Genomic DNA, 230686 nt, shown 5'->3' with positions numbered 1-230686 from the left:
ATCGTCGGTGCGCGCGACGGCCTCGAGTCGCCTGCTCAGCCGCTGGAACGCCTCGATGTACACCGCCCGCAGCACGGCCGCCTTGCTGCCGAAGAGCGAATACACCGCCGTGGTCGACGTCCCGGCGTCGGCCGCGAGCCGGCGCAGGCTCAGTCCGTCGATGCCGTGGGTGGAGATGAGCTCGGCCGCCCGGTCGAGCAGCCGAAGCCGCAGCTGTTCGTCGTGGATTCGGGGCCGAGCCATCCTCCGAGGATAGCCGGCGCCGGGCGCGGGCCGAGGAGCTCCGGCGGCGCGCAGCGCGAGGCTCCGAGGCGGGCAGGCCGTCGGAACGGTGGCGACGCGGCGTGTCTCGGGGCCGAGACGGCGGCGCGTCGACACCCGGCGAGGGGCGCTCCGCGGGGCTCGGCAACCCGTCTGTCTGCGACGAAGCCCGCTGGCGGGCCGGCGACCGCTTCGGGTCCCGCCGCTCCTGGAACCAGTGGTACCACTTCGGTACCATCGACGTCATGGCGATGACACTGCGTCTCACCGACGAGGAGAACCGCAGGCTCGCGGAACTCGCCGCGGCGGAGGGCCGGTCCAAGCAGGAGGTCATCCGGCTCGCGCTGGCCGACCGCTGGACCCGACAACAGCGCGACGGCGAGCTGGGCGAGGTCCTCGGCCGGGTGCTGCCCCGCTATCGGGGACTGTTGGACGGGCTGGGTCCGGCCTGAGTCCTCGGACATGACCTTCGAATACCTCGACGCCGGGGACCTCTTCGTGCTCGCCACGGCGGTGACCGGCGGCGACGTCGTGGTCCGCGACCTCGGGCTGCTCGACGCGGCGGCCCACCGGCCGCGAGCGGTCGTGCTCGGGATCGAGGCCTACGACACCCTCTGGCGCAAGGCCGCTGCGCTGCTGGACTCCCTGGTCCGCACCCGGCCGCTCGCCGAGGGCAACTGGCGGCTCGGCTGGGTCGCCGCCGTGACGTTGTGCGACATCAACGGCTGGTGGATCGAAGCCGACGACCAGGTCGCGATCGACTCCGTCCGGCAGGTCTCCGCGGGCACGCTGGAGATCGGCGAGCTGGCCGGCCTTCTCGAGATCTGGGCCGTGCCCAAGGACGCCACGCCCGGCTGATCGGCCGGACGCCGCGCGAGGCAGGGCTGATCGCCGCGCCTGCAGAGACCATCACCCCGCGAGCCGCTCGACCGCCGATCACGGCGCCGCGGCGGGAGATCGACCGCGCCGCGGCGGCCGGTGATCCACTCGGTCGTCGACGGCTGCGACGGAAACGCTTGTGCTGGAGTGCACTCCAGCTCCTACTGTCCTCAAGGTGAGCTACTCGATCGCACAGGCGGCAGCACACAGCGGGCTGTCGATCGACACCCTGCGTTATTACGAGCGCATCGGGCTGGTCGATCCCCCGGCGCGGGACAGCGCCGGGCGGCGGGCGTACTCCGATGAGGACTTCCGCTGGCTGTCCTTCCTGACTCGGCTGCGGACCACGGGGATGCCCATCCGGATGATGCGGGAGTACGCACGGCTCCGACTCCTCGGCCCCGGAACGTCGGCGCGTCGCAGGCAGATCCTGGCCGACCATCGCAGGGAGGTCGGCGAGCGGATCGCCGAATTGCAGGCCTGCGCCGACATCCTGGACTTCAAGATCTCCCACTACGAACAGATCGAGCGCCTCGGCGAGCCGTCGCCGGACGCTCAGGAGGTGACCGCATGACCGTTCCCACGCGCAGGCTCGGCGCGCTGACCACGTCGGCGCAGGGCCTCGGATGCATGGGCATGAGCGAGTTCTACGGGACGCGCGACGACGCGGAGTCCGTCGCCACGATCCACCGTGCCCTCGAACTCGGCGTGACACTGCTGGACACCGCCGACATGTACGGGCCGCACCTCAACGAGGAACTGGTCGGCAGAGCGCTCGCGGGCAGGCGGGAGCAGGCGGTGCTCGCCACCAAGTTCGGCTTCGTCCGAGGCGACGACCCCAAGGCACGCGGTGTGAACGGCAGCCCCGCCTACGTCCGCAAGGCCCTGGAGGGATCGCTCGGCCGACTCGGCGTCGACCACATCGACCTCTACTACCAGCACCGCGTCGACCCGAACGTGCCGATCGAGGACACCGTCGGGGCGATGGCCGAGCTGGTCACCGAGGGGAAGGTCCGCCACCTGGGTCTGTCGGAGGCAGGCGCAGCGACGATCCGTCGGGCCCACGCCGTTCACCCCATCACGGCGGTGCAGTCGGAGTGGTCGTTGTGGACCAGGGACATCGAGGCCGAGGTCGTGCCCGCCTGCCGTGAACTCGGCATCGGGCTGGTGCCGTACTCGCCGCTGGGCCGGGGACTGCTCACCGGTCGGTTCACCACGGCCGACGACTTCGGCGACCAGGACTACCGGGCCGACTACCCCCGCACGTCGGGGGAGAACCTCGACAAGAACCTCGCGCTGGTCCGCGCACTGCGGGCGCTGGCCGTCGAACGCGGCGTCACCGCGGGGCAGCTCGCGCTGGCCTGGGTGCAGCATCAGGGCGACGACGTCGTCCCGATCCCCGGCACCAAGCGACGCCGCTACCTGGAGGAGAACGTCGCCGCCGTGGACATCGTCCTGAGCGCCGAGGACCTCACCCGGATCGAGGAGGCCGTGCCCGCCGAGCAGGTGGCGGGCCCGCGATACCACGAGGTGGGGCTGCGGCTGATCGACGGCTGACCCGAGCGACCCGCGGGCGGGCGTGGTCTCGTGATCGACGCGGGCGGGCGGGCGATCGGGGCTGGTGGTTCCGCGAGCCTCAGCCGGAAGGCCGGCGTGTGGTTCGCACGGACCGGCCGCGGCGAGCAGACCCTGCCCCCCGCGGAGCGCGACGGTCTCGACCGGCCCGCCCGCGTCGGCCTGCCCCGATTCACCTGGCCCGCGCGACCGCCGCGAAGCCGTGCGCGTCGCCGGGTCGACTGCGCGAGTCGCCGAAGGCCGCCTTGCACCGGCGTACCGCCGCCGAGCCGTCGGCCGAAGGCGACCGGCCGACGCACCGCGAACCGGCTCCGCGGGCGGCCGTTCGCCGCCGGGCGCTGCGGGCGGCCGGTCGCCCCTGCGCACCGTCGCCGACACAGCCGGCCGAACGCCGGGCCGACGCACGCGGGCACCCGTCTGTGTCGGCCCGGTCCGAACCCGCCGCGCTGCCGTGTCGACGGGATCAGCCGTGGCGCGAGACGTGCCGGGATGAGCGGTGTCACCGGGTTCGCCGTGTCGCCGCAGCCGAACCGCGCGGCCGAGCTCAGCCGTATCGCCGGGCCGAGCTGCGTACACCGGCCGAGCCGCGCCGCCGGGCTCAGCCGAGCAGGGCGGCGACCTCGTCCCGGAGCGCGGCGAGCCTGTCCCGCGCCCGAGTCCTGGCCGCGTCCAACGCGGTGCCCGCCTCCGCCGAGCCGGCGCCGACCCCCGGCACGTCGTCGCCGGTCGCCGCCGAGTCCGCCCCGATCCCGGAACCGACCGCCACCGGCTCGACCACCTCCAGATAGGCCTTCACCTTCGGCTCCGTGCCCGAGGGCCGCACCACCACGCGCAGCCCCGCACCCCGCAGCACCATGACGTCGGAGCGCGGCAGCAGGTCCTCGGCCTCGACGTCGACGCCCGCCAGCGCGGTCGGGGTCTCGGTGCGCAGCCGACGCATCACCCGCGTTCCGGCGGCGACCTCCGGCAGCCGGACCGAGAGCTGTTCGGTGAGGTGCACGCCGTGGCTGATCGCCAGCTCGTCGAGCACGTCCCAGAGGTCACGACCGCCCGCCCGGAGCCAGGCCGTCAGGTCGGCGGCCAGCACCGCCGCCGAGATGCCGTCCTTGTCGCGCACCTGATCCGGCGCCACGCAGTGACCGAGCGCCTCCTCATAGGCGTAGACGAGTCCGGTGCCCGCGCCGTCGCCCGACCGCACCAGCCACTTGAACCCGGTCAGCGTCTCGTCATAACGCACGCCGTGCGCGGCGGCCATCGCCTTGAGCTGCGAGGACGAGACGATGGTCGTCGCCACCAGCGGGTCGGGACGGGCCGTGCGATCCAACGTGGTCAGCAGATGATGGGCCAGCAGCACACCGGTCTCGTCGCCGCGCAGCATCCGCCACACCCCGTCGCGTCCGCGCGCGCCGAGGGCGCACCGGTCCGCGTCCGGGTCCAGCGCCACGGCCAGGTCGGCCGAGCATTCCTCGGCCAAGGCCAGCAGCGCGTCGACGGTCCCCGGCTCCTCCGGATTCGGGAAGCTCACGGTGGGGAAGTCGGGATCGGGCACGGCCTGTTCGGCGACCACGCGGACGTCGGTGAAACCCGCCGAGCGCAACGCCGCCACCAGGGACTCCCCGCCGACGCCGTGCAGGGGCGTGGCCGCGATCCGCAGGCCCGCGCGGTCCACGGCGAACGTGCCGCCCCCGGCGCCGGGAACCGACTCCGCCCCCGTGAGCGCTCGCGGCGGGCCGGGCCGGGTCACGGCCGAGGCCGCTGCCAGGTAGTCCTGCACGACCGAGTCGTCGACGACGCCGCTCGCCGCGCGGCGCGGGACCGAGATCGCCGCCGGAGCCGCCTCGATCGCCGCCTCGATCTCCCGATCGGCGGGCGGCACGATCTGTGTCCCGTCACCGAGATAGACCTTGTAGCCGTTGTCCTGCGGCGGGTTGTGCGACGCGGTGACCTGCACGCCCGCGACGGCCCCCAGCGCGCGCACCGCATACGCGAGCACCGGTGTCGGCAGCGGCCGGGACAGCACCCTGGCGTCGAAACCAGCAGCGGCCAGCACCCCGGCGGCGTCCTCGGCGAACTCGGCCGAACCGTGCCGGGCGTCACGACCGACCACGACGACCCCGCCGCCGTGACCCTGCCGGGTCAGCCAGTGCGCGAGCCCGGCCGTGGCGCGCACGACGACGGAGCGGTTCATCCCGTTCGGACCGGCCCGCAACGGGCCGCGAAGGCCGGCGGTGCCGAAGGTCAACGTCGCCGACATCCGGTCGGTCAGCTCCCGGTGCGCGGCGTCGTCGCCGCCCATCGACCCCGCGACCAGGCGTTGCAGCTCGGCGCGCGCCTCCGGGTCGACGTCGTCGGCCATCCACCGGAACGCCGCGTCGCGCAGCTTCGGCGACAGCGGGCTCACAGCCGGACCACCAGTTCACGCAGCAGGCCGCCCAGTTCGGAGGCGGCCTGCCTGCCCGCCTCGACGACCTCCTCGTGATTGAGGGCCTCACCCGAGAGACCCGCCGCGAGGTTGGTCACCAGGGACAGTCCGAAGACCTCGGCGCCCGCCGCCCTGGCCGCGACGGCTTCCAGGACCGTGGACATGCCCACCAGGTCGGCGCCCAGCGTGCGCAGCATCCTGATCTCGGCCGGGGTCTCGTACTGCGGTCCGGGCATGCCCGCGTAGACGCCCTCGGTGAGCGTGGGGTCGATCGTGGCGGCCAGCGCGCGCAGTCTCGGCGAGTACAGGTCGGTGCAGTCCACGAACCGGGGGCCGGACAACGGCGAGGCGGCCGTCATGTTGAGCTGGTCGCCGATCAATACCGGCTGGCCGACCCGCATGCCCTCGCGCAGGCCGCCCGCCGCGTTGGTCAACACCACGGTCTGACAGCCCGCCGCCGTCGCGGTGCGCACGCCGTGCACGACCGGGGCCACGCCCATGCCCTCGTACAGGTGGATGCGACCGAGGAGCACCAGGACGTGCCTGCCCGCCACCTCGACGGAGCGCACGGTTCCGCCGTGACCGGCGACGCTGGGCGCGACGAAGCCCGGCAGCTCGCTCATCGGGATCTCGGCGCTCGGCTCCCCGAGCACGTCGGCGGCGGGCCGCCATCCGGAGCCCAGCACGATGGCGATGTCGTGATGGATCTGGCCGGTCAACTCGGCCAGGATCGCCGCCGCCGCGGCCGCCACGGCGGACGGATCGGCGTTCGTGGTCGCGGTCGGCAGGGCAGGGGAGCCTGCGGCGGGAACGGTCGTCACGGGAGGTACAGCGTCGTTGCCGGTCACGTCGTGGAGCTTAAGGCCTGCGGGCCGCCTCCTCGTCGATGTGCGCCGGATCAGTCCGCCCGCGGGCACGCCCGCGGGCGCCCGGCGTCCCGAGACCCGGTGCGGCGGCCCGCTGCGGAGCCGACCTGCGCCGACGGCGTTCAGCGCAGCGTGAAGCCGTCCGAGACCCGCTCGAAGATGCGGCTGCCCGCCCCCTCCGTGTCGGTGGGCACCGTCACCGACACCACCCACAGATCATCGCCGCGAGGGCGGAGACCCGCGAACGTGCTACGCCGCAGCTCGCCTTGGTGGGCGTTGCTCGTCAGCCCCCGGTCCACCATGCGATAACTGATCGCCCGGTCCGGCTCCGCGCCGTCCGGATGGGTCGCGAGCACCGAGTCGCCCTGCATCAGCAGTTCACCGTTGCTGCTGGTCGACGTCGTCGTGAGATACGCGAGGTAGTCCGTGACCCCGGAGTCGGGGTAGAACCCGACGAAACGCTGCACGGAGATCATCCGGCTGCCGTCCGGGGCCAGATGCCGATGCAGGACGCTCTCGCCGAGGGCGTCGTCGCGATGCTCGTAGAAGGTGAGCCAGTCCCTCGGCACGTCCACCGTGTACCGCCCGGCGACGGAGCTCGCCGGGTCCCCGCTCGCCGCGGCGGTGTCGGTGCGTCGTTCGTAATCGGGTTCGGGCAGGCCGGGGTCGCGAGAGCCCTCGGCGTCCCGGCCGCTCGACGGCTGCAGGGTCTCGCCCGCCAGCGTCCTGATCACGGCGAAGCCTACGGCCGCGGCGCCGAGGAACAGTGCGGCCGCCAGCAGCAGCGTCGTCAGCCCGCGGGCTCGGCGCGGGCGGGCGGGCGTGGCCGCGCCGAGCCTCGTCCCCGACGGGGCGGTCCGGGTACGGGGATGCCGCGGCGCCTGCGGCGACGCGGCGAAGGGCAGCGGGCCGGGATCGCTGGCCAGCGGCGTGTGCGGCACGGCAGCCTGCGCGGGACGCCGGATGATCACCGTGTCCGACTCGGTGACGTCCTCGCCCTCGACCCTGGGCACCTCGGCGGTGACCTCGGGGGCGGCGGGCGGCTCGTCCGGCCCCGGCTCCCGCCGCGCCGCAGGCTCCTCGTCGGGCGCCCCGGCGTCGGGCACCCCGGCGTCGGACGCCTGCTCGTCGTCGTCGACGTAGGCATCATGAGAGTCGTGGGTGTCGTCGAGATCGGAGTCCTCGCTGAAGTCGGGGTCGTCGCTGTCGAGCAGCGCCGAGATGCCCGCCGTGGAGGCAGGCAGCAGCGGCGCGAGCCTGCGGCGCACCTCGGCCAGCGGCAGACGCAATGCGGCGTCCTTGACCATCAGCCCGCTGATCAGCGGGGCCAGCGGGCCGCCGCACGTCGGCTGCGGCACGGCGCCGTGGACCACCTCGAACACGGTGGCGACCGGATCGCCGCCCGAGGAGTACGGCGGGCGACCCTCGACCGCGGCGAAGAGCGTGGCGCCCAGGGCCCACAGGTCGGCGGCGGGCGTGACCTCGCCGCCGGAGGCGACCTCCGGGGCGATGTAGCTGGGAGTGCCCAGCATGAGGCCCGTCGCGGTGAGCGTGGTCTCCGCGACGTTGCGGGCGATGCCGAAGTCGGTGAGCTTGATCTGGCCGTCCCGGCCGACCAGCACGTTGCCCGGTTTCACGTCGCGATGGGTGATCCCCGCCCGATGCGCGGCCTCCAACGCGGCGGCCACCGAGTCGGCGACCAGCGCCGCCTCCGGCGCCGCGAGCATGCCGTGCCGCGTCAGGACCTCCGCCAGGCTGTTGCTCGGCACGAGTTCCGAGACGACGAACGGCTCGCCGTCGTGGCGGGCCACGTCGAACAGCGTGACCACGTTGGGATGGGAGAGCACGGCGTTGGCCCGCGCCTCGCGCATGGTCCGCTCGCGCAGCTCGTCGGCCGCGGCCGCCGGGATGCCCACGGGAAGGAGCACCTCCTTGACCGCCACCTGCCGATGCAGGAACTCGTCATAGGCGGCCCACACCGTGCCCATCGCCCCCCTGCCCAGGAGCTGATGCAGGCGATACCGTCCGGCGATGAGGCGGTCGCCGTCCGGCGGCGGGGTGCGTCTGGTCGGCACGGATTAGTTCTCCCCTCAAGTCCGGACCTCTACGTTGTACGTCACGGGACCCTTGAACGTGGATCTAACGACTGTGGCCGCCACGGAGGGTTCACCGACGACCACGGCACAGGAAGGCTTCCATGATGGGTGGCGCACGGCGGGCGGAATCCGGATTCGAGATCCGGTCGGTGTACCGACCCGCCGACGTCCACGAGGAGACCGGACAGCCGCCGGAACGGATCGGCGAGCCGGGCGACTACCCGTTCACCAGGGGCGTCTACCCCACGATGTACACGCAGCGACCCTGGACGATGCGGCAGTACGCGGGCTTCGGCACGGCGAGCGAGTCGAACGCCCGCTACCACCAGCTGATCAAGGCGGGCACCACCGGCCTGTCCGTCGCCTTCGACCTGCCCACGCAGATGGGCTACGACTCCGACGAGTACATCGCGCACGGCGAGGTCGGCAAGGTCGGCGTCGCGATCGACTCCGTGGAGGACATGCGCACCCTGTTCGACGGCATTCCGCTGGGCGACGTCTCCACCTCGATGACCATCAACGCGCCCGCGAGCGTCCTCCTGCTGCTTTATCAGATCGTCGCCGAGGAACAGGGCGTCGACCCGGCGAGGCTGACCGGGACGATTCAGAACGACGTGCTCAAGGAGTACATCGCGCGCGGCACCTACATCTATCCGCCCGCCCATTCGCTGCGCTTGATCACGGACATCTTCGCCTACTGCAAAGAGGTCCTGCCGAAGTGGAACACCATCTCCATCTCCGGCTATCACATGGCCGAGGCGGGGGCGACGCCCGCGCAGGAGATCGCGTTCACCCTGGCCAACGGTATCGAGTACGTGCGGGGCGCCATCGCTGCAGGCCTGTCCGTCGACGACTTCGCGCCGCGGCTGGCCTTCTTCTTCGTCTCCAGGACCTCGTTGCTGGAGGAGGTCGCGAAATTCCGCGCGGCCCGGCGAATCTGGGCCAGGGTGATGAAGGAGGAGTTCGGTGCGACGAAGCCGAAGTCGCTGACCCTGCGTTTTCACACCCAGACCGCGGGTGTGCAGCTCACCGCGCAACAACCCGAGGTCAACATGGTCCGAGTGACCATTCAGGCCTTGGCGGCGGTGTTCGGCGGGACGCAGTCGCTGCATACCAACTCCTATGACGAGGCGATCGCGCTCCCGACCGAGAAGGCGGCCAGGCTCGCCCTGCGCACGCAGCAGGTGATCGCATTCGAAAGCGACCTCACCGCCACCGTCGACCCCTTCGCCGGGTCGTACGCGGTGGAGGCGATGACCGACGAGGTCGAGGCCGCGGCCCTCGCCCTGATGGCGAAGGTCGAGGAGCGCGGCGGCGCGGTGGCGGCCATCGAGGAGGGCTTCCAGAAGTCCGAGATCGAGGAGACGGCCTACCAGAACGCGCGGGAGATCGACGACGGCGAACGGGTCGTCGTCGGCCTCAACCGATTCACCGTCGACGTCGAGGAGCCCTACGAGCCGCTGCGGGTGGACCCCGCCATCGAGGAGGCGCAGGCCGCCCGACTCGCCCGGCTCCGGGCCGAACGTGACGATGCGGAGGTGCGGTCCGCGCTCGCGGAGCTGACCGAGACGGCGAAGGGAACGGGCAACGTGCTATACCCCATGAAGCGAGCACTCGTCGCACGGGCCACCGTCGGTGAGGTATGTCACGCATTGCGCTCGGTCTGGGGGACGTACGTCCCGTCAGAGGTCTTTTGAGGGACACGAGAGGGTAAAACCCGAATTGGTGCAGGTCATGGCCCTGCACCTGGTGGGCGACGTCGACCGCGAGAGCGGGCTCGACGCCGCGTCCCGCGCTTCCCTCACTTCGGCCTCACGTGTTTTCGATCATCGAGATCGGCGTCGGTCGACTGTGCCGATGCAAGAAGCCCGGTTGAGCGACCGTAGGATTTCCCTTGTCCCGCGCGGTGCCCGACGGACCTGACAGTCCGCCATGCCTCATGCCTGCGTGGGTCGTGACCAGGCGATCCACCCGAGTCACGGAGGAGCGATGAGCGAACTCGACCAGGCGGCGGAGCCGTGCGGGAGGAGGTTCGCGTGCTTCTGCTTGTGACGGCCCACCTGCTGCTTGCGGGCCTTCTGCCCATGCTGGTGCGCAGAACGGGCCGCTGGGCCTTCGCGCTGGCCGCGATCGTCCCGGCCGCCACCCTGCTGTGGGCCCTCGGCAGGCTCTCCGCCGTCGTGAGCGGCGAGACCATCACCCAGACCTTCGCCTGGGCACCGAGCATCGGTCTGGAGGTGGCGCTGCGTCTCGACGCCCTCTCAATGCTGATGATCTTCCTGGTCTCGGGGCTCGGCGCACTCATTCTCGTCTACTGCGTCTATTACTTCGGGTCGCACGGTGAAGGCATCGGCCGGACCTCCGCGCTGCTCCTCGCCTTCGCGGGGGCGATGTTCGGCCTCGTCGTCGCCGACGACCTCATCAGCCTCTATGTCTTCTGGGAGCTGACCACCGTCTGCTCCTTCCTACTGGTCGGGCAGGACGGAGTCGGCAAGAAGCTGCGCCGCTCGTCGGTGCAGGCCCTGCTGGTGACCGTGTTCGGCGGGCTGACGATGCTGATGGGCATCATCATGCTCGGCCACGCGGCGGGCACCTTCCGGATCTCCGAGATCGTCGCCGACCCGCCCGCGGGCGGCAGCGTCGGCATCGCGGTGGCCCTCATCCTGGTCGGCGCGTTCACCAAGTCGGCGCAGGCCCCGTTCCATCCCTGGCTGCCGGGCGCCATGGTCGCGCCCACCCCGGTCAGCGCCTACCTGCACGCGGCGTCCATGGTCAAGGCGGGCGTCTACCTCGTCGCCCGGCTGGCGCCCGCCTTCGCGGATCTGACCGCGTGGTGGCTGCCGGTGGCGGTGATCGGCATCTGGACGATGCTGATCGGCGGCGTCCGCGCCCTGTTCCAAAACGATCTGAAGACGATGCTGGCCTACGGAACGGTGAGCCAGCTCGGCTTCCTGATGGTGTTGACCGGGACCGGCACCTACATCGGCGCCATCGCGGGCGCGACGATGCTGCTGGCGCACGGGCTCTTCAAGGCGGCGTTGTTTCTGATCGTCGGGATCGTCGACCACCAGACGGGCACCCGAGACATCCGAAAGCTGTCCGGACTGGGCAGACGCTTCCCCGTCCTGACGGCCCTGGCCGTGATCGCGGCGGGCTCGATGGCCGGGCTGCCGCCGATGCTCGGCTTCCTCGGCAAGGAGGCGGCCTTCCAGGCGCTCCTGGAGAGCGGGGGCACCGTCGATCTGCTGGTGCTGGCGGGACTGGTCGTCGGCTCGGTGCTGACCGTCGCCTACAGCATCCGGCTCGTCTGGGGCGCCTTCGGCGACAAGCCCGGCGTCGAGCGGATCGCCGCTCCCTCCCCGTCCCTGGGACTCGTGCTTCCCGCCGCGATCCCGGCGCTCGCCGGCCTGGTACTGGGGCTGTGGTCGCCCCCGGTCTACGGGCTGGTGAAGCCCTACGCCGACGCGTTCCGCTCCGGAGGCGAGAGCTACTACCTGGCGCTGTGGCATGGATTCAACCTGCCGCTGCTGCTGTCGGTGGTGGTCGTGGTGCTGGGCATGCTGCTCTACCGGCTCCGCGAGCGGTCCGGCGCCGAGAGCGGTCCCCCGGTCCCGCACTTCCTTCAGGCGCAGACCCTGTACGACCGGTCGGTCCTGTCGCTGGAGGTGCTCTCCTACGGCGTGACCGGCAGGCTCCAGGTGGGCTCGCTGCCCACCTACCTGGGCATCATCCTGTTGACGATGCTGTTCATCCCCGGAACGGCGGTGCTCACCGGCACCACGTTCCTCGGCGAGCAGCAGCTCTGGCACTCCGCCGTGCAGGTGCCGGTGGCAGTGCTGGTGTGCATCGCGGCGATCGCGCTGACGATGGTGCGACACCGTATGACGGCGGTGCTGCTCACCGGCGCGATCGGCTACGCGATCGGCGCGCTCTTCATCATCGACGGCGGCCCGGACCTGGCGTTGGCCCAGTTCCTCGTCGAGACGCTCACCCTGGTGGCCTTCGTGTTCGTGCTGCGCAAGCTGCCCGCGAAGTTCACCCAGATCGAATCCGCGAAGCGGCTGCGGTGGCCGAAGGTGGTGATCGCGGTGGCCGCGGGCAGCTTCGTGGCGGTCTCCACGGTGATCTTCTCCGGCGCGCGGCAGGCGCCGCCCACCTCCAGCGAGGAGTTCATCGCCAACGCCCCGGAGGGCGCGCACGCCACCAACGTGGTCAACGCGATCCTGGTGGACTTCCGAGCCTTCGACACCGTCGGCGAGATCGTCGTGCTCGCGGTGGCGGCCACCGGCGTGGCCAGCCTGATCCTCGCCGTGCGACGGACGCGGACGCCTTCGCTGCCCGAGACGGACGATCAGACGCTGTTGGCGACGCCCGGCGGCCCGGGCAGCAGCGGCGGCGCGGCAGGCGAACACGAGGGCTTCGACGTCGGCGCGACGAAGCCCGCCGGGGTCGAGGGCGGCCGGACCGGCCTGGCGACGTCGGGCGGCCTGGCGACGTCGGGCGGCGCGGCGGACTCGGGCGGGTCCGATCCGACGAACGACGAGGAGGGACGACGATGACCGGTTCCACGGTGCGGCGGCTGTCCTGGGAGGACTGGGACACGCCTCGGGAGCACTGGCTCCTCGCGGGCGACGCACGGGACGGTCGGGAGCGCTCGGTGCTTCTGGAGGTCGCCGTACGACTCCTCTTCCCGACGGTTCTGGTGCTCTCCCTCTATCTGCTTTTCGCCGGGCACAATCGGGCGGGCGGCGGCTTCTCCGGCGGGCTCGTCGCGGGTCAGGCCTTCGTCCTGCGGTACGTCGCGGGCGGCCCGTTGGAGATGCGCGAAGCCGTCCGGATACGACCTCCGGTGATCATCGGGCTCGGGCTGAGCCTGGCCGTCCTGGCGGGCCTGGTGCCCACGTTGTTCGGCGCCACGATCCTGGAGAGCACCTATTTCCAGGCCACGGTGCCCGTCCTCGGCGAGATCCACCTGGTGACCAGCCTGTTCCTCGACGTCGGGGTGTACGTGCTGATCGTCGGGGTGGTCATCGACCTGTTGCGGACTCTGGGCGCGGGCATCGAGGAACAGCTCGTGCGAACGCGAAGGGTGGCGCGATGACAGGAGGCTCGATCAACCTCGTCATGGCGCTGACGCTCGGCGTCCTCTACTCGGTCGGTTTCTACCTGATTCTTCAGCGATCACTGATGAGAATCGTCATCGGGACCGTGATCGTGGGTCACGGAGCGAACCTGTTCCTGCAACTGGCGGGCGGTCCCCCCGGCAGGCCGCCGATCATCAACGGCGTCCCCGTCGAGGAGATGACCGATCCGCTGCCCCAGGCGATGGCGTTGACGGCCATCGTGATCACCTTCGCCCTGTCGACCTTCCTGCTGGCCCTCGCCTACCGCTCCTCGGTGCTGCTCGGCCACGACGAGGTGCGGGACGACGTCGAGGACCGACGAATCCGACGTCTCCAGCAGCGGCTCTCCGAGGACGAGGACGACGACTCCGAGACCGACGACCAACAGGAGGCCGTTCGGTGAACGTGCTCGTAGCGCTGCCGGTACTGCTCCCCCTGCTGGCGGCGGGGCTCTCGCTGGTCCTGGGCAGCTTCGCGAATCTGCAGCGGATGCTCGGCGTACTGGTGCTGACCTTCATCGCGGTGGACGCGGGCTTCCTGCTGTACACGGCCGACCGGGACGGCCCGGTCGTGCTCCAGATGGGCGGCTGGGCCGCGCCGTTCGGCATCACGCTGATCGCCGACCGACTGGCCGCCCTGCTGCTGCTCGTCTCGGCGGTGGTCATGCTCGCCGTGCTGATCTTCTCGATCGGCCAGCGGATCACCGACTACGGCCGGGACACCTCCAGCACGGCGTTCCACCCGATGTACCTGGTGCTCTGCGCGGGCGTCGCGCTGGCCTACCTCACCGGCGACCTGTTCAACCTGTTCGTCGCGTTCGAGATCATGCTCGCCGCGTCCTACGTGTTGATCGTCCGACGCACCACGGCCACCCGGATACGTGCCGGGATGACCTACATCATCGTCAGCCTGACCTCGTCGCTGCTGTTCATCACGATGATCGGCCTGGTCTACGCCGCGACGGGCACGGTGAACCTCGCCGACCTGGCCGGCCGGGTCGGCGACCTGCCGCCGGGCATCCAGACGGCGCTCTCGCTGATGATGGTCGTGGTCTTCGGCATCAAGGCGGCGATGGTCCCGCTGCACTTCTGGCTTCCCGACAGCTACCCGACGGCGCCCGCGCCGATCACGGCGATCTTCGCGGGCCTGTTGACCAAGGTGGGCGTCTACGCGCTGATCCGCACGCAGACGCTGGTCTTCGATCACCAACAGAGCTGGACGCTGATGCTGATCATCGCCCTGGTGACGATGATCGTCGGCGCCTTGGGCGCGATAGCCCAGAACGACATCAACCGACTGCTGTCGTTCCTGCTGGTGAGTCACATCGGCTACATGCTGTTCGGCCTGGGGCTCTACGACGTGATCGGCCTGGCGGGCGTGATCCTCTACGTGGTGCATCACATCACCGTCCAGGCCGGGCTGTTCCTCGTCAGTGGTCTGCTCACTCGACATACCGGCACGGTCGCGCTGCGAAGAATGGGCGGTATAGCGAAGGCGTATCCGCTGGTCGCGGTGTTGTTCGCCCTGCCTGCCCTGAGTCTGGCGGGCATCCCGCCGTTCTCAGGCTTCGTGGCGAAGCTGGTGCTGCTCCAAGGCGGCGTCGACGTCGGGACGACGACGGCCTACGTCGCGACGGCCGCCGCCGTGCTGACCAGCTTCCTGACCCTCTACGCCATGGCCCGGATCTGGGTGCTGGCGTTCTGGGGCAAGGGCCGCGCGCCGCACGCCGACCCGGACCCCACCGATGAGCTGATCATCGGCACCGGATCCACCTCGAAATCGATGGTCGTCGCCACCGGGTCGTTGGTCGTCTTCGGCGTGCTCATCGCGGTGTTCGCCGGGCCGCTGTCCGAGATCAGCGGCCGGGCCGCCGCCGACCTGCTCGACGGCGGCCCGTACGTGACCGCTGTGCTGGGAGAGGACGCGGGATGACCATGACACGCAAGGTTCGTCGCCACGCCTGGCTGCGGCTGCCGCTGATCCTCTGGCTGACCGTGGTGTGGGTGCTGCTGTGGGGCACGCTCGACGTGGCCACCGCGTTCGCGGGCCTGCTCGTCGCCGTCGCGGTGGTGACGACGTTCCCGATGCCCGCGATCGCCACCCGTTTGCGGGTCCGGCCGTTGCGGCTGCTGCACCTGCTGGGCTGGCTGCTGGCGGACCTGGTCACCTCGGCACTCCAGGTCTCCTGGGAGTCGATCCGCTACGGCCCGCGGACCAAGGCGGGCATCATCGCGGTCCCGGTGCCCTCCGACATCGACCACGTGGTGGTCGCCGCGGCGAACCTCATCTCGCTGGGACCCGGCAAGTTCGTCCTGCAGATCGACCGGTCGCAGCAGGTCTTCTACGTCTACGCCGTCGGCCTCCGGGACGGCGCCCACGCCGACCGGGTCCGCCGCGAGGTCTTGGAGCTGCAACGGCTCGTGGTGCTGGCCATCGGGTCGGACGAGGACGTCCGGGCCCTGGACCACCTGGTGCCGCCGAAGTCGGCGGCCACCGCCGGGGCGCCCGGCGAGCAGGCCGGGGGCCCCACCGGCAGAGAGGACGGCTGAGATGGAGATCGTCTTCGCGATCACGTTGGCGCTGCTCTGCGTGGCGGCTCTGATCATCGTGGTCCGACTGGTACGAGGGCCGACGACGCTCGACCGGATCGTGGCGGTGGACGTGTTCGTGACCTTGATCATCGGCGGGACGGCGGTGGGCATGGCCTCACAGGCCGACGGGTCCAACATCGCCCTGCTCGTCGGAGTGGCGCTGCTGGGCTTCATCGGCTCGATGACGGTCGTGCGGATGGTCGAGCGGAAGGGGACGCACCGATGAGCGTCGCGGACGTGGTGTCCTCCATCTGCCTCGTCGGGGGCGCGGTGTTCTGCGTCCTCGGTGCACTCGGCATGCTGTGGTTCCCCGACGTCACCTCGCGGCTCCAGGCCGCGACCAAGCCGCAGACGCTCGGACTGCTGCTGCTGTTGATCGGCACCGCGATCCAGTTGGAGTTCATCTACGCCTCGGGTCTGATCCTGGTCGGCCTGTTTCAGATGATCACCGCCCCGGTGCTGTCGCAGATGGCGGGGCGGGCGGCCTACCGCTCGGGGGCGATCCGGCCCGACTCGCTGGTGATCGACGAGCTGGGCGAGCGGCTGGCCGCGGAGAAGCGTGGGGAGAGTGGTTCGGCGGGCTGAGGGCGGCGGGCGAGAGCGAGGCCCGACGGTCGAGGCGCGTGCCGGGGGCGATGCGGCTCGGACCTGGGCCGGGTCGCCGGTCGGCTGCTCCGGCTTCCCTCCGTTTCGGCCGGTGGGTAGTCGATCGGACCGGGTCGCCCGGAATCGTCTGGCTCGGCCGGGACGGCCTCGTCCTGTCGGTATCGCCTCGGCTCGGCCCGGATCATGTCGGCTCAGCCGGGTCGCCGCGGGCCCGGTGCCCGCCCCGCGCCGGTCCCGGCGGACTCCACGTGATCCGGTCGTCGGGTCGTCCCCGTCGGGGACCAGCCGGCAGGCCCGCCGCCGACCGCCGGGCGTCGGCGATCCCGGCTCAGGCGGGCCGCTGGGCGTCCGAGGAGCGGTCGTCGATCAGGAACGGCGTGATCAGTCCGCCGACGGCATGCCGGGCGAACTCCAGCCCTTCGTCCTGGTCGGTGTCGGGCACCCGGTAGGCGCCGGTGCCGCCCGCGATGGTCGCCGTCAGGTTGATCAGGCCGCTGCGGCGTTGGAACGGGGACCGGCTGATCGTCACGCCGATGACGTCTGCTCGACGCAGCGCCGTCGTGGTACGGCACACCGAGCCGCTTCGAGACACCAGGAACTCCGCGTCGTGCGTGTGGCCGAGACTGCGGTAGGCGTCCAGGGCCAGCAGCAGGGCGACGGGCAGCCCCACCCCGGCGCACCACCAGCCGATGTACAGCAGGACGTCGGTCAGCAGCATGCCGAGCAGGATCAGCACGGCGAACGGTCCCGCCACCCAGGCCAGCGCCCAGCCGATCCGGCGTCGGCGCGCCGCGCGGGGGTGCGGCCGAAGATCCCGGGCCTCGGCGGGGAAGCTCTCGCGTCCGATGATCCGGGCGGCGACCCGCCGGGCCGGCGACCAGCGCACCGGCGGAAGCAGAGTGCTGCGTTCTCGGTTCCGCTCGTCGTCGTCGCGGCCGAGCCCGGTGGCGACGGCGCGTACCGAGGCGGCGCCCGCCCAGCGCAGCGACAACGGCTCGCGCAGCTGCACGCCGATCAGCCTGTCCCGTTCGAGGGTGATGTTCCGGGTGGTGAGCAGACCTCGACGGACCTGGATCGTGTCGGGCGACAGCGCGAGCCGATGCCGCCACCACGACTCGGCGTGGAGGCCGGTGGCGGCCGTCGCCCCCACGACCAGTGCGACGAGGATCAGCCCGCCGACGGCGAGCCACAGCGGCAGGCCGGCGAGTGTCGCGATCACCTCGGGGATGACCGTGCCGTCGACGTCGACGCCCAGCATGTCGATCAGTTCGTAGCCGCCGCCGAACGCGGCGAGGCCGAGCAGCGGACTCACGAAGGAGAACGGCGCGAACCACAGCCAGCCGGCCTCCCAACGGGCGAGCACGGCGGTCTCCCGTTCACTCCCCCGACTGGGCAGCAGCTCCGTTCGCAGTCGTTCGGCCGCCGCACGCCCGAGGGCGAAGACCCGCAGCGCCGAATCCTCGTCGGCGACGTTCTCCCCGGTGCCGATGCGGACACCGGTCAGGCCGAGCAGCCTGCCGAGGGGTTCCGCGGTGGCGTCGACGCTGCGCACCCGCTCCAACGCCACGCCGCGCCTGCTGCGGAAGACGACGCCCTTGCGCAGCTCGAAGCGGCCGTCGACCACCCGGAAGCGGGTCAGGCGGGCCCGCAGCAGTTCGTACGCCGGGATCAGGATCGCGGGCGGGGCGACACTGAGCCAGACGATCCAGCCGGGCACACCCCGGTAGATCAGCAGCGCGATCGTGGGCAGGAGGAGGGTGAGGAGATAACCACAGGTCACCAGGGGCGTCCGCGGGTGGATACGGCGCCAGTGCTCCGCCGGGGCGCTCATGTGGCGTCCCCGGTCGTGTTCTCGGCCGCCTGCGCCTGTTCGGTGAGTCGCTCGGCGATCTCCTCGGCGAGGCGGTGGTCCAGGCCCGCGATGGTCAGCGCGCCCCGCGCGGAGGCGGTAGTGACGGTGACGGTCGCCAGTCCGAACAGTCGCTCCAGCGGACCGCGCACGGTGTCCACGGTCTGAATCCTGGCCAGCGGGGCGATCCTCGACTGCTCCCAGAACCAGCCGCCGCGGGTGTAGACGGCGACCCCGGTGGTCTCCCACCGATGCACTCGGTAGCGCCAACGCGGCATGATCACCAGATAAGCCAGGCCGGGCACCGTCAGGAGTCCGGCGGGCAGGGCCAGCCAGAATCTGGCCGGTTCGATGAGCCAGGCGAGGAGGCCGAGCACCAGCACGGGCGGCAGGGCGAGCAGGGCTGCTCGTGCGTGCCACCAGCCGACCGCGCGGTGATCGACATGGTGTCGGGGCGGCCGAAGACGTAACGGGCGGGAGGCGGCCATCGGCGTCGCCCCTTTCCTCGGACATCGATAGGATCGATACGACTGTATCGCTAACTTGATACGACTGTATCGAATGGTCGACACAGTCGTGTCAAGGACGGCGGGAACGGAGATCTCAGCAGGTGGCGAGCACCACGAAACGGTCGGAGCGACGGCAGCGGGTCGCGGCCGCGCTGCTGCGTGTCGTCGTCGCGGAGGGGATGGACGCGGCCTCCCTGCGGGCGGTGGCCGCGGAGGCGGGGATGTCGTTGGGCATGGTTCAGCGGCTCTTCGACACCAAGGACGAGCTGCTGCTGTTCACCTATCGCGCGTGCCTCGACGCGATGGCGGCCCGGATCACCGAGGCGGTCGAGGATCGGCAGGGGCTGCCGATGCTCGTCATGCTGCGAGCGGCGCTGCTCGCGGCGCTGCCGCTGGACGAACAGCGACGTGCCGACTGGCGGTACATCATCGCCTTCGGCGAACGCTTCGGCACCCGAGACGACATCGCCGAGATGATCGCCGAGGACGACGCGCGGTCGTACCGGGACATGCTCGGACTGCTCCAGGCGGCGGAGGCACTCGGCCAGATCCCCGCGGGCCACGACCTCCCGGGCGCGGCCCACCTGCTACGGCTCTTGTCGGAGGGGATGACGCTGTCCCTGCTCGGCGGTCGGGACGGGTCGGTGGCGGCGGTCACGAGCGGACTCGACGCCGCGCTGGAGCTGCTTCGCGCGACGCCGGCCGGCGCAGGCCGGCCTGCCGACACCACGCCGACCGACTGAGTCGCGTGAGGGGCTACTCGTCTCCCGACCCCGCCGTGGACGCCCACCCGGCGAACATCGCCGCACCGCGGTTCGCAGGGCTGCGGCAGCGAAGCTCGGACGTCCGTCCGCCGGGTCGGCCGCCGACGAACCCGCCGCCTACGGATCACCCGCCGCCGAACAGAGCGACGAGGCGCGGGCGGCGACCGCATCGGTCCCGGTGCGGCGACGGCGGGGCGCACCGGCGTCTCACCGGCTGCGCTCCCAGCCGATCACCACTCATCCCTGTCGCCCGACCGTCATCGTGCTGTTGAATCAGCAGCCATGACCGTGGTGCTCGGAATCGATAGCTCAACCCAGTCGACGAAGGTGCTGGCGGTGGACGCGGACAGCGGCCGGATACTCGGCCAGGCCCGCGCCGCGCATCCCGACGGGACCGAGGTGGACCCCGACCGCTGGTGGGCGGCCTGCAACCAGGCGATGGCCGAGGTCGTCGACGGGCTGTCCGAGCCGGTGGCGGCGATCTCGGTGGCGGGACAGCAGCACGGCATGGTCACCGTTGACTCGGCGGGCGAATCGGTGCGGCCCGCGCTGCTGTGGAACGACACTCGCTCCGCGCCGCAGGCCGCCGAACTCGTCTCCGCCGACGGGCCCGAGGCGTGGGCGCGGCGGACCGGACTGGTCCCGGTGGCGAGCTTCACCGTCACCAAGCTCGCCTGGCTGTCCGCCCACGAGCCGGACAACGCCGACCGCGTCGACTCCGTTCTGCTGCCGCACGACTGGCTGACCTGGCGTCTCGCGGGCGGCGGCACGGCGGAGGCCTGCACGGACCGGGGCGACGCCTCCGGCACCGGGTACTTCTCGGGCCGCGACGGCGTGTGGCTGCCCGAGGTCCTCGGCGAGGCCTTCGGCGGACGTCGACCTCGACTGCCCAGGGTGCTGGGCCCGGTGGAGACGGCGGGTCGGGGACCCGGCGGCGCGATCCTGGGCGCCGGTACCGGCGACAACATGGCCGCCGGGCTCGGTCTGGCGGCGGGCCCCGGCGACGTGGTCATCTCGCTGGGCACCTCCGGCACCGTCTTCGCGGTCACCGAGGACGCCACCGAGGACCCCACCGGCATCGTGGCGGGCTTCTGCGACGCCACCGGCCGCTTCCTCCCGTTGGTGTGCACGCTCAACGCCGCCAGGGTGCTGACGGCCGCCGCCGCGATGCTGGACACCGACCTCGCGGGGCTGGACGAGCTGGCGCTGCGCGCCGAACCGGGTGCGGGCGGACTGACCCTGCTGCCCTACCTCGACGGGGAGCGCACGCCGAACCTGCCCGACGCGACCGGCACCCTGCTGGGGCTGCGCCGGGACAACATGACGCCGGAGAATCTGGCCCGCGCGGCCGTGGAGGGGATGCTGTGCGGTCTGGCCGAAGGACTCGTAGCCCTGCGTGACCTGGGTGTCGCGGTGCGGCGAGTGCTGCTGGTGGGCGGGGCGGCCCGCTCGGCCGCCGTGCAGAAGGTCGCCCCGGAGCTGTTCGGCGTCCCGGTGGAGGTGCCGGAGCCCGGCGAGTACGTCGCGCTCGGCGCGGCCAGGCAGGCGGCCTGGGCACTCGCAGGTGGGGAGCACCCACCGGCCTGGCCGGTGGAATCCGTACGCTTCGAAGCGGAAGGGGGGTCGGGTTCGGCCGTGTGGGAAGCACACGCGCAGGCGCGACAGACAGTGCATGGACGGATTCAGTCCACCGATGGAAGCACCGGGACAGCCGATCGCTGACAAGCCGCCTCGGGTGGAGACCCACGACCAGTCTCGGCTGCTGACCCTGATGCGCGACGAGGGGCCGATGTCGCGCGTCGAGCTGGGCGAGCGACTGGGGCTGCCTCGGGCTCGGCTGGCGGCCGAGGTCAACCGACTCGTCGAACTGGGACTCGTCGAGTCCGGCGGGCCCGCGGCAAGCCGGGGCGGCAGGCGGTCGACGCTGGTCGGCCTGTCGAGTTCGCTGCGGCTGCTGGCGGTCGACATCGGCGCCACCTCGGTCGGCGTCGCCGTCACCGACCCCTACTGCGAGGTGCTGGAGCATCTCGTCGAGGAGTGCGAGGTCCGCTCCGGCCCCGTCGCCGTCCTGGACCGCGCGGTCGCCCTGTCGACCCTGGCCCTGGCCAAGGTGCCCGGCAGGCTGCTCGCGGCGGGCATCGGCCTGCCCGGCCCGGTGAGCTTCCGCGAGGGCATGCCCGTGGCGCCCCCGATCATGCCCGGCTGGGACCGCTTCCCGGTGCGCGATCGGCTCGCCTCGCAGTGGGGCTGCCCGGTGACGGTGGACAACGACGTCAACGCGATGGCGCTGGGGGAGCGGCACGCGGGTGTGGCTCGCTCGCTCGACGACCTCATCTTCGTCAAGGTCGGCACCGGCATCGGCTGCGGCATCCTGCTCGGCGGCCGGGTCTATCGCGGCGTCGCGGGGACGGCGGGCGACATCGGACACATCCGGCTCGACGACTTCGGCCCGGCCTGCGCCTGTGGCGAATCCGGCTGTCTGGAAGCCTATTTCGGTGGTGCGGCGCTGGCGAGGGACGCGCTGACGTTGGCCCGCAGCGGTCGCTCGGAGTTCTTGGCCGAGTCGCTGGCCAGGCAGGGCGAGCTGTCCGCGCGGGACGTCGCGCTGGCGGCCGGGGCGGGCGACTTCGCCGCGGTGAACCTGGTGCGGGAGGGCGGCAGGCGCCTCGGCCAGGTGGTGGCCTCGCTGGTCAGCTTCATCAATCCCGGCATGGTCGTGATCGGCGGCGGCGTGGCCAGGCTCGGCCATCAGCTCCTCGCGGAGGTCCGCAGTTCGGTGTACCGCCGGTCGATGCCGCTGGCGACGGGGAATCTGCCGATCGTGCTGTCGGAGCTGGGTGATCTCGCGGGCGTCATCGGCGCCGCGTGGACGGCCAGCGAACGGGCCTTCGCCGTCACGACCTGACCGCGACTTGTCCGGCAGCCGGCGCGGGTGCGGCCCGCGCGGCACCCGATCACGACCGGCCGACCGACGCCGATCCGGCGAGCCGGCGCGGGTGCGGCGGCGGGGCAGTCGTGTCGGATCGTGCGTGGCGCCCCGGCGGTGGTCTCCGGCCGGCCTGGTCGGCCTTCGACCTTCGGCGTCGCTGTGCCTGCCCGGTCCGGTGGCGCCGGCGATCGCGGCGGCAGCCGTCGCGGTGCGGGCCACTCGGCGGCGGCGGGCGGCCCGCGCGGCCGGTCGTGCGGACACCCGCTTGGCGGGCACCCGCCTCGGGGGCGCAACGTCGTCGACGTGCGGGCTGCCTCAGCCCGGCGCCCGCCGCCTTGGGGGCGTGGCCGCGCGGACGTCCGCCTCGGCAGCCACCGCCTCGGGAGGACACCGCCTCGGCCGCCGCCTCCGGAGGCGGCGAGAGGCGCACCACCGATGCAGGGCTCTCGGCGGCCCCGGCGCGGGGTCGGGGCCGCGGGACGGGCGAGTCACCGGCGTACCCCATGACCCGCCGCGTCCCGCGAACCAGAGCCGGCGCTCATCCCGGCGGATCAGTCCCAGCGGAACAGCACGGCCGCGACGAGCACACCGAGTACGGTCGTCGCTCCGAGACTGATCAGCGAGGACATCTCGACGGCCGTCCCGGCCCACGCGGCGGCGAGCGCGTCGACGGCGGCGCCGAACGGCAGCCACTCCCCGATGGACGCGAGGAAGTCCGGCAGCGCGTCGGGCCCGCCGAACATGCCGCCGAGCGCACCGAAGGCGAAGAAGGTGACGAGGCCGATCGCGACCGCCGAGTTCGGGGTCGGCGCGATGGCGGCGACGATCATCCCGATCGCGTACATCGCCGCCATGGTGAGCAGATAGACGCCCAGCGCCGCGGCCAGATTCGTGGGCACGTTGGCGCCGAAGCCGATGAACGCGACGGCGACGGCGACGGCGAGCCCGATCACGGTCTGGATGACGCTCACGATGACCTGGGCGATCAGGACCATGGTCGGGGACGCGGGCGTGACCGAGAGCCTGCGCAGGATGCCGGTGCGGCGGTAATAGGAGAGGAAGCTGGGCATGTTGATGATGCCGACGATCGCGATGACCATCGTCAACACCAGCGGAAGGACGAACAGGTCGAGGGCCGTCATCCCGTTGCTGATCACCTCGTCGCCCGCCGAGGACGCGCTCATCACGAGGCTCAGCAGCGGAAGTCCGATCGGGACGACCAGGCCCGCCGTGTCGCGCGCGACCATCTTGGCCTCGCACTGGATCAACGTCAGCCATGCCTTCATGCCCGGTCTGCGGGCTTCGACCGCGGTGCTCATTCGGAGTCCTCCAGTTCCTTCCCGGTCAGTGCGAGGAACGCCTCGTCGAGGTTCGCCGCCCCGGCGCTCGTGACCAGGCCCTTGGTGGTGTCCAGGGCGATGACCCGCCCCGCGTCGATGAGCGCGACGCGATCACAGAGCCGCTCGACCTCCTCCATGGCATGGCTGACGAGCAGGATGGTGACGTCCTCGTCGCGCAGCCGCTCGATCGTCTTCCACATCTGCCGCCGGGCGCGGGGATCGAGACCGGTGGTGAGCTCGTCGAGGATCACCACCCTCGGCCTGCCCGCGAGCGCCAGGGCGATCGACAGCCGCTGCTGCTGCCCGCCGGAGAGCTTCTCGAAGCGGACGGACCGCTGTTCCTGGAGGCCGACGAGGTCGAGCAGCTCCTCGGCGGGACGGGGACTCGGGTAGAAGCCGCGGTACAGGCCGATCAGTTCGGTGACCGTCAACGCGCTGTGCAGCGTGGCCTGCTGCAACTGGACGCCGAGCACCTGTCGGACCTTGGCGCGGTCGCGCTGCGGGTCCAGGCCCAGGATGCGCACGCGGCCCCGGTCGGGCGTGCGCAGCCCGGCGATCATCTCGACCGTGGTGGTCTTGCCCGCACCGTTGGTGCCGAGGATGCCGAGGACTTCGCCCGTCTCGATCCGCAGGCTCACGTCGTCGACGGCTACCTTGTCGCCGTAGCGTTTGTGCAGCGTCTCGGCGTGCACTGCTGGTTCCGGTGCTGTCATGCCAAGAACGTTAGGGAGCCGGACGCCCTCGGCACCTGTGCCGGAAGTCAGGAACTTCAACCATGACTTTCGGCACGGGCAGCGGGCGCGGCGGGTCTTCTAGAGTGGCCCGATGCGACGATTGAGCCTGGATCAATGGTCCGGGCTGGTGATGCTCGCCGTCTCGATCTGGGTGGGCGGGACGGTGTTGACCGGCACGACTCGGGTGACGATCCCGAGTGGCTGGTGGCTCGCCCTGTTCGTGGTCTTCCTCGCGACCCTGCTGATCTCGACGGACGAAAGGCCGTGCAAGGTCAGGCACACGATGTTCGCCGTGTCCGTCGTGTCGTCCTGGGCGTTGGTGCTGACCGCGTCGGACGTGGGCCTGCTGCCGATCCTGTTGGTGATCACCGCGGCGGTGAGCGTTTACGCCGTGCCGCCGCCGATGGGGCTGACGGTCATCGGGCTCAACACCGTGGTGCTCGTCGTACTGTTGATGCTGGCGGAAGCCTCGCCCACTGAGTTGATGACGATCGTGGGCTTCTACATCGCCATCCAGCTGGCCACGATGTTGAGTTCCCTCACACTCGTCCGCGAACAGCAGATGCGCCGCGACCTGACCACGGCCCACATCGACCTGCGTGCCGCGTCGGCGCTGCTGTCGGAGTCCGCCCGCACGGCGGAGCGGCTGCGGATCTCGCGTGAGCTGCACGATCTCATCGGCCACCAGCTGACCGTGCTGACCCTGGAGCTGGAGGCGGCCCGCCACCGCGAGGGCGAGCGGGCTCGCGAGCACGTCGACCGGGCCGATCGGGTGGCTCGTGATCTGCTGGCCGACGTGCGGGCCACGGTGGGCGAACTGCGTGTCGAGCCCTCGGACCTCACCGACCTGCTGCGCCAGGTGGGACGTGACCTGCCCGGCCTGGAGGTGTCGATCGACGTCGACCCGGCGGTCCGGCTCGACGAGGCGCAGACGGCGGCGCTCGTGCGATCGGTGCAGGAGATCGTCACCAACACCATCCGGCACGCCGAGGCACGAGAACTGTGGATCGAGGTGTCGGCGGATGCGACGGGCGCGGTACTGACAGCGGTAGACGACGGGAAAGGACACTCCGGTCCGATGGAGGGCAACGGACTCCGCGGCCTTGGCGAGCGGTTCGCGGCCTTCGGCGGCGACGTCGCCTTCGACGGCAGCGACGGTTTCAAGGTCACCGCGAGGATGCCGACGTGATCCGGGTGGTGGTGGTCGACGACCAGGCGCTCGTGCGGCACGGCATCCGCACCCTGCTGGACATCGCAGACATCGACGTGGTCGGTGAGGCCGACGACGGCCGCGCCGCCTTGGAGGTCATCGAAGAGGCATCACCCGAGGTGGTCCTGCTCGACCTGCGGATGCCCCGCTACGACGGCATCTGGACGTTGCGCCAACTGGCCGAACGCCGGATCGACATCCCGGTGCTGGTCCTCACCACCTTCGACGATGACACCGTCGTCCTGGACGCCCTGAGGGCGGGGGCACGCGGCTACCTGCTCAAGGACGTGACCCTGGAGCAGCTGGCCCGCGCCGTGCACACCCTGGCGGACGGCGGGACACTCATCGCGCCGTCGATCACCGACCGCATGCTGCGGGCGATCCGCTCCGGCCCCACACCGGGGGAGATCGCCGCGCCGCCCGTCCAGGAGCTGACCGAACGCGAACGCGAGGTGCTGCGCCTCATGGCCGAGGGGTACAGCAATCGTGAGATCGCCGAGGTGCTGTTCCTCGCGGAGGGGACCGTGAAGAACCACGTGTCGACCATCCTGGTGAAGCTCGGCGCCAGGGACCGGACCAACGCCGTGCTGCGCGCGCTGCATCAGGGCATCCTGCGCTAGCGCGGGTCCCCTGCGGCGAGTCCGCCGCTAGTGAGTCCGCTCGACGGCATCCGGCCGCCGCCTGCCCCGGCTCGGCCGCCGACGACGGATCGTTCCTCCCCACACCCGAGATCGGCTCTTGTCCGCGCGAGATCCCACGCGGGCCCGACGGCCTCGGCCGATCCTCTCGGGCCGTGAGCGTCCTTCGTAGACGGTGGCCGACGAGTCCTTGACTATGCCGTAGCGGCACGGTGTGTGGTGTCGGCAGTCGAACCGACTCTCGGGAGTGTGAACCACGTGAATCGACGACGCGATGTCCGGCGAGGGGCGACCCTGCTGGCCGTGCTGGGTCTGTCCGGGGCACTGATCGGAGTGCCCGCGGCGACCGCGGACGAGGGAACCGCCCCCGCGACACCGCTCGCCTGGGGCGAGTGTCCGGCGGACGTGCCCAACGATCCGCCGCTGTTGCAGTGCGCCACGGTGCCGGTGCCGCTGGACTACGGCGACCCCGACGGCGAGCGGATCGAGATCATGATCTCGCGGCTGCCCAGCTTCAACCCGGAACAGCGACGCGGCATCCTGCTGCTGAACCCCGGCGGCCCGGGCGGCTCCGGGCTGGACCTGTCCACGCTCTTGAGCTCCCAGGGCCTTCCGAACAGCGTCCTGGCGGGCTACGACCTGATCGGCGTGGACCCCAGGGGTGTCGGGCATTCGGCCCCGGTCAGCTGCGGCTTCACCGCCGACGACACGGACTACTTCGGCAACATCCCGCCGTACGCGGTCGACGAGGCCGCCGTCGCCGAGCAGGCGCGGATCGCCCAGGGTGTCGCCGAGCAGTGCGCCGCCAACGACGTCGACGGGCGGCTGCGGCACCTGTCGACGGCGAACACGGCGCGTGATCTGGACTCGATCCGTGCGGCGTTGGGCGAGGAGAAGGCGAGCTTCCTGGGCTATTCCTACGGCAGCGCGTTGGGCGCCGCCTACGCCTCGATGTTCCCGGACACCGCCGACCGAGTCGTGCTCGACAGCAACATCGGCGACACCCATCTCGACTACGAGGGCATCCGCCGGTTCGGCCTCGGATTGGAGGAGATGTTCCCGGACTTCGCGGACTGGGCCGCGGCCCGACACGACTCCTATGAGCTGGGCAGCACCCCGGAGGAGGTGCGCGAGACCTACTTCGACATCGCCGAACGGCTCGACGAGAACCCGGTGGAGGGCGTCGTCGACGGGACGCTCTTCCGGCTCGCCACCTTCGGCGGGCTCTACCGGGAGGCGTCCTACGGCAGGACCGCGCAGCTCTGGCAGTCGGTGTCCGTCTCGGACCCGGCGGCCCAGGACGTGCTGGCGCTGCTCGACGCCGATCTGCCCGTGCTGCCGAGCGGTCCGCCGACCGGCGCGTCGGAGCCCTCGGCGTTCGACAACTCCTGGTCGGCCTTCCTGGCGGTGACCTGCAACGACGCCGAGTGGCCCGAGGACGTCGAGACCTACCAGCGTGGCGTGGCCGAGGACCGTGAGGCCTACCCGCTGTTCGGCGCGGCCGCCGCCAACATCATGCCCTGCGCGTACTGGCAGGAGCCGCTGGAGGAGCCGGTGGAGATCGAGAGCGACGGGCCGACGAACGTCCTGATCGTGCAGAACCAGCGGGACCCGGCGACCCCGTCGCGCGGCGGCGAACTGCTCGACGAGAAGTTCGGCGACCGGTCCCGCCTGGTGAGCGTCGACGGCAGCGGCCACGGCGTCTACGTCCTCGGCGACAACCCCTGCGCCCTGAACGTCACCACGCGATTCCTGGTCCACGGCGACCTGCCCGAGAAGAACATCACCTGCGCGGCGGACGGCACCGCGGGCTGAGGGGATGCCCAGCCGGGTACGCCCGGCGGCGCGCACGTCGTGCGGGGTGTGGCGATCGGGGTCGCCGCATCCCGCCCGGCGGTGCCGGGTCGGGTGGCGGTCCGCCTCGGACGCGCAGGCGGACGGACCAGGCACGTGCGCCGCGGAACGGGCGTGCCTCGGAGGCCGGGGTCGGCTGCGCCGCCGCGCCTGCACACCCGTGTGAGGAGGCGGCGATCTCGTGAGCGGCGGCCGGAGTGGCGCGTGCCGGGCCGGCCGCCCGGCGAGACGCCTCGTCAGCGGGCGAGGATGCGTGCGGCGAGTGCGCCGATCTGGTCGCGGACCCGTTCGGCGCTCCAGCCCTCCGCGGTGATCAGGTGTCCCAGCAGGTCGATCCGTGTGTAGGCGAGGAGCGCGTGGGCGGCCCAGGACGCCTGGTCGGCGCCCACGACGTCGGTGAGCAGGCCGGCGAACAGCGTGTGGGCGTTGCGGTAGTTCGGGGTGTCGAGGCAGGAGTTCGTCGCTCCCGGTTCGAGGTGCTCCAAGGCCAGGGCCACCTGGCGGTTGTGCAGCTTGAACTCGACGAGGGCGTCGAGGACGGCGACGACGCGCTCGGACGGGGGCGTGCCCGGTCCCAACGGGGGCGGGCCGGTGGCGACGGCGTCGTGCAGGGCGCCGATCCGCGTCGCGTAGACCGCGTTCAGCAGCCCGGCCCGGTCGCCGAAACGGCGGAACAACGTGCCCTTGCCTACTCCCGCCTCGGCCGCGATGTCGTTCATCGTGATCGACAGGGGATCGGAGGAGGTCGCGAAGAGGGTGGCCGCGGCATCGAGGATCGCCTGCCGGTTGCGCGCGGCGTCTGCTCGTTCCCTGCCTGCCACGGCCACCCCTCGACGTCTCTACAACCGGAATTCGGCGGCGGCGAACTCGCGGAAGGAGCGAGGCGCCGTGCCGGTCACCTGTGACACGGTATCCGTAACGCGGTCGTCGATCCCGCCTGCGATGGCGACGTCGAGCGTGCTGAGCATCGCGGCGAGCGCCGGGAACACCCCGGCTGCCTCCAGTCGGGTTCGCAGCGTGTCGGCGTCGACGGGAACGTGGGCGATCCGACGGCCGCCGACGTCGGTCAGGACGGCCGCGACGTCGTCGTAGCTCAGCGCCTCCGGACCGGTGAGGACGAGGTCCGTGTTCCACGGGACGGGCGACAGCAGCGTCTCGACGGCGACGCGGGCGATGTCGTCGGCGTCGATGAAGCCGACTCGCCCGTCGCCGGTGGCCGTGGTGATGACGGACTCCGCCCGGATGGTGGCGGCGTGCGGATGGTCTCCGACGAAGTTCTGCATGAACCAGCTCGGGCGTAAGACCGCCCACTCGTCGAACAGCTCGGCGACGGCCTCGTGCACGGCGCCTGGTCCGGGGCCGCCCGAGGACAGGGCGGAGCTGCTGAGCAGGACGGCGCGGCGGACCCCCGACTCCCTGGCGAGGGTGAGGAAGGGACGCATCACCGCCTGCGGATCGGCGTCGTCGGCGGGCACGATGAGGTATACCCGGTCGACCTCGTGGAGGGCGCCGGGGTGCGTGCTCGTGTCATGCCAGTCGAACCGGGTCCCCCGGGTCCCCGCAGGCCCGGTCCCGGAGCGGTTGGCCGAGGTCACGGCGATTCCCCGCGCGGCCAGTCCGGCCGCCACCCGGCGCCCGGTGGTCCCGCTCGCGCCGGTCACGAGAGCACGTCCGACCGACGTGGCATCCGATGTGGACAGAGTCATGCCGCGGCCTTCCTGTCCGAGGTGTGCAGGGGATTCCAGTAGTCCCGATAACGCGCGATCAGCCCGTCCCGCAGGGTCAGCACGACCACGTAGGACATCCGGTAGGGCTCGCCGGTGGCGGCGACCGTGCCGGTGGCGGTCGCCTCGATGACGGCGACGTCGGGATTCACCGTCTGGTGCGTCTCCAGCGCGTCCAGACCGTCGAGCCGGACGCGGGAGGTGACGGCCGTGAGGTATTCGGCGAGAGCCGGTCTGCCCTCGACGCGGTGTGGCTGCTCGGGGCGGGCGAAGGGGAACTCGAAGACGACGTCCTCGGTGCACAGATCGAGCCAGCTCTGGACCTCACCGGTCTGGAGAGCGGGTAACGCCTGTCGAAAGACGTCGACGGCGGAGCGGGTGGGCATGCGACCTCCTGAGCGGCAAATCGGACCATTGGTCCGCTTTTGTTCGACGATACGGACCTGCGGTCCGGTTGGCAACCGGGTCGTTCGGGTGGTCGCGACGCGGCAGGTTCGGACGGCGGCCGGACGTCGGTGCCTGCCCGCCTCGACCGGACACGGCGACATCGACGCTCGCGGCGCGCTCGGCGTCGAGCCGATCCGAACACCGGGGCCGACGCGGGAGGTCGAACAGGTCGGTCCGTCCTCCGGGTCGCCCGCCCGGCGGGGCGACGGATCGCGCGACGACCGACGGGGCGTCCCCATCCACACGGCGCCGTGCCTCCACCGAACGGTGGAGGCACGAATCAACCCGAGCTCAGCCGCCACGGTCGATGAGAAGGGGCGCGGTGCGCCCGAGACTTCGCGGCATGAACGCAGTGGAAGTACGAGATCTGCACCAGCGCTACGGGGGGCACGTCGCCGTCGACGACGTCTCGTTCACCGTCGAAGAGGGGGAGATCTTCGGCATCATCGGGCCCAACGGCGCAGGCAAGACGACGACCGTCGAGTGCATCGCCGGGCTGCGGACACCCGACTCGGGCTCGATCTCCGTGCTGGGACTCGACCCGATCAAGGACCGGGCAGAGGTGCGTGAACGACTCGGCGTGCAACCGCAGGAGAGCAGTTTCCCCGATGCGATCAAGGTCGCCGAGGCGCTCGAACTCTACAGCTCGTTCTACCGGGAACCCGCCGACTGGCGCGAGCTCATGGAGCTCCTGAACCTCACCGAGAAGCGCGACACGCGGTACAAGTCCCTCTCGGGCGGACAGAAGCAGCGGCTCTCGATCGCCCTCGCTCTGGTGGGCGACCCGAAGGTCGCGATCCTCGACGAGCTCACGACCGGCCTGGACCCCCAGGCCAGACGCGACACCTGGAGCCTCATCGAACGGGTTCGCGACAGGGGCGTCACGATCCTCCTCGTCACACACTTCATGGACGAGGCGGAACGCCTCAGCGACCGGATCGCCGTCATCGACAGTGGTCGCGTTGCCGCACTGGACACGCCGGCGGGGCTGATCGCGCGAGCGAACACGGTGCGGCAGGTCCGCTTCCGCGTGAGTCAACCGCTGGACAGGAGTGTCCTGACCGAGCTGCCCGACGTGACCGACGTCGCGATCGCCGAGGGCCGCTGGCTGGTCACCGGCAGAGGAGAGCTTCTGAGCAGCGTCGCAGGGGCGCTCGCCAGGGCGCAGGTCGTGGCGCGGGATCTCCGCGTCGACCGGAGCAACCTCGACGACGCGTTCATGGCGTTCACGGGCCGCGCCCCGCGCTCCGCACAGCTCTCCGAGAGGGCGGTCGACTGATGCGCGCTCCCCTGAAGGCGGTCAAGGTTGAGACGAGGCTCTTCCTTCGAGACTCCGCCACCGTCATGTTCGGTGTCCTGTTCCCGACGGCACTCCTGCTCGGGCTCGGTGCCGTCCCGGCCCTCCGAGAGTCGTCGCCGGAGACGGGCGGGCTCCGGTCCATCGACATCTGGGCGCCGACCGCACTGGTGTTCGGAATGGTGATGATCGCCGTGCAGCACGTCCCGTCGGTCATCGCGACGTATCGCGAGCGCGGCATCCTGCGCAGGCTGTCGACCACTCCCGCGCATCCGCGCGGCGTCCTGCTGGCGCAGATGATCGTCGCGTTCGCCTCCGTGGTCGTCGCCGCGGCGCTCATGATCTTCTCGGCGTGGGCGGTGCTGGGCATCGCGCCGCCCGAGCGGCCCCTGGAGTTCGTCGTCGCCTTCCTCGTCGGCTATGCGGCGCTGCTCGGAATCGGCATGATCGCGGCGGCCGTGGCCCGCACGAGCAGTGCCGCCAACCAGATCGGCACCCTGCTGTTCGTCACGCTGATGTTCGCAGGCGGAGCCTTCCTGCCCCGTGTCCTCATGCCCGACCTGCTGCGTGAGGTCGGCGAATTCATCCCGCCCGGTCTACAGGCTCTCACCGCGGCGTGGTCCGTCGAGGCAGGCGAGATCACCGCCACCGCCGGTGGCCAGCCCTTCTGGCTGCAGATCACCATAATGGCGGGAATCGCGGTGACCGCGAGCGCGATCGCCGCGAAGCTGTTCCGCTGGGAGTAGGTGTCGATGACGTGGGACGCCGGGGCCGGTGAGCACCCGAGCTCCGGGACACGCGAATCCGCCGTCACGGACGAGGCGCAGACCGCGAATCGCTCCCGGCTGGCCTGGAAGGCGGAGCAGCTGCGGGTCTGGGACCTGCTGCAGTTGATCACGCCGTGGTCGCTGCTGACGATCTCGACGGCCCTCTATTTCTCGCGGGTGCTCCCGGCCTCCGGTGAAGGCTTCTGGCCCGAGGGCGCCTCGGTCCTCGGGCTGGTCGCGGTCGCGGTGCCGTGGGTGCTGTTCGGACACACGCTGCCCATCAGGCGCAGAACGCTCCGGCCCATGTCGGCGGGCGTCTTCTTCGTCGGGCTGCTCGTACTCTGCGTCACCCTCATGACGTACTCCGAGAGCTTCCTCGTCTTCACGGTCGCGGGCTTCTTCCACGCGTACCTGCTCAGGCCGTGGCCGTTGGGGGTGCTCGGGGTCCTGGCCACCTCCGTGGCGCTCAACGGGTCGGCGATGCGGGTGTGGACCGACCCGACCTCGGACATGCTCGCGGAGTTCATCCTGATCGTCGCCGTGCAGACCGCGGCGATCGGCGTGGGAATCCTGCTGACGGCGCGCAGCGAGCCGGAGGAACGCAAGCGGGAGGAACTCGTCGAGCGACTTGAGGCTGCACTGCACGAGAACGCCGGACTCCACGCGCAACTGGTCGCTCAGGCCCGTGAATCCGGGGCGCAGGACGAGCGGCAGCGATTGGCGGGCGAGATCCACGACACCCTGGCGCAGGGGCTCGCGGGCATCATCACGCAACTCCAGGCGGCGGAGCGGTCCGCGAGTATGCGGGGCGAGACGGAAGAGCACGTCGCGCGTGCGCTTCGACTCGCGCGCAGCAGCCTGACCGAGGCCAGACGGTCCGTGCAGGCGCTCGCTCCCCAGGAACTCGGGCGAGCGCACCTTCCCGACGCGCTGCGCACGTTGACCGAGCGATGGTCGGAGGACCAGGGGATCAGCGCGCGGCTGGCGGTCACCGGTACCCGAGAGCCGCTGAGCCCGGCGATCGAGGTGTCTCTCTTCCGGGTCGCGCAGGAGTCGCTGACCAACGTGGCGAAGCACGCGGAGGCCTCGCGCGTCGGTGTCACGCTGTCGTACACGGGCACCGAGGTGCTGTTGGACGTGCGGGATGATGGACGCGGCTTCGGCACAGGGGGCGGCGCCGGCTTCGGCCTGACGAGCATGCGCCAGCGCATCAGAGGGGTGGGCGGTCACCTGGAGGTGCAGAGCGCACCGGGCGACGGGACCTCCGTCAGCGCGCGCGTTCCGGCGATCGCCCTCGGGGGTGCGGGAGCGAAGGGGGAGACCGACCGATGATTCGACTGCTGATCGTCGACGACCACCCGATCGTGCGGGGCGGGCTGCGCGACACCTTCGCGGACACCGAGGACATCGTCGTGGTCGGCGAGGCCGGGCACGGCGCGGAGGGCGTCGAACGTGCGGAGCTGCTGGCGGCGGACGTCGTGCTCATGGATCTTCGGATGCCCGGGATGGACGGCGTCGCCGCGACCGCCGCCCTGCGCGAGCGTGCACCGAGCACCCGAGTACTGATCCTGACCACCTTCGACAGTGAGAGCGACGTACTGCCCGCGATCGAGGCGGGGGCGATCGGATATCTCCTGAAGGACGCGCTGCCCGACGAACTGATGCGAGCCGTCCGTGCGGCCGCGCGTGGCGAGTCGGTGCTCGCGCCGTCGGCGACACGGCACCTCATGGGGCAGGTGCGCAGGCCCGGTGCCGGCACGTTGACGGATCGAGAGAAGCAGGTGCTGCAACTGGTCGCGAACGGCAGCTCGAACCGAGAGGCCGCGGCGGCGTTGTTCATCGGCGAAGCGAGCATCAAGACCCACCTGCAACACATCTACGACAAACTCGGCGTCCGCGATCGAGCCTCGGCGGTGGCCGAGGGCTACCGCCGCCGCCTCCTCACGTGATGCCCCTGCTGTCGGGGCGCTGCCTGCCGTACCCGTGGCGAGCGCCATCGAGCTCGGAATGGATGAGGACGTTCGTCGAAACACGGTCACGCGGCTCTTCGCCGGACCGGGTGTGGCGGTCGCGTGCGCGTCGCTCGCTGGAGGAGAGTCGAGGTCACTTCGAGGGTGGGAGTCTCACGCCACCCGTCGCCTCGACGTGCGCCACGCCGCTACCTCCGCCTGCCCCGACCTGACCTGCGCCCGCATGGACGGGCCTCAGCCTGGAGGTCACCGGCCGGGCCGTCGAAGCCCGATCGCGCCGTGCTCGCGTGCCGAGCCAGTCGAGCCACTCGAGCCACTCGAGCCGGGCGATGGTGCGGGTACCGGTCCCGCGAGTACACCCGATGATCGTCACTCTGCGCGCAGTCGTGCGGCCGAAGGGGGAGTTCGAAGACGACATCGTCGGTGCACAGCTCCAGCCAGGCCCGGGCATCGCCGGTCTGGAGTGCGGGCAGCGCCCGTCTGAAGACGTCGAGGGCGGAAGGAGCGGTCCTGAATCCTCCTGAAGACAGCAACAGGTGGGGTACCGGAGGAGGCTGTCGTTCGGGAATCGGTGCCTACCGCCACGGATCGAGTGCGTGTTTCCCGCTGGTCCGGCCCGCTTCGAGTTGCCGGAGGACGGCGGGACCGTCGCTCAGGGGATGGACGTGGGGCGTGCCGGGCGGGTACACGCCGTGAGCGATGAGCCCGTCGAGTTCGGCGAGCAGCGCCCGATAGACGGCGGGCGCGTCGGCTGCCAGCGCGCCGACGTGTAGGCCCTTGAGTTGGGCGTGGTGCGTGAAGACCAGCTCGTGCGTGGTCACGCCCGCCTCGCCCGATGCGGCGCCGAAGATGACGACTCGACCGGTGAAGGGCTTGGCCACGGTCAGGCTGACCTCGAAGGTCTCCCGCCCGACGGATTCCAACACGAGGTCCACGCCACCGGTCAGCCTGCGGATCTCCTCGGCCAGGTCGGGCCGTCGACGGTCCACGACCTCCTCGGCTCCGAGTGCTCGGATGATGTCGTGCTTCGCAGCCGAGGCGGTGGCGATGACCCGCGCGCCATAGTGCCGGGCAAGGCGGACGGCGGCCTGCCCCACGCCCCCTGCGGCGGCGTGGACGAGCACCACCTCACCGGCCCGGACCTCGCCGAGTGGGCGCAGCGCCGCCAGCGCCGTGACCCAGTTCAGCACCATGCCGACGGCCTCGGCGGCGCTCCAGCCCGAGGGGACGGGCAGCGCCGCGTCGGCGGAGATCGTCACATACTCCGCGAAGGCGCCCGCGCCGATCCCGACAAGGCGGGTTCCGATCGGGAAGGGATCGGTGATCGCAGGCCCGACGCTGACGATCTCGCCTGCGGCCTCGAAACCCGCCGGGTAGGGCGGCTGTGGTCCGCCCCCGTAGGTTCCCCGAGTCTGCATGACGTCGGCGAAGTTCACCCCGGCGGCGCCGACGCGAATCAGGTACTCGCCCGGCCCCGCAGTGGGGCGGGGAAGCCTGGTGAGCACCAGATCATCCGGCCCGCGATCCGACTGCTGGCGAAGAGCGCGCATGGTCGTCGCGGCGGGGTGGTGTTCGACGTGAAGGTCCATGCGCCGGAACGTAGGAGCTTCACACTTGCGGCAAGATCAAGCCGCGCACCACTCACCGGCCCGCACGGCGTGCCGCGTGCAGAAAGGCGTCCAGCGCCGACCGGTGCTCGCTGAGCACCGCGATCCGTGCCGCGAGCCGATCGCGATACCGCTGGACCTCGGCAAGGAACTCCGCGCCCAGCAGCTCGGGGCTTGCCTCGCTCGCCGCCGTGACAGGGGGCAGCGCCTCCCGGATCAACCGCACCGAGAGTCCCGACCCCAGCAACGACCGGATGACCAGGACCCGGTCGATCGTGGAGCGGCAGTAGTCGCGGTAGCCGTTGTCGCGGCGGCCGGGAACGATCAATCCCTCGTCCTCGTAGAACCGCAGGGACCTCGTGCTCACTCCGCTGGCCTTGGACGCCTCACCGATCCGCACACCCACCGAAACAGCAGGCGGCCGTGTTGTCTTCCCGTGCGGCCTCCCGAGCCGGGTCCGCGCGGCGGATGCCGTGCTGACGACCATCGGTCGGCAGGTCAGAACATGCAGGTGCCGTCCTTGTAGTGGCCGTTGGCCTGGTAGTCGACGCCGGCGACGAGTGGGGATTCTTGTTTGATGCGGGCGGGGAGTTCTTTGCCCTTCTCGATCCAGGCATGTTTGGTCTCGGGACTACCGGAGACTTCTGCTTGATCAGGAGCGCCAACTCCTTGCCCTTCTCCCTCCAGGCGCGTTCCGCCTCGGAGTGGGGAATCCCGAGTCTTGTGGAACGTCTATGTCCAAAGTGGCCTGGAATTCGTCGTCCCATGCCGCCACCGCATTGATGACTTCGGCAGGGAAGAGTAGGTGCCGTGAAACCTCTTCTATCGAATGATTGTAGAGCTCGGCTTCGGGCACGTCGTAAAAGAACGTCCCTTGTCCGTAGCCTGCCAATGGTGAGATCTCTATAGTCATCTGGATCTCGCTTTTGTGTACACATGGAAGAACGGTCCTTCTCGGAAGTCGGCGTGCAATGATGCAGCCGAGGTTATGGCGGGTTCTAAATTTTCCGATCCGCCCGGCGCGCACGATTCCTTCCAGTGGGAACATGCAGGTGCCGTCGTGTTCGTGGCGGCGGCCAAGGCCGACCGGCTCGGCTGAGCTTGCCTGCCGGGACCTCGCGCCCCAGGGCCGGCCCGCCTCCGCCGGGCTTGCGCCGTGTGTGGGACTGGCTATGACATCCGCGCTGGTCAGTGGCTCCGCATGGGCATACCTGGCTGAGGGTGCCGGGCGGCGGACGTCATGACCTGACACGCAGTCGGACGTTCGCCCTTGGCGTCACCTGAGCCGGTGGTATAGAGGCAAGAGCGGGTGCCGTGGTCCGAAAATCGGGTCTGTACGGCGTGGACTGCGGCTGCGGTCAGGGTGACGTGCCGCCGAGTGGGTCAGCGGCCCATCGGGGGGTCTTCGCCGAAGACGGGTGGGGCGACCTTGACGTCGTTGTCGAAGATGCCGTCCATCTCGATGAGATAGTCGGGACGCTGGTGTTCCTTATCCTCTTCGCCGTCGGTGCCTCGTCCTTGTGCCCCGCCGCCTGCCATGCCGCCGCCCATACCGCCGCCCATACCGCCTGCGCCCGGCGCGCCGCCTGCGGGCCCGAAGCCGCCGGGCATCCGTCCACCGCCAGGTCCACCGACGCCGGTGGTGCCGCCGGACCCCATGCCGCCCGCACCCGGTCCGAAGCCGCCACCCGGGCCGCCGGGCCCGAATCCGCCAGGCATCCGCCCTCCGCCGAATCCGCCGCCAGGCCCGCAAGCCCGCCGGGTATCCGACCGCCGCCGCGGCCGGGGCCGCCGGGGCCGCCTGGTCCGCCGCCAAATCGGCCGGGTCCGCCGCCATTGGGTCCACTGGGGTACCCGGATCCACCGGGGTATCCGGGCGGGCCGAATCCGCCGGGCTGGCCGTGGGGACCGGGTCCGGGACCGGGACCGGCGTGGAGCGGGGGGCTCTGCGGCGGGGTGACGCCGGGATTATTGAAGTCCGGACCGATCGAGGGTGGGAGCGTCGGAGTGCCACCGCCAGGCGGGATGGCAGGCGCAGGGGGCGGGTTGGCGCCGCCTCCACCGACCGGTGGATGTACCGAACCGCCGCCGCCGTATCCTCCTCCACCACCCCCGCCGGGAACACCGGGACCACCGTCGACCTGCCCGCCCCCACCCGGCAATGCGGAATCGCCGAAGGTCCCCGGCATCCCTTCATCGGCTCGGTTGAGGCCAGGATTGTTGATCGTGATGGCGTGATTCTCCGGCGGGTCGAAGCCGTGCAATGACGCCAGGTTGGCATTCGTGTTGTCCTGATACTCCGCCATCAGGTCCCGGGCTTTTTGATTCTCCTCGTCGTAGGCGTTGATCTCGCCGTTGTACCCGTTCAACCCGAACGTGACTGTGTCGAAAAAATCCTTCGACGGCTTAGGCGATCCTTCGGGCATGAGGAACTTGGTGCTGGCTTGAAAATCGACCTGTCGGCTGATCGCGTTAGTGACTTGACGAACCTGGTCCTGGATGTTCAACGCATACTCCGCCAACGGAGCGGATGCTGTCCGGAACCGGGTGGCCGCTTCGCCTTCGTGTGTCTCGGCCGAGGTGGTAACCGAGGATTCAATATAACCGCCGATGGCCTCGAAATTTCGCGAGATCTTAGTCCAAGAATCGATCAAGTATTCGGGATCTGCGGCAGTGTCGTCCGTGTTTATTGCCGTATATATTGCTTGTGCGTTGAGGTGTTCCCAGGTGCTATCGCCGGGCGTTGCTTGAAAATTTATTGCTACCATCCAATTCTTCTTCAGTCGGGCACATTTTCAATTGCGGTGGCTGCGATTTCGATCCCCCAGTCGCAAGCGTCAACGCCCGAGTTGCTCATGGTACTCGTTTGGAGGACTAGCATTTGATCGTCTGTTGCCGCGAGGAATACCTCGCAATTGATATCACTATCGACTCGATTGGCGACCGTGGCAGGATGTCCGGCGATGTCTAGGGGTTGGAATACTGCGAAGGTGTCTTGTTGTTCGTAGATGTCGGAGAGCGTGATGCCTCTAGAATTGTGGTATATGGCAACGCTGAATCCGGTATTCAGGTCCGACCATAGGCACGTGTTATATCCAAAATTATCTTCAGCTTGTTCACCTGTCGTAGGTAGCTGGAACGATGCGGCCTGATCGGCGGTGAGAAAATCGCACGGACTGACATCTACGATGTCCTTAGGATCGGTCACGGTCGGGGCAAGGTTCTCGGTCGAGCTCCCGGTGGCCGAGGGTGGTGCTGGATCGGTTGAATTGGGTGTGTTGGACGCTGGCGTGCTGATGGGCTGTGCTTCTCCTGCCGTTTGGCCGCCACATCCGGAAAGGAGAAGGCTGAACCCGGCCGCGGAGAGAAGGGTGGACATAGTCTTCGTGATGCGCAAGGTAATTCCCTCAGATTGCGTAGTTCGGTCCGGCCGGGCCGGTCGGGTCCTCGGGCAGTGCGAATTCAGTCGGAGTGATTGCATTGATTTCTTCTTGGCCATGGTATTCGAGTAGTGAGGTCTCCAAATTATTAATCAGCTCGCCAAGTGCGCGTTGATAAGCCTCCAGCGCTACGAAGAGCGATCCTAAATTGCCATCGACAACAAGTCGCTGCAATTCTGCGGTAGCGTGTTTGCTTACATCATCGCTGCCGCGAATCGCGATTGTCGTGAGGTTCTGTGCCTCACGGCGAGTCTCTACAAGGGCCTCCAAAGCCCGCTTGAGATTCGCAAGTACCTGCGGCGCTCGGTCCAAATCGATCTGGTAGCCGTCGGACATGGGTGGCCCCTTCCCTGCGGCGTGTGTTTGTCGGGGGCCCGTCCCCACTGGCCGTCGACGATCTTCGCTCCGAAGCTATCAGCCGGGGAGTAGCCGTTCGGGCACACTGGGAAGTCGGCCGACAAGATCACACAGCTGGCGCAATCCGTACGCCCGAACGGTTGGCAGGCGCCCGCTGTGGACGGCGCGGATCATCGAGCTGATGGCGTGTGTCGGACACGGCTGGGTGGCAGCGGCGGACGCGGATCGATCGCCCGAGGCCCCGAGGCGGCCCGTGCCCGATCGCCGCCCTCCTCCTCCGGTCGGGGCACGGCACGGGTGTCGGGCCGTGCGGGAGTCCCGTGCCGTTGACCGCATGTCGGTGCCGACGTCGTCACTCGTCTCCTCGTCACTCTGTGCTCAATCCGGCAGGCCCGCTTGAGCCTCGCTGTCTTCCTCAACGGGCCCCCGACTCGGCGAGGTCCGGTGCCCTGCCTGCATCCGCTCGATCCGGCCGGGATGCGCCGTCGTCGCGATCGTGAGCGAACGGGACGACGACAACAGTGGACGAATGCGCAGGTCAGCCGGGAGCGCTCACAGGACCTCGGCTCTGCCGGGGGCGGCGGCTCGTGTGTCCGGCACGACGAAGATCACTGTGTGGGGTGCCGTTCTCTGCACGGTCGAAGGCGGATTCGGGGACCGCAGCTGCTCGTTCCACCCGATTCGCGCAGTTCCAGGCCCGACGGTGTGAGCGGAGCTCCCACCGAGCACCCGCTTCTCGCGATCATGACTTGTCGCGGATCGGGCGGACGGGGCCGCTCGACCGCCCTCGCCGTGGCGGCCCATGGGGGCAGTGGCACGCGGGTCCTGCTTCGCCGTGCCGTGGGACGTCGAACGCGTCGAATGTCATCGAACGCGCCGCCGGATCCGCCCGCGCCGCGCCGCCGGTTAGAGGACCCCGATCGCGCTGCCGTGCCGCTGTCTGCGAAGCCGAAGTGATGGCCTGCCCCGACTGATCGACTTGGCCGGACCGGTCACTCGACGTGTCGGCAACCGGTTTCGGCTGGCGCACCGCCAAGCGACTTCAGGTCTCAACTGAGCATACTTTTGTTGGGATAGTTCACAAGTCTGCCTGGATGTGTTGCTCTGATCGAGTGGCTCGGCCAGAAGTTCCTGGTATTTCACCTTGACGAGTGAGCTGGGCCACCTTAGTTTGATGAACCACCCAACGAAGCGAGGTTCCGGTGCGAGGCAAGCAGGATCGCCCGGCCGATCAGGCCGGGCTGCGCAAGGCGAACCTTGCGCTGATCCTCGACCTGCTGCGTGGCCACGGGCAGCAGTCGCGCGCCCAGCTCGCCGGACTGAGTGGTTTGAGCAAGGCGACGGTGTCGAATCTCGTCTCCGAACTGGAGGTGCGCGACCTCGTCCGCCCCGCCGGGATCGTCGCGGGCAGGCAGGGCAGGCCCGGAATGCTCGTCGAGGTGCAGCCCAGGACGGTCTCGGGGATCGGCCTCGAGGTGAACGTCGACTACCTCGCCGCCACCGCGATCGACCTCACCGGCGAGGTCGTCTTCGAATGCCGGGTCCCCGGCGACGTGATCGCCCTCGGACCGGAACGACTGCTCGACCAGCTCGCCGAACTCGCCAGGAAGGTGCTGGCCGCCGTCGAGACCCAGGGCGCCTGGACGGCCGGGATCACCGTCGCGGTGCCCGGACTGATCGATCCCGCCACCGGAGTCGTCCAGCTCGCCCCCAACCTGCGCTGGCGCAAGGTGCCGATGGCCGACGGACTCGCGGGCAGGCTCGGCTACTCGCTGGCCCGGATCACCGTGGACAACGACGCGAACCTCTCCGCGCTGGCGGAGCAGACCTCCGGCAACGTCGTCGGCGTCACCGACCTGCTCTACCTCACCGGGGCCTCCGGCATCGGCGCCGGGATCATCGCCGACGGAGTCCCGCTGCGCGGCGCGTTCGGCTCGGCGGGCGAGGTCGGACACATGGCGATGGACCCGATGGGTCCCTACTGCTCCTGCGGCTCGCGTGGCTGCTGGGAGACGCAGGTCGGGCTGATCGCCCTGCTCCGCGCCGTCTCCACCCACGAGGACCCGGTGCGCGATCCCGCGCTGGACCTCGAACAACGACTGACGATCATCCGAGCGCGTGCCGAGCGTGGCGACCGCCGCACCCTCGACGCGCTGCAGCAGATCGGCTCGGCACTGGGCATCGGCATCTCGATCCTGGTCAACGTGCTGAACCCGGCGGCGGTGGTGTTGGGCGGCTACTTCGCGACCCTCCAGGAATGGCTGGTCGAACCCGCTCGCCGCGAGGTCGCCGCCCGGGTGCTCGGCCCCGACGCCGCAGGCGCCCGGCTGGTGCCCTCCAGCCTCGCGTTCAACGCGGCCAGTCGCGGCGGTGCCTACGCCGCGATGCGGCGAGTACTCGACGACCCCACCCTGGCTCCGGTCCAGACAGCGGAAGCGACGGAGGCTCCGGCATGACAGACAAGGACTCCACGACGGAGTCGACCCCGACGGGGCCGGACGCCGCGGGGTTCGACTCCCCGGGACACGGCGCCTTAGGCCCGGACTCGGCGGCCGAGTCCCCCGGCGACGCGGCCGAGGTGCTGCTGGAGATGTCCGGCATCGTCAAGACCTTCCCCGGCGTGCGTGCGCTGGACGGCGTCGATCTGGGCGTCCGAGCAGGCGAGGTGCACTGTCTGCTCGGCCAGAACGGCGCCGGGAAGTCCACGCTGATCAAGACGCTCGCCGGCGCCCACCAGCCCGACGAGGGCGAGATCCGCTGGCGTGGCGAGGTCACCCGCCTCACCTCCCCGGTCGCCGCCCTGCGGCTCGGCGTGGCGACCATGTACCAGGAGCTGGACCTGGTGCCCGGCCTGTCGGTGGCGGAGAACATCTTCCTCGGCCACGAGCTCGCCACGGCGGGCTTCACCCGCAGACGTGCCGCGAACAAGGCCGCCGCCGAGCTGATGCGCAGGCTCGGTCACCCGGAGATCCGCCCCGGCCGCGAGGTCGGCGGGCTCTCCGCCGCGGGACAACAGCTGGTCTCGATGGCCAGGGCGCTCGCCCACAACGCCCGGCTGATCGTCATGGACGAGCCGACCGCCGCGTTGGCCGCCGACGAGGTGGACAACCTGTTCCGCATCGTCGAGGAGCTGACCGCCGACGGGGTCGCCGTCGTCTACATCTCCCACCGCATGGAGGAGATCCGCCGGATCGGGGATCGGGTCACCGTCCTCAAGGACGGCCGCACCGTCGCGCGGGACCTCGACGCGCAGGGCGCCTCCACCTCCGAGCTGGTCGCCCTGATGACCGGCAAGGAGTGGGACGCCGCGTTCCCGAGCCGCGCCGAACACGTCGACCCGAACGCCGCCGAGGTGCTGCGGGTGGAGAACCTCAGCCGCGCGGGCGAGTTCGAGCCCATCGACTTCGTCGTCCGGGAGGGCGAGGTGCTCGGCCTGGCAGGCCTCGTCGGCGCGGGCCGCAGCGAGATCCTGGAGACCATCGCCGGAGCCAGGAAGCCGACCACCGGACACGTCACGGTGGACGGCCGCAGACTGCGGCCGGGCAGCGTGCCCTCGGCGGTGTCGGCGGGCATCGGCCTGGCGCCGGAGGAACGCAAGAGTCAGGCGCTGCTGCTCGACATGTCGGTGGCACACAACGTGACGCTGGCCAGCCTCGGTCGGTACAGCAGGTTCGGATTCTCCGAGCGGGCCAGGGAACTGACCGACTCCGAGGAGAAGCTGAAGGAACTGGATCTGCGGCCCGCCGACCCGCGTCGCATGATCCGCACCCTGTCCGGTGGCAACCAGCAGAAGGCCGTCGTCGCGCGGTGGCTGGTGCACGGCACGCGAGTGCTGCTGCTGGACGAGCCCACCAGGGGTGTCGACGTGGGAGCCCGTGCCGAGCTGTATCGGCTCATTCGTGAACTGGCCGCCAGCGGTGTCGCTGTGGTCCTGGTCTCCAGCGAGGTGCCGGAGGTTCTCGGGCTCGCCGATCGGGTGCTGGTGCTCCGCGAGGGGCATCTGGTGCGCGAGGCGGCGGCCGGAGAGCTGACCGAGGCCGACGTACTGGACATGGTGATGGAAGGGAGTGCAGCGTGACCGACAAGTCGAACTCGGTCCTCGGCTCCGACGACAAGACTACGGACGACTCTACGAAGACCGGCTCGGGGCAGGCGCCTTCGACGGAGTCGTCCGTACCGCAGCCCACCGCCCGTTTCGCCGCCATGGGCGGTGGGCTGCGACCAGACGTGCGCATCCTGGGCCTGCTCGCGGTGCTGATCCTGCTGTGCGTGGTCGGCTACCTGACCTCCGACGGCCTCTTCCTCACCGAGGGCAACATCTCGACGGTGCTGCGGCTCTCCGCCGCCATCGGCGTGGTCTCCATCGGCATGACCTTCGTCATCGCCACCGGCGGCATCGACCTCTCGGTCGGCTCGATGGTGGCGTTGTCGAGCGTGTGGATGACGACCGTGGCCACGCAGTCCTTCGGCTTCGGGATGATGGTGGTCTGCGGCCTGGTCGTCGGACTCGCCGCCGGACTCGTCAACGGGCTCCTGGTCTCCTACGGCAAGGTCGTGCCCTTCATCGCGACGCTGGCGATGATGGCCTCCGCACGAGGACTCGCCGAGCGGATCAGCGGCAGGCAGACCCAGGTCGTCACCGACCAGGACTTCCTGAGCTTCTTCCGAGGCGACTTCCTCGGCGTCCCCGTGCTCATCTGGATCCTCGCCGTGGTCTTCGCGATCGGCTGGGTGCTGCTCAACCGCACCACCTTCGGCAGGCGGACCCTCGCCGTCGGCGGCAACCCCGAGGCCTCCCGGCTGGCGGGCATCAACGTGAAGCGGCACCTCGCGATGGTCTACGGCCTCGCCGGACTGTGCTGCGGCATCGCCGCGATCATGGTCGTCGCCAGGACCACCTCGGGCGCGGCGAGCAACGGCCTGCTCTACGAACTCGACGCCATCGCGGCCGTGGTCATCGGCGGCACCCTGCTCAGCGGCGGCCGCGCCTCGATGTTCGGCACGCTGATCGGCGTCCTCATCTTCACGGTGCTCGGCAACATCTTCACGCTGAACAACCTGGAGACCGACATCCAGAACATCGCCAAGGGCGTGATCATCGTGATCGCGGTCCTGCTCCAGTACCGCACCGCCAACACCAACCGGACCACTTAGCGGCGGACGCCGGGCTTCCCGCGCCCGGCACCGCCACGTGAGCCGCGGTCGGCGGGGCATCCCCTGCACCACCGACCGCCCGCACTTGCCGGCCACACAGTCCCGTCGACACGTTCAATGGAGAACACATGTCCGAGAACCCGCTGTTCGCCCGCCGTCGGTTCCTGTTGGGCGGCACCGCCATCGGCGCAGGAGTCCTGCTCAGCGCCTGCACCTCCAACGCCACCCCGGACAGCGACAGAACGCAGCCGGTCGCGCAGGGCGGCGGTGACAACGCGGAGCCGGGCGAGGAGGTCACCATCGGCTTCTCCGCGCCTGCCGCCGACCACGGCTGGATGGCCGCGATGACGCGGAACGCCCAGGCCCAGGCCGACATCTACTCCGACGTCGTCTTCCAGGCCACGGAGGGAACCAACGACGTCAACCAGCAGATCGCCCAGGTCGAGACGTTGATCAACTCCGGGGTGGGCGTGCTGATCATCCTCCCGCACGACGGCGCCGCGCTCACCTCCGCGGGCCAGCAGGCGATGGACGCGGGCATCCCGGTCATCAACGTCGACCGGGTCTTCGACAGCCCGCTGGCCTACCGCATGTGGATCGGCGGCGACAACTACCGGATGGGCGTCAACGCGGGCAACTACATCGGCGAGCGGCTGATCGCCGAGGGGGTCGACGACCCGGTGATCGCCGAGGTCGCGGGCATCGACTCGCTGCCGCTGACCCAGGAGCGCAGTCAGGGCTTCGCCGACGCGCTGGAGCGGCACGGCTTCACGGTCAGCAACCGGGTCTCCGCGGAGTTCACCGTCGAGACCGGCGAGTCGGAGACGGCCAACCTGCTTCAGGCGGCGCCGAGGATCGACGCGCTGTGGAACCACGACGACGACCAGGGCATCGGCGTGCTCGCGGCCATCGACAGCGCGGGCCGCAACAACCCCGACGAGCTGTTCGTCGTCGGCGGCGCCGGTTCGATCAACATGATGAACTACATCGAGGACCCGGAGAGCGTGGTCGCCGCGACCGTCCTCTACAGCCCCTCGATGTGTTCCTCGGCGGTGTCCATGGCCCGGCTGCTCGGCCAGGCCAAGGGCATGGGCGATCTCGCCGAACACGAGATCCCCGCCTCGCTGACCACCTACTCCGCCGTGGTCACCGCGGACAACGTGGCCGACTACCGCGACGTGGGCTTCGAGTCCTGATCAACCGTACGGCGAGGGCACCTAAGGTCGGGCCTGCCTGCCCGCCGTCCTCGCCGTGCCGACACGCATCGAGAAGGTGAGGAACGCGCATGGCAGGCAGCGACGGCATCGGCGTGGGAATGGTGGGCTACTCCTTCATGGGGGCGGTCCACTCCCAGGCCTGGCGGAGCGTGCATCGTTTCTTCGACGTCCCGCTCGCCCCGAGACTCGCGGTGCTCGGCGGCCGGGACGTGACCAAGACGCAGGCGGCGGCCACCCGGATGGGCTGGGACTCGATCGAGACCGACTGGCGGGCGCTGATCGCCCGCGACGACGTCGGGATCGTCGACATCTGCACGCCGGGTGACACCCACGCCGAGATCGCCATCGCGGCGCTGGCAGCGGGCAAACACGTCATCTGCGAGAAGCCGCTGGCCAACACGGTCGCCGAGGCCGAGGAGATGACGCGGGCGGCCGCCGAGGCCGCGACCAGGGGCGTGCGCTCCATGGTGGCGTTCAACTACCGCCGGGTGCCCGCGCTCGCGCTGGCCAGGAAGATGATCGCCGACGGGCGGCTGGGGACCATCCGCCACGTTCGCGCCGTGTACCTCCAGGACTGGCTGTCCGACGAGAACGCCCCGCTGGCCTGGCGCCTGCGTAAGGAGAAGGCGGGCTCGGGGGCGCTGGGCGACATCGGCGCGCACATCATCGACGCCACCCAGTTCATCACCGGACAGGCGATCACCGGTGTCTCCGCGCTCACCGAGACCTTCGTGAAGCAGCGGCCGCTGCCCGCGGAGGCGGCGGGCGGGCTGACCGCGGGCGCCGTCGACTCCTCGAAGCCGGTGGAGTACGGCGAGGTGACCGTCGACGACGCCGCGCTGTTCCTCGCGCGGTTCTCCGGCGGGGCGGTCGCCACCTTCGAGGCGACCCGCTTCGCGACCGGCCGCAAGAACGCGATGCGGGTGGAGGTCAACGGCTCGGCGGGCAGCCTGTCCTTCGACTTCGAGTCGATGAACGAGCTGTGGTTCCACGACGAGACGGTGGACGCCGCCGAGGGCGGCTTCCGACGCATCGTGGTCACCGAGCCCACCCACCCGTACCTCGGGGCGTGGTGGCCGCCCGGACACGGCCTCGGCTACGAGCACACCTTCACCCACGAGGTGGCCGACTTCCTGACCGACATCGGCAACGGGGTGGACCCGTCGCCGAGTTTCGCCGACGGTGCTCAGGTACAGCGTGTGCTGCACGCTGTCGAGCGCAGTGCGGCCGAATCCTCCTCCTGGACGACGATCGCCGATTCGAAGGGTGACGCATGACGACGTCAGCAGCTGTGACCGACCCCTATCAGCCGCGCCCGGAGCACAAGTTCAGCTTCGGCCTGTGGACCATCGGCTGGCAGGGCGTCGACCCGTTCGGCGTGGCCGTCCGACCGCCGCTGGACCCGGTGCGCGCCGTCGAGAAGCTGGCCGAGCTGGGCGCGTGGGGCATCACCTTCCACGACGACGATCTGATTCCCTTCGGCTCCAGCGAGAACGAGCGGGACAAGATCATCGCCGCGTTCAAGGGCGCGTTGTCCGCCACCGGGCTGGTCGTCCCGATGGCGACGACGAACCTGTTCGGCCAGCCGGTGTTCAAGGACGGCGCGCTGACCGCGAACGACCGCGACATCCGCCGCTACGCGCTGCGCAAGATGCTGCGCAACATCGACCTGGCCGCCGAACTGGGCGCGAGCACCTACGTCGTCTGGGGCGGTCGGGAGGGCGCCGAATCGGCCGCCGCCAAGGACATCCGCGTGGCCCTGGACCGCTACAAGGAATCCCTCGACCTGGTGTGCGCCTACATCAGGGAGCGCGGCTACTCGATGCGGCTGGCCTTGGAGCCCAAGCCGAACGAGCCGCGCGGTGACCTGCTGCTGCCGACCATCGGCCACGCCATCGCGTTCATCGGCACCCTCGAGCACCCCGAGATGGTGGGGGTGAATCCCGAGGTCGGGCACGAGCAGATGGCCGGGATGTCGATGGTCCACGGCGTCGCACAGGCCCTGTGGCAGGACAAGCTCTTCCACATCGACCTCAACGGACAGAACGGCCCGAGGTACGACCAGGATCTGCGCTTCGGCAATGGCGACGTGAAAAGCGCGTTCTTCCTCGTGGATCTGCTCGAACACGGCGGATACACCGGGCCGAGGCATTTCGACTTCAAGCCGCCGCGCACCGAGGACGACGAGGGAGTCTGGGTCTCGGCGGCAGGCTGTATGCGCAATTACCTGATCCTGGCGGAGCGGGCCAGGGCGTTCCGGGCGGACCCCGAGGTGGCCGAGGCGATGAGCGCCTCGCGGCTCGGCTCGCTCGCCGTCCCCACCCTCGCGCCTGGTGAGACTCTGTCCGACCTTCGTGATGAGGAGTTCGACCCGGTCGAGGCCGGGCAGCGCGGACTGCATTACGAGCGGCTCGACCAATTGGCCTTGGAACACCTGTTCGGCGCCCGAGGATAAGGCGCTCGACGGCGTTTCCGCGATGAAGGGAAAAGCCTGCCTCGGTGGCGGCCGAGGCAGGCTGTTTCACGGTCGTCATTCAGAAGGAGGCACCAGCCGCTAGCGACAGCCCCAACTCGTCGGCCGCGACCTGACGGTCGGAGAACCGACGAGATCCGGTGACAACAAGGAGAAAAGTACCAGTGCAACGAAGCAGACTGGAAAGCAACTCCGAAAGACATGTGTTAAGCCAGAGACCACGCACGCACACCGGGCGGCGTGGCAGGCTGGCGCGGCGGGCGGGAATCGTCACACTCTCCCTGCTGACCGCGTTGGGAGTGAGCGGCACCGCGTCCGCCCTTCCGACCTCGGGACTGGGCGCACGACCCGACGCCTCCGACCGACAGAGCCGACTCGACCCGATCACGCATGCGCCCGAGTTCGCGCATGAGGGACACGGCCCCGGCCATGGCGGCACGCCTCCGGGCCACGGCGGCACACCCCCAGGCCACGGCGGAACGCCGCCCGGGCTCGGGGACCCGCCGGATCACGGATCGGACGAGGAGTTCGACGCCCTGGTCTTCTCCAAGACCGCGGGCTTCCGTCACGACTCGATCCCGGCGGGCATCGCCGCGATCGAGCAGCTCGGCGAGGAGAACGGCTTCACCGTCACCGCGACGGAGGACGCAGGCGCGTTCACCGATGACAACCTCGCCCAGTACGAGGTCGTCGTCTGGCTGTCCACCACCGGCGACGTGCTGAACGACGAGCAGCAGGGCGCCTTCGAACGCTACATCCAGGGCGGCGGCGGCTACGCGGGCGTCCACGCGGCCTCGGACACCGAGTACGGCTGGCCCTGGTACGGCGACCTGGTGGGCGCCTACTTCGACTCCCACCCGCACATCCAAGAGGCCACGGTCACCGTCGAGGACCATGACCACCCGTCCAGCGCGCATCTGCCGGACGAGTGGGTGCGCACCGACGAGTGGTACAACTACCAGGAGAATCCTCGTGAGGACGTCCACGTCCTCGCCTCGTTGGACGAGTCGTCCTACGACCCCGGATCCGGCGCGATGGGCGATCACCCGATCGCCTGGTGCCACGAGTTCGACGGCGGCCGGTCCTGGTACACCGGCGGCGGCCACACCATCGAGTCGTTCTCGGAGCCGGAGTTCCTTCAGCACCTCGCGGGCGGCATCCAGAGCGCGGCGGGCGCGGTGGACGCGAACTGCGGCGGCGACCACGGCGGGCACGAGCCCGACCCCGAGGCCCCGGTCGACGAGGACTTCGACCAGATCACCCTGGCCAAGGGTGACGGCGTCACCGGCGAGCCGATGGGGCTCGCGGTGCTGCCCGACCGGCGGGTGCTGCACACCTCTCGGCACGGCGAGATCTTCCTGACGACTCCGGAGGCCACCACCACGTTGGCAGGTCGGCTCCCCGTCTACAACCACGACGAGGACGGTCTCCAGGGCGTCGCGATCGACCCCGACTTCGAAGAGAACCAGTGGGTGTACCTGTACTACGCACCGGTTCTGGACACTCCGGCCGGTGACGCACCGACGACGGGTACTGCTGAGGACTTCGCAGCGTTCGAGGGCCATAATCAACTATCTAGGTTCAAACTTCTCGATGACGGCACGCTGGACATCGAGAGCGAGCAGGAGATTCTCCAGGTCGCGGCGGACCGAGGCATCTGCTGCCACGCGGGTGGTGAGATCGACTTCGACAGCCAGGGCAACCTGCTGCTGTCCACCGGCGACGACACCAACCCGTTCGAGTCTTCCAACTACACGCCGATCGACGAGCGGGCCGACCGCAACCCGGCGTTCGACGCGCAGCGCAGCTCCGCCAACACCAACGACCTGCGGGGCAAGGTCCTGCGGATCACGGTGCAGGAGGACGGCTCGTACACCATCCCGGAGGGCAACCTCTTCCCGGAGGGCACCGAGCAGACCCGTCCAGAGATCTACGCGATGGGCCTGCGCAACCCGTTCCGCTTCGCCGTGGACCCGGTCACCGACTGGATCTACCTCGGCGACTACGGCCCGGATGCAGGCTCGGCCGACCCGAACCGAGGCCCGGCGGGCATAGTCGAATTCAATCTGATCACCGGGCCGAGCAACCTCGGCTGGCCCTACTGTGTCGGCGACAACGAGCCGTTCATCGACTACGACTTCGCCTCCGGCACCTCCGGCGAGGCCTTCGACTGCGCGGCGCCACAGAACACCAGCCCGAACAACACCGGACTTGTCGATCTGCCGCCCGCACAGCCTGCGTGGATCCCCTACGACGGCGGCTCGGTTCCGGAGTTCGGCAACGGGGGCGAGTCCCCGATGGGCGGCCCGGTCTACCGGTTCGACCCCGAGCTGGACGTCGACACGAAATTCCCGGAGTACTACGACGGCAAGAACTTCGCCTACGAGTGGGACCGGGGCTGGATCAAGACCATCGACGTCGGTGAGAACGGAGAGCCCGGCGCGATCGCCCCGTTCTTCGACTCGATGGAACTGACCAGGCCGATGAACATCGAGTTCGGCCCGGACGGATCGCTGTACGTGCTGGACTACGGCAGCGGCTACTTCGGCGGGGCCCCGGACTCGGCGGTCTATCGGATCGACTACACCCAGGGCGGCCGGACACCGAGCGTCCAGCTGTCGGCCGACGTCACCAGCGGTCCGACTCCGCTCACCGTGGAGTTCGACCCGACCGGCACCGTCGACCCGGACGGTCAGGAACTCACCTATGAGTGGGACTTCGACGGCGACGGCACGGTGGACTCCACCGAGGCGGGTCCGGTGAGCCACACCTATACGGAGACCGGACAGTTCCAGGCCCGACTGGCGGTGACCGACACCGACGGCTTGACCGGCGCTGCGACGGTGACCATCACGGCGGGCAACACGGCGCCGATCGTAGAGCTGGAGTACCCGGTCGACGGCGGTGTCTTCGCCTTCGGCGGCCAGGTTCCCTTCAAGGTGACGGTGACCGACCCGGAGGACAGCGCGGCCGGCGGGATCGACTGCTCGCGCGTCGTCGTCGAGTACATCCTCGGCCACGACAACCACGGCCACCCGATCAGCCGGGAGACCGGCTGTGAGGGCACCATCACCACCGCCGCCGACGACGGACACGGTGCCGACGCCAACATCTTCGGCGTCATCGACGCCAGTTACGTGGACGGTGGCGCGGAGGGTGCCCCCGCGTTGGGGGCCTCCGACCAGAACATCCTCCACACGAAGTCGAAGGAGGCGGAGTTCTTCCACAACAGCGAGGGCGTCAGCATCATCGACACCCACGCGGGCTCCTCGGGCGGCCGTCAGGTCGGCAACATCGAGAACGGTGACTGGATCTCCCTCGACCCGGTGAACCTGCACGGTGTCGACGGCATCGGCTACCGGGTGTCCTCCGACGGGGCGGGCGGGTCCATCGAGGTCCGTTCCGGCGCGCCGGACGGCGAGCTGCTCCAGACCGTCGAGGTCGCCAACACCGGCGGCTGGAACGAGCACGTCGAGATCGAGCCGACGCCGGTCACCGATCCCGGCGGCTCGCAGGAGCTGTTCTTCGTGTTCGTCGGCGGCGAGGGCGCCCTGTTCGACCTGGACGTCATCCGCTTCGACGGCCCCGGCGTGACCGAGCCGGGCGGCACCGAGCCCGGCGAGCCGGGCTGCGAGCCGACCACCCCCGAGGAGGGCTACCGCAGCCTCTTCGACGGCACGCAGGCCTCCCTCGACGGCTGGAACCAGGCCGGACCGGGTGAGTTCGTCCTTCAGGACGACTGCTCCATCCTCTCCACCGGTGGCATGGGTCTGCTGTGGCACGGCGAGGAGCTGGGCTCCTACAGCTTCAAGGCCGACTGGAAGATGGCGGGCGACGACAACTCGGGTGTCTTCGTCGGATTCCCCGACCCCGGTGACGACCCGTGGGTGGCCGTCAACGAGGGTTACGAGATCCAGATCGACGCCACGGACGTCGACGACCGCACCACCGGGGCGATCTACACGTTCCAGGGCGCCGACCTCGAGGCCCGCGACGCCGCGCTCAACCCGCCCGGCGAGTGGAACTCCTACGAGATCGTGGTCGAGGGCCAGACCATCAAGGTCTACCTCAACGACGTGCTGATCAACGACTTCCTCAGCACGGACGCCAATCGCGATCTCACCAGCGGTTTCGTCGGCATCCAGAACCACGGCGACGGCGACGACGTCTACTTCCGCGACATCCAGGTCGCCGACATCGTGGACGAGACCGCCCCCGTCACCACCCTGAGCACCGACCCGGCCGAGGCCGACGGTGCCGAGGGCTGGTTCACCTCCACGCCCCTGTCGGTCAGCCTGTCGGCCGACGACGAGGGCAGCGGCGTGGCGAGCACGGAGTACCGGATCGACGACGGCGAGTGGACCGAGTACTCGGAGCCGTTCGCGGTGGCCGGGGACGGCACCCACACGGTGGAGTACCGCTCCACCGACGTCGCGGGCAACGTGGAGGACACGCAGTCCGTCGAGCTGCGGATCGACGCGACCGAGCCGCTGACCGAGGCGGCCTTGGCCGCGCCGAACGACAACGGCTGGCATGCGGGCGACGTCGCCGTCGAGCTGTCCGCGTCCGATGAGGCCTCCGGTGTCGCCAGGATCGAGTGGAGCCTGAACGGCGGCGACTGGACGGAGTACGACTCGGCCGTGGAGATCAGCGGCGACGGTGAGCACACGCTGCTCTACCGGGCCGTCGACACGGCGGGCAACGTCGAGGCGGAGAAGGCGGCCACCGTGCTGCTGGACGCGACCGCTCCGACGCTGCTGCTGGCCGGGGTGGCCGACGGCCGGGTCTACGGCGACGCCACCGACCTGTTCGTGTCCTGGGAGGTCCACGACTCGACCTCCGGGGTGGACTCGGTCATCGGCACGCTGAACGGCGAGGAGATCCGCTCCGGCAGGCTCGTCCCGCTGTACCAGCTGCCGTTCGGCACTCACGAGATCGCCGTGCACGCCGTCGACCGGGCGGGCAACACGGCCGAGCAGTCGGTCACGTTCGCCACCACCACCTCGCTGCGTGACATCGGTCAGCTCGTCGACCGGTTCCGCGCCACCAACCGGCTGTCCCTCACCGCGCATCGGGACCTGACCGAGCAGCTCGTCGCTGCCCGGCTGGCCGAGGCGACCGGGGACGACTGGGGCGCCATCGAGGGCCTGCGGTCCTTCGCCGCACTGGCCGAGGACACGGCGCTGGTCAGCGACGCCGAGGTCCGCACCGTGCTGGTCCGTGACGCCGAAGCCGTGATCGCCTCGATCGAGGGTGTCGCGGTGCTGGCGAAGTCGGTCAACGCCGAGTGAGGATCGGCCGGCTCACCGCAGGTCCACTCTGCTGTGAGCCGGCGCACAGTTCGCTGTCGGACAGGGCGCGTCCCGGGGTCTCCTCGGGACGTGCCCGCCCGGCGGCGGTCCGACCCGCGGCCCGACGGCGGGGCAGGTGAGGGGAAGAAAGGCGGCACACGACATGAACAGTCCCCATGGTGTGGGTCCGACGGGTCTCTGGCTGGTCGGTGCCCGAGGATCGGTGGCCACGACGGTGATCAGCGGCCTGCTCGCCCTGCGCGCGGGCCTGATCGAGCCGATCGGCTGCGTCACGGAACGAGCCCCCTTCGACACCGCCCCGCTGCCGGCCTGGGACGAACTGGTGATCGGCGGTCACGACATCGTCGACACCGCGCTGGACAAGCGCGCCGAACAACTCAGCGCCGCAGGCCTCGTCCCGGCCGTGGTGCTGCGCGGCATCGCAGAGGGGCTGCGTGCCGTCGACTCCGACATCCGCTGCGGCTACCACCCCACGCTGCACACCGGTTCGCAGGCCGAGGCGGCCGAGACGCTCATCGGTGATCTGACGTCCTTCCGGAAGCGGCACGGCCTACGCCGGGTGGTCGTCGTCAACCTGGCCTCGACCGAGCCGCCGGTGCCGCTCGTCGCGGATCATCAGGACCTCGCCTCCTTGGAGACGGCGCTGGCCGACCCGACGCGGACGGTCCTGCCGCCCAGTTCGCTGGCCGCGTACGCCGCGCTGCGCGCGGGCTGCCCCTATGTCGACTTCACTCCCTCCACCGGGGTCACGCTGCCCGCGCTGCGTGAACTGGCCGATCTCCAGGGACTGCCGTACGCCGGACGCGACGGCAAGACCGGCGAGACGCTGCTGCGCACCGTCCTCGCCCCGATGTTCACCGCCAGAGCACTGAAGGTCCGGTCCTGGGCGGGCACCAACCTGTTGGGCGGCGGCGACGGCGCCACTCTCGGCGATCCCGAGTTCGCCGCCAGCAAACTGGAGTCCAAGGCGCGCGGACTCGAGGCGCTTCTCGGCTCGGAGGTCACCGCGCCGCTGCACATCGACAACGTGCCGGACATGGGCGACGTCAAGACGGCCTGGGACCACGTCTCCTTCGAAGGCTTCCTCGGCGCCAGGATGACGCTTCAGTTCACCTGGACCGGCTACGACTCCTCGCTCGCCGCGCCGCTGGTGCTCGACCTGGCGCGCCTGACCTCGGCCGCCCACGCGGCAGGCCGGACCGGACCGCTCGGCGCGCTGGCCTTCTTCTTCAAGGACCCGCTCGGCAGCGACGAGCACCGGTTCGCCGAACAGGCCTGGGAACTGGCGCACTGGATCGACGGGCTCGGGGCGAGTCTGGCCGTCACCGGCGATCCCGCCGATTCCGCCGCCGTGCCCGCCGCTTCGGTGCCCGCCGCCGGAGAACCCGACTCGACAGATCCAGACTCGGCAGATTCAGGCTCGACAGATTCAGGCTCGGCAGGCCCAGACTCGGCAGGTCCCGACGCCGGGCGCGCCGAGGCCGGAGCGCCGGAATGACCGCCGCGGACCGGGCCAGGACCCTCGTCGAGCTGGTCCGGGCTCCCGCCGGCCTGTCCGTCCTCGGCGACACCCTCGCGGGCGCGGCGGCATCCGGGACGCCGCTGCGTGGTCGACGACTGCTGCTGCCGCTGGCGTCGGTCGCCCTGTACTGGTCGGGGATGGCGCTCAACGACTGGGCGGATCGCGAACTGGACGCCGAGGAACGGCCGGAACGTCCGATCCCGTCCGGCCGCATCTCCCCCGAGGGCGCGCTCGCCGTCGCGGCGGGGCTGGCAGGCGCGGGAATCGGCCTGTCCGCCTTGGCGGGCGGCCGGGACAGCGCGCGGGTCGCGGTCGCCCTCTCCGGGGCGATCTGGGCCTACGACACCGTGCTCAAGCCCACCGCCGCCGCGCCGCTGGGCATGGCCCTGTGCCGGGGACTCGACGTCCTGCTCGGCGCCGACCCCCGCAACGTCCGCGGCGCGCTGCCCGCGGCGGGCGCCATGGCCTGTCACGCCGCGGGGATCACCGCGTTGTCCGCGGGCGAGGTCCACGGCGGCTCGGCGACCACCGCGAAGGCGGCCCTGGCCGCCACCGGTGTCGCCGCCTCGGCCACGGTCCTCGGCCCGGCCCGATCGCCGCTGCACCGGCTCCTCGGCGCCGCCGCGGGCGTCGGCTACGGACGCCTCGTCGGTCGGGCCCAGCTCGCCGCCGCGCGGACGCCGTCGGCGGAACGGGTGCGTGCCGCCACCGTCGCGGGCATCCACGGGATGGTGCCGCTCCAGGCGGGCATCGCGGCGCGGCGCGGCGCGGCCAAGGCCGCCGCGTTGATCGTCGGAGTGCTGCCCGCCGCGCGGGCGCTGGCCCGCAAGGTGAGCCCCACATGACGGCGGCCGTGCGCACCGGTCCGCGACCGATCGGCGGCGCCGCCGCGTCTCTCGGCTCGACCACCGGGGGAGGACTGCCGGAATGACCGAATCGACGTCCTCGGCCGCCCCCGACTCGGGGCGGCCCGGGACCGGCTTCGACCTCGGCTACGGCACCAACGGCTTCGCCAACCATCGGCTGTTCGACGCGCTGGCCGTGATCGCGGACCTGGGCTACACCGGGGTAGCCCTGACCCTCGACCACGCCCATCTCGACCCCTTCGCGGCCGACGTGCGAGAACAGACCGATCGGGTGGCGGCGCGGCTGGCCGAGCTGGGACTGCGGGTGGTCGTGGAGACCGGCGCGCGTTACCTGCTCGATCCGACGCGCAAACACCATCCGACGCTGGTCTGCGACGACCAGGCCCCGAGGATCGACTTCCTCACCAGGGCGCTGCGCGTGGCCGCCGATCTCGGCGCAGACTGCGTCTCCTGCTGGTCGGGCGTCGACGAGGACGACAGCGGTGCCGAGGTGACCTGGCGACGGCTTCGGGCCGGGCTCGAACCGGTGCTGGCCGAGGCCGACCGGCTCGGCGTGCCGCTGGGTCTGGAGCCGGAGCCCGGCCACGTGATCGAGCGTCTCGATCAGGCCCTCGCGTTGCGGGCGGATCTCGGCGAGCCCGACTCGCTGCGCCTCACGCTCGACGTCGGACACTGCGTGGCCGTGGAACCGGTCGACGCCGCCGAGTGCGTCCGACGCGCGGGCGATCTGCTGGTGAACGTGCAGCTCGACGACATGATGCCGGGCGTGCACGAGCATCTGGAGTTCGGCGAGGGCCGACTCGACCTGGCCGCGACGCTGGCCGCCCTGCACGAGGTCGGCTACCGCGGCCTGGCGGCCGTCGAGCTGCCGAGACACAGTCATGCCGCGCCCGCCGTCGCCCGACGTTCCCTGGCCGCGCTGCGGGCGGCGCTGCCCGACGGCCGACGAGGCGGCTCGGCACCGCCCGCCGGGGTGTCTTCCGCACGGCCCGCCGGGGTGTCTTCCGCGCGGCCCGCCGCGGTCCCTCCACTCTCGACCGGGCCGAGCGTCGTCGCCTCGGCCCGGTCGAGCGCCACCGCCCCGGCGGACTCGGCGTCCCACCAGACCACGCACCGTCGGAGTTCGGGAGGCAGCAGGTGACCGAGCGGCAGAACCCTTCGCAGTCGCCGTGGGAGGCCGAGGCCGCCCGGCGGATCACCGCCGACCCGGCGGCGATCCGAACGCTGTTCCCCGCCGTGGGGCGCGAGGTCGGTCGGGAGGTGCTCCAGCCGGACACCGACCCGCAGGGGATGGTGCACGGCACCCGCGACGACCTGACCCGCGTGATGCTGCTCGGCGTCCTGGCCTCGGTCTGCTCCCCGACGCAGGTCGCGACCGAGATCGCCGATCTCTACCGCTACGGCGACGACGCCGAACGCCGTGGCGTCCTGCGTGGCCTGGACGTCGTCACGGCGGCGCAGGAACCCGGCGAGGGGCTCGACCGGCTCGTCGACGCCGCGCTGATCCTGGTCCGGGACGCCCTGCGGGCCAACGACGTCCGGCTGGTCGCCGCCGCGATGGGACCCTTCGCCGGGAGTCGTCTCGACGCGCACAGCTGGCGACACGGCGTGCTGAAGTGTGTGTTCACCGGCGTGCCCCTGGCCGCGGTCGCCAGGCTGGCGGAGCGGGCCGATCCCGAGCTGCTGCGGATGGTCGAGGACTTCGCCGCCGAGCGTCGCGCGGCGGGTCGCGAGGTGCCCGCCGACGCGCTGGAGCTGCTCGGCCGGGTCGCGAGGAACGGCACGGGCGCCGCCGAGGCCGCCACCTCCGGGCCGGACGGATCTCCGCCGGGCCCCGCTCACGACTCCGGCGGCACGCACACCGATCCGTCGAGCAGGCCGACGCAGGACCAGGGGAGGCAGCACTGATGCGCATCTTCGACCCGCACATCCACATGACCTCGCGGACCACCGACGACTACGAGGCGATGTACGCCGCGGGAGTCCGTGCTCTGGTGGAACCGGCGTTCTGGCTCGGCCAGCCCAGGACCAGCGTCGCCTCCTTCACCGACTACTTCGACGCACTGATCGGCTGGGAACGGTTCCGCGCAGCGCAGTTCGGCATCCGACACCACTGCACGATCGCGCTCAACCCGAAGGAGGCCAACGATCCGCGCTGCGTCGACGTGCTCGACGTCCTGCCCCGGTATCTGGCCAAGGACGGCGTGGTCGCGGTCGGCGAGGTCGGTTACGACTCGATGACCCCGGAGGAGGACCGCGTCTTCGCCCGGCAGCTGGAACTGGCCCGCGAGCACGAGCTGCCCGTCATGGTGCACACCCCGCACCGGGACAAGGCCAAGGGCACCAGGCGGACGCTGGACGTGGTGGCCGAGTCCGGGATCCCCGCCCGGCGCGTCCTCGTCGATCACCTCAACGAGGTCACCATCGAGGCCGTGGCCGACGCAGGCTGCTGGATGGGCTTCTCCATCTACCCCGACACCAAGATGGACGAGCGCCGGATGGTCGCGCTGCTCCAGCGGTACGGCACCGAGCGGATCCTGGTGAACTCGGCCGCCGACTGGGGCCGCTCCGATCCGCTCAAGACCTACAAGACCGGCCGGGCGATGCTCGACGCCGGCTTCTCGTCGGGCCAGGTCCAGACCGTTCTGTGGGACAACCCGGTGGAGTTCTACGGACAGAGCGGCCGACTGGAGCTGTCGGAGCTGCCCGGATTCGGCACGGAGGAGAACACCGCGACGGGCACCTTCGAAGGCAACTCCGTGCTGCGCGGCGCGCGCCCGGACCCGGCGACGGCCGCCGAGTCAGGCGGCGCCGGATGACGCTCTCCTACTGCACCAACGTGCATCCCGCGGAGGACCTGGCCGGCATCCTCGCCCAGCTCGACGACTACGCGGAGCCGGTGCGGCGCAGACTGGGCGCCGACCGGCTCGGCGTCGGACTGTGGCTCGCCGCCGACGTGGCGGCCGGCCTGGCCGAGGACGCCGAGGCCCGCGCCAGACTCGCCGCGGAACTCCGGGCCAGGGGCCTGGAGGTGCACACCCTCAACGCCTTCCCCTACGGCGGCTTCCACCAGGAGGTGGTGAAGCACGCCGTGTACCGGCCCCGCTGGACCGAGCGGTCCCGGCTCAAGTACACGATGGACTGCGCGACGGTGCTCGCCGACCTGCTGCCCGACGGGGCGGACCACGGCAGCATCTCCACCCTGCCGCTGGGCTGGCGGCAGCCGTGGAGCATCGCCGACGAGATGCTCGCGCTGGGTGCCGTCGACGAGCTGACGCTGGGTCTGCGGGAACTGCACCGTCGGATCGGCAGGCCGATCCGACTGGCGGTGGAGCCGGAGCCCGGCTGCGTCCTCGACACCGTCGCCGACGCGGTGGACTGGCTGTCCGGCCGCGTCGACCCCGCCTACATCGGACTGTGCCTGGACACCTGCCACCTCGCCGTGTCCTTCGCCGACCCGACCGAGACCGTCGCCGCCGTCAAGGCCGCGGGCCTGGACGTCGTCAAGGTGCAGGCCTCGGCGGCCCTCCAGGTCGACCGACCGCAGAGCCGGGCGACCAAGGCGGCGCTGGCCCACTTCGACGAGCCGAGATACCTGCACCAGGTGCGCGAACTCGGTCCGGATCAGCAGGTCCGCGCCGTCGACGACCTGCCGCAGGCCGCGAGCGAACTGCCCGGCCTCGGACCGTGGCGGGTGCACTTCCACGTCCCGCTGCACGCGCAGCCCGTAGCCCCGCTGCGCTCCACCACCTGGGTGCTGCGGGAGGCGGTCACCGCGCTGCGCCACGGGCAGGAGTTCCGGCCGCACCTGGAGGTGGAGACCTACACCTGGAGCGTGCTGCCCCGAGCGGGCACCGGCCGGGCGACGACGCAGACCACGGAGACGACACCGCGCTCGGACGCCGAGCTCGTGGACGGCATCGCCGCCGAGCTCACCTGGGCGACGGAGAACCTGATCACCGACGTGGAGGAGGTATGAGGATGAAGCCACTGGTGCTGCTCGACGTGGTCGGCATGACCCCTCGGCTGCTGGCGCACATGCCCAACCTGGCCGCGCTGGGCAAGGCGGGCTGGCAGGCCGAACTCGGCACCGTGCTGCCCGCGGTCACCTGCAGCGTCCAGTCGACCTTCCTCACCGGTTTGACGCCTGCCCAGCACGGCATCGTCGGCAACGGCTGGTACTTCCGCGACCTCGGCGAGGTCTACCTGTGGCGGCAGCACAACCGGCTGGTGCGGGGCGAGAAGGTGTGGGAGACCGCCAAGGCGGCGCACCCCGGCTATCGGGCCGCCAACATCTGCTGGTGGTACGCGATGGGCGCCTCCACGGACATGCTGGTCACGCCTCGCCCCGTCTACCACGCCGACGGCCGCAAGTCGCCGGACTGCTACACGCGCCCGGTGACCCTGCACGACGAGCTCACCACCGAACTCGGCGAGTTCCCACTCTTCCAGTACTGGGGTCCCACCGCGTCGATCGCCTCCAGCCGGTGGGTCGCCCAGGCGGCGACCCGAGTCCTGGAACGACACCGACCCGAGCTGCTGATGGTCTACGTGCCGCATCTGGACTACGACCTCCAGCGGTTCGGGCCCGACTCGGCGCAGGCCGTGGCCGCCGCCCGCGCCGTGGACGCCGAGCTGGCGCCGCTGCTGGCCGAGGCCCGCAGGCAGCAGGCCTCCGTGGTGGCGTTGAGCGAGTACGGCATCACCTCGGTCGACCAGCCGGTGGACGTCAACCGCGCGCTGCGACGGGAGGGGCTGCTGGAGGTCTACCGGCAGGCGGGCATGGAATACCTCGACCCGTGGGCCTCGCGGGCCTTCGCCGTGGCCGATCACCAGGTCGCCCACGTCTACGTCGCCGACCCGGCCGACCTGCCGAGAGTGCGGGAGATCGTCGCGGGCCTGCCCGGCGTCGACGAGGTCCTCGATCGGGAACAGCAGGCGCGCTACGGCATCGACCACGAACGGGCGGGCGAACTCGTCGCGGTGGCCGAGCCGCGCGCCTGGTTCACCTACTACTACTGGCTCGACGACGCCGCCGCGCCCGACTTCGCCAAGGGCGTCGACATCCACCGCAAGCCCGGCTACGACCCGGCGGAGTTGTTCTTCGACCCGACCGATCCGATGGTCAAGGCGAAGGCGGCGACGAACCTGGTGCGTAAGAAGGTCGGACTGCGGTACGCGATGAACGTGGTGCCGCTCGACCCGTCGCCGGTGCGGGGATCACACGGCCGGCTGCCGGACTCCCCACAGGACGGCCCGATCCTGCTCTGTTCGGACCCTCGGGTTCCGGAGCGGGTGGAACGCGACGGGCGGCTGGCCGCGACGGACGTGCGCGACCTGCTCCTGAGTCTCCAGGGGCTGGACGGGCAGACGCCCTGACCATTCGTCGACAGCTCGCAGATCGAACCCGAAGTCGGATGACCATGGGCCGTGCGGCCGGGCAGACTCGACACCGTCGGATCTCTCCTTCGGTGTGTCGAGATCTCCCGCTAGCACAGGAAGACAGGAGGACGCGATGCGCACAGCGCTTCGATCCCTGCCGGCCGCCGCCCTGTGGCTGCTGCTGATGTTAATCCCGGTCGGTGTCGCGACGGCCGCCGCGGGCCCGGCACCCGCGGGTTCCCCCGTCGCGGGCACCTCGATCCCGCACGCCGCGGGCGCCGAGGACACCACGGCACCCGCCACCGAGACCTCGGAGCCGGGGGAGGAGACGGGCAGCGAGGACGGCCCGCTCTTCAGCGGTGAGGCGGGCGGGCAGGTCCTCGCCCTGGTCACCGCCGCGGCGCTGTTCGCCCTGGTCTTCTACGGCCGACGGATCAGGAAGAAGGCCCGCGACGGCTGATTCCGCAAGGGCGGTCGCGCACCGCCACATCGACACACCCGTCACCTGGTGACGACACACCGAAGGGAATCCGCGATGACCCGACCCATCACGCTGTTCACCGGACAGTGGGCCGACCTCCCGTTCGAGGAGGTCTGTCGACTCGCGTCCGAATGGGGATACGACGGCCTGGAGATCGCCTGCTCCGGCGACCACTTCGAGGTGGACCGTGCCCTCGCGGAGGACGACTACGTCCAGGGCAGGCTCGACATCCTCGCCCGGCACGGCCTGAAGGTCTGGACGATCTCGAATCACCTGGTCGGCCAGGCGGTGTGCGACGACCCCATCGACCACCGTCACCAGAACATCCTGCCCGCCAGGATCTGGGGCGACGGCGAGCCGGAGGGCGTCCGACAGCGGGCCGCCGCCGAGATGGCCGACACGGCACGGGCGGCGGCGAAACTCGGCGTCGACACCGTGGTCGGCTTCACCGGATCGAAGATCTGGAAGTACGTCGCGATGTTCCCGCCGGTGTCGCAGGAGGTCATCGACGACGGCTACCAGGACTTCGCCGATCGGTGGAACCCGATCCTCGACGTCTTCGACGAGGTCGGCGTGCGCTTCGCCCATGAGGTCCACCCCTCGGAGATCGCCTACGACTACTGGACGACCGAGCGCACGCTGGAGGCCGTCGGCAGGCGACCCGCCTTCGGGCTGAACTGGGACCCCTCCCACTTCGTGTGGCAGGACCTGGACCCGGTGGGCTTCATCCTCGACTTCGCCGACCGCATCTACCACGTGGACTGCAAGGACACGAAGAAGCGGTTCGACGGTCGCAACGGCAGGCTCGGCTCGCATCTCGCCTGGGCGCACGCGCGTCGGGGCTGGGACTTCGTCTCCACCGGCCACGGCGACGTGAACTGGGAGGAGTCCTTCCGCGCCCTCAACCACATCGGCTATCAGGGCCCGATCTCGGTGGAGTGGGAGGACGCGGGCATGGACCGGCTGCGCGGCGCCGCCGAGGCGGTCGGCTTCATCAGGGGACTGCTCTTCGACAAGCCGAACGCTGCCTTCGACGCCGCGTTCAGCTCCAAGAGCTGAGCACACCAGTGCCCGGGGGATCGGGGAATCGGGGAATCGGGGAATCGGGGAATCGTGATGAGGAGAGGTCGACGATGACACACGACGGTTCGTTATCCAGACGTTCGATGCTCAGGGGTGCGGCGGGTGCCGCGCTCGGACTCGGCGCGGTGGTCGCGCTGGGCGGCACCGCCGCGGCGAGCACGACGGCCGACGCCGCGTCCGCGACCACGGCGCTGGGTCGGCTGCGGGTGCCCAAGGACGCCATCAGCATCCAGCTCTACACGCTGCGGTCGCTGCTGGAGGAGGACACCGAGGGCACCCTGCGCGAGCTGGCCGCCATCGGCTACCGCAAGGTGGAGCTGGCAGGTACCTACGGTCGCACGGCAGCCGAGTTCCGGGCGCTGCTGGACCGCTACGGTCTGCGGGCGACCTCCAGTCACTCCGGTATCGACGGCGACTTCGCCGCGACGCTGGAGGACGCGCGCACCCTCGGGCAGCAGTACCTGTCGGTGCCCTACGCGGACTTCGAGACCGCGCAGGAGTGGCGTGACTTCGCCCGGCGGCTCGACGCGGCGGGCGAGCAGGCCCGACGGGTGGGCATCCAGTTCGGCTATCACAACCACGCGCACGAGTTCCAGGCCGTGCAGGGCAGGCAGCGGCCGATGGACATCATCACCCGGCAGGCACGCTCCTGGAACGTCCACCTGGAGCTGGACCTGTTCTGGGTCATCGACGCCGAGGTCGACCCGATCTCCTACGTCTGGAAGAACTTCGGCCGGGTGAAGCAGTTCCACGTCAAGGACCGTGCCGAGGACGGGACCTGGGCCGACCTGGGCACCGGGACGGTGGACTTCGGCCGGATCTTCCGCAAGACCTGGCTGACCGGGGTGCGGGAGTACGTGGTCGAGCACGACGACCCGGCCGACCCGTTGGAGACGGCGCGGGTGGGGTACCGGTACCTGACCGACCTGCGCTTCTGAGCCGGTCGGGCTCGTGAGCGTGGCGGACCGCGGCGGTGGGCGCGGCGGTCCGCACCGGGGCGTCCTCGATGTTCGGGGGCCGGACATCGGGGGCGCCCGGCTTCTTTCCCCCGGCATGAGCGGGCGGGCTGGTTCGGGTCGGAGGCCTGCGCCGGTCGGGCGTGGCTCGCCGCTCGTTGACACGCGGATTCACTGACCGACACCTGGACTCGCCGACTCGCCGACTCGCCGACTCGCCGACTCACTTACCTTCTTGCTGACTGACCTGACCTGCTGTCCTGCTGACTCACGCACTCGCGAACCCGTACTCGCGGCCTGTCGGGCTCGGCTGGTGCCTCGGGGTTCGGCGGTCGGTTGATCGGCGATCGGGTCGGTCGGCGGCGTCCGGCGGCCTCGGCAGGCCCGGCCGAGCCCGCGGCGGACCCCCTCCACGCCGTGCGTGCTCCACCCCGGCCACATGTGTTCGCGGCGCACACGGCAGGCAGCCGAGCGAGCGTCCGTGAGAATTCGTCCCAGCGGTATCACCGAGTCCCATCTGCCGCAGGAATCCCACCGCCGGTCGGTATGGGTACCTCCGTTCGGGGGGTATCCGGGCGGTGATGGGGCAAGATGGGACGGCATGACACCCGATCGGGAGCGGTCGCTCCGGGACATCTGCGCCGAGACGGTCGCACGGCACGCCGAGGAGCTGATCGGCCTCTCGCATCGGATTCACGCCCGCCCGGAGCCGGCGTTCGCCGAGCATCAGAGCATGGCCGCCGTCGCCGATCTGGTCGCCGAACACGGCTTCGTCGTGGAGCGCGGCGTCGCCGGGCTCGACACCGCCATGGTCGGCACCGCGGGCGAGGGCGAACTCGTCGTCGGCGTCTGCGCCGAGTACGACGCCCTGCCGGAGATCGGGCACGCCTGCGGACACAACATCATCGCCGCCGCCTCGGTGGGGGCGGCCCTGGCGCTGCGCGCCGTCGCCGACGAACTCGGTGTCACCGTCCGACTGATCGGCACGCCCGCCGAGGAGGTCGGCGGCGGGAAGGTCCTGCTGCTCGAACGCGGCGTCTTCGACGGCGTCGCGATGGCGATGATGGTGCATCCGTCGCCGTACGAGATGTGCGAACCACGATCGAAGGCGATCGCCGATTTCGAGGTGCGCTACCGCGGGCGGGCGTCACACGCCGCAGCCGCCCCCGAGCTGGGAGTGAACGCCGCCGATGCCGTGACCGTCGCGCAGGTCGCCATCGGCCTGGCGCGACAGCACTTCGAACCGGGCCAGCAGGTGCACGGTATCGTGACGCACGGCGGGGCCGCGCCCAACATCGTGCCCGCGCACACCTCGGCGATGTTCAACCTACGCGCTGCCGAGATCGATTCGCTCCGTCGACTCGAACACCGAATCCGGTGTTGTCTCGAAGCGGGGGCCGTCGCCACCGGGGCCGACTGGGAGACCGTCGCGATCTCGCCGGACTACGCCGAACTGCGTGCCGAGCCGCGTCTCGTGGCGGCCTACCGCGCGGCGATCGTGGAACTCGGTCGAGTTCCCGCAGGCCGGGATGAAGAGGCGAGCAGGGTCGTCGGCAGCACCGACATGGGTAACGTCACCCAGCTGATACCGGGAATCCATCCCACGATCTCGATCGACTGTGGTGACGCGGTGCCACACCAGCCGGAGTTCGCGGCGGCGTGCGACACCGACTCGGCCGATCGCGCCGTCCTCGACGGTGCCACGGCAATGGCGTGGACGGTGGTCTCCGCCGCCACGAACGAGGGATTGCGGGCCGATTTACTTGCGGGCGCCGCCCGCAGGCTCGCCACTAGTGGAAAGTCCGCCGCGACAGGAGGTGCGGCATGACCGTGTTGGACTCGCGCTACGACACTCAGATCCAGACCGACGTCGACCCGGACTCCGAGTTCGCCGCCGCCCTGCCCGCCGGGGTGAGCGGGGCCAGGTCGCTACTCGGCGAGGTCGCCCCCGCCGCCCCCACCATGGCAGAAGTGGAGGACATCGGCGCAGGGCACGGACCGCCCTGGCTGGACGCCTGGCTCGCGGAGCACGGCGCCGACGTCGTCCGGTGGCGCAGGCATCTCCACGCCCACCCGGAGCTGTCGCTCCAGGAGTACGGCACCACCGCCTACCTGTCCGAGCAGCTGACCGCCGCGGGCCTGCGGCCGAGGGTGCTGCCCAGCGGAACGGGCCTGATCTGCGACGTCGGTTCGGGGCCGCGCTGTGTGGCACTGCGCGGGGACATCGACGCGTTGCCGCTGACCGAGTCGACGGGCGCGCTCTACGCCTCGACGGTGCCGGGGGTCACGCACGCCTGCGGGCACGACGCACACGCCACGGTCCTGCTGGGCACGGCGCTGGCGCTGGCCGCCGCGCCGTCGCTGCCCGGCCGGGTCCGCCTGCTCTTCCAACCCGCCGAGGAGGTCATGCGGGGCGCGCTCGACGTGATCGCCGCGGGCGGCCTCGACGGCGTCGACCGGGTGTTCGGCCTGCACTGCGATCCCCGCCTGGAGGTCGGGAAGGTCGGCACGCGCGTCGGGGCCATCACGTCGGCGAGCGACCTGATGGAGATCAGGTTCACCTCGCCGGGCGGGCACACCTCGCGGCCACACCTCACCGGGGATCTCGTGCACGCGATGGGCACCGTGATCACCGGACTGCCCACGCTGCTGTCCCGCCGCGTGGACCCGCGCTCGTCGACGGTGCTGGTCTGGGGTGCGGTGCACGCGGGCGAGGCGCCCAACGCCATCCCGCAGGACGGCGTGCTGCGCGGCACGCTGCGGACCGGCGATCACGAGACCTGGGAGAAGCTGGAACCGCTCATCAAGGAGCTGGTGGGCGCGCTGCTCGCCCCGACCGGCGTCTCCTACGAGCTGTGGCATCAGCGGGGCGTCCCGCCGCTGGTGAACGAGCGGGAGAGCACGGCGTTGATCCAAGCCGGGGTCACGGCGGCCCTCGGGGATCAGGCGATCGTGGACACCGAGCAGTCCTCGGGCGGCGAGGACTTCGGCTGGTACCTGGAGCAGGCGCCGGGCGCCTTCGCCAGACTCGGGGTGTGGTCGGGGACCGGCAGACAACGTGATCTGCACCAGCCCTCCTTCGATCTGGACGAGCGGGCTCTGCTGACCGGCGTCCGGGTACTGGCGCACACGGCGCTGGCCTCGCTGACGGCCGAGAGCGACGGACTCGGAGTGGGTACCGCCCCTGCCTGACGGGTCGGGGTCACGACAGACAGGGGCGGCGTTCGGCGGGTCGCCCGGCCGTCGCGGCGGCTCGGCGACCGTCTCTTCTCACGGGGACCGGAGCAGGCACCACGTGCAGGGCATCCCGCTCATGCCCTCCAGCAGTTCCACGTCCTCGCGCTCGAACCGTTCGGAGCAGTAGGCGGTGAGCACCTCGGGGATGCTCTCGGCCGTCCGCGGTGCGGGACAGACGTGCACCAGCCGCGCGGTCTCACCGACGAGGCCCGGCAGATAGCGGACGAGCAGAAGCCGAGGCCCGGTGGGCCGTTGATCGAGGGCGCCGATGCCGTTCATTCCTGCTCCTGCTCGCGGTGGGCGATCGTCTCGGAGTGGAGAACGCCGAAGTCCCGAGGCGGACTGCCCGGGTCGGCTCGCAGCGAGGCGGTCCGGGGGCGGACTGCCGGGGAGACCGGTGCGTGTCGGTGCGGTGCCGCGCGGTGCGATGCGCGAGGAGACGCAAGATCATCAGCGGCCCGGCCATGAGCAGCGCCGCGCTCAGTGACACCAGCGTCGATGACAGATTCAGCATGGCCGTTCCCTCGATCGCGGCACCTTCTTCTGTGGTAGCTAGTTTCCCCAATCGAGTGAGAACATGGCAAGAAAATTCGAGAACATGCTTCGCTCCGTCACCTGATCGGACGAACATGTGCGGAAGAATGATGATCAAAGCCGGGAAGCCTGCGAGAATACGGCGAGAACCTGTACGACTTGGAGGATGTCATCGTGGAGTTGACGTTCCTGGGCACCACGTCCACGACCGGAAACTGTCCGAACCTGTACCTGACCGACCGGGGAACCTACGTCGTCCAGGGCACCAGGGTCGTCGACCCGGACGCGCTGCGCGTCCTGCGGGAACGCGGCCTGCCGATCAACGAGGGAGCCGTCGAGATCCCCACCGAGCTGCTGGGATTCGCCTCGAAGGAAGTACCGTGCACCGTCTCCTAGACGGGGCTGAACTCGCCAGGCTGTTCGCGGGCTTCACGCGATCTGCCTGGCGGTTCGAAACACAGTCCGAGTACCGCGAGACCTCGGAGGCGGAGCCGTATCGACGGTTCCTCGCAGGCGAGCTCGGCGAGGACCGTTCCTGGATGACCGAGTGGCTTCGGTCGGTCACGGCATCGACCCGGCAGGGCCGAAGCTTCGCGCGCGTGCGTGTCGTGGCCTTCCCCCCGACCGACTACCAGCGCTTCGAGATGGCCGTGGCGCCCGACAACGAGGCGGCGGGTGAGGACATCCGCGTCCTGGCGGCTCAGCGGGCGCGAGGGCTGCGGCTGCCCGCACAGGACTTCTGGTTGTTCGACGATTCGGTGTTGGCACTGATGCACTTCGGAGCGGGCACGCTCACCGGCATCGAGGTGACCACCGACGTCGCCAGGGTCGAGCAGTACCGTGCGCACCGGCACCGCGCCTGGAGCCACGCCGTTTCGCTCAGCGAGCATATGACGATCAGTTGACCAGAGGCGATGAGAAGTGTGGGCAGCAGCTTCGAGGAACGTCGTGAGGAACTCGGAGAACGCCTGCGTCTGCTGCGGGAGCAGGCGGGCCTGACCGGTAAGGAGCTGGCGATGGCCTGCGGCTGGTCCGCGGTGTCCAAGGTCAGCAAGATCGAGAGAGGTCGCCAGACCGCCACGCAGGAGGATCTGGCCGCCTGGCTGGAGGCCGTCTCGCTCGACGAGGCGAGCCGCGCCGGCTTCGTCGAGGATCTCGCCGCGCTTCAGGAGGAGTACCTGAGCTGGCGGAACCAGGTCCGTTCCGGCCACCTGGTCCGGCAGGAGGAGCCGATCGAACGCGATCGGCGGGCGCATCGCATCCTGGCGATGGAGCTGAACGTCATCCCCGGACTCGTGCAGACGGCGGACTACGCCCGGCAGGTTTTACAGACCAGCCTGGAGCTGCACGGCGGCCCGGACGACATCGAGGCGGCCGTGCGGGCTCGGATGCGCAGGCAGCAGGTGCTCTACGAGCCCGGCAAGCGCATCGAGATCCTCATCGCCGAGTCCGCGCTGGTCCACCCGGTCGCCTCGCGCGACGTGATGGCAGGTCAGCTGCACCGACTGGTCGCCGCGATCGGCACGCCGGATCTGCGGCTGGGGCTGATTCCGCTCAATCGCAGGCTGCCGCTGGTGCCTTTACACGGTTTCTGGATCGTCGACGAGACCGCGATGGTCGAGACGGTGACCGGCGAACTGAAGATCACCGACCCGGACGAGCTGGCGCTCTACGTCCGGGTCTGGGAACGCCTCTGGCTGGTGGCGGTGGAGGGCGAGGCGGCGCGTCAGATCCTGAACCGTCACGTCGAGGACCTGTTCGCCATGGCTGGCGCCGAGGACGGCCAGACCTGAGGCACCCGTGCCGTCGCCGCGGGCGGCGCCCCCTCGGGTGGCCGTCGCCCGCCGGCCCGTTCTCCTGGGGTATGTCGGGAGCACCCCCGACCACCACGAGGACCACCACGAGTCCGAACAGCGTCAGGCCGGTGACGAGCAGATCGACGGCGAGTTCGTCCGCGCCGCCGACCACGCCGCACCGACGCCGTCCACCGTCTCCGAATGGGTGGAACGGCCCTCACCCCGCGGCTAGCCGGGCCTGCGGGCCGTCGCGGCGTCCCGCCCGTCCCTCGACCGTTCCTCGGGCTAAGCGCGCCGGCTTCTACTGCGTCGGCGAGACCGTCGATTCCGGACGGACGACTCCTCTCTCGACTGCTTCCGCGCACCGCCTTGGGGGGGCGATGCGGGCCGCCGCGGGGCGCAGGGCCGAGTGCCGGATTCCCGGGTGCCGTGAATCCGGTCGAGGGCCGCGAGCGTCTCGGCGAGAGCAGGGGAGACGTGCTGTGAATCCCGCCGGTGCGGCTCTCCGCCGCCTCACCACCGGCGGCCGCGGCCGTGCTTCGCCGTGTCAGGGTCGGCTTCGTCGCCATGCCCGACATCGCGGATCGGTATCCCGGCGGTCCGGCGGGCGGCGGTCCGAATCGTGTCCCACGGCCGGCGTCGGTCCGATGTTCGCCCCGCGTCGCGCGGATGACGCCGGTCCGAGATCGTGCCCGCTCGGCTCGTCACGACCGGATCGGCGCGATCGGCAGCGGTGTGCCTCACGCGCCGGGAGAGACCGGGCGCGGATCAGGGTCCGATGCCGGTGCAGGGGCGCTTGCGCAGCTCGTCGGGATACTCGGTGGGAGCACCCGCCGCCTCGGCCGCGTCGGCGATGACCCCGAGGTAACGCGCCGAGGGAAGCCCGCCTTCATAGGCGTCGAGAACGTAGAACCACGCCAGCTCCGAGCGTTCCAGGGTGTCCACCCGGAGTCTGACCTTGCGGTGCATCCACAGCTCTGATCCCTCCCAGCGATCGAGCTGCTTCTCGTCCTCGGCACTGACGTCGTAGAGGACGACGAAGACCTGCGAGTCGGGGTCCTCGACGATGGTCGCCAGGGCCCCCTCCCAGCCGAGGTCTTCTCCGCCGAAGGTCAGTCGCCATCCCGCGAGCCATCCGGTCCCCGCCATCGGCGAGTGCGGGGCTCGCTCCATCATCTGGCACGGGTCCATGTTCGATCCGTACGCGGCGTAGAGCGGCACGAGAGACAGCCTAGCTCCAGAACGGGTATCCGACTGCTGAGGTTGACCATCGGTGCCTCATCCGGTCGGAGTAGGCCGGCCGTGCACGTCCGAACGGGGAGGCCCGGATACGGTGTGCTGGTCGGAGATGCTGGACAATCCCGTCGGTTGGAGGACCGTTGACGCGCATCGTGATCATGGGTGGGGGCCCGGCGGGATACGAGGCCGCGCTGGTGGCGGCGCCGCATGGTGCCGAGGTCACGGTCATCGAAGAGGACAACATCGGCGGCGCGTGCGTGCTGTACGACTGTGTGCCGTCCAAGACCTTCATCGCCTCGGCGTCCGCCCGCAGCACGGCGCGCAGCGCGGGGCAGCTCGGCATCGACGCCGTGCCGGGCGACGTCGGCGTGGATCTTCCGGTTGTACACGGTCGGGTGAAAGGCCTCGCTCTCGCACAGTCCGCCGACCTTCGGGCGCGGATGCGGCGCGAGAACATCCGACTGATCTCCGGCCGGGCCCGGTTCGACGACGTGGCCACCGGTCTGGCCGCCCATCGCGTCGTGGTGGACCAGCCGGACGGCAGCACGATGGTCCTGGAGGCCGACGTGGTGCTGATCTCCACCGGGGCCAATCCGCGCATCCTGCCCGGCGCGGAGCCCGACGGCGAGCGCATCCTGGACTGGCGGCAGATCTACGACCTGCCCGAGCTGCCGGACCATCTGGTGGTGATCGGCTCCGGCGTGACCGGGGTGGAGTTCGCCTCCGCTTACACCGAGATGGGCGTGAAGGTCACCATGGTCTCCAGCCGAGACCGGGTGCTGCCGCACGAGGACGCCGACGCCGCCGCGGTGCTCGAAGAGGTCTTCGCCGACCGGGGCACCGCCGTGGTCAAGCACGCCAGGGCCGAGTCTGTGCAGCGCACCGAGGACGGCGTGATCGTCCGTCTTCAGGACGGCCGCACGGTCGAGGGCAGCCACGCCCTGCTCACCGTCGGCTCGGTGCCCAACACGGCCGGGCTCGGGCTGGAGCGGATCGGCATCACGCTGAATCCCTCCGGACACATCCCGGTCGACCGGGTCTCGCGGACCGCGGCGCCGGGGGTGTACGCGGCGGGCGACTGCACCGGCGTGCTCCTGCTGGCCTCCGTGGCGGCCATGCAGGGCCGGATCGCGATGTATCACGCGCTCGGCGAGGCGGTGAACCCCATCAAGCTCAAGACCGTCGCCTCGAACGTGTTCACCAACCCGGAGATCGCGACCGTCGGCATCAGCCATCAGCGGATCGACTCGGGTGAGGTCCCCGCGCGCAAGATCACGCTGCCACTGGCCACGAACCCGCGCGCGAAGATGGAGGGCCTGCGCTGGGGTTTCGTCAAGCTGTACTGCAGACCCGCGACCGGTGTGGTGATCGGCGGCGTCGTCGTGGCGCGCAACGCCAGCGAACTCATCCTGCCGATCGCCCTGGCCGTGCAGAGCCAGCTGACGGTCGACCACCTCGCGGAGACCTTCTCGGTCTACCCCTCGCTCACCGGTTCGATCACCGAGGCGGGCAGGCAGCTCATGCGGCACGACGACCTGGACTAGCACGGCGGGACACCCGGCGGGCGCGGGAGCGCCGCCGGTCGGCCGGCTCAGGTCTGGTCTGGCAGGGCGAGACGTCCGGGAAGCCGGGTCGGCGAATCTCGGGCCGCTCGGTGCGCCGAGTGCCGACCGGGCCCCGTCGCCGACGGCCGCGGCGGACCGTCGACGACGAGTGAGCCCTAATCCTCCTCGTCGACCCAGTCGAAGGTCTTGGTGACGGCCTTCTTCCAGCTCGTGTAGTGCTTCTCCCGGCTCTTCTCGTCGAGTTCCGGGTCCCACTGCTTGTCCTGCGCCCAGTTCTGCCGAATCTCGTCCTCGCTGCCCCAGAAGCCGACGGCGAGCCCGGCCGCGTAGGCGGCGCCGAGCGCGGTGGTCTCGTTCACCACGGGGCGGATGACCGGCACGCCCAGGATGTCCGCCTGGAACTGCATCAACAGTTCGTTGACGACCATGCCCCCGTCGACCTTCAGCGAGGTCAGCTCCACGCCGGAGTCGGCGTTCATCGCGTCGATCACCTCGCGGGACTGGAACGCGGTCGCCTCCAGCACCGCCCTGGCGAGGTGGCCCTTGTTGACGTACCGCGTGAGTCCGACGATCGCCCCTCGGGCGTCGGCCCGCCAATAGGGCGCGAACAGTCCGGAGAAGGCCGGGACGAAGTAGGCGCCGCCGTTGTCCTCCACGCCGCTCGCCAGCCGTTCGATCTCGGCGGCCGAGCCGATCATGCCGAGGTTGTCCCGCAGCCACTGGACCAGCGAGCCGGTCACGGCGATGGAGCCTTCCAGGGCGTAGACGGTGTCGGCGTCGCCGATCTTGTAACAGACGGTGGTGAGCAGGCCGTTGCGGCTCATCACCTTCTCGGTGCCGGTGTTGAGCAGCAGGAAGTTACCGGTTCCGTAGGTGTTCTTCGCCTCGCCGGGGCGCAGGCAGGCCTGGCCGAAGGTGGCGGCCTGCTGGTCGCCCAGGATGCCCGCGATGGGCAGGCCCGCCAGCGCGCCGCGCTCGCGGAAGTGTCCGTAGACCTCCGAGGACGAGCGGATCTCCGGCAGCATCGAGAGCGGAATGCCCATCTCCGCCGCGATCTCGGGGTCCCAGGAGAGCGTGTCGAGGTTCATCAGCAGCGTGCGAGAGGCGTTCGTGGCGTCCGTGAGGTGCAGCCCGCCCTCGACGCCCCCGGTCGCGTTCCAGAGCACCCACGAGTCCATGGTGCCCAACATCAGGTCGCCCGCCTCGGCGCGTTCCCTGGCCCCGTCGACGTTGTCGAGGATCCACTTCACCTTCGGGCCCGCGAAGTAGGTCGCCAGGGGCAGCCCCGTGACCGAGCGGTAGCGTTCCTGTCCGCCGCCGAGAGCGCCCAGCTGCTCGATGATCCGGTTGGTCCGCGTGTCCTGCCAGACGATCGCGTTGTAGACCGGTTCGCCGGTCTTGCGGTCCCACACCACGGTGGTCTCGCGCTGGTTGGTGATGCCCACCGCCGCGATGTCGGCATCGACGAGATCCCCGTTGGCGAGCGCCCCCGCGCACACCTGGCGGGTGTTGCGCCAGATCTCCTCCGGATCATGTTCGACCCAGCCCGCTCTGGGAAAGATCTGCTCGTGCTCGCGCTGGTCCACCGCGACGACCTGCCCGGAGTGATCGAAGATCATGCAGCGGGTGGAGGTGGTGCCCTGGTCGATCGCGGCCACGTACTTCGCCATGGCGATGCTTGCCTCTCTGCTACGACGTCGGTCTGTCAGGGTTGCCCTCGAAACACCGGTCAGACGGGCAGGGCCAGATAGGTCAGCGCGGCGAGCGCGGCGCCGATCAGCGGCCCGACCACCGGGACCCAGGCGTAACCCCAGTTCGGGGTGCCCTTGCCCTTGATCGGCAGCACCGCGTAGGCGATGCGGGGCCCCAGGTCACGAGCCGGGTTGATGGCGTAGCCGGTCGGACCGCCGAGCGATGATCCGATGGCCACCACGAGGAAGGCCACGCCCGCGTAGCCGAGGGCCGCGTTGCCGAACACCGTGCCGTCCGGGCCCTCCGACGCGGCCGGGCTCAGCAGGATCCAGATCAGCAGGACGAAGGTCGCGATGACCTCGGTGACGGTGTTCCAGGCCTTGTTGTCCACGGTCGGGCCCGTCGAGAAGATCCCGAGGGTGTCCTGGGGCTTGTCATGAGTGTCGAACTGAAGCTTGTAGGCCAGCCAGCACAGGACGGCACCGATGAACGCGCCGACGAACTGGCCCACCCAGTACGCGGGGACCGCGCTCCACGCGGTGTTTCCGACGATGGCCTGACCGAGGGTGACCGCCGGATTGATGTGCCCGCCGCTGGCGTCCGCGATGCTCGCGCCCACGAACACGGCGAAGCCCCAGCCGAAGGCGATCAGCAGCCAGCCGCCCCCGAAACCCAGAGTCTTTCTCAGGTTCACGTTCGCCACGACGCCCGCACCCAACAGGATGAGGGCCGCCGTGCCGAGCATCTCCCAGACGAAGATCTCCGCAAAACCCATCGCGCTGGCCTCCCCGAACTATGGCCGTCAGTATGGGTCGTCTCACCGAGGGTCGCTGGACATGCCAGGCGAGCAACGGTGCGACAACCTGGAATGATCGCGGACGCTACTGGCCCGTAACCATGTTGTCTACGGTCGAACAGCCGGGCGCTGCGAAGAACATCGGGCCGTGGTGTGCTGGGTGACATCGCTTCGTTCGCCGTCCACCATCCCGCCCTACCGACGGGTAGCGTGGTGGCCGCGATGTCGAGATGATCAGTCCGACCGAGACGACGCGAGGCGTGCAGGCACGGCCAGCGATCAGGGAGGCGAGCCCGGTGGCGAAGCAGTCCGACCAGAGCCCGGCGGCCGAGAACAGCAGACTTGCCGCAACCGAGGCGCAGGCCCTCATGGAGGCGGGCGCGCTGACCCCGGCGGAACGACGTCGAAACTGGTCACGACTCGGCTCGGAGAGCTTCGACGTCGTGGTGGTCGGCGGCGGCGTCACCGGCGCGGGCGTCGCGCTCGACGCGGCGACCAGAGGTATGCGTGTCGCGCTCGTCGAGGCGCGTGACCTCGCGTCGGGCACGTCGAGTCGGTCCAGCAAGCTCTTTCACGGCGGTCTCCGCTACCTCGAACAGCTGGAGTTCGGTCTGGTCCGGGAGGCTCTGCGCGAGCGGGAGCTGATGCTGACCAGGATCGCCCCGCACCTGGTCAAGCCGGTGCCGTTCCTGTACCCGCTGAGCCACCGGATCTGGGAACGCCCCTACACCGCCGCGGGTCTGCTCCTCTACGACACGATGGGCGGCGCCCGTTCCGTGCCCGGTCAGAAGCACCTGACCAGGGCGGGGGCGCTGCGGCTGTTCCCCGCGCTCAAGCGCGACGCCCTGATCGGCGGCATCCGATACTTCGACAGCCAGGCCGACGACGCACGGCACACGATGACCGTCGCCAGGACCGCGGCGCACTACGGTGCGGTGGTCCGGACCTCCACGCAGGTGGTGGGCTTCCTCAGAGAGGCGGACCGAGTCTCCGGCGTCCGGGTTCGCGACGTGGAGACCGGCGACGAGGTCGACGTGACCGCACAGACCGTCGTCAACGCCACGGGGGTGTGGACCGACGAACTCCAGCGGCTCTCGGGCAGTCGAGGCCGGTTCCGCGTCAAGGCCAGCAAGGGCGTGCACATCGTCGTCCCGCGCGACCGCATCGTCGCCGAGGCGGGGCTGATCCTGCGGACCGAGAAGTCCGTGCTCTTCGTCATCCCCTGGCGCAACCACTGGATCATCGGCACCACCGACACCGAGTGGAACCTCGACCTCGCCCACCCGGCGGCGACCGAGCGCGACATCGACTACATCCTCGATCACGTCAACCAGGTGTTGGCGACGCCGCTGGTCCCGGAGGACATCGAGGGCGTCTACGCGGGCCTCCGCCCGCTGTTGACCGGCGAGAGTGAGGACACCTCGAAGCTCTCCAGGGAGCATGCGGTGGCGCGGGTCGCACCGGGCATGGTCGCCATCGCGGGCGGGAAGTACACCACCTACCGTGTGATGGCCGCCGACGCGGTCGACGCGGTGGCTGCCGACCTGCCCGGGCGCAGCGCCTCCTCGATCACCGACAAGGTCCCGCTGCTCGGGGCCGACGGCTACCACGCGCTGGTGAACCAGGCCGATCAACTCGCCGCCCGGCACGGTCTGCATCCCTACCGGGTGCGTCACCTGCTCGACCGCTACGGCTCGCTGATCCACCAGGTGCTGGCGCAGGCCGCCGGCCGTCCCGATCTCCTGCGGCCGATCCCCTCGGCGCCGGACTACCTCCAGGTCGAGGTCGTCTACGCCGCAGGCTACGAGGGTGCGCTGCACCTGGAGGACGTGCTCACCCGGCGGACGAGGATCTCGATCGAATACCCGCATCGCGGCATCGAGTGCGCCGAGACCGTGGCGCGGCTGATGGGCGAGGTGCTCGGCTGGGACGACGCGCGGGCGGCCGAGGAGATCCGGATCTACACGGCGCGGGTCGACGCGGAGCGGGACTCGCAGAGTCAGCCCGACGACCTGGCCGCCGACGAACGTCGGTCGGCGGCGCCCGAGGCGAGGCCGGAGATCCAGGAACCTGCCTGAGCGGGCGGGTCGCGGCGGACGAACCCGGGTGCCGGCCGAACGCGTGGTGTGAACCGTTCGACACGGCATGCTCCTCGGGGGTCGCGAGGCCGAACGCGGACCCGTGACCGGGTGAGCGCTCGTGCGTCGTGGATCGGGACGGTCGCCGGCCCGCGGACCAGGAGCGCACACGGAGCGTCGACCGTGCGGCCGGCGGGTGCCGTCCCGGCGTGGCGGTTCGGCGAGCGGGCGTGCGTCGCGTGTCGGCGTTGCAGGCGGAGCGGTCCTGCGGCCGCGATCGGCGGCGGTGCGGGCCGGGTCCCTGCGTGGACTCGGGATGGGGCGGCGACCCGCAGCGGCGGCGACGATCCGCAGGGCGGTGACGTCGCGGCACCGCCTGCCGTGGCACGCTCAGGAGACGAACAGCGGGAACTCCACGGGTCGCTCCGCCGGATCGGTGAGCAGCTCTTCCACCTGGTGGTAGAGCATGCGGATGCTCGCGGGCGCCACGGTGCTCCACTCCGTGCCGTCGGCTGCCTCGCGGCGTGACTGGAGGTATCGACCGTTCGGAGTGTCGAAGAAGGCGACCACCCGGGGCGCCCGCAGGCGTCGGCCCCAGGCGTTGCGGCTCGCCGAGCCGAACTGACCGCGGTCGCCTGCCCCGCGCACCATGTTCCCCAGCGTCTCGGCATCCGACGGCCGCAGCTCCGTTCCGGCCAGCAGCCGCGCGAGCGCCGCCGGATCGCGGCCCGCCGCCTTCGCCGCCTGATCGAGATCGGCACTGCGCAGGGTCACCGAGCTGCCGAGGCCGGGCGGCCGGGCAGGCAGCACGTCGAGCACCGCCCTGGTCAGACCGGTCCGGACGACCGGCGTCAGGCGGAGGGAACCGCCGTCGAGGACGGCTCGTACCCCGACGTCGCCGGTGATCGCCGCGATCACCCGGACCTGGCGACCGCTCAGCCAGAGCCTGCCGTCCAGTTCGACATCCGGCCTGCCCAGCGCGGTGATCAGCCCGACCAGATCGTCGTCGAGGGCGCCCGGTCTGCCGAGGCGGCGTTCGGCCAGCGAGGCCCAGACCTCCATCGCGAGTCTGGTCCGCTCCTCATGGGTGCGGCCGGGGGAGGGCACCTTCACCGCCAACGGCATCCGGCCGGGCCTCAGATGTTCCCAGAGCACGTCGAACTCCACCGCCGTCAGGCTGATCGTCGGTGGAGCCGGATCGTGATCCATCTCGGTCACGCGGGTCCTTCGCCGAGGACCGGCGGGCTCACCAGGAGACTCTGGCCGAACAGGTCGCCGGTGGACTCCAGATATCGCGGCGCGGCCTCGAAGGCGGGCTGTCCGATCGAGACGGACGACTCGCCGTCCGTCCTGGCCTGCGGGATCAGCGTGACTCCCTGGGGAGGCGGGCCGCCGGACCGCGTGACGACGGCCGCGGCAGGGCCGGTGAGCGACACCGGAGTCGACGAGGCGGGCACGGCTCGCGGCGCCTGCTGCTGGGGGGAGGCTCCGCCCGTCCCCGACGGCGTCACCCGCTGCGGTGCGGCCTGCTGCGATGACGAGCCGTGTCTGCCGGGTGTGGTCGCCTGACTTGGTCGAGCACCCCCCGTCGGGCCGCCGCGGCTCGCGGCGTGTCGTTCCCCGGGCGTCGGAGTCCTCGCCGCGGGCAGCCGCGGGCCGGGGGCGCGGTTGGTCGTGGGCGCCCGACGAGCGGCGGGTGTGCCCCGCCCGGTCGGCGCACCGGTCCCCGAACGGGCCGAGGGGATGTAGGCGCCGTCGCCGCGCACCGTCTCCGGCGCGGCGATCACGACGTCCGGCGGCCTGGTGAAGGGCGAGAGAGAGCCGGTGATGCCCGCGGTGCTGATCTCGTAGTTGTTCATCACCTCGAAGGCCCGCTCCTCGGCGGCCTCGCTGAGCGCCTCGCGGATCTCGAAGTCGATCTGACCGCTGAACAAGCCCGACAGCCCGCCGGCCTCCGAGGGCTGCCCGGACGGAGCCGCGACCGGAGCGGGCATGTCCGATCGAGCCTTGCCGATGTTCTCCGCCTGCTGCTCGGCCGCGGCCCGCATCGCCTCGGCGCTCCCGCGTGCTTCGATCGCCCACTGACCGAGCGGATGCAGGCCCGCCCTGGTGCCGTCGGCCGCCGCTCCCGTCCAGCGGGAACCCGACTTGACGAGGGCGTGCTGTACGTCCGCACTGATCGTGGTCAACGCGCGCGCCACGGCCAGCCAGCGGTCCGCCGACGCCTCCGAGGCCGAGGGCCCCGGCCCGGCATTGATCTTCTCGTACAGTTCCTGGTGCGTGTAGCCGTTCCAGCGGTGTCGCCCGCTCATGCTTCCAGCTCACCCCCGACGTGAGTGTTCAGCATCCGTTGGCTTCCAATAGGTCCGCGTTGTCGTCGTCGATGCGGCGGTACTGCGCCTGTGCCTCTTCCAGGGTTCCGGCCGCCGACTGCAGCTGGTCGCGGTATCCGCACAGCGCGTCGAAGGCGGCCTCGCTGCCGCCGAAGGAGAGTTCGTTGAACTGCTCCGCCGCCTCCTGACTGACCGGATCGCCCGCCCACGGGACGATGCGCAGGTCGTTGAAGGCGTGTTCGATCTGCGGACCGAGCTGGTCCAGCGCCGCCTGAAGCGAGCGAGTGATCTCCGGGATCGCCTCCGGTTCCACGTAGAGTCCGTCGTCGCCGACGCCTGCCGCGTCGGGCACCGACGTCGTCGAGTCGGAGCCGGGAATGGAAGTGGATGGCATGTGTACCTCCAGCTCGGCATGGATCGACTCACCTTAGCCCGAATTCATGACACTGTGGAGTGGTTCACTCGCGCAGCGTGGTAGCTCACCGTGAAGGGGTGGCTGACCTGCACAGACGACTCAGTTCGAGGCCGTCAGTGACGTCATCGTCACCTCTGCGATGCGTTGCGCGCCCGCACACAACTGGTCCAGCGGGACCGGGGGCTTCGCCCCGTCGTCCCGGTAGAGGATGTCGAGGAACTGGCCCTCGGCCACGTCGACCTCCACATTGCACACCGTGTCGACCATCGGAGTCCGCACCACGATGGCGGGGAAGTCCGCCACCTCCACGTGCTCGACGTCGACCTGCGCCGTGTCGTCGGTCCACACGCCCACGCCCTCCACCGTGACCAGCGCGATCCGAGCGCCGACCAGGCCCTGGCTGTTACGGAGGCTGCACGTGGCGGCGTCTCCGAATCCGTCCTCGACCCCGGGCTGTGGCGGACGGTCGAAACCGAGCTGGCTGCGCTGTGCCTCGGTGAGCAGGGCACACGGGTCGACGTCGACGAGGCTGATCTCGTGCGGGCGCGGCGGCGGAGCCGGGGACGAGATGCTGGGCAGCGGTGCGGACAGGTGCGGCGGGTCCGTGTGCGCCGCCCGTCCGCCTGCGCCGTCGACACAGGCCGATGTGGTGAGCACGGCGATGAGTCCGGCGGCACATCGGGCCGCGAAGGCGAGACGACGCTCGGTCATGGCCGTACCGTAACCGGGCGCCTACCCGTGGTCCTCGTCGGTCGTCGTCCCCGGTTCGCGTCGGAGTCCCGTTCGCTGTCGTCGGCGTCCCGCGTGGGGCGGGCGGGGCAGCCGCGATCGTCTGCGGTGCGATGTGTCGGATGACGGGGACGGGCGTGCCGTCGACGGCGGGGCGGTCTCCGCGGACGGGCGAGACGTGCGTCGCCGCCGGCGAGTGCCGCGTCGTGCTGGGCGTCCCGTCGCCGGGGTCGACGATCAGCGCCAGCGCAGGATCATGGTCAGCACGAGCGGAAGCGCCAGGATCAACAGGTTCCTGGTGACGACGGCCAGCACCGCCGCCACCAGCCAGACCACGGTCATCAGTGCCCGGTCCAGCGGATGCCGGCGTGCACGGGCGGGCGCGTGCGGCGGCGGAGCGGGAGCGGGCGGCGGGGGCGGCGGCCGAGGCGTCAGGAACTTCGGGCGCGGCTGGGGGAGGTCCGCGAAGACCGCCACGATGTCGCCGCGGACCCGGGCCGTCGAAGCACGGGCACAACGATCGCCGTACTCGGTGATGTCGAGCCTGCCGTCGGCCAGATGCCTGCCGAGGACTTCGACGGCCTCTTCGCGCTCGGCATCGCCGATGCGCATGTCAGGCGACCAGAAGTCCTCCACAAGCTCCGATGCTAGTCCTTCTCCCCGCCGCTTCTCGTCGTTCACACCCATCAATCTCGGCGGGGCGCGGCGATCGGCCGAGGAACCGACCGTTCTCGACCGCGGCGCCGGGCGCCCGGCGGGAGCCGGGGGCCGCGGTGTGGCCGTCCGGCTCCTCGTCAGTCCTTGATCTCACACAGCTGGCTGCCCTGGGCGACGGTCGCGCCGGGGACCGCGGACAGCCCGTGCACCGTGCCTGCCTTGTGGGCGACCACCGGGTTCTCCATCTTCATGGCCTCCAGCACGACGAGCAGATCGCCCGCGGCGACCACCGCGCCGTCGGCGACGGCCAGCTTGACCACCGTGCCCTGCATGGGCGCGGTCACCGCGTCGCCGGAGACCGCGGCCTTCGTCCCGCCGCGGCCCCGCTTACGGGGCGCCGCCTTCTGCCGCGTCGGTGCCCCGACCGCGTGCCCGGCGGGCAGCGACACCTCCAGCCTGCGACCCCCGACCTCCACCACCATGGTCTGTCGCTCCGCCTCCTCGTCCTCGGCGCCTGCCGGGCCGGTGAAGGGCGGGATGGTGTTGTCGAACTCCGTCTCGATCCACCGGGTGTGCACGGCGAAGCCCGCGGCGGCGGTGAAGGCGGGGTCGGTGACCACGGCGCGGTGGAAGGGCAGCACGGTGGCCATCCCCTCGACGACGAACTCGTCCAAGGCCCGCCGTGCGCGGCGTAGCGCCTGCTCACGGGTGCTGCCCGTGACGATCAGCTTCGCGAGCAGCGAATCGAACCGACCGCCGACGACGCTGCCGCTCTCCACCCCCGCGTCCACGCGGACGCCGGGGCCCGCCGGAGGAACGAAGCGGGTGACGGTGCCGGGAGCGGGTAGGAAGCCCCGACCCGCGTCCTCCCCGTTGACGCGGAACTCGATGGAGTGGCCGCGCGGGGCGGGATCGCCGTCGTAGGGCAGGCGCTCGCCCGCCGCGATGCGGAACTGTTCGAGCACCAGGTCGATTCCGGCGGTCTCCTCGCTGACCGGGTGCTCCACCTGCAACCGGGTGTTGACCTCCAGGAACGAGATCGTGCCGTCCGTGCCGACGAGGAATTCCACGGTTCCTGCCCCGTGGTAGCCGGCTTCGAGGCAGATGGCGCGGGCGGCCTCGTGGATGGTCTTGCGCTGCTCGTCGGTGAGGAAGGGGGCCGGGGCCTCCTCGACCAGCTTCTGATGCCTGCGTTGGAGGGAGCAGTCTCGGGTGCCGACGACGATCACCGTGCCGTGCTGGTCGGCCAGCACCTGCGCCTCGACGTGTCGGGGCCGGTCCAGGTAGCGCTCGACGAAGCACTCGCCACGCCCGAACGCGCTCTGCGCCTCGCGTACGGCGCTGTCGAACATCTCGGGGATCTCCTCGACGGTGCGGGCCACCTTGAGCCCGCGTCCGCCACCGCCGAAGGCGGCCTTGATCGCCACCGGGAGGCCGTGTTCCGCGGTGAAGGCGAGGATCTCCGCAGGCCCGGACACCGGCTCCTTGGTGCCCGGCGCGAGCGGGGCGCCCGCCCGCATCGCGATGTGCCGCGCGGTGACCTTGTCGCCGAGGTCCCGGATGGCCGCGGGGCTGGGGCCGATCCAGGTCAGACCCGCATCGAGGACGGCCTGGGCGAAGTCGGCGTTCTCGGACAGGAACCCGTAGCCGGGGTGCACCGCGTCGGCGCCGCTGCGTCGGGCGGCGTCGATGATCCTGTCGATGTCGAGATAGCTGGTCGACGCGGTGTCGCCGCCCAGGGCGAACGCCTCGTCGGCGAGCCGGACGAACGGGGCGTCGCGGTCGGAGTCGGCGTAGACCGCCACGCTGGCGAGGCCCGCGTCTCGGCAGGCTCGGACGACCCGGACGGCGATCTCGCCCCGGTTGGCGACGAGGACCTTGCGCAGCGGTTGGGCGCGGACCTGCTCGGAGACCTTGTGGGTCTTCTCGGCTACCGGATCGGGCACGATGCTCCCTCCTCGTCCCACAGGCCTGCGTCGGCCCGCGGGCTTCACGAGACGTGACCCGTGGAGTCTAGGAGCCTGGTCCGAGCGGGTCCTATGCCCTGCGCGCCGTCCTCCTCGGAGTCGGCGGTGGTTACCGGCTCTCGGCGCCGATGCGGTCGCCGTCGGGCGCCGCGTCCGTTCCGGGTTCGGTCGCCTCCGAGTCCGCCGCCGTGCTGCCTGCCGCCGTGCCGCCCGAGCCCGCGGCGTCCGTCTCCTCGTTGTTCTCGACGGCCGATCGCGGATCGAGCAGGTGCTTCTCGGTGGAGTTGAGGATCTCGTCGTCCAGCAGCCCCTCGTTGCGGGCCACCAGCACCGGGATGGTGATCTGCCCCGCGACGTTGGTCGCGGTGCGGATCATGTCCAGGATGGGGTCGATGGCCAGCACCAGGGCGATGCCCTCCAGGGGCAGGCCGACCGTGCTCAACGTCAGGGTCAAGGCGGTGAACCAGCCCGCCACTCCGGCGCTCGCGCCGGTCGCCACGACCGGGACCAGGGCGATCAGCACGTAGTCGCCGAGTGAGAGCGGCACGCCGTAGACCTGGGCGATGAAGATCGTGGCGATGGCCGGGTAGATCGCGGCGCAGCCGTCCATCTTCGTCGTCACGCCCAGCGGCACGGCGAAGTCGGCGTATCGGCGGTCGACACCCAGGTTGATGGTGGTCTGGCGGGACAGCGGCAGCGTCGCGCCGGAGGACCGGGAGACGAAGGCGAACTGGAGGACGGGCCAGACCTTGCGGAAGTAGATGCCGGGGCGAACCTTGGCGAACAGGGCCAGCAGCAGCGGATATACGCCCGCCAGCACCACGAGGCAGGCGACGTACACGCCGATGCCCAGCCTGGCCAGCGGGGCCAGCGTCTCGCCGAGGCCGTAGGTCGCCACGGCGCGGCCGATCAGACCCAGCACGCCGATGGGGGCGAGCAGGACCAGCCACCAGAGCAGCTTCTGCACGATCTCCAGGATCGAGCGGTTGACCGCGACGAACGGCTCCGCGCGCCGTCCCAGGCTGTAGGCCGCCGCGCCGACCAGTACCGACACCACGACGACCTGGAGGACGGCGCCCTCGGCGAAGGCGCTGAACAGGTTGCTCGGCACCAATCCGGTGACGAAGTCCAGCCAGGTGCCCGGCTCACGCTCGGCCAGCTGTTCGACGACGTCCGGATCGGGAGTCAGGTCCAATCCGCGGCCCGGGTTGCTGATCAGGCCGGTCGCGATGCCGATCAGCACCGAGATGAAGGCCGTGGTGGCGAACCACAGGAGCGTCTTGCCGCCCAGTCGGGCGACCGCCGCAGGTCCTCGGCCGAGGTCACGCAGGCTGGCGATGCTCACCACGATCGCGGTGAAGACCAGGGGCACGACGGTCACCTGGAGCAGGCTGACGAAGGTCGAGCCGAGCGTCTGGAGGGTGACGGTGAGCCATTCCAGGCTCAGGGCGCGGGCGGTCAGGCCGAGGACGACGCCCAGTGCCAGCGCCAGGAGGATCTGGACGGCGAGTGGGATCTTGACGAGTCTTCGGCGGGCAGGCGCGGCAGAGGCAGTGGACACGAGGACGCTCCGAGCGAGTTCGCGGGTGAGGGTGACGGGCCGGGCTGGTCGAGCCGGATGGGGTGAGCCGTCAACCCGGACAGACGGCGCTGGCCTGCCGACACAGGTCCACGTGTCGGCGGCAGGTCAGCAACGGTCGTCGCGATCGGATACGCATAACGCTGGGTTCCACGCCTGTCAGGAGTCGGAAATTCCTTCTGCCGACAGACTGTAGGCACGCTCACACCAATGAGCGAGACCTAAACGGGGCTTCTCAGCTAACGGGAAGCAAACAATCACCCTGGGTGCTTGAGCGGTTCGCCGGGCGCGACCCGGTGAGCGAAGGAGTGCAACCCCTGCTCCAACGGACCCCTGCCGACGAAGCGGTGCCAGACCATCGCAAACGCGCCCGCCCCCACGATGAAGCTGATCAACACGGGAAAGTCCAGTTCAGGAGGCACGGAGCCCAGCATCGCCAGGCCGACCAGATGCCCGCTGTAGATCGTCAGCGGCATCGAGCCGACTGCGATGATCGGGCTGAGAACGCTCCGGACCACGCCGGCGCGGACCAGGAACAGACACGCCGCAAGCACCAGCAGCGCCACCCCGGTGGCACCCACGACATCGAACGGGGTCCCCGAATGGGGCGACGCGATGGAGAGCCAGGCCGGGTCGGTGGTGGGCACGGTGCCGAGCATGCCCCAGCGGATGCGCTCGTCCAGCGCGGCCACGGCCTCGACCGAGTCGGACGCCCCGCTGCCGATCGGCGTGGGCGCCAGCCCACCGGCCAGCAGCTCGTGCAGCCGCTGCCTGGCGCCGAATCGCGTCGAGACCAGCCACGAGCCGCCGTAGCCGAGCAGCACGGCCGCGCCGCCCGCCACGGCGGTCCATGCCGCCGCCCGGAGCCGACGCAGCCGGAGCCTGCCCAGCACCACCCCGGCCAGGACGAAGGGCAGCCAGGTCAACGCCGGATACGTGCCGCTGACGAACAGGGCGAGCAGGCCGTCGCCGTCGGCGAGCGAGAAGCGGGTGTACTCGAACGGGCCCTGCATCGGTTCGACGGCACCGCGGATCACGAAGGACAGCAGCGGCCCGCCGACGGCCAGGACTCCGGCGCACGACGCCACCACCAGCGGTCGCAGCCACAGCATCGGCAGCGCCAGCACGAAGTAGATCGCGTAATAGCAGAGGATGACCAGCACGTTCGTTCCGAGCGCGGCCAGCAGCAGACCGAGGGGGAACAACAGCAGCGCGCGCAGCAGGATGCGCAGCGCCGCCGTCCGCCGCGCCGCGCCGCGAACCGGGTTCGCACCGCCGGTGAGCAGCGCGAGGGAGAGGCCTGCCAACAGCGCGAACAGTGCTGAGGGGAAGCCGTGGAACATCCACATCGCCTCGCCAGCCCCGCCGTCCCTCGGATGCGGGCCCAGGTGAGCGGCGAACATGCCCAGCACCGCGAGTCCCCTGGCCGCGTCGACGCCGAGCAGCCGCGCGGTGTCGCTCGCCCGCACGGGCATGGCCGTGGCAGTCCTCTCGGACGCGCCGGTCTTCCGAGGCGCGCCCGATCGGTGTGCGGCGCCTGCCGCGTCGGCACGCACCGTGTCGGCTCGGCCGTCGGCGTCGGCGCTGGTGGCTCGGCCGTCGGTGTTCGTCGCGTCGGCTCCGCCGTCGGTGGCCGCCGTGCCGGCTCCGCCGGGCGTGGTCCCCTCGCCCCCTAACGCCACAGCGACACCACACTCACGTCCACGGCCGCCAGCAGTCGGCGGGTCAGCGGCAGACTGATGCCGATGACGTTCGACGGATCGCCCTCGATGCCCTCGACGAACCAGCCGCCCATGCCGTCCAGCGTGAAGCCGCCCGCCACCGCCAGGGGTTCGCCCGTCGCGAGATAGGCCTCCAGATCGGCCTCGCTCGGCTCGGCGAAACGCACGGTCGTCCCCGCGATGCCCTCCGCGGTCCTGGTCGTCCTGCCGTTCTCGACGCGCAGCACCGAGTGCCCGGTCAGCAGCTCGCCGGTGGTGCCCGCCATCTGCTGCCAGCGCGCCCTCGCCACCTCCACGGTGCCCGGTTTGCCCACCGCCTCGACGCCGTCCGGGCCCTCGACCGCCAACATCGAGTCGCAGCCGATGATCACCGCGTCCGGGAACTCGGCCGCCACGCTGAGCGCGACGGCCTCGGCCTTGGCGGCGGCGAGCGCCACCACGAGGCGAGGCGGATCGGCTCGGCGCAGGCCGCGGATGATCGCCTCCTCGTCGACACCGGAGACGCGCACGACGGGATCGATGCCCGCCGTCGTCAGGACGTTGAGGCGGGCCGGGGACGCCGAGGCGAGAATGAGACGCACAGTGCAGAGACTCTAGTCCCGGCCAGGTCGGGTCTCGGTGGGATCGTCGGCGTTCGTATCCGCTCGGCGTCGCGTCGCGTCGCCTGCACCGTCGCCGCCGCCGGTGCGGACCTCGTCGCGGCCCGCCACCCCCGTCGCGGCCTCGGTGCGGGTCAGGCCTGCCGTGTTCGCCGACCATCCGCCCGTCGCCCGTCGCCCGTCGCCCGTCGCCCGTCGCCCGGGAGAGTCGCCCGCCGCCGTGGGAAACCGCCGATGCCGACGCGCCCGCGCTCCCGCACCTCGGGGACGGCCTGCCCGTGTGCCCCGTCGCGGCGGTGCGCCCGTCCGCCGGACTCTCGCCCTACCGTGCCGCCGGGTGGGGCTCCGCGATCCCGACCTGGCCGGCCAGATCCCGCGCGACCTCCACGAACACCTGTTCCGCCGCCGTCTCGGTCGGCGTGGGCCTGCGGGCGGCGAGCCGGGCCAGCAGGATGCGCCGAGTCGGCGCGGAGGCGAGCGGGACCACGGCGATCCCGGATCGCAGATTCGTCAACGCCAAGCGGGGTGCCAAGGCCATCCCGAGGCCGATGGCCACCATGGCCTGTGCCTCCTGGTAGTCGTGCGCGTGGAAGGCGATCTGCGGTTCGAAGCCCGCCGCGTGCGCGCTGCGCGCGAGCACCTCGGCGACCGGATGGTCGTCGGCTCGGGTGATCCAGGTCTCGTCCGCCAACTCGCGCAGATTCACCGAGGCACGGCCCGCCAGCGGATGATCGCGGGACACGATGAGGGCGGTGGGATCGGCGAGCAGCGGCGTCAGCGCCAACGAGGGATCGTCCACCCGTGACCAGTCGTAGTCCCACAGCAGCCCCAGCTCGATCTCTCGGCTCTCCAGCATGTTGAGCAGTCCGGTGAGCTGCGCGCTGCGCACCACGAGCCGCACCGCCGGATGCGCGCGGCCGAGCCCCCGGACCACCAGCGGCAGCAGCGACGAACCCGCCGTCGGGAAGGACCCGATCCGCAGTTCGCCCGACCGCAGCCCGGCGATGTCGTCGAGCTCCGCCCTGGCCGCCCGCAGCTGGCGGTCGATGCGCTGCGCGTGCTCCACCAGCGCCCGTCCCGCCAGCGTCAGCTCCACGCCGCGTGCATGCCGCTCCAACAGGGGCTGACCTGCCTCGATCTCCAGTTTGCCGATCTGCTGGGACACCGCCGACGGGGTGTAGGCCAAGGCCTGCGCCGCCGCGGTGAGCGAACCGTGCGCGGCCACCTCGGCGAGCAGCAGCATGCGACGAACATCGAGCGACATGATCTCAGAGCCTTAAGCAGAACTGAACGGGACCGTACTTCTTCGAGATTGTACTGAAGGCTCGGCTGTCGCAGTCTCTACACCCGTGAGTCGCCGATCGGGAGTGAGAGGACGTCGGGTGCTGCGCCTACCAGGGACGTTGATGCGCGGGGGCACCAGCAAATGCTGGGTGTTCGACGAGTCCGCCATGCCCGCCGAGCCGTCGCTCGACCGCGTCCTCGCCGCCGCCTTCGGCTCCTCGGACCCCCGGCAGATCGACGGCGTCGGCGGGGCGACCTCCACCACGTCCAAGGCGGCGATCGTCAGGAGATCCGCCGATGCCGAGGTCGACATCGAGTACCTCTTCGCCCAGGTAGGCATCGGCTTCGACGGCGTCGAGTGGGGGAGCAACTGCGGCAACTGCGCGACCGCCGTCGGCCTGTACGCGCTCCAGACCGGGCTGGTCGACGCGCGTCACCCCGTCAGCGTGGTCCGGATGCGCAACCGCAACACCGGAGCCGTCCTGACCGCTACCGTGCCCACCCCGGACGGGATCGTTCCCGAGCTCGGCGGTCAGACCGTCCCCGGCTCGGCGGCGGCCGGCGTGCCCGTGGCGCTCGGGTTCCTGAACCCGGCGGGGACCAGCACCGGAGCCCTGCTGCCCACCGGCGACGCGGTGGACCGGGTGGACTCCGTCGACGCCAGTCTCATCGACGCGGGCGCCCCCGCGATGCTCGTCGACGCCCGACAGATCGGCGCAACCGCCCACGAGTCCGTCGAGGAGTTCGAGGCCTTCGTCCCCGAGCTGCGCAGGCTGCGCAGACTCGGCGCTTTGCGTATGGGCCTGGACACCCCGCAGGACCCGGTGCGCCACGGCGTGCCGAAGGTGGGAGTCGTCGCGGCCCCGGCGCCGTACCGCACCTCGACGGGTGTGGCGGTGGCCGCGGCCGATCACGACCTCGCCGTCCGGATGCTCTCCATGCACGCGCCGCACCCCGCCATCGGCCTGACCTCGGCGGTCGCTGTGGCGGCCGGGGTGGTGACAACGGGGACTCTCCCGGCGACACTGGCCGGAAACCGGCCGGTGCAGACCTCGATCCGGCTCGGCACCCCGGTGGGCGTGGTGCCGGTCGACATCGATCTCGACGATTCGGGAGCGGTACGAGCGGTGACCCTGCACCGTGCCGCGCGACGAATCGCGACCGCGGAACTGCTGGTTCCGGTCCGAGTGCCCGTCCCGGGCTCCCTCTCGTCCTGACCCGAGGGCGTGGACGCGCTGCGACCCCTCGCACCGCGGCCGCCCTCCGGCGAGGACGGCGAGGACCGCGCACGGGCATCAATCTCGCCGACCGCGTGCTGACACGGCGGCCCGACAGCAAGGGAGCTGTCATGAAGGTTCAGTTGGAGAACATCACGCTCGCCTACGGGGGAGCCGTCGCCGTCGACGATCTCGACATCACCGTCGAGGACGGCGAGTCGGTGGTCCTGCTCGGCAAGTCCGGCTGCGGCAAGACCTCGACCATGCGGTGCGTGGCAGGACTGGAGACCCCGACTCGGGGGCGGATCACCATCGGCGACACGGTCGTCTTCGACGCCGAACGCGGCGTGGAGGTCCCGCCGAACCGCCGCAACGTCGGCATGGTCTTCCAGTCGTACGCGGTCTGGCCGCACCGGACGATCTTCCAGAACGTCGCGTTCCCGCTCCGGCAGCAGAAGCTGCCGAAGGACGAGATCCGGCAGCGCGTCACCGAGACGCTGGAGATCGTCGGTCTCGCCGAGTTCGCCGACCGGGGTGCCAGCCTGCTCAGCGGCGGTCAGATGCAGCGAGTCGCGCTGGCCAGGAGCCTGGTGATGCGCCCGAGCGTGCTGCTGCTGGACGAGCCGCTGTCCAACCTCGATGCCCGCCTGCGCGACCGGCTGCGGCTGGAACTGCGTGAGATCCAGCAGCGACTCAACCTGACCTGTGTCTACGTCACCCACGACCAGTCCGAGGCGCTGGCGCTCGCCGACCGGATCGCCCTCATGCAGGGCGGTCGGATCGTGCAGATCGACCGGCCGGAGCGGATCTACGAGAACCCCTGCTCTGCCTCGATCGCCGACTTCCTCGGCGTGTCCAACGTCTTCCCCTGCGTCCCGCGCGGCACGGCCGACGGCGGCGAGCTTTTCGGGCTGACCGGCCACGACGTGGAGGTGCTGGCCCAGAACGTGCCCGGCGACCTCGACTCGCCGCAGGCCTGCATCCGACCGGAGGACGTCCGACTCAGCGGCGAGCCGCTGCGCGACGGCAACGACTGGCTCGGCCGGGTCGAGGTCGTCGCCTACCAGGGCGCCTCGGTGCGCTACCGCGTGGCGCTCAAGGGCGGCCCGGAACTCGACGCCGTCGTCGGCAAGGGCTCGGCGCCGCTGCTGACGGTCGGCGCCGAGGTCTGGGCCTCGGCCGCCCCGTCCGCCGTCCAGGTGCTCCCCTCGGAGGTGCGGACGTGAGAACACTCGTACGAAGGCTGCGTCAGGGCGCGCCCACCGGGGTGCTGCTGGTGGTGCTCGGCATTTTCGTGGTGCTGCCCATGCTCTTCATCGCGCTCGCGGCGTTCAGCGACGACGTCCCGCGTCCCGGCTCCATCGGCCTGGACTCGCTCTCCCTGGACAACTTCGCCATCGTCGGTTCCGCCGAGGCGCTGGGCGCGCTCGGGAACTCCGTGCTCATCGCCGCGCTGGCCTCGGTGTTCGCCATGGCCATCGGCTGCGGACTGGCGTTCCTCGCCGCGCGGGCCGACGTGCCCGGCAGGCGGTTCCTCTACTTCGTCGGCATCGCGCCGATGTTCCTGCCGTCCCTGGTCGGCGCACTGGCGTGGTCGTTGCTGGGCAGCCCGGCCACGGGCTTCCTCAACCTGATGTTCCAGAGCGTCGGCCTCGACGTGACGCTGAACATCTACAGCATGCCCGGCCTGATCATGGTGCTGGCGCTCTACTACGCCCCCTATGCCTTTCTACTGGTCCACGGGGCGTTGTCGCTGATGAACCCCGACCTGGAGGAGGCGGCGTTCGTCCACGGCGGGACCCGCAGGCGGACCCTGAGCTGGGTGACGTTCCCGCTCGCCCTGCCCGCGATCCTCGGCTCCGGCGTGCTGATCTTCGCGCTGACGATGGAGAACTTCCCCGTCGCCCAGGTCATCGGCAACCCCGGCCAGGTCGAGACACTGCCGAGCTTCATCTACCGGCTCATGAACGCCTCGCCGTCCCGAGGGACCGAGGCGGCGGCGGTGGCGATCACACTGACGGCCGTACTCCTGATCGTGACCGCCCTCCAGCAGCGGGCGGTGATGCGTCGGAAGTTCACCACCGGCACCGGCAAGGGCGTCAAGACGAAGCTGGTGTCGCTGGGCCGGTGGCGCTGGCCGCTCTTCATCGCGGCGCTGGTGTACTTCCTGCTGGCGGTGGTGCTGCCGATCGGCGCGCTGCTGATCTCCGCGCTCCAGAGTTCCCCGTACGTCTCCTCGCTCGGCCAGCTCACCGAGCCGGGAGCGCTGTCCTTCTACATGATCGGACAGCTCATCCTCTCGCCCGACTTCCTCCAGTCGGCCGGCAACAGCGCGGTGACCGCGGTCCTGGCAGCCCTGCTGGGCACGGCCGTCAGCTTCGTCGTCGCCTACACCGTCTATCGGACCAACTCCGCGGGCAGGCGGGTGCTGGAGTTCGTGGCGATGGCCCCGTTGGCCGTGCCCGCCATCGTGCTGGGCCTCGGCCTGCTGTGGACGTGGCTGGTGATCCCGCTGCCCGTCTACGGCACGGTGTTCGTCCTGGTCATCGCCTTCATGGCGGTCTTCCTGCCGCAGGGCTATCGGGGAGTGACCTCCTCGATCCTCCAGGTCGACCGCGATCTGGAGGACAGCGCGGTGCTGCTGGGCGCCCGACGGGCCAAGGCGGTGTCCTGGGTGACGCTGCCGCTGATGCGGGTCGGGATGGTCTCGACGGTGTTGCTGCTGCTCATGCTCTGCATGCGTGAGCTGTCGGCGGCGTTGTTCCTGTTCACCTCTGACACCCGACTGCTGTCGATCCTCATCTTCGACAACTACGACAACGGTGCCATGCAGGGCGCCGCCTCCGTCAGCCTGCTCTACTGCGTGATCATCCTGATCATCGCGCTGCTGGCCAAGTCGTTCGGAGCCAAGACCGTGGATGGTGCGCGATGAGAAGGACCAGGATGCTCGCCTGCGTCGCCGTGGCGGGCGCACTCGTGGCCGCAGGCTGTGCCCCGCCGCAGTTCGAGCCGGTGGTGGACTCCACCGCCGACGTCGACACCTCTGACGGCCTGGTGATCGACGGGGAGCGCGTCGCCGACGCCGCGCTGTTCGACGCCGCCGTCGAGGAGGGCAGGCTGTCGCTGTACAGCGGCTATGTGGAGAACAGTGAGAAGGAGGTCATCAAGGTCTTCGAGGAGGACACCGGCATCACCGTCGACCTGGTCCGACTGGTGCCCAACCGGCTGTCCGAGCGGGTCCTGAGCGAGCAGGGCGCGGGGCGCCTGGGCGCGGACGTCGTCCGCACCTCGGACTTCGACATCGCCTCCCGGATGCGTGACGCGGGGGTGTTCCAGTCGCATCGCGTGTCGGCCTATGACGACCTCGACGACTCGGTCCGCTACTTCGACGGCGAGTTCTACCGAGTCTTCAACCCGCTCTACACCTTCGCGTACAACACCGCGCTGGTGGAGCCGGCGGAGGCGCCGACGTCCTGGCACGACCTCACCGACCCGAGGTGGAGCGGCAGGCTGGGCATCACCCAGGTCGGCGCGGGCGGCAGCTCGCTGACGTTGAACCGGTTCCAAGAAGAGGAACTGGGACCGGACTTCCTGCCCGCGCTGGCCGAGCAGGATCCCCGCATCTTCGACTCCTCCAGCGCCGCGCTGGAGAGCCTCGCGCGGGGGGAGATCCCGGTGGCCACCGCCGTCGTCAGCAGCGTCAACATCGCCGCCAGCAAGAACGCGCCGGTGAACTTCGTCATCCCCGACGAGGGAATGGCGGCCTACGACTACTTCGTCGGGATGACGGACTCGGCTGTCAACACCGCCGCCGCCGAGCTGTTCCTGGAGTGGAATCTGTCGAAGCGCGGTCAGGATGTGTTTCGTCAGATCGGGGAGTTCCCGGCGCGTGGTGACGTCGAGCCGCCGGAGATCCTCGCCCAGCAGCTGCCGACGGCAGACAGCGGCAAGATCGTGCGGATCGATCCGGAGGTGTTGATCGCCGCCGCCGAGGGAGACCAGCGCCGTTGGAACGGGTTGTTCGGGTATCTGGGGTGAGTGGCGCGAAAGAGTGTTCGCGTGTGGCGTGCCTTGGCCGGGATGCGAGTCAACCGCCGCGATGAACGAAGCCATGGCCTCGTAGACCGTGACAGTGCGCCCGGCCCCTTCCGGACGTGGGCGTCCTCACCGGAAAGTGGCTGTCAGTGCACCCATGGTGATAGTGGCGCGTGGGCGGCTGTGTGCCATGCGACCCGGTGTCGGACGCGAGCGACGGCGGGTCGGCGTCCGAGCGGGAGTGGGGCGGACGTCTCTCCTGGCGGTGCCGGGCACGGGGCGCGGCGATCACTGGTGCGCTCCCGTGCCCGGACCGTATGACGCTCGAGCAGTCCGCTCAGCCCCGGACCTGGTCGCCGTTCACGAGGATCATCGGTTCCTCGGGGACGCGGTGCTCCCGCACCGTCGGCGGTTCCTCGCGGACCGGGCCGAACCGGATCTCGCCGTCCACCAACGGAACGTCGACGCTGGTCCCGCGCAGCCCGACCGTGAGGGCGGGCGTGCCCGAGGGCGCGCGCAGGTAGCGCGAGTCGCTGCCGCCGATGATCAGTGCGAGCTGGTGTCCCGCGGGCACCACGTGATCGGTGGTGGAGAGTCGGAAGGTCACGTCGTAGGACTGCCCCGGCTCCAGCGTCTCCCCGTCGGTGCGGGAGGAGTGGTTGGCGATGTCCGCCCACCCCCGCGCGAAGATCTCCAGGTCGACGTCGGCGGTGGTCGTCTCGGTGTCGCGGTAACAGGCGTCGTCGAACGGCGTGCTCTCGCCCCAGCAGGACCGGGTGGACAACGTCCGGATGCCCTCGCCGCTGCCGAGATAGTCGCGGGTGGTGGCAGGCCCGTAGTCCACCAGCGTCGCCGTGAGATGGCCGACGGGCAGCGAGGAGGACACCGACACGGTCACCGACCCGGTGCCCGCGATCCGGGCGTCCCGACTCAACGGCGGGGTGTAGAAGAGCAGCCGGTCGTCGGCGGGCTGATCGGGCGACTCGGCCCAGGCGAACTGGTTGCCGCCCGCGCCGCGCTCGATCCGCAGGCTCTCCATCGGCGGATGCCGGTGCACGCCGAGATGGCCGAGCCCCTCGGTGCCGCTCACCCTCGGCGTCAGCGTGACGTCGGCGGTGGACGCGGGCGGCCAGACCGGTTCGTCGGTCCAGACGTCGGGGGCGCGTTCGATGGTGGCGGTCGGCTCGGCGTCGATGCCGTTGGGCACCTCCAGCAGCCACCGGTCGAACCAGCGGTGCAGGGTGTCGACCCATTCCTCACGGCGGAAGTCGAACGGGTCGACGTGGCCGGCCTGGGTGAGCCAGACCTTGCGTGGCACGTCGTGTTCCGCCAGCGCATCCCACCAGCGGCCGAAGTGGATCATCTTGACGTTGAGGTCGCCGAGCCCGTGCACGGCGAGCACGCTGGCCTGGACGTTCGCCGCGTCCTTGGTGTGGTCGCGCTCCTCCCACAGGTCGGTCCAGTCGCCGTCGGTCGGCGCGCCCGCGTCCAGCTCGGCCTTGACGTGGCCGCAGTCGCTCCGCCCGCCGCCCTGCTCCACGGTCCTGGCCAGGCCTGCGGGGGAGTTACGGAAGGCCGCGCCGTCGGAGCCGTAGTAGTCGTACCAGGAGCTGATGGCGCCGATCGGCACGATCGTCTTCAGTCCGGGCGTCCCGGTCGCGGCGACGCCGTTGGCGATGGTGCCGTCGTAGGACTTGCCGATCATCCCCACGGCGCCGGTGGACCAGTCGGCCGAGGCGTGCTCGTCCCCGGTCGGCGAGGTGTAGCCGGTGGCGGCGCCGTTCAGCCACTCCACGACGGCGGTCGCCGAGGTGACGTCGGAGGGGCCGCCGACGTCCACGCAACCCTGGGAGCGGTTCGTGCCCGCCAGGTCGACGAGCACCGTCGCATAGCCGCGCGGCACGAAGTAGTTGTCGTAGAAGAGGGGGAAGCCCTCCGGCCTGCCCTCCGCGTCATAGGTCTTGAGCTGGCTCTCGTTGCCCCGGCCACAACAGGAGTAGTAAGGGCTGGCATCCATGATCACCGGTACCGGCAGGCCTGCCTGGGCGGGTTCGGCGGGCCGGATGATGTCGGCCGCCACTCGGTCGGAGACGCCGTCGCGGTCGCCGTCCATGCCGATGTCGACCCAGACGGTCTCGCGGATGGCGTCGGCATAGGAGTGCACAGGGGCGCTGACACCGCCGTCGAGCGTGAACGCGGCGTCCGTCGGTGTCCTCTGCTCGTCGGTCGCCACGGCGGGCAGCGCCGTTCCGGCCAGCAGGGCACCGGCCAGCGGCAGTGCCAGTAATCGTCTTGTCGGTGGTCTCGTCGGCATGGGCGCCTCCTGATGACACGGCAAGGTCGTTTGACACGCTAACGGCCCGGCGGGGGGTGCGACAGATCCATTCGCTGCCGAGATCGGACGAGTTTCCGTCAGGCATCACTGCTGGTGACGGCGCCTGCGGTGTCGTTCACTGTCCGCGATGTCACCGTCGGTCGGCCGGCCGACGGGCGCGGGTGCCTGGTCCACGGCCGCCCGACGGAAACGGCATCGGCTGCGGAGTCTCCACCCCGGTCCGCGGTCGCCGGCAAGACGGACGGGACTGCCCCCTCGCTGGACCCGCCACCGCCACGATTCGACCCACTCCGCTGCCGCGCCGTGCTGACCTGCTTCGATGGGCGCCGCCGCGACCCGTTCGACGCGGTGCGGAAGGGATCTCGCGGCCGTGTCGATCTCGAGGCGAGGCGCTCGACGCACTCGTGAGGGCGTCGCGAGACGCCGAGCCTCTTGCCGGCGATCAGTACCGACGAAGGCGAGCACACCCTGCGATTCGTGATCGTCATGAAGGCGACCGAGGAGACGGAGAAGGGCGCGCTGCCGGATGAGGCGCTGCCGCCGAGATGGGCCGCTACGACGAGGAACTGGTGAACTCGGGAATCCTGCTTGCCTGCAAGGGACTGCGCTCCAGCGACAAGGGGCCCGCGTTCGGTTCAAGGACGGAAGATTCTCGGTCGTCGACGAACCCCTCACCGAGGCCAAGGAGCTGGTCGCGGGCTTCTGGCCGATGCCGATGTCGATGGCGTCGAAGGCGGAGGCCGTCGAGGGGCGCGCCGTCGTCCCGCGCCCTCGGTCGGGAGCAGGAGATCGAGACCCGGCAGGTCTCCGAGGCCGATGACTTCGGTGCCGAGTTCACCCGGAGCCGCGCCAGGCCGGGGACAGGCCGCGGGAGCAGGTCGCCGCGCGGAACGAGTGAACGAGGCCTCCGGGCGCATCGTGTCCCGAGGCAGGGGAGGGACACGATGCGGCGGCATGACCGCCGCCGCGTCCACGCCGCCCGCGGTCCGCTCCGGACCGCCGTCGCCGCCGTCGTCTCGGTGTCCACCGGACCGTCGAGCATCAACCCTCGTGGCGGACGCCGAGACGACCGTCACTCCGGGCCGAGCAGGTCCCAGCGGTTGCCCACGAGATCGAGGAACACGGCCACCCGCCCGTACGGCTCGGTCCGAGGCTCGGTGACGAACCGGACGCCCGCGGCCGTCAGCCTGCGGTGGGCGGCGGGGAAGTCGTCCACCCGCAGGAAGAATCCGACCCGTCCGGCTGCCTGCCTGCCGACGGCGGCGGACTGATCGGCCCCGTCGGCGCGGGCGAGCAGCAGCCCCGTCCGTGCTCCCGGCGGACGCACCACCACCCAGCGTTTCGGGTGGCCGTCGTCGGTGAGGGCGGGTTCGTCGGACACGAGATCGAAGCCGAGCACGTCGACGAAGAAGGCGATCGCCGGGTCGTACTCCGGAACCACGAGGGTGACCAGTTCGAGGTGCACCAGCCGACGGTAGCGCTGCGTCTCGCCCGGTCGGTCGAGCCTGACGCGGGCGGAGGCGGAGCATCGACGGCCGTCGACACCGGTTCGGCGCAGGCGCCCGCCGCGTTCGTCGGTGCCTCGGCTCAGCCGGCGGGTTCTCGGAGTGCCGGTGGGCCGTCATCGGACCGGCGGCGGCTCGGCTGTCCGTGACGTGCCGCCGTCGCCTGCGGGGTCGCAGGAGGCCGATTCCGTGTGTGACCAGGGGAGGACGTCATACCGGGATCGCGTCGGGACGGGACTCGCGCTCTCAGCCCATGGTGGAGAAGGAGACGTCGTCGCGGAACGCCGCGATCCCCGCCGCCGGGTAGGCGATGACGTCCGAGGAAGCCCGTGCAGGCCGGATCAGCCGAGATCGCGGCATTTCTCAGGCTCACGGTTCACCGGTGTTCCGGTCCAGCTTCGCGTCGTGAAGAAGATGCCGAGCCGCGGTTCCGGCCCGGAGTCGTTCACGTGCACGGTGTGGACGTGCGCCAGATCGCGGGTGTCGATCACGACGCCCCCTCCTCCTGGACCTCGCGTGCCGCGGTGCTGAGCACGTCCTCGCCGTCGTCGAGTTTGCCGGAGGGGAGGTGCCACAGCCCGTCGAACAACCCGCCGCGACGTTGTGTCGGAAGCACGTCCCCTGCGCGGACCAGCAGGACATGGACGTCGACGAGATGGCGGTCCGGCACGTCGATCGGGTCCTCGTGTCGGAGACGGCGGTCCGTGCCGGAAGCGCGCATCAGCCGGGGAGGACGTGCAGGCCGGAACGGCAGCCTACGTCCGCGTGCCGCCCCCCGCCGCCACCGCGCACCCTCTTCGTGATCATGGCGGCGGACGGCGGTGCAGCCGGCCATCCCCGCATGCGCGGGGCCGATCAGCCGACTGCACCTGCCGTCAATGGGTGCTGCTTCGTGTGGACGCTGGTCGCGGCGCACACTCGCGGACGCATCCGACCAGGTGGCATTCAGGCTGACTCCGGTGAAGTGTGCCCAGGGCCAAGATGCCGAGAAGCCTTGCGGCACGACCGTGGCGCTTCTTCGTTTCCTGACCTCCGTCCTGCCTGCCCCCGTAGCCAGCGGTGTGATTGCGGCTCCCGCCGACCAGGGGCTCCGGGCGCCGTACTACCTCAGTCAGCCTGGATGCTGTCGACCTCTCCGATGTAGACGTTGCGCCGGGCGTCGGGGACGTGCATGCCGGCTGCGGCCGGGGGCTGAGACTTGATCTCCGCACCGTCGAGGGCGGATCACCATCTCGAGGTTCTAGGTGACGGCTGTGGCGCTCGTCGTCCTTCCAGTGATGCTGGTGTGGAAGGCCGTTCTCGCCGTCGGCCCTGACACCGCGGCCGGGTTCGGTCAGGAAGCGAGCAGCTCTGCCAGCACCGCCTCGTACGCTGCCTGATCTGCCTCGGGAGTCCGCGCCGCCGAGTACGACAGCACCACCAGGCCGTCCCGATGCGCGCCTTCTCCGAACCCCTCCTCGTACGCGATCGCGGGGGGCTCCTCGGCGAACGTCAGCACGGTGACGGCGTCCGTGGTCACCCGCGACGCACACCTCAGTTCCGTGCAGCCTGCCGTCGTATCGCGAGGTTCTGGGACAGCGAGATCCGCCGCGGCGAACACATCCACCACCTCTTGTGCGGACACACCTACTACCTCGGGACGGTCGTCTCCACCAGGGTTCGGGCACTCGACGAGCGTGGCCGGGTACGTGTCCCCGGTGACTCGACCTGCCGTGTAGAGCTGCGAGGCGTCTTCCGACACCACCCATTCGCCGCGACAGACGACCGTGGTCGCGGTCTCGTCGCGCACCACGGCGATCGATGCGGCCTCTTGGTCGTCGGTGTTCGCTGCGAACCAGTCGTGGATCGCTGCCGTCGCGCTCTCTTCCGTGGCGTCCGGTACTACCAGTGCACCATCAACCTCTGTGTACTCCGGCACAAGACCATGGTCGGGCGCTGCCTCGGTGGTTTCGGTGGACCCGCATCCGGCCGCCATGCACACAAGGGCCGCGACGGCCCCCGTCATCATCTTCTTCACGCCCATGACGTCGCTGGGATCGCACGCCGAGTTATGGCTGGTCACCACATCGTGATCAGAAGCCTCCCGCCCATGCCCACCAAGCTCTTGCCCACCCGCAGCAGACGCCGGGTGCGTCCCTGCTCGACCGACGCCGACACCGACACCGACACCGACACCGACAGCGTGGCGCGGCTTGGCGGTGGGTCTACGACGACCGCCATGGTCCGCTCGGTGTGATCAGGGGGCTCCGCGAAGAGCCGTCCTGCGTCGCCGGGTGCGGGCACGGTCGACCATCCTCCCCACCGAGGCGGTGAGTGCCTGGCCTTCAACCGGAACGACTGCCGGGGATATGCGCCAGTGCCACAACGCGAAGACGGCGCGGGGAACTTGCTGAGGCGACGACGCGCAAGTCCTGGTGACCGTGATCGCCGGGGCCACCTGCCGCAGGCAGGACCACGGCTGCACTCGAACGCAGGGGGCCGAGCGATCTGCTCGTTGACGTCGACCGGCTGGCTGAGCCTTCGGCGCACCCGCGACCACCCGGCCGAGCTGGTGTTCTTCCGCGAGGCCCGTGATGCGCTGCTCCTCGGCTCCATCGTCCCGCTGAGCCCCGACAACGTCCGTGGGTTGCGAGCCCAGCCCGGGCGCCGCGACGCATCGTCGAAGCCGCCAGCGAAGGTCGAGCTGGCGGCCGTCGGTTTGCTCACTCGCCTGGATCAACCGTGCGGAACTCCCCGTGTACTGCGACGTGTGGTCGAAGTGGGTGTCGGTCGCGGCGATCCTGTGTGCCGAGGGCCGGAGGTCGAAGATCATCGCCGTGTGACGACTAAGAATCCGGCGCGGCAGGGTCCGCCGCGAGGCCGCGACGGCGAGCCACCCCCGCGCGGGGTCGATGTCTCGACGAGCCATCGGCCGTGGAGCGTGCAGGAGCCATCCCCGCACCGCGAGCCATCCCCGCACGCGCGGGGCCGATGCAAAATCCGTGGTCAACTACCTGGACTCGGGAGAGCCATCCCCGCACGCGCGGGGCCGATTGTGTCCATTGAGAGGCCAAGCTCGACGGGCGGTGAGCCATCCCCGCACGCGCGGGGCCGATTGCTGGTGACGACCGGTGTCGACACGATGTCGCGAGCCATCCCCGCACGCGCGGGGCCGATGGCGATGTCGAGACCAAGTCCGAGTAGATCGTGGAGCCATCCCCGCACGCGCGGGGCCGATCTGCCCGACGACGTGCCGGTGGAGGTGCGCGAGGAGCCATCCCCGCACGCGCGGGGCCGATCGCCGTTGCTGAACCGGTCGTCGAGCCCGACGGGAGCCATCCCCGCACGCGCGGGGCCGATCCGCCGTGCTGGACCTGCACCGGTCGCGGCTGAGAGCCATCCCCGCACGCGCGGGGCCGATACTTCTTGACCTGCGGCTTTATTCGGCGCCAGGCCGGTCTTCTACCACGTGATACGCGTCACGATACCGGTCGGATGGTCCGCCGCTGCGACCCCGCCCATGCCGTCAGAGCCCCGATCGGCGCCAGGCATCGGGGCCGGGGAAGAGCGGGCGGCGCAGTGAAGCGGCTCGGTCGGCCCAGCCGGAGCGTGCGGGTTCCGGGTCTGTCACCGGCGGGGCGGCTGCGGGAAGCGACGCCAGGACGGCGGTCAGCGCGGCGAGTTCGACGTCGTCGGGCTCGCCTCGAATGATCCGCAGCACCGGTCGGCCCTGTCGACCCTCGGCATCATCACTCATGATCGTCCTCCAGTCCTGCCGGGCAGGCTTCGCCCACCGCCGCGTCGTCGAGTCTCGACGTGCGCCGGGCACCGAGGTCGAGCCGAGGCCCGGGACCCGGTACACGCCCAGGACCCGCCCCGAGCCCGAGCCCGGCCCCACGTCCCGCCGTCACAGCGGAATATTCCCGTGCTTCTTGGGCGGCAGCGTCTCGCGCTTGTCGCGCAGCAGCCGCAGCGAGCGGGCGAGGTAGCCGCGCGTGTGCGAGGGGGCGATCACCGAGTCGACGTAGCCGCGTTCGGCCGCCACGTACGGGTTGCACAGCGTGTCCTCGTACTCCTGCTGGAGCCGGGCCCGCAGCGCGTCGGTGTCCTCGCCCTCGGCGGCGGCCTTGGCCAGGGTCTTGCGGTGCACGATGTTCGCCGCGCCCTGCGCGCCCATCACCGCGATCTGGGCCGTCGGCCACGCCAGGTTGACGTCGGCGCCGAGGTGTTTGGAGCCCATCACGTCGTAGGCGCCGCCGAAGGCCTTCCTGGTGATCGTCGTGATCAGCGGGACGGTGGCCTCGGCGTAGGCGTAGAGCAGCTTCGCGCCGCGCCGGATGATGCCGTTCCACTCCTGCTCGGTGCCGGGCAGGAATCCCGGCACGTCGACGAAGGTCAGCACGGGCACGTTGAAGGCGTCGCAGGTGCGCACGAACCGGGCGGCCTTCTCGCTGGCGTCGATGTCCAGGCATCCCGCGAACTGGGTGGGCTGGTTGGCGACCACGCCCACGCTCTGTCCCTCGACCCGGCCGAAGCCGACGATGATGTTGGGGGCGAAGCGCTCGTGGACCTCCAGGAACTCGCCGTCGTCCAGCACCCGCGACAGCACCTCGTGCATGTCGTACGGCTGGTTCGCCGAGTCCGGGATCAACGTGTCGAGTTCGAGGTCCGACTCGGTGAGCTGGTCGGCGACCGGCCCCGTGCCCGTCGGGTTCGGCGACGGGAAGACGGGCGGCTCACTGAGGTTGTTGGACGGCAGATGTCCCAGCAGCGCCTTGACGTAGGAGATCGCGTCCTCTTCGTCGCCGCCCAGGTAGTGGGCCACGCCGGAGCGGCTGTTGTGGGTGTTCGCGCCGCCCAGCTCCTCGAAGGTGACCTCCTCCCCGGTCACCGTCTTGATGACGTCCGGGCCGGTGATGAACATGTGGGAGGTCTTGTCGACCATCACCACGAAGTCCGTCAACGCGGGCGAGTAGACGTGCCCGCCTGCCGTGGCGCCCATGATCAGCGAGATCTGGGGGATCACCCCGGAGGCGTGGGTGTTGCGGCGGAAGATCTCGCCGTAGAGACCGAGGGAGACGACGCCCTCCTGGATGCGGGCGCCGCCGCCCTCGTTGATGCCGACGATCGGCCTGCCGGTCTTCAACGCCAGGTCGAGGATCTTGACGATCTTCTCGCCGTAGACCTCGCCGAGCGATCCGCCGAAGACGGTGACGTCCTGGCTGAACACGCAGATCGGGCGGTCGTCGACGGTGCCGAAGCCGATGACGACGCCGTCGCCGTAGGGCCGGTTGTGCTCCTGCCCGAAGTTGGTGGACCGGTGCCTCGCATGCTCGTCGAGTTCGACGAAGGAGCCGGCGTCGAGCAGCATGTCGATGCGCTCGCGGGCCGTCTGCTTCCCCTTGGCGTGTTGTCGTTCCACGGCCCGGGCGGACCCGGCGTGCACGGCCTCGTGGTTTCGGCGCGCCAGGTCGGCGAGCTTGCCCGCTGTGGTGTGGATGTCCGGTTCGACGTCCGACAGGTCCCCGACGGGCTCGGTTGCGCTGCTCATGTGGCCGAGCCTAGCCGGCATCTCGCCGACTCTCGTAGTACCTGCGGGCCGCATCCTGCTCGGTGCCGCGTGACGGCCCCGCCGCGGTCGGGGTGAGGTCGTCTCGCCCGTGGGCCGCTCGATCCGCGCGGCGGGGTCCGAGGCGACCTGCCGATTCGGCGCCCTCGCCCGTATGCTCCGCCGATGGCCTCTCATCCCGAGCGCACCCCGCTCGACCAGGAGACGCTGCGCGCGGCCCTGCTCGGACCCGCGGGCCCGTATGCCGCGCTCGACGTGGTGGCGACCACCGGTTCGACCAATGCCGACCTCGTCGCGGCGGCACAGGCGGGCGCGCCGGATCGGGCCGTCCTGATCGCCGAGGAGCAGACCGGTGGTCGAGGCCGACAGAGCCGATCGTGGGCCTCGCCCGCCGGGGCGGGTCTGTACTTGAGCGTGCTGGTGCGTCCCGAGGGCGTGTCGCCGGTGCACTTCGGCTGGCTGCCGCTGCTCGCCGGGCTCGCCCTCACCCGGGTGGTGCGAGCGACGGCCGGAGTGACGGCGGCCATGAAGTGGCCGAACGACCTGCTGGTCGGGCCCGCGGAGCGCAAGTGCTCGGGGATCCTCGCCGAGGCAGTGACGCAGCCACCGCCGGGCGGCGGCGTGTCGAGCCCGGCCGTGGTCGTCGGCCTCGGCCTCAACGTCGATCACCGTCCCGAGGAGCTGCCTGCCAGGCCGCAGGGCCCGGAGGCGACGTCGTTGCATGCGGAGGGCGCCGTCGGCCTCGACCGTGTCGCCCTGGCGATCGACCTGCTCCGCGAGCTGGACGCGGTCGAGCGTGTCTGGCGGAGCCATCACGGCGACGTCGTGCGATCCGGACAGCTCGCGGCCTGTCGGCAGGCGAGTGCGACGCTGGGCCGCCGGGTCCGCGTGGAGTTGGCGGGTGACCGCAGTGTGCTCGGGACCGCCGTGGACGTCGACGAGGCGGGTCGGCTCGTCGTCCGCTCCGACACCGGGCAGACCGAGGCCTACTCCGCGGGCGACGTCGTCCACCTACGGGCGCCTTGACCTCTTCGCCTGCTCGGAGCCCGTCGAGTCGGCGAGCACGCAGGCTGCGAATCGTCTCCGGCACCGCCGCGTGACCGCCCGCCGCGGTCGGCCACCCGAGCCGGGCCGCGACAGGGCGTTCCGGCGGATCGGGATGTTCCTCGGCGAGTACTCGGAGCGTGCTGCTGCCCCGACACTCGGCCCGACACACAGCGGGACCTCGAAGAAGGGTTCCGTCGGGTGCCTCACCCCGAGTGTCGGCCCGCGCCCAGCCTGGGCGTGAGCCCGGTCTCCGCAGGTCGGTTTGCGGCCGGTTCGCGACGAAACGCGACCCGGGCGGCCGTGCGGTGCCCCGTGCGCGCGACCTGCGGCACGGGCACCTCACGTCGACGATCCCGGCGGCCGGTCCGCACCCCGGTGGCTGCCGACCGGAGCCGCGGCGCTGCTCGTTTCGGGTTCGTCGCCGCGTCCGCTCTCGACAGGCCCGTCTCGGTCGGGCAGATTCGGACCGTCGTGCGGCGTCGACGGGCACGCCGGCGGAGTGGCGTCGACGGCCGTCCGGTCCCGGATCGTCATGGCCGTCGCCGTCCCGTCCGCGGGGTCTCGCCGGTACGGTGATCGCGTCGGAGACGACGGCAGGGCCTGATCTGGAGGAAAGACCGTGGGTTACCCGGAGAACATGCTCACCAACGACGAGCATGTCGTCGTCCACAAGCACTCACATTGGAAGATGATCTTCTGGCCGACCGTGGCCCTGCTGTTGATCATAGCCGCGGGCGTCTTCGGGGCGCTGTACGTCAGCGACCAGGAATGGAACACGATCGGCTGGATCGCGATCGGCTCGATCGGCGTCATTCTGATCATCTGGTTGTTCCTCGTGCCGTTCATCCGCTGGCAGAGCACCCACTTCGTGGTGACCAACGAGCGGGTCATGTATCGGGCGGGCGTCCTGCACCGCACCGGTGTGGACATCCCGCTCAACCGGATCAACAGCGTCCGCTTCGAGCACAGCCTGACCGACCGCATCCTCGGCTGCGGCACGCTGATCATCGAGTCGGCCTCCGACGAGGCGCTCACCTTCGACGACGTCCCGCAGGTCGAGCGGGTGCACGGCATGCTCTACCAGCAGATCGACGAAGGTGACCAGGGCAACTTCTACTACCCCCAGCGGTCCCAGCAGCCGCGTCGGTCGGAATGACCTCCGTCCGCGCCCTCGGGCTGCCGCAGCACTCGCCCGCCGTCGAGGACGTCGAGCTGCCCGCGCGGGTGACCATCTGGGAGGTCGGAGCCCGCGACGGTCTCCAGAACGAGTCGACGGTCATCGGAGTCGACGTCAAGCGCGAGTTTCTGCGCAGGCTGGCGGCGGCGGGCCTGACCGTGCTCGAGGCGACGAGCTTCGTGAGCCCCCGATGGGTTCCGCAGCTCGCCGACGCCGCCGAACTGCTGGCGGACCTGCCGCGACCGCCCGGCGTGCGTCATCCGGTGCTCGTGCCCAACGAACGCGGCCTGGACCGCGCCGTCGAGGCGGGCGTACGAGACATCGCGATCTTCGCCAGCGCCACCGAGTCGTTCGCCCGACGCAACCTGAATCGAGGCATGGACGAGCAGTACGCCATGTTCGAGCCCGTCGTGCGACGGGCCCGCGAGGCGGGAATGCGGGTGCGCGGCTACCTGTCGATGTGCTTCGGCGATCCGTGGGAGGGGCCTGCCGATCCCGCGTCGGTGGCCGCGGCGGGTCGGCGGCTGCTGGATCTCGGCTGCGAAGAGCTCTCGCTGGGCGACACCATCGGCGTCGCGACGCCGGGTCAGGTTCAGGCGCTGCTGCGGTCCCTCGCCGCGAACGGAGTGTCGACCGGCCAGATCGCCGTGCACTTCCACGACACCTACGGGCAGGCGTTGTCCAACACCTACACCGCCCTGCGCGCCGGTGTTTCCACGGTGGACTCCTCGGCGGGCGGCCTGGGCGGCTGTCCGTTCGCGAAGTCCGCGACGGGCAACCTGGCGACCGAGGACCTGGTCTGGATGCTGGACGGGCTCGGCATCGAACACGGCGTCGACCTCGACGCGCTGGTGCATACCAGCGTCTGGATGGCGGAGCACCTGGGCAGGCCCAGCGCGTCTCGCGTGGTCAACGCACTCGGCGGCGGTGCCTGACGCCCGCCGCCCGCCGTCTCGAACGAGGTCTCGCGGAGCCCTGCGCGGCGGCCGTCGTTCGACGCGGCCCCGTGCCCTGCGGTAGACAGTCCCGTCGGCATCCGCGGAACAAGGAGAAGCGCTCGTGACGACCCGACCGGCGTTCGCCATGGTCGCGGGGCTCCCCGTGCTCTCCTGGCGGCTGCCGACGCCGTGGCTGTCGATCTCCTCGGCGGTGCTGGGCGGCGGCATCGGCGAGCGACACTGGGCCTGCAACGCCACCGTGCGTCACGACTACGACCGGCCCGATCCGGCCGTGCACCTGACCGAGATCGGCACCGCCCTCGGCTGCGCCGGGTCCGGTGTCGGGCTGCTCACCGCCGTGGACGTCCGGGATCAGGTCACCCGCGTCGATCACGGAGTGTCGGCCTGTGTGACGACCGGTGTCGGGAAGCACCCGACCTGGGCCGCCGCGCCCGAGTCCGAGTTCGATTCCGATCCCGCGACGCCGGGCACCGTCAACGCCGTCTGTCTCCTCCCGGTTCGGCTCACCGAGGGCGCGCTGGTCAACGCGATCGCCACCGTGGCCGAGGCCAAGGCACAGGCCTTCCGAGAGGTCGGCGTGCCGGGCACCGGCACCTGCACCGACGCCACCATCGTGCTGTGCCCGCCCGACGGCGAGCCGGAGCGCTACGGCGGCCCCCGCTCGCGGATCGGCGGCGCCCTCGCCAGGGCGGTGCACGCGGCCGTGCGCACCGGCCTGCTCGCGCCGGAACCCCGCCTCACGCCGTGGCCCGCCGACGTGGGCTCGTCGCCTCGCCCGCCGGGTCTGTCGTCGATCGTCGACTGACCGTCGAACGGCGTTCGACGGCGTCGTCGCCGGTTCACCCGCACCGACCCTGCCCGTCGGCAACGGTTGAGGGGCAACCGATCCGGCCGAGAAAAGGTGGCGGATTCGCGGGAACCGGAAGGTCGACCGCGCCGTCCAACACCGGTACATCTGTCGGCGGCCGGATTACCGGAGGCGTTCATGGTGACCGACCACCAAGCCAGCGTGGAGCGGCTGCTCGGCGAGTATCGACGCAGTCGAGAGCAGCTTGGTGAGGTGCACAGGCGTCTCGCCGAGATCAGCGAGACAGTGGTCAGCGCCGACTCGTCGGTCGCGGTCACCGTGGGACATCGCGGGGCCGTCCACCGGGTGGCGATCGCCGATCACGCCTATCGAAGACACCGCCCGGCCGAGCTGGCCGCACTCATCCAGCACACCATCCATGCGGCGTCGGCCGCCGCCGCGTCGGCCGCCGCCGGAGTGGTCGCGACCGTGCGCGGCGCGACCGACGACCCCTCGACGGCGGATCGTCGGCAGGCCGGCGGAACGTCGACGCAGCAGGAGAGACCCGTCCAGTCCACCGTCTTCGACAACAAGGGCTGGCGTTAGCGGATGTCCGAGGACCGACGGCCCGACTTCGGCGCAGCCCGGTCGTCGAGCACAAGGGAGGCGCAGGAATGTTCAGGGTTGATCCAGAGCAGCTGGAGACGCAGGCAGGCAGACTCACCGGGACTTCCGGGTCGATCGAGGACACGACACAGACGCTGCGTGGCGCGGTGACCGACAGGATGGGCTGTTGGGGTGTCGACGAGATCGGTCGCAGCTTCTCCGCGCGGTACCTGGACCCGGCCTCTCACGTGCTCGCGCTGATGGACGCGCTGCCGGATCAGCTGCTGGACATGCGCGACCGACTCCAGGCCACGGCGCGCGACTACACCGGAGTGGACGAGCACAACGCGGGCCTGGTCGGATCGCCCGACGCCGGGTCTCGCTGACCGTCCGTCGCTTCTGGACAGGGGTGGAGAAATGGGTATCAAGCTTCCGGAGGAGCTGGCCGACGTGGCGCAGCGGGCCGGGGTCCGGTGGCCGGAGGCCGACGAGGACCAGATGCGGTCGCTGGCCGAGGCGTGGCGCGCCGCGGCTGCCGCCGTGCGTGAGTCGAGAACCGACGCACACGGTCACGTGGAGGGCGCGTTCGAGAGCTATGAGGGCGACGCCGCCGACGCCGCCCGCGAGCACTGGGAGCTCTTCGTCGCCGAGGACGGCCGGTTCTCCTCCATCGTGCGAGGCTGTGAGGAGGCGGCCGCGCAGCTGGAGTTCGCCGCCGATCAGATCGCCGCGACCAAGGTGGAGATCATCCGCAGGCTCGTCAAGCTCGCGGTCCGGACCGACGCGGCCGAACAGGCGGCCGCCGACGGCGACGCCTCGGCCGAGGCCGAACTCGACTCGCTGTTCGCCGGTGCCAAGGCCGAGTTCGCCGAGGTCAATCAGACTCTCGCCGCCGCGGTGGACGTGGAGGCGGGCGAGGCGCTGCCCGACGTCGTCACCGACGAGGGCGATATGTCGGCCTTCCAGCCGCTGGGCACGACTGCGGGGGAGCTGCTCGATCCGGATCTCGCCGCGCTGTTGGGCATCGACCCCGACGCCGTGCTGCCGGAGTTGGGCGACCGGGACGGCGGCGAGGGCGACGAGGACGCCGATCCCGGCGAGGAGGACGGGTTCGACGACGCGCCCCCGCTGGTGCTGTCCGAACTGGTGAACTCGATGGTCGAGTCCGGTGAACTCGCCCGCTCCGACGCGGGCGAGCTCGCCGAGAACCGGGGGTTCACCTGGGGTGACGATCTCATCGAGCAGCAGGAGGCCGAGTCGGGCGGTCTCTCACCCGCGGAACTGCGCGATCTCGACCCCGAGAGCACCGGGCCGATTCCTGCGGGCGTGGTGGATCAGGCCGCCCGCGCCGCGACTCCCGCGTCGGCCGCCGAGGGCGGCGGGCCGCCCGTCTACTCGCCGCCGGTCTACACCCCCGACCCGTCGATGAACACCGGTCCGATCAACATCCCAGCAGGTCCCGGGGGCTCGGCCGGTTCGGGCGGCTACGGCGGTGGTCCGGGCGGTCACGGCGGTGGTTCGGGTGGCGGCGGTTCCGCCGCGCCCGCCGCGCCCGCCGCGCCCGGCCTCACGCCGTCCTTCTCCGGCCCGCCGCCGGAGGCCGCGCCCGCGCCTGTTCCCCGCCCCGAAGCACCGGCGCCCAGCGCGCCTCCAGCGCAGAACATGCCGCCCGCCCCCGGCCCCCAGGCGCCCGCCGGGCCGTCCGGGGGCGGCGGCCAGGCACCGCCTGCGTCCGGTGGCGGCGCGGGCCAGCCGCAGGCACCGGGACGCCCGATGCCGGTACTGCCCGGTCCCGGCGCGCCCGGCGGCATGGGTCTCCCCGGCGGCCCCGCCGCACCCGGCGTGCCCGGGGCTCCGGTGAGCCCCGGAGCGCCCGGTGGAATCGGCGGCGGTGCCGCCGTTCCCGGCGCGGGCGCTCCGGGGGCGGCCGCACCCGGAGCCGCTCCGCCCGCGAAGCTGCCGCCCGCGGGCGGCCTGCCCGGTCTCGGCGGTGCTCCGGCTCCGCATGCCCCCGGCGTACCGGGCCTGGCGGCAGGCCCCGGAGCGAGCGCCGCGCCCGGTCTCGGCGGTGCGCCGCCCGCAGGTGGCGGCGCGATGGTCGCCCACGTGGCGGGCGGCGGCCCCGTGGCAGGCAAGTCGATCGGGCCGATGGCCCAGGGCGCCGATCTGTTCGGCGGCGCGCCGGCCGATCAGAACGCGGCGGGCCGAGCGGTGCGCCCGACGCAGCAGCCGGACGCCGAACTGCTCGCCTTCACCATGAACCTCTTTCCCCTCGGTCATCTGCCGGTGCCCAGCACGAGGCCTGCTCGGCAGCTGCCTGCGCCGCCTCGGGAGACCGACTTCGCCCCCGGAATCCGGTTCCCGCCGCAGGACCACCCGCAGTCGGAGCTGGTCGACCTGCGTAGCTCGGTGTCGAAGCCCGCGCCGGAACAGCAGGGCACGTGTCCGCCTGCGCTGCTCTCCGGCCACGACCCGCTCGGCGATCTGCACGAACGCGCCTGGGACCGGCGGTTCGTGGTGCGTGCGGCCGCGACGGGCCACGGCGCGCCCGCCGAGTACGCCTGGCCGCCGGGAGAACTCTTCCCGGAAGGAGCCGCCGACCCCGCCGGGAGCGAAGCGGTGGTCCTGGCGGCGGGCACCGCCCTGGATCGGCTCGGAACGCCGGAGGGCCGTGTGCTGGCGGAGGCCGACACCCGGTTCGCGACACGGTCGTTGCCACCGGGGTACGCGGACCGTCCGTATGCGCGATACGTGGTGCAGCGGCCGCTGCCCGCGTGGCGGGCCGTCTCGGCGCCCTGGTTCGCGCAGCCGGGCGGCGGCCTGCGATTCCGACTGACGCAGTCGGTGGCCGAACTGCTCCGCGCGGGGTATCTGGCCGTCGACGAGGACGCGCCTGCCGCGCGGGTGTCCGCCACGGTGGCCGACATCCCCCAGACAGTGCCGCAGGCATGAGGAGACCGGCTCGATGAACATGGATTCGCTGCTCGACTGGCTGGTCAGGATCGGCGTGCCCGCCCAGGTCGTCTCGGTGGGAGCGGAGGCCGATGACACCTGGTGCGTCCTGCGTGAGGAGGCTCCCGGCGGGGAGACCGCCTGGGAGGTCTTCTGGCGGGAGCAGGGCAACCGCTACGACTGGGCACGGTTCACCAACGAGCAGGTGGCTTGTCTCTACCTGTTCGGCAGGCTGGCCTGGACGCAGACGGTGCGAGGGGTGATCGGGAGTCCGCCCTCGACGGCGGTCGGCACGCCGCGGACCGCCGGGTCCGGGTCGGTTCCGGACGCGGCAGACTCGGCGGTCGCCGGGCAGCCTGCGCCCGCCGCACCGGCCGGGACGTCGCCGCCGCCGGGCGTGTCCGCGACGCAGTCGGGACCGCGGGCCGACACGGCCGGTGGTCCTGCGGGACAGCCGTCGTCGACCAGGTCGGGACCGGTGCCCCCCGCGGCGGCGGGGACGAACGGCGGCCGGAGCGCGGACGAGTCGGACGCCACCCCGCCCACGGGAATCCCCACCATCCGATTGTCGAAGGACGCCGGAAACTCGGCGGCCCGTCTCGACGGCTGACCGAACCGCGGCGGGTGGTGCGTCGGGCACGGCTTCCGGCACCACCCGTCGCCGGCAATCGGTTCGGGTCACTAGCACAGAGCACCAGACGTCCCGCCGGGATTCACCCGGTCGGGAGGGCGGTTGTCCACATAGCCGAGTTGTCCACAGGCACGGCCCGCCGACCGTGCGCGATACGGGCACGCTCAAGCATGGTCGTGCCATGACCACGCAGCCGAATCTCGCCCAGCCGAATCTCGCTCAGCCGGTGTGCGCCAGGCCGGAGCCCACACGGCGGCCGAGGTGCACACACTCGGCGTCCGGCCCTCCGACGTCCACGCGGTCGACGTCGACCAGATCGAAGCCCGCCGAGCACGGGCGACGTGTGAGCCGCGCCGATCCCTGCGGCATCGGCCGTCCGTGCTCGCCGATCACCTGTTCCGTCGTCGACCGATCACCTCGACGACCAGGCCGCCCCTGGGAGAGCTCCGCCCGAGCGCGGCTACGGCGTCGGGCAGCCGAGGCCGCCGTCCCGCTCGCGACCTGCTCACCAGAGACCGGCCCGGGCGGGTCAGCGGTTGCTCCGCAGCACCTCCAGCGCCGCGTCATGGACCAGCCCGTTCGAGGACAACGCGCTGCCCCCGGTGTAGTCGGGGACGCCGTCCAGGTCGCTGAACCGGCCCCCGGCCTCCTCCACGATCACCTGCACGGCGGCGACGTCCCATGCGTTCACCACGGCCTCGGCCGCGAGGTCGACGGCTCCCTCGGCGACCAGGACGTGCTGCCAGAAATCGCCGAACGCCCGGCTCTCCCAGCAGGCGTCCAGCAGCGCGAGGTAGGCACTCCGCGAGTGGTACTCGGTCCAGCTGCCCAGGTGCGTGGTCGACAGATAGGCATCGGAGAGCCGATCGACGCCCGAGACGCCGATCCGCCACGGGGCGCCGTCGCCCTCGCTGGTCCAGGCACCGAGGCCGCGGGCCGCCCACCACCGACGTCTTAACGCTCCCGCGCTCACCACACCCACCTGTGGCGTGCCGTCGACCACGAGCGCGATCAACGTCGCCCAGATCGGCAGGCCGCGAAGGAAGTTCTTGGTCCCGTCGATGGGATCGATCACCCAGGTACGGGCACCGGGGTTCTCGGCGCCGCCGCGTTCCTCGCCCAGGACCGCGTCCTCGGGGCGTTCCCGCGCCAGCAGTGCTCGGATCGAGTCCTCCACCGCGGTGTCCGCATCGGTGACCGGGGTGCGATCCGGCTTGCTGGTCACGTGCAGGTCGCGCGACCGAAACCGGGAGCGGGTCACGGCGTCGGCGAGGTCGGCCAGTCGGCGGGCGAGATCGAGATCAGCGGCAGATGACACCCGGCGAGCCTAGTGGGGTCGCCGTGGGCCGCCGTCGCCCCTTCACCTGGTCGGGGCGGCGGGGGACGGGTGATTCCCCTTCGTCCGCTTCACGGATGTGCTCGGGGGCGGATGTGCTTGGGCGAACCGGACGAGCGGTGCCGAGGAAGGCTCTAGGCTGACGGGGTGAGCGTGGTGCTGCTGGCAGAGGATGACGCGGCGATCGCAGAACCGCTGTGCCGAGCACTGCAGCGTGAGGGCTACTCGGTGCACGTGGTCGACGACGGTCCGAGCGCGCTGGAGGCGGCGACGTCGGGCCGGGGCGATCTCCTGGTGCTCGATTTAGGGCTGCCGGGGATCGACGGCCTGGAGGTTTGCCGACGGCTGCGCGCGGCGGGGCGCGATATTCCGGTGCTGATGCTGACTGCCCGGACGGACGAGGTGGACTTCGTGGTCGGCCTGGACGCGGGCGCCGACGACTACGTGGCCAAGCCGTTCCGGCTGGCTGAGCTGATGGCCAGGATCAGGGCGCTGTTGCGGCGGCGCGCCGTCGACTCGGTGGAGGCCAACGGGGTGCGGATCGACCTCTCCGCACGCCGCGTCCAGGTCGACGGGCGGGAGGTTCAGCTCGCCAACAAGGAGTTCGAGCTGCTTCGCGTGCTGATGCAGCACGCGGGGCAGGTCGTCACCCGAGACGAGATCCTCGACGAGGTGTGGAACGCCCCGGAGAACCGAACGAGCAAGACCCTGGACATGCATGTCTCCTGGCTGCGGAGGAAGGTCGGTGACGTGCACGGCCGCAACGGTGAGCAGCGGATCGCGACCGTGCGCGGCGTCGGGTTCCGTTTCAACGTGGATTAGGCGGCCGTGCGGACTCGCATCCTGCAGTCGATTCTCCTCGCGGTCTCGGTGACCGTGGTGGTCCTGGGGCTGCCCCTGGGACTTGCCTCGCTGCGGCTCGTGGAGGACGTCACCCGACGCGAGCTCACCGGTCGAGTGCAACAGATCGCCACCAGCCTCGACGCCCAGCTTGCCGAGGACGAGACGCTGGATCTGGTGAAGATCCGCGTCGCGGTGCCCGCGGACGGCAGCGTCACCGTGTCGCTACCGGGCCAGGGCACGGTCCGGGACGGTCCCGACCCGGGGCCCGACCCGGTGATCGAGACGGCGTCCATCGTGCGGCAGGGCACCGTGACCCTGGCGGTCCCCTCCGGCCCGTTGCGCGCCTCACAGGCACAGATGGCGGGTGCGGTGCTGCTGCTCGTCCTGCTCACCGTGGTGGTGGGACTGGTGATGGCGAAGGTGACGGCACGACGGCTGTCCGAGCCGCTACGGCACGTCGCCGCCAGGGCGGCTCGGCTCGGGGCAGGCGACTTCCGTCCGGACACGCGGCGCCACGGCGCGGTGGAGCTGGATCGCGTCGCCGACGCGCTCGACGCCTCGGCGTTGGCGCTGGCGCGGCTGATGGAGCGGGAACGGGAACTCGTCGGCGACGTCTCCCATCAGCTGCGAAGCCACCTCACGGCGCTTCAGCTGCGGCTGGAGGAGCTGGTGGATCCGCGTCAGCCGGTGAACCGCGAGGAGGCCCGTGCCGCGCTCGTGCAGGCGGAGAAGCTGTCGCGTGTGCTGGAAGACCTGCTGGCCACGGCCACCGCCGCTCGATCGAGGACAGCGGAGCCGCTCGACCTCGCCGAGGAGCTGCCCGAGGTCGTCGCGGAGTGGCGCGAGCGGCTGCGTGCCGAAGGCCGGACACTCCGGCTGCGGATCAGCGACGGCCTCCCCGCCAGGGTGACGCCCGCTCGGCTCCGAGAAGCGCTCGGCGTGCTGCTGGAGAACGCGCTGATCCATGGTGCGGGCACGGTCTCGGTGGTGGCCAGGCTGTCGGGTGCGATGGTGATGATCGAGGTCACCGACAACGGCAACGGCGTGCCGGAGGAGCTCTCCCGGCACGTCTTCGACCGGGGCTTCTCCGGGGGTGGTTCGACCGGCGTCGGACTGTCGCTGGCCAGGGCGCTGGTGGAGGCGGACGGCGGCAGACTCGAGCTGTACACGGCGCGTCCGGCGACCTTCGTCATCTTCCTGCTGGTGCCCAGGGCGGGCGACGTGCTCGGCATGCCGTGGCCGGTGGAGCCCACGCCGCGCTGAGTCACGTCGTGCTGGATCACGTCGTGCTGGATCACGTCGTGCTGAGTCACGTCGTGCTGGATCACGCCGGGATCGGACCGTGCCGTGCTGGGCTTGGGCGGTGCTGGTGCGAGCCGTGAAGGGTCCCGGGCTGTGGTGGACCCGGTCGTGCTGGTTCAGGCCGTACGGGGCCGGGCCGTACGGGGCCGGGCTGTAGTGGATCAGGCCGTGTCGGATCACGCCGCTGAAGCACACCGTGTCGAGCCAGGCCATGCCTGGCAGACACGGTGAACCAGATGGTGCGAAGCGAGGCTGTCGGGTCATGCCGTGTCGGGCCACGCCACGGCGGGATCGGACCACGGCGGGATCGCACCACGGTCGAGCCCTGCCGTGCTGATCTGCGCAGGCCGCGCTGCTGTGCCGCGATGGCGCCTGGATGCGTGGGTCCGGCCGTGCGGCATGGCGTGATCGCCGATGAGCCAGGTCGCCGGGGCGGGAGGCCCAGCGAGATTCGGGGTTCCGCGAGACGGTGAGCCCGTGAGATCCAGGGCGCGGGGACAGGCGCAGCGCAGGACCCCGACGGAGCGCGGAGCAGTGTGGAATCCGAGGCTCGGGAGGCGGTGAGTCGGCGAGGCCTGGTCGCGGGTCCTGGTCGACTCAGGAGTCCGGCCGAGCGCGCGACCTGGCGGCATCCGGGGTCCGGCGAGCCGGTGACCCGGGAGATCTCGCGGGAGGGGGCGAGACCGGACGCCCGATCAGGACGTCCGGTCGGGAGCGGTCCGTCGTGCGACGGCCGGTGTCAGCCGGCGGCCGGTGGCTCTGCGACGACAGGCCTCGTGGCGGCGGGCGTCGCCCCCGTGCTCACGGTGTCCACGGAGTGCCCGGCATCGGTGGAGCCGCCGTCCCGGCCTGCCGCGGCGAGTTCGACGGCGGCCTCCCTGATGTCCTTGGCCGTGTCGATCGCGCGCCAGTACCCGGTGATCTCGTGACCGGCCAGCTTCCCGCGCGCGGCGAGCTGCGGGAAGGTCGTCCGCTCATGATCGCCCTTCTCCGGCAGCTCGGCGAGGATCTCGCCCGAGAAGACGTAGACGCCTCCGTTGATCGGGTACGGCGAGAGCGGTGCCTCCACGAAGTCGTTGATCCGCCCGGACTCGTCGAGGTCCACCACACCCCAGGGCAGGCGCGGGCGGGCGAGAGCGACGGTGGCGACCGCCTCCTGCTCGACGTGACGCCTCGTCAGCTCGGCCAAGGAGAACCTCGTCCAGATGTCACCGTTGAGGGCGTACCACGGGGCCGTGGGATCCGGCAGCCGCGCGCCTGCGTAGCGGAGGCCGCCGCCTCGGCCCAGCGGCTCGTCCTCGACGACCGTCCTGACCTTGATCGAGCGCAGGTGCGCCGTCGACTCCAAGTGCTCGATGAGCACCTCGGCGAGGTATCCGGCCGAGACGACGACGTCCTCCACGCCTGCCTCGGCCAGCCAGTCGAGCTGATGGTCGATGATGCACCGGCCGGAGATCTCGATCATCGGCTTGGGCCGGGTGTCGGTGTGCGGGCGCAGCCTCGTACCCTGCCCACCGGCCAGGATCACCGCCTGCCGCACCGTCGTCGCCTGCGTCATGAGTTATGACGGTAGCAACCTGGTGTGACGGGCGAAGAGGGTGTGGGAGATCGGCGCGAGGCCGCTCGGATTCGCGTCCCCGGGCCCCCGACGAAACCGATCCGGTCGCATTGCCCGCCGTGCGGCGTGATATGTCCGTGATGCGACGGTTCGCCCGTCCGGGCGGGAATACGGTGTCTCCGGTGCGCCGTGGGGAATGCGCCCCGCCACGGATCAGGTGTCTGCCGAGTCGTCGGCCACACGATCGGGCCGACCGGTGAAGACGAATTTCCGGAACGCCCACCAGCGGAATGCCATGCCCAGGAGCGTGCCGATGATGCTGCTGCTGACGAAGTCCGCGATCTCCTCGGTGAGCCGACTCACTGCCGGCGCGTCGAAGCCGAGCACATAGCGTGAGATCCACAGCGGGGCGGCGTACATGATCACGCCTATGCCGCTGATCAGGAAGAACAGTGCTGCCTCATGCGGTCTCTCGTGCCCGCCGCCCCTGGTGCGGAACGACCACTCCCGATTCAGCACGTACGAGACGATGGTGGCGACCAGCACGGAGACGATCTTGGCCGTGACCGGGTGAGGTTCGAGGATCGTCAGCTTGAGCGCGTAGAAGATGAGCGTGTCGATCAGGAACGTCATGCCGCCGACGGCGGCGAACTTGAGTAGTTCCTGGTGTTTCAACGCCAGACTTCGAAGGGATTTCGGTACCAGGTTGACAACGGTCTCGACCAGCGCCACCCGCGCAGTCTACGGACCGGTTATATGCGCCGGGCTTCACAGTGGGGCCTGCATCGTCCTCGCACGTCACGTGCCCCGGCCGCCGGGCGGAGCTGGTGCGACGAGCGGTCTCGGCGCCCTCGGAGGGCCGTCGGGCCGCACCTTCAGGAGCGGAGCGGCTCCTCCTCGGCAGGCGGGTCCTGGTCGTAGGAGGGAACGGTCGACCGCGCCCGCACGTTCTCCTGTGGGAAGACGAAGCGACGGAAGGCCCACCAGCGGAAGCCCATGCCGATCAGCGTGCCGATGATCTGACCGCTGCTGAAGTCGGCGACCTCCTGGGTGAAGCGGCTCACCTCGGGAACCTGAAGATCGAACACATAGCGTGAGATGTAGAGCGGCGCGGTGTTGATGACGACGCCGATGCCGCTCACCAGGAAGAACAGTGCCGCCTCGTGGGGCGTGTCGCGACCGCCTCTGGTGCGGAACGACCACTCTCGGTTCAGCACGTAGGAGAAGATCGTCGCCACGAGCACGGCGATGACCTTGGCCGTGACCGGTTTCGGCGACAACACGGTCAGCTTCAACGTGTAGAAGACCAGATTGTCGATCAAGAACGCCGAACCGCCCACGAACGCGAACTTCACGAGCTCTCTGTGCCGCAGCGCGAATGATCGCAGCGGTTCTGGAACTCGATTGAGCACACTCTCGACGACCGACACCGCCGCAGTCTACGAAAACCGCGCCGTGGCGGGGCGTGCTGCGCTGCCGTGAGTGTCGTCGACCTCATTTCGGGGCGGTCGGCGAGCTGCCGACAGACGCCAGACACGGCACGGTTCACATGACGGTCGGTGACCGCCTTCCGTCGCCGGGGTCATCTATTCGGATGGTCATCGCGTCGCGACGTGTCTACGGGCGGGCGCCGGGGCGGTGTCCTCCGCCCCGGCACGCACCGGACGGGTTATTCGTGTCGCGCGGGCGCGGTCGGGATGAGCCCTTCCACTCCGGCGGCGGGAGGGTGGCCGGACATGTGCTTCGACGGCCGCGGTTCCGCGGATCGCGTCCGCAGGACGCGTGTCGCCGCGTCACGCTCCGCATGGGGACCCGCGTCGGGCACCCGCGGAACTCGGTCGTCCGACTCCTGGGCCTGATCGGGCGGCCCCTCGGGTCCGCTGGGTCCAGCGGGTCCGGTGGGTTCGGTAGGCGTCGGCGATGCGCCGGGCGTCGGCACCGGAGACGGAGACGGCGGCGCCTGCTCGCCCTGTGGATCAGGACCGGCCTGCTCGGTGGGCGGTGACTCTCCGGATTCGGTCGGACCGCCCGGCTTGGTCGACGCGCCCGGCTCGACCGGCCCGCCCGGTGCGGCGGGCGTCGTCGGCCCGACGGGGTCCGCCGAGTGCGGTTCCGTGGTGGGTTCCGCCGACTCGGGGGAGTGCCGCGGCCCAGCGGGCTCCAGCGTCCGCCAGGGCCACCACAGGCGCCACGGAACCCGGATGGAGGAATCCTGCTCGCTCACACCGAGCATCGCGTGTACGGCGACCTCGGACGCGGCGGGCGGTGTCGCGCCGCCCGTGGTGCACAGCCGGACGGTGAACTCGTGGGCCTGGCCGGGACGCAGCGTCGGGCTGAGCAGTTCCACGGGCTCGCCCGGCGCTCGACATCGCAGCAGGTGCGCGGTGTGGGCGGACACGTCGTCGGCGTGTGGGGGCGGACCGTGCCAGGAATGAGTTCCGACCTCGGGCGGCAGGCCCAGCGTGACCGTCACCGGGTTCTCGGTCTCACCGGTGTTGACGGCCTTGATTCTGATGTTCGTGTAGTAGGTCCAGTGCGGGGCGTGTGGGCTGGTCGGCACGGCCCAGGAACCACGGGTCGACGCCTGCACGGCGACCGCGTCGATCTTCGGCGGCTCGACCACGGTGATCCGGCCCGCGGGCAGCGGCAGCCGAGTGCCGAGCCCGGCGTGCACGGACCCGCCGATCGGTCCCGACGCGGCCGGAGCCACGGCGCGAACGCTGAAGTCGAACGACAGCACCGCACCCGGCGGCAGGCCCGCCTCGCTGCGGCAGTGGATCTCGTTCGCCTCGGACCGGCAGTCATGGCCCGCGATCCCCTCGGCGTGAACCCCGGTGGGCAGCCGCACCGTCATCTCGATCGATGCCGAGCCGCCGCGACCGTCGTTGCGCACGCTGTAGGTCAACGTGTCGGGCGCGCCGCCGATCTCCAACGCCTCGGGAAGCCGATCGAGGGTCGCTCGGAGGCTCGGGGAGGCGATGGGTGCGTCGACCCGCCTGCGCGCGTCGCCGAGCCTGCCTTCGACTTCGACGGTGCCGTCCACCAGCGACGCTCTGGCGAACTCGAGTTCGAGGTGGAACTCCTCGCCCGGTGCCAGCTGCCCGGGAGCGCGGCAGGTGATCCGCCGATCGCCGAGGTACCTCGGCGTGTCCGGAGTCGCCGAGGGGCCGGCGGCCGCGCACTCCGGGGACAGGCCCCGGGGAACGAACCACCAGGGTGCGGTGACGTCGACCTGAGCGGGTCCCGTCGTCGTGCCCGTGTTCGTGAGGCGGACGACGACCCGTCCGATCCACGGCAGATCACCGTCGAGCCGTTGGCCGACCTCGGCGGTGAGGTCGAGCGCGTCGACCGGCTGCCGGACCTCGACGGACACCGCGGACAGCTCGATCCGGGCGGCCTGGCCCGCGCCGACCGTCCCGGTCACGCGACCGCTGCGTGCCTCGGCCGAGGCTTGGAGCGCGAACTCGAACACGACGCTCTCACCGGGGTTCAGTCCGCGTGCGGTGGCGCAGCGAATCGAGCCGACGCCGCTCCCACAGTTGATCCCCTGCGGAGTGGATCCAGCACCCGGCTGTGCGGTGGTGGTGGCGACGGCGGCAGTGGTGATCGCCGAGCCGGAGGCACCGTCGAGCGGCTCGGCGAGCATCGTCGGCGGGCCGCTCGTGGCCGACGTGGCGACCGCCGAGAGCACTGCGGCCGCCGTCGTGTGGTCGTCCGTCGTCACGACCGGGCTCGCGGCCCGCGCCGACGCCGCCGCGGTCGAGAGCGCGACGGGGCGGGCCGTCGTCTGCGGGGGGACCTCCGATTCGACGAGCCAGGCGGAGATCCCCGGCGGCAGGTCGAGGGAGGCGACCACGACGGGGGACGTCGCCGAGCCGGTGTTGGTCACGGTCACGGGCAGGGCGCCGGCCGCGCCGCCTGCGAGCAGGACGAGCGGGTCCGTCGGCGTGGCGATGTCCAGCGCGGGCTCACCTGGTTCGTCGGCAGGCGGGTCCTCGGCAGCCGGGTCCTCGGGGGGAGACGACTCGGCGGGGGGCGCGGGTGGCGCGTCGGGCGCAGGCACGGGTGGCGCAGGCATCTCGGGCGGCGGGGGGACCGGCGGTGCCTGCTGTTCGACGGCGGGCGGCGACGGCTGCGCGACGGGACGGGGCGCGGGTTCGGCGAGCAGCGCCGCGACGACCGCCGCGGCGAGGGCGACGCTCGACGCGGCGGCGGTGAGCCACTGTCGAGGCGCCGCGGTCACGGCACCGGTCACCGCACTCGCCGAGATGGTGCCGGTGACGGCCGCCCCGGCGCCGCCGACGGTGCCTGCGGACACGGCGGCGAGGTATCCGCCCGCCCCCGCTCCGAGGACGAGGACGCCGACCTCGCGGAGCGTCCCGTTGAGGTCGATGAGTTCCACCGACAGCGCTCGGCAGCGGGCGCAGTCGTCGAGGTGCGCCTCCACCTGCGTGGTCTCGCGTCTGGACAGTCCGCCTCGCGTCCAGGAACCGAGGCGTTCGACCGCGGCCCGGCAGCGCTCGGTCTGGGTCTCGGCGAGGTGGACCTGAAGGTAGGACTGCCGCAGTCCCTCCCTGGCCCGGTAGGCCAGCGCGGAGACCGCGTTCGGCGTGAGCCCGAGCAGGGGCGCCACCGTGGACGCCGACTGGCCTTCGACCTCCATGTGCCACAGGACGGTCCGCCAGCGCTCCGGAAGCCGGGCGAACGCGCGTGCTGCCAGCGAGCGTTCCAGCTCGGCGATCGGCCTGTCATGGAAGGGGACGCTGACATCGACCCCGGGCACCGCCGCGACGTCCTCGGAGACCTCGACACGTCGTTCCTTGCGTGTCCGATCGTAGGCGGCGTGTCGCAGGGCGGTCAGGAGATAGGCGCGGAACGCGATGTCGGGGCCGTTGCCCGCGCGTAGCCGGTCCAGCACTTTCGAGAAGGCGTCCGAGACGAGGTCGTCCCGTTCCGCGGGCGATCTGGCCAGCTGGCGTGCCAGGTTGTACGCCGCCGAGACGTGCCGTTCGTATAACGATCCATAGGCCTCGACCGAACCCGCTCTGACGGCCTCGATCAGTTCCTGATCGGTCGGTTCGGGCAAATCGGAGGAGACGATCGCCACGCCGGATGACCTCCCTGTCTACATCATGACCCACCCAGTGTGACCAGTCGACTCCGCAATGTACTAGGCGCCCTGCCGTCATGGGGGGCGGTCCTCGCCGTCCCACCGGTACGGCGGAAGGAGGAGCCATGCCGAACAGGTGGACGACAAGGACGACCCGGAAGCCTCGGCCCTCGGAACGGTGGGCGGCACGTGCGACGGACGCCGCCTGCCGAGCGGCACGGCCCCGTCACCCGGCGCGGACGCCGTGGATCGCGCGGCCGGGGGCGGCCTGGCGCGGGGTCTCGCCGCCTTCGCCGAGTCGATGCGGCGGTGCGGCGGGGTCGACCCGGCCTGTCCGGCCTCGGCGCACGAGCCCGACACGCCGGTCGGTGCGATGAACGGGCGGCACGATCCGGGTCGGGGAGGCGCGCCCGAGATCGCGGCGTCGACGTATTCCCGTTGGCGGTCGGCCAGCCTTGCCGCGGGCTGGCCCTTCCCCGCGGACTGGCCGACACTGCCTGCGCGGGCCGTGTGTCTGGCGCTGGCGGACCTGCGTGACCCGACCCCGCACCTGGCCGAACTCGGCGCCGCCCGAGCCGACGACGGTGTCGACCTGGCCGCGACACTGGGTGATCTCGCCGCCCTCTACTCGGTCCTGGCCGCCACGTCGGGACACGGCCCGCTCGCCGCCCCGAGATGGACCACCTCGGGCGACACGTCGTTCGTGGAGCAAGGGTCGGCCGCTCCGGATTCGGACGTTTCCACCGAGCGGGCGTCCGACTCGGCCGTCCTCGGGATCCAGCCCGACGGCGCACGTCGCGATGCGGATTCGAGAGAGCGACCGTCAGCGGCCCTTTCGGCATGGTCGAGCCGCCAGGCCTGCCCGAACGTCGCGGCCGGACTCGCGGTCAGGCAAGGCGCGGACGATGTCGAGACCGGGCGCGGCCCGGGCGGACCGGTGACGGCGGGCCGGTCGGCGCCACCGGATGCGGACGACGCCGCCGCGACGGGGGCCGCCTGGGAGGCGGCCGACCGCTTCTCCTCGGTCGTCCCCGCCGCCGCGATGCGTGCCGTCGCCCTCGGGTGGGCGGAGGCCTCCGTCGGCAGGCTCGTCGACCAGCAGGCCGGCGACGGGCTCACCGGGCTGGCCACCGAGGGCTATCTCCGGCGCAGGCTGCACGAGCTGTACCGGGAGGCCGCGGCGACCGGTCGATCGGCGGCCGAGGACTTCGCCCTGGTGGTGGCGACGGTGAATCTACGGCGGGCGCCGCGCTGGCCGCGAAGCCTGGCGATGATGGCGGTCGGCGATGCCCTGACGAGGACGTTCGACGGCGGGGAGACGCACGCCCTGATCGGGCCGTGCGCCGCCGCGGTGCTGGCCAGGAGGGATCGACGGCTGCCGTTGCACCTGGTGACCGCTCGCTGGCTGGTGGAACGCGGGCTGTGCGTCTCGGTGGCCGATCGGGAGCACGGCCCCGTGCTCGTCCGGCGGGAACCGCTGCCGGACCGTTGGGAGGAGATCCCGCCGCTGCTGCGTCGGCTGGCCGCGCCACCCTGGCGGGAGCTGTAGGCCCCCGACGGCTCGGTGTCGGCCGTCGTCGCGCCGCCGCGGCCGGTGCCGGTCCGGCCGCGGCCGTCCCACCGCCTCGTACCGCTGTTCGCCGCCGGGTCCTGCGACAGGCAGGGCGCAGGGCACCGTGGGGTGAGATCGTGCCGCACCCCGCTTCCCGGCGGACGCCTCCGCGTCGTCGCGGCATACGTCTTCGGCACCGGCGCGGCGGATCGTGCGGTGCCGCTCGCCGGATCCAGCCTGTTCGGCTCGCCGAGCAGAAGAGATCGGGAGCGGAAGGGAGCCGGAGAGCGGAGCATGCCGAACCGTCGAGCACGGCCGGGACGGCGGGCCTGGCCGGGACGGCCCTGTTCACCGGCCCTCGTGTCGAGGGCGTCGATCCGACCGGGCTCGCACCGCCGCCCGGGGACTTACGTCGCCCGCTGCCTGCGGAAGGCACGCCGGGGCGGGCGACCACCGGAGTCCGGCGACACCGGCGACCACCACCGGGTAGGCTTCCGCGCCCGTGGGCACCAGCAGCAAGGACAAGGGCTCGATGCCCGTCGTCGGCATGATCGGCGGCGGACAGCTCGCCCGGATGACACACCAGGCCGCGATCCCGCTCGGGCAGTCCCTCCGGGTGCTCGCCGCCGCGGCCACGGACCCGGCGGCACTGGTCGCTCCGGGGGTCACCGTCGGTATGCACACCGACCCCGACGCGGTGCGCGCGTTCGCGGCCGACTGCGATGTCGTGACCTTCGACCACGAGCACGTGCCCGGTGATCTGCTCCGGGGACTCGTGGCGGAGGGCGTCGCGGTCCGGCCGGGCCCGGATGCCCTGATCCACGCCCAGGACAAGCTGGTGATGCGGCGCCGACTGCGAGAACTGGGCCTGCCGGTTCCGGAGTTCGCCGAGGTCACGAGCCCGGCGGACCTGGTGTCCTTCGGCGAGGAACACGGCTGGCCGTCGGTGGTCAAGGCGGTTCGAGGCGGCTATGACGGACGTGGCGTGTGGATGCCCGCCGACGCCGACGAGGCGGTCGGCCTGGCGACGGAGCTGCTCGCCGCGGGCACGCCGTTGATGGTGGAGCAGAAGGTGCCGATGCGCCGTGAGCTGGCCGCCGTCGTGGCACGCTCGCCGTTCGGTCAGGGCGCCGCGTGGCCGGTGGTGCGGACCGTTCAGTCCGACGGCATCTGCGTGGAGGTGCACGCGCCCGCTCCCGGCCTGTCCACCGCCATGGCCGCCAAGGCGCAGGAGATCGCCTTCCGGATCGCCGATGAGCTGGACGTGGTCGGCGTGCTGGCCGTCGAGCTGTTCGAGCTCGACCTGACCGGGCGCGCGGATGAGGCCGACTCCGGATGGCGGGAGCTCGCCCCGGACGGCCTGGTCGTCAACGAGCTGGCCATGCGGCCGCACAACTCCGGTCACTGGACCATCGAGGGTGCCAGGACCTCGCAGTTCGAACAGCATCTGCGTGCGGTGCTGGACTATCCGCTGGGCAACACCGACCCGGTGGCGCCCGCGGCGGTGATGACCAACGTCCTCGGCGCGCCGGAGCAGCCCGCGATGTCGGTCGACGAGCGGCTGCATCACCTGTTCGCCCGGTATCCCGACGCGAAGGTCCACCTGTACGGGAAGACCGAGCGGCCCGGCCGCAAGGTCGGGCATGTCACGATGCTCGGCGACGACGTCGACGCCGTCGCGGTGCGGGCACGACTGGCCGCGCACTGGCTCTCGCATGCGCGGTGGACCGACGGCTACGACATCCACGGAGGAGAACAGCGGTGACGGCCAAGCCCATCCCCCTGGTCGGAGTGATCATGGGCAGCGACTCGGACTGGCCGGTGATGGAGGCTGCGACGACCGCGCTGGCCGAGTTCGACGTGCCGTACGAGGTCGCGGTCATCTCGGCGCACCGCACCCCGCAGCGGATGGTCGACTACGCCCGGACGGCGGCCGACCGAGGACTGCGAGTGATCATCGCGGGCGCGGGCGGGGCCGCCCACCTGCCAGGCATGGTCGCCTCGGCGACGGTGCTGCCGGTGATCGGCGTCCCGGTGCCGCTGCGCCACCTGGACGGGCTGGACTCGCTGCTGTCGATCGTGCAGATGCCCGCGGGCGTGCCGGTGGCGACGGTCTCGGTCGGCGGCGCCCGCAACGCGGGCCTGCTGGCCGTCCGCACGCTGGGCGCGGGCTCCGACGAGCACGCGGCACGGCTGCGCAAGGCGATGGCCGGTTTCCAGGCCGACCTGGAGCAGCTGGTGCTGGACAAGGACGCCGCGCTCCGCGGCAGACACGAACAGGGCTGAGGCAGACTCGTCCTGGCGTCCTGGCGTCCTGGCGTCCTGGCGTCCTGGCGTCCTGGCGTCCTGGCGTCCTGGCCGTGATGCTCGGGAGACGAGGCGGCGGGCGAACTCGTGCCCCTGGCGCGGCGAGCGCGGATGGTGAGCCGGGTCGTCTCCTGCGCCGCTCGATCAAGCCGTCTGCCCGCCTGCCCCCGCCACCAGCGCATCCGCCGTTATCGCCTTCTGACCGGGCAGGCACCGTCGTGGGCGGCGTGGGCGCGGCGCCGCACGCGGAGGCGGAGTCCGCGACCGTGTTCCCTCGGACGGCGGCACGGGCGCCTGCTCGCCTGCGCGTCCGCGGGCGTCGGACGGCCCGTCGCGGCGGTGACGTCGGCCGGTTCGCGAAAATCGCTTGCTCGGCGGGCGTCGAGCCGAGATCGTTGATCTCGCATCGTCTGAGGAGACGAACCGAGTCGAAGGAGGGAACGCCGTGATCCGCGAGTCTGGCAGGCGGTATCTCCGACGACGACAAGCCTGGTGCGGGCGGTCGCTCGCCAGGCTTCGAGGCTGAGTCCCCGCGCGGACTCCATCGGTCGCCTGCCGTAGCCGAGCGCGGTCGTCGCCAGGACGCCGCTCCGGTGTCGTGCCGTTGGTGAACGAGCCGTATCGCGGCCGTGCGCACTCTCCTTCATCGTCACCGTCAGATCGGGCCGCCCCGCGGCGGCCGACTGACGTCCTCTTCTTCGCTTCGGGCCGCGTCGCGCGGTCCGCCAGACCCGTGAGGCAGATCATGCACACCCTGATCCTCGGTGAGCGCGTCCCCATCCGTGCCTGGGCCGATCCGGCCGAGATCGAGCCGCAGGCCATGGCGCAGCTTCGCAACGTCGCGAACCTGCCGTGGCTGCACGGACTCGCCGTGATGCCCGACGTGCACTTCGGCAAGGGCGCGACCGTCGGCAGCGTCATCGCGATGCGCGACGCCGTCTCGCCTGCCGCCGTGGGAGTGGACATCGGCTGCGGCATGACCGCCGTCCGCACCTCTCTCTTCGATCATGATCTGCCCGACGACCTCGGCGCGCTGCGCAGCCGGATCGAGGCGGAGGTGCCCGTCGGATTCGCCCGACACGACGAGCCGGTCAATCCGGCACGGGTGCCGGGGACCGGCGGATGGGAGGCGTTCTGGTCCCGCTTCGATCAACTGCACGACGGAGTACGGGACCTGCGGTCTCGGGCCGCGCGCCAGATCGGGACCCTAGGCGGCGGGAATCACTTCATCGAGGTCTGCCTGGAACAGGGCGGCCCTGAGTCGGGCCGGGTGTGGCTGATGCTGCATTCGGGATCGCGCAACATCGGCAAGGAGCTCGCCGAGCGGCATGTCCGGATCGCGCGGTCGCTGTCGCACAACAGGAACCTGGTGGACACCGACCTCGCCGTGTTCCTCGCCGGGACGCCGGAGATGGCCGCGTACCGGCGGGACCTGTACTGGGCACAGGAGTACGCCCTGCGGAATCGGGCGACGATGATGGCCCTGGTCAAAGGCGCGCTGCGGGCGACGGTACCTGCCGTCCGGTTCGATCCGGAGATCTCCTGTCACCACAACTACGTCGCCGAGGAGCGGTACGACGGCGTCGACGTCCTGGTGACCCGCAAGGGCGCCATCCGCGCGGGGTCGGGTGAGCTGGGCATCATCCCGGGCAGCATGGGCACCGGCTCCTACATCGTGCGCGGTCTGGGCAACCGGGAGTCGTTCCAGTCGGCGTCGCACGGCGCGGGACGACGGATGTCGCGAAACAGGGCCAAGCGGCTGTTCTCGGCGGCGGACCTGGCCGCGCAGACCGAGGGCGTGGAGTGTCGGAAGGACGCGGGAGTGGTGGACGAGATCCCGGCCGCGTACAAGGACGTCGACGAGGTCGTCAAGGCGCAGCAGGACCTGGTGGCGGTGGTCGCGCACCTGAAGCAGGTGATCTGCGTCAAGGGTTGAGCAGCCGCCGAGGCTCGCGCGCTCCCGATCTCGCGTGCGGTCGAGCAGGGCGGCTCGGCGCGGCGCGGCTCGAGTCGCCCCGCTCGTCGACACACCTTCGGGTGGGTTAACGAACCTTCACATCGGGGCTACTATCGCGGACGACAGTGTTGTTACTCGGCGGTAACAGGAGGCGTGGAGTGAACTCTGGCTTCGGTACCTACCAGCTCGCGGACGAGCACGAGGCGCTGCGGGAGGCGGTCCGGGCGCTCGCGGAGAAGGAGATCGCGCCGCACGCCGCCGAGGTGGACGAGCAGGCGCGTTTCCCGCAGGAGGCGCGGGACGCCCTGACCAAGGCCGACCTGCACGCCGTGCACCTTCCCGAGGAGTACGGCGGTCAGGGCGCGGACTCGGTCGCGACCTGCATCGTCATCGAGGAGGTCGCGCGGGTCTGCGCGTCCTCCTCCCTGATCCCCGCGGTGAACAAGCTGGGCTCGATGCCCGTCCTGCTGGCGGGATCGGCCGAGCTGAAGGCGCAGGTCCTTCCCACGGTCGCCTCGGACGGCGCGATGATCTCCTACGCGCTGTCGGAACGCGAGGCGGGCTCGGACACCGCGTCGATGCGCACCAGGGCCCGGCTCGACGGCGATCACTGGGTGCTCAACGGCACCAAGTGCTGGATTACCAACGCGGGAGAGTCGGCCTGGTACACCGTCATGGCGGTGACCGACCCGAACGCGACGAAGAAGTCCGACGGCATCTCGGCGTTCGTCGTCCATGCCGACGACCCCGGCTTCGAGGTCGGCTCCAAGGAACGCAAGCTCGGCATCAAGGGCTCGCCGACCCGCGAGATCCACTTCTCGGACTGCACGATCCCCGCCGACCGCATCATCGGCGAGCCCGGCACCGGGCTCAAGACCGCGCTGCGGACGTTGGACCACACCCGGCCGACCATCGGCGCGCAGGCCCTCGGCATCGCGCAGGGCGCGCTCGACGCCTCGCTCGACTACGTCAAGAGCCGTAAGCAGTTCGGCAAGCCGATCAGCGACTTCCAGGGCGTGCAGTTCATGCTCGCCGACATGGCGATGAAGATCGAGGCCGCGCGTCACCTCGTCTACGTGGCGGCGGCACGTGCCGAGCGCGGCGAAGGCGATCTGGGCTTCGTCTCCGCCGCCGCGAAGTGCTTCGCCTCGGACGTCGCCATGGAGGTCACCACGGACGCCGTGCAGCTCTTCGGCGGCGCCGGCTACACCAGCGACTTCCCCGTGGAGCGGATGATGCGGGACGCGAAGATCACGCAGATCTACGAGGGCACCAACCAGATCCAGCGGATGGTGATGGCGCGGAACCTGCTCAAGGGCTAGTCCGCGCTCGGCGGGGAGCGCCGTCCTCGGCGCCGCTGTGCGGGGCCGCCGCCGGCGGGCGGCGTCCTCCGCGCTACCGCGCGGGCCCGCCGCGGCGGTCGTGCCCGGCGGGTCGCCGTGCCCCGTCGGCCGTCGTGCCCCGTCGTCCCCGCCGATCCGTCGCGCCCCGTCGGGTCGTCGCCCGCCCGGCGGTGCCTTCGGTGCTCTCGCATCGCCACGGCGTCGACGAGGAGCGGCCCGGCCGCGCGCTCGTGTCGGTGATTCGAAAGCGACACGAGCACGTCCGGTCAGCCGGTGTGACCCGCCGGTCTCAGCCGTTCCAACGCAGGCCGGTGATGCGCTCGTACACCTCCGTGTAGCGGGCGCGCGTCTCCGCGACGACCTCCTCGGGGATCGCCGGTCCGGGCGGCGTCTTGTCCCAGCCCGTGCTGGTCGCCCAGTCCCGGACGATCTGCTTGTCGAAGGCGTGCTGCGGTCGGCCGGGCTCCCAGTCGTCGGCAGGCCAGAACCGCGAGGAGTCGGAGGTCAGCACCTCGTCGGCCAGCGTGAGCACGCCGTCGGAGTCCAGGCCGAACTCCAGCTTCGTGTCGGCCACGATGATCCCGTTGCGGCCTGCCCGCTCGGCGCCGCGGGTGTAGATCTCGAGCGTGAGGTCCCGCATCCGGTCGGCCTGCTCCCGGCCGACCAGCTCGACGACCTCCTCGAAGGTCATGAACTCGTCATGGCCGGTGTCGGACTCCTTCGTCGTCGGGGTGAAGATCGGCTCCGGCAGCCTGCTGCCCTCGACGAGCCCCTCGGGCAGCGCCACACCCGACACGGTGCCGTTCTTCCGATACTCGCGCAGCCCCATCCCGACGAGGTAGCCGCGGGCGATGCACTCCACCGGGAGCATGGTCAACGGCCTGCACCGCAGCGCCCGGCCCGCGAACTCGGCGGGCACGTCCGTCGCCGAGATGACGTGGTTCGGCACGACGTCGCTCAGCTGCTCGAACCACCACGCGGAGAGCCGAGTCAGCAGGGCACCCTTGTCCGGCACCGGCGTCGGCAGCGAGACGTCGTACACGGACACCCGGTCCGAGGCGACCAGCAGGAGATCGGAGTCGATCTCATACAGGTCGCGCACCTTGCCGGAGTGGATCTTCTTCATCTGACTTCCTCGCTGATGTACTCGTGGTCGGTCGGGTGGACCGGATTGACGGCGGGCACCGGGATGTCGCCACACGGCTGTACCGACCGCGTTCGCCTGTGGTGAGGCCGACCGGACCTCTGGCGTTCTTCGTCGGCACACCGTCGGTGTCGAAGTGATCGAGTCGCCGCGAACCCGGCGCGAGTTCTCGGAGCACTCCGCAGCGATGGCGGCCGGCCGCCCGGCTCTCGTGCCGACGGCAGCATCGTGCGGATCAGCCCCGCCAGGACCAGCACGTGCCCCGGCGCCTGCCCATCGCGCCGACCGAGCGTAACAGCCCAGGTCAGCCCGGGACTCTCGTGCGGAGGCATCCTGAGTGTGGTCAGAAGAGGGCCTCCTCACCGGGGTGACCCTGCGTTGACTCCTTTCCGCGCCGCACCCGTGGCCTCTTCTTACCGGGGAACGCGGGACCTGCCGAATATCGCACTGCCACACCGCGCTTCTGGGCGGAACTGCGAACGATGACCCCCCGGCCGACCAGGTTCTGGAGGATGTCCCTTGCCTGGTAGACGTCGATGTCGAACAGACGTTGGATGGTTCGATTGTTGATCTCGCCGTAGTCGTCGAGGTGCTCCACGACTTTCTTGTCGATCTCCTCCATGGCACGACTGTGATAGGAGACGGCGCTGCCGAGTTCAGCGAGAGCTTCAGCCCGAAGTCGATACGACGGTCGCTTCCTGTTGATGGTTCCGCGAGTCGGCTCCAGAATGTTCGCCGGATTTCCGGCCAGTCGGCGCAGTGAATCCTGGGCTTCCGACTCTGATCGCTGGATCAGTTTAGAGATGCCCTCGGCGGTGACCGTCTTCTTCTGGCATAGCCGGCGAATGATGAGCAGGGTGTCGGTGTCTTGTTGCTCCTCGGGTGGGAGGGTGGACAAGAATTTGGTCACCCTTGTTTTCGGGGGCTGGCCCCGGAACAGGACGCGCACTTCTTCGCGATCGTCCTCGATTTGTGGGACGTCGCGACCGGAACGGATCATCTCCCGGTACATGCGATCAACGCCCTGGCCTACCTCTTCCGCCAGTCCGAGAAGAAGGAAGGCGGCGGCCAGGGACGGGAACCGGGCTCTAGAGCCCCTGGTGAGTATGTTGTCCACCGTCACCCCGGACACGAGCGGGCCAGGTGAGGTGATCCGGAGGTACTGTGGGGAATGCTCGATGTTTATTGGTGCCTTGATTCGCCAGTCGCCGTGAACGAGCGCGTTGACCAGGGCTTCCCGTATCGCGGCGGAAGGATAATCCTCAATCTGGATCTGTTGTCCGCTGACGAGCGTGACCGGAGTGATCCCTTGTCGAGTGCGAATCGCCTGGGTCACGTCCTCGAAGGCCAGGAGTAGTGGTGTCTCAAGTCGTAGAACGGCGTCTGCTTCTCCGGACTGTGTCCTTTTGTGCTGGTACACGATTACTTCCTGCGGCGCGCTGGCGGCTGCGGCGCAGAGTAGTATCTCGCCGCTGCGCGTGAGAAGACCGTCTGGGGTCATCAGTTTCAAGGCGCGGAGCAGATCGTTGTCAGTGAAACCGGCATACCGTTGTCTGGCCGAGTCTGCAGAAGATGCGAGGAGTCGACGACAGTAGCGAAGTGCGATGGGATCCAGATCGTTTACCTGTCGCCCACTCGACGCTGCCGACCAATCGATTCCTCGCCTGTCGTCGGCCAATCGTGATATCTCGAGCGGCCGCATGGGAATGCAGTCGGTGTTGATCCGATGGTAGGTGTACCCCTTGGTGGTGCTATGTACTTCTATACCTTCTGGTACGGTTATCTTGAGAAGTCTGCGGTCGGCGAAAGTGAGTTCGCTGATCTCGACCAGAAGCGGTGGCTGGGTGAGCTGGTGGATCCTGGAGCGGAGTCGGGTCGCATCGAGAGTGCAGCCGGTGAAGGCCGCTTGTCCCGACGCGGCGTCCGCCACGCCGACGACGATAGTCCCGCCTTGGCTGTTGGCGAAGCACACTGCCGCATCCGCCAGATCGAGGCATGCGTCCTTGAACTGCGGTTTCTGCTCCTTGAAATCCAGCACCGCGGACTCGCACTTCGCCGCTGAGCGGCCGGCCAGGATCGCTCTCAGTTCTCCTTCGACAGACGCCACAACAGGCTCCTTTGAGTTTGCTGACAGTTTGTAGGTTAGCTCAAAGGGTGCTCAAAGTCCCGCCGGTGCAGGTGTCATCACTCGACCCGGTCTTTCGAGTTCGGCAGTGTCGGGGCGGCCGCTGTCCGCAACAGGCCACCCGCCCGCGGGCCCCTTGACGTGAGCGCGGTCACAGCCATACGGTCCGCCGAACCGGGGTGGATGTGAAACGTTTCAGGGGGCGGCGTGGCTGATCAGGAAGGCTCGGTCGGGTCGGCCCCGCTGTTATCCCTGCGCGGCGTCAGCAAGTCCTACGGCGCGGTGCACGCGCTGCGCGGCGTCGAACTCGACCTGTACGGCGGCGAGGTCCACGCACTGGCGGGCGAGAACGGCGCCGGGAAGTCCACGCTGGTGAAGATCCTGGCCGGGGTGCACGCCCCCGACACCGGGGAGCTGCTGCTCGACGGCACGCCCCACCCGCTCGCCGACACCGCGGCGGGGCGCGCGGCGGGCATCGCGGTGATCTACCAGGAACCCACGTTGTTCCCCGATCTCTCCGTCGCGGAGAACATCTTCATGGGCCGTCAGCCCACCACCCGGCTGGGCCGCATCGACCACCGTGCCGTCCGCCGATCCTGTGAACAGCTGTTCGCCCGGCTCGGCGTCCGACTGGACCCGGACCGGCCCGCCCGCGGCCTGTCGATCGCCGATCAGCAGATGGTGGAGATCGCCAAGGCCCTGTCCTTCGACGCCCGCGTGCTGGTGATGGACGAGCCGACCTCCGCCCTGTCGGGCGTCGAGGTGGAGCGCCTGTTCGGCGTGGTCCGCGCCCTGCGTGACTCGGGGGCGGCCGTGCTGTTCATCTCGCACCGCTTCGACGAGATCTTCGCGCTGTGCAGCCGCGTCACCGTGCTGCGGGACGGCCGGTGGGTGTCCACCGACGCCGCCGAGGACCTCAGCGTCGACACCGTCATCCGCCGGATGGTCGGCCGCGAGGTCGCCACCCTGTTCCCCAAGACGGAGGCGCCCGTACGGGACGTCGTGCTCGAGGTGACGGGCCTGAGCCGGGCCGGGGTGTTCCACGACGTCGACCTGAAGGTGCGGGGCGGCGAGATCGTCGCGCTCGCGGGCCTGGTCGGCGCCGGGCGCAGCGAGGTGGTCCGGGCGATCTTCGGGATCGACCGCTACGACGCCGGATCGGTCCGGGTGGCGGGGCGGACGCTGCGGCCGGGCAGCCCGGCCGCGGCGATGGCGGCGGGCATCGCGCTGGTGCCGGAGGACCGCAGACAACAGGGCCTCGTCATGGAGCTGTCCGTGGAACGCAACGCCACCCTCACTCGGCTGTGGCGGCTGGCTCGGTTCGGCTGGCTCTCCGGGCGAGGCGAACGCGCCCACGCCGAGCACTGGTCGCAGCGGCTTCAGGTGAAGGCCGACCGTCTCTCCGACCCGGTCGCGACCCTGTCCGGCGGCAATCAACAGAAGGTCGTGCTGGCGAAATGGCTGGCCACCGAGCCCGCCGTGCTCATCGTCGACGAACCGACCCGCGGCATCGACGTCGGAACCAAGTCCGAGGTGCATCGGCTGCTGTCGGAACTGGCCGGAGAGGGAATGGCCGTGATCATGGTGTCCAGCGAGCTGCCGGAGGTGCTCGGCATGGCGGATCGGGTGCTGGTCATGCACGAGGGACGGCTCGTCGCGGACATCCCCAGGGGCCGCGCCGACGAGAACAGCGTCATGGCCGCCGCGACCGGCGGGCAGGACACGCCGTGAGCACGACGACCCCCGCCCGGACGCCCCCGGAGGCGGGCACGGACAGGGGAGACCGTCGCCTCGACGTCGGGGGACTGCTCCGCAGGCTGTTGACGGCCAGGGAGATGGGCGTCGTGCTCGCCCTCGTCCTGCTGCTGGCCGTGACGCTCTCGGCCAATCCACGCTTCCTGTCCGGGCAGAGCCTGCGTGACCTGCTGCTCGGCGCCTCCATCCTCGTCGTCCTGGCCGCCGGACAGGCCATGGTCGTCATCACCCGCAACGTCGACCTGTCCGTCGGCTCGGTGCTCGGCCTGTCCGCCTATGCCACCGGAACGCTGCTCGTCGCCGCCCCGGGCACGCCGCTGCCCCTGGTGGTGCTCTTCGGGATGCTCTTCGGCGCGGCCTGCGGCCTGGTCAACGGTGCCGTGGTCGCCGTGGCGGGCGTTCCGTCGCTGGTCGTCACGCTCGGCACCCTCTATGTCTTCCGGGGCCTGGACTCGATCTGGGCCTCGGCCTCGGGGCGGCTGCAGATCAACGCCGCCGACCTGCCCGGCGGCTTCACCGCCCTCGGGACGCAGGCTCTGCTCGGGGTGCCGCTGCTGGCCGTCGGCGCGCTCATCGTCGTGCTCGCCGTCGGCGATCACCTGCGGTCCTACCGCAGCGGACGCGAGCTGTACGCGATCGGCTCGGACGGGACCGCCGCCGGACTGTCCGGCATCCCGGTCGGACGTCGAGTGCTCACCGCCTTCGTGGTCAACGGCATGCTCGCGGGCCTGGCGGGCGTCATGTACGCGGCGCGCTTCGGCACCCTGGACGCCACCGCGGGCACCGGCATGGAACTCCAGGTGGTCGCCGCAGTGGTCATCGGCGGCATCGCCATCACCGGCGGCAGCGGGACGGTGTGGGGCGCGGCCGTCGGCGCCGTCCTGCTCACCGTCATCGGCGCCGCCCTGCCGCAGCTCGGCGTGAGCGCCTTCTGGCAGCAGGCGTCCATCGGCGTGTTGATCCTGTTGGCCATCGGACTCGACCGTGCGCTCGCCCTGCGCACCGCCCGAAGACTGAGGAGGTGGGACACCCGTGCCACCTGAACCACGGCGGCGTCGCCGTCCGAGCCCGAGCTGGGACCTCGCCGTCGTCGGCGTCCTGCTCGTCGTCCTGATCGTCGCCTCCACCACCGTCAGCGGCTTCGCCAGTTCCCGCAACATCGGCTTCCTGCTGCTCGACGTCATGGTCATCGCGTTGATCGCGCTTCCGCTGACCCTCGTGGTGGTCACCGGCGAGATCGACCTGTCGGTGGCCAGCACCGTCGGGCTGACCAGCGCGGTGATGGGCTCCCTGTGGGTGTCGGGGCTGTCGCTGGAACTGATCGTGGTGCTGTGCGTCGTCCTCGGCGGCGTCCTCGGCGCCGTCAACGGACTCCTGGTCACCGGTTTCGGACTGCCCTCCCTGGCGGTCACCATCGGCACGCTCGCGCTGTTCCGAGGCCTGGCCTTCGTGGTGCTCGGCGACCAGGCCGTCGCGGACTTCCCCGCCGACTGGACCGGCTGGGCGATCGGCTCCCTCGGCGACACCGGCATCCCCAACGCCGTCCTGCCGCTGGCGCTGCTCGCCGTCGGGTTCGTCGTGATCCTGCACGCCACGCCGATCGGGCGCGGCCTCTACGCGATGGGCAACAACACCGAGGCGGCCGTCTTCGCGGGCATCGCGGTGCGCCGGACCAAATTCTGGCTGTTCGTCGCCACCGGCGCGGTGGCCGGGCTGGGCGGGGTGTTCTGGACGCTGCGCTTCGCCAGCGCCCGCGCCGACAACGCCAACGGCCTGGAGCTGCTGGTCGTCGCGGCGGTGCTGCTGGGCGGCGTGTCCATCTTCGGCGGGCGCGGAAGCCTGTTCGGCGTGCTCGCCGCCGTCCTGCTCCTCGGCTCGCTGCGCAACGCCCTCCAACTCGTCAACGTCTCCTCCGACGCGCTCAACGTCCTCACCGGACTGCTGCTGATCATCTCGGTGGTCGTGCCCTCCCTGGCGGCACGGCGGCGCGCCAGGCGGCGGCCGGGCGGCGGAGCTCCGCCCGAGACGAATCCCGTTCCCACCACCGCGGCGAGCACCGGCGGACCGTGACCCCGCCGTACCCGCTCCCGTACGGCGAGTCCGGGCCCGACGACCGACCGAAAGGCACGACATGACCTCCTCAGTGGCGCGGAACCGTCTCGTGACGGCGACCGCAGTGCTCGGTGCCACGCTCCTGCTCACCTCGGCCTGCGGCGGCACCACGCGGGGCGACGAGGCCGCGGACTCGGGCGACGGCCCGAGGACGACCGGCGAGGCGAACCCCGACGCGGAGATCCCGGCGGGCCTCACCGTGACCTTCCTGCCCAAGCAGCTCAACAACCCCTACTTCGGCGTCGCCGACGGCGGCGGCGAGGAGGCCGTCGCCGAGTTCGACGGCGAGTTCAGCGAGGTCGGCCCGTCGGAGGCCAGCGCGTCGTCCCAGGTCAGCTACATCAACACCCTCACGCAGCAGGGCGTGGACGTCATCGCCACCTCGGCGAACGACCCGAACGCGATCTGCGGGGCGCTGAACCAGGCGCGGGAGGGCGGCGCCAGCGTCGTCACCTTCGACTCCGACACCGACCCCGGCTGCCGGGACGTGTTCATCAACCAGGCCTCCGCCGAGGGCATCAGCTCCACCCAGGTGGACATGCTGGTCGAGGAGATCGGCGAGTCCGGGCAGGTGGCGTTCCTGTCGGCGACGGCGAACGCGACGAACCAGAACCTCTGGATCGAGCTGATGGAGGAGCGGCTCGCCGAGGAGTATCCCGACATCGAGGTCGTCGCCACCGTCTACGGCGACGACGAGGACGAGAAGTCGTTCCAGGAGACGCAGGGCCTCCTCCAGACCCACGGCGACCTCGACGCGATCATCTCGCCGACCACCGTCGGTCTCGCGGCTGCCGCCCGTTACCTGTCCGGTTCGGAGTTCCAGGGCGAGGTCACGTTGACCGGGCTCGGGACGCCCAACCAGATGCGGGCCTTCATCGAGGACGGCACCGTCGAGCGGTTCGCCCTGTGGAACCCGGCGGACCTCGGCTACCTGGCCGCCTACGCGGGTGCCGCCCTGTCGGCCGGTCAGATCGTCGGCGCCGAGGGCGACACCTTCACCGCCGGGCGTCTCGGCGAGTACACGGTGGGCGCCGACGGCGAGATCGTGTTGGGTGATCCCACGGTGTTCACCAGCGAGAACATCGACGAGTTCGACTTCTGAGTCTCTGCCTGCCTGCCCCGCCGGGCCGGGTCGCGTCGGGGTGCCCCGCCGGGCCCGGCCTCGGTGTGTCGGGGCCAGGGTGCCGGGCGGAGGGCCGACACGGGGTCGGTTGCGTCGCGTCGCGCGTCGCGCGGCGGGCGGCCGCCGGTCGTGCGGCGGACCCTGACCTTGTTCCGGCGCAGCCCCGTTGCACCCGAGGCTGCGGGCGGACGTCGATCCGCACGCTCGATCGACGTCCGCCCCTCGCAGCGCTCGCGGACTCAGGCGAGTCCTGTGCCGGTCAACGCACCTCGGTCAGCTCCACCGGGCCGCCGTCGAACTCGGTCAGCGGCTCGTCGGTCTCCTCGTCGGCAGCAGACACCGGCTCCGACGCGACGCCGATCGCGTCGGGGTAGGCCGAGCGGAACACGTACAGCTCGTCGGCGAGATCGAGGAAGCTGATCAGCAGATAGCCCGCTGCATTGCGCAGGACCGCCGCATCAGTCGACGTTCGATAGACCATCCCCGTGCGTCGATCGATCAGCTGGGTCCACTCGCCGTACCGAGAGTCGTCGAGAGCGTCTTGGACGGCGACGTAGAGGTAGTCGTCCGCGCCCCGTGCGACAAGGGTCGTCCGATCGCCCGCCCGGACGATCGCCGCCGGGCTGCCGACGAACTCTTGATCTCCGACAGACGACCATCCCGCGGAGAGCGTCGATTCCCGCAGCTCATGGATACGATCGTCGGCGCCGCGCGCGAGGAGCCGCCACTGACCCGCCGAGTCGATGGTCAGGCTCGCGCTGCCCTCGAATCCGTGTCCGGGCAGCGTGGTCCACGTGATCGCAGTCCCGTCCTCGGCGGTGACGAGGTGGAAGCTGCCCTGATCGTCTCGGACCACGACATGGATCTGATCACCTTCGGCCACGACGGTGAGATCGGAGGTCAGTTCAGCGCCGCCGAGCGGCCACCAGCGAACCTTCGCGCCCGGTGCGGGGTGCTGTTCGCGGTGGAGCAGCCGGCCGTCCTCGGTCACGGCGAAGGCGGTCACCGTTCCGTCCGTCGTCTCGACGAGCTGCGCGGGCCCCGGCGTCCAGCCGCCGAGCGGAGAGAAGTCGCCCCAGTCCCCGTCGACACGTGATGCGCCCCAGATCGAGGAGTCTCGGTGCTGGGCCACGAGGGAGGTCTCGCCGTTCGAGCGCTGGACCGCCGAGGGATGCGCCGCGAACCGTGCATCACGGCCCAGCGGGGTGTATCCGAAGCGTGTCGGATCACTGGGGCTGCTCTGCCACGCCTCGAACAGCCTGCCGGACGACTCGGTGAAGTACAGCCGCATCAGGCCGTCTGCGTCCTCGGTCGGTGTGAGGGACCGGGAGCGATCACTATCCGGCACGGTGCTCCGGGGCAGGTCCGAGAAGTCGTACGTGCACACCGCCCCGTCCGCGGTGATGTGCTCGAATCCAGACCAGCCCGTTCCCACCACCGTGCGGTGGTTCTCGCCGGGCTCCCAGTCCTCGATCTCGCGATCCCAACGGTGTCGGACGAGATCTCCGCTCTCCTCGTCCACTCCGTATACCAGGTCCGCGCCGATGGAGAACAGATGCGAATAGTCCCATCCGTGTCCGGCGGGCTGTGCGTATTCCAGCCAGCGTTGGGACGAATGGTGGTACTGGAAACGGAGAAGAGTGGAATCTGGTCGTTGTGCGTACAGCACGCCTTCGCCGCCCGCGAAGATCCGGTCGTATTGATCCCATCCGGTGTCGATGACGTCACCGAGAATCGGCCAGCTGTCGTCGCGCCGATTCAGCAGCGACGTGGTCAGCGCACCGTCTCCGTCGACGGCGAAGATCAGGCCTTGGTCGTCTGCGGTGATGTGATCCCGGCTCTCGGAGCCGGACCAGTGATCCCAACCCTGCTCGGCCACGACGCGATACCGGAGACCGTTCGGGTTCGGCCGCCAGGCTCGACCGTCCAGCTCCATGTAGCGAAGCTGGCCGTTCGGATAGGCCTGGAGGACGCCGCCGTCCGGTAGTCCGCTGCTCGAGCAGTCGGATGGAGCGGTCAGGGCTCTGCGCGAACAGATTCGCGACAGGCAGGCAGGACCGTGCGCCTGCGTCGTCGTCGATCGAGCTCTGTGCGGCGGCCGGTGTGGACACGAGAGTCGTGGCGCCGAGAACGAAGAAGAGGGTGAGTGCCGAGGTCGATATCCTCGACATCCTGACTGAGTGCACGACGTTGCTCCTTGTGGGTGTGCACGGCGAACTGATGTTCGTCTTCTCCGGGAGTCTCGCAGAGAATGATCGATGTCACCGAGTAACATTACTTTGGAGTGAAAGGTGATTTCCTCACCGGCGTCGTGTGTCGATTCTGTCTCGATCCATTGTGCTATTCGGCCTGGCTGCCGTGTCGAATGAGAGACAGCGACGAGTTTCGGTTCGGCGGTTGCACGGAGACGGCTGCGGGAGGCGCCAGGTCCCACTCTCCCACCGCGGGCACGTGCGGCTCGTCACCGATTCCGGACATCGCGGTCGCCGTCGCCCGCTATCGTGACCGCGTGCTGTCTGTGCGTGGCCTGACCAAGGTCTACGGTGGGCGCCGCGTCGTGGACGATGTCAGCTTCGAGCTGCGGCCCGGCACGGTGACCGCCTTCCTCGGTCCCAACGGGGCCGGGAAGTCCACCACTCTCCGGATGATCAGCGGGTTGACGATCCCGGATGCCGGGGAGGCCTTCGTCGCGGGCAGGCCGTTCACCCGCTGGCCCAACCCGGCCCACGTGGCGGGTGTCCTGCTGGACGCGGCCGCGGTGCATCCCGGGCGGACCGGGCGCGGGCACCTGCGTAACGCGGCGTTGCTGGCGGGGCTGCCCACCCGGCGAGTGGACGAGGTGCTCTCGCTCGTCGGGCTCGGGGACGCGGGTGGGAAGCGCATCGCCGCCTACAGCCTGGGGATGCGCCAGCGGCTCGGCATGGCGCAGGCCCTGCTGACGAACCCGCCGATGCTGATCCTCGACGAGCCGATCAACGGCCTGGACCCGGAGGGCATCCGCTCGGTTCGGCAGCTGCTGCGCGGCTACGCCGAGCGCGGCGGCACGGCGCTGCTGTCCAGCCATGTGCTGTCCGAAGTGGACCAGACGGCCGACCGGGTGCTGGTGATCGGCTCCGGTCGGATCGTGGCGGACGGTCCGCTGAGCGAGCTGACGACGTCGCATCGTTCGCTCGTCCGAGCCCCGGACATGAATCGGCTGGCGTCGGTGCTCGCGGCCGCGGGCATCGCGGTCCAGCCTGCCGCGAACGGTCATCTCGCCGCCCACGCCTCGGTGGACCGCGTCTCCGAGATCACGTTCAACGCGGGCGTCCGCCTGCTCGGGCTCGCCCAGGAGAGCATCGACCTGGAGGACCTGTTCTTCCGCCTGACCGGGGAGAGTGCCTGATGACCGGCCCTGCCACCCAGCCGCCCGGCCCGCCCGGATACCCGGCTCAGCACGTCCCGCACGGGCAGTACGGCCCGACGGGACCGGGACCGGGACCGGGACCGGGACCGAGACCGGGGGCAGGCCCAGGACTGTACGGTCCGTCCGCGCAGCAGGGGGGGTCGCCTCCCCACGGTGCGCCGGGACCGGCGGGCGGGTCGGTCGGCACCGTCGTGCCGCCCCAGTCGAGCCCGCCCTACGGACACCCCGCCGGATCGCCTGCCCCACAACCGGGCGGCCCGATGTGGTCCGCCGGGGCGCAGCCGAACCCGGCCGGGCCGCAGCAGCACGGCCCGGCCGTCGGGACGGGCCCCGCCACCGGGGCCGCCCCGGAGTGGGCGGGCCGCGCCGCGAGACGGACCGGGTTCCTCACCCTCGTCCACGTCGAGCTCCGCAAGCTGGTGGGCACCCGGTCGGACCGCGTCGTGCTGCTGCTCGCGCCCGTGCTGTTCTTCGGCGTGATGGTGTTCGTCGTGAGCATCGATCCGCGCATGTACGGCGCGTTCGAGCAGATGATCCCGTTCTACGCGGCCGCGCAGATCGGCCAGCTTCTCCTCCATGCCGCGCTGATCAAGCTGGTCGCGGGGGAGTGGCAGTACAAGAGCGTGCAGCCCACGCTGCTCATGCAGTCGTCGCGGCTGCGCTATCTCCTCGCCCAGGGCTCGGTGCTCGGCCTGGTGTGGCTGGTGACCACCGCCGCGTCGTTCCTCGCCTTACCGCTGATCGTCGAGGCGGCGGTCACGCCGGCGAACTTCACCTACCTCCTCGGACACCGGCTGCCCTGGGTGCTGGGTGTGATCGCCGTCGGGCTCGGCCAGGCGCTCATCGCCTCATTGGCGATCGCGCTGCTGGTGCCGAACACCGCGGGCGCCCTGGTCGCCTACTTCCTGCTGATGCCCTCGCTGGCCATCGCCCAGCTCGCGCTGCCCGACGTCTTCGGCTGGTTCGCACCGCTGGAGCTGGCCCGCTTCATGATCACCCCGGACGCGGACATCGTGCCCGGCATCGTGTCCGGTGTCGTCTGGGTGAGCCTGTTCGCCATCGGCGTCGTCCAGCTGACCCAGCGCGACGCGGGGTGAGATCGCCTCGGTCGTGGTGGGCGCGTACGCACCCGAGGCCCTGACGCCGTCGGCCCCACGATCGCCGTCGGCCCCACGACGAGGAGCCTGCTCCGACGTCCTGGCGGCGCCAGACGGGCCGATGGCGGGGCGGCTCCCGACGTGGTCCGGCGGCCGGCCGCGTGGCGCCGCCGAGGCGGGCACGGCCCTCGACGTCGTCGGGCCGCCGGTGTCCCGACGCTGTGCGGCCGCCGACATGGTGCGGACTCGCCCACGCGGAACGCCTGCCCGGCAACCGGCCGACGAGGTGACGCCCTGGGATGCACGCCGGCTCCGCAGGCGCCCCGGCTCGCTTGCACCGGGCCCAGCCGGAGCGCCTCGCCGAATGCCCCCGACCATGCGACCCCGGCCCGTCAGCCCGTCGTCCGCCTGCTGCCGCCGTCGGGATCAAGCGTGGCCACCAGGATGTCGGCCATCTCCTCGGCCCGGGAGCAGTAGTCGGCGACGAGCTGGTCGACCGGGTAGTCCCGGTCCAACAGGTTCAGCCGGTCGCTCTCCTCGCGCGGGATGGCGGCGGTGACCTGGAACGGGCCCTCGTATCCGGTGTGCACGGCCGTGGTGCACTCATTGCCCACCGAGCCGGCCTCGTAGGTCACCGTGTAGTAGCGGTCCTGGAGGATCCAGCGCCGGAAATGGTCGGAGTAGACGCCCTCGCCCCGCCAGGTGTCCTCGAAGTAGCGTCGTTGCGATTCGCGGCCGGTGGGCCTGGTCTGGCTGAGGAACACGGTGCCCCAGCTCTCGGAGATCGAGCAGCCGGCGTAGACGCCCTGGGAGGTCATCGGCTCGCCCTCCAGGCCCAGATCGCTGAACACGCCGGGAGGGAGGCTCTCACAGGTGTTGTCGAAGATCGGCCCGAGTTCCGTCTGGAAGTCGAGGTTGTCGTAGGCCACCAGGCTCTCGTCCAGCACGGCGCCGGAACCCGTGCCCATCGGCGGCTCCGGCGGGGTGACGCAGCCTGCGGCGAACAGGCCCACGGTGAGGAGCCCGAGGGCGCCGACGAGTCTGCTGTGGAGGAGTGACACGTTCGAACCCCCTGGGTCGACAGCGCTGCCTGCGATTCGGCGAGTGCGCGACGGACGAGTCGCGGATCGGCGAGCCCGTGCGACCCCTCGGCTGGGCGGGCACGCCGGGCGACACCGCAGTCTAGGGGGCGGGGGCCGATCGCAGCGGGCTTTCTCCCAGACGGCCCGCGTATCTCCGGTGCTCGCCGTCCCCACGGTCGAGTGCCCCTTGCCGGGGATCGGATACCCGCGCCGGATGGGCGAATCCCGCCGGGCAGCATGACCTCGATGACGGCGAAAGGGCGACCAGGACGGCGGCTCGCTCACCGAGGTGAGGCAGCGCGGTGCTCGCTACGGCGGCCCGCGCGCCTGCGGAGCGCCGCCCGCCGCATCGGGAGTCGCGCAGACCGATCAGGACAGCCCACCCGGAGCCGGCGACCCCGGTGAGCCAGGGCCGAGCCGCAGCCCGCACATCTCCTACGGCCGCCGATGGCGAGCAGGGCCCGCCGTGCCTGGACGGGCCCGTGCCGCCGCTCAGCCCGCCGGTTCCTCGTCCAGCACCCGCGTCACCCGCTCCGTCTCGCGGCGGGCCGCGAGCTTCGCCGGGTCGGCTCGATGGCACTGGACCAGCGACGCCCCGGACACCAGCACCGGCAGCAGACTCGCGGCCACGCCGTCGGGAACCGACCAGTCCAGCGTGGACAGCACCCGATCCGTCGAGCCGATACCCAGCTCGGCGGCGCGGGCGCGGGCCGAGGCGAGCACCGTGTCGACGTCGAAGCCTGCCAGCGCCGGCGCGTCGCCCGCCACCGGCTCCCAGACGGTGAAGTCGTCGCCGTGGACGCGGATCTCCGACGTGTAGTCCACGAGTCCGGCCCCCGCGTCGGCGGGCAGCCGCACCGGCGCCCCGAGGGCGTCCAGACCGACGAGGGCGACGGTGCGCGCGCCGAGCCGGTCCAGCACCTCCGCGGGGGCGGTCGCCGTCTCGGCGGCGCCGTGGACGCCCGCCACCTCCGTCGCCGGGATGAGGGCCACCTCGGCACCGGCGGACTCCGCGCGGACCTCCGCGCCGCACCACCACGCGCCCAGCAGCACACCGAGCGTCTGCCAGTGCGCGGGCAGCCGCACGGCGACCGGCATTCCCGGCTCGACGTCGAGTTCGTCGCGCAGCCAGTTGGCGGTCTTGGCGGCCCAGTTCGCCACCGTCGCCGAGGACAGCTCGATGCGATGCCCGGCCGCGTCGTCGTAGAACGTGATCAGCGGCCGGGCCCCGCCTGCGGCGAGCAGTGGGCGGAGCAGCGTCTCGGTGACACTCATCGGCGTCCTCGTCGGGCCGGGCCGCGCGAGCGGCGAAGCGGTCAGTTCACGCAGGGCACCCCGCCCGCGGTGATCGGCTCGCCGGTGTCCGGGGGCTGCGTCCGCACCATACTTCCGGTGCCCGTCGCCGCCGCGGCGGCCGGGGCGAGCGCGGGCGCGCCCGGGCCCGCCATGCCGACCTGCTCCTCCCCGTCCGGCTCGCCGTCCTGCCGCGTCAGCTCCTCGACGAAGTCGCGGACCTCCTGCCGATCGACGGTCACGATGCTCTGGCCTCGATCGTTGCGCAGGCCGACGCCGGTGACCGGGATCGTCACGAAGGAGACGTCCCCGCCCGCGACGCCCTGGAGCTGACGGGCGAACACCAGTGGATCGAGTGCGTCGTCGAGCACGACGGACGACTGCATCGCGTCCAACAGGTCATGAAGTCTGCCGGGATCGGTGAGGGTTCCGGTGGAGAGGACCTGATCGACCAGGGCGGCCAGGAACACCTGCTGGCGCACGATCCGATCGAGATCGCCGCCGGGCAGGTTGCGCTGCCGCACGAACGACAGCGCGTCGCCGCCGGAGATGGTCTGATAGCCGCTCGCGAAGTTCGCTCCGGAGTCGCTGTCGCTGGTCGCGCGGTTCAGGCAGACCTCGACCCCGCCGATGGCCTCGGTGAACAGGTAGAAGCCGTAGAGGCTGATCTCGGCGTAGTGGTCGATGCGAGCCCCGGTCAGGTCGCCTACCGCGCCGATCAGTGCACGGCGGCCCGCGTCGTCGGACTCACGCGCGATCCGCTCCGGATCGGTCACCCCCTCGGCCCGCAGCTCCCTGGCGCGCTGCGTCTTCATCAGCCCCAACGCACCGTTGATCTTCTCCTCGCCGAGGCCCGGCACCGGCACGGAGGTGTCGCGGGGAATGGAGATCGCGTAAGCGGCGCTGCCGTCGTCGGGGATGCGCAACATGATGATCGTGTCGGTGTTCAGCCCGACCTCGGCCTCCGTGCGCAGCTGTCGGAGCACGTGCTCCGGCAGCGGACGCCCGTGAGCGTCGGTGCGGCTGTCCGTGCCCACCAGCAGGATGTCGGTGGCGGTGTCCTCCACCGGAGGCGGTGGTGGCGCCGAGGAGTCGGCGGAGGGCGGGGGCTCCGGGGCGATCGAGAACTCGTCGAGGTCGCGCAAAACGGTGGTGGTGTTGATGCTGTCCTGAACCTGATTGAACCGGGTCCAGACGTAGCCGGTCAATCCGAGGACCGCCACCGACACCAGCGCGGTGACCGAGCGCCCGCCTGCCAACAGGAGGCGCCCTGCCGCGCCGCGGCCGCGCCGGGGCCTGGAGGCCGAGACGGATAAGTCGTTCCCCGGGGCGGGGCGGGGCGACACCGCGGACTCCCCGCCTTCGGGCGGTGCGGCGTCCTCGCCGGTGTCGGCGGGAGCGGCGTCGGACGCGGCGTCCGACGCACGAGGCTGCTCACGGCCGCGCGGGGCGGACTGCTCCTCGGTGGACCGCCCCCGATCCGTCTCGTCCGAAGGCGACGGCTCGGGCCCGTGCCCCGCACCGTCGACGCCCTCTTGTTCGTGCGACATGAACACCCCCGACGTACCGAACCTGCGTTTCCAGGCTAACCGGCGGCTCCGACCTCCGGAGCGGTGTTCGCCGAGGCGAGACACGCGCCTCAACAGCGGTGTGCGGATCGGACGCGCCTCGGCCGGGCGCCCGCCGTCACTGACCGGGCTCCTCGGCGTGTCCCGACGGGGCGGCCGACGAGGCCGACTCCGTGCCGGACCGGTGCGATCGGTAGCCGGCGCCGCCCACGGAGCCCGGTCACTCGTTCGTGAGGACCGCGGGGCGGGAGACCGCGGGGCGGGACGCCGGGGCCCGTGGGGTGCGACACCGCGGGAGTCCCAGACACGGACAGGCCCGGCCGAGACGCTGCCCGGCCGGGCCTGTCGTGGTGCTCCGTCCGCGCCTAGTGGACGCAGACCACGCCGTCCGCCGTGATCTGCCCCTCCTCCGACTCGCCGGTGGAGCCGTCCGTGCCGTCGTCCACGCTCGTCAGCGGGCGCGGCCCGATGTTGGACATGCCGGCGGTGTAGTCCTCGCCGAGGAACACCGAGACGCTGCCCGCGGGCAGGTTGACGTCCTCCTCGATGACCAGGCCGCCGAGCGCGTCGGCCACCGACTGGGCGTTGGCCTGCTCTCCCGCGGCATGCCGGACCACGGAGGCCGCCCGCGGGTTGGCGTTGTCGACCGTCCCCTCCAGATAGCCCGCGCCGGTCAGCTCCGCCATCACCTGGGCGGCGAGACCGGGCGTTCCCGCCGCGTTGCGCACCGCGACGGTGATCGACGAGGGGTCGGGGCCGTCACCGGGCCTCCCGACGTTGTCGGCGGGGTCGGGCTCGTCGGCGGGCACCCCGCCCAGCTCCGCCATGAACTGCTGGACGGTCGCCGGATCCACCTCGATGACGTCCTGGCCGATCGAGTCCTTGATGAACGCCCCGACGGGAATCGTGTCGAACTCCATGTCACCGCCCGCGATGTGCTGAGCGTGCTCCAGGAACGTCGGGATGTCGAAGCCGTTGTCGAGCACCACGCTGCTCTGCACGGCGTCGATCAACTCGCCGAGCCGGGCGGGGTTGGTCAGGGTGTCCGAGGACAGCACCTTGCGGGCCAGGCCGGCCATGAAGACCTGCTGGCGGACCACTCGATCGAGGTCGCTGTTGGGCAGCCCGTACCGCTGCCGGACGAAGCGCAGCGCGTCGACGTCGGAGATCGTCTGCACGCCCGCGTCGAACTTCGCACCGGAGCGGAACTCGTCGACGGGTTCGAGCAGACAGACCTCGACACCGCCGATGGCCTTGGTGATCTCGGCGAATCCGAGCAGGTTCACCTCGGCGTAGTGGTCGATCCTGACGCCGGTGAACTCCTCCAGGGTCTGGACGAGCAGCTGGCGGCCCTCGGCGGACGCCTCCTGGTGGAGCTGGCGTTCATCGGTGACGCCCTGCGCCCGCAGCGATTCCTCGGCGGCCCGCTTGCCGAAGCCGAAGGCCGCGTTCACCTTGTGCATGCCGTAGCCCGGTACGTTGACGTAGCTGTCGCGGGGAATCGACACGGCCGAGGCCGCGTCGCCGCCCGGTGGGATACGCACCATGATCAGGGTGTCGGTGAGGTCGCCGCCCTCGTCGTCGCTCGCGCCCAGCGAGGCCAGGACGTCGGCGGGCAGCATGTTGCCGTGGGCGTCGGTTCGGCTGTCGTTGCCGACCAACAGAATGTCCATGCCGTCTTCCAACGGGTTCGGCCCCTGCTGCCTGCCGTTGTCCCGATGGCCGAAGACGTCGCTGGTGACCAGCCCCGAGCCCAGATCGCGGTAGGTGGCCCAGGAGTAGCCGGTCACGCTCATGATCATGACCGAGAACAGGGCGATCGCGGTCTTCGCGGCGCCGAGCGCCACTCGAGACCCTGTTCCGCGCCTCGGCTTCTCCGCCGGTTCCAGCGGCTCGGGCTCGTCCGCGTAGAGGGGGGCGTGCTCGGTACGGGCGATGGGCTGCGTCGGCTGCATCGACATGGGCGGCCGACGACGGGGTTCCGCACTCGATCGCGACTGGCGCGATCGGGCGGCACTCGGACCCCCCGCGCCGCCGGCCTCGTCCTCAGAACGCCGACGGCCGCGTCCACGGTCGTCGGCTGGCCGTCGCCCTCCAGGCGGCCGGTCATGCACGGGCGGCTCCTCCCTACACGCGCGCCGGACCTCGGTCGCGCTCCCCGACTGTCAGGTAGTGCCGGTCATCCGTCGCTCAGGCTAATCCGATGCCGCGAATGCCGATGGATGTCCCGCTACCCCGGTAAGACGCACATTGTGCCCTTGTGGTTGGTCACCGGCACGGGTTTCTTCGGTCTCGTTCGTGACACACTGCGACACGGCTGCGGCGACTCATGATCGCCTCCGCGGGTCTACGAGGATGAGGCAGGTTCGATGCGACTTCTGGTGACCGGGGGAGCCGGGTTCATCGGCTCCCATTACGTACGGCAGTTGATCGGCGGCGCGTATCCCGCCTTCGCCGACGCGGAGGTGGTGGTTCTCGATCGACTGACCTATGCGGGCAGTCGGTCGAACCTGGCCTCCGTGGCGGACGACCCGAGGCTGCGCTTCGTCCATGGTGACATCTGCGACGCGGCTCTGGTCGGCGAGCTGATGACGAACACCCAGGTGGTGGTCCATTTCGCTGCGGAATCCCACGTAGACCGCTCGATCGAGGGCGGGGCCGAGTTCGTCAGGACCAACGTGCTGGGCACGCAGACGCTGCTTCAGTCCGCCCTCGACGCGGGCGTGGAGCGGTTCGTCCACGTGTCCACCGACGAGGTCTACGGCTCCATCGACGAGGGCTCCTGGGACGAGGACCGACCCCTGGAGCCGAACTCTCCGTACTCCGCCTCCAAGGCAGGCTCGGACCTGCTCGCCCGTGCCTACCATCGCACGCACGGGCTTCCCGTCTGCGTGACTCGGTGCTCGAACAACTACGGACCGTTTCAGTTTCCCGAGAAGGTCATTCCTTTGTTTGTGACCAATCTCATGGACGGGCATCCTGTCCCCCTCTATGGTGACGGCCAGAACATTCGTGACTGGCTGCACGTGGACGATCACTGTCGTGGAATCCAACTCGTCGCCGAGGGCGGCAGGCCCGGTGAGGTCTACAACATCGGCGGCGGCACCGAGCTGACCAATCTGGAACTGACCGAGCTCCTGCTGAGCGCGATGGACGCCGAATGGTCGATGGTCGAGCGCGTTCCGGACCGGAAAGGCCATGATCGTCGCTATTCCGTCGCCATCGACAAGATCTCCACCGAACTCGGCTATGCGCCGGCCGTCTCGTTCGAGCACGGCCTCGCCGAGACGGTGCGCTGGTACCGGGAGAACCGGGGCTGGTGGGAGCCGTTGAAGGCCCGCGCCGCCCTTGATCGGAGCAGCGCGGGATGACCGGACTCGCACTGCTGATCCCCGGCGGCCGCGGCCAGCTCGGCACGGACCTGGTGCGCCGGGGCAGGGACGTCGTCGGAGCGGCCGGCATCGTGCACGGCCTCGGCTCCGCGGAACTGGACATCACCGACGCGGCCTCGGTCGACGCGGCGGTGGCGCGCCTGGCCGCGTCGGCCGCCGAGGCGGGCGTTCGGCCGGTGGCGATCAACGCGGCGGCCTACACGGCCGTCGACGCGGCCGAGACCGACGAGGCCGCGGCGATGCGGGTGAATCGGGACGGGCCCGCGCGGCTCGCCGACGCCTGCGCGGCCCACGACGTCGCGCTGGTGCACGTCTCCACCGACTACGTCTTCCCCGGCGACGCCGACCGGCCGTACGAGCCGTCCGATCCGACCGGACCGAGGTCGGCCTACGGTCGCACCAAGCTCGCGGGTGAACGGGCCGTCCTGGACCGCTGTCCGCGGGCCTGGGTGGTCCGGACCGCCTGGGTGTACGGGGCCGCCGGGGGCAACTTCGTCAAGACCATGATCCGTCTGGAGGCCGGCCGCGAACGGCTCTCGGTGGTCGACGACCAGGTCGGCTCGCCCACCTGGACCGGCGATCTCGCGGACGGACTGATCGAACTCGCCGGGCGCCTGGCGGCGGGACGCCCGCCCGCCCGACGGGTGTTGCACTGCACCAACGGGGGACAGGCCAGCTGGTTCGAGTTCGCCAGGGCGGTGTTCGCCGAGATCGGCGCGGACCCGACGCGAATCGACGCCTGCACCACGGCGGACTTCCCCCGCCCCGCGCCCCGTCCCGCCTACTCGGTCCTCTCCGGCAGTGCGTGGGCGGGCGAGGGGCTGACCCCGCTGCCTCCGTGGCGGCAGGCGCTGTCCGCCGCCTTCCGCGAGCAGTCCGCGGAGCTGCGGGGCGGGCAGGCCGGCTGAGTCCGGCCACTCCTGTCCGACCCCCCGGGGTTCGGCCGTCGCCGCCCGGCCGGATGCCGGACACCACCGAGTCGGGAGGCCCCCCGCCCGTTCCCGGCCGGGGGCGTCTCGGCGACGACGGCCACCATGCCGCCCGAACGCCGCGGTCGTCGCCGTCTCCGCCCGCCCACCGCCGGATACCCGGCTTCTCCGGGGGCGAGGCGGTGCGCTCAACCTCGGCGCGGCCGGCTGTCGGCCGGACGTGCGGGCTTCGCCGCGGTGTGGTGACACCGGGGTCGCCCGGCGGTCATCGTCTGGGGACGGCCCGTCGACGGGGACGGCCCGTCGACGTTGCGATCACCGCCGGGCCCGACCATCGCGGGAACCGGACGTCATCGGAACCGCCCGTCGCCGGAACGAGCCGGCTTCCCGGAGCCGGCGTCGACCGCCCTGGAGCCGCCTTGCGCCGGGCCGGGCGGCTCCGGGCCGGTGTTCCCAGGCATGATCCGGGCCGCTCGCCGTCCCGGTCCGAGTCCCGCACCGGGCCGGCGCGGGCGGACACGCGGACTCGCCCGCGCCGAGGCGACCTTCAGCTCAACGCCTTGCGGTACGCCTCGATGGTCGTCTCGGCACAGTGATGCCAGCTGAACCCGGAGGCGTACTGCCTGCGCGCGGCCAGCGTCTCGGTGCCGCCCGGCGAGGACAGCGCGTCCCGCAGGGCCGCACCCAGCGCCTCCGCGTCCCCGACCGGAACCAGCCTGGCGTGCCTGCCGGACACCTCTCGCAGCGCGGGCACGTCCGAGCAGACCACCGGCACCCCGCAGGCGAGCGCCTCCAGGACCGGCAGACCGAAGCCCTCGTCGCGCGACGGCATGACCAGGGCGGACGCCCCGGCCACCACGCTGCGCAGGTCGACGTCGGACAGATAACCGGTGCGGACGATACGATCATGCTCGGTGCGCGGACCGGGCCCGGCCAGCACCAGCGGCGGCAGCTCCTTGCTCGCCCCGTGCGCCTCCAGCAGCGTCGGCAGGCCCTTCCGAGGGCCGTCCGAGCCGACGAACAGCAGATACTCGTCAGGCAGCCCGAGACGCTGCCGCAGCGGATCGTTGGGCGGTCGTGCCGCGAACCAGGCGGCGTCCACACCCAGCGGAGTCACCTGCACGCGTTCGGCGGGAACGTCCAGCCGCTCGACGACCTGTCGGGCCACCGCCTTGGTCGGCGTGCAGACCATCGCGGCCCGTCGAGCTGAGCGGCGCACCAGCTCCGGAAGCCTGCGATCGCTCGGCGGTAGATCCTCCGGCGCGTCCAGGAACGCCAGATCGTGCACGGTGACCACACCGGCCGCCCGCAGCGACGGTGGCAGCACGAAGTTGGTCCCGTGCACGATGTTGCTCATGCCCGCGAACAGCTCCACCGGGGGGACCGGCGCGCGAAGCCAGCAGGCGCGCAGCAGCCGGGCGGGCACCGGAAGACCGCGCGCCCCCACGCCGTGCGGCAGAGCGGCCCGCAGCGCCTTCCACCCGCGCAGCGTGAACGCCACCGCCTTCACGCTCACCGTCTCGACCGAGGCCAGTTCCTCCGCCAACGCCGCCGTGTACCGGCCGATGCCGGTGCGGTGTCCGAGAAGCGGCGTGCCGTCCAGCAACAGGCGCAGTCGCGGTGCCCGTCGTCGCTCAGCCACGTCGTCGCTCCCTCGCCAGTCGGCGCAGCCTGCCCGCCGCGCGTCTGGCCAATTCGGTCGGCCCGCCCAGATCCAGATACTCCTTGACCAGGGCGAGATCCTTGCGCATCTTCTCCGACGTGCGCAGGGGCGGTGTCCGCACCAGCGGCTCCGTCGCGGGCATCCGGTCGACGGCCTGGCGGGGGTGCCTGCAGAACTCGACCAGCGGCGCCAACGCCTCGGTCCAGGTGTAGCGCTCCCGCACCACCGCGATGCGCTCCCGACAGCCCGCGGCGAACTCCTCGTCGTAGAGCACCCGCGCCAGCGCGGCCGCCAACGCGTCGGGGTCCTCGGCGGGGACGACCACCCCCAGTCCCTCGGCGCGCACCAGCTCCGCGAACGAGTCGCCGTCGGTGGTCACGATGGGCAGGCCCGCCCACAGATAGTCGAGCACCCTGGTGCGGAAGGCGAACGTGGTCTCGACGTGGTCGAAGTGCGTCGTCACCCCGCAGTCGCCGTCGAGCAGGTAGTTGTGCCGCTCCTGGTAGGGCACCCAGCTCTCGTTGAAGAAGACGTGTCTGTTCACCAGGTCGAGCCGGTGGGCCAGCTCGCGAGTGCGGCCGGTGATGCCCATCTCGGGCACGTCCGGATTCGGATGCTTCATGCCCAGGAAGAACAGCCGGATGTCGGCGTGCTCGCCCCGCAGCTTGTCGACCGCCCTGATCAGGGTCAACGGATCGAACCAGCTGTAGACCCCGCCCGCCCAGAGCACGACCTTGTCCCGCACGCCGATCCCGTCGATCTCGCCCTTGACACCGGGCCCGGTGCGCACCGGGGCGGCGTCGGGGAAGCCGAAGGGCACCACGGACAGCAGGGACCTGGCCGTGGGGTCCGCGTCGTACATGTCCGGGCTCATCCGGCCGAGCGCGGCCAGATGCCCCAGCCAGAAGTGCCGCTGGCGTTCCGAGGCGCACAGGAAGAAGTCGCCCCGTTCCAACTGGGTGTTGAGCACCTTCGTCACCCCGGCGAGATCCCGGCTGCGTCGTTCGTCGTCGACGTCCTTGCCCTGCTCCAGGTACTCCAGGTGCATCGGGTCGTAGACGTCGCAGACCACGATCTTGGTGGACTCGGCCCGCTTGAGCTCCGGCACCATCTCCAGCATGTGCCCCTGGAGGACGACGATGTCGGCCCAGCCCACGTGGTCGGGCAGCTGTCGGGGCAGCGCGGACAGGACGGGGAACCGCGCGGGCGGCGGCGCGTGATGGTCGTTGACGCTGACCAGCCGCACCTCGTGCTCCATGGACAGCGCCTCGGCCATGTGCCAGGCGCGGATCGCCGGGCCTGCCATCTTCTCGGCCACCGCGTCGCCGGTCAGGATCAGCACCCGGCGCGGGCGGCCGAACACCTCGGCCAGCCCGAAGGCCTTGACCAGCGTCTCGTGCGCCGCGAGGTACCGGGGCAGCGGATAGGCCGGCTCCATCGCCTTGCGCATCAACGGCACGAGGTCGGCATCGGTGCGGACCCGTGCCGCCTGCTCGATCTCACGGGACTTCTGCAGCTCGGGCAGCAGCTCGACGAACTGATCCACGGCGAGGATGCCCGCCAGCGTCATCCGCGAGATCTCGACCGGCTCGTCGTCCGAGGCGCGGTCCGAGGGCCTGCGGGTGATCTCCAGCTGGGTCGCGTCCAGCTCGCCGCGCGCCGTCGCCCGCCGCACCGACAGCGCCAAGGCGGCGGGCAGCACCTTCGCCAGCGTCGCGTCCTCGACGTTCTTGTACAGCGCGGCCAGCGCGTTGCGTTCGAGTAGGAAGTGCTCGCGTGAGTCGTGCACGGTCGACATCGAGGCGTGATGCCGGTGGAAGGTGAGCGAGGCGGGCTCGTAGCGGACCCGCCAGCCGCGCAGATTCAGCCGCCAGCCGAGATCGACGTCCTCATAGAACATGAAGAACCGCTCGTCGAAGCCGTTCAGCTCACGGAACAGGCCCGCGCGGACGAACAACGCCGAGCCCGTGCCGAACAGCACGTCACGGGGCACGTCGTGGCTGCCGTCGTCCGGCTCGCCCGCGTGCCGCTTGTATCCCATGCCGAACCACGTCAGGCCGCCGTCGACGAAGTCGATCTCTCGACCCGACCAGTCCAGCACCTTGCTCGCCACGGCGCCCACCCTCGGGTCGGCACGCAGCGCCGCGACCGCCGCCGAGATCCAGGCCGGGTCCGGCCGGGCGTCGTTGTTCAGGAAGGCGAGCACCTCGCCTCGGGCCTGCGCGGCACCGAGGTTGCAGCCGCCCGCGAAGCCGAGGTTCTCCGCCGACTCGATCAGCCGAGCCTCGGGAACCGCCTCGCGGATGCGGGCGACGTCGTCGGCGCCGGAGGCGTTGTCCACACAGATGAGTTCCAGCCGGTCCGACGGGTGGTCCACCTCGTCGCGGAGGGCACGCAGGCAGACGATCGTGTCCGCGGCCCCCCGATAGTTGACGACCACTACGGACACCGTCGGCAGGATGCCGGACTCCGACACCTCGTCCCCTCTCTGTGCGTTCGTGCGGTATTAAGCGTGCACCATCCCCCTGATCATCGGTGAACCACGTCTGGTCCGGGTGAGATCGGGCGGATTCGTCGGTTCGTCCCCGGCGGTGCGACGTCCGGACCCGGCCGTGGCACGCGGCCTGCCCGAGCGTCCGGGGTGCAGGGCCGGGCACGGGGCTGAGGCGACGAGGGGCAGAGAGGTGATCCGCGGCCGGGGCGCGGCGACGACTTCCGGGCCGGGGCGCTTCGGCCGGTACGCCCGGTCCGCGGTGACCGCGGCCGCGAGCCGCGCGTCGTGTCCCGCAGGCCTCGGCGGGTGATCGTCGCCCGCGGCCATGTTCGCCGTTTCGGTGCCCGGCCGTGCTCCGGTCCCGGCTGACGGCCGATGGGCGGGCGGCCCCCGCGTCGAGGCCGGGTTCCGCACCGCCCGACGGGTCAGCGGCCCGACCAGCGACGCCAGACGAACTGGCGGGACACCCGCGATCGCCTGCCGATGCGATGCCGGTCGAGCAGGACGGCGGGGAGTCTGCCGAGGACCTCGGCGATCACGCCCGCCCGCAGTCCGACCCGGAAGTTCGGCGTGTTCGGGACCACCTGCCCGCGTCGTCCGCGCAGCGGCAGCAGCACAGTGATCGCGGCGAAGCGCAGCAGCTCCCGCACGGCTACCTCACCCGGCGCGCAGCGCAGCAGCATGAGCAGCCGATTGCGTTCGTTCCATCGATGGAACCTCGCCGAGCCGGGCCGCGTGCTGACCCCGTGATGATGCAGGACGCGGGCGTGTCGAGCCCAGATGACGTCATGGCCCGCCAATCGAAGTCGCCAGGCGGTGTCGGTGTCCTCGTAGTAGCAGAAGAAGCGCGCGGGCACCCCGCCGATCGCCCGCAGCACGGGCGTTCGCAGCAGGGCCGCGCCGCCGCAGAGGCCGAACACCTCGGGCCCCGCCGTGGCCTGCTCGGCGGGCGAGGCATCGGTCGACGTCGACGCCGCCGTCGGGCCCCGCCGCACGGGCTCGTCCCGAGACCCGTCGCCCGCGTTCACGGAGGCGGCGCCGTCCACGACGGCGGTGGGGGCGGCTCGTCGGCCCTCGGCCGGGGTCGCCCCGACACCCGTCGGTGCCCCGACCACCGGCGCGGCCTCGACGGAGACTCCCGACTCGGACGGCACCGTCGCGGACGGCACTGTCGCGGACATCGCCGTCGCCGCGGACTCGGTCGTCGCCGCCGACACAGCCGAAGCGTCCGCCTCGGCGCGCCGCCCCGTACGAGGCGCGGCCGACGATTCGGCCTCGGCGGGCTCCGGCGGCTCGGTGTCGCGGTCGAAGCCGTACCCCTGGTCGGTGAGCCGAACACCGCTGGACTGCACCGAGCCGTTCGGGGCGATCAGGGTGGCGGTGGCGGCCGCCGCCGACGGGTTCTCGTCGAGCGCCCGCTCCAGCTCGGCGAGCCAGTCCGGCTCCGGGACGGCATCGTCGTTCAGCCAGGCGACGAACGGCGTGTGAACCTGCCGCAGTGCGGCCGCGAGCGCGCCCGCGTAACCGAGATTGGTGGCCGTCCGCAGCACCACGGGTGTGCTCGGATGCTCCGCGAGCACCTCGCGGGTCCCGTCGGTCGAAGCATTGTCGACGACCAGGATGCGGTGCGGCCGAGTCTGCCTGCCGAGTGCGTCGAGACAGTCGCCGAGATGGGCTCGGCCCTGCCAGGTGACCACCACCACCGTGGTGCGTGGCGTGCCTGCGGGGTGCATTCGCTGACGCTATCGCCTCCCCGCGTCGGCCCGATGCCCAGCCTGCGGGGACGACCACGCGGGCGGCCGGTTCGTCCGGCGATCACCGTGGCGACGGCGGGGTTTCGAGGCGACCGCGGCGTCGGGCATGGCACCGTGATGTGGTGCCCGTCCTCGTCGTGCTCACCGAGCAGCTGCTGGCCCCGGTTCCCGGCGGCACCGGCCGCTACACCCGCGAACTGACGGCGGCGCTGGCCGCCACCGCGCCCCCGGACTGGACGGTGGCAGGCGTCACCGCGCACCACGGAGACCTCTCCGCCGCGGTGATCCCCGGCGTCGCCGGGCCCGTCCCGCTGCCCCTGCCGCGACGCGCGCTGTCGGCGGCCTGGCAGCGCGGCCTGCCGCTGTGGCCGGGCGGGGACGCCGTGCACGCCCCGACACCGCTGGCCCCGCCGGTGGTACGACGCGGTCGCAGCCTGATCGTCACGGTGCACGACACGGTGCCGTGGACACACCCGGAGACGCTGACGCCGCGCGGCGTGCAGTGGCATCGCGAGATGATCGGCCGCGCGGCGCGGACGGCCGCCACGCTGATCGTGCCCACCGAGGCCGTCGCGGCGGACCTCGCCCGTCGCCTCGGCCCCGGCCTCCGCACCCGCGTCGTCGGCGAAGGCGTCTCCGCCGCGCTGGCCGAGGAGACCGATCGGCGGCGGACCGAGGAGATCGTCGACCGGCTCGCGCTGCCCGAGGGCTACGTGCTGGCCGTGGGCACCGTCGAACCGCGCAAGGGGATCGACGTCTTGATCGAGGCGCTGGCCGACCCCCGGTGCCCGCGGGTTCCGCTGCTGATCGCGGGCGCCTCCGGCTGGGGCGGCGTCGATCCGAGGGAGCTGGCCCGGCGCAGCGGGCTCGGCGACGACCGGGTCCGCCTGCTCGGGCGGGTGAGCGATGCCGAGCTCTCCGTCGTGTTGCGGCGTGCCGGGGCGTTGGCCGTGCCGAGCCGGGCGGAGGGCTTCGGGCTGCCGCTCATCGAGGCGATGTCGGCGGGCGTGCCCGTGGTGCACACCGACGTCCCCGCGCTCGTCGAGGTCGGTGGCGGCGCGGGTCGTGTGGTGCCGCGGGAAGACCCGTCCGCGTTCGCCGAGGCGCTGCGTCGGGTGCTGACCGAGCCCGCCGTCGCCGCCGCGATGCGGGCTGCGGGCCGACGTCGGGCGGCCGACTTCACCTGGCGGCGTGCCGCCGAAGAGGTCTGGGCGGCGCACCTGGCCGCCCGGCAGCGCCGCTGAGCCCCTGGGTGGGCACCCGTGGTGCGCATGTGGACATGGGCGCGATGTGCGCCGGAGCGGTGAACGCCGAGCACCCCGGCCCGAACGCCGAACGCCGACTGCCCGGAGCCGGGCAGTCGTCCGCTCGCGTCCTTCCCGTGCCTCGGCCCGTCCGGCTCCCGGCCCCGCCGGTGCCCCGCCGTGCTCTGGTCGCGTTCGGCACATCCCGGGCAGGCATCGGCCGAACCGATTCCGACGACCATCGGTGACCGGCCGTCGTCGGAGCGCGTCGGATCGTCGGCCGCCGACGGCGCAGGGTGTCCGCACAGGGTGCGGCCGGTCTCGTTTTGGTCGATCTCGCCGATCCGGCCCGGTCGACGCCGTAGGCTGCCCCAGTGCGCGTAGCCGAACCCAGCGTGCTGATCGACGCCACGGCCGTCCCCACTGACCGGGGCGGCGTCGGCCGCTACGTCGACTCGCTCGTCGCCGCGTTGGATCGGGACGGCGCCCGGATCAGCCTGGTGTGTCAGCCCCGAGACGCCGAGCTGTACACGCGCCTCGCCCCGCACTCGCGGGTGGTTCCCGCCGCCGAGGCCGTCGCGACGAGGACGGCGCGACTGAGCTGGGAGCAGACGACGCTGCCGCGGCTCGTGCGCAGGCTCGACGTCGACCTGCTGCACTCGCCGCATTACACGACGCCGTTGGCGAACCGGGCCGCCGGCGTGGTCACTCTGCACGACGCGACCTTCTTCACCGATCCGACGCTGCACTCCTCCGTGAAGGCCCGCTTCTTCCGTGCCTGGACGCGGGCCGCGCTGGCCAAGGCCGCGCTCTGCATCGCCCCGAGCCATGCCACGGCCGACGAGCTCACCAGGGTCGTCGGTGCGGGCCGCAGCAGCCTTCAGGTCGTCGCCCACGGCGTGGACACCGACCGATTCCACCCGCCGAGCGAGCCGGAGACCGACGAGGTCCGCCGTCTGCTCGATCTGGAGGACACGTCCTACGTCGCCTTCCTCGGCGCGCTGGAACCGAGGAAGAACGTGCCCGCCTTGATTCGCGGCTTCGCCAGGGCGTGCGAGGGCCGACGCGACCCGCCCGCGCTCGTCCTCGCGGGACAGCCCGGCTGGGACGGACAGATCGAACGTGCCCTCGGCTCCGTGCCGCATCGGGTCCGCGTCATCCGGGCGGGCTATCTGCCTTTCAAGAACCTGGCGGGCTTCCTCGGCGGGGCCGACGTCGTCGCCTACCCCAGCCTGGGCGAGGGCTTCGGCCTGCCCGTCCTGGAGGCCATGGCCTGCGGGGCCGCCGTGCTGACGACCCGCAGGCTCAGTCTCCCCGAGGTCGGGGGCGACGCGGTGGCCTACTGCGGCGTCGGCGCGGGCGACATCGCCGCCGCCCTCGGCGAGCTGCTCGACGATCCGGCGCGGCGCAAGGCGCTGGGCGCCGCGGCGCAGGCGCGATCCCAGGAGTTCTCCTGGGCGGCCAGCGCCGTCCGACATCGGGCCGCCTACGCGAGGGCGTGGGCGGTGCATCGCCGAGGCCGGTGACGGGACCGGCGTCCCCCGCGCGGCACGCGGTCGGCCCGAGCGGCTCCGGAGGTCCCTTCCCGATCACGCCACAGTGGTCGGTGCGGAGTCATCGCCGCACGCCGCCAGGCCGATCCAGCGCATGAGGGACCGCAGCCTGGTCGCCGGTCCGGAGCAGCGCCCGGCACGCAGCGCCGACCTCGACGCGCGACCCCGACACCCGATCCCGATGGCACGCTCGACGCATCGACGACACCCTGACGCCCCACACCCGCGGACAGGGCGGCACGACCTCGCATCCGGACCGTCTCGTCCCGCCGTGCCCGGTGCCGGACGGCCGCGATCGGTGCCGAACGGTCGCGAACGGCCGCCGGGCAGGCACCTCGCGACCGCCCGAGAAGGCGGCTGCCTGGGCGGTCGTGACGGCCGCCGCCGGGCGCCCGCAGGCACGCACGCCGCCGCCGTCCCGTCGAATCCGACCGTGCAGAATGCTTCTCGTGACCTCTTCGCGATCCGCTGCCTCCGCCGAGCCGGTCTCCTACGGCGAAGGGCTCGCCGTCGTCACCGTCACCTATTCCCCCGGTGAGACGCTCGCCCGGTTCCTCGACACCCTCGAGGCCGCGACGACCCGCCCGGTCCAGGTCGTGCTCGCCGACAACGGGTCCGTCGACGGAGCGCCGGAGAAGGGTGCCGAGCGGGACGGCGTGACGCTGCTGCGGATCGGGGAGAACCTCGGCTACGGCGGTGCGGCCAATCGAGGCGTCGCCACGCTGGGGCCGGAGATCGGCTGGGTGCTGATCGCCAATCCCGACCTCGAATGGGGCGAGGGCAGCATCGACGAACTGTTCGCGGCGGCGCGGCGGTGGCCGAGGGGAGGGGTGTTCGGCCCGCTGATCCGCGAGACCGACGGCCGCGTCTATCCCTCGGCGCGGATGCTCCCCTCCCTGACCAAGGGCGTCGGGCACGGCCTCCTCGGCAAGGTGTGGCCGGGGAACCCATGGAGCCGTGCCTACCGGCAGGCGGACGCGCACCTGACGGAGCGCACGGCGGGCTGGCTGTCCGGTTCGTGTCTGCTGATCCGCCGGTCGGCCTTCGACTCGGTCGCCGGCTTCGACTCCCGGTACTTCATGTACTTCGAGGACGTCGACCTCGGCGATCGGATCGCCAAGGCGGGCTGGTTGAACGTGTACGTGCCCACCGCCGAGGTCGTCCACCTCGGCGGGCACTCCACGTCGAAGGCCTCCGGGCGGATGCTCACCGAGCACCATCGCAGCGCCTACCGCTACCTGGCGGATCGTCACCAGGGTCCGGAATGGGCCCCGGTGCGGTTGGCGCTCAAGGTCGGCCTCGAAGCGCGCAGGCGGCTCGAACTCCGCGACGCCGGCGGCGGAAAGTCCTGATCGACCGCGTGATCACGCCCGGAAGGGCGGCTTGGACGACGTCGGGCATCCCGGCGGCGCGAGCGCGGTCGCCTGCGGCGCCGGGTCGCGGGACGTGGGCGCGATCGGCGGACATCGCACCGCCGACGCACCCGGCGTCGTTCTTCGGCGTGCCGTCTCGGCTCCGTTGCGCTTGACCCCGGTGCCGTCGCGGCCCGGTGGCCGTTGCAGTCCTGTGCCGCTCCGGTCCTGTGGCGCTTCAGTCTGGTGGGGACGACCGTAGGCACCAGGCCACGACACGGCGGCCTGCCGTCGCCGCCGGGCCTGCCTCGGTCGTGTCATTCCTCTGGCGGCCTCGGCGGTCGAGAGCGGGGCGGCCCCCTGAGTCGGGGCTTCGTGGAACCCGCGTGATCCGGGCGGCCTCGGCGGGGCAGCGCGGGTCGGGCGGGCGGGGCGAGATCGTGGACGTCGGCTCGGGGCCGCTGAGTCGCGGGGCAGCCTGGCGCGTGGCTGCCGGCCGCCGGAGACGGGCCTGCCGGAGACAGGCCTCGTCACCCGGCCGGCACGTCGTCCGTGCCGCGTCGCCGTCCAGGCTCAGAACTCCTCGGTGTGCCACGGCGGGATGGTCGACTCGCCCTGGTTCTGGTGTTGGGCGGGCACCTGGGACGGCTGCTGCTGGTGGAGCGGGGGCCCCGGCGGCTGGCCCTGCTGCGGTTGATTCTGCTGTGGCAGACCGGGCTGACCAGGCTGCTGCTGGGGCTGGGCCTGCTGACCCTGTCCCTGTTGCGGCGGCCGCTGGCCCGGACGATGGCCGGGGTGCGGTGGCTGCTGGCCCTGCGGCACCCTGCCATCCCGAGGGCCGCCGTCGCGAGGACCACCGACTGGGTGCCCACCCGACTGGTGGCCGCCGGCCGGGGGGTTGGGATACGGGCCCCGCGAGACCCGACCGCGCAGCACCACGGTCGGATCGTGATCCGGCGCCGGATTCACCGAATCGCTGGCGGTCACCACCGACCGAGGAATCTGCACGGTGCTGGCGGCGTCCATGGGGGAGGTGGCGCTGTCCGGCGTGATGACGAAGGTGCCGCGAGCGCGTGCTCGCGCGAGGGTTTCGTCGGCCCGATCGCGGGGGTCCATCGTGACGACCTCTCCTGACGTTGCCTCGGCCACATCGGGTCTGGCATCGGCGCCGCCACCGTGATCGACGTCGTTTGTCGTACACGCTCGTCGGGGGTGGACCCGGTGCGGTCTCCACACTATTCCCTGCGAGCGAGGCAGGCTACTACCCGTCGTCAGTCTTCGGTGCCGAGCGCCAGCTCGACCATGCGGGGAACAGAGTCCACGTTGGACGGAAGTCCGTCCACCGGCCACCACTGTAGGTCAACCGACTCCGCACTGCGGACCGCCCGCGCCCCCGCCGGAGCGCGGACGAGGTAGCGCACGTCGAAGTGTCGGGTGGGCGCCCCGCCCGAGCAGGTCAGCCCGTGGACGTCCAGATGCAGCGGCGTCGGGTCGATGCGCAGACCCCGGATGCCCGACTCCTCCTCGGCCTCGCGCAGCGCCGCCGCGCGCAGACCGGTGTCCTCGGGTTCGCAGTGTCCGCCGAGCTGAAGCCAGCGACCCACCCTGGGATGCAGGGTCAGCAGCGTGCTGCGGCCCGTCGCGTCCAGCACCAGCGCCGACGCCGTGACATGGCCGGGGGCGTACTCCCGGCGGCAGGCATCCGGGGAGGAGGCGAGAAAGGCCAGAAAGGCCTGTCGCAGCGACTCCTGTTCGGCGTTCGGCGCCTGCCAGGCGCTCAACACCGCCACCGTGTCCGCGTGCATCCTCACAGCTCCACCAGGCCCGACGCCGGGTCCCGCGGTTCGCGGGGCGGCTGGGGCCCCGCCACCGGATGTCCGACGGCCACGGCGCCGAGCGGATGCCAGTCGGCGGGCAGGTCCAGCTCCTCGCGGACGAGATCGGCGCAGAACATCGTGGACGAGACCCAGCACGACCCGACGTCCTCCGCCGCCAGCGCCACCAGCAGGCCCTGCACCGCCGCGCCACCCGCGACGGTGAACATGGTGTGCTCCGCCGCCGACCGACGCTCGTCCGGATAGTCGTGCGCGCCGTCGGGAACCATGAACGGCAGGACGAGTTCGGGCGCGCGGAACAGCAGGTCGCCTCGCCGCGTCCGCCGCCGGGCCCACGCCTCGTCGCGGCCGTCGGCCAAGAGGTCCCGCACCCACTTCTCGCGCATCGCCTCCAGCAGCGTGTCGCGCCGTCGTCGATCACGCAGCCAGACGAATCGCACGGGACGAGTGTGATGCGGTGCGGGAGCCGTCAACGCGATGCCGATCGCCCGCCGCACCACGGCCGGGTCCACCGGGCGGTCGTCGAACTCGCGGATCGAGCGTCGCAGCAGCACCGCCTCGCGGCGGCCCTGCGCCACGGCCTCGTCGGTGCCGAGTCGGAACAGGTCCTCCTCCACCGGCCGAAGCAGGTCGGCCGCCGTGGAGCCGTCGTCTTGGGCGGCCAGACCACGGACGACGGCCACGGGCATGGCGCCCAGCTTGCCCTTGACCAGGTCCGCGGCCGCGGCGATCTCGTCGGCCACCGCGACCGCGGTCACCGACAGCTCATTGCCGTAGGAGTCGACGCCGCCGTGGTAGCGGTGCAGGACGCCGATCCCGGCGGAGCCGATCGCCGCGTCGGTCTGACCCACCCGCCAGGCACGGCCCATCGTGTCGGTGATGACGACGCCCACCGTGACACCGGACAGTTCGTGCAGCGCGGCACGCAGCCGCGCGGCCGAGCCGTCCGGGTCCTCCGGAAGGAGGGCGATCTTGTCCAGCGCGATGTTCGAGTTGTCCACGCCGGAGGCGGCCTGCACGATGCCCAGCCGGTTCTGCGTGATCAGGCTGCTGCGGAACGAGGCGACGACGCGTCGCGCCTCCGCGAACACGAGTTCGCGTCGGGCGGCCTCCCGGCCCGCCGGGTCGGCGGGCACGTCCACGATCCGGCCCTCGACCTTGGAGACCACCTTGCTGGTGACGACGACGACGTCGCCGTCCCGCAACCAGGGCGCGCCCTCGGCGATCGCCGCCGCCAGATCCTGGCCCTCGGCGAACTCGGGAAGACCCGGAACCGCCAGGACCTCCAGGCGGTCGGCGGCCGCGTGATCGCCGACCGGCGGCACGGCGACGGGGGCTTCCTCGATCATCTCGTCCTCGATCACGCACGTACTCCAGCCAGGTCGAATGCCGCCTGCACCATCGCCGACGTCGCCTCCGGGGAGGACATCAGCAGCGGCACGGCGCGCACGGTGACTCCCGGGACCTCCGACTCGTCGCCGGTGTGCACCAGCCAGCCGTCCAACAGTCCCTCCTCGGCGGCACGGGAGCCGTAGTGCCGCCCCACGGCCTCGGCCGTGCTCTCGACGCCGATCGCCGACAGGCAGGCGTCGGCCATGCCGCGCAGCGGACGTCCCGCGATGATCGGGGAGACGCCGATCACCGGCGCGGTGGTCTCGCGCAGTGCCTCGCGCACGCCGGGCACCGCGAGGATCGTGCCGATGCTCACCACGGGATTGGACGGGGCGAACAGCACCACGTCGGCCTCCTTCACCGCGTCCAGCAGGCCCGGCGCCGGGGTCGCCTCGTCGATGCCGACGGGTCCGATCGCGTGGGCGGTGGGCGCGGCACGATGGCGCACCCACCATTCCTGGAAGTGCACCGCGCGGCGCCCACCCTCGCCTGCCCCGGGATCGTCGATCACGACGTGGGTCTCGACGCGGTCGTCGGACATCGGCAGCAGTCGGACGCCCGGTCGCCACCGCGCGCTCAACGCCTCGGTCACCGTCGACAGCGGATAGCCGGCCCGCAGCATCCTGGTGCGGACGAGATGGGTCGCGATGTCCCGGTCTCCCAGACCGAACCAGTCGGGCTCGACCCCGTAGGCGGCCAGCTCCTCCTGGACGGTCCAGGTCTCCGCGGCGCGGCCCCAGCCCTTCTCCTCGTCGATGGCACCGCTGAGGGTGTACATGCAGGTGTCCAGGTCCGGGCAGATCTGGAGCCCGTGCATCTGGACGTCGTCGCCGGTGTTCACCACGGCGGTGATCTGATGCGGCGCGGCCTCGGGGGCGTCGCCGTGGAGCGGCAGGCCCAGCGCGGACTTCACGCCCAGTAGGAAGCGGGCGCCACCGACCCCGCCGACGAGTACGACAACCTTCACCCGGTCGATCCTAGTGCGGCTGCCGACCGCCTCACGGCCGTGTGAGACGAAGATCCGAATCCGCGTCGCGCCGCACCCGCCGAGTCCGGCCCGAGGGCGGTCTCAGTTCCAGAAACGGAACTCCAGCTGGCCGAGCTGGGCGTAGAGCGCCTCGCCGCCCATCAGGTCGAAGATCCACCCGGTGAGGCCGAACAGCGTGTCACTCAGCACGGTGATTCCCAGTTCCGGCAGACCGAGCAGCAGGGCGAACAGCGCGAGCGGTGCCCAGGGGCGGGCGATCTGCCCGTAACGGCGGGCCTGGTACGGCAGATACGGCTCTAGTGCCCCGTAACCGTCCAGACCCGGCACCGGCAGGATGTTCAGCACGAAGGCGATGATCTGTACATAGGCCAGATAGGACAGACCCGCTGCCAGACCGAGCGGCGGCTGGAACAGCGCGACCGACGTCACCAGCAGCGCACCGAGCACCAGGTTCGTCAGCGGACCGGCCAGCGACACCGCGGACTCGACACCCTTGGACCGCAGCGCGTGCCGATTGATCCACACCGCCCCACCGGGCAGGGGGATGCCGCCGGCGAGCAGGAGCAGCATCGGCAGGACCAGGCTGAGCACCGGATCGGTGTATCGGCGGGGGTCGAGGGTGAGGTAGCCCTTGGCGCGCACCGAGTGGTCGCCGCCCCGGAAGGCGACCGCCGCGTGGCCGAACTCATGGAGGCACAGCGACACCGCCCAGCCGCCGATGACCAGCAGCACGATGCCGGTCGTCAGTGCGATCTGCTGCTCCACGAGCGTCAGCAGCGCGCCCGCGACGGTCACGGCGAGGATGACGAGGAACAGGGGGCTCGGCCGGACGGCGGATCGCATCACGAACCCAGTGTGTCCCATCGCGGAACCCGGTCGGGCGATGCGGCGTGGGCGGCTTCGGGCCGGTGCTTCCCGGAATGGTCCAGCGAGGTCGGAGACACCGCCGTCCGGACGCTGCCGAGGTCGTCGAACAATCCCCCATTCGGATGAGCTCGGCTTGACCCCCTGCGGTTACACAGGTGTAATCACATCGGTGTCATTCGGCGTCCTGGAGAGGGGCGACGGGTGACGTCCGCCAACCGGGGAGTGCGGAAGGCGAGGAGGCGGACGTGCGGGAATTCGAAGAGAACCGTGCGGCAGAGCGGGGAGACCTTCGGCTTGGGGAGCTCGAAGGACTGACCGATCTGTTCGACACGGGGGATGAGGAACAGGATTGGCAAGAGCGTGCACTATGTGCACAGACGGATCCTGAGGCGTTCTTCCCGGAGAAGGGAGGCTCGACCAGGGAGGCCAAGCGCATCTGCGCAGGCTGCGAGGTGCGCGCGGAGTGTCTGGAGTATGCGTTGGCGCATGACGAGCGCTTCGGTATCTGGGGCGGCCTCTCCGAGCGGGAGAGACGCAAATTGAAGAAGCGGGCGTCCTGAAGGAGGCCCGTTCGGCTCGTCGGCTCGGCTGGGTGGGCCTGCCCGGGATGACGAGCACCGCCATCCGTGGCGTCGACCCTGGATCGTCTTCGTGTGATGATCCGGGGTTGATTTTCGTTCATGACCTTAATCGGAAGAATACTCCGAACCGGATGATCAGGGCAGCACTCCATTCTCCTCGGTCGGCAGAACGGCGGAAGTCGAAGTGGGTTTCCGCTCTCGTGGCTCGATGATTCGCGAACTGTGTCTGCCCGCTCCGGCGCCCCCACCCGTCGAGGTCCTGACGACCTCGACGGGTGGGGAGCGCCGTGAGCCGAGCCTGAGCCAGGCCGGTCCCTGCGCCCGTGCCCAGTCGAGGACGCCGCGTCGCGACGGAAGCCCGGCGCCACGGTGTGGGTGACGACGTGGAGCGGGTGACGACGTGGAGCGGGTGACGCCGTGGAGCGGGTGACGGCGAGCAGCGGGCCGCGCACGGACTCGGTCGGCGCCGCGCATGCGTCGTCGTTCACGGCGGGCGGCCGCTCCGACGGCGGGATGCGTCAGACGCCGGGCGTCAGTCCTCCGGCGGAGTAGGGATGACGCGCAGATGGGCCCGAGGGCCCCGGGTGATCGTGCCCTCGACCGCCTCGTGTGCCCGATCGGCGCGCCCCGCCTCGCGAACCGCCTCGGCCAGCGCGGTCAGATCGTCGACGGTGGGCTGCGGAATCGCGAACTCGCCCTCATAGCGGACGACCTCCCAGCCCTTGGGGGCGGTGAGCCGCATGGCATGGGCTTCACAGAGGTCGTAGCTGTGTGGTTCCGCGAAGGTGGCCAGCGGCCCCACCACGGCAGTCGAGTCCGCGTAAGCGTAGGTGAGCGTGGCGACAGCCGGGTTCGTACACCCGGTTCGCGAGCACCGTCTCACGCTCCGCACAGCGGCGACCATAGCGCCCTTCTTCCTCACCGCGTAGCAGCCACGCGGATGACACTTGTCCGTGACATCTTCCAGGTAGCCGCAACCTGGTCTGTTCTCGGCCCGCAGCGGCCCTCGCCGCGCACGGCGTACCCTCGGCGCCGTGGTCGCAGCGCACGGATATCAGCGACGGACGCGGTCCCGTCGAGATCGCCGAGGACGAGGTCTTCGGGGCGCACTGTATCCGCCGTCGACTCCGGCCGCACGGAGTCGATCGGAGAAGTTCGACGCCCTGGTCCTGGAGGCGCTCGAGCCGTTGGAGCAGCGGTGGCGCACCGAGCTGACGCAACTCGACGTGGCGGTCGACGACGTCCCCGAGTTGAACGCCGAACCGCACGCCGAGGCGGAGCAGGGCGTCGACGTGGTCGAGGACGGCCGGGTGCCGCTCGCGCGGCTGATCCCGGCGGGAGTCGACCGTCGGGGCGTGCCGACGAGGGCGCGCATCGTGCTCTACCGGCGGCCGCTGGAGGCCAGGGCGCAGGACGGCATCGACCTCTCCGACCTGGTCCACGACGTGCTGGTGGAGCAGGTCGCCAGTTACCTCGGACTCGATCCCGACGTGGTCGACGGCGACTCCTGAGCCTGCCGGGACGCATGGCCGGGGCGGTCCCCGGTGCGAAGTGCACCCGTCCGGAGCAGTCCGCCCGGTCCGCCCGTCCACGCCGCCCGGGACCGCCTCGGTCCGTCCTATCGCGGACATACCGGGGAGAACGCCCCGCCCCTCGGCGAGAGCCCACGTCGTCGTCACAGGTCAGCGCGCGTGTCGGCGGCGACGGACCCGTCAGGCGGCCCGTCGGGTCGCGGGCAGCACGGAGGTCCTGCGGGCGTCACCTGTCGATCACGGACCGCACCGACCCACGCGGCGGAGGAGGCGACGCCGGTAGGCTGCGATAGGCAGGGGCGCCGGCAGCAGGCGGGCCCGCAGACGAGGGAGAGTGGCGTGCACGACCTGTCCGGCATCGTCAAGGCGTATGACATCCGCGGCGTGGTCGACGAGGAGCTCGACGAGGCCGTCGTCCGCGACATCGGCGCCGCCTTCGCCCGGCTGGTCGGCGGGCCGGCCATCGCCGTCGGCCACGACATGCGCGACTCGTCGCCGAGACTCTCCACTGCCTTCGCCGAGGGCGTCACCGGCCAGGGCGTCGACGTCGTCGACATCGGCCTGGCCAGCACCGACCTGCTGTACTTCGCCTCCGGGCGACTCGACCTGCCCGGCGCCATGTTCACCGCCAGTCACAACCCGGCGAAGTACAACGGCATCAAGCTCTGTCGGGCGGGCGCGGCTCCGGTCGGGCAGGACAGCGGACTCGCCGAGATTCGAGACATGGTCGAGAAGGGCGTTCCCGGCTTCGTCGGACGCCGGGGCTCGGTCAGCCGACGTGAACTGCTCGCCGACTACGCCGCCTACCTGCATGAACTGGTGGACCTGTCCGGTTCCCGGCCGCTGACGGTGGTGGTCGACGCCGGCAACGGCATGGGCGGACACACCGTCCCCGAGGTCTTCAAGGACCTGCCGCTGACCATCGTCCCGCTGTACTTCGAGCTGGACGGCAGCTTCCCGAACCACGAGGCCAACCCCCTCGACCCCGCCAACATCGTCGACCTGCAGGCCAAGGTCCGCGAGGTGGGCGCCGACGCGGGCCTGGCCTTCGACGGCGACGCCGACCGCTGTTTCGTCGTCGACGAGAACGGCGACCCGGTCTCTCCGAGCGCCGTCACCGCGCTGGTGGCCGTGCGGGAGCTCGGCAAGGACCCCGGCGGAGTGATCATTCACAACCTGATCACCTCCAAGGCGGTCCCCGAGATCGTCGCCGAGCACGGCGGCAGCACGGTGCGCACCAGGGTCGGCCACTCCTTCATCAAACAGAGCATGGCCGAGACCGGCGCCATCTTCGGCGGCGAGCACTCCGCTCACTACTACTTCCGTGACTTCTGGCGTGCCGACACCGGCATGCTGGCGGCGATGCACGTCCTCGCCGCGCTGGGCGAGCAGCCGGACCCCCTGTCGGAGCTCACCCGTGAGTACAGCCGTTACGCCGCGTCCGGCGAGGTCAACTCCACGGTGGCCGAACCGGATCAACGCATGGCCCAGGTCAAGGCGGCGTTCCTCGACCGGGAGGGCGCCACGGTCGACGAGCTCGACGGACTCACCGTGGAGGTCGCCGACGGCTCCTGGTTCAACCTGCGCCCCTCCAACACCGAACCGCTGCTGCGGCTCAACGTGGAGGGTCCCGGCGACGCCGAGATGGCACGACTGCGAGACGAGGTCCTCTCGATCGTCCGCGGATGATCGCGGCGGACGAGAGTGTGCATCGCTGACTTCAACCGGCTAGGAGGAACCGTGTCCGTCACCCTCGACGCTCGTCTTCTGGAGATTCTCGCCTGCCCGTGCCCGGAGCACGGCGCACTCGTGGTCGGCACACCGGAGGATTCCGACGCCGACCTGCTGACCTGTACGAGCTGCGACCGTCGGTTCCCGGTCCAGGAGGGCATTCCGGTGCTGCTGCTCGACGAAGCAGTGGCAGGCCCCGGCACGCCGCCCTCCGGCTCGACCGACGGAGTCTCGACGAGCAGGTGATCGAGATGCTCGACCGTGACCTCGGCGAGGTGCTCGACGACGCCGCACTGCTCCAACGTGCCGACGTCGTCGGGCTGCTGCGCGACGGCGCGACGGCAGGCGCCCAGATCCGTTCGACGCAGGAGAGCGCGGTGGAGGCCGACCTCGCCGCACGGATCGAGGACCGGCCGAGGGCGTTGGTGCTGCTCTGCCGGTCCGCCGTCGGCGCGACGGCCGCGCGGATGCTGGCGGCGCTCCTGGGACCGGTGTGTCCGGTGCCCGTCGTCCTCGCCGATCTCGTGCCCGCCTGGGTCGGTCCCTTGGACGTCGTCGTCGGACACGTCGAGGACGGACACGACCGGCCGCTCGCCGAGTCGGTGTACCGCGCCGCTCGTCGCGGTGCCCGGCTGCTGCTGACCCTGCCGGAGGACGGACCCGTCGCCGCCGCGGCGGCGGGCTCCTCGGTGCTGCTGTACCCGAGGGTCGCCGCGCCCCCGGGACTGAGCCTGCCCAGGGCCGTCACCGGCGGCCTGCTCGCGGCCCGTGCGCTCGGGCTGCTCTCCGTCGACCTCGACCGCGTCGCCGACGGCGTGGACCGCGAGGCGGAACGAGACCATCCCGTCCACGAGACCTTCGTGAATCCGGCGAAGACACTGGCCCTACGGCTGTCCGATCGGATTCCGCTGCTCTGGGGCCTCGATCCGGTCGCGACGGCCGTGGCCGCCCACGCGGCCCACTCGCTCGCCGCCTTCAGCGGCCTGGTGGCCGACGCGGGCGACTATCAGAACGCCGTCCGCCGGCCCGCGCTGTACCGCTCGGTCGCCGGGCAGGCACAGAGCCTCGACATCTTCGCCGACCCGGACGATCAGGTCGCGCCACGCCCTCGGGTGCTGCTGCTGTCGATCCAGCGTGGCGACGAGGCCATGGCGCTCGCCCGGCAGGCGGGCGAGGCCGTGCCCGGCGGCGACGTCGTGTCCCCCGAGACGGACCTCGACGGCCCGGCGGGCGGCGACGCCGACGTGCTCGGCGCGTTGACCCTCGCGGCGAGATTCGACCTCTGCGCCGTGTACCTCGGCCTGGCCACGGGAGCGCTGGGCGGCTCGGGAGAGCTGGCCGGAGCAGGTCGCTGACCCGCCTGTCCCGGCGCATCGCACCCGTCAGCCTTGTTGACCGCAGACTAGGGAACGAGAGACCGAAGTGGACCTGCTGCGCAACCCCGTGCGTCCCTACGCCTGGGGGTCTCGGACCGCCATCTCCACTCTCCTGGGCCAGCCGGTGCCCGCGCCGCATCCGGAGGCCGAACTCTGGCTCGGCGCACACCCCTCCGACTCCTCGACCCTCGTCCGTGCCGACGGCTCCGAGGCCGCGCTCGTCGAAGTGCTGCACGCCGATCCGCACAGTCAGCTCGGCCAGGCCTGCGCGCAGCGGTGGGGCGGCCGCCTGCCCTTTCTGATGAAGGTGCTCGCCGCCGACGAGCCGCTGAGCCTGCAGGCACACCCCTCCGCCGAGCAGGCCGCCGAGGGCTTCGCCAGGGAAGAGGCCGCCGGGGTGCCGCTGGACGCCTCCGAACGCAACTACCGGGATCGCAATCACAAGCCCGAGCTGATCTGCGCGCTGACCGAGTTCCACGCGTTGGCGGGTTTCCGGGACGCCGACCGCACCGTCGAACTGCTGGCGGCGCTGGACGTTCCGCAACTGGCCCACTATGTCGACCTGCTCGCCGCCGTCCCCGGCCCCGAGGGCCTGCGCGCGTTGTTCACCACGTTGATCACCCTGCCGCAGGGGGCGGTCGACGCGCTGCTGCCGCCGGTCCTCGACGGCTGCGTCCGGCACGTCCGGGAGCACGGCACCTTCGACCGCGAGTGCCGAACCGTGCTGGAACTGGGCGAGGCGTACCCCGGTGACGCGGGCGTGCTGGCCGCGCTCCTGCTCAACCGGGTCGTGCTGGAGCCTGGCGAGGCGTTGTACCTGCCCGCGGGGAACCTGCACAGCTACCTGCGGGGAACCGGGGTCGAGATCATGGCGAACTCCGACAACGTCCTGCGCGGCGGCCTGACGCCCAAGCACGTCGACGTCCCCGAGCTGATGCGGGTGCTGGACTTCCGGGGCGGCGACATGCCCGTCCTGACCGGTGAGCGTCGTCGGGACCGCGTCACCGTGTATCCGACCGAGGCATCCGAGTTCGAGCTGTCCAGGTTGGACTGGTCGGCTGCGGACGGCCTGGACGCGGACGCGACGGTGCGGCTGGAGCCCGTCGGCCCCCAGGTGCTGCTCTGTACGGCGGGTCGGGTCCGGCTGCTCGCCGAGGACGGCGGCATGTTGACGATCTCCCGGGGCCAGGCGGTCTGGCTCGCCGCGGTCGATCCCGCGGTGGAGGTCGTCCCGGTGGAGCACGACGACGAGGGACGCGCCCAGCTCTTCCACGCCACCGCCCCGATCTGATCGGCGGCCCCGCCGGGTCGTCGCGCGGCCCGACACACCGGCGGTGACTGGGCCTTCGGCGCCGATGACTGCCAGACTGCTCACTGTTCGTCAATTTCCCACCATCGGGAGATACCGTCTCGTGGTTCGGACGCCGGGACGGACAGCAGGGAGGTCGAGCAGATGGCACGCGGCCTGAAACGGGTCAAATCGGTCGAGCAGTCGATCGCGGACACCGACGAGCCGGGCAGCAGACTTCGGAAGGATCTGACGGCCTGGGATCTGATGGTCTTCGGCGTGGCGGTCGTCGTGGGCGCGGGCATCTTCACGCTCGCCGCGCGCACGGCGGGCAACATCGCAGGCCCCTCGGTGTCGTTGTCCTTCGTGCTGGCCGCCGTGACCTGCGGACTCGCCGCGCTCTGCTACGCCGAGTTCGCCTCCACGCTCCCGGTGGCGGGATCGGCGTACACCTTCTCCTATGCCACCTTCGGCGAGTTCCTCGCCTGGATCATCGGGTGGGACCTCATCCTGGAGTTCGCCCTGGCCGCCGCCGTGGTCAGCAAGGGCTGGTCGGACTACCTGCGCGAGATCCTCCTGCTGGTGGGGCTCGACGTGCCGACACAGGTCTCGTCGGGCGGTGTGGTCTTCGACTGGGGTGCGGTGCTGCTCGTCGCCGGGCTGACCACCGTGCTCGTGCTGGGCACCAAGCTGTCCTCACGGGTCAGCCAGGTGATCACGGCGGTCAAGGTCGCCGTCGTCCTGTTGGTGATCGTGGTCGGCGCCGCCTATGTGCGTGCCGAGAACTACACGCCGTTCATCCCGCCGCCCGCCGACGGCTCGACGGGGGCCAGCGGACTGGACCAGTCGCTGCTGTCGTTGTTCTTCGGCATGGAGACCAGCACCTACGGGGTGTTCGGTCTGCTGGCCGGTGCCTCGATCGTGTTCTTCGCGTTCATCGGATTCGACGTGGTCGCCACGACGGCCGAGGAGACGCGCAATCCGCAGCGGGACGTCCCCCGGGGCATCCTCGGCTCGCTCGCCGTCGTGACGGTGCTGTACGTGCTGGTCGCGCTGGTCCTCACCGGGATGCAGCCCTACACGGAGCTGGCGACGCCGCCCGGCGGCGACGACGCGACCCTGGCGACGGCCTTCGCCGCGCACGGCGTGGACTGGGCGGCGGCGGTGATCTCGGTCGGCGCCCTCGCCGGTCTGACGACCGTGGTGATGGTCATGATGATCGGCCAGGTGCGCGTGCTGTTCGCGATGTCCAGGGACGGGCTGGTGCCCAAGGTGCTCTCACCGACCGGTTCCCGCGGCACGCCGGTCCGCTCCACGCTGCTGGTCGGCGGGGTGGTGGCCGTCGTCGCGGGATTCTTCCCGGCGGGCACGCTGGAGGAGATGGTCAACGTCGGGACGCTGTTCGCCTTCATCCTCGTCTCGGCTGGGGTCATCGTGCTGCGCCGGACCAGGCCGGATCTGAAACGCGGCTTCCGCGCGCCGCTGGTGCCGCTGGTACCGATCCTGGCGATCCTGGCCTGCGTCTGGCTCATGCTGAACCTCACCGCGTTGACCTGGGTTCGATTCCTGGTGTGGATGGGCCTCGGCGTGCTGATCTACTTCGTCTACGGCAGACGACACTCCCTGCTGGGCATCCGGCAGCGGGCGGAGGCACGACGTGCGGGCGAGCCCGGGGACGGCTGAGTCGCTCGCGGTTCTCGGTGCGGGCCGGGGCCCGAGTCGGGCGGCAGGCGGATGTCGGCTCGGAGCTCGCGACTCGTGCCGACTCGGCGGCCCTGCCCGGTCTGTGGTGGTCTCGGTCGGCCCGGGCGACCGGTCGTGCGGGTGGGTCCGGTCGTGTGGGTGGGTCCGGTCGTGTGGGCGGTCCGGTCGACCCAGGGCGGTGAAGCCCGTCTCGGATGCCCGGTCGGCCCAGGGCGGCTCAGGACGGTCCCGGCGGCCCGCGCACGGGCCGCCCGGGGCGAGATCGGCCGGTTCTCAGCTCTTTCGTCGGCCCGGCAGATCGCCGCCGCGTTCCCAGGGTGTGCTCTTGCCCCTCGGGGCGTCGGGGGCGACCGGATCGCCGTTCTCGTCGACGACCACCACGTTGTCGCGTCTCGACTTCTTGCGGCCCGCCCGGCCCTTCGCCTGCGTCGGGCCTCCCTGGGCGGGGCCTGTCTGGGTCGGGCCTCCCGGGGAACCGGTCCGCGGCCCGTCCGACTCCCGTCCCGGCTCCGTCGTCGCCGGACTCACGCCGTCGCCCGAGGGCAGCGCCGTCATCGACTGCTCCGCCGTCGCGGGCCGCACCGCGTCGACCCGGGTGACCACGATCGTCGGCACCTCGGGCTCGCCGTCGTCCGCGCCGTCGAGGGCGTCGTCGAGGTCGTCGGGCTCGGTCACATGGCCGCGGACGCCCGCCAGCAGGTGGGAGTACTCACCTGCCTGGCCGCGTGGGGGCAGCTCCAGTCCGGCGGCGATCGCCACGGCCCGATCCCACTCCGGATCGGAGTTGAAGTCGTTGTGGCCCAGTACCCCCGGCCCCCACCGCTTTCCGGTGAACGGCCCGCGCGCCGGGTCGGGCAGCCAGTGGTCGCCGCCCAGCACCAGCGCCCCGCTCGGGCTTCTGGTGGCCGACGGCAGCGGCCCCTCGGTGCCGTCGGCGCGGAAGCCCACACCGATGAGCGTGCCCTCGTACACCTGTCGATTCCAGGTGGTCACGCCGCCGCCCAGGGCGTCGGTGCCGCGGCACAGCGCGCGCCAGCGGCCGGACAACGAGCCGGAGAGCTCCGTCAGCGACTCGTGCGGCACGACGGCGGGGAACGCCCTCGGATAGGCCCACTGGAGCTGGGAGCCCACGGTCACCAGGCCCAGCCTGGCTCGGTCGGAGTCCGGCAGCGTCCGCAGCAGCCTGCCCGCGGCGACCGCCGCCAGCAGACTGCCCTGACTGTGGCCGACCAGCACCACCCGTGCCGCCGGGTCACGCAGATGCTCCGTGGCCCGGTGCACCAGCTCGGGGACGACCTTCAGCGCGTAGCACGGCGGCACCGTGGGATGCGCCTCCCGCGGCCAGAAGCAGGTGAGGTCCGCGAGGACGCCCAGCAGTCGGGCGGTGTTCGGCCTGCTCTTGGCCAGGTACACGGTCCGAACCAGGGCCAGCGCGAACACCGCGAGGGCGAGCACGCCCACCGTCGCGAGCGGCTCCAGCCATTCGGGCACGTCCGCGTCGGTGACGTACTGGATCGACGCCACTCCGGCGCCCAGGGTCAGCAGCAACGCGAAGGCGAGGAGCGCGTGATGCAGATGCTCCCGCTCCAGATTCGCCCACCACCAGGCGCGGGCGGCCGTCCGACGGTCGTCGGGGCGTCCGGCATGCAACAGGGTCGCCTCGGCGGGAGCCAGCCGATCCTGATGTTCGGCGAGCCAGCGTCGAGTCAGGATCACCGGGACGATCACCGCCAGCGCGAGCAGACTCAGCACGGCCGTCGCGCCCCACAGCACCGTCACCGTCTCGTACGCGGGCGGCGGAGTCACGTGCTCGGTGCCGAGCAGCGTCACGACGGTGAGGGCGATCCCTGCGCCGAAGCCCGCCCCGAGGAGACCGGACATCGCCAGCACGGGCGCGGCCATCCAGCCGCCCGCCCACGGCCGCAGACTCCTCGGCCTGTTCGCCCACTCGCGGCGAGCCGACCAGGCGGCCGGGGCCAGGAGCACCGCGAAGAGCAGTGCGCAGCATGCGAAGCCGAGGACCAGCAGTCCGATGGTGTCTCCGGAGAACCGCGCGGGCGTCGACGACGGCGAGGGCAGCGGACGCATCACCACGACCGAGGCGGCGAGTACCGCGACGCCCGACGTGACGATCAGCTTGCGCGGCACGGCACCCAACAACAGGCGTAGTCCTCGGGACGCCGCGGCCGGGGGATGGGCCGGATCGTCGAGCAGCAGCACCCCGACCAGGCTCACCAGGAACAGCACGACGGCCGAGACCCAGACCTGGGCGGCGGTGGCGGTCAGCGGCCCCGCCGGGCCGCCCGTCGCCATCACCGCCGCCGTGGCCAGCGCACCCGTGGTGTGCAGGGCGCGCAGTGCGGGGGTGTCCGGGTCGGCCTCCACCGCGTCGCCGGGCAGCACCGCGCTCTGCGCGGGCGGCGGCGGCACGTCCTGCCGCATGCCCGACAGCTTCGAGGCCGGATTGGTCGAGGCGCCCGCCTCCGCCTTGTTGACCTCCCAGTCGACCTTCGCCACCTGATGCAGCAGCAGGATGAGCAGCGCGGGCGGCACGAGTCCCACGGCGAGCCTCGCCCACTCGCCGCGCAGCCAGTCCGGCGCGACACCCGCGAGGCAGGGCCCGCCCGGCTGGAGACACTGCGCCGCGACCAGATCCAGGCTCACGACGGTCACCTGGGCGACCAGCAGGGCGGTGAGCAGCAGCGACGCCACCCGCAGCAGCGCGCGCAGCGCATGACCGAGCAGATGGCCGAACCGACTGTCTCGACGTGCGGGCGGCAGCATCCAGTGCGCCACATTGGCCATGGCGAAGGGGAAGAGCATCGCCCAGGCCGCCTTCGCGAGCCCACCCGAGGTCATCCGACCCCACAGATAGCCCTCGACGATGCGGGGCACCGGCCGTGCCGTCGTCTGGAGGACGGGGCCGGGCGCGGGTCTGCGCAGCCGATCGGCAGGCCGGACCACTCGGCCGAGGCCGTCGCCCGCCACCTCCACGGCGGCCACCGAGTCGGTGAGGCGTTCCGGAGTGGTGCCGAGGATGCCGTGCACACGCAGCTCCACGACGCGGGTGTCAGGACCGGGAATCGCCACGGCTGCTCGCCCTCCTGCCACGTCTTGACCAAGGACGTCGATTATCGGTTCTTCTGGTCGTGTTCGTCGGCAATCCTCTGCGATCTCGTGGTCCTTCGCGAGCACATGGGGTCATCGGCGTGGCGGGCGGTACTGTTCGGAAGTCGATCGAGTCGGGTTGAGGAGTCGTGAAGATGAGTGCCGAGAGGTTGCAGACGCGGGCCGGTATCGACTTCGCGGTGGCGGACCTGTCGCTGGCCGAATTCGGTCGCCGGGAGATCCGTCTCGCCGAGCACGAGATGCCTGGTCTGATGGCCCTGCGGCGTGAGTACGCCGAGGTGTATCCGCTGAGAGGGGCCCGAATCTCGGGCTCGCTGCACATGACCGTGCAGACCGCGGTGCTGATCGAGACGCTGGTGGCGCTGGGTGCCGAGGTCCGCTGGGCCTCCTGCAACATCTTCTCCACCCAGGACCATGCCGCCGCCGCCACGGTGGTCGGCCCGCACGGCACTCCCGAGGAGCCCGCGGGCGTGCCGGTCTTCGCCTGGAAGGGCGAGTCGCTGGAGGAGTACTGGTGGTGCACCGAGCAGATGCTCACCTGGCCGGACGGTGCCACGGCCAACATGATCCTCGACGACGGCGGCGACGCCACCATGCTGGTGCACAAGGGAACCCAGTATGAGAAGGCCGGTGTCGTCCCGTCGGCGGACGACTCCGACAGCGACGAGTTCCGTGTCTTCCTCGACCTGCTGCGCGCCTCGCTGGCCGTGGACGCCTCCAAGTGGACCAAGACGGGCGAGGCGATCCTCGGCGTCACCGAGGAGACGACCACCGGCGTGCTGCGGCTCTACCAGCTCGCGGCCCAGGGTGAGCTGCTCTTCCCGGCGATCAACGTCAATGATGCGGTCACCAAGTCCAAGTTCGACAACCGCTACGGCATCCGACACTCGCTGATCGACGGAATCAACCGGGGCACCGACGTCCTCATCGGCGGCAAGGTCGCCGTGGTCTGCGGCTACGGCGACGTCGGCAAGGGCGCCGCGGAGTCGCTGCGCGGTCAGGGCGCGCGGGTGGTCGTCACCGAGATCGACCCGATCTGCGCGCTGCAGGCGGCGATGGACGGTTACCAGGTGAGCACCCTGGCGAACATCGTCGACAAGGCCGACATCATCATCACGACCACGGGCAACAAGGACGTCGTCACGGTCGACGACATGGCCCGGATGAAGCACCAGGCCATTCTCGGCAACATCGGTCACTTCGACAACGAACTCGACATGGCCGGCCTGGCCAGGTTCCCCGGCATCCACCGCATCGAGATCAAGCCGCAGGTGGACGAGTGGGTCTTCCCCGACGGGCACTCCATCATCGTGCTCTCCGAAGGCAGGCTGCTGAACCTGGGCAACGCGACGGGTCACCCGTCGTTCGTCATGTCGAACTCCTTCTCCAACCAGGTGATCGCACAGGTCGAGCTGTTCACCAAGCACGAGGAGTACGACCGCGAGGTCTTCCGACTGCCGAAGAAGCTCGACGAGAAGGTCGCGTTGATTCACCTGAACGCGCTCGGGGGCGAACTGACCCGGCTCACCAAGGAGCAGGCCGAGTACATCGACGTCGACGTCGAGGGGCCGTTCAAGCCCGACCACTACCGCTACTGATCAGCGCTCCGGCGCCCTCGTCACCTCGGGTCGGGACCGGCCCGAGGTCGGCGTTGGCGTGCCGGACCGGCCCGTGACGGACCCCCTTCTACCGCGTCACGACACGGGACCGCGCGGGCAGGGCCGTCGGTCGGCCGTCGGGCCGGCCGGCTACGGTGGCCGCCGTGAGTCGCTTGATCGTGATCGAGGGCATCGACGGAGCCGGAAAACGGACCCTGACCGACCGACTGCGCGCCGGGCTCGCCGCCCGGGGTGCGTCGGTCGGATCCGGGGCCTTTCCCCGCTATGGGCAGGACGTGCACGCCGATCTGGTGCGGGAGGGGCTGCACGGCAGGCTGGGCCCGCTGGGCGACTCGGTCTACGGCATGGCCGTCCTCTACGCCCTGGATCGCCGTGACGGCGCCGAAGGGGTGCGTAAGGCCCTGCGTGAGCACGACGTCGTCCTGATCGATCGCTACATCGCCTCCAACGCCGCCTACGGCGCGGCCCGGCTGCACGAGCCGATCGACGGAGAGTTCGTCACCTGGCTGCACGATCTGGAGGTGGACCGCTTCGGTCTGCCGAGGCCGGATCTTCAACTCCTGCTTTCGGTGCCGCCCGCGACGGCGGCGGCTCGTGCCGTGCGGCGTGCCGAGTCCGAGGCCGACCGCGCGCGGGACCTCTTCGAGACCGACGACGGGTTGCAGGCTCGTTGTGCGGCGCGCTATGCGGAGCTCGCCGGGGTCTCGTGGCTGTCGCCCTGGGTGGCCGTCGACGGAGCCTCATCGGTGGACGTGAACGGGTTGGTGGATGTCGTACTCGGCTGAGGATGCTCCGGTCGACGTGGTGCGGGCTCTGCTCGCCGAGGCCGCCGAGCAGACCGGGTTCCCGCTGCCCTCGTGGGCACACGAGGAGCACGGCGTGCACACCATGATCGACATCGAGCCGCCGAACGAGGAGGCGACGAGCCTGGGCATGTGGGTGCTCGGTTCGATCGTGCTCGTGTTCCTCGACATCGAGCAGCCGGTGGAGTTCGACCTGCGACTGGAGGACGATCGTGTCCGGCTGGTCGGTCTGGTGACGGCGGTCGTGCTGGGAACGGTGGAGCTGGACGAGGCCGTGGAGCGTTCCGGGGTGCGGTCGAACGCCGTCCGGTGGCCGGGCGGTTCCGCGGAGCTGGAGGGCACACGGCCCGTCATCTCGCGTGAGCTGCTGCCGAGATTCCTCCTCCGTCGCAGCGAGCCGGAACTGCGGGTCAGACGACTGCTGCCCTGGTCGGCGGCCTGAGTCCGCCGGGCCGGCCGACCCCGGCCCGGCCGAGGGCACACCGGTCCCGACTCGAAGGGAGATCAAGTCGAGACGTGTGAGTCGGTAACGTTTTCGGGCGCATCTGCGGTGTAGTCCAGAGCTACGCCGATAGGGTGACCAATGTCACCTCCAGTGAGTGCGAGGTGCGTGAGTGGACAGAGACCAGTGGGTCGGGGGACAACGGGTCGGAATCGCGGAGGCCGCTCAGCAGCGGGTGATGCGGACCAGGTCAGGACCCAGTGCGACGATATGGGGCATGAAGTCGCGTGTATTGGTGGTGGACGACGACCCGGCGTTGGCGGAGATGCTCACCATCGTCCTACGGGGTGAGGGCTTCGAGACGGCGGTCGTGGGGGACGGGGCACGAGCGATGCCCGCCATGCGCGAATTGAAGCCTGATCTCGTTCTGCTGGACCTGATGCTGCCCGGGATGAACGGCATCGACGTCTGCAAGGCGATCCGATCAGAGTCGGGGGTGCCGATCGTGATGCTCACCGCGAAGACCGACACGGTCGACGTGGTGCTGGGGCTCGAGTCCGGAGCGGACGACTACGTCGTCAAGCCGTTCAAGCCGAAGGAGCTGGTGGCGAGGATTCGTGCCCGCCTCCGTCGTACCGAGGCGGAGCCCGCCGAGACGCTGGGCATCGGGGACCTGACGATCGACGTCCCCGGTCACGAGGTGACTCGAGAGGGCAGGCCCATCCAGCTCACTCCGCTGGAGTTCGATCTTCTCGTCGCGCTGGCCCGCAAGCCTCGCCAGGTGTTCACCAGGGAGGTGCTGCTGGAACAGGTGTGGGGTTATCGGCACGCGGCGGACACGCGCCTGGTGAACGTGCACGTGCAGCGTTTGCGGTCGAAGGTCGAGCGCGACCCCGAGCACCCCGAGGTGGTGCTCACCGTCCGCAGCGTCGGATACAAGGCGGGCCCGCCGTGAGGTGAGCCGTCGAGACCGGGCCGCAGGGCCCCGGCGGGGAGGATGACACGCTCCCCGTCGCCCAACGACGACGGGCGTGATTTTTCACTCCATCGAGTGAGATTCAGGCCTGCGTGGCTGCAGACGGATGGCACGGGTTGATTACGGGCTGCCGCCTGCGCCGGAGACTCTGGTAAAGCCTGCGGTGGCACAGGTCCAGAGACGGCGGAGCAGAGGCGGGCTTGCGGTGGGAGTCGGTACTGCGCGAGGCACTGCGGCGGGCCGGGCCGTGGTGCGCGGTTTCCTGCGGGCTCGCCGCCTCGTCCGGCGGCGGCTCGCGGCGTTCACCGCGTTGTGGCGACGCTCGCTGCAGCTGCGGGTCGTCATCAGCACCCTGGCGCTGTCCTCCGCCGTCGTGTTCATCCTCGGCATGGTGCTGCAGGCCGAGATCACCAACCGACTGCTGGACAGCAAGCTGACCGCCGTCACCTCCCACGCCTACACGAGCCGGGACACCGTCGAGCGGCTGCTGGTCAACGTCAACCCCAACCGCGACGACTTCCAGGCATCGCTCAGCAGCACCCTCACCGACCTCAGCAGCACCGACAGCTCCGACGACTCGACACGGCCGGCGGCGGGCGTGTTCGAACCGGTGCTGGTCGACGGGCACGGACCCGCCCGCTGGGAGGAGAGCCAGCTCGCCGTCGGACGCCATGAAGACGTCCCCCAAGAACTGCGCACCCAGGTGGAGGACGGCGCCCTCAGCTATCAGATCACCACCGCCGTCCGCGAACACGAGGCCGTGCGGATGCTCGTGATCGGCATCCCGGTGCAGACCACCAACCGCTACGTGCAGCTCTACCAGCTCTATCCCCTGACCAACGAGGAACAGACGATCGGGGTCGTTCAGAGCACCCTCGTCCTCGGCGGCCTGGCCATCGTGCTGCTGCTGGCCGGGGTGACGAGCCTGGTGACCAGACAGGTGGTCCGCCCGGTCCGACAGGCCGCCGCCGTCGCGGAACGTTTCGCCGAGGGCGACCTCGACGACCGGATGCGAGTGGTCGGCGAGGACGAGGTCGCCAGGCTCGCCGAGTCGTTCAACGAGATGGCCGCCAGCCTCCAGGACCAGATCCAGCGGCTCGAGGAGTTCGGCACCCTGCAACGCCGCTTCACCTCGGACGTCTCGCATGAGCTGCGGACCCCGCTGACCACGGTGCGGATGGCCGCCGACGTCCTGCACGCCTCCAGAGACCAGTTCCCCGCCGGGCTGGCACGTTCGACGGAGCTGCTGGTCAACGAACTGGACCGATTCGAGTCGCTGCTCGGCGACCTCCTCGAGATCAGCAGGCACGACGCGGGCGTGGTGGACCTGAGCTCCGAGACCGTCGACCTGCGCTCCTCGGTGCACCGGGCGATGGAGGCGGTGCACGGCCTGGCCGCCAACGCGGACGTCACCATCGAACTCGACCTCCCGGTGCGGCCGGTGCTCGTCGAGATCGACTCACGGCGCATCGAGCGGGTGCTGCGCAACCTGCTCGCCAACGCCGTCGACCACTGCGACGGCAATCCCGTGGTCGTCACGCTGGCCGCCGACCGCAACGCGGCGGCCATCACCGTCCTCGATCAGGGCATCGGGCTGCGGCCCGGCGAGGAAGAGCTGGTGTTCAACCGATTCTGGCGGGCCGATCCGTCGCGGAACCGCCGTACCGGAGGCACCGGCCTCGGACTGGCCATCAGCCTGGAGGACGCCCGACTCCACGGCGGCATGCTGGACGCCTGGGGCGAGGTCGGCGTCGGGGCCTGCTTCCGGTTGACGCTGCCTCGGAGGCTGGGTGAAGAGGTCAACGGCAGTCCGCTGCCGTTGCCGCCCGTCTCCGTCGCGAGCTCTCTCGTGAACTCTGGTGCTACCTCCGTCGTCGGCGACGTCCCCGGTGAGCCGGCCCCGCAGCCCGCGCCTCCGCAGCCGGACTCCGTCGCGAACGCCCTGCGCTGGCAGGCGGCCGATGAAGAACCCGCCGAGGAGCCTGCTCGGCCCGTGGGCGGCCGGGACCGGGCGCGAGGCGATGACCAGCCGACGGCCTTCCACAGTGGGGAGGAGCCGGGGGAACTGGACCGCGGCGCGGAGCCGAACGAGAATCGACGGTACGACGAACGACCGAAGCAGCGCACGGACCGGAACGGGGAGCACCAGGCACGCGGCGAGCAGGCCCTCGAACCGAGGCAGGCGCGCGATCCTGACCCGGCGGCGGGCGAGGGGGATTCGAGATCATGAACCGGGCACGCACCGGCAGGGCCTGCATCGCGATCCTGCTCGGACTGGCGATGACCTCCGGATGCGCGGCCATCCCGGACTCGTCGACGCCGATCAAGCTCGATCAGGTGGTCGAGGGCGGCCGGGCCAGCGAACCGGAGCCGCCGGCGAGCAGCCTCAGCGCCACCGAACTGGCCAGGAGCTTCCTCGCCGAGAGCGTCGACCCGGACGACGATCACCGCGCCGCGCGCCTGCACCTCACCGAGGAGGCGGCCGAGGCGTGGAACAGCGGCGTCAGCATCCACTTCCTCGGCGGCAACTACAACGCGATCGACGCGCCGGACCAGGTGGTCTCCCCAGACTCGCAGGACACCGCGGTCGTCGAGGTGTCCGGCTGGGAGGTCGGGGTGCTCAACGAGTACAACGCCTACGAGCCCCGGTCGCAGGAGGTCGAGTTCCGGCTGCCGATGCGCTGGACGGACGACGGCTGGCGGATCACCGAGGCGCCGCCGGGCGTGATCATGCCGATCGACGACTTCCGCGATCACTATCAGCCGGTACAGCTGTACTTCTTCGCGCATGACCGGAAGGGCCTGGTGCCGGAGCGGCGCTACCTGCCGCCCGCGACGAACAGCAGCCAGCCGGGACAGATCGTCGAACTGCTCAAGAAGGGGCCGTCGCCCGCGCTTCAGGGCGCGGTGCATCCGGTGCTGTCCGCGGGCGTGGACACCAGACACGCGGTGGCCGAGAACGAGGACGGCGTCATCGAGATCGACCTCACCAACCTCGGCGAACTCACCCAGGACGGCCGACGCGAGATGGTCGCGGGTCTGGTCTTCTCGCTGCAGTCGTTGCGGCCCACCCCGGTGCGGGTGCTGGTGGAGGGCGTCGACATCCTCCCGGATCAGACCGAATGGCATCGTGAGGACTTCGACGACCTCCGTCGGGCCGTCGCGCCGAACCCGGACCTGTCGAGCCTGGTCGTGCGGGACGGCCAGGTGCAGAAGCTCACCGTCGACGGCGAGGCGGTGCCGGGCCCGGCAGGCGACGGCACCTATCACGCTCGCAGCGCCAGCCAGTCGATCACCGGCTCGCGGCTCGCGGTGGTCGGCGACGATGCCGTGGGCGGGCGAGACCTCTGGGTCGGGGAGTACGGCGAGGAGCTCAGCCCCGTCCCCGTCGAGGCGACGACCCTCACCAGACCCACCTGGCGGGCCGGTGCCAGCGAGTTGTGGACCGTCGCCGACGGGCGGACCGTTCTCCAGGTCGTGGCCACCGGCGAAGGCGGCTGGCAGGCCACCGAGGTGTCCGCGCGCGAGCTGCACGAGTACGGCGAGGTCACGGCCCTGCGCTTCGCACCGGACGGCATGCGGGTCGTGGCCATCGCGAACGGGAGGCTCCTGGTGGGCGCGATCGTGAGTGACGGGGGCAACCCGAGGATCGGCAACCTGCGTGAGCTTCCACTGCCGCGCAGCCCGCAGGCCACGGCGGTGAGCTGGAACAGCCCGTCCGTGGACTCGCTCGACGGAGATCTGCTCGTGGTGGCCACCGACAACCCGGACGCGCCGGTGGTGCGTCTCCAGGAGGACGGTCTGGACGGCCGCACCTACCAGCCGACGAACCTGAGCCCGCCGGTCACCGAGGTGACGGCCTTCCCAGGGCAGGACGTCATCGTCGCGGATCAGAACGGGTTGTGGACCTCGGCCGACGTGAACGGGTACTGGAAGCAGCTGCTCCGGGTCAGCGGCTCCAGCGTGACGCCCTCCTATCCGGGATGACGGCCGAGGCGCGCCGCGGCGGCGTTCGACGCGGAGCGCCGGCCGGCGAGGTCTTGAGCACGGCGACGCGGCCGCGGTCAGGCGGCCTGCTCGTTCGCGCACGGTCGTGAGCATGACGCAGGGCTGCTCTCGGTCCGAGTGCGGCGGTTCGGCCTACGTGGCCTGACGACGGCCGCGGCGGGGACACGAGGACCTCGGCCTGCCCGCGCGTCCGGTGCGACCCTCCCGTCGAGCCCGGCGCGGCGATCCGGCTCCATGCCGCGGTGGTTCGGGCGGGCTGTAGTGGGCGGCGGCGCGGCTCGCGTGGTCGACCGATGTCGCGGGCGCTCACGAAGGAGATCGGGTCTCCGGGCGGCGGACCGCCGTCGCCGGTGGTCGCCCCTCGGCATCGGGCGATGGGGATGTCGGAGCCGTGCGGCGTGGGGCGCCGAAGTGGGTGGGGTGCCGGCGGAGCGGACCGAACGGGACCGAACGAGCCGATCAGGTGCGATCCGAGCGGCACGCGGGACCGACCGGGCACCATGTGCACCATGCGTGTCCTGATGAATGCCCTGCGTGACGTCGGGGATCTGATGCTGCCCGCGTGCTGTGTCGGCTGCCCGGCGGAGGGCTCGTCCTTGTGTCCGGAGTGTCGGTCCGAGTTCGGCCTGCCCGCCGTGGTGCCGGGCCTCGAGCGGAAGGCGGGCGTGCCCTGCCACGCGCTGGCCGGCTATCGCGGGGCCGCTCGCGAGGCGGTGGTGGCCTTCAAGGAACGTGGTGTCCGCTCGCTTGCCAGACCGTTGGGAGAGCTGGTCGCCGCCGCGCTGCCGTCCCTGTCCGGCGGCGGGGCGGCCGGGTGGTGGCTGGTGCCTGCGCCCTCCCGCCCGGCCGTCGCCCGACGGCGCGGAGGCAATCACGTCGAACGGCTGCTGCGGTTCACGGCCAAGGCCGTCGCGGAACGCGGCGGCACCTGCGCGCTGGCGCCCTGCCTCACGCTGGCGGCCGGGGTCGTGGAGTCGGTCGGCCTGGACGATGCGGGCCGTGCCGCGAACCTCGCCGACCGGGTGCGGGTGCGCCGCGCGGGTCTGCCGCCTCGCGGCACGTCCGTGATCCTCGTCGACGACGTCGTGACCTCGGGGGCGACCGCGGCCGCGTCGATCGGCGCGCTCGATGTGGCGGGAGTGGAAGTCCGTGCCGTCCTCGCGTTGACCTCGGCCCGGGGTCTCGGCGCGGCGGCGTCGGGCGGGCGCGTCGGAGATCGACGATCCGTGACCAGCCGGCCCGCCTTCGAGAACCTGTGATCTGTATCACTATTTCGAGCCTGTCGGGCTCGGAGGGTCAGGCCTCGAAAGGGTGACGGGCGCGGGCCGTCGCGTGGACGCCGTCCGCTCCGGTGGATCTTCCCTCGAACGGGGGGCGCCGATGCGGCCGTTTCGGGGAACTCGTCGGCCGTTCGGCTCGTTATGGGGGTATGACATGGCCGAACGCGGCTCCGCGGACCCAGGGGGAGACTCCGGGGTGCGGCGCGTTGGGTATCACCCAAACGGGTGTTATGAACATCGTTCGGGTTCGTGAGGTGGGTCCGGAAAGCGCTTGTCGGCCGGTCAGATCACGTTCCGTGTTCATCGGTCGTCCCCCAAGTCGGGACTGTCATCCACGTCACAGGGCGGCTAACGTCCTCCGCTATCGACAGACTTGCAGCGGGAACGACCCGATTGAACAGCGACGAGGGAGGGGATAGGCACAGCCGTCGAGTGATGGGCACACGCTCCCAGTCGAGTGACAGCCGATCCCTCGAAAGCCCGTGAAGGTTCACTCGCACGACTGCGAGGAGGTCGCACATGGACATCGTCGTCAAGGGCCGCAACGTCGAGGTGCCCGAGCACTATCGGACACATGTGGCGGAGAAGCTGGACCGCCTCGAACGTTACGACCGCAAGGTCATCAGCTTCGACGTGGAACTCTTCCACGAACCCAACCCGAGGCAGACGAAGAACTGCCAGCGGGTGGAGATCACCGGCAAGGGCAAGGGCCCCGTGATTCGCGCGGAGGCGACCGCCGCCGACTTCTACGCCGCTCTGGACGGCGCCGTCACGAAGCTGGAGAGCAGACTCCGTCGAGCACACGATCGCCGCAGAGTCCACTACGGACGACGCAACCCCACGTCGGTGGCGGAGGCCACCGCCATCCCCGACCTGCTGCCGGACGCGACCAGCGGCCAGGTGAACGGCGAGCGAGGGAGCACAGCCGTGTTGAAGGCGACCGAGGTGGAGACGGCAGAGGACCAGCGTTGGCAGCACCTCGCCGACAGCCACGAACCGGGGCAGATCGTCCGGGAGAAGCAGCACCCGTCGACGCCGATGACCGTCGACCAGGCTCTGTACGAGATGGAGCTGGTCGGCCATGACTTCTACCTCTTCGCCGACGCCGAGAGCGGCAGGCCGAGCGTGGTCTACCGCAGGCACGGCTTCGACTACGGCGTCATTCAACTCGTGTGAGCAGGCCGCCGCGCGGGCGAAGCTCGCCGGGAGCAGTCGTCGCGGACCCGGACCGGTCGGGCAGTCGGGTCCGCTGAACCGATCGGCATCGTGAACACCCTCCGCGCCGCGCGATCGTCTCCGTCGACGCGACGTCGGGAGGCGGTGATCCGTCGCCGCGGCGACGCCACGACAGCGTGTTCTCGCCAGAACCTCCGCCCCGTCGCGGTCTTCGCGGCGGGGCGGAGCGCTGTCACGATGCGGCGCCGTCTCGCCGTCTCGCGGGGCGGTGTCGCCGCGGCAGGTGGACCGTGCGGCAGACGGGCACTCCTGCCCGCACGAGCGGGTCTGCCCTGGCGCGACCGGCGGCGCGGAACCGCCCGGCACCCGGCGAGGCCCGGGCCCGGCCTGCACCGCCTGCCCGTCCGCTCGCGTGCGGCCCGCCAGCCCCGCCCGCCGCAGACGGCCGGCCTTCCCGGCGAGATCGCCGTCGCGGGCTCTCACCCCGCGGCATCGGATGCTCACCTGCGGTGATGGCGGACATGAACGCCCGTCCGACCGACGCGAGCCCCGACCTCGACCGTCGCGGACGGTCGTCGAGCGGCTTGACGTGGTCGCCCGGCGGCCCAGACCTCGGATCTCGAACGCCGACCACCTTGCGAGGCACCGGGGTTGATCGGGCATCCTTGAACCAGGTGTCCATCGGCAGGCGGTGAGGCCGCCACCTGCGTGGATGCCGTCGACACCCTGTCCATGCCTACGATGGCGGCAAAGCGTCCTGACCGGGCGCATGACGATCAGCTAGTGAGGTCGACCGCATGGTCCTGTCTCGACTGCTCCGCGCCGGCGAGGGCAAGACGCTCAAACGCCTGCGGATGATCGCGGCGCACGTCAACTCCCTGGAAGACGACTTCGTCGATCTCAGCGACGCCGAGCTTCGTGCGAAGACCGACGAGTTCCGTCAACGCAACGCCGACGGCGAGTCGCTGGACGAACTGCTCCCCGACGCATTCGCGGTCGCCAGGGAGGCCGCCAAGCGCACGCTCGGTCAGCGGCCCTTCGACACCCAGGTCATGGGCGGCGCGGCACTGCACCTCGGCCAGGTGTCCGAGATGCGCACCGGTGAGGGCAAGACCCTGACCTCGGTGCTCGCGATCTACCTCAACGCCATTCCCGGCGAGGGCGTCCACGTCGTCACGACCAACGACTACCTGGCCAGACGTGACTCCGAGTGGATGGGTCGCGTGCACCGCTTCCTCGGCCTCAAGGTCGGCGTCATCGCACCGCAGATGACGCCGGACCAGCGTCGCGAGGCCTACGCCGCCGACATCACCTATGGCACGAACAACGAGTTCGGCTTCGACTACCTCCGCGACAACATGGCGTGGAGCATCAAGGACTGCGTCCAGCGCGGGCACCACTTCGCCGTCGTCGACGAGGTCGACTCCATCCTCATCGACGAGGCCAGGACTCCGCTGATCATCTCGGGGCCGACCGACCAGTCTTCGCGCTGGTACCAGGAGTTCGCCAGGCTCGCGCCACTGCTCAAGCGCGACGAGCACTACGAGGTGGACGAGCGCAAGCGCACCGTCGGCGTCTCGGAGAAGGGCGTCGAGCTGATCGAGGACCAGCTCGGCATCGACAACCTCTACGAGGCCGCCAACACCCCGCTCGTCGGCTACCTGAACAACGCCTTGAAGGCCAAGGAGCTCTTCAAGAAGGACAAGGACTACATCGTCCGAGGTGACGAGGTCGTCATCGTCGACGAGTTCACCGGCCGCGTCCTGGCCGGTCGGCGCTACAACGAAGGCATGCACCAGGCCATCGAGGCCAAGGAGCGGGTGCCGATCAAGGCCGAGAACCAGACGCTGGCCACCATCACGCTGCAGAACTACTTCCGGCTGTACGACAAGCTCGCCGGGATGACCGGTACGGCCCAGACCGAGGCCACCGAGCTTCAGCAGATCTACAAGCTCGGCGTCGTCAGCATCCCCACCAACCGGCCCGCCATCCGTAAGGACCAGCCGGACCTCGTCTACAAGACCGAGCAGGCCAAGTTCGAGGCGCTCGCCGAGGACATCGAGGAGCGGCACCGCAAGGGGCAGCCGGTGCTGGTCGGCACCACCAGCGTCGAGCGCTCCGAATACCTGTCGAAGCTGCTCACCAAGATGTCGGTCCCCCACGAGGTGCTCAACGCCAAGCACCACGAGCGGGAGGCGCTGATCATCGCCCGCGCCGGACTCAAGGGTGCCGTCACCGTGGCCACGAACATGGCCGGTCGCGGGACCGACATCGTGCTCGGCGGAAACCCCGACATCATCGCGGACGCGGAGATCCGGGCCCGAGGGCTCGACCCGGTGGAGACGCCCGAGGAGTACGAGGCGGCCTGGGACGAGGTGCTGGCCGAGACGAAGGCCGCCGTCGAGGCCGAGGCGGCCGAGGTCCGTGCCGCGGGCGGGCTCTACGTGCTGGGCACCGAACGTCACGAATCGCGCCGGATCGACAACCAGCTGCGTGGTCGCGCGGGCAGGCAGGGCGACCCGGGCGAGTCCCGGTTCTACCTGTCGTTGGGCGACGAGCTGATGCGCCGCTTCAACGCCGCGATGGTCGAGGCGGTCATGAACCGGCTGCGGGTGCCGGAGAACGTGCCGATCGAGCACAAGATGGTCACGAGGGCCATCCTGTCGGCACAGACGCAGGTCGAGCAGCAGAACTTCGAGATCCGCAAGAACGTCCTCAAGTACGACGAGGTGATGAACAAGCAGCGTCAGGTCATCTACGCGGAGCGCCACCGCGTGATGGAGGGCGAGGACCTCCAAGAGCAGATCGAGCACATGATGACCGACGTGATCACCGCGTACGTGGAGGGTGCCGCGGGCGAGGGCGACGTCGAGGACTGGGATCTCGAACAGCTTTGGACCGCCCTCAAGACGCTCTACCCGATCAGCCTGGATCACAAGAAGCTCGTGGAGGACTCGGAGCGCGGGCTAACCAAGGACGAACTGCTCCGGGCCGTGCTCGCCGACGCTCGCGAGGCATACCGGATCCGCGAGGCCGAGATCAACGAGAAGGTCGGCCAGGAGGACGGGATGCGCCAGCTCGAACGGCGCGTGCTGCTCTCCGTCCTCGACCGCAAGTGGCGTGAGCACCTCTACGAGATGGACTATCTCAAGGAGGGCATCGGTCTGCGGGCGATGGCCCAGCGCGACCCGGCGATCGAGTATCAGCGCGAGGGCTTCGACATGTTCTCGGCGATGCTGGAGGCGCTGAAGGAGGAGTCCGTCGGGTTCCTCTTCAACATCCAGGTCGAACCCGCCGAGAGTGCCAAGCCCGCGGCCGCGCCCTCGGGGCCGCCCGTCGCCGTCACCGTCGGCGGGTCCGACGGCGATCCGGCGGCAGCCCCCGCGCCGGCCGGATCGAGCGGCAACGGCCGAGCGGGTGGCAACGCCAACGGCCAGCGGTCAGCGAACGGGCAGCGGGCGGCGAACGGTCAGCGCGGCGGCAACGGCCGCCGCCCCGCGCCGCCCGCCCAGCAGCCACGGGCGCCGCGTCCGGAGGAGGCCGTGCCGCCCGCGCTGCGTGGCAAGGGACTCGGCGGCCCCGGCCAGCAGCGACTGACCTACACCGGTCCGGAGGAGGGCGGCGGCGTCGAGACACGGCGCAGCGGCCAGTCGGGGACGGGCGGCGGCCGAGCGAGCAACGCCAGCCGCAAGGACCGGCGCGCGGCGGAACGCGCTCAGGCCAAGCGCGACAAGCGGAACTGAGACACCGAGGGCCGACGCCGGAGGACCGGAGCTTCTCCGACGTTCGAGACCTCGGCTGCCGTCGAGGCGCGGTTTCTCAGGACAGCCCGTCGAGGTGGGGCAGGCGTGGTGCGCCTGCCCCGCCTTCGGGGGTGCGGCCGACGATGGCGGCGTCCCAGCCTGGAGCCCGGCGAACCGGATCGGCCCGACCGTCGGGCGCCCGCCGTGGCGGTGGCCGGTCGTCGCGTGCCTGCCGTGTCGAGCCGGCTGGTGTCCGCGTGCCGCGGTTCTCCGGGTGCCGCGGTTCTCCGGGTGCCGCGGCTGTCTGGGGTGTCGGAGCTGTCTCGGGTGCCGGAGCAGACCACGACTTGGCGTCGAACGCCGTGGGTGCCGGCTGCCGTGGTCGTCTGATCGTCCTGGTGGCCGGCTGCCGTGGGGCACGCTGTGGTGGTCGCGGCTGCCGTGGTCACCGGCTGAGGTGGTCGCCGAGCCGGCGCCGTGGTCCGAGGCTCTGTTCTCGGGGTGGGCCGGCCAGGAGCGACTCTGCTGCGAGATGGGCTGTCGGCCGGCTGCGGCCTCCGACGGAGACACAGGTGTCGAGCCGGGTACATCGATTCGCGGACACGTCAGAGCGTCCGGGGACGACGATCGGCTTCGTCGTCCGCATTCTCGCTGCTCTCGCGTTATCCGCCCCCGCCCCGCTCTCGACTGCTCGCCCCTTGCCCGCCCACGTGTCACGGTGGTCTCTCTCCCACACCGTGGTCGGTGGTGGAATGCCCATGCTGACGGGAGACAGGGCGCGCACACCTGCCTCCGTCGTCCTCCGTCCGCCGACTACGCGGCGATACGCGCGGTGCTGACGGCAGCGCCGCTTCTCGCCCTAGACCGTCCTCCTGTCCTCCCGTCCTCGGGAATCCCGTCTTCATGTCTTCGTCTCCTGCCGTCCTGCCGTCCTGCCAGCGCGGCAGGACGGCACGGCGAGGCGACGCCATCCGGCGAGGCCGACATCACCCGGCGGCACGGCTTCAGCGTCTCGTCCCGTCTCGCCTCGCCGTCGACGCCCGCCTCGGCAACGACCCGGCAACGACCCGGCAGGCCCCGCCGCGCCCGCCCGGCTCGGCTCACCACGGGGCGGCGCGTGGTCTCTCCCTCGGTCACCGCACGGTCGGACCTCGCGGGCGCAGGACCTGGAGTGCCGTGCCGAGCCACCTCGTTCCCCGCAGTTCCAGGCGCAGGGCCACGGCGAAGGCGCGATCGCGGCCCCACACCGGCGCGGTCGACTCGATCACCGTCTCGCTGATCTGCTGCGCGTGCACCCGAAGCAGCCTGCTCGGCGGATGAGTGCTGGGGCCGTGTCTGGCGCGCGGCGCGATCAGATAGTGCAGATCTGGGACGAGAAGTCGCCCGAGCTGCAATCGAGACCGCCTGCCGTCCAGGATCTCCACGAGGGCATGCAGCGACTGGCGGGCGATGCGATGCGCGGCGGGCGCCCGGCTGGGCGGCTCCGGAATCGCGACAGGGGCCTGTGCGCCACTGCTCGGCAGGTCACGTCGCACGTCGCTCGTCCGGACCGAGGCGAGCCTGCGCACGATGGGGATGGGCCCCGACGGCGCCGAGACCGGTGCGGCGAATCGGGCCCAGATCGGCGCGGTCGTCGTCTGGACCTGAACAGAGTTGACGGGGCCTGCCATGCTCGGCATCGCGCGGCGCGGCCGAGGCCCCGGCCGCTGCGACGATCGACGTACCGTCGCCGCACGCCACGGATGAGGGCCGCCACGGGGCGGTCGCGGATCTCCGGAAGCCGCAGGGCGCGCGACGGCGGAACTCGCGGCGGCGGACGTCGGGACCGCGTGGTCCGCGACGATCGGGACCGACACCGCCCGCAGGCTCGCTGTTCCCGGACGTGTCGTGTCCAGGCCTTCCGCCTCCGCGGCAGATCCCACGCCTACGGCAGATCCCACGCCCGACGCGCCGGGCGGGCGGGCGGCCCGGGCGCCGTCGAGCAGCCTGCTCACCGTGAGCCCGGCGAACACCGGCTGGTCCAGCGCTCCCGCCTCGGGTGGTGCGGCGGCGGTGTCGGGACCCGTGCCGACGGACGTGGGGGACAGCAACGCGCTCATCGCGACTCCTTCCAGCGAAACGATGTCTCGCGAAGGAAGAGCGAGGTGGGCGGTGAATCCGTACATTCGCGGGTCGAAGTCACTCGAAGGTGTCGCTCGGGCGTGTTCCTAGACTGGCGGTGTGACGCTCTCCGGACTGGTGCTCGACTTCTTCGGCGTGCTCACCGACAGCGACGGGGCTCCCGCGCATGTCGAACCGCCCCTGGTGGCCGTCGTCCGATCGGCCCGCGCCGCCGGCCTGCGCACCGCGCTGCTGTCCAACGCGGAGGGCCGCCGCGCCGACGACGGGCTCGACGAACTGTTCGACGCGGTGGTCATCTCCGGCGAGGTAGGACTGAGCAAGCCCGACCCGCAGATCTACCGACTCACCGCCGAACGGCTCGGGCTGTCCACGGTCGAGTGCGTCTTCGTGGACGACCTGCGTGGCAACGTCACGGGCGCCGTCCTCGCGGGCATGGTCGGCATCCACCACCAGACCGTCCCGGCCACCGTCGCCGAGCTGGGCATCCTGTTCGACCGCGAGTTCCCGGCGTCGCGGCCGGGCTAGGCCGCATCACGCCGACGCGGCACGAAAGCGGCCGACGAATCGGCGGGACAGGCCCTCGAGGATCGACCCGACGACGCGCGCTCCTCACTCGGCCGACCCGAACAGACCCGATTCGGCACCCGAGGTCGACCTGGCTGCTTCCACCGTCGACCACGACCGTCGAGCCGGGACGACGGGCCGCCGCCGAGCGGTCGGCGCGGCCCCGCTCATCCGGAAGACGATCCGGCCGAGCATGCCGGACGGCGTCTCGGCGCCGAGCCGCCGCCTGCGCACCGTCACCCGCCACCACCGGCCCGGTGCTGACGCGAGGCCTGTCGCCGCCGGGCCAACTCGAAGCTCAGCACCGCTGCCGCGCTCGCGACGTTCAACGACTCCACCCCGCCCGCCAGCGGGATCGCGACCCGACCCATCACCAGCTCCGCCACCTCGGGGGAGACGCCGTGAGTCTCGCCGCCCAGCACGAACGCGACCCGGCGCGGCAGCTCCACCTCGAAGAGCGTCGACTCGCCGTCCGCCGCCATCGCGTACAGCCCGAATCCGGCCTCGATCAACCCCTCGGCCGCGGCTCCCGCCGTCGCCGTCCGCAGGATCGGCGCCCGGAACGCCACCCCCGCCGAGGCCTTCACCACCAGCGGATCGATCGTGGCCACCCCTCGACGAGGCACCACCACCCCGCCGATGCCCGCCGCCGTCGCCGTGCGCAGGATCATCCCGACGTTGGCGGGGGTGGTGACCCCGTCGAGCAGCAACACCGTCTCGGGCACGTCGCGGCCGGCGGCCAGAGCCGCCGACAGGGTGCGCATGCGCGGTGCGACCACGTCGGCCAGCACCCCTTGATCGTGGCGGCCGTTGCCCGCCAGGACCTTCACTCGCTGCGCGGTGGCCCGCTGCACCGGAACGGCGCGCAGTCGGGCCGCCTGGAGGATCTCCCGCGCCACCGCGCCGACGGCGTTGTCGGCGAGAATCACCTTGTCCACCGCCAAGGCAGGGTCTTGGAGCGCTTCGAGCACCGGCTTTCGACCGTAGACCGTGACGAACCGGTCCTTCGGGGAGACATCGTCAGACACGACGAGCAGGATCGCACGCCCATGGATGTGTCAGGATTCGTCCATGCCGGACCGACTCTCCGCCCTGGATGCGTCCTTCCTCTACCTGGAGGATCCGACGACTCCGATGCACGTCGGCACGGTCCTGCTCTTCCAGCAGTCTCGCGGCGCGCGGCGACGTGCCGCCTCGGGCGGTGGGCGCGGCGCCGACGGCCGGGCCGGCGGCGGACTGGAATACGGTCGGATCGCCGCGCTCATCGAGCAGCGCCTGCCGCTGGCCCCTCGCTACCGCCAGAAGGTCGTCCAGGTGCCCGGCAGGCTGGCGCGGCCCGTGTGGGTCGACGACCCGGACTTCGACCTCGACTATCACCTGCGCCGATCCGCGCTGCCCAGGCCTGGCAGCGACGAACAGCTCGCCGACCTCGTCGCCCGACTGATGTCCCGGCCGCTCGACCACTCCCGCCCGCTGTGGGAGGCCTACGTCGTCGAAGGCCTGAGCGGCGATCGCGTCGCCCTGATCACCAAGACCCATAACGCGATGGTCGACGGCATCGCGGGCTTCGACATCGGGCAGGTCATCCTCGACGACGCCCCCACGGTGCCCCGCATCGGCGATGAGCTGTGGATGCCGGAACCCGAACCGGGCCCCGTGCAGCTCGTTCTGGACGCCGCCACCGAGGCGGTCCGCAGGCCCGGAGAGATCGTCGAGAACGTGCGGGTCGCCGCGATGGACGTGGCCGCCACCCTGCGCGACGTCACCCAGGCGTTCGGCGGCCTCGCCTCGGCGGTCCGCACCGCCGCGCGTCCGACCGCGCAGGGCCCGCTCAACGTCAGCATCAGCATCCAGCGCCGTTACGCCGTCACCAGGACACGCCTCGCCGACTACCGCAGGATTCGTCGGGCGCACGGTGGCACGGTCAACGACGTCATCCTCGCCGTCATCGCCGGAGCACTGCGCAACTGGCTGCTCTCCCGAGGCGAGGTCGTCACCGCGTCCAGCACCATCAGGGCGATGGTCCCGGTGTCGGTGCGAGACCCGGAGACGAACCCCGACGACGCCGCCGCGCGGGAGGCCGCCCCTGGCACGGAACCGGCCGCCGAGGACGTCGCCGGGCCGGTCGCGGGCGGCAAGGTCTCGGCCTACCTCGTGGAACTCCCGGTGGGCGAGGCCAGCGCCACCCTCCGGCTGCACCACGTCGGTCATGCCATGCGGGCCCATCAGGAGTCCGGGCAGTCGGTGGCCGCCGGCGCGCTCGTCCGCCTGTCGGGATTCGCCCCGCCCACGCTGCACGCCCTCGGCGCGCGGGCCGCGAACTCGTTCTCCCGCAGACTGTTCAACGTCGTCGTCACCAACGTGCCGGGACCACAGGTGCCGTTGTATGCGGCAGGGACGAAGATGGTGGAGATGTTCCCGGTGGTGCCGCTGGCCAAGCACCAGGCCCTGTCGATCGGGGTCGGCTCGTACGACGGCGGCGTGTACTTCGGGCTCAACGGAGATCGGAATGCGATGTTCGACGTGGACGTGTTGGCAGGGATGATCGACGAATCCCTTGACGAGCTGTTGGGGACGGTGTGATGCGGATCTACGTTCCCGCGACCGTGGCGATGCTGCGCGGACTGGTGGCGGACGACGAACTCGTGCCGGTGAGCGGCACCGCGTTCGCGTTGACCCCCATGCTGCGGGAGTCGTACGCGACGGGCAGCACCGAGGAACTGGAGTACGCGGCGCTGATGGAGGCCACCAGGGGCTCCCTGCGGCTGATCGCCGCCGAACTGGCCGACGACCCCAAGACCCCGGCCCGTCGAGTCGTCGTCGCCGCCGACATGCCGGAGGTGACGCTGCGGCCCGACCTGGACGCCGCCGTCGTGCGGCTCGCCGGTCCGGTGCCGCTGCGTGCCATCGCCGCCGTGCACGTCGACGACCCCGACGCGGAGGACGCCGTGCGTGCCGCCGCCGAGGTGATCGACGCCGCCGACCTGGGCGACGCCGACGCCGAGTTCGCCCTCGGCGAAGCCGAGGACCACGAACTCGCCTGGTATGCGGTCCAAGAGGTGCCGTTCCTGCTCGACCTCATGTGATCCGCGACGGGGCACGGCCCGCCGGGACCGTGTCCCCCGGGACGCCGCGCGCCTCCCGAGGCTCGCTCAGCCCCTCGGATCGCGCCGCCCGTCCGCCGCGGCGGACGCCGCACCTCAGCCGACGGTGTCCCCCCCCGGGCACCGCCGCATCGTGACGGACGCCACTCGATTCGGCCGAAGGCGCCCCGGACCAGCCGCCCGGCGGGTCGCCGCCGAGGTCGGCCACCCGTCGCTCGTGTCAGGATGGTGCTGTTCGCGACGGTCCTCACCAGGGGTCCGTCGCGATGACCGCGTACGACGCCGCACCGACGCCAAGGAGGCGACCCACTCATGGACGCCGTCACGACCCCGCCCGCCCCGCGCAACGAGCCGGTGCGCTCCTATGCCCCCGGCTCCGCCGAGCGCGCGTCGCTGCAGGGCCGGATCGCCGAGCTGGAGGGCACCACCCACGACCTCACGCAGACCATCGGCGGCGAGCGGGTCATGGCGGGCGGCACGCGATTCGACGTCGTCCAGCCGCACGACCACGCCCACGTGCTCGGCGTGAGCGCCGACGCCACCACCGAGGACGTCACCGCCGCCGTGCGCGCCGCCAAGGACGCCGCCGCCGACTGGGCCGCCCTGCCGTTCGACGAGCGCGCCGCCGTCCTGCTCCGGGCCGCCGACCTGATCGCCGGGCCGTGGCGCGACACCATCAACGCCGCCACCATCCTCGGCCAGTCCAAGTCCGCCCAGCAGTCCGAGATCGACGCCGCCTGCGAACTGATCGACTTCCTGCGGTTCAACGTCGACTACGCCCGCCGGATCATCGCCGAGCAGCCCGCCTCCGTGCCCGGCGTCTGGAACCGGATGGAGTACCGGCCGCTCGACGGGTTCGTCACCGCCATCACGCCCTTCAACTTCACCGCGATCGCGGGCAACCTGCCCACCGCGCCCGCGCTGATGGGCAACACCGTGGTGTGGAAGCCGACGCCGACGCAGCAGCTGGCCGCCCACTTCACCATGCAGGCGTTCGAGGCGGCGGGCCTCCCGCCCGGTGTGATCAACATGGTGACCGGGCACGGCAAGGCCGTCAGCGAGGTCGCCCTCACCGACCCCGACTTCGCCGGACTGCACTTCACCGGCTCCACCGCCACCTTCAAGCTCCTGTGGCGCACGATCGGCGAGAACCTCGACCGGTACCGCGGCTACCCGAGGATCGTCGGCGAGACCGGCGGCAAGGATTTCGTCGTCGTCCACCCTTCGGCCGACCCCGCCCCCATCGTCACGGCCCTCGTCCGCGCGGCATTCGAGTACCAGGGCCAGAAGTGCTCGGCCGCCTCGCGCGCCTACCTGCCCCGGTCCCTCTGGGAGGGCGGCCTCCGCGAGCAGCTCGCGGACGTCACCAAGACCATCTCCTACGGCGACGTCACCGACTTCAGCCACTTCGGCGGCGCCGTCATCGACGGCCGTGCCTTCGCGAAGCACAAGGCCGCCCTCGACCGCGCCGCGGCCACTCCGTCACTGGAGATCCTGGCGGGCGGCGGCTACGACGACACCACCGGTTACTTCGTCGAGCCCACGGTCCTCGTCGGCACCGACGCCGGCGACGAGGTCTTCCACACCGAGTACTTCGGTCCCATCCTCGCCGTGTACGTCTACGAGGACGCCGACTACTCGCAGGTGCTGACGCAGGTCGACTCCGGCAGTCCGTACGCCCTCACCGGCGCCGTCTTCGCGACCGACCGCGCCGCGATCGAGGAGGCACACCGGGCCCTGCGCTTCGCCGCGGGCAACTTCTACGTCAACGACCGGCCGACCGGCTCCATCGTCGGCCAGCAGCCCTTCGGCGGGTCGCGGGCCTCCGGCACCAACGACAAGGCGGGCTCGATGTTCAACCTGCTCCGGTGGACCAGCCCCCGGTCGATCAAGGAGACCTTCGTGGCTCCCGTCGACCACCGCTACCCCCACATGGACTGATCGTCGAGCGGCGGCGCGGGCCTGTCCGAACAGCGCCCGCGCCCTCTCCGCGGGACCCGCGCGAACCGACCCGAACGGCGTGCCCGCTGGTCTAGGCTCACCCGCGACATCGCCGTTCGGAGAACGGCACGCGGTCGGAGAGGGAACTGTGGTGAGACGACGCGGTATGGCGATCCTGTCGTTGGCGGCACTCGCGGGAACCCTCACCGCCTGCGGCGACGCCGAGCCGGCCGTTCACGAGGACACCCGGTCGCTGGCCTCGGCCGCCCGCGAGGCCATGGCCGAAGCGGGCACGACCCGACTCGAGTTCACCTTCGCGACCGGGGAGCAGGCCGCCAACAGCGGTCGATGTCTGACCACCGTGTCCGATTCCGACGCAGGCGCGCCGGTCGACGATCCGACGGCCGCCGTGGAGCACGACTTCGACTGCGTCTTCACCACGCAGGGCGGCGAGACGCGGTTCATCGTCGCGGGCGGCTACCTGTACGTCGAGGTCCCGCAGGATCAACAGGAGGACGGCGCGCGGCCCTGGGTGCGGACCGACCCGTACGGGTCCGACCCCGTCGCCCAGCAGCTCGCCGGTCTCCACCAGCAGGCCGCCCGGTCGGCGTCGCTGGCCGACTCCCTCCCCGCCACGGCGGAGATCGTCTCCTCCGAGCCGGACGAGGTCGACGGCGTCGCGGCGCGGCGTTACGAACTCGGCGTCGACGTGGCGCAGGCGATCGACGCGGGCGCCGACGAGTCCGTCGTCGCCGCGCAGGAGGCTTTGCTGTCGGCGGGCGTGACCACCATCGAGGCGACCGTCTGGCTCGATGCCGACGACCTGCCACGCAGGCAGATCGTCGAGTTCGACATGCCCGAGGCGGGCGTCGTGCGCACCGAGACCGACTTCAGCCTGTGGGGCGAGGCCCACGAGGTGCTGGCTCCGCCGGACCACCAGGTGGCCGAACGGGTTCCCACCGGCTGACGTCCTCGGCTTCGCGGCGGACCCCGGCACACGCCGGCCACGTGAGCGGTCGGCCCTGTGCTGACTCGTCCGCGCCGGACGCGGAAACGGCCGCTCGTCGCGCGGAGCGGCACGCCGCCGTTGCATCCGTGGCACGCATCGCTATTTCGGTCGAATGCATTCCTCTATCGAGTGAATAATCCGGCTTTCTGACTCCCGTGTGTTTACGGATTAACCGGTACGGGTGGCGCGGCGATAATCGACTCGGTGGCTGCCCCGGCTCCGCATTCGAACGACGGCCGCTCCGCGGCCCCGCATTCGAACGACGGCCGCTCCGCGGCCCCGCGAGTCACATCACCGTCGAGATCACCCGCACACGAGAACGGGCGCCCGGGGGATTCTCGCCCCCAGGCGCCCGCTCACCATCACACACGGCGGATCCGCCGCCGAGTATCAGCCCTCCGGAAGCTCGCCCACCTCGTCCTCGGGCGGCTCCTCGATCTGGACGTCCTCGCCCCACTGCGTGTAGTCCACGGTGATGACGGCGGACTCGAAGTTGCCCGTGATGCCCGGCTGGTTGATCACGAAGCGCACCGGCACGTTGTCGGACTTGTTGACCCAGACCTGGTAGTCGATCGTGGTCATGCCGTTGTCCACTGCCGTCTGAAGCCGCTGCCGCTCCAGCTCGTCCTCCGCGTTCTGCGCGAGCATCTCGATGTCGAGTTCGAGGTCGTATCGAGTCGTCTCGACCCCGTCGACCTCCTCATCGCCCGAGTCGGTGATCTGCGCGGCGTCGGCCTGCTGATTGAGCTGCTGCGTCGGGTCGGCCGAGTCGACCAGCTGCTGGGCGACCAGGGCGAAGGCCTGATTGACCCCGTCCTCCTGATGCTGGGACGGGTCGATGCGCACCCACGGCTTGTCGATGGGCGTGGCGTCGCCGAGGTTGAGGTACACGATCTCGTCGAGGGCGACCAGCTCGATGCGCTGATTCCCCGTCTCCTCGTCGATCTCCAACTCCACCGTCATCGCCAGGTCGGCGCCCTGATCGGTGTATCGGAGCTGCCCCTCGCCGGAGCCGAAGGCGTCTTCGGAGGAGGAGATCGTGAAGTGCGCGGTCTCCTTCTGCCGCGCGCTGTCGGTCATCGAGCTGAAGAGCTGGCCGGGCGACACCTCGCCGGGACTGGTGCTGGTCGCCGAGCCGTTCGTCTCCGTCTCCGGCCCGGTCGTCGGCTCGGCACCCCCTGTGCCGGTGTTGTCGGTCTCCGGTGCGTAATCCTCGCCGTTAGAGCCACACGCGCCTGCGACTGTCACCAGCCCCAGCATCATTGCCGCGATCGTCGTTCTCCGCACCCTCATCTCTCCATTCCGAATAGGGGATGATCGAGATCGATCCGCCCGTCATCGCGCGCTGACGCGAGTCGAAGGGCGTACCGCCGGTAGCCCGGCCTCCTCAATATCGAAATGGTAAGGAGAGAATCAGGATTCGGCTCATCCAAACTTCTCGTCCGGGCGAACGCGGGACTGAAGCAGACGGCGCAGCGAGTCCAGTCGCCCCGGCGAGGAGCCCCCGTCGGCGAGAAAACGGTCCAGATAACAGTCCGGGTCCTCCGGCGGTCCGAGATGGCCGCAGTTGGGCGGACACTCCTCCGCCGCGGCATGCAGATCGGGGAACGCGGCCACCACGTCGGCCGGTGTGATGTGCGCCAGCCCGAACGAGCGGATGCCCGGGGTGTCGACGACCCAGCCGCCGTCCGCCAACGGCAGCGCCACCGCCGACGTCGACGTGTGCCTTCCCTTGCCGACCGCGCTCACCGCCGCGGTCGCCCGCCCGGCGTCGGGCACCAGTCGGTTGACCAACGTCGACTTCCCCACACCGGAGTGCCCGATCATCGCCGACACGTCGTCGGCAAGCTCGGCGCGCAGCTCGGCGGGCTCGGTGTCCGCCCTGGTGACCACCACCGGGACCGACAGCTCCGCGTACAACGCCGTCAGTCGGTCCGGCGCCGCCAGGTCGGCCTTGGTCAGGCACAGCACCGGCGACAGGCCCCCCGCGAACGCGGCCACCAGGCAGCGGTCGATGAATCCCGTCCTCGGCGGCGGATCGGCCAACGCCGACACGATGATGAGCTTCCCGGCATTGGCCACGACGACCCGTTCGTACGGATCGGTGTCGTCGGCGGTGCGGCGTAGGACGCTGGTGCGCTCGGCGACCCGCACGATCCGCGCGAGCGAGCCCGCCACGCCGGTGGTGTCGCCCACCAGCTCCACGAGATCGCCGACCACCACGGGCGTGCGTCCCAGTTCTCGCGCCCGCATCGCCGTGACCAGACGCCGAGGATCGCGCTCCAGCGCGCACGTCCACCGCCCTTTGGCCACGGCGACGACCATCGCCTGACTGGCGCCCGCGTGGTCCGGTCGCCGCTTGCTGCGTGGTCGGGTGCCCCGACGGTTGGGACGGACCCGGATGTCGGACTCGTCCAGCGAGTGCCAGCCCTGCCGACTCACACCCCCTCCACATCCTTCCGGGACGATCCCGCCGTGTCGGGGCCTGCCAGCATCGCCGCCCACATGCCGGGGAAGTCGGGGATCGTCTTGTTCGTCGTGTCGATGTCGTCGACCGTCACACCGGGCACCACCAGACCCAGCACCGCCCCCGCGGTCGCCATCCGGTGGTCGGCGTAGGACCGCCATGCGCCGCCGTGCAGCGGACGCGGCTCGATGGTCAGGCCGTCGTCCGTCTCCGCCGCGGCACCGCCCAGCCGGTTGATCTCGGTGGACAACGCGGCCAGCCGGTCCGTCTCGTGGTGCCGCAGATGCGCGATGCCCCGCAGCCTGCTCGGCCCCTCGGCCAAGGCGGCCAGCGCGGCGACGGTGGGGGAGAGCTCCCCGACGTCATGCAGGTCGATGTCGATGCCGGACAGCCTTCCCGGCGCCGACACGGTCAGCGCATCGGCCTCGACGGTCACCGCGCAGCCCATCTTCGTGAGGATGTCGCGCACCGCGTCGCCTGCCTGGTCGGTGTGCGAGGGCCAGCCCGGCACGGTCACCGATCCGCCCGTCGCCGCGGCGGCGGCCAGGAACGGGGTCGCGTTGGACAGGTCGGGCTCGATCGCCCATTCCCGGCCCGCGACGGGACCGGGCAGGACACGCCACACGTCGGGCGTGCCGTCGTCCACCTCGACGCCGATCTCCCGCAGCATCGAGACGGTCATCGCGATGTGGGGGAGGGAGGGCACCGGAGCCCCCTGATGTCGGACGGTCACCCCCTCGGCGTACCGCGCGCCGGAGAGCAGCAGGCCGGAGATGAACTGCGAGGACGACGAGGCGTCCAGCACGACCGCGCCGCCACGCAGGGCGCCGGTGCCGTGCACCGTGAAGGGCATCCGATCGCCGGTGATCCGCGCGCCCAGATCGTGCAGCGCGGTCAGGACCGTGGACATCGGCCGCTTCCTGGCGTAGGCGTCGCCGTCGAACCGGACGTCGCCGTCGACGAGCACCGCCGCGGGCGGCAGAAAGCGCATGACGGTGCCCGCAAGACCACAGTCCACCTCGAGCGGCCCTCGCCACGAGCCGGGACGCACCCGCCAGCCCGCGACCGCGCCCGCCCCGGCGGGGACGTCGGTGATGTCGGTTCCGAGGGAGCGCAGTGCCTGTGCCATCAGAAGCGTGTCGCGACTGCGCAGCGGCGCGTGCAGCACCGACTCCGAGTCGGCGAGCGCGGCCAGCAGCAGCGCGCGGTTGGTCATCGACTTGGAGCCGGGCACACCGACGGTGGCATTGACCGGGTGTTCGACTACGGGAGCGGGCCATGCCTGGGTCATCGTTCCATGATTGCGCACTCGACCTGCCTTTTCCGTCGCGCCCCTGTGTTGGACGGCTGGTCATGACGAAGCGGCTCGCGCCGTCGTGATCGGCTGTTAGACCTCGACAGGCCGCAGTGTGGTCGGAATCGTCGACGACCACCCGATGGTGCGAGGCGCGCCCGCCGGGTGGTCCCGGTGTCACCCGTTGATCATCACCGGGGGGCGGGCGGCCCGAGCCCGCTCGCGAGCCCGCCGGGCATGCGGACCGGGGAGCGGGTCGGTCCGGGCATCGGCACTCCCGGTGTCACCTGCGGGAAGCGGTTCCCGGCTCGTTGTATCGACCACGAGCGCGCTGCCCCGGAGGGTCCCGGACCGTCCCACCTGGTCACTGATCGCCTGCCGCAGCGGTAGACGCCCTGTCGCGCGGTAGTGCGACCCGCTGGGGCGGCGCCGCGCCCATTGGTGACGCTGAGTAGTGAAATAAATGCGTTGGGTTCGCATTTCGACTGCGACAGGACATGCGAAGCGGCCGCCGATGCGTACCGTTGCGCGCGGAGGGGCACTACTTCAACGGTGGTCGGGCAGGCGTCGCCCGCCCCGCCGCGGAGGTGAACGACATGTGCGGAAGATTCGCCTCGATCAAGGACTCGACGCAGTTGGCGAACGAGTTCGAGGCAGTGGACGGAACCCGGGGCCGAGTCGTCGAACCTGATTACAACATCCCGCCGACTCATGCGGTGTTAACTGTCGTCGCCCGGCACCCCCGCGACGAGGACGGGCTGCCGGACCCGACTCGCATCGTGCGATCGATCCGAGTGATGCGATGGGGACTCGTCCCGCGTTGGGCGAAGGACCCGGCCGTCGGATCGCGAATGTTCAACGCCAGAGTGGAGACCGTCGCGGACAAGCCCGCCTTTCGCGGCTCGGCGGCGCATTACCGTTGCCTGATCCCGGCCGACGGCTGGTACGAATGGCGACGGGAGGACGGGCGCAAGCGGCCCTTCTATCTCACCAGCGTCGACCGGGAGTGCCTGGCGATGGCGGGCATCTGGTCGGTCTGGCGCGATCCGGCGGGCGATCCGGACGGGCCGCCGCTGTCCACCTGCGCCGTGCTCACCACCCCGTCGGTCGGCGAACCCGCCGAGGTGCACGATCGAATGCCGCTGGTGCTGCCGAGGAGAGCATGGAGACCCTGGCTCGATCCCGACCTGGATCTCGGCGCGAGCGAGGTCGCGTCGCTGCTGTCCCCGCCGGGAGCCGACGTGCTCGGCCGCATCGAGGTGCGCCCGGTGTCGCCCGCGGTCAACCACGTGCGCAACAACGGCCCGGGCCTGGTCGAGCGCTTCGACCCGATCTCCCTCCCGGCCGCCCTCGACATCTCCGGCCTCTTGAGCAAGAGTTGACGGCCTGGTGCGCCGCCGAGAGGACCCGACGGCGCGTCGACTGCCGAGGGAGTGAGTGTCGATGTGCGGCCGGTACGCGATCACCAGGGACCCGGCGCGGCTCGCCGCCGAGTTCGACGCGGACGACGGGACCGACGGGGCCTACGCGGGACCCGATCACAATGTCACCCCCACCCGGATGGTGCCGATCATCGTGGAACGGATGCCCGCCGACGGCGGTGCGGCTCGTCGCACCGTGCGGCTCGTTCGATGGGGCCTCGTCCCGCCGTGGGCGAAGGACCCCTCCGACGGTCCGCCGATGATCAACGCTCGCGCCGAGACGATCACCGAGAAACCCGCGTACCGCGACGCCGCCGCCCGGCGGCGCTGCCTGGTGCCCGCCGACGGCTGGTACGAGTGGAAGCCCACCGCCGAACGGAAGCAGCCTTACTTCGCCGCCCATGAGGACGGCCGCACCCTCGCGATGGCGGCGGTGTTCTCCGTGTGGTGGCGCCCTCCGAGCGAACCGGGTGCGGAACCCGCTCCGCTCGTGACCGCCGCCGTGGTCACCACCGACGCCGTGGGCGAGACCGCCGACATCCATCACCGGATGCCGTTGGTGCTGCCGCGAGACGCCTGGGGCGACTGGCTGGACCCCGCCAGGACCGCCGTGCCCGAACTGCTCGCCGCACCCGACCCCGACCTCGTGGCCGGCATCCGCGTCCACCCGGTGTCTCCCGCGGTGAACAGCATGCGCAACAACGGCCCCGAGTTGATGGAGCGCATCGAGCTACGCGAATCCGGCCCGCCGCCCACCCTCTTCGACGCGCCATGACGAGCCTGGACGTCGACACGCCGCACGGGCAGGCGCTCGTGGAGCTGCACTCCGCAGAGGAGGGCTCCGCCGTGCTGCTGCTCGGGCACGGCGCAGGCGGCGGCGTCGACGCCCCCGATCTCGTCGCGGCCACCCGAGGCGCCACCGCCGCCGGGGTGCACGTCGCCCTGATCCAACAGCCCTACCGGGTGGCGGGCAGGCGGGCGCCCGCACCCGCGAAGCAGCTCGACACCGCGTGGCTCGCCGTGGCTCGTTGGCTCGGCGAGAACTGGTTCCACGACCTGCCGATGGTGTTCGGCGGCCGGTCCTCCGGGGCCAGGGTGGCCTGTCGCACCGCCTCCGAGGGCGGCGCGGCGGCCGTGTTGTGTCTGGCCTTCCCCCTCGCGCCGCCGAAGAACCCGGAACGCCACCGGCTGGCGGAGCTGACCGCGGTCGAGACTCCGCTGCTCGTCGTCCAAGGGGACGGCGACCCCTTCGGGAGGCCGGAGCCGGCGCCGCATCGCGAAGTGGTGATGCTGGCGGGTGACCATTCGCTCGCCGCCGACCCGATCGGGGTGACCCGGGCGGTCGAGGAATGGCTGGCCCGCGTGCTGCGGCCCCTGGCCCGGCCCGACTGACACGTCCGGCCGGGCCCCGGTCGGCTGATCTCGCCCGCGTTCGCTGGTCCCGCCCGACCGGCCGTTTCGGGCGGCCGTACCTGCCTGGCCGCCCTGTTTGCGTGCCTGGGCCGTCGCCCTGCCGGACCGCGCGCCCGGTGCCTGTCTGCCTGGCCGCCCGATCGCGCCTGCCGACTCGCCCTGCTCCGGGCCGTGCCCGCGCCGCCCGGCGGAGGCTCGGGCTCACGACACCGGCATGTCGGCTGCTCCGACGGGGCCCGACCCCGGGTGCGCCCTGATGGTGGACGACCGTCCCGGCGGCCGGCCGAACGAGCCCCGACGCGGGCGCCCGGGGTGCGTCCGGCGCCGGACACAGCCGGCCGACGGGCGCGAGACCCGGTCACCCTGATCAACGCCGCCGGCTGCCCGAGACCGTGCCGCGTCCCGTCCTGCGCTCGTCGGCGGCGTCATGCTCGGCCGGCCATGTCGACACCCGCGGCGGCCGCGGCCGTCGATCACATGGGGCGGCGCCGACCTCGGCGGCGGCGATCTAGGCTGCCGGAATGGCGGGACGGGGAACACCAGCCACCGCGCTGCTGGTCACGAGGTCCATCGAACACCGGGTGCGTGCCTACGAGCACGACCCGAAGCACGCCTCCTACGGGACCGAGGCCGTGGAACTGCTCGGTCAGGACGCGGGCCGGGTGTTCAAGACGCTCGTGGCGAATCTCGACGGCCGACTCGTGGTGGGCGTGGTACCGGTTTCCCGACAGCTCGACCTCAAGGCTCTGGCGGCGGCGCTCGGCGGCAAGAAGGCCAGGATGGCGGCGATCCCCGAGGCCGAACGCGCCACCGGATACGTGGCGGGAGGCATCTCGCCGCTGGGACAGCGCAAGGCGTTGCCGCTGGCCTTGGACGTTTCCGCCGTCGATCATCCGACGATCTTCTGCAGCGGCGGCCGACGCGGCCTGGAGATCGAACTGGCCCCGGCGGACCTCGTCGCCCTCACCCGCGCTGTCGTGGCCCCGATCGCCGCCTGACCGGCCCGCACCGTGGTCGGCGCGGCCGATGAGACGCGGGCTCAGACTCGGCGGCGTCCTCGGCCTCGCCGTCGCCTCGGCCTCGGCTGTGCGCGGGTCGCGACGGACGGCGAGGCGGGCACCCGCCGCGGACGTCGGCGTGGGCGATCGTCGGATGGGCGATCGGCAGGGCGGACGACCGGGAACCGTGACGGGTGACGTGCCACACCCCGCGCGGTGACGCCAGCCTGTCCGCGCCCCACCAGCCATAGGCGCACCACCGGACCCGAGTCGCCGCACGGCGGACGGCGGGTCTCCGGTGGCACCGGATCGATCAGGGCGACGCGGGGTGCGTGGGCGTGGTGCGTACCGACAGCCGCCCCGGCGGCCCCCGTCCGGCGGACGGGGTGAAGCGGGCGGGTGCGACGCAGGCAGGGGTCGGTTCGAGCCCGGTCACGGGGACGGCTGGGCTCGGGTCGGGTCGGGTCGGGTCACCGTAGGGCACAGGAGCCTCTCCGGTCCCGGCCACGCCCGCCCCGCGGCGGCCGCACCACGTCGGCCGCAGGCCGGCCCTGGCGGACGTGGTGTCGACGGCCACGGTGTCGACGGAGCCTGGGACCGACGCGGCGGCACGAGGCGTATCCGAGTGCCCGCGGCAGGCGACGACTGAACGGGTCGGACCGCGGGTACCCCGCAGGAGCGAGGCGATCGGGAACCTCGGGAATGCCGAGTCGACCCTGTGCGTTGCGCTGAACGTGGTGACAGAGGTGCTGGAAGCCGGGCGGGAAGCCCGCGAAGACGTAGGCTTGAGGACGGCCCGCGGTCTCCCGACCTCGGGTTCGTCGACTCGCACCGTCGCAGGCAGGCGACGGCGGGAAGGGAGTTCCGTGCCCGGCAGATCGGGAGCCACGGGAGCGGATCGCCAGTCGGGGCCCCCGGCGGGCGGCGAGCTCGCCACGCGGTTCGAGCGCGACGCCATGCCGCTGCTCGACCAGCTCTACGGCGCCGCGCTGCGGATGACCCGTAACCCGGCCGACGCGGAAGACCTGGTGCAGGAGACCTACCTGAAGGCGTACGCGGCGTTCGCCTCGTTCTCCCAGGGGACGAACCTGAAGGCCTGGCTCTACCGGATCCTCACGAACACCTACATCAACGGCTACCGTAAGCGGCAACGCCAGCCGCAGCAGCAGCCGACCGAGGAGATCTCGGACTGGCAGTTGGCGCAGGCCGAGAGCCACACCTCGTCGGGACTGCGATCCGCCGAGGTCGAGGCGCTCGACAACCTGCCGGACACCGCGGTCAAGGAGGCGTTGCAGCAGTTGCCGGAGGACTTTCGGATGGCGGTCTATCTGGCGGACGTGGAGGGCTTCGCCTACAAGGAGATCGCCGAGATCATGGGCACGCCGATCGGCACGGTCATGTCGCGACTGCACCGTGGACGCGCTCAGCTCAGGGACCTGTTGACCGACGTCGCCAGGGACCGCGGCTTCTTCCGGGCGAGTGAGCGGGAGGTGACGAAGTCGTGAGCGACGAGCGACCTCACGAGACGCCGTGTACCGAGGTGCTCGGCGAGCTGTGGCTGCTGCTCGACCACGAGTGCCCGCAGGGCCGAGGCGACGCGCTGCGCAGGCACCTCGACGAGTGCGGGCCGTGCCTGGAGCACTTCGGCATCGAGGAGCATCTGAAGGAGCTGCTCGCCAGGAAGTGCGGGAACGAGCAGGCCCCGGACGCCCTGAAAGAACGGCTGCGCACGTCGATCCGACAGACCGTGCTGGAGCAGGCGCAGGTGACCGTCGAACACGGACCGCGTGGGCGGACGGTCGAGGTCGAGCTGCGGACCAGGACGACGGACACGGCCCCGCCGCAGCGCGTTCAGGTTCACGAGGACTGACCTCCCCCGCCGGTCCCGCTCCCGTCCTACGGCCGGGGCGGCGGGCCGCACGACGCAGGCGTCCACGGGCCACGAGCGTGTTCGGCGGCCGGGCGGCGATCCCGGCGCGGGCCACCCGTCGGCGGACGCCGCGTTCACGGCGCGCCGAAGGCGGCATCCGGTCCCCGGGCAGGCACGACACCGCACCGCACGCGAGGCCTCCGGATCCGTCGATCCGGGGCTGGGGGCCGCCCAGAAGCCGGGACGGTCTCGGACGCCGAGCGATACCGGACGCGAGACGACCCCGGACGCGATGTCGACTGCGTGCCGGGGTCGTTCACTGTCGAGCCGGGACCTCCAGAGTGCGAGACGCACCCGAGGTTCCACTCAACTGTTGGGGCGCTTGCCGTGGTTGGCGCCCTTCTTCTTCCTGTCACGCTTCTTGCGAGCACGCTTCGACATCGTGGCTCCTTCCCGTGGAGTTGCCCGGAGAGTCTGACACGCTGTCACCGACGCGGAGGCGCCGACCCGGCCGTGGTTGGATGACGAGCAGAGTTGGAGACCGGGGAGGACGTGGGCGATGACCGAGGAGACGCGCGCCGTGGCGGCGGACGCCCCGGCGCGACGCGCACCGCGTGCGGTCGACATCGCCCCGGCGGACGAGACGATCGCGGTGGCGAAGTGACCGGTTCTCGGGCGGGGATCTGACATGTCGACGCTTTCCGACCTGCTCGCGGAGCACACGAGCCTGTCCGACGCCGTCGTCGAGCATCTCCAACGGGTCGTCGTGGAATGGCAGCTCCTCGCCGACCTGTCGTTCGCGGACTTCCTGCTCTGGGTGCCGCTGGAGGAGGACGCCGAACTGGGACGCCGTTTCCTCTGCGTCGCCCAGGCCCGTCCCACGACCGCGCCCACCGCTCACCCGGAGGACCTGGTGGGCGGCAGGCTGGCCGCCGAGGAGCACCCACAGTTGCGTCGGGCGGTCCTGGAGGGTCGGATCTGCCGCGAGGAGGACCCCCGCTGGCATCTCGGCGTGCCGGTCCGCCGCGAGACCATCCCGGTGCGCTATCGCCACGAGGTCGTCGCCGTGCTCAGCCGGGACACCAACCTGGCGGTGCCGCGAGTGCCGAGTCCGCTGGAGATCTCCTATCTCGGCAGCGCCTCCGATCTGTGCCAGATGGTCGCCGACGGCACCTTCCCCGCGGTCGAGCCCTCGCCCGACGTGCACACGAGTCCCCGGATCGGCGACGGCATGATCCGGCTGGACTCGGCCGGCGGCGTGGTCTTCGCCAGTCCCAACGCCCTGTCGGCGTACCACCGGATGGGGCACGCCGCCGACCTCATCGGCACTCAGCTGGCGACGCTCTCCCGTTCACTGCTCTCCGACCCGTTCGACGCGACCGAGGTCGCGCAGCGGATCCGGTCGGCGGTGGACGGCGAGCCGAGCATGCGGATGGAGGCGGAGGCCCGCGGCGCCACGGTGCTGTTCCGCGCGTTGCCGCTGCGGCCGAGGGGGCAGCCTGCCGGGGCGCTGGTGCTGGTCCGTGATGTCACCGACGTCAAGCGGCGCGATCGCGCACTGATGTCCAAGGACGCCACGATCCGCGAGATCCACCACCGGGTGAAGAACAATCTCCAGACGGTGGCCGCGCTGCTGCGACTTCAGTCCCGGCGGATGTCGACGGCCGAGGCGCGGCAGGCGCTCGAGGAGTCGATGCGCCGGGTGACCTCCATCGCCCTCGTCCACGAGACGTTGTCGATGTCGGTGGACGAGCGGGTCGACCTCGATGATCTCGTGGACCGCGTCATCCCGATGATGAGTGACGTCGCGGCGGCGGAGAGCCGGGTCGCGGTACGGCGGGAGGGACGGTTCGGCGTGGTCAACGCCGAACTGGCGACGCCGCTGGTGATGGTGCTGACCGAGCTGGTGCAGAACGCGATGGAGCATGCCTTCGCGAGCGGGGTGGGGGGTTCGGTCGTGGTCTCGGCCGAGCGGTCGGCGAAGTGGCTGGACGTGGTCGTCGCCGACGACGGCAGAGGATTGCCCGCGGGCTTCTCACTCGAACGGGCGGAAGGGCTGGGCCTGCAGATCGTCCGGACCCTGGTGGACTCGGAGCTGCGGGCCTCGTTGAGTCTGCGGCGGGGCGAGACGGTCGGAACGCAGGCGGTGTTGCGCGTCCCGTTGACGCGACGGCGCTGACGGTCGGCGCCGAGTAGGAGACGGGGCGCACTGGCGGTCGGCGCCGAAGCGGTGGAGCCCGCGCGGCCTCGACTCCGGGGTGCTGACTGTGCGTGTCTGACGCCAGGCGGTGCCGGTCGCTGTCAGGCGGTGATCAGGCGATCACTGTTCGGCGTGCCCGAGTGGGCGCGGCGAACGTGATGAAGGCCCGATCCGAAGTCGAGTCGGATCGGGCCTTCACCGCGTGTGAATGGTTCTCAGATGGCTCAGACGTTACTGCGGGCGCGAGTGCGAGCGTTACGCCGCTTGAGAGCGCGTCGCTCATCCTCACTCATCGCGCCCCAGACGCCCGCGTCCTGCCCGCTCTCCAAAGCCCAGCTCAGGCACTCGGAGGACACCGGGCAGCGGCGGCAGACGGCCTTCGCCTCGGCGATCTGCAGAAGGGCGGGACCGCTGTTTCCCACGGGGAAGAACAGCTCGGGGTCCTCGTCACGGCAGGCCGCATCGTGGCGCCAGTCCATTGTTCCTAGCTCCTCGCTAGGCGCGATCAGTACGCGCCGGTAGTCGGTGGGGGGATGTGCTGGGTGCTTGTGAATGCTTTCACGAACTGGCGCGATGTCAAGGGGTTCGATCCATTCCGGTGAGGAGACTCACCCGAACGATCGACAGGTGATCACGTTTGGTGCTGGGTATGGGGGGTGCGCCCAGCGAAAAGAACCACCCGACAGCGGTTGACAACGTGTCAGTCGTCGCAGTGCAACGGTCAGGCTACAACCTCGAGTGCCTTCGGCGCTGCATTAAAGCGAACTTTCTCGCGGAGACCCAGGAAGTCGCCGTCGACCTGAAGGCCCATCGGACGGTCACAACGAACCACGAGGCTCGCCACATCGTCTTCCCGAAGCAGCCGGGCGCCGCGCGGACCGGCGGGCCTGCCCCCGAACACCTGGGCCAGGTGCCGCAGCACCGTCGGTGCCCGCATCGTGTCCAGCGCGAACACGCCGAGGCCGGAGTCGAAGGAGCAGTCGGGATTGGTGTGCATCGCGTACGGACCGAGATAGGTCCACGGCGTCGTGTTGGAGACGAAAGTCAGATGACATCCCGTTATCGGCTCTCGACCGGGCAGCTCCACGGTGAGACTCGGCTTTCGCATCGCCGATCGAAGATATCTGTCGAACGCGATCCGGGCATAGCGCAGCGGAGTGGCGACCCGGCCCGCCTCACGTTGCCGTTCCACGGCCCGGACGACGTCGGCGTCCCAGCCGAGCCCGGCGTTGAAGGTGAACCACCGGTCGTCGACGCGACCGAGCCCGACGCTTCTCGAACGACGGGCCTCTAAGGCCTGGAGCACCTGATAAGTCGCCTCCACCGGCTCCCGGGAGATGCCCAGCGCGCGGGCGAACACGTTCGCCGATCCCCCCGGCACCACGGCGAGCATCGGCACGTCGTCGCCCGTGCCGTCGCGGAGCAGGCCGTTGACGACCTCGTTGACGGTTCCGTCGCCGCCCAGCGCGACGACCAGGTCCAGCCCGTCGGCCCGCGCCTGGGCGGCGGCGTCCGCCGCGTGTCCCCGGTACCCGGTCTCCACCAGATCCAGTTTCACCGCACTCGCCAACGCATGCGCCAACACGTCCCTTGTGCCGGGCGTCGTGGTGGTGGCCTGCGGGTTCGTCACGAGGAGGGCGCGCACGCCGAAAGAGTAAGCCGGCACGAGGGGCGTCGTGCGACGCCGACGAGGGCGGACGTGACGGGGGACGCATCGCCGAGTCGCCGTCGGCGGCCGCCGACGGCGCGGGGCTACGATCGGGATCGACATCCCTGTTCGCCGAGGCTGCTAGGAGTGGCCGTGCGTCTGGACACCGCGCCGAGATCGGTGCTGATCGCCGGTGTGCTCGTCGGGCTTCAAGGCATCGCCGGCCTGGTCTTCACCGCCATGCTGCTGATCCGTGAGGTGAGCGGGCAGGCCATGGAGACCGGCCTCAGCGGCTACGGCCACGCCGCGTACTTCACGCTGCTCAGCGGCGGGGTGCTGGCGTTCGCGGTCGGACTGCTCCGGGGCAGGCCGTGGTCGAGGACACCCGCCCTGTTCATCCAGATCCTGCTGCTCGGCGTGGCCTGGTACGCCTTCGGCCCGTCCGGGAGGCCGGTCGCGGGCATCGCCCTCGCCGTCTACTGCACGGCCGCCATGCTGTTGCTGCACACGCCCGCCGCCCGACTGTGGGGCATGGGGTTGACACCGGAGGAGGCGGGCGAGCAGCTCAACCGGGTGGCCGAGGAACCGCGGCGATGACCGGTTCGATCCCGGACCCGACGACCGAAGCAGCCGGATCGCCGCGCGGTCTCGCGGCCGTGCCGCCGACGATGCGTCCCGCCGCCGCGGCGGACTGGCAGGCGATCTGGCCGATCTGGCACCGCATCGTCGCCGAGGGCGGCACCTATTCCTATCCTCGGGACACCGACGAGCGCACCGCGGCGGGCCTGTGGATGCTGCCGTCGCCTGCTCAGGTGTTCGTCGCCGAACTCCCCGACGAGGCCGGTCGACAGCGGATCGTCGGATCCGCGCTGCTCAAGCCGGTGCAACCGGGCGCGGGGGCGCACATCGCCAACGCATCGTTCATGATCGACCCCGACCAGGCGGGCGCCGGCCTGGGGCGCGCGCTCGCCCGGCATGTCCTCGCCGAGGCCCGGGCGGCCGGGTACCGCGCGATGCAGTTCAACGCGGTCGTGGAGACCAATCACGCCGCCGTTCGGCTGTGGACCTCGCTCGGTTTCGCGATCCTGACCACCGTCCCGGAGGCCTTCCGGCATCCCGAACACGGACTGGTGGGCCTGCACGTCATGCACCGGCGGCTCTGACGGCTCGGCGGGTCGACCCCGCGCGTCGACCCGCCTGAACAGACCGGCCGAAGGCGGTGTCGCGGCAGACCCGGCGGCGGTCGCGGCGGATCAGACCGGACGCTGCTCGTCCTCCGCCCCCGCCGATCCGAGCCGCGCCAAGACCGCCCTCCCCAGGGCCGTGCCGGGGTCGCCGAGGTCGAACGGCAGATCGAAGTGATTGCGGTGCGCGACGACGAGGTCCTGTACCTCGCCGCCGCGGTCGCGGGCCGCCCGGACCATCGCGTCGTGCTGGCGGGCGAACTCCGAGGTCTCGTTGCCGCCTCTCGCCACGATCAAGGGCGGCAGCCGGTCGGGCAGCAGCCGAAGAGGGCTGTTGCGTGCCGCCGCCGCCGAGTCCAGGCCCAGTGCCTCGTTCACGTAGGAGAGTCGGATCGGCTCCAGGTCGTAGACCCCGCTGAGCAGCGTGGCCCCCGCGAACACCGTGGCGGGCGGCCTGCCGTCCGGCATCGCGTCCGCGCAGAGCGCCATGGCCACCAGCTGGGCTCCCGCCGAGCTGCCCGCGAGATGGACCCTCGTGGGATCGAACCCCAGTTCCGCCGCGTGCTCGAGCAGCCACCACAGGCTCTGCCGCACCGAGGCCACGATCTCGTCCAGGCGGTGCTCGGGAGCCAGCCCGTAGCCGACGGCGGCGAAGGCGACGCCTGCCGGAACCAGGTCGAGGGCCGGGAACGACCCGTCGCGTTTGTCGAGCTGCTGCCAGTACCCGCCGTGGACGAACACCTGTAGCGGGGCGTCCACAGCGGCGGCGGGGAAGAAGTCGAGCAGCTGTCGCGGGCCCGTGCCGTAACGCAGGTCGAGCCGAGCCCGAAGCGTGGCACGGGCTCGCGCGCCCGCCACCGCGTAGTCGTCGAGCAGTCGTCCGAGGTCCGGCACACACGAACTCGGTGAGTACTCGCGGTCCAGGTCGGCTTGGTCGAAGTCGGCGTAGACGGCGGCGGATCGTCCGCCCTCTCGATCGATCACGGCTGTCGTCCTCCTCGCGGACGGGGTTCCGGCGCCGGGCGGGTGCCCGGCTCGGGGCAACGCTCACGATCATCGCGGTCGACTGCCGCCTCGGGACACCGTCGCGCCGAACGGATCTGTGATCCGGCGGCGAGTCCGCAGGCGAGGCTCGACAGGACCGGCTGGTCCGCCGGCCGGCCGGGAGGTCGGCGACCGTGACACCGCACGCCGTCGAGCAGTCGCGGGGAGGAGCGAGCCTCGCGGCCTCGGTCCGGCCGGGTCAGCGCAGATTGAGGCTGCGGAGCTGAGGCACGCCGCGTTCCGAGCCGAGCACCGTGATCGCGGCGGTCTGCAGCGCGAACCGGACGCCCTGCTCCGGCGACAGCCCGAGCGCCCGGGCGATCAGCACTCGCAGCAGATGGCCGTGGGAGACCAGGACGACGTCGCGGCCTGCGCCCCTCGTGGACACGGCGGACAGGACCCGGTCGGCGCGGCGCCCCACCTCGGCGGCCGTCTCTCCGCCCGGTGTCGGTGCGCTCCAGATCGTCCAGCCCGGCACCTGCTCTCGGATCTCCGGTGTGGTGCGGCCCTCGTAGTCGCCGTAGTCCCACTCGGCCAGCTCCGCGAGCACCTCGCCGTCGAGCCCGGCCAGCTCGGCGGTCTCGCGGGCGCGCGAGCGCGGGCTGATCAGCACGAGCGGCGGCGGGGCGTCGGCGCGCAGCCTGGCGAGCAGGTCACCCGCTCGCCGGGCCTCGTCCTGTCCCCGCGTGGTCAGGGGAAGGTCGGTGACCCCGGTATGCCTGCCCGTCGCCGACCATTCGGTCTCGCCGTGTCGGAGCAGGTATACCGTCCCCGCGGCACCGCCTGCCGTCGTCTCGGCGGTCATGACAGCTCGGCAGGCAGGCGCGGCCTGCGGTAATACTCAAGGCAGGTCGCGTAGTCGGGCAGCAGTCCGGCCGCCCCGGCCTCTCGCAGCGAGGGCGCCTCGCGATCCTTGTCGGACAGGACGAGCGGCACGTCGTCGGGCCACGGCAGCGCCAGCTCGGTGTCCAGGGGGTTCACCCCGTGTTCGTGACCGGGTCGGTAGCCCTCGGAGCACAGATAGGAGACGACGGTGTCGTCCTCGAGGGCGAGGAAGCCGTGGCCGATGCCCTCGGGCACGTAGACCGCGTTGCACGAGTCGGCGTCCAACCGCACGGTGTCGTGGCGACCGAAGGTCGGCGACCCCGTCCGCAGGTCCACGACGACGTCGAGGACCGAGCCGCGGGTGCAGTGGATGTACTTGGCCTGGCCTGGCGGGACGTCGGCGAAGTGCACGCCTCGGATCACGCCTCGACGGGAGACGCTGCTGTTGGCCTGCGCCAACCGCAGCGGACGTCCGACCGCCGCGATGAAGGCGTCCTCCTGGTAAGGCGCGGTGAACGACCCGCGCGAGTCGGGGAACTTCCGGGGGACGAACTCGAAGACACCGTCGATGCTCAGCTCTCGTACTCGCACGAGCCACCACCCTAGTCCGCGTCCCGGCGTGGACGGACGGGCTCGCCGGGCGGTCGGCCCGGCCGGGGCAACGGTGTGTCGTCGTGGGGCGGCGCGACGATCGATCGGCTCGTCGACGTGCGGGAACGCCGTCACGGACTCCGGCGGCGTCCTGCCGGGCCGCCGTGGTCGACGCCCGGACGGCCAGGTCGACGGCGGAAGGCCGCGCGGGGCCTCCGACCGGGAATCCGGCCGCCCTCGACCCGGGTGCGCGATGCTGCCGTCGTCCGGCGCTCGAGTTCGGACGCTCGCTCGCCCGGTGGCGTGTCGGTCGCGCCCGCCGCGCGGACGGGGCGGGCGGGAACGGCGGGGCAGACCGGAACGGCGGGACAGACCGGAACAAGGGGGCGATGCGAACGATCGTGTCGCGAAAGAGAGCGGAGAAAACGCGAAGCACCTTGGCCGACAGCGGAATTCTCAACAATCAGAACGGACGTCTTGCGAAGCGAATCATCGAATCGGTGAAATTTTGCTCACCTTTCGCCGGACGTCGTTTGGAGGGGCTCGGGCCGGACTGCAACACTGATCGGCACCGCTGATTCCGCCTCGTGCTCCTCGTTCAACGTCCTTTCGAGGGCACCCGCTCGCCGCCGCGGATACCGCCGCACCGGTGCCACCTCGCCGGTTCGCGGCACTGGCGACTCCGCCGCCGTGAGCACCCAACTGTCTTCCACCGTGAGGGATGTCGTGACCGCACTGAACGAACAGGCGACCGGCCGGTTGACCGACGAAGAGATCTTCCTGGCACACGAGGGCGGCAAACTCGGCGTGAGCGTGCGCGCCTCGCTCGCCGACTCCCGCGCCCTGTCCATCGCCTACACGCCCGGCGTGGCGCGGGTCAGCACCGCCATCGCCAGAGACGCGGCCCTGGCCAGGGACTACACCTGGACGGGTCGACTCGTCGCGGTGGTCAGCGACGGCACCGCCGTCCTCGGCCTCGGCGACATCGGGCCGAGGGCGTCGCTGCCGGTGATGGAGGGCAAGGCCGCGCTCTTCAAGGCGTTCGGCGGGCTGGACTCCATCCCGATCGTGCTCGACACCACCGACGTCGACGAGATCGTCGAGACGCTGGTCCGGCTGCGCCCGTCGTTCGGCGCGGTCAACCTGGAGGACGTCTCGTCGCCGCGCTGCTTCGAGCTGGAGGCCCGGCTGATCGAGGCCTTGGACTGCCCGGTCATGCACGACGACCAGCACGGCACGGCCATCGTCGTGCTCGCCGCGCTGCGAGGCGCGACCACCGTCCTCTCCCGCGATCCCGGCTCGCTGCGCGTCGTCGTCTCGGGCGCGGGCGCGGCGGGCGTGGCCTGCGCCCGCATCCTGATCGCGGCGGGGATCACCGATGTCACGGTGCTGGACTCGCGCGGGATCGTGCATGCCGGACGCGGCGATCTGAACCCGATCAAGGCCGCCCTCGCCGAGGAGACCAATCCAGCGGGTCGGACGGGCGGGCTCGACGAGGCGTTGAACGGGGCGGACGTCTTCATCGGCGTCTCCTCCGCGCAGGTGCCCGAGGAGTCGTTGAAGCTGATGGCTCCGGACGGGATCGTCTTCGCCCTGTCCAACCCGGACCCGGAGGTGCATCCGGAGGTCGCCGCGCGTCATGCGGCGGTGGTGGCCACCGGGCGCAGCGACTTCCCGAACCAGATCAACAACGTCCTCGCCTTCCCCGGTGTCTTCGCGGGAGCACTGAACGCGGGGGCCCGGCGGATCACCGAGCGGATGAAGCTCGCCGCGGCCGAGGCCATCGCGTCGGTGGCGGCGGAGGAGCTCGCCGTCGACCGCATCGTGCCCAGCGCCCTCGATCCGCGGGTCGCGCCCGCGGTGGCCGACGCGGTGGCCCGTGCCGCCGAGTAGCCGTGTGATCGCCTGACCGGGCGTTTTCGGGAGTGACGGCCACGTGGTGAGTGACACGCTGCCGCCACGAGAAAAAGATCGGCGAAACGGCGTCATCGGATGCGTCATGCAGAGTCACCTGAAAGGCTGTCACTTGATTGGCGAAGCGTTCAGCCCGCCGAACATGCCTGATCGGCCGGGGCCCGTGGTGGGTCCCGGCCCGGTCTGGCGGAGTGACTCCGAAGGCAGGCGTCGGGTAGGCACGTACCGGTGACGTTCCGACGTCGTCAGTCGATCGCCCCGACGCGGACGGCCGTCCGCGCAGGCGACCGCATGCCACGTCGCGCGAGCGGGAGGAAGTAGCCGTGACCGATCAGGTCGAGCAGCTCGGGGCCCTCGACGGTGCCGGTGTCCTCGATCAGGGCATCGACCTGTCCGTGTTCGACGTCGCCGCCGTCCACTGTGACGCGCAGGACCTGATCCAGGCGGCCAACACGGACTTCGTGCGGCTGCTGCGGGCCGACTCCGCCGCGGCTCTGATCGGCCGGAAGCTCGACGTCACCAGGCACGCCGACGGCGGCCCGGATCGGATCACCCGGGCGGACGGCACGACGGCGCCCGTACGGGTGGTGCGACTACCTCCCGAGACCCTCGACCGCGCGTCTCGCACTGTGCTGCTCGTCGAGGTGCCCGAACCCGAGGCGGTGGCGTCGAACGCCGTTCAAGCGGAGCTGCACCGTCTTCGCTCCGTTCAGATCGACGCGGGCATCGGCTCGTTCGAGTACCGCCTCTCCGACGGCGTCGGACACTGGTCGCCCGGCTTGTTCGTGCTGCACGGCCGCGAACCCGGCGGCGTCCCGCTGGACTTCGCGGGCATCGTGGAGCTGTTGCACCCGGACGACCGCGACCGGCTGATCAACCTGGCCGCCGAACAGACGGAGCGGGTGGAGGACTTCGTCTTCGAGTATCGCGTGCGCCTGCCCGACGGTGGGGTACGACGACTGCTGGCGAAGGCCACGATCAGCACGGACGCGGCGGGCAGGCCGGAGTTCCTCGTCGGCTTCTCCACCGACGTCACTCAGGAGCGGATCGCCGCCGAGGCACTGGCCGAGGAACGTGCCTGGCTGCTGGAGGCCCAGCGCATCGCCCGGCTCGGCAGCTTCACGCAGGAGGAGCCGTTCGGTGCGCGGCGATGCAGCGAGGTGCTGCGGGAACGACTGCTGGAGCTGACCGGTGACGACAGGAAGCTGCTGGCCGCGGTGCACCCGGAGGACCGGGACCTGGCCGTGAGTCTGCTCGATCACGTCGACGGGCGGGCGGGCGAGGTCGAGCTGCGTGATCGCACCGGGGAGCGGCGCTATGCCTGCCGGATGCGCGCCGAACTCGACGAGAACGGCGTGGTGGTCCGCCGACACGGCACCGTGCAGGACGTGACGGCGCAGCGCGAGCTGGAAGCCGAGCTGCGGGCCGAGCGACGCAGGCTCTTCGACGCCGAACGCGGCGCGGGCCTCGGCTTCTGGTCGTGGGACCCGGCGTCCGACCACGTCTCCTGGTCGCCGGTCCTGCGGGAGATCTTCGGGGTCCCCGACGAGGTCGAGATCACCTATCAGCGCTATCTGGACCAGGTGCATCCCGAGGATCGCGCGGTCGTCGACGGCCTCTGGCACACCCTGCTGGTGGACCAGCAGCCGTCGGAATGCGAACACCGTGTGGTCCGCGGCGACGGCTCGATCCGGATCGTGCGTTGCAGCGGCGCGATCACCCTGGAGGCGGACGGATCGCCGCGTGTCGTCGGGATCACGCAGGACCTCACCGGGCAGCGCGCCGCCGAGGCCAAGGTCCGACGTACCAGCCAGCGATTCGCCGACCTGGTGTCCCTCGCCCCGGTCGGCATCGGCATCTTCGATCACGACGAGCGGCTGATCGACGCCAACGACGCGCTGTGCGACCTGCTGGGCTACGACCCCGGGCAGCTGCGCGGCATGTCGGCCGAACTGCTCACCCATCCGCAGGAGCGCGAGGCCAGAGCCCGGTCGGCGGCCCGCATCGCCGAGTCCGACGCCAAGACGACGAAGGTTCCGCAACGACTGCTGGTCCGTTCCGACGGCGAGCCGGTGTACTGCGAACTCCACGTCTCCCGTTCGGTGCAGGACGACGGCACACGCTTCTGGTTGATCGTGTTTCAGGACATCACCGAACGACGCCGAGCGGCGGAGGCGCTGCGACACCAGGCCACGCATGACGACCTGACCGGACTGCCGAATCGAGCGGCGGTGAAGGAACGGCTCGCCGGACTGCTCAGCGGACCCGACGGCAGCAAGGTCGCGGTGCTGTTCTGCGACATCGACAACTTCAAGCGGGTCAACGACTCGCTCGGCCACGACGCGGGCGACGAACTGCTGGTCGCGCTGGCGCGCCGGCTGGAGGGCGGACTGCCGCCCGGATGCACCGCGGCACGGCTCTCCGGCGACGAGTACGTGGTGATCTGCTCGGACATCGACGCCGTGGGCGGGGTCGACGCGCTGGCGACCCGCGTCGCCGGGCTGCTGCGCACGGCCGTTCCCGTACACGGCCAGCTGGTGCGGGTCTCGGCGTCGATCGGGGCGGCCGTGCCGAACGGATCACGGGCCAGCGGCGCGGACCTGCTGCGATTCGCCGATGCGGCGATGTTCGAGGCGAAGCGGGAGGGCGCGGGGCGGGTGGCGCTGGCCAGCGCCGCGTTGATGGCCTCGGCCGATCGGCAGGTCCATCTGGAGGGCCAGCTGCGGGAGGCCCTGACCCGCGACGAGCTGATCCTGCACTACCAGCCGGTGGTGGGGCCGGACGGCGGGGTGCAGACGGCCGAGGCCCTCGTTCGATGGCCGCACCCGGAACGCGGCCTGCTCGCTCCCGACGTCTTCCTGCCCGTGGCCGAACAGGGCGACCTGCTGCGGGACCTGGATCGCTGGGTGCTGCGGACCGCGCTGCGGGAGGCCGCCACCTGGCCGCAGGTCGACGGCAGGCCGGTGGCGGTGGCGGTGAACCTGGCAGGGCTGGTGCCCGGCGTTCCCGACTTCGTCGACTCGGTGACCCATGCCGTCGAGGAGGCCGGGATCGACTACAACCGGGTGATCCTCGAACTCGTCGAGACGAGCCTCGTCGATCTGCCGTCCCGGACGCGCCAGACGATGGGCGAGCTGGTGGACCGGGGCGTGCGCTTCGCGGTCGACGACTTCGGCACCGGTTACTCCTCGCTGGCCAGACTCAAGGACCTGCCCGCCCAGATCATCAAGGTGGATCGACGCTTCGTCGCCGGAGTGGGCAACGACCCCTCCGACTTCGCCGTGGCACGAGCCGTGGTGGACATGGCCAGGGCGATGGACCGGAGCTGCGTCGCGGAAGGAGTCGAGACGGCGACGCAGTTCCACGTGCTGCGAGGGGTCGGGGTGGACGCCTACCAGGGCTGGCTGTTCTCGCGGCCGGTGCCCGCCAAGGAGTTCCGCGCCGTCCTCGACCTCGGCCCGCTGCACGTGCCCCGGACGGGCTGACCTCCACCCCCCCCGGGGCCGTGGCGAGCGGGCCGCGCCGGTCCCGCGCGAGACCGTTATCCGGCCGCCGCCCCGTTCGCGGTGTCGGCGGCGGCCAGCAGCGCGGCGACGCGGTGCCGGGGCAGGTCGATCAATCGCAGATCCAGTTCGTCACGACGGGGCGCCGCGGCGAGGACGAGGTCGCGGGCCTGGTTCTTCGTCAGCGCCTGCCCGCGCGCCGTCTCGCGGCGGATCAGCGCCTCCCGCCACACATTGGCGATCCGGCCGTGTGCCTTGCGCAGCAGCGCTCCCGCGATCACGTCGGTCCGCGGCGACGCGGCCCGATCCACGGGTTGTCCGGCGCCGGGCGCATCCGGCGTCTGCTCGGTGGTGACCGCCGAGGCCACCACCACGGCATGCCTGCCGTCCGGGGTGCTCCGGTGGAACCGCAGGCGGAACTTCGCGCCGACGAGTTCGCTCAGCGCCCGCTGGGCCGATGCGTCGACGAGGTCGGGATGGTTGTTGCGCACCAGCACCCCCAGGCTCCGGGTGTTGGCCGCGGCCAACACCCGGAACAGCCACGGCCCCGGATCGGCGATCGCGTCGATCAGCGCCGCGTCCACGCTGATCGGGCTCGTCCACTCGGCGTCGTGAACCGGCGGCGGCGTCGGCACGTCGACCAGCCCGCGCAGCGCCTCCAGGGCCGCGGCGCTCGGCCCGCCGCTCGACTCGCTGGACTGCGGGCCGTGGGTGTAGATGCGGGTGTCGCCGCGTCGGGTGCCGCCCGTGCTCAACGGCCTGCACACGTACAGGTCGGCGGCGCTCCCGATCGCCTGGGCGCCCTCGTACCGGTCGAAGTCCGGCAGGATCGCCTCGAACAGCATGCCCAGTCGGTGCAGCCGTTGCTGCACCTTCAACCCGAGCGCGGGCGTGCGATCGCTGTACCCGTAGGCGATGAGCACGCGGCCCGCACCGTCGCGGAGACACTCGGCGCCGCGGGCGGCGAACAACCCCACGCCCTCCGGGGTGTACGGCGGGTCGGTGAACACCAGATCCGCCGTGTCGAGCACCGACGGAGGCAGCCCGAAGCGCAGATCGGCGTGCAGACAGCGGATCCGCAGGCCCTGCCGTTCGGCGATCCCGTCGATGTGGGCCAGCACCCGGTCGTCGACGTCGACCACCGTGATCGCCGCATCCGGGCGCAGCCTGCCCAGCGCGAGGGACGTCAGGTCGTGATCGCCGAGGAACAGCACCGAGGCGTCGGTCAGGTCATAGTGTGACGCCAGCCATGCGGCGCGCCGCAGGACGCTCTCCGGGGTCGCCTGGACGTGGTCCAGTGCCGCCAGGGGCGGGGGCACCGAGGCGATGTCGGCCCGGACGTCGGCCAGCAGCGACTCCGGCAGCCGGGCGGCCGAGGGCACCTGATCGACGGGCTCGGGCAGCGCGGTGTCCGCGAACTCGGCGCGGTAGTCGGCGGCACGCTCGGGCCGGACGCGAATCAGCTCGCGGCCGTCGACCCGCCGTCGTCCCAGGTCGGAGCCCACCGCGGCCAGCAGCTCCTCCACCGTGCGCCGCGGCGTCGCCTGCGCCCGGATCAGTTCCTCCTCGGACCGCCAGTCGGCGAGCAGCATGGCCAGCACCCGCCGGAGCCGGAGCCCGTGCACGCCGGCGGCGCGGATCAGACCGGCCACCGCCGCTCGCGGGTCCTGGTCGGTGCGGTCGACGTCGTCCTCGGCACTCCGGTGTTCCATGCCCCGATCGTTCCACCATGCGGACACTCGTCGAGACCGGCGCCCGGTCTCGACGAGATTGGTCGCAGATGTCCCCGGCCGCGTCTAGGGTCGTGCGGAGCTCAGCGGCCGGGCAGCGGCCGCGTGATCATGAGGGGGCTCGGTGATCGAGTTCCGATCAGCGACCAAGCGCTTCGCCGACGGGACGGTGGCCGTCAAAGAACTCGACCTGACCGTGGAGGCGGGCACCATCACCGTCTTCGTCGGACCGTCCGGCTGTGGCAAGACCACGTCGCTGCGGATGGTCAATCGCATGGTCGAGCCGACCTCCGGCACCGTGCTGGTCGACGGCGCCGACGTCATGGCCTCGAACCCGGCCCGCCTGCGCAGGAGCATCGGCTACGTCATCCAGCACGCCGGCCTGTTCCCGCACCGTTCGGTGCTCGACAACGTGGCCACCGTGCCGCTGCTGTCCGGCTGGACTCGGCGCCGGGCGCGGTCTCGGGCCGCAGAGCTGCTGGAGCTGGTCGGCCTGGCACCCGAACTGGGCTCGCGGTATCCGGCGCAGCTCTCCGGCGGCCAGCAGCAGCGGGTCGGCGTCGCCAGGGCACTCGCCGCCGATCCGCCCGTGCTGTTGATGGACGAGCCGTTCTCGGCGGTCGACCCGGTGGTGCGGGAAGGACTTCAGGACGAGCTGCTGCGGTTGCAGAACGACCTCGACAAGACGGTCGTCTTCGTGACGCACGACATCGACGAGGCGGTGCGGATCGGCGAACGGGTGGCGGTGTTCGCCGACGGCGGTCGACTGGCGCAGTACGTGCCGCCCGCCGAGCTGCTGGCCGCGCCCGCCGACGACTTCGTGGCGGACTTCGTCGGGCGGGACCGGGGGTATCGCGGTCTGTCCTTCCTCGACGCGGGGGCACTCTCGGTCGGCGACGTGCCGACGGCGGACGTCGGCGCGACACTGACGGGCGTGGCGGCCGGCCCGGGCGAGTGGGTGTTGGCCCTGGACGCGGAGCGAAGACCGCGCGGGTGGCTGGCGCCGGACTCCGCCCTGCGCTCCGCCGCCGTGTCGCGGCCGCTGGCCGAGTCGGATCTGCTCGCGGGCGGCTCGCTCTACACCAGGGGGACGGCGCTGCGCGGGGCCTTGGACGCCGCGTTGTCGGCACCGTCCGGGCTGGGCGTCGTCATCGACGAGACGGGTCGACATCTGGGCGTGGTCACCGCCGGGCAGGTCCTCGATCTGGTGGAGCGTCGGCGGGCGACCCGGCACGATCCCGAGCCCGGGGCCGAACGCTGATGTGGGACGACCTGGCCCGCTACCTCAGCAGTGCCAACAATCGCGAGTTCATCGGCTCGCAGCTCGTGGAGCACGTCTACCTGTCGTTGACGCCGCTGCTGTTCGGCATCGCCGTGGCGATTCCGGTCGGCTGGGTCGCGCACCGTTTCCGGCGGGTCCGGGTGGTGCTGCTGACCAGCGCGAGCATCCTGTACACGGTGCCGTCACTGGCCTTGTTCGTGGTGATCCCCGGCATCATCGGCACTCTCGTGCTCGACAGCGTCAACGTGGTGGTCGCCCTGACCCTCTACACCAGCGCGCTGCTGCTGCGTCCCGTGATCGACGCGCTCGACGCGGTCCCCGATCACGTGACCGCCGCGGCCACCGCCATGGGCTACCGACCCGCCCGTCGTCTCCTCGCCGTCGACCTGCCGCTGGCCGTCCCGGTGCTGGCCGCCGGTCTGCGTGTCGGCGCCGTGAGCAACATCAGTCTGGTCAGCGTCGGCGCGTTGATCGGCACCGGCGGCCTCGGGGTGCTGTTCACCGAGGGCTTCCGAACGCGCTACCTGGCACCGATCGTGGTGGGCATCGTCCTGACCCTGCTGTTGGCGCTGGTGGTGGACCTGTCGCTGGTCGCGCTCCGCCGATGGCTGACACCGTGGGAGCGAGTGGCGCCGGAGGCACGGTCATGATCCAAGGTCTCGTCGACTGGCTCGGCGATCCGGAGAACTGGCGCGGCGTGAACGGCGTGCCGAACCGTCTCGTGGAACACCTGGGCTACTGCTCGATCGCGATCCTGCTGGCGGCGCTGATCGCGATGCCGCTGGGGCTCTACATCGGCCACACCGGGCGCGGCGGGGTGATGCTGGTCGGCGCGGGCAACGCCATGCGGGCGCTGCCGACGCTGGGCCTGGTGACCTTCCTGTACCTGGTGCTCGGCGGCACCCAGACCGCGACCGTGGTCGGCCTGGTCGTGCTCGCCGTGCCGCCGATCCTGGCGGGAACCTACGCCGGGGTGCAGGACGTCGACCGTCGGGTGGTCGACGCGGCGCGCGGCGTCGGCATGACCGGCTGGCAACGGCTGTGGCAGGTGGAGTTCCCGAACGCGCTTCCCCTGCTGATCGGGGGCCTGCGCAACGCGGTGCTCCAGGTCGTGGCCACCGCGACGGTGGCCGCCTACGTCGGCCTCGGTGGCCTCGGCAGGCTGCTGTTGGACGGGATCAGGGAGCCGAACTACTCGAAGGTACTGGCCAGCGCGCTGCTCGTCGCGTTGTTGGCCCTGACCCTGGACCTGGTGCTGGCCGGGCTGCAATGGCTGATCGTGCCGCGCGGACTGCGACCGGCCGCCGGCGCCGCGCGGGCGGCCCGCCGGACCCGCCGGTCCTCCCGGCGCGAGGGCCGGACCGAGGACGGGTCGGCCGGGGGACCGATGGAGACGTCACGGCCGTGACGGCGCGGTCGATCGCGGATCGCGACGCCGGGTACCGGTCCGCGCGGCCTGTCGCCGGAGTCCGGCCCGCACCGCACGGGACACGGCGATGCACGACGACGACAGAGACGAGAGAGTCGGCAACGATGCGACATCGAGGGAGATCACGACCGATGAGACGTGAACTGGCCGCACTGGCCGTCGGGGCAGTGCTGGTGACGGGCGCCTGTGGCGGCGGCGACCCGTTGAGCGACGAGAGCGGGCCCGCCGAGGACGGTCGGATCGTCGTCGGCTCGGCCGACTTCGCCGAGAACCAGTTGTTGATGGAGATGTACGCCGAGGTGCTGCGTGAGGGCGGTGCCGAGGTGACCACTCGACCCGGCGTCGGCAACCGCGAGTTCATCGTCGACGGCCTCCAGGACGGCTCGCTGACGATCGTCCCCGAGTACTCGGGGAATCTGCTGCACCACTTCGCCCAGGTGGAGCCCGGCACGTCGCCGGAGGAGATCGTCGACCTTCTCGACGAGTCGCTGCCCGAGGAGCTGGGCATCCTCGCCCCCGCCGAGGCGGAGAACAGCGACGTGCTGGTGGTGACCGAGGAGACGGCGGACCGGCTCGACCTCACCTCGCTGGCCGATCTGGGACCGCGGTGCGGTGACCTGGTCCTCGGCGCGGCCGGGGAATGGGCCGAGCGGTGGGCCGAGCCGATCGCCGAGTTGTACGACTGCTCCTTCGCCGAGATCAGGACCACCGACGCCGGCGGCCCGATCACCGTCGACGAGCTGGCGGCGGGCAACGTGGACGTGGCGAACCTGTTCACCACGATGTCGGCCATCGAGGAGAACGACTTCGTCGAGCTGGCCGACCCGGAGCGGCTCTACCCGGCCCAGCAGGTGGTGCCGCTGGTCCGCGCGGGGGCATTGAGCGAGGAGCAGCAGGCCGCGCTCGACGAGTTGTCCGCGGCGCTGACCACGGAGGACCTCAAGGAGATGGTCCGGCGCATCGAGGTCGACCGGGAGAACTACGCCGACGTGGCGCAGGAGTTCGTCGCCGGGCTCTGACGCCCGTCGCCGTGACGTCTCCCGCGGGACACCGACGGCTCGCGAGCACCTCCCGCGCGGCACCCGCCGCGCGGGGGCGGGCCGGGGCCTCCGTCGTGGGGCCCCGGCCCCTTCACGCGCGACGGGTCGCTTCGGTGCGGTGCGGGCTCAGCCGGTCACCGGGTGATGGCCGCGGATCGGCGTCGGCCGGGGAGCGGGCTGCGGTGCCTCGGCTCCAGGCCCCTCGGCTCCGGGTCCCTCCGGCCCGGGACCCTCGGTCTCCGGCGTCTCCGGCTCCTCACCGGGCACCTCCGGCTCCGGCCGAGGGTCGGTCGGCTCGGGTGTCCCCGGCTCGTCGGCGCCTGCCGCGCAGGTGGCGGAGGCGATGTCGATGCTCTGAAGCCCGGCGACCTCGACGGAGAGGGCCGTGACCGTCAGCGAGCCGTCCGGACCGGTGACCTGCCGGTTCAGCATCACCGTGGCCAGACCGGGCACGTCGACTCCGGTGTTGGGGGCCGCCGAGGCGTCCAGCGCGATCCCGCCCAGCGACGCGCCGACCAGGCGGGTCGACCCCCGGCCCTGATCGCACGTCGCCTCGACGGCGGTCGCGGCGAGGTCGCCCAGCCCCAGTTCCGACAGCAGCGCCCCGGCCAGCCCGACCCGGAGGTCCGTGACGGTCGCCTCCGCACGGTGGGTGTCGACCTCGGTGTCGAGCACGCCCGCTCGGACCAGGCCGTTCGCCACGCTCAGGTCGGCGACGGAACGCTGCTGGAAGCCGTGCTCTCCAGTCAGGTACGGCGTGGGCTCGACGGCGAGCAGCCCCTGGGCTCGCAGTGCGAAGGCCGAACTCGGCTCGGTGCCGGTCGTCTCCTGGCCCGAGGCGGGCAGTGCCGAGCCGAGCTGGAGGCCGAGGACGAGGGCGAGGCCCAGGGATGCGCGTGCGGTCTTGACGAACACGATTGCCTTTCCTTATGCAGGTGAGTCGAACGGGGGACGATCGCCGCGGTTCGGGCGGTCATCGAATGTCGACGACGGTGCCCAGCGGCAGGGTGAGCAGCAGGTCCATCGCGGCGTCCGGAACGCGGACGCATCCGTCGCTGGTCTCGGTCCCGAACGGCGTCTCGTCCGGCCAGCCGTGAATGGCGACGGTGGCCGGGCCGTCCGAATAGGTCTCGAGAACCTCCGAATGCGTGCCCAATGGGAGGGTGTAGCGGCTGAATTCGCTGACGGTCTCCTCGATGGAGGCGAGCAGGAATGTCCGGCCCAACGGCGTGGGAGCCTCGGAACTGCCGACGCCGACCGTCCATCGGCCTATCTCGGTGCCGGACTCCAGGACGGCGAGGGAGAACTCGTCGACGTCCACGATGACGCGGAAGGCGTTGGTCGCCTCGGTCACCGCTCCATCGGCGGCGTTCAGCCAGCCGCTCGAATTGTTCGGCTTCGACGGCAGCAGGACGTGATACCAGTCGCCCCGCTGTTCGACGACCGGCAGCCACGTCGGCGAGCCGAGCTGGGTGACCGGCAGCCGTGCGATCGCCTCGCCGCCCTCGGTGTCGTAGACGGGCAGCTCCTCCTCGGGCCGGATCACCAGGTCGCCGCCTGCCGTGCCGTCGCCCGCGTCGCCGAGGGCGGCGTCCGTCGGCGCCGAGTCGACGACGCCGAAGGTGGTGGCCTCGGGAAGCGCGGCCAGGGCCGCCAGGTCGACCGGCCGCGTGGTGACGGGCGGGCGGGTGTCGGCGCCCTCGTCGATCGCGTCCTGGCCGCAGCCCGCGGCGAGAAGGGTCAGGGTTGCTGCTGCGCAGAGCGCGAGAACTCGATTCCGGATCGCGGTCTGTCCGCGTGCGGCGGGCGTCATCGTACTGGTCGATTCCTTTCTTCGGACTCGGCGAGTGCGGCGGGATCTCGTCGCACGTCACGCCGATCGGCGTCACCGCCGAACGAATGGACGCTCCGCCCTTCCCGCTTAGCGGGACCGCCGGGATTCTCGGCCGGGTGGAAAGCGGACGCGCCACTCGGTGATGTCGACTGCGTTATCCCGGTCCGCGTTCCGCTGGAGTACGGCGGCCGGTCGGGCCATCGCCAGGGAGCGAAACATCACGGAGTCGTCGGATCAACCAGGGGATCGGAGTGAGCGCACCGGGATGACCTGCGTGGACGATTCATCGTCGCAGGTGACGCAAAGTCGGCTATTTCACTCTTTGGGGCGGTATTTCTCAAGTCCCATCGGTGCGGGGTGGTGAAGAATGCCCCGGTTGACTTCGACTATCTGTTATCAAAATACCGGATGTAACTCGATTCAGGTGACATCTCTCACTTGTTCGAGGGGTTGACCGGCAGTGCATCGGTGGGATGTGAATCCGACTCACGAATTACGTGTCGCCGTCCCGACGACGGCTCGCCGAGGCGGACGTCCGGCTCCCTGCGGTCGGCACGCGGGGAACGCCCGATCGTCTGGTGCGCCCGGACACTCGGCGCGCCTGGACACACCGGTGGCGCCGCCGCCCGCTCGCCCGCGTGGGCGGCGTCGGCCGTCAGGCGTCCTCGGCGCGTACGGGCGGGATGCCGCCGATCCGCAGCGTCAGCTCCTCGGCGGCCCGACGGACCTCCTCGGCGAGATCCGGCCACGTCCGCCCGCAGTCGGACTCCTGCTCGCAGACGTGCCGGAACGTCACGCTGATCGACGCCACCGGCCTGCCGCCGTGGTCGAACACCGCCGAGGCGACCGAGGCCCAGGACTCGGTGACGTACCCGTCCTCGACCGCCCAGCCCCGCCTGCGTTCCGCGGCGAGCAGTCTCCGCAGACTCGGCAGATCCCTCGGTCCGCGGTCGGTGCGCCGGATGAAGCTCGCGGTGCTCGGGAACAACGCCCGTATCTGGGGCGCCGGCAGGTGGGCGAGCATCGCGCGACCCGAGGCGGTGAGCTCGGCGGGCAGCCGCACTCCGACGTCGGTCACCAGGGTCTGCGGCCGCGCGGGCTGCTCCTTGGACAGGTAGACGGCCTGGGCGCCGTGCAGCACGCCGAGCTGCGCGTTGTGCCCCGCATGGTCGGCCAGTCGCCGCAACAGCGGCCGGGCCAGTCGTTCCAGCGGATCGTGGCGCAGATAAGCCGAACCCAGTTCGAAGGCGGCCACACCGAGGCCGTACCGGCGTTCCTCCGGCAGATGGCTGACGAAACCGGTGCGGATCAGCTCCTCCAGCAGGTGATACGTCGTCGAGCGCGGCAGATCCAGTGCCCTGGCGATCACCGCCGCGGAGGTCGGCGTCGCCCGGCGCGCCAGCAGACCCAGCACGGCCAGTCCGCGACGCAGCGCGGGAACATCACTGCTCTCCCCCAACGCGAGTCTCCTTTCCTGCCCACCGTGCTTGCTCCGGCGTCGTGTGACCGTCCACATCCTCCGTCTGACGAGCGATGACGCGCCAGTCTGACATCCCAGACGGAGTCGCGGGCTGTCGACTTGGGTCGCGCCGCCGCACCCGCTGTGATGGACACATGACGCAACCGATCGCGGTGGGTGTCGAGCCGATCACCCGCGAGCAGGTCGTCGCCGTCGCCCGGAGGGGCACAGGCGTACGACTCACCGAGGTGGCCCGCATCGCGGTGGACACCGCCAGGGCACACGTCGAGGCGTTGGCGGAGGCACCGAGACCGACCTACGGCGTCTCCACCGGCTTCGGAGCCCTGGCGACCCGGCACATCCCGCCGGAGCGCCGGGCCGACCTGCAACGGTCGCTGGTGCGCTCGCATGCGGCGGGCGCGGGCGATCCGGTGGAGCCCGAGGTGGTGCGGGCGATGATGCTGCTGCGCCTGCGGACGTTGGCCGCCGGCCACAGCGGCGTCCGATCGGAGACGGTGGACGCGCTGGCGGCGCTGCTCAACGCGGGCCTGACCCCGGTGGTGCACGAGCACGGCTCGCTGGGCTGCTCCGGCGACCTCGCGCCACTGGCCGCGAT

The 230686-nt window shown here is 71.1% G+C and carries 185 protein-coding genes, 3 pseudogenes and 1 CRISPR repeat array (2 of these 189 cut by a window edge); of the genes and pseudogenes, 114 read left to right on the top strand and 74 right to left on the bottom strand.

Annotation, left to right across the window (positions count from 1 at the left end):
- Positions 1 to 243, bottom strand: partial view of a TetR/AcrR family transcriptional regulator gene (locus tag AHOG_RS25345; RefSeq protein ID WP_093944805.1) — the 5' portion only. 363 nt of this gene lie to the left of the window's left edge; the window shows 243 of its 606 coding nt (coding positions 1–243); its start codon is at positions 241 to 243; its stop codon lies off the left edge, out of view.
- 263 nt (positions 244 to 506) lie between these two features.
- On the opposite strand from AHOG_RS25345, the gene AHOG_RS25340 reads away from it, so the two are divergent.
- The 4 genes from AHOG_RS25340 (at position 507) to AHOG_RS25325 (ending at position 2697) form a co-directional block, all read left to right on the top strand.
- Entirely contained in the window at positions 507 to 713 is a 207-nt protein-coding gene (locus tag AHOG_RS25340; protein ID WP_093943555.1) for a ribbon-helix-helix domain-containing protein, read from the top strand.
- Positions 714 to 723: 10 nt separating this feature from the next.
- Positions 724 to 1119: a type II toxin-antitoxin system death-on-curing family toxin gene (locus AHOG_RS25335; protein ID WP_093943554.1), complete on the top strand. Its 396-nt coding sequence runs from the start codon at positions 724 to 726 to the stop codon at positions 1117 to 1119.
- A 196-nt stretch (positions 1120 to 1315) separates the two neighbouring features.
- The gene (locus AHOG_RS25330; RefSeq protein ID WP_093943553.1) at positions 1316 to 1714 is read left to right on the top strand and encodes a MerR family transcriptional regulator; all 399 of its coding nucleotides are present in this window, start codon (positions 1316 to 1318) and stop codon (positions 1712 to 1714) included.
- Positions 1711 to 2697, top strand: coding sequence for an aldo/keto reductase (locus AHOG_RS25325; protein ID WP_093943552.1), 987 nt, complete (start codon positions 1711 to 1713; stop codon positions 2695 to 2697). The genes AHOG_RS25330 and AHOG_RS25325 overlap by 4 nt, the downstream gene beginning before the upstream one ends.
- Before the next feature lie 616 nt (positions 2698 to 3313).
- Here the strand turns inward: AHOG_RS25325 and AHOG_RS25320 are convergent.
- The 3 genes from AHOG_RS25320 to AHOG_RS25310 all read right to left on the bottom strand — a co-directional run bounded on the left by AHOG_RS25320 (position 3314) and on the right by AHOG_RS25310 (position 7991).
- A complete protein-coding gene (locus AHOG_RS25320; RefSeq protein ID WP_184451141.1) occupies positions 3314 to 5071 on the bottom strand; it encodes a phospho-sugar mutase in 1758 nt (585 codons plus the stop codon).
- A gap of 41 nt (positions 5072 to 5112) precedes the next feature.
- Positions 5113 to 5925, bottom strand: coding sequence for a purine-nucleoside phosphorylase (locus AHOG_RS25315; protein ID WP_093944804.1), 813 nt, complete (start codon positions 5923 to 5925; stop codon positions 5113 to 5115).
- 200 nt (positions 5926 to 6125) lie between these two features.
- The gene (locus AHOG_RS25310) at positions 6126 to 7991 is read right to left on the bottom strand and encodes a serine/threonine-protein kinase (protein ID WP_093944803.1); all 1866 of its coding nucleotides are present in this window, start codon (positions 7989 to 7991) and stop codon (positions 6126 to 6128) included.
- Positions 7992 to 8200: 209 nt separating this feature from the next.
- Here AHOG_RS25310 and AHOG_RS25305 point away from each other — a divergent pair, with 209 nt between their 5' ends.
- The 8 genes from AHOG_RS25305 to mnhG all read left to right on the top strand — a co-directional run bounded on the left by AHOG_RS25305 (position 8201) and on the right by mnhG (position 16398).
- The gene (locus AHOG_RS25305; RefSeq protein ID WP_245856439.1) at positions 8201 to 9796 is read left to right on the top strand and encodes an acyl-CoA mutase large subunit family protein; all 1596 of its coding nucleotides are present in this window, start codon (positions 8201 to 8203) and stop codon (positions 9794 to 9796) included.
- Between the two features lie 339 nt (positions 9797 to 10135).
- On the top strand, positions 10136 to 12658 hold the full coding sequence (gene mbhE / locus AHOG_RS25300) for a hydrogen gas-evolving membrane-bound hydrogenase subunit E (protein ID WP_245856438.1): 2523 nt from the start codon (positions 10136 to 10138) through the stop codon (positions 12656 to 12658).
- Entirely contained in the window at positions 12655 to 13200 is a 546-nt protein-coding gene (locus AHOG_RS25295) for an MnhB domain-containing protein (protein WP_093943550.1), read from the top strand. The genes mbhE and AHOG_RS25295 overlap by 4 nt, the downstream gene beginning before the upstream one ends.
- Complete coding sequence (locus tag AHOG_RS25290) at positions 13197 to 13625, top strand: Na(+)/H(+) antiporter subunit C (protein WP_093943549.1); 429 nt, start codon at positions 13197 to 13199, stop codon at positions 13623 to 13625. The genes AHOG_RS25295 and AHOG_RS25290 overlap by 4 nt, the downstream gene beginning before the upstream one ends.
- Positions 13622 to 15154, top strand: a complete 1533-nt coding sequence (locus AHOG_RS25285; protein ID WP_093943548.1) for a Na+/H+ antiporter subunit D — start codon at positions 13622 to 13624, stop codon at positions 15152 to 15154. Before AHOG_RS25290 ends, AHOG_RS25285 begins: the two co-directional genes overlap by 4 nt.
- On the top strand, positions 15151 to 15771 hold the full coding sequence (locus AHOG_RS25280) for a Na+/H+ antiporter subunit E (RefSeq protein ID WP_184451137.1): 621 nt from the start codon (positions 15151 to 15153) through the stop codon (positions 15769 to 15771). The genes AHOG_RS25285 and AHOG_RS25280 overlap by 4 nt, the downstream gene beginning before the upstream one ends.
- A gap of 1 nt (position 15772) precedes the next feature.
- Complete coding sequence (locus AHOG_RS25275) at positions 15773 to 16039, top strand: MrpF/PhaF family protein (protein ID WP_093943546.1); 267 nt, start codon at positions 15773 to 15775, stop codon at positions 16037 to 16039.
- Positions 16036 to 16398, top strand: coding sequence for a monovalent cation/H(+) antiporter subunit G (gene mnhG, locus AHOG_RS25270; RefSeq protein WP_093943545.1), 363 nt, complete (start codon positions 16036 to 16038; stop codon positions 16396 to 16398). The genes AHOG_RS25275 and mnhG overlap by 4 nt, the downstream gene beginning before the upstream one ends.
- 349 nt (positions 16399 to 16747) lie before the next feature.
- On the opposite strand, the gene AHOG_RS25265 is transcribed toward mnhG, so the two are convergent.
- Together AHOG_RS25265 and AHOG_RS25260 are read right to left on the bottom strand one after the other, a co-directional pair.
- Positions 16748 to 18250, bottom strand: a complete 1503-nt coding sequence (locus tag AHOG_RS25265; protein ID WP_093943544.1) for a PH domain-containing protein — start codon at positions 18248 to 18250, stop codon at positions 16748 to 16750.
- Positions 18247 to 18756, bottom strand: a complete 510-nt coding sequence (locus AHOG_RS25260) for a PH domain-containing protein (protein ID WP_093943543.1) — start codon at positions 18754 to 18756, stop codon at positions 18247 to 18249. Before AHOG_RS25260 ends, AHOG_RS25265 begins: the two co-directional genes overlap by 4 nt.
- 122 nt (positions 18757 to 18878) lie before the next feature.
- Here AHOG_RS25260 and AHOG_RS25255 point away from each other — a divergent pair, with 122 nt between their 5' ends.
- The 3 genes from AHOG_RS25255 to AHOG_RS25245 all read left to right on the top strand — a co-directional run bounded on the left by AHOG_RS25255 (position 18879) and on the right by AHOG_RS25245 (position 22446).
- The gene (locus AHOG_RS25255; protein ID WP_093943542.1) at positions 18879 to 19520 is read left to right on the top strand and encodes a TetR/AcrR family transcriptional regulator; all 642 of its coding nucleotides are present in this window, start codon (positions 18879 to 18881) and stop codon (positions 19518 to 19520) included.
- Between the two features lie 303 nt (positions 19521 to 19823).
- Entirely contained in the window at positions 19824 to 21263 is a 1440-nt protein-coding gene (gene xylB, locus AHOG_RS25250; protein WP_093943541.1) for a xylulokinase, read from the top strand.
- Entirely contained in the window at positions 21235 to 22446 is a 1212-nt protein-coding gene (locus AHOG_RS25245; RefSeq protein WP_093943540.1) for an ROK family transcriptional regulator, read from the top strand. The genes xylB and AHOG_RS25245 overlap by 29 nt, the downstream gene beginning before the upstream one ends.
- A 575-nt stretch (positions 22447 to 23021) precedes the next feature.
- On the opposite strand, the gene AHOG_RS25240 is transcribed toward AHOG_RS25245, so the two are convergent.
- Complete coding sequence (locus AHOG_RS25240; protein ID WP_093943539.1) at positions 23022 to 23789, bottom strand: ABC transporter permease; 768 nt, start codon at positions 23787 to 23789, stop codon at positions 23022 to 23024.
- Entirely contained in the window at positions 23786 to 24523 is a 738-nt protein-coding gene (locus tag AHOG_RS25235; protein WP_093943538.1) for an ABC transporter ATP-binding protein, read from the bottom strand. Before AHOG_RS25235 ends, AHOG_RS25240 begins: the two co-directional genes overlap by 4 nt.
- Before the next feature lie 112 nt (positions 24524 to 24635).
- Here AHOG_RS25235 and AHOG_RS25230 point away from each other — a divergent pair, with 112 nt between their 5' ends.
- The 3 genes from AHOG_RS25230 (at position 24636) to AHOG_RS25220 (ending at position 28207) form a co-directional block, all read left to right on the top strand.
- Positions 24636 to 25733 carry a sensor histidine kinase gene (locus AHOG_RS25230; protein ID WP_211290495.1) on the top strand — a complete coding sequence of 366 codons (1098 nt, stop codon included), beginning with the start codon at positions 24636 to 24638 and terminating at the stop codon, positions 25731 to 25733.
- Entirely contained in the window at positions 25730 to 26374 is a 645-nt protein-coding gene (locus tag AHOG_RS25225; protein ID WP_093943536.1) for a response regulator, read from the top strand. The genes AHOG_RS25230 and AHOG_RS25225 overlap by 4 nt, the downstream gene beginning before the upstream one ends.
- 276 nt (positions 26375 to 26650) lie before the next feature.
- On the top strand, positions 26651 to 28207 hold the full coding sequence (locus AHOG_RS25220; RefSeq protein ID WP_245856437.1) for an alpha/beta hydrolase: 1557 nt from the start codon (positions 26651 to 26653) through the stop codon (positions 28205 to 28207).
- 275 nt (positions 28208 to 28482) lie between these two features.
- Here the strand turns inward: AHOG_RS25220 and AHOG_RS25215 are convergent, their stop codons facing one another.
- Genes AHOG_RS25215 through AHOG_RS25205 form a run of 3 tightly spaced genes read right to left on the bottom strand, consistent with a single transcriptional unit; the run spans position 28483 to position 30356 of the window.
- Entirely contained in the window at positions 28483 to 29067 is a 585-nt protein-coding gene (locus tag AHOG_RS25215; protein WP_093944799.1) for a TetR/AcrR family transcriptional regulator, read from the bottom strand.
- 18 nt (positions 29068 to 29085) lie between these two features.
- Entirely contained in the window at positions 29086 to 29907 is an 822-nt protein-coding gene (locus tag AHOG_RS25210; protein WP_245856436.1) for a Rossmann-fold NAD(P)-binding domain-containing protein, read from the bottom strand.
- Positions 29908 to 29948: 41 nt separating this feature from the next.
- The gene (locus AHOG_RS25205; protein WP_093943534.1) at positions 29949 to 30356 is read right to left on the bottom strand and encodes a nuclear transport factor 2 family protein; all 408 of its coding nucleotides are present in this window, start codon (positions 30354 to 30356) and stop codon (positions 29949 to 29951) included.
- Positions 30357 to 30760: 404 nt separating this feature from the next.
- On the opposite strand from AHOG_RS25205, the gene AHOG_RS25200 reads away from it, so the two are divergent.
- From AHOG_RS25200 to AHOG_RS25185, 4 genes are read left to right on the top strand one after another with little or no spacing between them, the layout of a single operon-like run.
- Positions 30761 to 31696 carry an ABC transporter ATP-binding protein gene (locus tag AHOG_RS25200; protein ID WP_093943533.1) on the top strand — a complete coding sequence of 312 codons (936 nt, stop codon included), beginning with the start codon at positions 30761 to 30763 and terminating at the stop codon, positions 31694 to 31696.
- Entirely contained in the window at positions 31696 to 32460 is a 765-nt protein-coding gene (locus AHOG_RS25195; protein WP_093943532.1) for an ABC transporter permease, read from the top strand. The genes AHOG_RS25200 and AHOG_RS25195 overlap by 1 nt, the downstream gene beginning before the upstream one ends.
- A 6-nt stretch (positions 32461 to 32466) precedes the next feature.
- On the top strand, positions 32467 to 33813 hold the full coding sequence (locus AHOG_RS25190; RefSeq protein ID WP_093944798.1) for a sensor histidine kinase: 1347 nt from the start codon (positions 32467 to 32469) through the stop codon (positions 33811 to 33813).
- Positions 33810 to 34430: a response regulator gene (locus AHOG_RS25185; RefSeq protein ID WP_093943531.1), complete on the top strand. Its 621-nt coding sequence runs from the start codon at positions 33810 to 33812 to the stop codon at positions 34428 to 34430. The genes AHOG_RS25190 and AHOG_RS25185 overlap by 4 nt, the downstream gene beginning before the upstream one ends.
- Before the next feature lie 596 nt (positions 34431 to 35026).
- Here AHOG_RS25185 and AHOG_RS25180 read toward each other — a convergent pair.
- From AHOG_RS25180 to AHOG_RS28925, 5 genes are all read right to left on the bottom strand, one after another.
- Positions 35027 to 36040: a zinc-binding dehydrogenase gene (locus AHOG_RS25180; RefSeq protein ID WP_093943530.1), complete on the bottom strand. Its 1014-nt coding sequence runs from the start codon at positions 36038 to 36040 to the stop codon at positions 35027 to 35029.
- Positions 36041 to 36092: 52 nt separating this feature from the next.
- Positions 36093 to 36545, bottom strand: coding sequence for a MerR family transcriptional regulator (locus AHOG_RS25175; RefSeq protein ID WP_093943529.1), 453 nt, complete (start codon positions 36543 to 36545; stop codon positions 36093 to 36095).
- A gap of 896 nt (positions 36546 to 37441) precedes the next feature.
- Positions 37442 to 37777 (bottom strand): hypothetical protein, encoded by a 336-nt coding sequence (locus AHOG_RS25170; protein WP_157737036.1) that lies wholly within the window; start codon positions 37775 to 37777, stop codon positions 37442 to 37444.
- Positions 37778 to 38837: 1060 nt separating this feature from the next.
- Positions 38838 to 39437, bottom strand: coding sequence for a DUF3558 domain-containing protein (locus AHOG_RS25165; RefSeq protein ID WP_157737035.1), 600 nt, complete (start codon positions 39435 to 39437; stop codon positions 38838 to 38840).
- 28 nt (positions 39438 to 39465) lie between these two features.
- Positions 39466 to 39834, bottom strand: coding sequence for a hypothetical protein (locus tag AHOG_RS28925; RefSeq protein ID WP_157737034.1), 369 nt, complete (start codon positions 39832 to 39834; stop codon positions 39466 to 39468).
- 1223 nt (positions 39835 to 41057) lie between these two features.
- Between AHOG_RS28925 and AHOG_RS25160 the strand changes: the two genes are divergently transcribed.
- The 18 genes and pseudogenes from AHOG_RS25160 (at position 41058) to AHOG_RS25070 (ending at position 67493) form a co-directional block, all read left to right on the top strand.
- Positions 41058 to 42311: an ROK family transcriptional regulator gene (locus AHOG_RS25160; RefSeq protein WP_093943526.1), complete on the top strand. Its 1254-nt coding sequence runs from the start codon at positions 41058 to 41060 to the stop codon at positions 42309 to 42311.
- A gap of 134 nt (positions 42312 to 42445) precedes the next feature.
- Positions 42446 to 43933: a sugar ABC transporter ATP-binding protein gene (locus tag AHOG_RS25155; protein WP_093944797.1), complete on the top strand. Its 1488-nt coding sequence runs from the start codon at positions 42446 to 42448 to the stop codon at positions 43931 to 43933.
- 125 nt (positions 43934 to 44058) lie between these two features.
- Positions 44059 to 45009 (top strand): ABC transporter permease, encoded by a 951-nt coding sequence (locus AHOG_RS25150; RefSeq protein ID WP_169725954.1) that lies wholly within the window; start codon positions 44059 to 44061, stop codon positions 45007 to 45009.
- Positions 45010 to 45137: 128 nt separating this feature from the next.
- A complete protein-coding gene (locus AHOG_RS25145) occupies positions 45138 to 46205 on the top strand; it encodes a substrate-binding domain-containing protein (RefSeq protein ID WP_093943524.1) in 1068 nt (355 codons plus the stop codon).
- A gap of 89 nt (positions 46206 to 46294) precedes the next feature.
- Positions 46295 to 47503, top strand: coding sequence for a Gfo/Idh/MocA family protein (locus tag AHOG_RS25140; RefSeq protein ID WP_093943523.1), 1209 nt, complete (start codon positions 46295 to 46297; stop codon positions 47501 to 47503).
- Positions 47500 to 48681, top strand: coding sequence for a xylose isomerase (xylA, locus tag AHOG_RS25135; protein ID WP_093943522.1), 1182 nt, complete (start codon positions 47500 to 47502; stop codon positions 48679 to 48681). The genes AHOG_RS25140 and xylA overlap by 4 nt, the downstream gene beginning before the upstream one ends.
- 221 nt (positions 48682 to 48902) lie before the next feature.
- Positions 48903 to 53990 carry a ThuA domain-containing protein gene (locus AHOG_RS25130; RefSeq protein WP_245856435.1) on the top strand — a complete coding sequence of 1696 codons (5088 nt, stop codon included), beginning with the start codon at positions 48903 to 48905 and terminating at the stop codon, positions 53988 to 53990.
- 181 nt (positions 53991 to 54171) lie between these two features.
- Positions 54172 to 55317 (top strand): annotated as a pseudogene (locus AHOG_RS25125) (inositol-3-phosphate synthase); the annotation flags it as partial.
- A gap of 188 nt (positions 55318 to 55505) precedes the next feature.
- Positions 55506 to 56378: an SCO3242 family prenyltransferase gene (locus tag AHOG_RS25120; RefSeq protein WP_093943520.1), complete on the top strand. Its 873-nt coding sequence runs from the start codon at positions 55506 to 55508 to the stop codon at positions 56376 to 56378.
- 82 nt (positions 56379 to 56460) lie between these two features.
- Positions 56461 to 58160 (top strand): annotated as a pseudogene (locus AHOG_RS30640) (EboA domain-containing protein); the annotation flags it as partial.
- 146 nt (positions 58161 to 58306) lie between these two features.
- On the top strand, positions 58307 to 59218 hold the full coding sequence (locus AHOG_RS25105) for a TatD family hydrolase (RefSeq protein ID WP_093943517.1): 912 nt from the start codon (positions 58307 to 58309) through the stop codon (positions 59216 to 59218).
- Positions 59215 to 60378 carry a metabolite traffic protein EboE gene (gene eboE, locus AHOG_RS25100; protein ID WP_093943516.1) on the top strand — a complete coding sequence of 388 codons (1164 nt, stop codon included), beginning with the start codon at positions 59215 to 59217 and terminating at the stop codon, positions 60376 to 60378. The genes AHOG_RS25105 and eboE overlap by 4 nt, the downstream gene beginning before the upstream one ends.
- 2 nt (positions 60379 to 60380) lie before the next feature.
- A complete protein-coding gene (locus AHOG_RS25095) occupies positions 60381 to 61778 on the top strand; it encodes an alkaline phosphatase family protein (RefSeq protein ID WP_093943515.1) in 1398 nt (465 codons plus the stop codon).
- 136 nt (positions 61779 to 61914) lie between these two features.
- Positions 61915 to 62241, top strand: a complete 327-nt coding sequence (locus AHOG_RS25090; RefSeq protein WP_093943514.1) for a hypothetical protein — start codon at positions 61915 to 61917, stop codon at positions 62239 to 62241.
- A gap of 75 nt (positions 62242 to 62316) precedes the next feature.
- The gene (locus AHOG_RS25085; protein WP_093943513.1) at positions 62317 to 63321 is read left to right on the top strand and encodes a sugar phosphate isomerase/epimerase family protein; all 1005 of its coding nucleotides are present in this window, start codon (positions 62317 to 62319) and stop codon (positions 63319 to 63321) included.
- Positions 63322 to 63428: 107 nt separating this feature from the next.
- On the top strand, positions 63429 to 64283 hold the full coding sequence (locus AHOG_RS25080; RefSeq protein WP_245856434.1) for a sugar phosphate isomerase/epimerase family protein: 855 nt from the start codon (positions 63429 to 63431) through the stop codon (positions 64281 to 64283).
- Between the two features lie 619 nt (positions 64284 to 64902).
- Positions 64903 to 66129 (top strand): M20 family metallopeptidase, encoded by a 1227-nt coding sequence (locus tag AHOG_RS25075; RefSeq protein WP_093943511.1) that lies wholly within the window; start codon positions 64903 to 64905, stop codon positions 66127 to 66129.
- Entirely contained in the window at positions 66126 to 67493 is a 1368-nt protein-coding gene (locus AHOG_RS25070) for an amidohydrolase (protein WP_093943510.1), read from the top strand. Before AHOG_RS25075 ends, AHOG_RS25070 begins: the two co-directional genes overlap by 4 nt.
- A 78-nt stretch (positions 67494 to 67571) precedes the next feature.
- On the opposite strand, the gene AHOG_RS25065 is transcribed toward AHOG_RS25070, so the two are convergent.
- On the bottom strand, positions 67572 to 67817 hold the full coding sequence (locus tag AHOG_RS25065; protein ID WP_093943509.1) for a hypothetical protein: 246 nt from the start codon (positions 67815 to 67817) through the stop codon (positions 67572 to 67574).
- A 414-nt stretch (positions 67818 to 68231) separates the two neighbouring features.
- Here AHOG_RS25065 and AHOG_RS25060 point away from each other — a divergent pair, with 414 nt between their 5' ends.
- The 4 genes from AHOG_RS25060 to AHOG_RS25045 are packed head-to-tail and all read left to right on the top strand — an operon-like array spanning position 68232 to position 70100.
- Positions 68232 to 68468, top strand: coding sequence for a hypothetical protein (locus AHOG_RS25060; RefSeq protein WP_245856433.1), 237 nt, complete (start codon positions 68232 to 68234; stop codon positions 68466 to 68468).
- A complete protein-coding gene (locus AHOG_RS25055) occupies positions 68453 to 68977 on the top strand; it encodes a DUF6879 family protein (RefSeq protein ID WP_093943507.1) in 525 nt (174 codons plus the stop codon). The genes AHOG_RS25060 and AHOG_RS25055 overlap by 16 nt, the downstream gene beginning before the upstream one ends.
- Before the next feature lie 9 nt (positions 68978 to 68986).
- Complete coding sequence (locus AHOG_RS25050; RefSeq protein WP_093943506.1) at positions 68987 to 69865, top strand: helix-turn-helix domain-containing protein; 879 nt, start codon at positions 68987 to 68989, stop codon at positions 69863 to 69865.
- A 37-nt stretch (positions 69866 to 69902) separates the two neighbouring features.
- Entirely contained in the window at positions 69903 to 70100 is a 198-nt protein-coding gene (locus AHOG_RS25045) for a hypothetical protein (RefSeq protein ID WP_093943505.1), read from the top strand.
- A gap of 536 nt (positions 70101 to 70636) precedes the next feature.
- Here the strand turns inward: AHOG_RS25045 and AHOG_RS25040 are convergent.
- Entirely contained in the window at positions 70637 to 71089 is a 453-nt protein-coding gene (locus tag AHOG_RS25040) for a gamma-glutamylcyclotransferase (RefSeq protein WP_093943504.1), read from the bottom strand.
- 158 nt (positions 71090 to 71247) lie between these two features.
- Between AHOG_RS25040 and AHOG_RS25035 the strand changes: the two genes are divergently transcribed.
- Positions 71248 to 72651 (top strand): NAD(P)H-quinone dehydrogenase, encoded by a 1404-nt coding sequence (locus AHOG_RS25035; protein WP_093943503.1) that lies wholly within the window; start codon positions 71248 to 71250, stop codon positions 72649 to 72651.
- 176 nt (positions 72652 to 72827) lie between these two features.
- On the opposite strand, the gene glpK is transcribed toward AHOG_RS25035, so the two are convergent.
- Together glpK and AHOG_RS25025 are read right to left on the bottom strand one after the other, a co-directional pair.
- Positions 72828 to 74342, bottom strand: coding sequence for a glycerol kinase GlpK (gene glpK, locus AHOG_RS25030; RefSeq protein WP_093943502.1), 1515 nt, complete (start codon positions 74340 to 74342; stop codon positions 72828 to 72830).
- A gap of 59 nt (positions 74343 to 74401) precedes the next feature.
- A complete protein-coding gene (locus AHOG_RS25025; protein ID WP_093943501.1) occupies positions 74402 to 75139 on the bottom strand; it encodes an MIP/aquaporin family protein in 738 nt (245 codons plus the stop codon).
- 389 nt (positions 75140 to 75528) lie between these two features.
- On the opposite strand from AHOG_RS25025, the gene glpD reads away from it, so the two are divergent.
- Positions 75529 to 77238, top strand: a complete 1710-nt coding sequence (glpD, locus tag AHOG_RS25020; RefSeq protein WP_093944795.1) for a glycerol-3-phosphate dehydrogenase — start codon at positions 75529 to 75531, stop codon at positions 77236 to 77238.
- Between the two features lie 390 nt (positions 77239 to 77628).
- On the opposite strand, the gene AHOG_RS25015 is transcribed toward glpD, so the two are convergent.
- From AHOG_RS25015 to AHOG_RS24970, 11 genes are all read right to left on the bottom strand, one after another.
- Positions 77629 to 78447, bottom strand: a complete 819-nt coding sequence (locus AHOG_RS25015; protein WP_093944794.1) for an ESX secretion-associated protein EspG — start codon at positions 78445 to 78447, stop codon at positions 77629 to 77631.
- Positions 78448 to 78452: 5 nt separating this feature from the next.
- Positions 78453 to 79550, bottom strand: a complete 1098-nt coding sequence (locus AHOG_RS25010) for a PPE domain-containing protein (protein ID WP_093943500.1) — start codon at positions 79548 to 79550, stop codon at positions 78453 to 78455.
- A 28-nt stretch (positions 79551 to 79578) separates the two neighbouring features.
- Positions 79579 to 79965 (bottom strand): hypothetical protein, encoded by a 387-nt coding sequence (locus AHOG_RS25005; protein WP_093943499.1) that lies wholly within the window; start codon positions 79963 to 79965, stop codon positions 79579 to 79581.
- Between the two features lie 120 nt (positions 79966 to 80085).
- The gene (locus tag AHOG_RS25000; RefSeq protein WP_093943498.1) at positions 80086 to 80697 is read right to left on the bottom strand and encodes a DUF3558 domain-containing protein; all 612 of its coding nucleotides are present in this window, start codon (positions 80695 to 80697) and stop codon (positions 80086 to 80088) included.
- Between the two features lie 255 nt (positions 80698 to 80952).
- Positions 80953 to 81396, bottom strand: a complete 444-nt coding sequence (locus tag AHOG_RS24995; RefSeq protein WP_157737033.1) for a DUF1707 SHOCT-like domain-containing protein — start codon at positions 81394 to 81396, stop codon at positions 80953 to 80955.
- Positions 81397 to 81509: 113 nt separating this feature from the next.
- On the bottom strand, positions 81510 to 83318 hold the full coding sequence (locus AHOG_RS24990) for an ATP-binding protein (RefSeq protein ID WP_093943496.1): 1809 nt from the start codon (positions 83316 to 83318) through the stop codon (positions 81510 to 81512).
- Between the two features lie 130 nt (positions 83319 to 83448).
- The gene (locus AHOG_RS24985; RefSeq protein WP_093943495.1) at positions 83449 to 84900 is read right to left on the bottom strand and encodes a dicarboxylate/amino acid:cation symporter; all 1452 of its coding nucleotides are present in this window, start codon (positions 84898 to 84900) and stop codon (positions 83449 to 83451) included.
- 70 nt (positions 84901 to 84970) lie between these two features.
- Positions 84971 to 85057 carry a putative leader peptide gene (locus tag AHOG_RS30635; protein ID WP_376700099.1) on the bottom strand — a complete coding sequence of 29 codons (87 nt, stop codon included), beginning with the start codon at positions 85055 to 85057 and terminating at the stop codon, positions 84971 to 84973.
- A 118-nt stretch (positions 85058 to 85175) separates the two neighbouring features.
- Entirely contained in the window at positions 85176 to 86600 is a 1425-nt protein-coding gene (locus AHOG_RS24980) for a DUF418 domain-containing protein (RefSeq protein WP_093943494.1), read from the bottom strand.
- Positions 86591 to 87220 carry a Maf family protein gene (locus tag AHOG_RS24975; protein ID WP_093943493.1) on the bottom strand — a complete coding sequence of 210 codons (630 nt, stop codon included), beginning with the start codon at positions 87218 to 87220 and terminating at the stop codon, positions 86591 to 86593. Before AHOG_RS24975 ends, AHOG_RS24980 begins: the two co-directional genes overlap by 10 nt.
- A gap of 340 nt (positions 87221 to 87560) precedes the next feature.
- Positions 87561 to 88502: a LysR family transcriptional regulator gene (locus tag AHOG_RS24970; protein ID WP_093943492.1), complete on the bottom strand. Its 942-nt coding sequence runs from the start codon at positions 88500 to 88502 to the stop codon at positions 87561 to 87563.
- Between the two features lie 118 nt (positions 88503 to 88620).
- Between AHOG_RS24970 and AHOG_RS24965 the strand changes: the two genes are divergently transcribed.
- The 4 genes from AHOG_RS24965 (at position 88621) to AHOG_RS24950 (ending at position 93777) form a co-directional block, all read left to right on the top strand.
- The gene (locus AHOG_RS24965; RefSeq protein ID WP_093943491.1) at positions 88621 to 89739 is read left to right on the top strand and encodes a PrpF domain-containing protein; all 1119 of its coding nucleotides are present in this window, start codon (positions 88621 to 88623) and stop codon (positions 89737 to 89739) included.
- A 131-nt stretch (positions 89740 to 89870) separates the two neighbouring features.
- Positions 89871 to 90965 carry an ABC transporter ATP-binding protein gene (locus AHOG_RS24960; RefSeq protein WP_093943490.1) on the top strand — a complete coding sequence of 365 codons (1095 nt, stop codon included), beginning with the start codon at positions 89871 to 89873 and terminating at the stop codon, positions 90963 to 90965.
- A complete protein-coding gene (locus tag AHOG_RS24955) occupies positions 90962 to 92671 on the top strand; it encodes an ABC transporter permease (RefSeq protein WP_093943489.1) in 1710 nt (569 codons plus the stop codon). The genes AHOG_RS24960 and AHOG_RS24955 overlap by 4 nt, the downstream gene beginning before the upstream one ends.
- Positions 92668 to 93777 (top strand): ABC transporter substrate-binding protein, encoded by a 1110-nt coding sequence (locus AHOG_RS24950; protein ID WP_093943488.1) that lies wholly within the window; start codon positions 92668 to 92670, stop codon positions 93775 to 93777. The genes AHOG_RS24955 and AHOG_RS24950 overlap by 4 nt, the downstream gene beginning before the upstream one ends.
- Before the next feature lie 334 nt (positions 93778 to 94111).
- Here the strand turns inward: AHOG_RS24950 and AHOG_RS24945 are convergent, their stop codons facing one another.
- The 7 genes from AHOG_RS24945 to AHOG_RS24910 form a co-directional block, all read right to left on the bottom strand.
- Positions 94112 to 96088, bottom strand: a complete 1977-nt coding sequence (locus AHOG_RS24945; RefSeq protein WP_093943487.1) for a Xaa-Pro dipeptidyl-peptidase — start codon at positions 96086 to 96088, stop codon at positions 94112 to 94114.
- 1093 nt (positions 96089 to 97181) lie between these two features.
- Positions 97182 to 97574: a VOC family protein gene (locus AHOG_RS24935; RefSeq protein ID WP_093943486.1), complete on the bottom strand. Its 393-nt coding sequence runs from the start codon at positions 97572 to 97574 to the stop codon at positions 97182 to 97184.
- Positions 97575 to 98101: 527 nt separating this feature from the next.
- Positions 98102 to 98284, bottom strand: coding sequence for an NUDIX domain-containing protein (locus tag AHOG_RS30390; RefSeq protein ID WP_311770191.1), 183 nt, complete (start codon positions 98282 to 98284; stop codon positions 98102 to 98104).
- Between the two features lie 663 nt (positions 98285 to 98947).
- Positions 98948 to 99676 (bottom strand): hypothetical protein, encoded by a 729-nt coding sequence (locus AHOG_RS24925; RefSeq protein ID WP_157737032.1) that lies wholly within the window; start codon positions 99674 to 99676, stop codon positions 98948 to 98950.
- The gene (locus AHOG_RS24920) at positions 99673 to 99897 is read right to left on the bottom strand and encodes a hypothetical protein (RefSeq protein WP_093943484.1); all 225 of its coding nucleotides are present in this window, start codon (positions 99895 to 99897) and stop codon (positions 99673 to 99675) included. The genes AHOG_RS24925 and AHOG_RS24920 overlap by 4 nt, the downstream gene beginning before the upstream one ends.
- Positions 99898 to 100558: 661 nt before the next feature.
- Positions 100559 to 101014: direct repeats of the CRISPR family, unit length 28 nt; unit sequence GAGCCATCCCCGCACGCGCGGGGCCGAT.
- 105 nt (positions 101015 to 101119) lie between these two features.
- A complete protein-coding gene (locus tag AHOG_RS24915) occupies positions 101120 to 101350 on the bottom strand; it encodes an acyl-CoA carboxylase subunit epsilon (protein WP_093944793.1) in 231 nt (76 codons plus the stop codon).
- Between the two features lie 150 nt (positions 101351 to 101500).
- Complete coding sequence (locus AHOG_RS24910; RefSeq protein ID WP_093943483.1) at positions 101501 to 103144, bottom strand: acyl-CoA carboxylase subunit beta; 1644 nt, start codon at positions 103142 to 103144, stop codon at positions 101501 to 101503.
- A gap of 183 nt (positions 103145 to 103327) precedes the next feature.
- On the opposite strand from AHOG_RS24910, the gene AHOG_RS24905 reads away from it, so the two are divergent.
- The 8 genes and pseudogenes from AHOG_RS24905 to AHOG_RS24865 form a co-directional block, all read left to right on the top strand.
- Positions 103328 to 104188, top strand: coding sequence for a biotin--[acetyl-CoA-carboxylase] ligase (locus AHOG_RS24905; protein WP_093943482.1), 861 nt, complete (start codon positions 103328 to 103330; stop codon positions 104186 to 104188).
- 640 nt (positions 104189 to 104828) lie between these two features.
- Positions 104829 to 105365 carry a PH domain-containing protein gene (locus tag AHOG_RS24895; protein WP_093943480.1) on the top strand — a complete coding sequence of 179 codons (537 nt, stop codon included), beginning with the start codon at positions 104829 to 104831 and terminating at the stop codon, positions 105363 to 105365.
- The gene (locus tag AHOG_RS24890) at positions 105362 to 106321 is read left to right on the top strand and encodes a hydroxymethylglutaryl-CoA lyase (RefSeq protein WP_093943479.1); all 960 of its coding nucleotides are present in this window, start codon (positions 105362 to 105364) and stop codon (positions 106319 to 106321) included. Before AHOG_RS24895 ends, AHOG_RS24890 begins: the two co-directional genes overlap by 4 nt.
- Before the next feature lie 124 nt (positions 106322 to 106445).
- Positions 106446 to 107150: an adenosylcobinamide amidohydrolase gene (locus tag AHOG_RS24885; protein WP_245856432.1), complete on the top strand. Its 705-nt coding sequence runs from the start codon at positions 106446 to 106448 to the stop codon at positions 107148 to 107150.
- 180 nt (positions 107151 to 107330) lie between these two features.
- A complete protein-coding gene (locus tag AHOG_RS24880) occupies positions 107331 to 107738 on the top strand; it encodes a YbaB/EbfC family nucleoid-associated protein (protein ID WP_093943477.1) in 408 nt (135 codons plus the stop codon).
- Between the two features lie 68 nt (positions 107739 to 107806).
- Positions 107807 to 108124: a WXG100 family type VII secretion target gene (locus tag AHOG_RS24875; protein WP_093943476.1), complete on the top strand. Its 318-nt coding sequence runs from the start codon at positions 107807 to 107809 to the stop codon at positions 108122 to 108124.
- Between the two features lie 31 nt (positions 108125 to 108155).
- A complete protein-coding gene (locus AHOG_RS24870) occupies positions 108156 to 110690 on the top strand; it encodes a TNT domain-containing protein (RefSeq protein WP_093943475.1) in 2535 nt (844 codons plus the stop codon).
- Between the two features lie 13 nt (positions 110691 to 110703).
- Positions 110704 to 110967, top strand: a pseudogene (locus AHOG_RS24865) (hypothetical protein); the annotation flags it as partial.
- Between the two features lie 883 nt (positions 110968 to 111850).
- Here AHOG_RS24865 and hisN read toward each other — a convergent pair.
- Entirely contained in the window at positions 111851 to 112639 is a 789-nt protein-coding gene (gene hisN, locus AHOG_RS24860; RefSeq protein ID WP_093943474.1) for a histidinol-phosphatase, read from the bottom strand.
- A 165-nt stretch (positions 112640 to 112804) separates the two neighbouring features.
- On the opposite strand from hisN, the gene AHOG_RS24855 reads away from it, so the two are divergent.
- Both AHOG_RS24855 and AHOG_RS24850 read left to right on the top strand, forming a co-directional pair.
- A complete protein-coding gene (locus tag AHOG_RS24855; RefSeq protein WP_093943473.1) occupies positions 112805 to 113479 on the top strand; it encodes a response regulator transcription factor in 675 nt (224 codons plus the stop codon).
- Between the two features lie 6 nt (positions 113480 to 113485).
- Positions 113486 to 114763 carry an ATP-binding protein gene (locus AHOG_RS24850; protein WP_093943472.1) on the top strand — a complete coding sequence of 426 codons (1278 nt, stop codon included), beginning with the start codon at positions 113486 to 113488 and terminating at the stop codon, positions 114761 to 114763.
- Between the two features lie 778 nt (positions 114764 to 115541).
- Here AHOG_RS24850 and AHOG_RS24845 read toward each other — a convergent pair.
- The 4 genes from AHOG_RS24845 to AHOG_RS24830 all read right to left on the bottom strand — a co-directional run bounded on the left by AHOG_RS24845 (position 115542) and on the right by AHOG_RS24830 (position 121467).
- Positions 115542 to 116360, bottom strand: coding sequence for a nucleotidyltransferase family protein (locus AHOG_RS24845; RefSeq protein ID WP_093943471.1), 819 nt, complete (start codon positions 116358 to 116360; stop codon positions 115542 to 115544).
- Positions 116361 to 116573: 213 nt separating this feature from the next.
- Positions 116574 to 117092: a GtrA family protein gene (locus AHOG_RS24840; RefSeq protein WP_093943470.1), complete on the bottom strand. Its 519-nt coding sequence runs from the start codon at positions 117090 to 117092 to the stop codon at positions 116574 to 116576.
- A gap of 143 nt (positions 117093 to 117235) precedes the next feature.
- Positions 117236 to 117790: a GtrA family protein gene (locus AHOG_RS24835; protein WP_093943469.1), complete on the bottom strand. Its 555-nt coding sequence runs from the start codon at positions 117788 to 117790 to the stop codon at positions 117236 to 117238.
- Positions 117791 to 118029: 239 nt separating this feature from the next.
- Complete coding sequence (locus AHOG_RS24830) at positions 118030 to 121467, bottom strand: sigma-70 family RNA polymerase sigma factor (RefSeq protein WP_093943468.1); 3438 nt, start codon at positions 121465 to 121467, stop codon at positions 118030 to 118032.
- 139 nt (positions 121468 to 121606) lie between these two features.
- Between AHOG_RS24830 and AHOG_RS24825 the strand changes: the two genes are divergently transcribed.
- From AHOG_RS24825 to AHOG_RS24805, 5 genes are all read left to right on the top strand, one after another.
- The gene (locus AHOG_RS24825) at positions 121607 to 123019 is read left to right on the top strand and encodes a hypothetical protein (protein ID WP_093943467.1); all 1413 of its coding nucleotides are present in this window, start codon (positions 121607 to 121609) and stop codon (positions 123017 to 123019) included.
- 505 nt (positions 123020 to 123524) lie between these two features.
- A complete protein-coding gene (locus AHOG_RS24820; RefSeq protein WP_281258051.1) occupies positions 123525 to 124787 on the top strand; it encodes a 5-(carboxyamino)imidazole ribonucleotide synthase in 1263 nt (420 codons plus the stop codon).
- 32 nt (positions 124788 to 124819) lie between these two features.
- Positions 124820 to 125308 (top strand): 5-(carboxyamino)imidazole ribonucleotide mutase, encoded by a 489-nt coding sequence (purE, locus tag AHOG_RS24815; RefSeq protein WP_093944791.1) that lies wholly within the window; start codon positions 124820 to 124822, stop codon positions 125306 to 125308.
- Positions 125309 to 126074: 766 nt separating this feature from the next.
- The gene (locus tag AHOG_RS24810) at positions 126075 to 127265 is read left to right on the top strand and encodes an RtcB family protein (protein WP_093944790.1); all 1191 of its coding nucleotides are present in this window, start codon (positions 126075 to 126077) and stop codon (positions 127263 to 127265) included.
- A gap of 179 nt (positions 127266 to 127444) precedes the next feature.
- Positions 127445 to 128608: an acyl-CoA dehydrogenase gene (locus AHOG_RS24805; RefSeq protein ID WP_093943466.1), complete on the top strand. Its 1164-nt coding sequence runs from the start codon at positions 127445 to 127447 to the stop codon at positions 128606 to 128608.
- 310 nt (positions 128609 to 128918) lie between these two features.
- Here AHOG_RS24805 and AHOG_RS24800 read toward each other — a convergent pair whose 3' ends face one another.
- Both AHOG_RS24800 and AHOG_RS24795 read right to left on the bottom strand, forming a co-directional pair.
- The gene (locus tag AHOG_RS24800) at positions 128919 to 129755 is read right to left on the bottom strand and encodes a phosphoribosylaminoimidazolesuccinocarboxamide synthase (RefSeq protein WP_093943465.1); all 837 of its coding nucleotides are present in this window, start codon (positions 129753 to 129755) and stop codon (positions 128919 to 128921) included.
- Between the two features lie 361 nt (positions 129756 to 130116).
- Positions 130117 to 131880 carry an RNA-binding domain-containing protein gene (locus AHOG_RS24795; protein WP_093943464.1) on the bottom strand — a complete coding sequence of 588 codons (1764 nt, stop codon included), beginning with the start codon at positions 131878 to 131880 and terminating at the stop codon, positions 130117 to 130119.
- 225 nt (positions 131881 to 132105) lie between these two features.
- On the opposite strand from AHOG_RS24795, the gene AHOG_RS24790 reads away from it, so the two are divergent.
- The 4 genes from AHOG_RS24790 (at position 132106) to rhaS (ending at position 136867) form a co-directional block, all read left to right on the top strand.
- Positions 132106 to 133629: a sugar ABC transporter ATP-binding protein gene (locus tag AHOG_RS24790; protein ID WP_093943463.1), complete on the top strand. Its 1524-nt coding sequence runs from the start codon at positions 132106 to 132108 to the stop codon at positions 133627 to 133629.
- Between the two features lie 104 nt (positions 133630 to 133733).
- Positions 133734 to 134696: an ABC transporter permease gene (locus AHOG_RS24785; RefSeq protein ID WP_093944789.1), complete on the top strand. Its 963-nt coding sequence runs from the start codon at positions 133734 to 133736 to the stop codon at positions 134694 to 134696.
- Positions 134686 to 135723, top strand: a complete 1038-nt coding sequence (locus AHOG_RS24780) for an ABC transporter permease (protein WP_093943462.1) — start codon at positions 134686 to 134688, stop codon at positions 135721 to 135723. Before AHOG_RS24785 ends, AHOG_RS24780 begins: the two co-directional genes overlap by 11 nt.
- 91 nt (positions 135724 to 135814) lie before the next feature.
- Positions 135815 to 136867 carry a rhamnose ABC transporter substrate-binding protein gene (rhaS, locus tag AHOG_RS24775; protein WP_245856431.1) on the top strand — a complete coding sequence of 351 codons (1053 nt, stop codon included), beginning with the start codon at positions 135815 to 135817 and terminating at the stop codon, positions 136865 to 136867.
- A 280-nt stretch (positions 136868 to 137147) separates the two neighbouring features.
- Here rhaS and AHOG_RS24770 read toward each other — a convergent pair whose 3' ends face one another.
- Complete coding sequence (locus tag AHOG_RS24770; RefSeq protein ID WP_157737031.1) at positions 137148 to 138824, bottom strand: tachylectin-related carbohydrate-binding protein; 1677 nt, start codon at positions 138822 to 138824, stop codon at positions 137148 to 137150.
- 573 nt (positions 138825 to 139397) lie between these two features.
- On the opposite strand from AHOG_RS24770, the gene AHOG_RS24765 reads away from it, so the two are divergent.
- A complete protein-coding gene (locus AHOG_RS24765; RefSeq protein ID WP_093944788.1) occupies positions 139398 to 140273 on the top strand; it encodes an ABC transporter ATP-binding protein in 876 nt (291 codons plus the stop codon).
- 281 nt (positions 140274 to 140554) lie between these two features.
- Positions 140555 to 141391 (top strand): hypothetical protein, encoded by an 837-nt coding sequence (locus AHOG_RS24760; protein ID WP_093943459.1) that lies wholly within the window; start codon positions 140555 to 140557, stop codon positions 141389 to 141391.
- Positions 141392 to 141783: 392 nt separating this feature from the next.
- On the opposite strand, the gene AHOG_RS24755 is transcribed toward AHOG_RS24760, so the two are convergent.
- From AHOG_RS24755 to AHOG_RS24740, 4 genes are all read right to left on the bottom strand, one after another.
- Complete coding sequence (locus AHOG_RS24755; RefSeq protein ID WP_093943458.1) at positions 141784 to 142452, bottom strand: hypothetical protein; 669 nt, start codon at positions 142450 to 142452, stop codon at positions 141784 to 141786.
- Between the two features lie 513 nt (positions 142453 to 142965).
- Positions 142966 to 143748 carry a TIGR03089 family protein gene (locus AHOG_RS24750; protein WP_093943457.1) on the bottom strand — a complete coding sequence of 261 codons (783 nt, stop codon included), beginning with the start codon at positions 143746 to 143748 and terminating at the stop codon, positions 142966 to 142968.
- 41 nt (positions 143749 to 143789) lie between these two features.
- Positions 143790 to 145025, bottom strand: a complete 1236-nt coding sequence (locus AHOG_RS24745) for an LCP family protein (RefSeq protein ID WP_245856430.1) — start codon at positions 145023 to 145025, stop codon at positions 143790 to 143792.
- 674 nt (positions 145026 to 145699) lie between these two features.
- Positions 145700 to 147289: an LCP family protein gene (locus AHOG_RS24740; protein ID WP_093944786.1), complete on the bottom strand. Its 1590-nt coding sequence runs from the start codon at positions 147287 to 147289 to the stop codon at positions 145700 to 145702.
- 414 nt (positions 147290 to 147703) lie between these two features.
- Between AHOG_RS24740 and rfbB the strand changes: the two genes are divergently transcribed.
- Positions 147704 to 148705: a dTDP-glucose 4,6-dehydratase gene (rfbB, locus tag AHOG_RS24735; RefSeq protein ID WP_093943456.1), complete on the top strand. Its 1002-nt coding sequence runs from the start codon at positions 147704 to 147706 to the stop codon at positions 148703 to 148705.
- Positions 148702 to 149634, top strand: a complete 933-nt coding sequence (rfbD, locus tag AHOG_RS24730; RefSeq protein WP_093943455.1) for a dTDP-4-dehydrorhamnose reductase — start codon at positions 148702 to 148704, stop codon at positions 149632 to 149634. Before rfbB ends, rfbD begins: the two co-directional genes overlap by 4 nt.
- Before the next feature lie 568 nt (positions 149635 to 150202).
- Here rfbD and AHOG_RS24725 read toward each other — a convergent pair.
- The 3 genes from AHOG_RS24725 to AHOG_RS30630 form a co-directional block, all read right to left on the bottom strand.
- Positions 150203 to 151297, bottom strand: coding sequence for a glycosyltransferase family 4 protein (locus AHOG_RS24725; RefSeq protein ID WP_245856429.1), 1095 nt, complete (start codon positions 151295 to 151297; stop codon positions 150203 to 150205).
- A complete protein-coding gene (locus tag AHOG_RS24720) occupies positions 151290 to 153794 on the bottom strand; it encodes a glycosyltransferase (RefSeq protein WP_376700093.1) in 2505 nt (834 codons plus the stop codon). The genes AHOG_RS24725 and AHOG_RS24720 overlap by 8 nt, the downstream gene beginning before the upstream one ends.
- 443 nt (positions 153795 to 154237) lie before the next feature.
- Complete coding sequence (locus tag AHOG_RS30630) at positions 154238 to 155545, bottom strand: glycosyltransferase (RefSeq protein ID WP_376700094.1); 1308 nt, start codon at positions 155543 to 155545, stop codon at positions 154238 to 154240.
- Positions 155546 to 155688: 143 nt separating this feature from the next.
- Between AHOG_RS30630 and AHOG_RS24700 the strand changes: the two genes are divergently transcribed.
- The 4 genes from AHOG_RS24700 to AHOG_RS28920 all read left to right on the top strand — a co-directional run bounded on the left by AHOG_RS24700 (position 155689) and on the right by AHOG_RS28920 (position 160849).
- Positions 155689 to 156810, top strand: a complete 1122-nt coding sequence (locus AHOG_RS24700) for a glycosyltransferase family 4 protein (protein ID WP_093944783.1) — start codon at positions 155689 to 155691, stop codon at positions 156808 to 156810.
- 395 nt (positions 156811 to 157205) lie between these two features.
- Entirely contained in the window at positions 157206 to 158336 is a 1131-nt protein-coding gene (locus tag AHOG_RS24690) for a glycosyltransferase family 4 protein (RefSeq protein ID WP_093944782.1), read from the top strand.
- 467 nt (positions 158337 to 158803) lie between these two features.
- Positions 158804 to 159715: a glycosyltransferase family 2 protein gene (locus tag AHOG_RS24685; RefSeq protein WP_093943452.1), complete on the top strand. Its 912-nt coding sequence runs from the start codon at positions 158804 to 158806 to the stop codon at positions 159713 to 159715.
- Positions 159716 to 160303: 588 nt separating this feature from the next.
- Entirely contained in the window at positions 160304 to 160849 is a 546-nt protein-coding gene (locus AHOG_RS28920; RefSeq protein ID WP_157737030.1) for a hypothetical protein, read from the top strand.
- Between the two features lie 137 nt (positions 160850 to 160986).
- Here AHOG_RS28920 and AHOG_RS24675 read toward each other — a convergent pair whose 3' ends face one another.
- The 4 genes from AHOG_RS24675 to AHOG_RS24660 all read right to left on the bottom strand — a co-directional run bounded on the left by AHOG_RS24675 (position 160987) and on the right by AHOG_RS24660 (position 164776).
- Positions 160987 to 161526, bottom strand: coding sequence for an NUDIX hydrolase (locus AHOG_RS24675; RefSeq protein ID WP_093943450.1), 540 nt, complete (start codon positions 161524 to 161526; stop codon positions 160987 to 160989).
- Positions 161523 to 162899 carry a coenzyme F420-0:L-glutamate ligase gene (locus AHOG_RS24670; protein WP_093944781.1) on the bottom strand — a complete coding sequence of 459 codons (1377 nt, stop codon included), beginning with the start codon at positions 162897 to 162899 and terminating at the stop codon, positions 161523 to 161525. The genes AHOG_RS24675 and AHOG_RS24670 overlap by 4 nt, the downstream gene beginning before the upstream one ends.
- An 11-nt stretch (positions 162900 to 162910) precedes the next feature.
- Positions 162911 to 163909, bottom strand: coding sequence for a 2-phospho-L-lactate transferase (cofD, locus tag AHOG_RS24665; RefSeq protein WP_093943449.1), 999 nt, complete (start codon positions 163907 to 163909; stop codon positions 162911 to 162913).
- A gap of 102 nt (positions 163910 to 164011) precedes the next feature.
- Positions 164012 to 164776: a site-2 protease family protein gene (locus AHOG_RS24660; RefSeq protein ID WP_093944780.1), complete on the bottom strand. Its 765-nt coding sequence runs from the start codon at positions 164774 to 164776 to the stop codon at positions 164012 to 164014.
- A gap of 332 nt (positions 164777 to 165108) precedes the next feature.
- Here AHOG_RS24660 and AHOG_RS24655 point away from each other — a divergent pair, with 332 nt between their 5' ends.
- Entirely contained in the window at positions 165109 to 165357 is a 249-nt protein-coding gene (locus AHOG_RS24655) for a WhiB family transcriptional regulator (protein ID WP_169725951.1), read from the top strand.
- A gap of 553 nt (positions 165358 to 165910) precedes the next feature.
- On the opposite strand, the gene AHOG_RS24650 is transcribed toward AHOG_RS24655, so the two are convergent.
- Positions 165911 to 166261, bottom strand: coding sequence for a DUF3499 domain-containing protein (locus AHOG_RS24650; protein ID WP_093944779.1), 351 nt, complete (start codon positions 166259 to 166261; stop codon positions 165911 to 165913).
- A gap of 151 nt (positions 166262 to 166412) precedes the next feature.
- Between AHOG_RS24650 and AHOG_RS24645 the strand changes: the two genes are divergently transcribed.
- The 6 genes from AHOG_RS24645 to AHOG_RS24620 all read left to right on the top strand — a co-directional run bounded on the left by AHOG_RS24645 (position 166413) and on the right by AHOG_RS24620 (position 172988).
- A complete protein-coding gene (locus AHOG_RS24645) occupies positions 166413 to 166889 on the top strand; it encodes a metallopeptidase family protein (RefSeq protein ID WP_093943447.1) in 477 nt (158 codons plus the stop codon).
- A gap of 360 nt (positions 166890 to 167249) precedes the next feature.
- On the top strand, positions 167250 to 168599 hold the full coding sequence (locus AHOG_RS24640) for a phosphomannomutase/phosphoglucomutase (RefSeq protein WP_093943446.1): 1350 nt from the start codon (positions 167250 to 167252) through the stop codon (positions 168597 to 168599).
- A gap of 51 nt (positions 168600 to 168650) precedes the next feature.
- Positions 168651 to 168887 (top strand): Trm112 family protein, encoded by a 237-nt coding sequence (locus AHOG_RS24635; protein ID WP_093944778.1) that lies wholly within the window; start codon positions 168651 to 168653, stop codon positions 168885 to 168887.
- Positions 168888 to 168892: 5 nt separating this feature from the next.
- The gene (locus tag AHOG_RS24630; RefSeq protein ID WP_093944777.1) at positions 168893 to 169996 is read left to right on the top strand and encodes an SIS domain-containing protein; all 1104 of its coding nucleotides are present in this window, start codon (positions 168893 to 168895) and stop codon (positions 169994 to 169996) included.
- A 67-nt stretch (positions 169997 to 170063) separates the two neighbouring features.
- Positions 170064 to 171308: a mannose-6-phosphate isomerase, class I gene (manA, locus tag AHOG_RS24625; RefSeq protein ID WP_093943445.1), complete on the top strand. Its 1245-nt coding sequence runs from the start codon at positions 170064 to 170066 to the stop codon at positions 171306 to 171308.
- Positions 171309 to 171470: 162 nt separating this feature from the next.
- The gene (locus tag AHOG_RS24620) at positions 171471 to 172988 is read left to right on the top strand and encodes an amino acid permease (protein WP_093943444.1); all 1518 of its coding nucleotides are present in this window, start codon (positions 171471 to 171473) and stop codon (positions 172986 to 172988) included.
- Between the two features lie 294 nt (positions 172989 to 173282).
- On the opposite strand, the gene AHOG_RS24615 is transcribed toward AHOG_RS24620, so the two are convergent.
- The gene (locus tag AHOG_RS24615) at positions 173283 to 176099 is read right to left on the bottom strand and encodes a hypothetical protein (protein ID WP_184451081.1); all 2817 of its coding nucleotides are present in this window, start codon (positions 176097 to 176099) and stop codon (positions 173283 to 173285) included.
- A 173-nt stretch (positions 176100 to 176272) separates the two neighbouring features.
- Between AHOG_RS24615 and ahcY the strand changes: the two genes are divergently transcribed.
- From ahcY to secA, 9 genes are all read left to right on the top strand, one after another.
- Positions 176273 to 177736, top strand: coding sequence for an adenosylhomocysteinase (gene ahcY, locus AHOG_RS24610; RefSeq protein WP_093944776.1), 1464 nt, complete (start codon positions 176273 to 176275; stop codon positions 177734 to 177736).
- A gap of 164 nt (positions 177737 to 177900) precedes the next feature.
- Complete coding sequence (locus tag AHOG_RS24605) at positions 177901 to 178542, top strand: dTMP kinase (protein ID WP_093944775.1); 642 nt, start codon at positions 177901 to 177903, stop codon at positions 178540 to 178542.
- Positions 178526 to 179002 (top strand): hypothetical protein, encoded by a 477-nt coding sequence (locus AHOG_RS24600; RefSeq protein ID WP_093943443.1) that lies wholly within the window; start codon positions 178526 to 178528, stop codon positions 179000 to 179002. The genes AHOG_RS24605 and AHOG_RS24600 overlap by 17 nt, the downstream gene beginning before the upstream one ends.
- 277 nt (positions 179003 to 179279) lie before the next feature.
- On the top strand, positions 179280 to 179957 hold the full coding sequence (mtrA, locus tag AHOG_RS24595) for an MtrAB system response regulator MtrA (protein ID WP_093943442.1): 678 nt from the start codon (positions 179280 to 179282) through the stop codon (positions 179955 to 179957).
- A gap of 226 nt (positions 179958 to 180183) precedes the next feature.
- The gene (gene mtrB, locus AHOG_RS24590) at positions 180184 to 182208 is read left to right on the top strand and encodes an MtrAB system histidine kinase MtrB (RefSeq protein WP_376700095.1); all 2025 of its coding nucleotides are present in this window, start codon (positions 180184 to 180186) and stop codon (positions 182206 to 182208) included.
- The gene (locus tag AHOG_RS24585; protein WP_093943440.1) at positions 182205 to 183965 is read left to right on the top strand and encodes an LpqB family beta-propeller domain-containing protein; all 1761 of its coding nucleotides are present in this window, start codon (positions 182205 to 182207) and stop codon (positions 183963 to 183965) included. The genes mtrB and AHOG_RS24585 overlap by 4 nt, the downstream gene beginning before the upstream one ends.
- A 530-nt stretch (positions 183966 to 184495) precedes the next feature.
- Positions 184496 to 185245: a ComF family protein gene (locus tag AHOG_RS24580; protein ID WP_184451083.1), complete on the top strand. Its 750-nt coding sequence runs from the start codon at positions 184496 to 184498 to the stop codon at positions 185243 to 185245.
- Positions 185246 to 185785: 540 nt separating this feature from the next.
- Entirely contained in the window at positions 185786 to 186442 is a 657-nt protein-coding gene (gene hpf, locus AHOG_RS24575) for a ribosome hibernation-promoting factor, HPF/YfiA family (RefSeq protein WP_093943439.1), read from the top strand.
- A 797-nt stretch (positions 186443 to 187239) separates the two neighbouring features.
- Entirely contained in the window at positions 187240 to 190185 is a 2946-nt protein-coding gene (gene secA / locus AHOG_RS24570) for a preprotein translocase subunit SecA (RefSeq protein WP_093943438.1), read from the top strand.
- A 1133-nt stretch (positions 190186 to 191318) separates the two neighbouring features.
- Here the strand turns inward: secA and AHOG_RS24565 are convergent.
- Positions 191319 to 192284 (bottom strand): Rv3235 family protein, encoded by a 966-nt coding sequence (locus AHOG_RS24565; RefSeq protein ID WP_093943437.1) that lies wholly within the window; start codon positions 192282 to 192284, stop codon positions 191319 to 191321.
- Positions 192285 to 192405: 121 nt separating this feature from the next.
- Between AHOG_RS24565 and AHOG_RS24560 the strand changes: the two genes are divergently transcribed.
- Positions 192406 to 192831, top strand: a complete 426-nt coding sequence (locus tag AHOG_RS24560) for an HAD-IA family hydrolase (protein ID WP_093943436.1) — start codon at positions 192406 to 192408, stop codon at positions 192829 to 192831.
- Positions 192832 to 193106: 275 nt separating this feature from the next.
- Here the strand turns inward: AHOG_RS24560 and AHOG_RS24550 are convergent, their stop codons facing one another.
- Complete coding sequence (locus AHOG_RS24550) at positions 193107 to 193898, bottom strand: TrmH family RNA methyltransferase (RefSeq protein WP_093943434.1); 792 nt, start codon at positions 193896 to 193898, stop codon at positions 193107 to 193109.
- Positions 193899 to 193941: 43 nt separating this feature from the next.
- On the opposite strand from AHOG_RS24550, the gene AHOG_RS24545 reads away from it, so the two are divergent.
- The 4 genes from AHOG_RS24545 to AHOG_RS24530 all read left to right on the top strand — a co-directional run bounded on the left by AHOG_RS24545 (position 193942) and on the right by AHOG_RS24530 (position 198882).
- Entirely contained in the window at positions 193942 to 195453 is a 1512-nt protein-coding gene (locus AHOG_RS24545) for a WS/DGAT/MGAT family O-acyltransferase (RefSeq protein WP_093943433.1), read from the top strand.
- On the top strand, positions 195453 to 195956 hold the full coding sequence (locus AHOG_RS24540) for a DUF6912 family protein (RefSeq protein WP_093943432.1): 504 nt from the start codon (positions 195453 to 195455) through the stop codon (positions 195954 to 195956). The genes AHOG_RS24545 and AHOG_RS24540 overlap by 1 nt, the downstream gene beginning before the upstream one ends.
- Before the next feature lie 330 nt (positions 195957 to 196286).
- The gene (gene pruA, locus AHOG_RS24535; protein WP_093943431.1) at positions 196287 to 197915 is read left to right on the top strand and encodes an L-glutamate gamma-semialdehyde dehydrogenase; all 1629 of its coding nucleotides are present in this window, start codon (positions 196287 to 196289) and stop codon (positions 197913 to 197915) included.
- 151 nt (positions 197916 to 198066) lie between these two features.
- Positions 198067 to 198882 (top strand): SCO4651 family lipoprotein, encoded by an 816-nt coding sequence (locus AHOG_RS24530; RefSeq protein ID WP_157737029.1) that lies wholly within the window; start codon positions 198067 to 198069, stop codon positions 198880 to 198882.
- A gap of 432 nt (positions 198883 to 199314) precedes the next feature.
- Here the strand turns inward: AHOG_RS24530 and AHOG_RS24525 are convergent, their stop codons facing one another.
- From AHOG_RS24525 to aroA, 3 genes are all read right to left on the bottom strand, one after another.
- Positions 199315 to 200172, bottom strand: coding sequence for an SCO4651 family lipoprotein (locus tag AHOG_RS24525; protein WP_157737028.1), 858 nt, complete (start codon positions 200170 to 200172; stop codon positions 199315 to 199317).
- Between the two features lie 177 nt (positions 200173 to 200349).
- Positions 200350 to 201366: a ribosome small subunit-dependent GTPase A gene (gene rsgA / locus AHOG_RS24520; RefSeq protein WP_093943428.1), complete on the bottom strand. Its 1017-nt coding sequence runs from the start codon at positions 201364 to 201366 to the stop codon at positions 200350 to 200352.
- Positions 201363 to 202682: a 3-phosphoshikimate 1-carboxyvinyltransferase gene (gene aroA, locus AHOG_RS24515; protein ID WP_093943427.1), complete on the bottom strand. Its 1320-nt coding sequence runs from the start codon at positions 202680 to 202682 to the stop codon at positions 201363 to 201365. The genes rsgA and aroA overlap by 4 nt, the downstream gene beginning before the upstream one ends.
- Positions 202683 to 203281: 599 nt before the next feature.
- On the opposite strand from aroA, the gene AHOG_RS24510 reads away from it, so the two are divergent.
- The 6 genes from AHOG_RS24510 (at position 203282) to rsrA (ending at position 208387) form a co-directional block, all read left to right on the top strand.
- On the top strand, positions 203282 to 204067 hold the full coding sequence (locus AHOG_RS24510) for an SOS response-associated peptidase (RefSeq protein ID WP_093944774.1): 786 nt from the start codon (positions 203282 to 203284) through the stop codon (positions 204065 to 204067).
- 61 nt (positions 204068 to 204128) lie between these two features.
- Positions 204129 to 204881, top strand: coding sequence for an SOS response-associated peptidase (locus AHOG_RS24505; protein WP_093943426.1), 753 nt, complete (start codon positions 204129 to 204131; stop codon positions 204879 to 204881).
- On the top strand, positions 204878 to 205498 hold the full coding sequence (locus tag AHOG_RS24500) for an alpha/beta hydrolase family protein (protein ID WP_093943425.1): 621 nt from the start codon (positions 204878 to 204880) through the stop codon (positions 205496 to 205498). The genes AHOG_RS24505 and AHOG_RS24500 overlap by 4 nt, the downstream gene beginning before the upstream one ends.
- Before the next feature lie 542 nt (positions 205499 to 206040).
- The gene (gene ybaK, locus AHOG_RS24495; protein WP_093943424.1) at positions 206041 to 206517 is read left to right on the top strand and encodes a Cys-tRNA(Pro) deacylase; all 477 of its coding nucleotides are present in this window, start codon (positions 206041 to 206043) and stop codon (positions 206515 to 206517) included.
- An 866-nt stretch (positions 206518 to 207383) separates the two neighbouring features.
- Entirely contained in the window at positions 207384 to 208022 is a 639-nt protein-coding gene (locus AHOG_RS24485) for a sigma-70 family RNA polymerase sigma factor (RefSeq protein ID WP_245856426.1), read from the top strand.
- A complete protein-coding gene (gene rsrA, locus AHOG_RS24480; protein ID WP_093943422.1) occupies positions 208019 to 208387 on the top strand; it encodes a mycothiol system anti-sigma-R factor in 369 nt (122 codons plus the stop codon). Before AHOG_RS24485 ends, rsrA begins: the two co-directional genes overlap by 4 nt.
- 366 nt (positions 208388 to 208753) lie before the next feature.
- Here rsrA and AHOG_RS30625 read toward each other — a convergent pair whose 3' ends face one another.
- Positions 208754 to 208828 carry a 50S ribosomal protein bL37 gene (locus AHOG_RS30625; protein ID WP_157421450.1) on the bottom strand — a complete coding sequence of 25 codons (75 nt, stop codon included), beginning with the start codon at positions 208826 to 208828 and terminating at the stop codon, positions 208754 to 208756.
- Positions 208829 to 209075: 247 nt separating this feature from the next.
- On the opposite strand from AHOG_RS30625, the gene AHOG_RS24470 reads away from it, so the two are divergent.
- The gene (locus tag AHOG_RS24470) at positions 209076 to 210566 is read left to right on the top strand and encodes a histidine kinase N-terminal domain-containing protein (RefSeq protein WP_093943420.1); all 1491 of its coding nucleotides are present in this window, start codon (positions 209076 to 209078) and stop codon (positions 210564 to 210566) included.
- Positions 210567 to 210811: 245 nt separating this feature from the next.
- On the opposite strand, the gene AHOG_RS24465 is transcribed toward AHOG_RS24470, so the two are convergent.
- Positions 210812 to 211066 carry a WhiB family transcriptional regulator gene (locus AHOG_RS24465; protein WP_069851995.1) on the bottom strand — a complete coding sequence of 85 codons (255 nt, stop codon included), beginning with the start codon at positions 211064 to 211066 and terminating at the stop codon, positions 210812 to 210814.
- A gap of 242 nt (positions 211067 to 211308) precedes the next feature.
- On the bottom strand, positions 211309 to 212232 hold the full coding sequence (locus AHOG_RS24460) for a diacylglycerol/lipid kinase family protein (protein ID WP_093943419.1): 924 nt from the start codon (positions 212230 to 212232) through the stop codon (positions 211309 to 211311).
- A 156-nt stretch (positions 212233 to 212388) separates the two neighbouring features.
- On the opposite strand from AHOG_RS24460, the gene AHOG_RS24455 reads away from it, so the two are divergent.
- Together AHOG_RS24455 and AHOG_RS24450 are read left to right on the top strand one after the other, a co-directional pair.
- Entirely contained in the window at positions 212389 to 212832 is a 444-nt protein-coding gene (locus AHOG_RS24455; protein WP_184451085.1) for a hypothetical protein, read from the top strand.
- A complete protein-coding gene (locus AHOG_RS24450) occupies positions 212829 to 213398 on the top strand; it encodes a GNAT family N-acetyltransferase (RefSeq protein ID WP_245856425.1) in 570 nt (189 codons plus the stop codon). The genes AHOG_RS24455 and AHOG_RS24450 overlap by 4 nt, the downstream gene beginning before the upstream one ends.
- 90 nt (positions 213399 to 213488) lie before the next feature.
- On the opposite strand, the gene AHOG_RS24445 is transcribed toward AHOG_RS24450, so the two are convergent.
- The 3 genes from AHOG_RS24445 to AHOG_RS24435 form a co-directional block, all read right to left on the bottom strand.
- Complete coding sequence (locus AHOG_RS24445) at positions 213489 to 214403, bottom strand: alpha/beta hydrolase (protein ID WP_245856424.1); 915 nt, start codon at positions 214401 to 214403, stop codon at positions 213489 to 213491.
- Between the two features lie 259 nt (positions 214404 to 214662).
- Complete coding sequence (locus AHOG_RS24440) at positions 214663 to 215268, bottom strand: histidine phosphatase family protein (RefSeq protein ID WP_093943418.1); 606 nt, start codon at positions 215266 to 215268, stop codon at positions 214663 to 214665.
- Positions 215265 to 215879: a dTDP-4-dehydrorhamnose 3,5-epimerase family protein gene (locus AHOG_RS24435; RefSeq protein WP_093944770.1), complete on the bottom strand. Its 615-nt coding sequence runs from the start codon at positions 215877 to 215879 to the stop codon at positions 215265 to 215267. The genes AHOG_RS24440 and AHOG_RS24435 overlap by 4 nt, the downstream gene beginning before the upstream one ends.
- A gap of 726 nt (positions 215880 to 216605) precedes the next feature.
- Between AHOG_RS24435 and AHOG_RS24430 the strand changes: the two genes are divergently transcribed.
- Both AHOG_RS24430 and AHOG_RS24425 read left to right on the top strand, forming a co-directional pair.
- Positions 216606 to 217772 (top strand): NAD(P)-dependent malic enzyme, encoded by a 1167-nt coding sequence (locus AHOG_RS24430; protein ID WP_093943417.1) that lies wholly within the window; start codon positions 216606 to 216608, stop codon positions 217770 to 217772.
- A gap of 344 nt (positions 217773 to 218116) precedes the next feature.
- Entirely contained in the window at positions 218117 to 221278 is a 3162-nt protein-coding gene (locus AHOG_RS24425; RefSeq protein ID WP_245856423.1) for an EAL domain-containing protein, read from the top strand.
- A gap of 56 nt (positions 221279 to 221334) precedes the next feature.
- On the opposite strand, the gene AHOG_RS24420 is transcribed toward AHOG_RS24425, so the two are convergent.
- Positions 221335 to 223008, bottom strand: a complete 1674-nt coding sequence (locus AHOG_RS24420; protein WP_093943416.1) for a bis-aminopropyl spermidine synthase family protein — start codon at positions 223006 to 223008, stop codon at positions 221335 to 221337.
- Between the two features lie 142 nt (positions 223009 to 223150).
- Between AHOG_RS24420 and AHOG_RS24415 the strand changes: the two genes are divergently transcribed.
- The 4 genes from AHOG_RS24415 (at position 223151) to AHOG_RS24400 (ending at position 226756) form a co-directional block, all read left to right on the top strand.
- The gene (locus AHOG_RS24415; protein WP_093943415.1) at positions 223151 to 224287 is read left to right on the top strand and encodes an ABC transporter ATP-binding protein; all 1137 of its coding nucleotides are present in this window, start codon (positions 223151 to 223153) and stop codon (positions 224285 to 224287) included.
- Positions 224287 to 224958, top strand: a complete 672-nt coding sequence (locus tag AHOG_RS24410; RefSeq protein ID WP_093943414.1) for an ABC transporter permease — start codon at positions 224287 to 224289, stop codon at positions 224956 to 224958. The genes AHOG_RS24415 and AHOG_RS24410 overlap by 1 nt, the downstream gene beginning before the upstream one ends.
- The gene (locus AHOG_RS24405) at positions 224955 to 225716 is read left to right on the top strand and encodes an ABC transporter permease (protein ID WP_093944768.1); all 762 of its coding nucleotides are present in this window, start codon (positions 224955 to 224957) and stop codon (positions 225714 to 225716) included. The genes AHOG_RS24410 and AHOG_RS24405 overlap by 4 nt, the downstream gene beginning before the upstream one ends.
- Positions 225717 to 225868: 152 nt before the next feature.
- A complete protein-coding gene (locus AHOG_RS24400; protein WP_093943413.1) occupies positions 225869 to 226756 on the top strand; it encodes an ABC transporter substrate-binding protein in 888 nt (295 codons plus the stop codon).
- A 147-nt stretch (positions 226757 to 226903) separates the two neighbouring features.
- On the opposite strand, the gene AHOG_RS24395 is transcribed toward AHOG_RS24400, so the two are convergent.
- From AHOG_RS24395 to AHOG_RS24385, 3 genes are all read right to left on the bottom strand, one after another.
- Entirely contained in the window at positions 226904 to 227692 is a 789-nt protein-coding gene (locus tag AHOG_RS24395; protein WP_093943412.1) for a choice-of-anchor P family protein, read from the bottom strand.
- Between the two features lie 58 nt (positions 227693 to 227750).
- Positions 227751 to 228590: a L,D-transpeptidase gene (locus tag AHOG_RS24390; protein ID WP_093943411.1), complete on the bottom strand. Its 840-nt coding sequence runs from the start codon at positions 228588 to 228590 to the stop codon at positions 227751 to 227753.
- Between the two features lie 676 nt (positions 228591 to 229266).
- Positions 229267 to 230070, bottom strand: coding sequence for an IclR family transcriptional regulator (locus AHOG_RS24385; RefSeq protein ID WP_093943410.1), 804 nt, complete (start codon positions 230068 to 230070; stop codon positions 229267 to 229269).
- Between the two features lie 155 nt (positions 230071 to 230225).
- On the opposite strand from AHOG_RS24385, the gene hutH reads away from it, so the two are divergent.
- Positions 230226 to 230686, top strand: partial view of a histidine ammonia-lyase gene (hutH, locus tag AHOG_RS24380; RefSeq protein ID WP_093943409.1) — the start only. 1072 nt of this gene lie beyond the right edge of the window; the window shows 461 of its 1533 coding nt (coding positions 1–461); the start codon lies at positions 230226 to 230228; its stop codon lies off the right edge, out of view.

Origin of the sequence: Actinoalloteichus hoggarensis (assembly GCF_002234535.1) — a bacterium.
GTDB lineage: Bacteria > Actinomycetota > Actinomycetes > Mycobacteriales > Pseudonocardiaceae > Actinoalloteichus_A > Actinoalloteichus_A hoggarensis.
Note: the sequence above shows the minus strand (reverse complement) of the source record. Positions and strands in the feature narration are given on the sequence as shown.

What these genes read in the sequence shown, in the direction of transcription:
- AHOG_RS25340 (WP_093943555.1), top strand. Translation starts at nt 507, where the DNA reads ATGGCGATGACACTGCGTCTCACCGACGAGGAGAACCGCAGGCTCGCG.
- AHOG_RS25335 (WP_093943554.1), top strand. Translation starts at nt 724, where the DNA reads ATGACCTTCGAATACCTCGACGCCGGGGACCTCTTCGTGCTCGCCACG.
- AHOG_RS25325 (WP_093943552.1), top strand. Translation starts at nt 1,711, where the DNA reads ATGACCGTTCCCACGCGCAGGCTCGGCGCGCTGACCACGTCGGCGCAG.
- AHOG_RS25320 (WP_184451141.1), bottom strand. Translation starts at nt 5,071, where the DNA reads ATGGCCGACGACGTCGACCCGGAGGCGCGCGCCGAGCTGCAACGCCTG.
- AHOG_RS25310 (WP_093944803.1), bottom strand. Translation starts at nt 7,991, where the DNA reads ATGGGCACGGTGTGGGCCGCCTATGACGAGTTCCTGCATCGGCAGGTG.
- AHOG_RS25305 (WP_245856439.1), top strand. Translation starts at nt 8,201, where the DNA reads ATGATGGGTGGCGCACGGCGGGCGGAATCCGGATTCGAGATCCGGTCG.
- AHOG_RS25295 (WP_093943550.1), top strand. Translation starts at nt 12,655, where the DNA reads ATGACCGGTTCCACGGTGCGGCGGCTGTCCTGGGAGGACTGGGACACG.
- AHOG_RS25290 (WP_093943549.1), top strand. Translation starts at nt 13,197, where the DNA reads ATGACAGGAGGCTCGATCAACCTCGTCATGGCGCTGACGCTCGGCGTC.
- AHOG_RS25280 (WP_184451137.1), top strand. Translation starts at nt 15,151, where the DNA reads ATGACCATGACACGCAAGGTTCGTCGCCACGCCTGGCTGCGGCTGCCG.
- AHOG_RS25275 (WP_093943546.1), top strand. Translation starts at nt 15,773, where the DNA reads ATGGAGATCGTCTTCGCGATCACGTTGGCGCTGCTCTGCGTGGCGGCT.
- mnhG (WP_093943545.1), top strand. Translation starts at nt 16,036, where the DNA reads ATGAGCGTCGCGGACGTGGTGTCCTCCATCTGCCTCGTCGGGGGCGCG.
- AHOG_RS25265 (WP_093943544.1), bottom strand. Translation starts at nt 18,250, where the DNA reads ATGAGCGCCCCGGCGGAGCACTGGCGCCGTATCCACCCGCGGACGCCC.
- AHOG_RS25260 (WP_093943543.1), bottom strand. Translation starts at nt 18,756, where the DNA reads ATGGCCGCCTCCCGCCCGTTACGTCTTCGGCCGCCCCGACACCATGTC.
- xylB (WP_093943541.1), top strand. Translation starts at nt 19,824, where the DNA reads ATGACCGTGGTGCTCGGAATCGATAGCTCAACCCAGTCGACGAAGGTG.
- AHOG_RS25245 (WP_093943540.1), top strand. Translation starts at nt 21,235, where the DNA reads ATGGAAGCACCGGGACAGCCGATCGCTGACAAGCCGCCTCGGGTGGAG.
- AHOG_RS25240 (WP_093943539.1), bottom strand. Translation starts at nt 23,789, where the DNA reads ATGAGCACCGCGGTCGAAGCCCGCAGACCGGGCATGAAGGCATGGCTG.
- AHOG_RS25235 (WP_093943538.1), bottom strand. Translation starts at nt 24,523, where the DNA reads ATGACAGCACCGGAACCAGCAGTGCACGCCGAGACGCTGCACAAACGC.
- AHOG_RS25230 (WP_211290495.1), top strand. Translation starts at nt 24,636, where the DNA reads ATGCGACGATTGAGCCTGGATCAATGGTCCGGGCTGGTGATGCTCGCC.
- AHOG_RS25205 (WP_093943534.1), bottom strand. Translation starts at nt 30,356, where the DNA reads ATGCCCACCCGCTCCGCCGTCGACGTCTTTCGACAGGCGTTACCCGCT.
- AHOG_RS25200 (WP_093943533.1), top strand. Translation starts at nt 30,761, where the DNA reads ATGAACGCAGTGGAAGTACGAGATCTGCACCAGCGCTACGGGGGGCAC.
- AHOG_RS25195 (WP_093943532.1), top strand. Translation starts at nt 31,696, where the DNA reads ATGCGCGCTCCCCTGAAGGCGGTCAAGGTTGAGACGAGGCTCTTCCTT.
- AHOG_RS25190 (WP_093944798.1), top strand. Translation starts at nt 32,467, where the DNA reads ATGACGTGGGACGCCGGGGCCGGTGAGCACCCGAGCTCCGGGACACGC.
- AHOG_RS25185 (WP_093943531.1), top strand. Translation starts at nt 33,810, where the DNA reads ATGATTCGACTGCTGATCGTCGACGACCACCCGATCGTGCGGGGCGGG.
- AHOG_RS25180 (WP_093943530.1), bottom strand. Translation starts at nt 36,040, where the DNA reads ATGGACCTTCACGTCGAACACCACCCCGCCGCGACGACCATGCGCGCT.
- AHOG_RS25175 (WP_093943529.1), bottom strand. Translation starts at nt 36,545, where the DNA reads ATGGTCGTCAGCACGGCATCCGCCGCGCGGACCCGGCTCGGGAGGCCG.
- AHOG_RS25170 (WP_157737036.1), bottom strand. Translation starts at nt 37,777, where the DNA reads ATGCCTGGCGGATTCGGGCCCGGCGGCCCGGGTGGCGGCTTCGGACCG.
- AHOG_RS25165 (WP_157737035.1), bottom strand. Translation starts at nt 39,437, where the DNA reads ATGTCCACCCTTCTCTCCGCGGCCGGGTTCAGCCTTCTCCTTTCCGGA.
- AHOG_RS28925 (WP_157737034.1), bottom strand. Translation starts at nt 39,834, where the DNA reads ATGTCCGACGGCTACCAGATCGATTTGGACCGAGCGCCGCAGGTACTT.
- AHOG_RS25155 (WP_093944797.1), top strand. Translation starts at nt 42,446, where the DNA reads ATGTCCGGCATCGTCAAGACCTTCCCCGGCGTGCGTGCGCTGGACGGC.
- AHOG_RS25150 (WP_169725954.1), top strand. Translation starts at nt 44,059, where the DNA reads ATGGGCGGTGGGCTGCGACCAGACGTGCGCATCCTGGGCCTGCTCGCG.
- AHOG_RS25145 (WP_093943524.1), top strand. Translation starts at nt 45,138, where the DNA reads ATGTCCGAGAACCCGCTGTTCGCCCGCCGTCGGTTCCTGTTGGGCGGC.
- AHOG_RS25140 (WP_093943523.1), top strand. Translation starts at nt 46,295, where the DNA reads ATGGCAGGCAGCGACGGCATCGGCGTGGGAATGGTGGGCTACTCCTTC.
- xylA (WP_093943522.1), top strand. Translation starts at nt 47,500, where the DNA reads ATGACGACGTCAGCAGCTGTGACCGACCCCTATCAGCCGCGCCCGGAG.
- AHOG_RS25120 (WP_093943520.1), top strand. Translation starts at nt 55,506, where the DNA reads ATGACCGCCGCGGACCGGGCCAGGACCCTCGTCGAGCTGGTCCGGGCT.
- AHOG_RS25105 (WP_093943517.1), top strand. Translation starts at nt 58,307, where the DNA reads ATGCGCATCTTCGACCCGCACATCCACATGACCTCGCGGACCACCGAC.
- eboE (WP_093943516.1), top strand. Translation starts at nt 59,215, where the DNA reads ATGACGCTCTCCTACTGCACCAACGTGCATCCCGCGGAGGACCTGGCC.
- AHOG_RS25095 (WP_093943515.1), top strand. Translation starts at nt 60,381, where the DNA reads ATGAAGCCACTGGTGCTGCTCGACGTGGTCGGCATGACCCCTCGGCTG.
- AHOG_RS25090 (WP_093943514.1), top strand. Translation starts at nt 61,915, where the DNA reads ATGCGCACAGCGCTTCGATCCCTGCCGGCCGCCGCCCTGTGGCTGCTG.
- AHOG_RS25085 (WP_093943513.1), top strand. Translation starts at nt 62,317, where the DNA reads ATGACCCGACCCATCACGCTGTTCACCGGACAGTGGGCCGACCTCCCG.
- AHOG_RS25080 (WP_245856434.1), top strand. Translation starts at nt 63,429, where the DNA reads ATGCTCAGGGGTGCGGCGGGTGCCGCGCTCGGACTCGGCGCGGTGGTC.
- AHOG_RS25075 (WP_093943511.1), top strand. Translation starts at nt 64,903, where the DNA reads ATGACACCCGATCGGGAGCGGTCGCTCCGGGACATCTGCGCCGAGACG.
- AHOG_RS25070 (WP_093943510.1), top strand. Translation starts at nt 66,126, where the DNA reads ATGACCGTGTTGGACTCGCGCTACGACACTCAGATCCAGACCGACGTC.
- AHOG_RS25065 (WP_093943509.1), bottom strand. Translation starts at nt 67,817, where the DNA reads ATGAACGGCATCGGCGCCCTCGATCAACGGCCCACCGGGCCTCGGCTT.
- AHOG_RS25050 (WP_093943506.1), top strand. Translation starts at nt 68,987, where the DNA reads ATGAGAAGTGTGGGCAGCAGCTTCGAGGAACGTCGTGAGGAACTCGGA.
- glpK (WP_093943502.1), bottom strand. Translation starts at nt 74,342, where the DNA reads ATGGCGAAGTACGTGGCCGCGATCGACCAGGGCACCACCTCCACCCGC.
- AHOG_RS25025 (WP_093943501.1), bottom strand. Translation starts at nt 75,139, where the DNA reads ATGGGTTTTGCGGAGATCTTCGTCTGGGAGATGCTCGGCACGGCGGCC.
- glpD (WP_093944795.1), top strand. Translation starts at nt 75,529, where the DNA reads ATGGAGGCGGGCGCGCTGACCCCGGCGGAACGACGTCGAAACTGGTCA.
- AHOG_RS25015 (WP_093944794.1), bottom strand. Translation starts at nt 78,447, where the DNA reads ATGGATCACGATCCGGCTCCACCGACGATCAGCCTGACGGCGGTGGAG.
- AHOG_RS25010 (WP_093943500.1), bottom strand. Translation starts at nt 79,550, where the DNA reads ATGAGCGGGCGACACCGCTGGAACGGCTACACGCACCAGGAACTGTAC.
- AHOG_RS25005 (WP_093943499.1), bottom strand. Translation starts at nt 79,965, where the DNA reads ATGCCATCCACTTCCATTCCCGGCTCCGACTCGACGACGTCGGTGCCC.
- AHOG_RS25000 (WP_093943498.1), bottom strand. Translation starts at nt 80,697, where the DNA reads ATGACCGAGCGTCGTCTCGCCTTCGCGGCCCGATGTGCCGCCGGACTC.
- AHOG_RS30635 (WP_376700099.1), bottom strand. Translation starts at nt 85,057, where the DNA reads ATGCGTATCCGATCGCGACGACCGTTGCTGACCTGCCGCCGACACGTG.
- AHOG_RS24970 (WP_093943492.1), bottom strand. Translation starts at nt 88,502, where the DNA reads ATGTCGCTCGATGTTCGTCGCATGCTGCTGCTCGCCGAGGTGGCCGCG.
- AHOG_RS24960 (WP_093943490.1), top strand. Translation starts at nt 89,871, where the DNA reads ATGAAGGTTCAGTTGGAGAACATCACGCTCGCCTACGGGGGAGCCGTC.
- AHOG_RS24950 (WP_093943488.1), top strand. Translation starts at nt 92,668, where the DNA reads ATGAGAAGGACCAGGATGCTCGCCTGCGTCGCCGTGGCGGGCGCACTC.
- AHOG_RS24945 (WP_093943487.1), bottom strand. Translation starts at nt 96,088, where the DNA reads ATGCCGACGAGACCACCGACAAGACGATTACTGGCACTGCCGCTGGCC.
- AHOG_RS24915 (WP_093944793.1), bottom strand. Translation starts at nt 101,350, where the DNA reads ATGAGTGATGATGCCGAGGGTCGACAGGGCCGACCGGTGCTGCGGATC.
- AHOG_RS24910 (WP_093943483.1), bottom strand. Translation starts at nt 103,144, where the DNA reads ATGAGCAGCGCAACCGAGCCCGTCGGGGACCTGTCGGACGTCGAACCG.
- AHOG_RS24905 (WP_093943482.1), top strand. Translation starts at nt 103,328, where the DNA reads ATGGCCTCTCATCCCGAGCGCACCCCGCTCGACCAGGAGACGCTGCGC.
- AHOG_RS24890 (WP_093943479.1), top strand. Translation starts at nt 105,362, where the DNA reads ATGACCTCCGTCCGCGCCCTCGGGCTGCCGCAGCACTCGCCCGCCGTC.
- AHOG_RS24880 (WP_093943477.1), top strand. Translation starts at nt 107,331, where the DNA reads ATGGTGACCGACCACCAAGCCAGCGTGGAGCGGCTGCTCGGCGAGTAT.
- AHOG_RS24875 (WP_093943476.1), top strand. Translation starts at nt 107,807, where the DNA reads ATGTTCAGGGTTGATCCAGAGCAGCTGGAGACGCAGGCAGGCAGACTC.
- AHOG_RS24870 (WP_093943475.1), top strand. Translation starts at nt 108,156, where the DNA reads ATGGGTATCAAGCTTCCGGAGGAGCTGGCCGACGTGGCGCAGCGGGCC.
- AHOG_RS24845 (WP_093943471.1), bottom strand. Translation starts at nt 116,360, where the DNA reads ATGACGCAGGCGACGACGGTGCGGCAGGCGGTGATCCTGGCCGGTGGG.
- purE (WP_093944791.1), top strand. Translation starts at nt 124,820, where the DNA reads ATGGGCAGCGACTCGGACTGGCCGGTGATGGAGGCTGCGACGACCGCG.
- AHOG_RS24810 (WP_093944790.1), top strand. Translation starts at nt 126,075, where the DNA reads ATGCACACCCTGATCCTCGGTGAGCGCGTCCCCATCCGTGCCTGGGCC.
- AHOG_RS24800 (WP_093943465.1), bottom strand. Translation starts at nt 129,755, where the DNA reads ATGAAGAAGATCCACTCCGGCAAGGTGCGCGACCTGTATGAGATCGAC.
- AHOG_RS24785 (WP_093944789.1), top strand. Translation starts at nt 133,734, where the DNA reads ATGGGCGTCGTGCTCGCCCTCGTCCTGCTGCTGGCCGTGACGCTCTCG.
- AHOG_RS24770 (WP_157737031.1), bottom strand. Translation starts at nt 138,824, where the DNA reads ATGGAGCTGGACGGTCGAGCCTGGCGGCCGAACCCGAACGGTCTCCGG.
- AHOG_RS24760 (WP_093943459.1), top strand. Translation starts at nt 140,555, where the DNA reads ATGTGGTCCGCCGGGGCGCAGCCGAACCCGGCCGGGCCGCAGCAGCAC.
- AHOG_RS24750 (WP_093943457.1), bottom strand. Translation starts at nt 143,748, where the DNA reads ATGAGTGTCACCGAGACGCTGCTCCGCCCACTGCTCGCCGCAGGCGGG.
- AHOG_RS24740 (WP_093944786.1), bottom strand. Translation starts at nt 147,289, where the DNA reads ATGCAGCCGACGCAGCCCATCGCCCGTACCGAGCACGCCCCCCTCTAC.
- rfbB (WP_093943456.1), top strand. Translation starts at nt 147,704, where the DNA reads ATGCGACTTCTGGTGACCGGGGGAGCCGGGTTCATCGGCTCCCATTAC.
- rfbD (WP_093943455.1), top strand. Translation starts at nt 148,702, where the DNA reads ATGACCGGACTCGCACTGCTGATCCCCGGCGGCCGCGGCCAGCTCGGC.
- AHOG_RS30630 (WP_376700094.1), bottom strand. Translation starts at nt 155,545, where the DNA reads ATGCACCCCGCAGGCACGCCACGCACCACGGTGGTGGTGGTCACCTGG.
- AHOG_RS24685 (WP_093943452.1), top strand. Translation starts at nt 158,804, where the DNA reads ATGCTTCTCGTGACCTCTTCGCGATCCGCTGCCTCCGCCGAGCCGGTC.
- AHOG_RS24670 (WP_093944781.1), bottom strand. Translation starts at nt 162,899, where the DNA reads ATGATCGAGGAAGCCCCCGTCGCCGTGCCGCCGGTCGGCGATCACGCG.
- AHOG_RS24630 (WP_093944777.1), top strand. Translation starts at nt 168,893, where the DNA reads ATGCTCGACCGTGACCTCGGCGAGGTGCTCGACGACGCCGCACTGCTC.
- AHOG_RS24620 (WP_093943444.1), top strand. Translation starts at nt 171,471, where the DNA reads ATGGCACGCGGCCTGAAACGGGTCAAATCGGTCGAGCAGTCGATCGCG.
- ahcY (WP_093944776.1), top strand. Translation starts at nt 176,273, where the DNA reads ATGAGTGCCGAGAGGTTGCAGACGCGGGCCGGTATCGACTTCGCGGTG.
- AHOG_RS24600 (WP_093943443.1), top strand. Translation starts at nt 178,526, where the DNA reads ATGTCGTACTCGGCTGAGGATGCTCCGGTCGACGTGGTGCGGGCTCTG.
- mtrA (WP_093943442.1), top strand. Translation starts at nt 179,280, where the DNA reads ATGAAGTCGCGTGTATTGGTGGTGGACGACGACCCGGCGTTGGCGGAG.
- AHOG_RS24585 (WP_093943440.1), top strand. Translation starts at nt 182,205, where the DNA reads ATGAACCGGGCACGCACCGGCAGGGCCTGCATCGCGATCCTGCTCGGA.
- AHOG_RS24580 (WP_184451083.1), top strand. Translation starts at nt 184,496, where the DNA reads ATGCGTGTCCTGATGAATGCCCTGCGTGACGTCGGGGATCTGATGCTG.
- hpf (WP_093943439.1), top strand. Translation starts at nt 185,786, where the DNA reads ATGGACATCGTCGTCAAGGGCCGCAACGTCGAGGTGCCCGAGCACTAT.
- secA (WP_093943438.1), top strand. Translation starts at nt 187,240, where the DNA reads ATGGTCCTGTCTCGACTGCTCCGCGCCGGCGAGGGCAAGACGCTCAAA.
- AHOG_RS24565 (WP_093943437.1), bottom strand. Translation starts at nt 192,284, where the DNA reads ATGAGCGCGTTGCTGTCCCCCACGTCCGTCGGCACGGGTCCCGACACC.
- AHOG_RS24545 (WP_093943433.1), top strand. Translation starts at nt 193,942, where the DNA reads ATGCCGGACCGACTCTCCGCCCTGGATGCGTCCTTCCTCTACCTGGAG.
- AHOG_RS24540 (WP_093943432.1), top strand. Translation starts at nt 195,453, where the DNA reads ATGCGGATCTACGTTCCCGCGACCGTGGCGATGCTGCGCGGACTGGTG.
- pruA (WP_093943431.1), top strand. Translation starts at nt 196,287, where the DNA reads ATGGACGCCGTCACGACCCCGCCCGCCCCGCGCAACGAGCCGGTGCGC.
- aroA (WP_093943427.1), bottom strand. Translation starts at nt 202,682, where the DNA reads ATGACCCAGGCATGGCCCGCTCCCGTAGTCGAACACCCGGTCAATGCC.
- AHOG_RS24510 (WP_093944774.1), top strand. Translation starts at nt 203,282, where the DNA reads ATGTGCGGAAGATTCGCCTCGATCAAGGACTCGACGCAGTTGGCGAAC.
- AHOG_RS24505 (WP_093943426.1), top strand. Translation starts at nt 204,129, where the DNA reads ATGTGCGGCCGGTACGCGATCACCAGGGACCCGGCGCGGCTCGCCGCC.
- AHOG_RS24500 (WP_093943425.1), top strand. Translation starts at nt 204,878, where the DNA reads ATGACGAGCCTGGACGTCGACACGCCGCACGGGCAGGCGCTCGTGGAG.
- ybaK (WP_093943424.1), top strand. Translation starts at nt 206,041, where the DNA reads ATGGCGGGACGGGGAACACCAGCCACCGCGCTGCTGGTCACGAGGTCC.
- AHOG_RS24470 (WP_093943420.1), top strand. Translation starts at nt 209,076, where the DNA reads ATGTCGACGCTTTCCGACCTGCTCGCGGAGCACACGAGCCTGTCCGAC.
- AHOG_RS24465 (WP_069851995.1), bottom strand. Translation starts at nt 211,066, where the DNA reads ATGGACTGGCGCCACGATGCGGCCTGCCGTGACGAGGACCCCGAGCTG.
- AHOG_RS24450 (WP_245856425.1), top strand. Translation starts at nt 212,829, where the DNA reads ATGACCGGTTCGATCCCGGACCCGACGACCGAAGCAGCCGGATCGCCG.
- AHOG_RS24440 (WP_093943418.1), bottom strand. Translation starts at nt 215,268, where the DNA reads ATGACCGCCGAGACGACGGCAGGCGGTGCCGCGGGGACGGTATACCTG.
- AHOG_RS24420 (WP_093943416.1), bottom strand. Translation starts at nt 223,008, where the DNA reads ATGGAACACCGGAGTGCCGAGGACGACGTCGACCGCACCGACCAGGAC.
- AHOG_RS24410 (WP_093943414.1), top strand. Translation starts at nt 224,287, where the DNA reads ATGTGGGACGACCTGGCCCGCTACCTCAGCAGTGCCAACAATCGCGAG.
- AHOG_RS24405 (WP_093944768.1), top strand. Translation starts at nt 224,955, where the DNA reads ATGATCCAAGGTCTCGTCGACTGGCTCGGCGATCCGGAGAACTGGCGC.
- AHOG_RS24400 (WP_093943413.1), top strand. Translation starts at nt 225,869, where the DNA reads ATGAGACGTGAACTGGCCGCACTGGCCGTCGGGGCAGTGCTGGTGACG.
- AHOG_RS24390 (WP_093943411.1), bottom strand. Translation starts at nt 228,590, where the DNA reads ATGACGCCCGCCGCACGCGGACAGACCGCGATCCGGAATCGAGTTCTC.